At 66.7% G+C, this 190,000-nt stretch carries 166 protein-coding genes (1 of these 166 cut by a window edge); 88 read left to right on the forward strand and 78 right to left on the reverse strand.

Going from position 1 to position 190,000, the window contains the following annotated elements; genetic code table 11:
* The gene (locus EGM87_RS18225; protein WP_025552294.1) at positions 1–1,188 is read left to right on the forward strand and encodes a replication initiator protein A; all 1,188 of its coding nucleotides are present in this window, start codon (positions 1–3) and stop codon (positions 1,186–1,188) included.
* Between the two features lie 798 nt (positions 1,189–1,986).
* Here EGM87_RS18225 and EGM87_RS18230 read toward each other — a convergent pair.
* The 3 genes from EGM87_RS18230 to EGM87_RS18240 all read right to left on the reverse strand — a co-directional run bounded on the left by EGM87_RS18230 (position 1,987) and on the right by EGM87_RS18240 (position 5,980).
* Positions 1,987–2,916 (reverse strand): hypothetical protein, encoded by a 930-nt coding sequence (locus tag EGM87_RS18230; protein WP_044661011.1) that lies wholly within the window; start codon positions 2,914–2,916, stop codon positions 1,987–1,989.
* 1,156 nt (positions 2,917–4,072) lie between these two features.
* Entirely contained in the window at positions 4,073–4,945 is an 873-nt protein-coding gene (locus tag EGM87_RS18235; RefSeq protein ID WP_037483436.1) for a Ros/MucR family transcriptional regulator, read from the reverse strand.
* A 759-nt stretch (positions 4,946–5,704) separates the two neighbouring features.
* A complete protein-coding gene (locus EGM87_RS18240) occupies positions 5,705–5,980 on the reverse strand; it encodes an HU family DNA-binding protein (protein ID WP_007684484.1) in 276 nt (91 codons plus the stop codon).
* A 464-nt stretch (positions 5,981–6,444) separates the two neighbouring features.
* Between EGM87_RS18240 and EGM87_RS18245 the strand changes: the two genes are divergently transcribed.
* The 5 genes from EGM87_RS18245 (at position 6,445) to EGM87_RS18265 (ending at position 13,325) form a co-directional block, all read left to right on the forward strand.
* Positions 6,445–8,124 carry a ShlB/FhaC/HecB family hemolysin secretion/activation protein gene (locus EGM87_RS18245; protein ID WP_229742688.1) on the forward strand — a complete coding sequence of 560 codons (1,680 nt, stop codon included), beginning with the start codon at positions 6,445–6,447 and terminating at the stop codon, positions 8,122–8,124.
* A gap of 47 nt (positions 8,125–8,171) precedes the next feature.
* Positions 8,172–8,732 carry a 2OG-Fe(II) oxygenase gene (locus EGM87_RS18250; protein ID WP_025550470.1) on the forward strand — a complete coding sequence of 187 codons (561 nt, stop codon included), beginning with the start codon at positions 8,172–8,174 and terminating at the stop codon, positions 8,730–8,732.
* Positions 8,733–9,315: 583 nt separating this feature from the next.
* Positions 9,316–10,824: a hypothetical protein gene (locus tag EGM87_RS18255; RefSeq protein ID WP_037483438.1), complete on the forward strand. Its 1,509-nt coding sequence runs from the start codon at positions 9,316–9,318 to the stop codon at positions 10,822–10,824.
* A gap of 190 nt (positions 10,825–11,014) precedes the next feature.
* Positions 11,015–12,232 (forward strand): autotransporter outer membrane beta-barrel domain-containing protein, encoded by a 1,218-nt coding sequence (locus EGM87_RS18260; RefSeq protein ID WP_137708689.1) that lies wholly within the window; start codon positions 11,015–11,017, stop codon positions 12,230–12,232.
* Positions 12,233–12,326: 94 nt separating this feature from the next.
* Entirely contained in the window at positions 12,327–13,325 is a 999-nt protein-coding gene (locus tag EGM87_RS18265; RefSeq protein WP_025550476.1) for a ParB/RepB/Spo0J family partition protein, read from the forward strand.
* Between the two features lie 77 nt (positions 13,326–13,402).
* On the opposite strand, the gene sorB is transcribed toward EGM87_RS18265, so the two are convergent.
* Complete coding sequence (gene sorB, locus EGM87_RS18270; RefSeq protein WP_007684475.1) at positions 13,403–13,717, reverse strand: SorB family sulfite dehydrogenase c-type cytochrome subunit; 315 nt, start codon at positions 13,715–13,717, stop codon at positions 13,403–13,405.
* Positions 13,714–14,934, reverse strand: a complete 1,221-nt coding sequence (gene sorA / locus EGM87_RS18275) for a SorA family sulfite dehydrogenase catalytic subunit (protein ID WP_025550478.1) — start codon at positions 14,932–14,934, stop codon at positions 13,714–13,716. Before sorA ends, sorB begins: the two co-directional genes overlap by 4 nt.
* Before the next feature lie 315 nt (positions 14,935–15,249).
* Between sorA and EGM87_RS18280 the strand changes: the two genes are divergently transcribed.
* Positions 15,250–15,462 (forward strand): hypothetical protein, encoded by a 213-nt coding sequence (locus tag EGM87_RS18280; RefSeq protein ID WP_025550480.1) that lies wholly within the window; start codon positions 15,250–15,252, stop codon positions 15,460–15,462.
* A 141-nt stretch (positions 15,463–15,603) separates the two neighbouring features.
* Here EGM87_RS18280 and EGM87_RS18285 read toward each other — a convergent pair whose 3' ends face one another.
* Positions 15,604–16,671: a cellulase family glycosylhydrolase gene (locus EGM87_RS18285; RefSeq protein WP_025550482.1), complete on the reverse strand. Its 1,068-nt coding sequence runs from the start codon at positions 16,669–16,671 to the stop codon at positions 15,604–15,606.
* Positions 16,672–16,904: 233 nt separating this feature from the next.
* Positions 16,905–19,115, reverse strand: coding sequence for an SDR family oxidoreductase (locus tag EGM87_RS18290; RefSeq protein ID WP_044661008.1), 2,211 nt, complete (start codon positions 19,113–19,115; stop codon positions 16,905–16,907).
* A gap of 292 nt (positions 19,116–19,407) precedes the next feature.
* On the opposite strand from EGM87_RS18290, the gene glf reads away from it, so the two are divergent.
* The gene (glf, locus tag EGM87_RS18295; protein ID WP_137708688.1) at positions 19,408–21,654 is read left to right on the forward strand and encodes a UDP-galactopyranose mutase; all 2,247 of its coding nucleotides are present in this window, start codon (positions 19,408–19,410) and stop codon (positions 21,652–21,654) included.
* Positions 21,655–21,945: 291 nt separating this feature from the next.
* Here glf and EGM87_RS18300 read toward each other — a convergent pair whose 3' ends face one another.
* From EGM87_RS18300 to hutI, 18 genes are all read right to left on the reverse strand, one after another.
* Positions 21,946–22,479 (reverse strand): hemerythrin domain-containing protein, encoded by a 534-nt coding sequence (locus EGM87_RS18300; RefSeq protein WP_025551554.1) that lies wholly within the window; start codon positions 22,477–22,479, stop codon positions 21,946–21,948.
* A 116-nt stretch (positions 22,480–22,595) separates the two neighbouring features.
* Positions 22,596–23,021, reverse strand: a complete 426-nt coding sequence (locus EGM87_RS18305; protein ID WP_025551556.1) for a TadE/TadG family type IV pilus assembly protein — start codon at positions 23,019–23,021, stop codon at positions 22,596–22,598.
* A gap of 5 nt (positions 23,022–23,026) precedes the next feature.
* Positions 23,027–23,209, reverse strand: a complete 183-nt coding sequence (locus tag EGM87_RS18310) for a Flp family type IVb pilin (RefSeq protein ID WP_025551558.1) — start codon at positions 23,207–23,209, stop codon at positions 23,027–23,029.
* A gap of 73 nt (positions 23,210–23,282) precedes the next feature.
* Positions 23,283–25,079: a TadG family pilus assembly protein gene (locus EGM87_RS18315; protein ID WP_025551560.1), complete on the reverse strand. Its 1,797-nt coding sequence runs from the start codon at positions 25,077–25,079 to the stop codon at positions 23,283–23,285.
* Positions 25,076–25,279, reverse strand: coding sequence for a hypothetical protein (locus EGM87_RS18320; protein ID WP_103001658.1), 204 nt, complete (start codon positions 25,277–25,279; stop codon positions 25,076–25,078). Before EGM87_RS18320 ends, EGM87_RS18315 begins: the two co-directional genes overlap by 4 nt.
* Position 25,280: 1 nt before the next feature.
* Positions 25,281–25,883, reverse strand: a complete 603-nt coding sequence (locus tag EGM87_RS18325; RefSeq protein WP_025551562.1) for a tetratricopeptide repeat protein — start codon at positions 25,881–25,883, stop codon at positions 25,281–25,283.
* An 8-nt stretch (positions 25,884–25,891) separates the two neighbouring features.
* The gene (locus EGM87_RS18330; RefSeq protein ID WP_025551563.1) at positions 25,892–26,755 is read right to left on the reverse strand and encodes a type II secretion system F family protein; all 864 of its coding nucleotides are present in this window, start codon (positions 26,753–26,755) and stop codon (positions 25,892–25,894) included.
* The gene (locus EGM87_RS18335; protein WP_137708687.1) at positions 26,755–27,630 is read right to left on the reverse strand and encodes a type II secretion system F family protein; all 876 of its coding nucleotides are present in this window, start codon (positions 27,628–27,630) and stop codon (positions 26,755–26,757) included. The genes EGM87_RS18330 and EGM87_RS18335 overlap by 1 nt, the downstream gene beginning before the upstream one ends.
* Entirely contained in the window at positions 27,624–28,952 is a 1,329-nt protein-coding gene (locus EGM87_RS18340) for a TadA family conjugal transfer-associated ATPase (RefSeq protein ID WP_137708686.1), read from the reverse strand. The genes EGM87_RS18335 and EGM87_RS18340 overlap by 7 nt, the downstream gene beginning before the upstream one ends.
* Positions 28,949–30,100: a CpaE/TadZ family protein gene (locus EGM87_RS18345; protein WP_103001776.1), complete on the reverse strand. Its 1,152-nt coding sequence runs from the start codon at positions 30,098–30,100 to the stop codon at positions 28,949–28,951. Before EGM87_RS18345 ends, EGM87_RS18340 begins: the two co-directional genes overlap by 4 nt.
* A gap of 2 nt (positions 30,101–30,102) precedes the next feature.
* Entirely contained in the window at positions 30,103–31,224 is a 1,122-nt protein-coding gene (locus EGM87_RS18350) for a type II and III secretion system protein family protein (RefSeq protein WP_044662947.1), read from the reverse strand.
* A 218-nt stretch (positions 31,225–31,442) separates the two neighbouring features.
* The gene (gene cpaB / locus EGM87_RS18355) at positions 31,443–32,354 is read right to left on the reverse strand and encodes a Flp pilus assembly protein CpaB (protein WP_137708685.1); all 912 of its coding nucleotides are present in this window, start codon (positions 32,352–32,354) and stop codon (positions 31,443–31,445) included.
* Between the two features lie 312 nt (positions 32,355–32,666).
* A complete protein-coding gene (gene hppD, locus EGM87_RS18360) occupies positions 32,667–33,707 on the reverse strand; it encodes a 4-hydroxyphenylpyruvate dioxygenase (protein WP_061937105.1) in 1,041 nt (346 codons plus the stop codon).
* A 67-nt stretch (positions 33,708–33,774) separates the two neighbouring features.
* The gene (phhA, locus tag EGM87_RS18365) at positions 33,775–34,638 is read right to left on the reverse strand and encodes a phenylalanine 4-monooxygenase (RefSeq protein ID WP_025551576.1); all 864 of its coding nucleotides are present in this window, start codon (positions 34,636–34,638) and stop codon (positions 33,775–33,777) included.
* Positions 34,639–34,745: 107 nt separating this feature from the next.
* The gene (gene hutU / locus EGM87_RS18370) at positions 34,746–36,413 is read right to left on the reverse strand and encodes a urocanate hydratase (protein ID WP_065847677.1); all 1,668 of its coding nucleotides are present in this window, start codon (positions 36,411–36,413) and stop codon (positions 34,746–34,748) included.
* An 87-nt stretch (positions 36,414–36,500) separates the two neighbouring features.
* The gene (gene hutG, locus EGM87_RS18375) at positions 36,501–37,292 is read right to left on the reverse strand and encodes an N-formylglutamate deformylase (RefSeq protein WP_137708684.1); all 792 of its coding nucleotides are present in this window, start codon (positions 37,290–37,292) and stop codon (positions 36,501–36,503) included.
* Entirely contained in the window at positions 37,289–38,809 is a 1,521-nt protein-coding gene (gene hutH, locus EGM87_RS18380; protein WP_065847679.1) for a histidine ammonia-lyase, read from the reverse strand. The genes hutG and hutH overlap by 4 nt, the downstream gene beginning before the upstream one ends.
* Positions 38,806–39,993: an imidazolonepropionase gene (gene hutI / locus EGM87_RS18385; RefSeq protein WP_170825658.1), complete on the reverse strand. Its 1,188-nt coding sequence runs from the start codon at positions 39,991–39,993 to the stop codon at positions 38,806–38,808. Before hutI ends, hutH begins: the two co-directional genes overlap by 4 nt.
* Before the next feature lie 302 nt (positions 39,994–40,295).
* On the opposite strand from hutI, the gene EGM87_RS18390 reads away from it, so the two are divergent.
* Positions 40,296–41,624 (forward strand): formimidoylglutamate deiminase, encoded by a 1,329-nt coding sequence (locus EGM87_RS18390; RefSeq protein ID WP_137708683.1) that lies wholly within the window; start codon positions 40,296–40,298, stop codon positions 41,622–41,624.
* Entirely contained in the window at positions 41,621–42,316 is a 696-nt protein-coding gene (gene hutC, locus EGM87_RS18395) for a histidine utilization transcriptional repressor HutC (RefSeq protein ID WP_025548458.1), read from the forward strand. Before EGM87_RS18390 ends, hutC begins: the two co-directional genes overlap by 4 nt.
* 40 nt (positions 42,317–42,356) lie before the next feature.
* Here hutC and EGM87_RS18400 read toward each other — a convergent pair whose 3' ends face one another.
* From EGM87_RS18400 to EGM87_RS18410, 3 genes are read right to left on the reverse strand one after another with little or no spacing between them, the layout of a single operon-like run.
* On the reverse strand, positions 42,357–43,202 hold the full coding sequence (locus tag EGM87_RS18400; protein WP_103000792.1) for an oxygenase MpaB family protein: 846 nt from the start codon (positions 43,200–43,202) through the stop codon (positions 42,357–42,359).
* Positions 43,203–43,247: 45 nt separating this feature from the next.
* The gene (locus tag EGM87_RS18405) at positions 43,248–46,643 is read right to left on the reverse strand and encodes an acyl-[ACP]--phospholipid O-acyltransferase (protein WP_025548460.1); all 3,396 of its coding nucleotides are present in this window, start codon (positions 46,641–46,643) and stop codon (positions 43,248–43,250) included.
* A 24-nt stretch (positions 46,644–46,667) separates the two neighbouring features.
* The gene (locus EGM87_RS18410; RefSeq protein ID WP_137708682.1) at positions 46,668–49,691 is read right to left on the reverse strand and encodes a DUF2339 domain-containing protein; all 3,024 of its coding nucleotides are present in this window, start codon (positions 49,689–49,691) and stop codon (positions 46,668–46,670) included.
* 109 nt (positions 49,692–49,800) lie between these two features.
* Here EGM87_RS18410 and EGM87_RS18415 point away from each other — a divergent pair, with 109 nt between their 5' ends.
* From EGM87_RS18415 to EGM87_RS18430, 4 genes are read left to right on the forward strand one after another with little or no spacing between them, the layout of a single operon-like run.
* On the forward strand, positions 49,801–50,400 hold the full coding sequence (locus EGM87_RS18415; protein ID WP_025548462.1) for a TetR/AcrR family transcriptional regulator: 600 nt from the start codon (positions 49,801–49,803) through the stop codon (positions 50,398–50,400).
* A 53-nt stretch (positions 50,401–50,453) separates the two neighbouring features.
* Positions 50,454–51,602, forward strand: a complete 1,149-nt coding sequence (locus tag EGM87_RS18420; protein ID WP_025548463.1) for a sterol desaturase family protein — start codon at positions 50,454–50,456, stop codon at positions 51,600–51,602.
* Positions 51,603–51,640: 38 nt separating this feature from the next.
* Positions 51,641–52,273, forward strand: coding sequence for a DUF1326 domain-containing protein (locus EGM87_RS18425; RefSeq protein WP_025548464.1), 633 nt, complete (start codon positions 51,641–51,643; stop codon positions 52,271–52,273).
* Positions 52,274–52,275: 2 nt separating this feature from the next.
* Positions 52,276–53,067 carry a DUF2182 domain-containing protein gene (locus tag EGM87_RS18430; protein ID WP_025548466.1) on the forward strand — a complete coding sequence of 264 codons (792 nt, stop codon included), beginning with the start codon at positions 52,276–52,278 and terminating at the stop codon, positions 53,065–53,067.
* Positions 53,068–53,105: 38 nt separating this feature from the next.
* Here the strand turns inward: EGM87_RS18430 and fixJ are convergent, their stop codons facing one another.
* The 3 genes from fixJ to EGM87_RS18445 all read right to left on the reverse strand — a co-directional run bounded on the left by fixJ (position 53,106) and on the right by EGM87_RS18445 (position 55,778).
* Positions 53,106–53,729 carry a response regulator FixJ gene (gene fixJ, locus EGM87_RS18435; RefSeq protein WP_025548467.1) on the reverse strand — a complete coding sequence of 208 codons (624 nt, stop codon included), beginning with the start codon at positions 53,727–53,729 and terminating at the stop codon, positions 53,106–53,108.
* Between the two features lie 67 nt (positions 53,730–53,796).
* The gene (locus EGM87_RS18440; protein WP_025548469.1) at positions 53,797–54,942 is read right to left on the reverse strand and encodes a sensor histidine kinase; all 1,146 of its coding nucleotides are present in this window, start codon (positions 54,940–54,942) and stop codon (positions 53,797–53,799) included.
* Between the two features lie 20 nt (positions 54,943–54,962).
* On the reverse strand, positions 54,963–55,778 hold the full coding sequence (locus tag EGM87_RS18445) for a universal stress protein (RefSeq protein WP_025548471.1): 816 nt from the start codon (positions 55,776–55,778) through the stop codon (positions 54,963–54,965).
* A 114-nt stretch (positions 55,779–55,892) separates the two neighbouring features.
* Between EGM87_RS18445 and EGM87_RS18450 the strand changes: the two genes are divergently transcribed.
* On the forward strand, positions 55,893–56,255 hold the full coding sequence (locus tag EGM87_RS18450; protein ID WP_025548473.1) for a hypothetical protein: 363 nt from the start codon (positions 55,893–55,895) through the stop codon (positions 56,253–56,255).
* A gap of 361 nt (positions 56,256–56,616) precedes the next feature.
* On the opposite strand, the gene EGM87_RS18455 is transcribed toward EGM87_RS18450, so the two are convergent.
* Positions 56,617–58,587: an elongation factor G gene (locus EGM87_RS18455; protein WP_137708681.1), complete on the reverse strand. Its 1,971-nt coding sequence runs from the start codon at positions 58,585–58,587 to the stop codon at positions 56,617–56,619.
* A gap of 145 nt (positions 58,588–58,732) precedes the next feature.
* Here EGM87_RS18455 and EGM87_RS18460 point away from each other — a divergent pair, with 145 nt between their 5' ends.
* The 3 genes from EGM87_RS18460 (at position 58,733) to EGM87_RS18470 (ending at position 62,464) form a co-directional block, all read left to right on the forward strand.
* Positions 58,733–59,128, forward strand: coding sequence for a hypothetical protein (locus EGM87_RS18460; RefSeq protein ID WP_025548474.1), 396 nt, complete (start codon positions 58,733–58,735; stop codon positions 59,126–59,128).
* 103 nt (positions 59,129–59,231) lie between these two features.
* The gene (locus EGM87_RS18465) at positions 59,232–61,382 is read left to right on the forward strand and encodes a TonB-dependent receptor (protein ID WP_065847631.1); all 2,151 of its coding nucleotides are present in this window, start codon (positions 59,232–59,234) and stop codon (positions 61,380–61,382) included.
* Entirely contained in the window at positions 61,382–62,464 is a 1,083-nt protein-coding gene (locus EGM87_RS18470) for a PepSY-associated TM helix domain-containing protein (RefSeq protein WP_130030086.1), read from the forward strand. The genes EGM87_RS18465 and EGM87_RS18470 overlap by 1 nt, the downstream gene beginning before the upstream one ends.
* On the opposite strand, the gene EGM87_RS18475 is transcribed toward EGM87_RS18470, so the two are convergent.
* Genes EGM87_RS18475 through EGM87_RS18485 form a run of 3 tightly spaced genes read right to left on the reverse strand, consistent with a single transcriptional unit; the run spans position 62,443 to position 65,495 of the window.
* The gene (locus EGM87_RS18475; RefSeq protein WP_025548476.1) at positions 62,443–63,186 is read right to left on the reverse strand and encodes a metallophosphoesterase family protein; all 744 of its coding nucleotides are present in this window, start codon (positions 63,184–63,186) and stop codon (positions 62,443–62,445) included. The genes EGM87_RS18470 and EGM87_RS18475 overlap by 22 nt on opposite strands.
* Positions 63,170–63,943, reverse strand: coding sequence for a nucleotidyltransferase family protein (locus EGM87_RS18480; protein WP_048575216.1), 774 nt, complete (start codon positions 63,941–63,943; stop codon positions 63,170–63,172). The genes EGM87_RS18475 and EGM87_RS18480 overlap by 17 nt, the downstream gene beginning before the upstream one ends.
* 52 nt (positions 63,944–63,995) lie before the next feature.
* Entirely contained in the window at positions 63,996–65,495 is a 1,500-nt protein-coding gene (locus tag EGM87_RS18485) for a CoA-acylating methylmalonate-semialdehyde dehydrogenase (protein ID WP_137708680.1), read from the reverse strand.
* A 100-nt stretch (positions 65,496–65,595) separates the two neighbouring features.
* Between EGM87_RS18485 and EGM87_RS18490 the strand changes: the two genes are divergently transcribed.
* On the forward strand, positions 65,596–66,492 hold the full coding sequence (locus tag EGM87_RS18490) for a LysR family transcriptional regulator (RefSeq protein ID WP_103000780.1): 897 nt from the start codon (positions 65,596–65,598) through the stop codon (positions 66,490–66,492).
* Between the two features lie 48 nt (positions 66,493–66,540).
* Here EGM87_RS18490 and EGM87_RS18495 read toward each other — a convergent pair whose 3' ends face one another.
* Entirely contained in the window at positions 66,541–67,761 is a 1,221-nt protein-coding gene (locus tag EGM87_RS18495; RefSeq protein ID WP_065847448.1) for an NAD(P)/FAD-dependent oxidoreductase, read from the reverse strand.
* Between the two features lie 528 nt (positions 67,762–68,289).
* Between EGM87_RS18495 and EGM87_RS18500 the strand changes: the two genes are divergently transcribed.
* Positions 68,290–69,318, forward strand: a complete 1,029-nt coding sequence (locus EGM87_RS18500; protein WP_137708679.1) for an AraC family transcriptional regulator — start codon at positions 68,290–68,292, stop codon at positions 69,316–69,318.
* 169 nt (positions 69,319–69,487) lie between these two features.
* Here the strand turns inward: EGM87_RS18500 and EGM87_RS18505 are convergent, their stop codons facing one another.
* From EGM87_RS18505 to EGM87_RS18520, 4 genes are read right to left on the reverse strand one after another with little or no spacing between them, the layout of a single operon-like run.
* On the reverse strand, positions 69,488–69,790 hold the full coding sequence (locus EGM87_RS18505) for a non-heme iron oxygenase ferredoxin subunit (RefSeq protein ID WP_065847446.1): 303 nt from the start codon (positions 69,788–69,790) through the stop codon (positions 69,488–69,490).
* On the reverse strand, positions 69,787–70,305 hold the full coding sequence (locus EGM87_RS18510; RefSeq protein ID WP_065847444.1) for a nuclear transport factor 2 family protein: 519 nt from the start codon (positions 70,303–70,305) through the stop codon (positions 69,787–69,789). Before EGM87_RS18510 ends, EGM87_RS18505 begins: the two co-directional genes overlap by 4 nt.
* The gene (locus tag EGM87_RS18515; RefSeq protein ID WP_065847442.1) at positions 70,275–70,643 is read right to left on the reverse strand and encodes a hypothetical protein; all 369 of its coding nucleotides are present in this window, start codon (positions 70,641–70,643) and stop codon (positions 70,275–70,277) included. The genes EGM87_RS18510 and EGM87_RS18515 overlap by 31 nt, the downstream gene beginning before the upstream one ends.
* A 13-nt stretch (positions 70,644–70,656) precedes the next feature.
* Positions 70,657–71,850, reverse strand: a complete 1,194-nt coding sequence (locus EGM87_RS18520; protein WP_137708678.1) for an aromatic ring-hydroxylating oxygenase subunit alpha — start codon at positions 71,848–71,850, stop codon at positions 70,657–70,659.
* Positions 71,851–72,145: 295 nt separating this feature from the next.
* Here EGM87_RS18520 and EGM87_RS18525 point away from each other — a divergent pair, with 295 nt between their 5' ends.
* The 13 genes from EGM87_RS18525 to pcaD all read left to right on the forward strand — a co-directional run bounded on the left by EGM87_RS18525 (position 72,146) and on the right by pcaD (position 84,320).
* Positions 72,146–74,551: a TonB-dependent receptor gene (locus EGM87_RS18525; RefSeq protein ID WP_065847440.1), complete on the forward strand. Its 2,406-nt coding sequence runs from the start codon at positions 72,146–72,148 to the stop codon at positions 74,549–74,551.
* 5 nt (positions 74,552–74,556) lie between these two features.
* Positions 74,557–75,084 (forward strand): nuclear transport factor 2 family protein, encoded by a 528-nt coding sequence (locus EGM87_RS18530; protein ID WP_226870204.1) that lies wholly within the window; start codon positions 74,557–74,559, stop codon positions 75,082–75,084.
* 134 nt (positions 75,085–75,218) lie between these two features.
* Positions 75,219–76,454: an aromatic ring-hydroxylating oxygenase subunit alpha gene (locus EGM87_RS18535; protein WP_099186626.1), complete on the forward strand. Its 1,236-nt coding sequence runs from the start codon at positions 75,219–75,221 to the stop codon at positions 76,452–76,454.
* 10 nt (positions 76,455–76,464) lie between these two features.
* A complete protein-coding gene (locus tag EGM87_RS18540) occupies positions 76,465–76,809 on the forward strand; it encodes a hypothetical protein (RefSeq protein WP_103000778.1) in 345 nt (114 codons plus the stop codon).
* A gap of 49 nt (positions 76,810–76,858) precedes the next feature.
* Positions 76,859–78,166, forward strand: a complete 1,308-nt coding sequence (locus EGM87_RS18545) for an acetamidase/formamidase family protein (RefSeq protein WP_099186628.1) — start codon at positions 76,859–76,861, stop codon at positions 78,164–78,166.
* Between the two features lie 5 nt (positions 78,167–78,171).
* Entirely contained in the window at positions 78,172–78,387 is a 216-nt protein-coding gene (locus EGM87_RS18550; protein WP_025548496.1) for a hypothetical protein, read from the forward strand.
* An 87-nt stretch (positions 78,388–78,474) separates the two neighbouring features.
* Positions 78,475–79,644, forward strand: a complete 1,170-nt coding sequence (locus tag EGM87_RS18555; RefSeq protein WP_253719194.1) for a muconate/chloromuconate family cycloisomerase — start codon at positions 78,475–78,477, stop codon at positions 79,642–79,644.
* A gap of 4 nt (positions 79,645–79,648) precedes the next feature.
* A complete protein-coding gene (gene catC / locus EGM87_RS18560) occupies positions 79,649–79,939 on the forward strand; it encodes a muconolactone Delta-isomerase (protein WP_103000776.1) in 291 nt (96 codons plus the stop codon).
* 25 nt (positions 79,940–79,964) lie between these two features.
* Complete coding sequence (locus EGM87_RS18565) at positions 79,965–80,855, forward strand: dioxygenase family protein (RefSeq protein WP_103000790.1); 891 nt, start codon at positions 79,965–79,967, stop codon at positions 80,853–80,855.
* Positions 80,856–80,870: 15 nt separating this feature from the next.
* Positions 80,871–81,680, forward strand: coding sequence for a CoA transferase subunit A (locus EGM87_RS18570; protein WP_253719195.1), 810 nt, complete (start codon positions 80,871–80,873; stop codon positions 81,678–81,680).
* Positions 81,680–82,336 (forward strand): 3-oxoacid CoA-transferase subunit B, encoded by a 657-nt coding sequence (locus EGM87_RS18575; protein WP_137708676.1) that lies wholly within the window; start codon positions 81,680–81,682, stop codon positions 82,334–82,336. Before EGM87_RS18570 ends, EGM87_RS18575 begins: the two co-directional genes overlap by 1 nt.
* On the forward strand, positions 82,333–83,535 hold the full coding sequence (gene pcaF, locus EGM87_RS18580; protein ID WP_137708675.1) for a 3-oxoadipyl-CoA thiolase: 1,203 nt from the start codon (positions 82,333–82,335) through the stop codon (positions 83,533–83,535). Before EGM87_RS18575 ends, pcaF begins: the two co-directional genes overlap by 4 nt.
* Positions 83,535–84,320 (forward strand): 3-oxoadipate enol-lactonase, encoded by a 786-nt coding sequence (pcaD, locus tag EGM87_RS18585; RefSeq protein WP_171009923.1) that lies wholly within the window; start codon positions 83,535–83,537, stop codon positions 84,318–84,320. Before pcaF ends, pcaD begins: the two co-directional genes overlap by 1 nt.
* A gap of 51 nt (positions 84,321–84,371) precedes the next feature.
* Here the strand turns inward: pcaD and EGM87_RS18590 are convergent, their stop codons facing one another.
* Positions 84,372–84,656: a hypothetical protein gene (locus tag EGM87_RS18590; RefSeq protein WP_137708674.1), complete on the reverse strand. Its 285-nt coding sequence runs from the start codon at positions 84,654–84,656 to the stop codon at positions 84,372–84,374.
* Between the two features lie 225 nt (positions 84,657–84,881).
* On the opposite strand from EGM87_RS18590, the gene EGM87_RS18595 reads away from it, so the two are divergent.
* Positions 84,882–85,514, forward strand: coding sequence for a class I SAM-dependent methyltransferase (locus EGM87_RS18595; protein ID WP_244309861.1), 633 nt, complete (start codon positions 84,882–84,884; stop codon positions 85,512–85,514).
* 76 nt (positions 85,515–85,590) lie between these two features.
* On the opposite strand, the gene EGM87_RS18600 is transcribed toward EGM87_RS18595, so the two are convergent.
* From EGM87_RS18600 to cysD, 3 genes are all read right to left on the reverse strand, one after another.
* Positions 85,591–86,340, reverse strand: a complete 750-nt coding sequence (locus EGM87_RS18600; protein ID WP_099187055.1) for a 3'(2'),5'-bisphosphate nucleotidase CysQ — start codon at positions 86,338–86,340, stop codon at positions 85,591–85,593.
* Positions 86,341–86,342: 2 nt separating this feature from the next.
* Complete coding sequence (cysN, locus tag EGM87_RS18605) at positions 86,343–88,256, reverse strand: sulfate adenylyltransferase subunit CysN (RefSeq protein ID WP_137708673.1); 1,914 nt, start codon at positions 88,254–88,256, stop codon at positions 86,343–86,345.
* Positions 88,257–88,389: 133 nt separating this feature from the next.
* The gene (gene cysD / locus EGM87_RS18610; protein WP_025548510.1) at positions 88,390–89,301 is read right to left on the reverse strand and encodes a sulfate adenylyltransferase subunit CysD; all 912 of its coding nucleotides are present in this window, start codon (positions 89,299–89,301) and stop codon (positions 88,390–88,392) included.
* 84 nt (positions 89,302–89,385) lie between these two features.
* Between cysD and EGM87_RS18615 the strand changes: the two genes are divergently transcribed.
* Positions 89,386–90,474 carry a helix-turn-helix transcriptional regulator gene (locus EGM87_RS18615; RefSeq protein WP_253719196.1) on the forward strand — a complete coding sequence of 363 codons (1,089 nt, stop codon included), beginning with the start codon at positions 89,386–89,388 and terminating at the stop codon, positions 90,472–90,474.
* A gap of 72 nt (positions 90,475–90,546) precedes the next feature.
* Here EGM87_RS18615 and EGM87_RS18620 read toward each other — a convergent pair whose 3' ends face one another.
* From EGM87_RS18620 to EGM87_RS18630, 3 genes are all read right to left on the reverse strand, one after another.
* A complete protein-coding gene (locus EGM87_RS18620) occupies positions 90,547–90,762 on the reverse strand; it encodes a hypothetical protein (protein WP_103000772.1) in 216 nt (71 codons plus the stop codon).
* Positions 90,752–92,059 (reverse strand): oxygen-independent coproporphyrinogen III oxidase, encoded by a 1,308-nt coding sequence (hemN, locus tag EGM87_RS18625; protein WP_137709081.1) that lies wholly within the window; start codon positions 92,057–92,059, stop codon positions 90,752–90,754. Before hemN ends, EGM87_RS18620 begins: the two co-directional genes overlap by 11 nt.
* Before the next feature lie 477 nt (positions 92,060–92,536).
* Positions 92,537–95,263, reverse strand: coding sequence for a TonB-dependent receptor (locus EGM87_RS18630; protein ID WP_044660972.1), 2,727 nt, complete (start codon positions 95,261–95,263; stop codon positions 92,537–92,539).
* 290 nt (positions 95,264–95,553) lie between these two features.
* Here EGM87_RS18630 and EGM87_RS18635 point away from each other — a divergent pair, with 290 nt between their 5' ends.
* From EGM87_RS18635 to EGM87_RS18655, 5 genes are all read left to right on the forward strand, one after another.
* On the forward strand, positions 95,554–97,284 hold the full coding sequence (locus EGM87_RS18635; protein WP_253719197.1) for an IlvD/Edd family dehydratase: 1,731 nt from the start codon (positions 95,554–95,556) through the stop codon (positions 97,282–97,284).
* Complete coding sequence (locus EGM87_RS18640) at positions 97,284–98,135, forward strand: SMP-30/gluconolactonase/LRE family protein (RefSeq protein ID WP_065846592.1); 852 nt, start codon at positions 97,284–97,286, stop codon at positions 98,133–98,135. Before EGM87_RS18635 ends, EGM87_RS18640 begins: the two co-directional genes overlap by 1 nt.
* A 19-nt stretch (positions 98,136–98,154) precedes the next feature.
* Complete coding sequence (locus EGM87_RS18645) at positions 98,155–99,291, forward strand: aldose epimerase family protein (protein WP_065846593.1); 1,137 nt, start codon at positions 98,155–98,157, stop codon at positions 99,289–99,291.
* Positions 99,292–99,354: 63 nt separating this feature from the next.
* The gene (locus EGM87_RS18650; RefSeq protein ID WP_065846637.1) at positions 99,355–100,437 is read left to right on the forward strand and encodes a cellulase family glycosylhydrolase; all 1,083 of its coding nucleotides are present in this window, start codon (positions 99,355–99,357) and stop codon (positions 100,435–100,437) included.
* A 30-nt stretch (positions 100,438–100,467) separates the two neighbouring features.
* The gene (locus EGM87_RS18655) at positions 100,468–101,646 is read left to right on the forward strand and encodes an SGNH/GDSL hydrolase family protein (protein ID WP_065846594.1); all 1,179 of its coding nucleotides are present in this window, start codon (positions 100,468–100,470) and stop codon (positions 101,644–101,646) included.
* Between the two features lie 25 nt (positions 101,647–101,671).
* On the opposite strand, the gene EGM87_RS18660 is transcribed toward EGM87_RS18655, so the two are convergent.
* From EGM87_RS18660 to EGM87_RS18675, 4 genes are read right to left on the reverse strand one after another with little or no spacing between them, the layout of a single operon-like run.
* Positions 101,672–102,709: a glycoside hydrolase family 43 protein gene (locus tag EGM87_RS18660; RefSeq protein ID WP_065846595.1), complete on the reverse strand. Its 1,038-nt coding sequence runs from the start codon at positions 102,707–102,709 to the stop codon at positions 101,672–101,674.
* Positions 102,706–103,341 carry a 2-dehydro-3-deoxy-6-phosphogalactonate aldolase gene (locus tag EGM87_RS18665; RefSeq protein WP_044660966.1) on the reverse strand — a complete coding sequence of 212 codons (636 nt, stop codon included), beginning with the start codon at positions 103,339–103,341 and terminating at the stop codon, positions 102,706–102,708. The genes EGM87_RS18660 and EGM87_RS18665 overlap by 4 nt, the downstream gene beginning before the upstream one ends.
* Entirely contained in the window at positions 103,338–104,210 is an 873-nt protein-coding gene (locus EGM87_RS18670; RefSeq protein WP_229742679.1) for a 2-dehydro-3-deoxygalactonokinase, read from the reverse strand. The genes EGM87_RS18665 and EGM87_RS18670 overlap by 4 nt, the downstream gene beginning before the upstream one ends.
* A complete protein-coding gene (locus tag EGM87_RS18675; RefSeq protein WP_044662939.1) occupies positions 104,207–105,787 on the reverse strand; it encodes a sodium:solute symporter family transporter in 1,581 nt (526 codons plus the stop codon). Before EGM87_RS18675 ends, EGM87_RS18670 begins: the two co-directional genes overlap by 4 nt.
* Before the next feature lie 169 nt (positions 105,788–105,956).
* On the opposite strand from EGM87_RS18675, the gene EGM87_RS18680 reads away from it, so the two are divergent.
* The 15 genes from EGM87_RS18680 (at position 105,957) to putA (ending at position 123,716) form a co-directional block, all read left to right on the forward strand.
* Entirely contained in the window at positions 105,957–107,027 is a 1,071-nt protein-coding gene (locus tag EGM87_RS18680) for a family 43 glycosylhydrolase (protein ID WP_226870332.1), read from the forward strand.
* Between the two features lie 191 nt (positions 107,028–107,218).
* Positions 107,219–107,947, forward strand: a complete 729-nt coding sequence (locus tag EGM87_RS18685) for a FadR/GntR family transcriptional regulator (protein WP_226870331.1) — start codon at positions 107,219–107,221, stop codon at positions 107,945–107,947.
* A gap of 10 nt (positions 107,948–107,957) precedes the next feature.
* Positions 107,958–108,929: a Gfo/Idh/MocA family protein gene (locus EGM87_RS18690; protein WP_137708671.1), complete on the forward strand. Its 972-nt coding sequence runs from the start codon at positions 107,958–107,960 to the stop codon at positions 108,927–108,929.
* A gap of 175 nt (positions 108,930–109,104) precedes the next feature.
* Entirely contained in the window at positions 109,105–109,881 is a 777-nt protein-coding gene (locus EGM87_RS18695; RefSeq protein WP_044660964.1) for an SDR family NAD(P)-dependent oxidoreductase, read from the forward strand.
* Between the two features lie 336 nt (positions 109,882–110,217).
* Positions 110,218–110,880, forward strand: coding sequence for an OmpW/AlkL family protein (locus tag EGM87_RS18700; protein WP_103000786.1), 663 nt, complete (start codon positions 110,218–110,220; stop codon positions 110,878–110,880).
* Positions 110,881–111,127: 247 nt separating this feature from the next.
* Positions 111,128–111,895, forward strand: a complete 768-nt coding sequence (locus tag EGM87_RS18705) for a Crp/Fnr family transcriptional regulator (RefSeq protein WP_137708670.1) — start codon at positions 111,128–111,130, stop codon at positions 111,893–111,895.
* Between the two features lie 282 nt (positions 111,896–112,177).
* Positions 112,178–113,836, forward strand: a complete 1,659-nt coding sequence (gene ccoN / locus EGM87_RS18710) for a cytochrome-c oxidase, cbb3-type subunit I (RefSeq protein ID WP_103001694.1) — start codon at positions 112,178–112,180, stop codon at positions 113,834–113,836.
* A gap of 146 nt (positions 113,837–113,982) precedes the next feature.
* A complete protein-coding gene (gene ccoO / locus EGM87_RS18715; protein WP_061940475.1) occupies positions 113,983–114,729 on the forward strand; it encodes a cytochrome-c oxidase, cbb3-type subunit II in 747 nt (248 codons plus the stop codon).
* Entirely contained in the window at positions 114,726–114,893 is a 168-nt protein-coding gene (locus EGM87_RS18720; protein ID WP_025551933.1) for a cbb3-type cytochrome c oxidase subunit 3, read from the forward strand. Before ccoO ends, EGM87_RS18720 begins: the two co-directional genes overlap by 4 nt.
* Positions 114,886–115,791: a cytochrome-c oxidase, cbb3-type subunit III gene (gene ccoP / locus EGM87_RS18725; protein WP_103001695.1), complete on the forward strand. Its 906-nt coding sequence runs from the start codon at positions 114,886–114,888 to the stop codon at positions 115,789–115,791. Before EGM87_RS18720 ends, ccoP begins: the two co-directional genes overlap by 8 nt.
* A gap of 3 nt (positions 115,792–115,794) precedes the next feature.
* Positions 115,795–117,225: a cytochrome c oxidase accessory protein CcoG gene (gene ccoG / locus EGM87_RS18730; protein ID WP_137708669.1), complete on the forward strand. Its 1,431-nt coding sequence runs from the start codon at positions 115,795–115,797 to the stop codon at positions 117,223–117,225.
* Positions 117,226–117,228: 3 nt separating this feature from the next.
* On the forward strand, positions 117,229–117,705 hold the full coding sequence (locus EGM87_RS18735) for a FixH family protein (RefSeq protein ID WP_103001697.1): 477 nt from the start codon (positions 117,229–117,231) through the stop codon (positions 117,703–117,705).
* A complete protein-coding gene (locus EGM87_RS18740; protein ID WP_137708668.1) occupies positions 117,705–119,837 on the forward strand; it encodes a cation-translocating P-type ATPase in 2,133 nt (710 codons plus the stop codon). The genes EGM87_RS18735 and EGM87_RS18740 overlap by 1 nt, the downstream gene beginning before the upstream one ends.
* Complete coding sequence (gene ccoS, locus EGM87_RS18745; RefSeq protein WP_007688161.1) at positions 119,834–119,974, forward strand: cbb3-type cytochrome oxidase assembly protein CcoS; 141 nt, start codon at positions 119,834–119,836, stop codon at positions 119,972–119,974. The genes EGM87_RS18740 and ccoS overlap by 4 nt, the downstream gene beginning before the upstream one ends.
* A 139-nt stretch (positions 119,975–120,113) precedes the next feature.
* Positions 120,114–123,716, forward strand: coding sequence for a trifunctional transcriptional regulator/proline dehydrogenase/L-glutamate gamma-semialdehyde dehydrogenase (gene putA / locus EGM87_RS18750; protein WP_137709080.1), 3,603 nt, complete (start codon positions 120,114–120,116; stop codon positions 123,714–123,716).
* A gap of 36 nt (positions 123,717–123,752) precedes the next feature.
* On the opposite strand, the gene EGM87_RS18755 is transcribed toward putA, so the two are convergent.
* Positions 123,753–124,454: an arylesterase gene (locus tag EGM87_RS18755; protein WP_048576781.1), complete on the reverse strand. Its 702-nt coding sequence runs from the start codon at positions 124,452–124,454 to the stop codon at positions 123,753–123,755.
* Here EGM87_RS18755 and EGM87_RS18760 point away from each other — a divergent pair.
* The 4 genes from EGM87_RS18760 to EGM87_RS18775 all read left to right on the forward strand — a co-directional run bounded on the left by EGM87_RS18760 (position 124,453) and on the right by EGM87_RS18775 (position 129,500).
* Positions 124,453–125,172, forward strand: a complete 720-nt coding sequence (locus EGM87_RS18760) for an ABC transporter ATP-binding protein (RefSeq protein ID WP_099186658.1) — start codon at positions 124,453–124,455, stop codon at positions 125,170–125,172. The genes EGM87_RS18755 and EGM87_RS18760 overlap by 2 nt on opposite strands.
* Positions 125,169–127,697 carry an ABC transporter permease gene (locus EGM87_RS18765; protein ID WP_137708667.1) on the forward strand — a complete coding sequence of 843 codons (2,529 nt, stop codon included), beginning with the start codon at positions 125,169–125,171 and terminating at the stop codon, positions 127,695–127,697. Before EGM87_RS18760 ends, EGM87_RS18765 begins: the two co-directional genes overlap by 4 nt.
* A gap of 397 nt (positions 127,698–128,094) precedes the next feature.
* Positions 128,095–128,310 carry a 3-keto-5-aminohexanoate cleavage protein gene (locus tag EGM87_RS18770; protein WP_025548736.1) on the forward strand — a complete coding sequence of 72 codons (216 nt, stop codon included), beginning with the start codon at positions 128,095–128,097 and terminating at the stop codon, positions 128,308–128,310.
* A 152-nt stretch (positions 128,311–128,462) separates the two neighbouring features.
* Complete coding sequence (locus EGM87_RS18775; protein ID WP_137708666.1) at positions 128,463–129,500, forward strand: zinc-dependent alcohol dehydrogenase family protein; 1,038 nt, start codon at positions 128,463–128,465, stop codon at positions 129,498–129,500.
* Positions 129,501–129,790: 290 nt separating this feature from the next.
* On the opposite strand, the gene EGM87_RS18780 is transcribed toward EGM87_RS18775, so the two are convergent.
* The 9 genes from EGM87_RS18780 to EGM87_RS18820 form a co-directional block, all read right to left on the reverse strand.
* On the reverse strand, positions 129,791–131,509 hold the full coding sequence (locus tag EGM87_RS18780) for an ATP-binding protein (protein ID WP_044660950.1): 1,719 nt from the start codon (positions 131,507–131,509) through the stop codon (positions 129,791–129,793).
* Entirely contained in the window at positions 131,506–132,087 is a 582-nt protein-coding gene (locus tag EGM87_RS18785) for a TOL_0243 family YfiR-like periplasmic protein (RefSeq protein ID WP_044660949.1), read from the reverse strand. The genes EGM87_RS18780 and EGM87_RS18785 overlap by 4 nt, the downstream gene beginning before the upstream one ends.
* Positions 132,075–133,985, reverse strand: coding sequence for a TOL_0244 family TonB-dependent receptor (locus EGM87_RS18790; RefSeq protein WP_065846323.1), 1,911 nt, complete (start codon positions 133,983–133,985; stop codon positions 132,075–132,077). Before EGM87_RS18790 ends, EGM87_RS18785 begins: the two co-directional genes overlap by 13 nt.
* Before the next feature lie 172 nt (positions 133,986–134,157).
* Positions 134,158–136,170 carry a hybrid sensor histidine kinase/response regulator gene (locus EGM87_RS18795; RefSeq protein ID WP_137708665.1) on the reverse strand — a complete coding sequence of 671 codons (2,013 nt, stop codon included), beginning with the start codon at positions 136,168–136,170 and terminating at the stop codon, positions 134,158–134,160.
* Positions 136,167–137,657 (reverse strand): ATPase domain-containing protein, encoded by a 1,491-nt coding sequence (locus EGM87_RS18800; protein WP_137708664.1) that lies wholly within the window; start codon positions 137,655–137,657, stop codon positions 136,167–136,169. Before EGM87_RS18800 ends, EGM87_RS18795 begins: the two co-directional genes overlap by 4 nt.
* Positions 137,658–137,760: 103 nt before the next feature.
* On the reverse strand, positions 137,761–137,958 hold the full coding sequence (locus EGM87_RS18805) for a hypothetical protein (protein WP_137708663.1): 198 nt from the start codon (positions 137,956–137,958) through the stop codon (positions 137,761–137,763).
* A 56-nt stretch (positions 137,959–138,014) separates the two neighbouring features.
* Positions 138,015–138,725, reverse strand: a complete 711-nt coding sequence (locus EGM87_RS18810; protein ID WP_025548724.1) for a Crp/Fnr family transcriptional regulator — start codon at positions 138,723–138,725, stop codon at positions 138,015–138,017.
* Positions 138,726–138,875: 150 nt separating this feature from the next.
* A complete protein-coding gene (locus EGM87_RS18815) occupies positions 138,876–139,778 on the reverse strand; it encodes an NAD(P)H-hydrate dehydratase (protein WP_137708662.1) in 903 nt (300 codons plus the stop codon).
* Entirely contained in the window at positions 139,775–140,539 is a 765-nt protein-coding gene (locus EGM87_RS18820; RefSeq protein WP_044660945.1) for a histidine phosphatase family protein, read from the reverse strand. Before EGM87_RS18820 ends, EGM87_RS18815 begins: the two co-directional genes overlap by 4 nt.
* A gap of 138 nt (positions 140,540–140,677) precedes the next feature.
* Here EGM87_RS18820 and EGM87_RS18825 point away from each other — a divergent pair, with 138 nt between their 5' ends.
* The gene (locus tag EGM87_RS18825; RefSeq protein WP_025548719.1) at positions 140,678–141,157 is read left to right on the forward strand and encodes a pyridoxamine 5'-phosphate oxidase family protein; all 480 of its coding nucleotides are present in this window, start codon (positions 140,678–140,680) and stop codon (positions 141,155–141,157) included.
* Between the two features lie 128 nt (positions 141,158–141,285).
* Positions 141,286–141,939, forward strand: coding sequence for an HAD-IA family hydrolase (locus EGM87_RS18830; protein WP_244968700.1), 654 nt, complete (start codon positions 141,286–141,288; stop codon positions 141,937–141,939).
* 52 nt (positions 141,940–141,991) lie between these two features.
* Here the strand turns inward: EGM87_RS18830 and EGM87_RS18835 are convergent, their stop codons facing one another.
* The 4 genes from EGM87_RS18835 to EGM87_RS18850 all read right to left on the reverse strand — a co-directional run bounded on the left by EGM87_RS18835 (position 141,992) and on the right by EGM87_RS18850 (position 147,901).
* Positions 141,992–143,533 (reverse strand): carboxylesterase/lipase family protein, encoded by a 1,542-nt coding sequence (locus EGM87_RS18835; protein ID WP_025548715.1) that lies wholly within the window; start codon positions 143,531–143,533, stop codon positions 141,992–141,994.
* Positions 143,534–143,591: 58 nt separating this feature from the next.
* On the reverse strand, positions 143,592–146,498 hold the full coding sequence (locus EGM87_RS18840; protein WP_137708661.1) for a TonB-dependent receptor domain-containing protein: 2,907 nt from the start codon (positions 146,496–146,498) through the stop codon (positions 143,592–143,594).
* A 321-nt stretch (positions 146,499–146,819) separates the two neighbouring features.
* A complete protein-coding gene (locus tag EGM87_RS18845; RefSeq protein ID WP_025548714.1) occupies positions 146,820–147,137 on the reverse strand; it encodes a hypothetical protein in 318 nt (105 codons plus the stop codon).
* 65 nt (positions 147,138–147,202) lie between these two features.
* On the reverse strand, positions 147,203–147,901 hold the full coding sequence (locus tag EGM87_RS18850; protein WP_025548712.1) for a pirin family protein: 699 nt from the start codon (positions 147,899–147,901) through the stop codon (positions 147,203–147,205).
* A gap of 123 nt (positions 147,902–148,024) precedes the next feature.
* Here EGM87_RS18850 and EGM87_RS18855 point away from each other — a divergent pair, with 123 nt between their 5' ends.
* On the forward strand, positions 148,025–148,954 hold the full coding sequence (locus EGM87_RS18855; protein WP_025548711.1) for a LysR family transcriptional regulator: 930 nt from the start codon (positions 148,025–148,027) through the stop codon (positions 148,952–148,954).
* Here the strand turns inward: EGM87_RS18855 and EGM87_RS18860 are convergent, their stop codons facing one another.
* The 5 genes from EGM87_RS18860 to EGM87_RS18880 all read right to left on the reverse strand — a co-directional run bounded on the left by EGM87_RS18860 (position 148,955) and on the right by EGM87_RS18880 (position 153,475).
* Positions 148,955–149,650: a YoaK family protein gene (locus EGM87_RS18860; RefSeq protein ID WP_044660939.1), complete on the reverse strand. Its 696-nt coding sequence runs from the start codon at positions 149,648–149,650 to the stop codon at positions 148,955–148,957. It lies immediately after the preceding gene.
* Between the two features lie 64 nt (positions 149,651–149,714).
* The gene (locus tag EGM87_RS18865) at positions 149,715–151,640 is read right to left on the reverse strand and encodes an amidohydrolase (protein WP_137708660.1); all 1,926 of its coding nucleotides are present in this window, start codon (positions 151,638–151,640) and stop codon (positions 149,715–149,717) included.
* Entirely contained in the window at positions 151,637–151,867 is a 231-nt protein-coding gene (locus tag EGM87_RS18870) for a DUF1427 family protein (RefSeq protein ID WP_025548708.1), read from the reverse strand. Before EGM87_RS18870 ends, EGM87_RS18865 begins: the two co-directional genes overlap by 4 nt.
* Before the next feature lie 20 nt (positions 151,868–151,887).
* The gene (locus tag EGM87_RS18875; RefSeq protein ID WP_137708659.1) at positions 151,888–152,727 is read right to left on the reverse strand and encodes an alpha/beta fold hydrolase; all 840 of its coding nucleotides are present in this window, start codon (positions 152,725–152,727) and stop codon (positions 151,888–151,890) included.
* An 88-nt stretch (positions 152,728–152,815) separates the two neighbouring features.
* The gene (locus tag EGM87_RS18880) at positions 152,816–153,475 is read right to left on the reverse strand and encodes a hydrolase (RefSeq protein ID WP_137708658.1); all 660 of its coding nucleotides are present in this window, start codon (positions 153,473–153,475) and stop codon (positions 152,816–152,818) included.
* 284 nt (positions 153,476–153,759) lie between these two features.
* On the opposite strand from EGM87_RS18880, the gene EGM87_RS18885 reads away from it, so the two are divergent.
* From EGM87_RS18885 to EGM87_RS18920, 8 genes are all read left to right on the forward strand, one after another.
* Positions 153,760–154,485 carry a GntR family transcriptional regulator gene (locus tag EGM87_RS18885; RefSeq protein ID WP_052628168.1) on the forward strand — a complete coding sequence of 242 codons (726 nt, stop codon included), beginning with the start codon at positions 153,760–153,762 and terminating at the stop codon, positions 154,483–154,485.
* Between the two features lie 160 nt (positions 154,486–154,645).
* Positions 154,646–156,016: an amidohydrolase family protein gene (locus tag EGM87_RS18890; protein ID WP_048576761.1), complete on the forward strand. Its 1,371-nt coding sequence runs from the start codon at positions 154,646–154,648 to the stop codon at positions 156,014–156,016.
* Positions 156,013–157,335: an MFS transporter gene (locus tag EGM87_RS18895; protein WP_061939135.1), complete on the forward strand. Its 1,323-nt coding sequence runs from the start codon at positions 156,013–156,015 to the stop codon at positions 157,333–157,335. The genes EGM87_RS18890 and EGM87_RS18895 overlap by 4 nt, the downstream gene beginning before the upstream one ends.
* Before the next feature lie 85 nt (positions 157,336–157,420).
* Positions 157,421–157,819, forward strand: a complete 399-nt coding sequence (locus EGM87_RS18900; protein ID WP_048576760.1) for a c-type cytochrome — start codon at positions 157,421–157,423, stop codon at positions 157,817–157,819.
* A complete protein-coding gene (locus tag EGM87_RS18905) occupies positions 157,816–159,051 on the forward strand; it encodes an iron-containing alcohol dehydrogenase (RefSeq protein ID WP_137708657.1) in 1,236 nt (411 codons plus the stop codon). Before EGM87_RS18900 ends, EGM87_RS18905 begins: the two co-directional genes overlap by 4 nt.
* 20 nt (positions 159,052–159,071) lie before the next feature.
* Positions 159,072–160,556: an NAD-dependent succinate-semialdehyde dehydrogenase gene (locus EGM87_RS18910; protein WP_137708656.1), complete on the forward strand. Its 1,485-nt coding sequence runs from the start codon at positions 159,072–159,074 to the stop codon at positions 160,554–160,556.
* A 53-nt stretch (positions 160,557–160,609) separates the two neighbouring features.
* On the forward strand, positions 160,610–162,679 hold the full coding sequence (locus EGM87_RS18915) for an outer membrane protein assembly factor BamB family protein (protein WP_137708655.1): 2,070 nt from the start codon (positions 160,610–160,612) through the stop codon (positions 162,677–162,679).
* 33 nt (positions 162,680–162,712) lie between these two features.
* Entirely contained in the window at positions 162,713–163,189 is a 477-nt protein-coding gene (locus EGM87_RS18920; RefSeq protein WP_025548698.1) for a c-type cytochrome, read from the forward strand.
* A 33-nt stretch (positions 163,190–163,222) separates the two neighbouring features.
* Here EGM87_RS18920 and EGM87_RS18925 read toward each other — a convergent pair whose 3' ends face one another.
* Both EGM87_RS18925 and EGM87_RS18930 read right to left on the reverse strand, forming a co-directional pair.
* Positions 163,223–164,005 (reverse strand): enoyl-CoA hydratase, encoded by a 783-nt coding sequence (locus EGM87_RS18925; RefSeq protein ID WP_137708654.1) that lies wholly within the window; start codon positions 164,003–164,005, stop codon positions 163,223–163,225.
* Complete coding sequence (locus EGM87_RS18930; protein ID WP_025548695.1) at positions 164,002–165,189, reverse strand: CaiB/BaiF CoA transferase family protein; 1,188 nt, start codon at positions 165,187–165,189, stop codon at positions 164,002–164,004. Before EGM87_RS18930 ends, EGM87_RS18925 begins: the two co-directional genes overlap by 4 nt.
* Before the next feature lie 147 nt (positions 165,190–165,336).
* Here EGM87_RS18930 and EGM87_RS18935 point away from each other — a divergent pair, with 147 nt between their 5' ends.
* A complete protein-coding gene (locus EGM87_RS18935) occupies positions 165,337–167,262 on the forward strand; it encodes a pyrroloquinoline quinone-dependent dehydrogenase (RefSeq protein WP_137708653.1) in 1,926 nt (641 codons plus the stop codon).
* Positions 167,263–167,271: 9 nt separating this feature from the next.
* Positions 167,272–167,601 carry a c-type cytochrome gene (locus tag EGM87_RS18940; protein ID WP_065846312.1) on the forward strand — a complete coding sequence of 110 codons (330 nt, stop codon included), beginning with the start codon at positions 167,272–167,274 and terminating at the stop codon, positions 167,599–167,601.
* 45 nt (positions 167,602–167,646) lie between these two features.
* Here the strand turns inward: EGM87_RS18940 and EGM87_RS18945 are convergent, their stop codons facing one another.
* Together EGM87_RS18945 and EGM87_RS18950 are read right to left on the reverse strand one after the other, a co-directional pair.
* Positions 167,647–168,663 carry an SMP-30/gluconolactonase/LRE family protein gene (locus EGM87_RS18945; RefSeq protein WP_137708652.1) on the reverse strand — a complete coding sequence of 339 codons (1,017 nt, stop codon included), beginning with the start codon at positions 168,661–168,663 and terminating at the stop codon, positions 167,647–167,649.
* A 58-nt stretch (positions 168,664–168,721) separates the two neighbouring features.
* The gene (locus tag EGM87_RS18950; RefSeq protein ID WP_137708651.1) at positions 168,722–169,642 is read right to left on the reverse strand and encodes a cupin domain-containing protein; all 921 of its coding nucleotides are present in this window, start codon (positions 169,640–169,642) and stop codon (positions 168,722–168,724) included.
* Between the two features lie 102 nt (positions 169,643–169,744).
* Between EGM87_RS18950 and EGM87_RS18955 the strand changes: the two genes are divergently transcribed.
* Positions 169,745–171,070, forward strand: a complete 1,326-nt coding sequence (locus EGM87_RS18955; protein WP_253719198.1) for an MFS transporter — start codon at positions 169,745–169,747, stop codon at positions 171,068–171,070.
* Here the strand turns inward: EGM87_RS18955 and EGM87_RS18960 are convergent.
* The gene (locus EGM87_RS18960) at positions 171,048–171,509 is read right to left on the reverse strand and encodes a hypothetical protein (protein ID WP_025548688.1); all 462 of its coding nucleotides are present in this window, start codon (positions 171,507–171,509) and stop codon (positions 171,048–171,050) included. The genes EGM87_RS18955 and EGM87_RS18960 overlap by 23 nt on opposite strands.
* Before the next feature lie 104 nt (positions 171,510–171,613).
* On the opposite strand from EGM87_RS18960, the gene EGM87_RS18965 reads away from it, so the two are divergent.
* Together EGM87_RS18965 and EGM87_RS18970 are read left to right on the forward strand one after the other, a co-directional pair.
* Positions 171,614–172,570 carry a cupin domain-containing protein gene (locus EGM87_RS18965; RefSeq protein WP_099186673.1) on the forward strand — a complete coding sequence of 319 codons (957 nt, stop codon included), beginning with the start codon at positions 171,614–171,616 and terminating at the stop codon, positions 172,568–172,570.
* Positions 172,571–172,683: 113 nt separating this feature from the next.
* On the forward strand, positions 172,684–175,650 hold the full coding sequence (locus EGM87_RS18970; RefSeq protein ID WP_137708649.1) for a TonB-dependent receptor domain-containing protein: 2,967 nt from the start codon (positions 172,684–172,686) through the stop codon (positions 175,648–175,650).
* A gap of 77 nt (positions 175,651–175,727) precedes the next feature.
* Here the strand turns inward: EGM87_RS18970 and EGM87_RS18975 are convergent, their stop codons facing one another.
* Positions 175,728–176,744, reverse strand: coding sequence for a VOC family protein (locus tag EGM87_RS18975; RefSeq protein ID WP_137708648.1), 1,017 nt, complete (start codon positions 176,742–176,744; stop codon positions 175,728–175,730).
* A gap of 76 nt (positions 176,745–176,820) precedes the next feature.
* On the opposite strand from EGM87_RS18975, the gene EGM87_RS18980 reads away from it, so the two are divergent.
* Positions 176,821–177,714, forward strand: coding sequence for a LysR family transcriptional regulator (locus EGM87_RS18980; RefSeq protein ID WP_099186675.1), 894 nt, complete (start codon positions 176,821–176,823; stop codon positions 177,712–177,714).
* 122 nt (positions 177,715–177,836) lie between these two features.
* Here EGM87_RS18980 and EGM87_RS18985 read toward each other — a convergent pair whose 3' ends face one another.
* A complete protein-coding gene (locus EGM87_RS18985) occupies positions 177,837–178,886 on the reverse strand; it encodes an NADP(H)-dependent aldo-keto reductase (protein WP_137708647.1) in 1,050 nt (349 codons plus the stop codon).
* Between the two features lie 343 nt (positions 178,887–179,229).
* Here EGM87_RS18985 and EGM87_RS18990 point away from each other — a divergent pair, with 343 nt between their 5' ends.
* Genes EGM87_RS18990 through mtnA form a run of 5 tightly spaced genes read left to right on the forward strand, consistent with a single transcriptional unit; the run spans position 179,230 to position 183,383 of the window.
* Entirely contained in the window at positions 179,230–179,856 is a 627-nt protein-coding gene (locus tag EGM87_RS18990; protein WP_316252063.1) for a methylthioribulose 1-phosphate dehydratase, read from the forward strand.
* Complete coding sequence (locus EGM87_RS18995; RefSeq protein ID WP_137708645.1) at positions 179,853–180,404, forward strand: 1,2-dihydroxy-3-keto-5-methylthiopentene dioxygenase; 552 nt, start codon at positions 179,853–179,855, stop codon at positions 180,402–180,404. Before EGM87_RS18990 ends, EGM87_RS18995 begins: the two co-directional genes overlap by 4 nt.
* On the forward strand, positions 180,401–181,084 hold the full coding sequence (gene mtnC, locus EGM87_RS19000; protein WP_137708644.1) for an acireductone synthase: 684 nt from the start codon (positions 180,401–180,403) through the stop codon (positions 181,082–181,084). Before EGM87_RS18995 ends, mtnC begins: the two co-directional genes overlap by 4 nt.
* On the forward strand, positions 181,081–182,322 hold the full coding sequence (gene mtnK, locus EGM87_RS19005; RefSeq protein ID WP_137708643.1) for an S-methyl-5-thioribose kinase: 1,242 nt from the start codon (positions 181,081–181,083) through the stop codon (positions 182,320–182,322). The genes mtnC and mtnK overlap by 4 nt, the downstream gene beginning before the upstream one ends.
* Positions 182,319–183,383 carry an S-methyl-5-thioribose-1-phosphate isomerase gene (gene mtnA, locus EGM87_RS19010; protein WP_137708642.1) on the forward strand — a complete coding sequence of 355 codons (1,065 nt, stop codon included), beginning with the start codon at positions 182,319–182,321 and terminating at the stop codon, positions 183,381–183,383. Before mtnK ends, mtnA begins: the two co-directional genes overlap by 4 nt.
* Here mtnA and EGM87_RS19015 read toward each other — a convergent pair.
* Positions 183,370–183,846 (reverse strand): Lrp/AsnC family transcriptional regulator, encoded by a 477-nt coding sequence (locus EGM87_RS19015; protein ID WP_137708641.1) that lies wholly within the window; start codon positions 183,844–183,846, stop codon positions 183,370–183,372. The genes mtnA and EGM87_RS19015 overlap by 14 nt on opposite strands.
* Positions 183,847–183,959: 113 nt before the next feature.
* Here EGM87_RS19015 and EGM87_RS19020 point away from each other — a divergent pair, with 113 nt between their 5' ends.
* The 7 genes from EGM87_RS19020 to EGM87_RS19050 form a co-directional block, all read left to right on the forward strand.
* A complete protein-coding gene (locus EGM87_RS19020; protein WP_137708640.1) occupies positions 183,960–184,850 on the forward strand; it encodes an EamA family transporter in 891 nt (296 codons plus the stop codon).
* Between the two features lie 369 nt (positions 184,851–185,219).
* On the forward strand, positions 185,220–186,203 hold the full coding sequence (locus EGM87_RS19025; RefSeq protein ID WP_137708639.1) for a YihY/virulence factor BrkB family protein: 984 nt from the start codon (positions 185,220–185,222) through the stop codon (positions 186,201–186,203).
* 142 nt (positions 186,204–186,345) lie between these two features.
* The gene (locus EGM87_RS19030) at positions 186,346–186,837 is read left to right on the forward strand and encodes a hypothetical protein (protein ID WP_137708638.1); all 492 of its coding nucleotides are present in this window, start codon (positions 186,346–186,348) and stop codon (positions 186,835–186,837) included.
* The gene (locus EGM87_RS19035; RefSeq protein ID WP_044660880.1) at positions 186,834–187,280 is read left to right on the forward strand and encodes a phage holin family protein; all 447 of its coding nucleotides are present in this window, start codon (positions 186,834–186,836) and stop codon (positions 187,278–187,280) included. The genes EGM87_RS19030 and EGM87_RS19035 overlap by 4 nt, the downstream gene beginning before the upstream one ends.
* On the forward strand, positions 187,277–188,098 hold the full coding sequence (locus EGM87_RS19040; RefSeq protein ID WP_044660879.1) for a DUF3618 domain-containing protein: 822 nt from the start codon (positions 187,277–187,279) through the stop codon (positions 188,096–188,098). Before EGM87_RS19035 ends, EGM87_RS19040 begins: the two co-directional genes overlap by 4 nt.
* 108 nt (positions 188,099–188,206) lie before the next feature.
* Complete coding sequence (locus EGM87_RS19045) at positions 188,207–188,917, forward strand: HAD family hydrolase (RefSeq protein WP_503345429.1); 711 nt, start codon at positions 188,207–188,209, stop codon at positions 188,915–188,917.
* Between the two features lie 125 nt (positions 188,918–189,042).
* On the forward strand, positions 189,043–190,000 hold the 5' end (the start) of the coding sequence (locus EGM87_RS19050; protein ID WP_137708636.1) for a hypothetical protein. 1,442 nt of this gene lie beyond the right edge of the window; the window shows 958 of its 2,400 coding nt (coding positions 1–958); it begins with the start codon at positions 189,043–189,045; its stop codon lies off the right edge, out of view.

The following is a 190,000-nucleotide window of genomic DNA, read 5'->3' on the forward strand; positions in this document are numbered from 1 at the left end:
ATGACCCGCGCTTCCAGGACCGAGATCACCGACCAGTTCGAACTCTTCCTCCCCTATATCGCGGACATGCCCCTGCGCGACCAGCGCGAGATGATGGAGCGCCCCTTCTTCAGCCTCGCCAAGTCCAAGCGGGTCAAGCCGATCGACTACACCTCCCCCGACGGCAAGGCCTGGGTCCATGTCTCGGCCAATCCGGACTATGGCATGGCCACCATCTGGGATGCCGACATACTGATCTACTGCGCCTCCGTCCTGGCCGACATGGCGCGCCGCGGCCTCAACGACATCCCGCGCAAGCTGCACCTCATGCCCTATGACCTGCTGCGCGCCATCCACCGCCCGACGACCGGCCGCGCCTATGAACTGCTCGGCCAGTCGCTCGACCGGCTCGTCTCCACCACGATCAAGACCAACATCCGCGCCGAAAACCGCCGCGAAGCGACCTTCAGCTGGCTCGACGGCTGGACCCAACTGGTCGACGAACGCACCGAACGCTCCCGCGGCATGACCATCGAACTCAGCAACTGGTTCTATGAAGGCGTGCTGATGCAGGGCGGGGTGCTCAGCATCGACCGCGCCTATTTCGACCTGACCGGCGGCCGCGAACGCTGGCTCTACAAGGTCGCGCGCAAACATGCCGGCGGGGCAGGGGAGGGGGGCTTCGCCATCTCCATGCCCACCCTCTTCGAAAAGTCTGGGGCCGAAGGCGCCTATCGCCGCTTCAAATTCGAAATCGCCAAGATCGCCGAACGCGATCCCCTGCCCGGCTATACGGTCGAACTGGAACAGCCCGACGGCAAGCGTGAACCGTCGCTCCGCATGCGCCGCCGCCCCCAGGCCGATCCGCTCCCGGCAACCGTCGCCCGCCGACCGGCGACGGCCTCGCAATCCACCCCTCCCAAGACAACGCCGTCCCCCGCACCAACCGACGCCGACATGCTGGTCGATGCCGGCAGCATGATCCGCCGGACCCTGGCCGGAATGTCCGCCAAGGCCAGCGCCGGGGAGATCACGGACGCGACCATGGCGACCCTGCGCGCCGACTATCCCGGCTGGGACTATCAGACGCTCCATCAGGAGTTTCGCGACTGGCTCGAAGCCGACCCCACCCGCACGCCTGTCAATTATCAGAAGGCGTTCATCGGCTTCGTCCGCCGCTTCCACGAGAAGAACCGCCACCGCCTCTAGAGCATCGTGCGCAAAAGCGGGAACCGGTTTTGCGCTTAAAAGGATACGACAACAAAAGCCTGGAGCGCGCGGCCTGCGTATGATTTAACGCAGCGCGCTCCAGAGCGGGTTTCGCTCCGATTCCATCAGGTCGCCGCTCCACATTCCCCGTCTTCCGCGATTCCCGCCAGATTCGGAACCGGTCGCCTGGAAATCGCTCCAGAGCGCGCTGCATTAACCGGACGCAGGTCGTCACATCCTTTCAAGCAGAAAACCGGCCCTGCGATGCCGAGCCGCATCCCAAAAGGCCAAACCGCTTGACCAAAACCGGCCCAAAACTCGCGCCATATCCCGACCCTGCAATTCAGCCGACGCACCCCATGCCCATGCAACGCCGAAATGCCGGGGAGGGCGTTCCCGAAGTGTCGGGTAGCGCTGATGGGAAAGGACAACCCGTCAAACACCCCGATAGCGGACCTCAATCCGCCCCGGAATTTGAACGTCCTTTCCAACACCCCCCTCCAATATGATTCAATCCCCCACCCACCGACAACAGCAAATCGCATGCTTCGACACTCCGGGAACACCCTTCGCCCCTTTAGGAACGTTTCCCCGACATTTCAGGAACGCCAGCGTCGACACTATAGGAACGGACCAACGATCCTATGGGAACAGCGATCCAACGCCGACTCGTGCTCTTATGGCGATTCGCCTCCCGCATCCCCGCCCAGTAACTCTTTAACTTTCCTAGAAACCTTATAACCTGGGCGAGACATATTTTTGGCAAGAAACTGGATGAGAAGCCTTGGGCAGCGCCGTCTAATGCCGCCCTGTCAGTCTTTCGACCTGCGCTACCAGTTTCGTCGCGCCCTGGTGCGAAACGCCCAGCAGCCGCGCGACCGCCATCTTGCTCAGCCCCGGATAGGCCAGCTCAAGCCGCATCAGCAACGGGGCCTTGCTCCGCCGCGTCACCTCCAGTTCCACCGGCAGCCGAGCCAGCTTCGCCTCCAGCCGATCCAGTTCTATCAACCCCTGCGCCGCCTGGCGCGCGACCATGGCGGCAATCTCTCCCGCCAAAGAAGCGGCATCGTCCGGCAGGAAGCGCGGCAACCCGACAAGGCAGGGCAGGTGACGCAGGCTGAGCCCCGCCGCCACGAAGGCGCCGGGAAGGTGGCAGGCAAGCACCCAGCCCATATCAAACCGTCGCGGATCGATGCGCCATTGCCGCCCGTCGGCCGTCGTCACCAGATGCCCCTCGGTGACGGGCGTATCGAGGCTCCCCCTCGCATCGATCAGCCGCTGCGCGACCGCCGGCAGGGTGCCGGCAGTGTAGGGGGCGTCCAGCAGCATCTGGGCCATGCGCCACGCCGGGCCGAAGCGGACCAGATCCTCGGGCGCCCACAATCCCACCTCCTTGCGGTCGTCAAGCAAGGTGCGGGAGATGTTGAGGGTCGCGCGCGCGACCGGGTCCCGGTCATCGCCTGCCGACAGCGCAAAATGGAAGAGCGCGGCGACGGAAAGCGGATCGTTGAGCCCCTCGCTATGGCGCGGCGGCGGCGTCCGCCCGCAAATCCAGTTCTGAAGCTCCGCAACCGACACCGGCACGCCGGCAAAGCCCGACAGCATGGAGGCGCCCTTCAGCCTTGCCCTGGCCAGCCAGACATCGGTCGCCGGGCTGTTGCAAAGCCGCCCGTCGAGCCGCCCGAGAAGAAGCAGGGCATGATCCGGCGAAGCTGAAAAATCCTGCATTTCCCATGGATAGCGCAAGATGGACTACAACCAAAGAGGCGAGTTGGTTGTATATGCTATGATGGTGGGGAAGGCAGCTGCTCCGTCTGATCGACGGCGAATGGCCACGCTCTTTCTTATGCCATAATGCAGTAACGCCCGCCAGCGTCAATCGAACATCCAAAGTGGGGACCCGAACAAAAGCCCTGAAATAAGACGACGCCCCTCTCGGACACGTCCGTCGGGTAAAGGCGAAAGGGGAGGGCATCCAACCGATCCGCAAAACGGGAACAAAAGAGGAAATAGTGCTATTTTGCCCTGGGAAGCCCGTCAGGCACCGGTGGGCAGTCAAATATAGACAAGCTCATCGACACCGCCCTTTGCCTTTCAGAGAGCTTCCCAGCCTGCCCAAATTTTAGGCACTAGGCCCATCGATCTGTTCTCCCGTCCCACAGGAACAATGCGCCGGCTGCCGTAGCTCCTATCCTGCTGGGGATCGCGAACGTCATAGAGCCGCACGCGATGGATAGGGCGGCATCGATTCACCCCACGATGACCTGCTGCGGAGAAACTCATCATCATATCAAAGGAACAGGAACGGATGCCGCAACACGCCCGGCCTATATTCGATCGCCCCCGACGGGAGCAGGCAAGGGCACCGCCTGATCGACCGGACAACTGAAAGTCCCCGCAGAGGATCATGGGATATATTCATGATCCAGTGCAGCAATCTTCACCGGCGTCCGGCCTTTGACAATCGCAAAACGGAGTCAGGCACGACCAAAGCCCGTCCATGACCATTATAGGGCATCCCAATCGAAGAGCCCGTTATCCCGAGAGGCACGGAGCGATATCATCCAGCGAAGACTTTCACCCATCGGATCATCTTGCATTGCTGGCAAAGCTCGAACATTGCATCGCAAGGCAAGGGCGTCTCAATTGTGGTAATGGAGATGGATAGATCAACAGTTCAAGCCGCTGCCACCATTCTCGCCGCCTCCCGGTAATTGCGATTGCACAGCGCGATTTTCCGATAGCCTTGACCCCGCCGCCATCAATAAAGTCCAGCCCTCATCGGCCGCATCCTTGAAAGGAAAACGCCCCGAACGACATTTGCGTCGTTCGGGGCGTGATCTTGGTCGGCGGTCCGGATCGTCCGAACCGGCCAGACGTACAATCAGGCTTTTTCGGCCACAGGCGCCTTGGCGGACTTGGCTGCCGGCTTTTTCTTGGGAGCGGCCTTGGCGGGCGCCTTGGCAGGCGTTGCCGCCTTGCTTCCCGCCGCTGCCTTTTCCGCAGGCTTGGCAGCAGCCGGAGCGGCAGCGTCCTTCTTCGGCGCGGGCGCCGATGGCGTAGCGATGGAGAGGCGCTTGCGCGATGCGGCGGGCTTGGCAGCCGGAGCCTTGGCGGCGGGCGCCTTGGCAGCAACCGGCTTCGCCTCGGCAGGCTTCGTTGCGGGCGCCTTTGCCTCAGGGGCCTTTGCCGCCGGGGCTTTCGCTTCCGCAGGCTTGGGAGCGGACGTCTTCGCAGGGGCCTTGGCCGCCGCCGGCTTGGCAGGCGCTGCCTTTGCAGGTGCTGCCGTTGCAGGCGCAGCCTTGGGAGCAGCGGCCGCCTTCGGAGCCGCTTCGGCCGGCTTCTTGGCATTCACCGGCTTGCGGCCAAGGCCAAGCTTCGTCGCGACGGCGCGCCGCGCTTCCGAATAGTTGGGCGCGACCAGCGGATAGGACTTCGGCAGGCCATAGCGTTCGCGATAGTCATTGGGCGACAGGCCATGGCTGGCCAGGTGGCGCTTCAGCGTCTTGTACGGCTTGCCGTCGATCATGCTCAGAATATGTTCGGGCGAAGACAGGCTTTTGCGGACCGACACGGCCGGCGTGTAAGTCGGCGCCGCCTCCTCCTGGGGCTTTGCGGCAAGATCATCAGTCAAGGCCAGACGCGTGGTCCGAATGAGGTCGGCAAGACCTTCGCTCGCTACATTATTGTTGGAGACAAAGGCACTCACCAGCTGAACAGTGAGCGTCGTGATGTCAGGCTGGTTGTTTTCAGACATTGGCCCCGCTTCCCATCTTTGAGTAATAGAAGCGGCCTTTTGCGCGGTTTTGCGTTAAATGTAAATCCGAAACGACTTGACAGCCCGTCCGCATGCTGTCGAACAGGAACAAACAAGCTCATTTTGTTTCGAGATGGGACAGCCTGACCGCGCAATTCCGTCCGCCGGGGTGGAACCATCTTCGCCATATCATTCGCCAGTCAACGGCGCGAAGGCAGGGCGCCTTGAACAGCATAGGCAGGGCGCTCATCTATATTCGCCTGCCCAGTACCAGTGTTCGACCGGCGGGCGACAATATTTGTCGACAGCGAAACCTGTTCTGCACAAAAAAAAGGCCGGTCTTTCGACCGGCCTACTGAGTTTAGGAGAGGATGCCTGAAAGGCACCCGCCAAATGGCGCGCCGGACTTCCAATGGCAAATGCGAAGCGCGGCGATGTGATTGCGTTGCGCGCAATTCCCGGCGCCGGCTTCATATCGCACCATGTCGGAATGCCCTGCCACGGACGGCGCATCGTTCAGGGCGAACGCTTCGCGACGAACGTCCATGCCGCGTGCGACGCACCCGGCAAAGATCGCGCATATGTCTGAAAAGGGCAGGGCGGGGGTCCATCCCGCCAGACTGGCGCGCGCCCCGCCGGTACGACAGGGGCGCGCCATTCGATCAAGGAAGGGATGGCGGCCCGTTCGTCCGGGCCGATCCTTCCGATCTTGCATCGATGAAGACTTGGGCGGCCAGGCGCGGCCGCCGAAGATCGTCTTCAGCCGTTCAGCTGGTCCTTCACGGCCTTGGCCGGGGTAAAGGTCAGCTTCTTCGAGGCGGCGATCTGGATCACGGCGCCGGTCGACGGATTGCGGCCTTCGCGAGCGGGCTGGTCCTTGACCTTGAACTTGCCAAATCCGTTCAGCGAAACTTCCTCGCCCTTCGCGGCGGCACCGGCGATGGCGGAGAAGACGCCGTCGACATATTTGCGCGCGTCGGCCTTGGTCAGGCCATGGTCGGCGGCCAGTGCTTCGGCGAGTTCAGTATTGTTCATGATGATCTCCCTTTCGTGGACGGATGGTCTTAACCTGTCTCTTCGCACTCAACTAGCCCCTTTGCGACCGGCGAACAGCGAAAATCGGCAGTAAAATCGCGTTATTGGCGCTTTCGGATGGGAAAATGACCCCGACCGGAGCCTTCGGGCCGCCTTTCCCGCCGGCGGCAACTCCTCCGCCCGGGTTCCGATCCGCCGCACGAGCAGGCATTTCGCCCGTGAAAAGGGCCCTCCGGGCGGCTGTTCCGCCAAAATGGTCGCAATTGTCGCGCGCCCCGCCCGCGCCGTGCCGGGGGTGGACCGCCAAGGGCGGGACTTTGGCCCGGCGCAGCCCTTTTACAAAAGCTTGCGGATAGAACCGATCCGGTCGCGGTTGCAGATGAAGGCCGCGTCATTTTCTCCCATCCTTCCTGCACGGCGGCCCCTTGCGGCCGGAATGGCGTGGGACGATGTGGCGGCAGAGCATGGCGGGGATGGGGTGGTGCAGGCGCGCGGCGCGGGCGGTCGCGGTGGGCCTCGGGCTGATGCTGGCGGTCCCTGCGGCGGCGCAGGACGCAGCGCCCGGCCAGCAAAGCGCCGCCCCGATCATCGACCGCGACCGCACCGACCGGCTCGAACCGCAGATCGCGCCTCCGCCTGTCGCCGCGCCGCGCCCGGCGCCCTCGGTCCAGGTCGCGCCCGCGGCTTCCTCCGCGGCCCAGACGCTGCTGACGCGGCTTATCTATAGCGGAACGACGCTGCCCAAATCCCGGCTCGATGCCGCCACTTCCCCCTTTATCGGTCGGCCGCTGACCGGTGAAACGCTCCAGGCCATCGCTCATGCGATCAGTGCGACCTATGCGAAGAGCGACATCGCCTTCTATTCCGTCTCCATTCCGCCCCAGCTGCCTGGCGGCGGCGTCCTGACCGTCCGTCTGGTCGAGGGGCGGGTCAGGGATTATCGCCTCGCGGGCATGTCGCCCAGCATGCCCGCCGGGCTGATCGCCGCGCATATGCGCCGGCTGATGCGGGACGCGCCGCTGCGCAGGAGCCGTCTGGAACGGACATTGGCGCTGCTGCGCGACATTCCGGGGCAGACGGTCGACGCCCGGCTGCGCCAGTCGGGCGCGCCCGGCGATCTCCTGATCGACCTCATCGTCAAGCGCAAGCAGGTGCAGATCGGCCTCACGATCGACAATAGCGGGGTCAGCAATGTCGTGCAGGGCGTGCAGGCGCAGATGTCGGTCACGGTCAACGGCCTTGCGCGCGAAGGCGACAGCACGCGCATCGCCGGCTACCTGCCCTTCTATCCCGACCGCTATCAATATTATTCGCTCAGCCACAGCACGCCCATCGGCAGCAATGGCCTGACCCTGGCCGCGCAGGCCGCCCATGTCGAAACCCGTTCGCGCGACAGCAGGACGACGGGTGAGGCGACATTGGCCGGCCTGACGCTCAGCTATCCCGTGCTGCGGTCGACAAAGTCCCAACTGTCCGTCACGGCGTCCCTCGACGGCATCGACAGCGACAATTATTTCCTCGACATCCGCTTCGGGGATTACCGGTCGCGGGCGCTGCGCCTGGGGGCCTCCTGGTCCCGCGCCGACGCAAGGAACGGCTATGCGGTTTCCACGGTCGTCAGCCAGGGGATCGACGCGCTGGGCGCCCGGCCCTTCACCGGCTTTTCCGAAACCGGCTTCACCAAGGTCAATGTTCAGGCCATCGCAGTGAAGGGGATCAGCAGCAGGCTCAGCCTCCGGACTTCGGTCAAGGGCCAATATTCGAAAGACGATCTTCCGGTGACGGAGCGCTTTCCGCTGGGCGGCCGGGGCGCGGGCATGGCCTTTCGCACCGGAACGCTGACGGCGGAACAGGCCCTTGCCGGCAGCGCCGAACTCTCTTGGTCGCTGCCCGCCCGGTCGCCTGTGCTGAAGGCCAGCGCGCTGTTCGTCGCGCTTGACGGTGCGCTGGCGCATGGCACGGCGCGGCCCGCCTACCGCCTCGCGGCGCGGGACTACAGCCTTGCATCGGCGGGGGGCGGGCTGCGGCTGGGCCTGGGCGCGAAATGGCGGGTCAGCGCGGAAGTGGCCGTGCCGGTCAAGCGGCCCGACCCGACCCTCAGCCGCAAGGCGCGGTTTTTCTTCGGGGTGGGGCGGGCATTTTGATCCGTCCTTTTGCGAATACGCAAAAACAAGAAAATGGGAAGCAAGACATGAACAATGTGTGGGAGGTATGGCCCTCGGCCCTGACCGGGGCCGAATGCGACGCCATCGTCAAGCGCGCGGCGCTCTATCAGCCGGAAAGCGCGACCGTCGGCTTCGCGCAGGCGGTGCGCAGCGATCATGCATATCGCTCGTCCACCATAAGCTGGCTGGACGTTCATCGCGACAAGGACATTGTCGACCGGCTGATGCAGTTCGTCCATTCTTCCAACCGCACCAATTTCGGGATCGACATCGCCGGCCCCTATGAACTGCAATATACCGAATATCATGGGCGGGCTCAGGGCAAATATGACTGGCATCAGGATGTGTGGCTGGAATCCTCCCGCCCCTTCGACCGCAAGCTGTCGGTGGTGGTGCAACTGTCCGACCCGGATGAGTATGAGGGCGGCGCCTTCGAATTTTTCGGCCTTCAGCAGCCGGGCGTCAATTTCGCGCCACGCGGCAGCATGCTGATCTTCCCCTCCTTCCTCCAGCATCGCGTCCTGCCGGTGACCAGAGGCGTCCGCCGCAGCCTGGTGAGCTGGATCGAAGGGCCCCGGTGGCGCTAGAGCCAATCGACATTCAGCCCTGACGGCCTGCAAATGACGCTTTTCCGTGCTTCCGGTGCTTACCTACCTTGAGTAGGCTGCGCTCCGGGTCACGGAAAACCACCCTTTTACCTTCGGTGGCCTTCGGCTCGGCTCGTCATCATCTGAATGTCGATTGGCTCTAAGCCGCCGCTGACGGTCCGATCCTCCGATCTCTGATCTTCCGGCGATCGAACCACGATCGGCGCGGCCCGCATGGATGCGCGCCGACCGCAGCCGCAACCCATGCCTTCCGTCGCCGCTTCGAAGGAAAATGGACCATATCGGAAGCAATTCCGCGAAGGACGATGTGCTTGCCCTGAACCCGGCTTTGCGGACGAGGGACCTTAAGGATGCCGCCAAAAGCCGCCGGATATGCGGATTCCCTGATCTTTCGACCAGCTTTGCGCAGGCGGCAACAGGCTTTTGCGCGCTGAACCGGGACCAATATCGGCAAAGCCGGCCGTTCTGACCAGACCGGTTTCTTCTTGACGCGGCGATAAGGACTGCCGGGCCTAACTTGCTCCCGTTGCGATCTGCTCGCAGGAAAACAGGGAGTCTTGCAATGCCACGTTATGGATCGGTCCGGTCGGGACGGCACTATCTGCTGTGCGCCACGGCGATACCTCTTCTTTTGCTCAGCGCCTGCGCCGACGGCGTGGGCTTCGACATAGGGGCGGGCGGCGGCCAGTCCCCCTCCGGTCCCAGCGGCCCGACAGGTCCGACAAGTCCCACCGGCCCGACCAACCCGTCCGGTCCCTCGGGTCCATCCGGCCCGTCCGGTCCCTCCGGTCCCAGCGGCCCCACGGGTCCGGGCGGCCCCGCCGGTCCCACCAGCCCAACCGGCCCAGCAGGCCCGACCGGCCCCTCCGGTCCCGTGGGCCCCGGCGGTCCGACCGGCCCAGGCGGCCCCACTGGACCCACTGGCCCGACCGGCCCCGGCGGACCCACCGGTCCCGGCGGCCCGACTGGTCCTGCCGGACCCACCGGACCCACCGGTCCGACCAGCCCCACCAGCGGCGGATCGATCATCGGGGCTTCCATCGGCAATCTGCCGGTGGTCGGGCCCACCGGTCCCGGATCGCTGATCGGCGTCAACGTCCTGCCGGGCGACAGCCAGGCGACCGGCAGCGTGGCCACCGTCGATCTGCTGACAGGCGACGGCACCGTCGCCCAGCTCGCCCTGCCGACCACGCCCCAGAGCGTGCAGCAGGGGCTGGCGCCGGTCGGCACGCTCGCAGGCGGCCTGCTCGGCGCACCGGCGGGGGAAGCGGTGACGCAGCTCACCGACGGTCTCTCCCCCACGGTGGCGGCCGTCACCTCGACGGTCGGCCAGCTCACCACGCCGCTGCTCGATACGGTCAACGGCGCGCTTTCGCCCGTCACCGGTCCGCTGGTGGGCGACAATGGCGTCCTCGCGCCCGTGACGGGGCTGGTCGAAAATGCGGTGGGCGGCCTGACCGGCGCTCTGGGCGGCGTCGGCGGCGATCCTTCCGCCGCACTGGGCGGACCGCTTGTCGGCGCGAATGTCGGCGGCAATGTCCTGACCGGCGCCTCTACGCCCGGCACGCTTGTCGGGGTCAACCTGCTGCCGTCGGACGGCGGCGCGGCTGCCGGACAATTGGCGACGGTCGATGTCCTGACGCAGGGCAATCTGGTCGACATCGCCGTGCCGACGACCGCGGCCGGGGTAGAGGCCGGATTGCAACCGGTCGGCAACCTGGCCGGGGGTCTCCTTGGCCCGCAGGCCGAAGCGACCGTCACTCAGGTCACCAGCGCCGTCGCCCCCGTGGTCGCGGCCGCCACCAGCACGGTCGACAGCGTCGCCGCGCCCCTGCTCGACACCGTCAACAGCCTGGCCCCGGCGCTGCCCGGAGGAGAAAGCGGTTCCCCGCTCGCGCCCGTGACCGGCCTGGCCGGCGGCCTGCTGGGAGCAGGGGAGGGGACCGGCGGCAATGCCCTGGCCCCCGTCACCGGCCTGCTGAACGGCGCGCTGGCCCCGGCGACCGGATCGGGTTCCGCCACGGCGCCCGTGACCGGCCTGCTCGGCGGGCTGCTCGGGGGCGGCAACTGACGCGGCGGCGCGGCCCGCCATGGTCCTCATGCATGGCGGGCCGCACGCCGACGATGCTCTCCCCCATAGCCCCCGGGGGAAGGGCGGGGGCGAGGAGGCAGTGGGCGCACTGCCTCCTCAAACCGATTCCGAACGCAGGCCGGCACGCTTTGCGTTCACGCAAAAATCTTCGCCAAAGGGGAATATCATCTTGCCGAACCGCCTTTTCTTCATCCGCCGCCTGATCGATGGCGCTGCGGCCCTGCTGCTGCTCAATGCCCAGCCCGCCATGGCCGGTCCCTACGCGCCCTATGCCGTAACGCCGGGCGAAACCGCGGTGGGAACGATGCTGGACGCGGCGACGCACGCACCCGGCGGCGACCGCGCGGCCATGCTCGCATCGATCGACGCCCTGCCGACGGCCGCGGCGCGTGCCGATGCGCTGGGCCAGCTCTCGCCGCGCAGCTATTCGCTGCTGCCCCGCCTGTCGATCCGGTCGATGGACGCCGCCGACCGGGAAATCCGCTCCTGGCTGGCCGAACGGCGCAGCATCGCCATCGATGCGCCGGCCGATGTTCCGGCCAGCGGCGACCGCACCATCACCATGATGCTGAGCGGAGGGATAAAGCGGGCGAGCTATAAGGCGCGCGTCGACCGCCCCGAAGCGGAATCCGACAGCCGGTCGCTGCGCTTCGCCGTCGATGTGAAGCCCGTGCCCGGCCTCATCGTCGGCGCGACCCTGGGCATCGACGGCATCGATGCGCGGCTCGACCCGGCGCGGCGCCCCCGCATCAGCCAGTTCAACAGCCAGATCGGTTCCTATGCCAGCTATAGCGACGGCCGCTTCTATGTCGACGCGACGGCGGCCTATACGCTCTCCGAATATAAGCTGCGGCGCCAAATCGGCTGGGCGGGCTTTACCGGGCGGCTGGTGGCGCCCGTGGACGGCGACGGCTGGGCCGCATCGGGCGAGGCGGGCGCGATGCTGCGCGCAGGCCCGGTCCGGATACAGCCCTTCGCCGGCCTGCACCATCGCTATGCCGATGTCAGCGGCTTCGTCGAAAATGGCGGACCCGCCGCGCTGGAGGTCGCCGCCTTCCGCACCAGATCGCTTCGCGGCGCGTTGGGCGCGCGCATCTCCGCCAATGCGACGCAAGGCGGCTGGACCCTTCGCCCCTCGGTCGAGGCGCAATGGCAGCGCGAACTGCGCAGCCGCCCCGACAGCCGAATAGAGGCCCGCTTCGCCACCCGCGACTTGCCCATCTTCACGCTGCGTCCCACCCGGCTGGCGCGTGACGCGGGCCTGGTGAATGCCGGGATCAGCGCGACCTGGAACAACCGCACCACGTTCCGCCTGGGCTATGCGGGCGAGTTCGGTTCCGACCGCCATGTCCACGCGGCGGCGCTGACGGTCGGACGGCGTTTCTAGGCAAAAGGGATTGCTCCGAAACGAACCGGATTCCGCGCCACAATCGTGCATATCCCGCTATTGCGTGGGCCTGCTCACGCAAAGGAAGTGATCCATGGCCCGCTTCATCCGCGACATATTGGCGACCCTTTCCCACGAACCCGCCGGCAGGGGCCCGCCCGATCAGCAGGCGCTCAGCCGCCTCGACCAGCGGCTCGCGCCTTTCGCGGACAAGGGGCCGGGATCGCGCGGCACGATTTCGATCCAGCCGGACGAATGTTCGGTCTGGGACGGCAATCCGCGCGACCAGCCGGGACTGACGGCGGACGGCTGCCGGTCGCTGATCGATTCCATCGCCAGCGAAGGCGGCAACCGCATCCCCGTCCTCGTGCGCCTCAATCCGCCGGGTTCGGACCGGCCCTATCAGCTTCTGGTCGGCAGCCGCCGCCGTTTCGCGGTGGACTGGCTCAACCATAATGGGCGGCCGGAAATGCGGCTGGCGGCCCTGGTCGTCGACCTGTCGGACGAGGAAGCCTTCCGCCTTGCCGACATCGAAAATCGCGAGCGGGCGGACATCAGCGAACTGGACCGGGCGCGCAGCTATCAGCATGCGGTCGAACGCTTCTACGGCGGAGTGCAATCGCGCATGGCCGAAGCGCTCACCCTTTCCAACAGCCAGCTAAGCCGCCTGCTCGCCTTGGCGCAATTGCCGGAGGAGGTGGTGAACGCCTTCGCCACTCCCGATGAATTGCGCGTGCGCTATTCCGAAATCCTGACCCCGCTGCTGCGCCGTCCGGACCAGCGGGCGCGCATGATTGCCGAAGCGCAGTCCATCGGGGAACAGCAACAGGCGCTCGCGCGGGATGGCGGCCGCATGCTTTCCCCCGCGACGGTGCTGGCCCGGCTGCGCGATGCCGCCACGCCGCAGCCTTTGGAGGAAGCGCGCGACATGGCGATCGTCGCGGGCGGCGCGCGCATCGGCCGCCCCCGGCCCGGTCGAAGCGGCGGCCTGACCATCGACCTCAGCATATCGGAGGATGCCGATCTGGACGAACTGCTGGCGCGGCTGCGCGAAACCATCGTCGCGGCCCGCGCCGCGCCCGTCATGCAATAGGATCGCGATCGTTTCCGGAGCCTCAACAGGCGACTTTGCGTATACGCAAAAAGCCCGCGACCATTGATGCCGGCGCTCTATGAAGGCCCGGCGGCCTCCTTCCGGCCGTAAGTGGCGGCCAGATAGGCGGCGATCCGCTCGGCATCGGCAGGCTCGATCGGCGCGCCATAGACCTTGATCATCTTGCCGACGCTATCCTGCCAGAATTGCGCCCCCTTGCCGCGTGGCTGAGTGGTGACATAATCCAGCGAATGGCAGGCGGAACAGGTCGCCGCCGTCAGTTCCGCGCCGTCGCCGGGCGGCAGGACAATGGGTCGTTCGTCGGGCAGGCGATAGCCCGCGGCAGCCGCGCCGCTCGCGGCGAGAAGGGCGATGGGCAGCAGCGCTTTCACAGGGCGACGACCTCCACGGCTTCGACGACATTGCGCATATAGCCGGCGGGCTGCCAGAGCGGATCGAACGGCTGGACCTCTCCCGACCGGCCCGTCGCGCGGACGAGCATGCGATGGCGGCCGGGCGCCAGCCTCTGCGCCGACCGCCATGACCGGAAGCTGTAGCGGCCCAGATCCTCGCCCAGTTCGGCCTGCCGCCAGCTTGCGCCCCCGTCGGCGGAGATGTCGACCCGCGCGATTCCCGATCCGCCGTCGAACGCGATGCCGGACAGCGCCACCGGCTTGCCCGCCGCCACCTGCGCCCCGGACATATGGCTGGTGAGGAAGGACCGGATGTTGAGCCGGCCAATGGGCCGCGTCCTGTCCGGCTTGCCGCCGGGCGCGACGCAGGCGCAATCATTGTCGGGAATGCGATAGGCGGTCTTCATCCAATAGCCGTCATAGGCCGCGTCCACGACGTTGATCTCATGCAGATGCTTGATCCAATAGGTGCCGTAATGGCCCGGCACGACCAGACGCAACGGATAGCCGTTGAGAAAGGGCAGGTCCGCGCCGTTCATCGCCCAGGCCACCATCACCTCGCCATCGCGGGCATGGTCGACGTCCAGCGCCTTGATGAAGTCCGGGATGCCGTTGGCCTGCGGATTGTCGAGCCCGTTGAACGCAACCTGCCGCGCCCCCGCGCGCACCCCCGCGCGGTCCAGCAGCGCGCGAAGCGGAACGCCGCGCCAGCGGGCATTGCCCATCGCGCCATTGCCCAGCTGCCCGCCCCCGACACGCGGTTCGAAAAAGCCGCGCCCATTGCCGGAACATTGGTTGACCGCGACGATCTCCTGCACGGGAAAGTCGCGCTTCAATTCCGCGAGCGAAAGGGACAGCGGCCGCTCGACATGACCGCCCAGCGCCAGCCGGAACCGCCGCGCATCGATGTCGAGCGGCAAATCCGAAAGATGGTAGCGCACGAAGAAGGCATCATTGGGCGTGATCGGCCCGTCGAACAGCGCCAACGGCGTCTCCAGTTGCGGCGGCCGCGCGGTAAGGCCGATGAGCGCCCGCTTCTGCGGATAGCGGACCAAGGGCCGCTCGCCATTGCCGAAGGGCAGGGCGGCGTGGCCGTCACCGGCCCGCGCCCAGCCGGGCACCGGCAACATCGCCCCCGCCATGGCGGCGATAAGGCCGCGCCGATCCACCCCGTTCATGGTCCGTCCGTCCGCCATGGCTGTCCTGCCTGCACCTTCCTGCACTCTGATGATCGGAATGCGGCCGGTGATCCGGTGCGCGGTCTGGCTTTGTTTCTCTCGCCGCCCCGACGCCCCAGGGTCGGGCAACGCCGATCCGCTGTGGGTAGGATGCGGCGGCGGGCCAGTCAATCCGGGAGGTGCGGAGCTGCCTCGGCAGGATGGAAGCACGATCATCATTAGCGAAGCCCCGCCCCGCAAAACCATCTTGAACAGCCTCCGCCCTGTCCCTAATTTGGCGCGTGGCGGTCGCCGCCGGAAGGAAGAGAGGATTGGAAGAAAGGAGGCAAGCCCATGTCCCTCTCCCATTTTCAAGGCCCCTTCGAAGTGGCCCATCATCCCCAGTTGGAACCTGAAGTGAAGCGCGCGATCCTCGCATCCTGGGCTTCGGACGCCAATGCCGTGGAGGGCAATCCCGCCGTCAGGCGCCCGCCGCGGCACGATCGGCCGATCCCCATTGACGAGATTCTGGACGCGCTCCGCAAGGTGGATCGCAACCCCATATAGAGCAGCCAGAATCATCGGCCGCCCCCGGCCTTTGTTCTACCGCGTTTTCCGGGCCAGCAGATGATTCTGCCTGCCCGGAAAACGCTCTCGTCTCTCGATGCCGCCTCTCCCGAGCCGTCGCCCGCAGGAAGAGAGCCTCCTTCAGGCGGTCACTTCGTCCAGCCGGTTGATGAGCCGCAGGAAGGCCACCTCGCTTTCGTCATGCGGCGTGCCGTCCGCATCGAAAATATCGTGGAACCATTTTTCCTTCAGCCCCTCCAGATTGGGGTTTTCCCACTTGTCCCACGGCAGATGGGTCTGCGTCTTCCCCTTCACCAGGCCCCAGCAGAAGGTGCCGACCTGCTCCTCCTTCGCGATCGGCAGGATCGCCTGGAAGGTGCTGCCCGCCGGCCGCGCCATATATTCGGTGCAGAGCAGCGGGCGGCCCATGGTCTTCAGCCATTTGACGCGCTGCGCAAAATCCTCCGCAATGCCGTAATTGTGGAAGGAGATGACGTCGGAATGCGATGTCTGCGCCTGCTGGATCGGACTGAGCAGGTCGGGCGCCGACCAGTCGCCCAGCCAGATGCCGCTGGTCAGCGGCTGCATCGGCTGCATTTCCCGCGCCCAGCCGAACGCCGCGACCAGCAGCGGCACGACCAGGTCTGCCTTCGCCCTGAGCGCCGCGGGATCGCACAGCGCGACCTCCGGCCCATTGTCGGGCTCGTTCCAGATGTCCCAGGCCAGCACGCGCTCATCCTGCCCGAAGCGGCCGACCACGCCCCGCACATAATCCTCCAGCCGCGCATGCTCGGCCGGATTCCGGAGCACGGCGACGCCCGGCGACTGGACCCAGCCGCTGTTGTGAACCCCCTCGCGCGGCGGGGGCTGGGGCCCCAGCGCCGGTTCGGGATGCCAGCAGGAATCGAACAGCACCAGCATGACGCGGATGCCATGCCGATCCGCCACCGTAAGGAAGGCGTCGATGCGGTCCAGAAAGGCCGCCGCGTCGTCCAGCCACAACAGGTCGTGCAGATAGACCCTGACGCTGTTCATCCCCACCGAAGCCGCCAGCTCCAGCTCGCGGTCGATGGTGGCAAGGTCGAAGCTGCCCGCCTGCCACATTTCCAGTTGGTTGATGGCGTTGGAGGGCGTGAAATTGCACCCCACCAGCCACGGTTGCCGTTCGAACCAGCGATGCGCCGCTTCCGGCGTCCAACGATTGCCCATATACCCGCTCAAGACCCGCTTCTACTGTCACCCTGAAGGCGGCCATTAACATCGGTCATCTATAGGACAAGAAGATTAATATGATCTGAGTAAGAGGAAATTTCGATCTTTTCGAAGATTGTCCCAACCCGTCTTCGTTACATGATCGTTATAGTATGGAAACGCGCCCTTTGATTATGAAATCGAAATAATACAGGTCCGAAACGACCAACCGCATGGGACGGGATGCGGTCTCACGCCGCTTCCCGGACCATCTCCCCCGGCAGATGCGCCGCGAAATGATCGATCGCCGTGGCGAGCGAATGCAGCGGCGCCCCTCGACGGCTCGCCAGCGCCGTATTGGCGGGCCGCTCCGCCACCCAGCCGAGCGTCCGGTGGGGAACGCCCCGGATGCGCGAGGGGTCGCCGCCGCAGCGCATCGCGATCCGGCGGGCGAAATCGGCCCAGGACAGCGCCTCGCCATTGGTCAGGTGCCACGGCCCGACCTCGCCGTCGATCAGCAGGTCCAGCGACGTCGCGACCAGATGCGGCACATAGGTGGGCGTCACGATCAGGTCCTCCGCCGCCAATATGGTCTCCCCCCGGCTCAGCGCCCGCACCACGGCGACCGCGAAATTATGATCGTCATGGGGCGAGAAGAAGGCGGCGGTGCGGATGATCAGGTGGCGATTGGGCACCCCAAGCGCGGCGATCCCTTCCTCCATCTCCGCCTTGCTGAGGCCATAGCAATTGCGCGGTGCGGCCGCGTCATCCTCCACATAGGGCGCGCCCTTCTCCCCATCGAAGACGAGATCGCTGGAGAAGGAAAGCGACGCGATGCCGCGATCCCCGCATGCCTTCGCCAGCGCCACGGCCCCCCGCGCATTGGCGGTCAGGCAGGCGTCGCGTGCCGTTTCGGCCTCGTCCACCCGGACCCAGCCGGCGGCGTTGACGACGCCCCAGGGCGCGATGCGGTCGAGCGCGGCGGCGATCGTCCCCGGCGCCGACAGGTCCAGTTCCCCCCGCGACGTGAGGACGAAGGGAATGTTCCGCAACGCGCAGGCGCGCGCCATCGCCCGCCCCAGCGTCCCCGTCGCGCCGCATATCAGCAGCGGCCGTGCCGGAGAGAGACGGGCCGGAGAGGGATGCAAACGCCCGGCCAGATGCGCCTTCATCGATGCGGGGCGCGCCACGCCGGGATGGGCGATCCGCACGGGGCGCTGCCACCAGCCGGCGCCCTCCGCCAGCATCGGGCGCTCGCCCCCGCGCGCCAGCGCCCGCGCCAGAGGCAGCAGCGCCGTGGCGCGCGGCGTTCCGCTGCTGACGTCCCACAGCCCCGGCTCATAATGACCCGGCTGCGTCAGCAGGCTGTTCCACCCCGAACTGCCCAGCAGCGACCAGAGGGTGACCGCCTCGACCTTTATCCCCTCGGCGCACAATCGGCCGGCGACGTCCCAGGCCTGCGCGATCCAGCGCAACTGCTCCTCCCGCGTGCAGCCATTATGGACCTCGGTGACGGCCAGCGGCCGCCCATAGCGCGCCCATGCCTCGCGCAGCGCACCCTCCAGCCCCTGGGGCGGCGGCTCCAGCACGCGGATGGCTTCCACATCGGCATAAAGCTGCGTGTCGCTGCCGCCATGGCTATGCCCGGGATAGCGGTGAAGCCGATGGTCGAGGAAGCGGTCGCTCGTCAGATAATGGTTGATGCCGATGACGTCGGGCGGACAGGGATCGTCGGCAATGGCGCGCAGCCGGTCCGCGAAGCCGAAGCCCGAAAGGCGCTCCCACAGCGGATGCTCGCGCGTCATCATGCCGCAGAGCAGGTCCCAGCTCGCCCAGCGGCGCAGATTGTCGAACCCCGCCTGTTCCCGAAGGGAGGCGGTGGCATAGGTGCGGCCCAGATCGTCGGTCTGGATCAGCCGCGCGCCGGGACTGACGCGGCGGATGGCCCGCATCGACAGGCGAATGGCGTCGGTCTGGTTCAACAGCGCCAGCCAGAAGGATGGTTCGGACCGGTGATGCGGATACCAATGGCCGTACAGGGCGGAAAAGCGGGCGGTGGTCAGCGGCTCGTTGACCGGCGTCCAGTCGGCGATCCACGGATAGCGCTCCGCCGCCGCCCCGGCATGACGCGCCAGCCCGGCGGCGAACCCCTCGTCCAGCAGGCCGGTATGGGCCGGGCCGCTGCCATGATGGACCAGCCCGGCGATGACGCGGATGTCAAGGTCGCGCAGCCGCTTCAACCGTTCGTCGGTCCATTGCCAGTCGCGCTCGTCCGGATCGCGCGGGCTGACCCTCTCCCACAGGACGGGATAGCGGATCGCCCGGATGCCCAGCGTCGCCAGCCGGTCCAGGTCGTCCGCCCGATCCTGATGCCCTGTCGCGCGGATCTGGTCGCGGTAACTGTCGTGGACGCGGTTCACGGTGCATTCCAGACCACCCCATAGCTGCGGCTGCATGGTCATTCCGGTCTCCGTTGCAATGATGGGCGCGATTATTTGGCTCGTTGAACTTCGATCAAGTGAAAGCAGGATAATTGCGACATGCCAGCAACCTGGATCAGTGGAGAAGAAGGAACGGATCGTTCTCCGCCGCGGTTTGACCAATGTTCATCCCGCAGAAAGGTTGCATATAATGGTCCAGCCCCAGTCTTCCCCTTGGCATGAATCTGGATCAATTCCGTCGAACGGCACGCATACCATCCTCTGCTTCAGTCATTTGCGGTGGAAATTCGTCTTTCAACGTCCCCAGCACCTGATGAGTCGCTTCGCCGCCCAGTCCCGCGTCCTCTTCTGGGAAGAACCCTGCCTTGTCGAAAAGCTGGCGGAGCCCGACCTGCATATCGACGTCTGCGCCGCCAGCGGCGTCACCGTCATCACGCCGCAACTGCCCGCCGACGGCGCGCGCGAACAGGATGGGGAGAATTTGAAGGGCCTGCTCGACCTGTTCCTGGCGGGCGAATCCGGCCCGTTAGTCCGCTGGTACTACACCCCCATGATGCTGCCCTTTTCGGAGCATGTCATGGCCGACTGCATCGTCTACGACTGCATGGACGAGCTGGCCAATTTCAGGGGCGCGCCGCCCGAACTGCTGCCGCTGGAACAGCGCCTGCTCTCCCAGGCCGACCTGGTGTTCACCGGCGGCTACAGCCTCTATGAAGCGAAGAAGGACAGGCACGGCCATGTCTATCCCTTTCCCTCCAGCGTCGACGCGGCGCATTTCGCCCAGGCCCGCTCCGCCCGAACGCAACCTGCGCAGGACGCCCGCCCGCGCCTCGGCTTCTACGGCGTCGTCGATGAAAGGATGGATGTCGAACTGCTGGCGGCGCTGGCCGATGCGCGCCCCGGCTGGGATCTGGAAATTGTCGGCCCGGTCGTGAAGATCGGCGAGGCGGACCTGCCGCGACGGCCCAATCTCCATTTCCTGGGCGGCCGCTCCTATGACGATCTGCCCGGCTGCGTCGCGGGCTGGGACGTGGCCCTGATGCCCTTCGCCATCAACGACGCGACCCGCTTCATCAGCCCGACCAAGACGCCCGAATATCTGGCGGCGGGAAAGCCGGTCGTGTCGACGCCGATCGCCGACGTCATCCGCCATTACGGTGGGATCGGCGCGGTGCGCATCGCGGAGCGCGGCGAAGCCTTCATCCGCGCCTGCGACGCGGCGCTGGCCCTGTCCCGCTCGGGCGGCGACTGGCTGGCGGAGGCGGACAAGGTGCTGGCCGGCATGTCCTGGGACAAGAGTTTCCAGCAGATGAGCCGCCTCATCAGGGAAGCGATCTCGCGCGGCGCCCATGCCCATCCCATTGTGTCGCCCACCAGCTGGAAGGACGGCCCGCCGCGGCGTTATGACGTGATGGTCGTCGGCGCGGGCTTCGCGGGCGCCGTCATGGCCGAACGGCTGGCCGCGGACGGCGGCAGGAAGGTGCTGCTGGTCGACCGCCGGCCGCATGTCGGCGGCAATGCCTATGACGAGCTGGACGATGCCGGGGTCCTCATCCACCGCTACGGGCCGCACATCTTCCACACCAATTCGCAGGAGATATTCGACTATCTCTCCCGCTTCACCCAATGGCGGCCCTATGAACATCGCGTGCTGGCGGCGGTGGACGACCTGCTGGTGCCGATGCCGATCAACCGGACCACGCTCAACATGCTCTACGGCCTGGACCTGGGGACGGAGGAGGAGGCCGCCGCCTTCCTCGCCGCGCAGGCGGAGCCGGTGTCGGTCGTCCGCACGTCGGAGGATGTGGTGATCTCCGCCGTGGGCCGGGAACTCTACCAGAAGTTCTTCCAGGGCTATACGCGCAAGCAATGGGGTCTCGACCCGTCGGAACTGGACAAGGCGGTGACTTCGCGCGTGCCGACGCGCACCAATAAGGACGATCGCTACTTCACCGACAGGTTCCAGGCGATGCCGCTCGAAGGCTATACGCGCATGTTCGAACGGATGCTGGACCATCCCAATATCGACATATTGCTGGGCGTCGACTATTGCGAGGCGCGCGACGCCTATCCGCACGATCATCTGGTGTTCACCGGCCCGATCGACGAATATTTCGGCTATCGCCATGGCAAGCTGCCTTACCGCTCGCTCCGGTTCCAGCATGTCAGCCTGGACGTCGACCGGTTCCAGCCGGTGGCGGTGGTGAACTATCCGTCCCCCGACGTGCCGCACACGCGGATCACCGAATATAAGCATCTGACCGGGCAGCAGGTGCCGGGGACCAGCATCACCTATGAATTCCCCGCTGCGGACGGCGACCCCTATTACCCCATCCCCCGGCCGGAAAACCAGCAGCTCTTCAAACGCTATGAAGCGCTGGCGATGGTGCAGACCGACGTCACCTTCGTCGGGCGGCTCGCCACCTACCGCTATTACAACATGGACCAGGTGGTGGGACAGGCGCTGGCGACCTACCGCCGGATGACCAGGGCCCCCGCCATCCGCACCGTGCCCGCCCACCTCGCCGCCGCCGCGCAGCCCCGCCCTTCGGCGGGCTGACCCGCCACAGGCTGGACAGGACCGACCCTGAAGCGGCCGAGCCGATTATATCGGATCGGCCGCTTCAGGTCTTTTTTCTACCGCCCTCTCCAAGTCGGCCGATGATCCTGTCGGCCTGGAAAACGCCCTAGAGCCGATCGACATTCAGATGATGACGAGCCGAGCCGAAGGCCACCGAAGGTAAAATGGCGGTTTTCCGTGACCCGGCGCGCAGCCTACTCAAAGTAGGTGGGCACCGGAAGCACGGAAAAGCGTCATTTGCAGGCCGTCAGGGCTGAATGTCGATTGGCTCTAAAGCCCGCTGTCGTAACGCGCCATCTCCTCCCGATAGCGCGCGGTCATCCGTTCCTGATCCGCCGGGGGAATTTCCTCCTTCAGATGAAGGAAGCGGTCATTTTCCTCCTCATAGACATGATGGGCGACCGCGCCCCTGATATGCTCCAGCTTTTCGCTCCAATCCTCGCTCAGCGGATCGAGCGCTTCCAGCAGCGCAAGCTGGACCTTGGCGGCCTGCTGCTCCTCATAGGCCATCGCCATATGCGTCTTGTGACCGTGGGAAAGCTGCGGGTAGATGACCGCCTCCTCCGCGCTGGAATGGGCGGTCAGAAGCGCGGCGAGCTTCCTCTGGGCGCGCGTCCGGCTGGATGCGTCCATCGCCGCCTCCGCCTCGCTGAAGGCCATTTCGATCTGCTGGTGGTGCTGGAGGATCTGGTCGAGCCAGTCCCCCGCCATGGCCGCCGCCCGCGCCTTCTCCCGCGCGCGGGCGCGGTCCTCTTCCGATTCCGGCGGCGTGACGGCTGCGACGATCCTGTCGATGACGGACATGGGATGCTCCTCTGCTCATGGGCGTGACTCCCATGCAAGCGCCGCACCGCGCCCCCGGTTCCTGGACGGCGGGCCAAAGCGGAAGGCCGCTAACACAGGTTTAAGGGGCGTTCCCTTCAATAGCTCCCGTTGGTGACGACGATGCTGGCGCTCACCGTGGGGGAGGGCATGGGTATGAAGGCCGCATAACGCATCATCGGACTGCCGCTCATGTCATAGCTGACCCGCACCCGGAACGTGCCGGTCGCATCGGGCCCTGCCGTGACGACGGGCCCGCCCCCCGCCGCCAGCAGCGTGCCATAGCCGCCGATCACCGCCTGCGCCCGGCCCTGCGCCAGCGCCGTGCGTTCCGCCGTGGAAAGCCCCGCCACGGCGGCGCGGGCGCCCTCCACCGCGGCATGGCGCACGCCCATCAGCGCGGCGAAGTAGAAGGAATAGAGCACGACCGCAAAGACCAGCATCAGCAGCGCAGGCGCCAGCAGCGCGAATTCCAGCGCCGCCAGCCCCCGCTCGCATGTCCGCAGCCGCCGCGCCGCGCGCATCCCGATCAGCCCGGATTGACGCTGTTGAACATCGTCGTGAAGGCGGCGCCCAGCTGCGTGCGGAAATTGGCGCCGACCGCGACGATGGCGGCGACCACCACCGCGCCCAGCACGGCATATTCCACCGCCGTCAGGCCTTTCTCATCCCGCGCCAGCTTCGCGATCAGCGAACCCAGAAACTTGTTCATGCTTGTCCTCCAATCCCCTCCGCAAAGGACCGGCGGCGCATGGCGAGGGGGAACCGCGCGCCGCCATGAAAACTCACACCAGCACCGGCACCCCGCAGCGCGCGCCCGTCGCCCAGAGCGTCGCATGGCCAAGCTGGACGCCCAGCGCGGCGAGCAGATTGGTGACCAGCGGATCGATGGTGGTGCCGACCAGCCCGGCGACCGGATTGACCACCGCGCTCGACAATTGGGACCGGGCGAGCGCCCGGGTCGCGTCGCAGACGATCGGCAGGCATGATCCCAGCAACGTCACCTGCAACCCGTCCTGTCCGCCAAGGCTGCCCACCAGCGATGTCAGCAGCGGCCCGACCTGCGCCCCGTTGCCGATGCTGGCGGGCGTGCCGGGCGATCCGGGACGGCCTATGCGGCCCTGCCCGCCGGGGCCGAAGACGACGGCGCCGCTCGCGCCCATGACCGGCTGCGCCACCGCGCGGCTGTCCACCGCGACGACGCCCAGCACATTGACGATCTGGACCGGACGCACGTCGGCGGCGGACAGGGGCGGCATCGGCCGCGTCATGGCGCCGGCGGGCAAGGCGCCGATATAGGCGTTGACGAGGCCGCTGCCGGCCTGCACCGTCACCCGCGTGTCGCGCGCCTGTTCCGCCGTGTCGGGGCAATCGATGGCGCTGACCTGCCCCTGCGCCGCCGCAATGTCGATCGTGACCGGCAGGTTGACGACGATCAGCGGAACGCCCAGCAGGCTGACATTCCTGATCCCGACATCCAGTTGCAGCCGCAAGGCGGACGTGGAAACGCCGGTCTCCCCCGCCGGACCGAAGGAGAAGCGGGGCCGGTCCATCGGCCCGGTCGCCATCGCCGCCAGCAGGACGCTGCTGCCCGGCGCCACGGTGCCGACCGCGTCCGACAGGTCCACCGCGCCATTGCCCGCCTGCACCGCGTAGGAAAAGAGCTGATAGGCATTGATCCCGGCGCGCAGGGCCGGTTTCTCGTCCGCCCCGCCGACCGGCATGTTCTTCCACACGCCCAGGCCGAACAGGCCGTTGAGCGGCACGGCATATCCATTGCCGACCTGCCCGGCCAGCAGGTTCAGGGTCGCGGCGGTCGCGCTGTTGTCGGCCGCGCTGGCGGCGGCGGCGAGCAGGTCGCGAAGCGCCACCGTGCGCGCGGTGAGCGCGCCATAGCTGCCGCTCTCCCCGACCCGCTGCGCCAGCGCGTCGAAGAACAGGCCGGCATCGACATGGCTCGCCATCAACGCCTCGACATCGGCGGTGGAGAGGCGCAGCTTGATCCCCAGCAGCGCGCTCAGCAGGTCGTTGACGCTGTTCACCAGCGCATTGGTGACGGTCAGCACGCCGGAACTGATGCCGATCCCCGCCTCGTCGATACGCGCCGCCGTGGCGCTGGCCGACAGGTCGGGCAGGGGGTTGGCCGGACCCAGCACGCGCATCAGGAACTGGCGCGCCGGCTTCCCGGTGCGGATGCGCACGGCGTTGACCCGCCCATTGCCGGGACAAAGCGCCATGCTCGCGTCGAAGCGCTGCGCCGCGCCCAGCCCCGCATCGGCGCAATAGCGGCCCAGTTCGACCGATCGGAGAATGGCCGGATCATATCCGTTGCGGCTCAGGCTATCGCGCGCCCGCGCCGCCGCCTGCGCCGGATTCTGCGCGGCGGCCAGCGCAGCCGCATCGGTCGCCGCCCGCAGATTGCGCAGGCTCACATAATAAAGCCCCCCATCCAGCGCGAACCCCGCCGCCCCGATCAACACCGCCCCCAATGCCGCGATCAGCGGCGCGACGGCGGCGGATCGGTCGCCAGCCAGCCGCCGAAGCCATGCCCGACGAAACGCGATGCACAGCGCCCGGATCATCGCGCCCCGTCCACCGCCCGCTCGACCCGCCGGCCGATGGACTCCAGATAGCGCTGCCGAATGACCGCAGCCTCCTCCGCCGAAAGCCCCGCATCCTCGCGCACCGGGGCCTTCAGCTGCGCCTCCACCACCCGCCGCGCTTCGCCCGCCGGCGCCGGCGCCGGCGCGGGCGCAGCCGCCATCAGCAACAGCACCACCATCTCATCCTCCCTTGCCGATCCGCGCCGCTTCCGCCGCCAGTTTCTGCCGCAGCGCCCCGTCTCCCGCCCGGCGCAACCCGGCCTCCGCCTCGTCGCGCCGCCCGCCGATGATCAGCGCCAGCAGCAGGTTGTTGCGCACCACCGCCAGTTGCGGCCCCAGATCGCTCGCCCCGCGCAACGCCTCTATCGCCGCGCCGACCCGCCCGGCCCGCAACAGCGCATAGCCAAGCGCATTGCGCGGCAGCGGATCGGCCGGACTCGCCCGGCTCGCCCGCTCGTACCAGGCCGCCGCCTCGTCCCACCGCCCCCGCGCCGCCAGCAGATGCCCGCGCACCGCGCTGACCCCACCGCCCGCCGTCTCCGGCGGCAGGACCACCACTTCCGCCGCGTCGATCTGCCCGAGGTCGATCAGGCTGTTGACCCGCAGCAGCCGCGCCTCGGCATCGCCCGGATAGCGCCGCTCGAAATCGTCCAGATAGGCCAGCGCCGCCCGTGGCCGCCCGTCGGCCCGCGCCTGGTGGATGAGTTGCAGATACAGCCCTCGCGTGTCGGGCGCTTCCTCCGCTTCCCCCGGCGCGGCCGCCATCAGCATCGCCGCCAGCATCAACCGCCTCATTGCGACACCCCCCGCAAAGTATCGAAGATCGCCACCACTGGCGGCCCGCCCAGCACCACGAACAGGGCGGGCATGAAGAACAGGATCATCAGCACCACCATGCGCACGGTGATGCCGCCCATCGCCTCCCGCGCGCTGGCGACGCGGCGCTGGGTGAACTCCCGCACGAATTCGCGCAGGGCGGGGGCCAGCTCGACCCCCTGGAACAGCGCCTGGCGGAACAGCGCCGCCAGTTCCTTCGCCCCGTTCACCGCCACCCGCGCCGCCCAGCGGTCCAGCGCCTGCTCATAGCGCATGCCCCGGTCGAGATCGGCGACCAGCATCGCGATCAGCCGCGCATGGTGCGGCACCGCAATGGCCTCGTCCCGCGCAATGGCGCGGAAGCACTGGTCCAGCGAGATGCCGCTTTCCAGCATCATCAGCATCAGGTCCAGCAGGAAGGGAAATTCCGCCATGATCGCCCGCGCCCGCCGCGCCGCGAGCAGATGGATCGCCTGCTTCGCCCCGACATAGGTCAGGCCGGCGGCGATGACGATCAGCAGGGGCCGGGCAAGGAATCCGCCCCAGCCGATCCGCGAAACCAGCATCGCCGCCAGCCCCGCGCCGACCGTCGCCGCCATCCGCGCCCAGACGAACCGGTCCGCCGCCCGCGCATCCTGGAACCCCGCCAGCATCAGCCTGTCGGCAATCTCCGACCGGTCCCGCCCCCTGGCGGCGAAGGCCACGGGCAGGCGGAAGCCCGGCCGGTCGCCCGCCATGCCCAGCCGCGCCTCCAGCCGCCGGTCGGCCAGCAGCATCCGCACGCCCATCGCGGCGCAGGCGACGCCCAGCGCCGCGCAAAGGAGGAACAGCGCCCCCATCAGAAGGCCAGCCTCATCACCCGCCGCATCACCAGCATGCCCATGCCCTGCAAGACCAGCGCGATCGCCGCCAGCCGATGCCCGCGCGGATCGCGCAGGAAGAAACCGATATAATCGGGGTTCATCGCCACCAGCGGCATGACGATCAGCACCCGGCCGCTGATCTTCGCTTCGGAAATGGCGGCCTTCAGCTCGCGCTTGATGCGGATGCGCTCGCGCAGGATGTTGGCCAGGTTCAGCAGCACCGCCGAAATCGACCCGCCATAGCGCATGTTCGTGCGGATCGCGGCGGCCAGCATCGATATTTCAGGAACGCGCAGCCGCTCCGCCAGCACCTGCATCGCATCGGCCACCGGCGCGCCCAGCTCCAGCCGCCTTGCGACCGGCGCGATATAGCTCCGCACCACGGCGGGCGCGTCGGCCAGCGCCCGGTCCAGCGCCTGCGCCAGCGAATTGCCGACCGCCTGCATCTGCCGCACCGCGTCGATATAATGGGGCAATGCCTCGATCAGCGCCTCCACGCGCCGCTGCGCCCGCCGCCGCACCCAGCCGACCAGCGCCATCGGCACGCCCGCCACCACCGCCAGCGCCGCCACCGGCCCCGCCGCCAGCAGGGCGAACAGCGCGATCAGCAGCAGCCCGCCGCCGACCATACCCAGCGCCCGCGCCGTCACGTCGATCTGCGCCTGCGCCAGCAGCGGCGCCATCCGGTCCGGCGCCGCCAGCACCGCCGGGCGCGGCATCGCCGCCGTCGGGGCCAGTCCCAGCCGCCGGTCGATCGCCGCCCGCTGCCGCGCCTGCCGCGCCAGCAATGGCCAGCCGATCCCCATCAGGATCAGCAGCGACAATATCAGAAAGGCCGCCCCGCTCAGCACGGCCGCCCGCCCCGATAATCCCTCAGCCGCCCCGCGAAAAACGGCCGCAACGACAAAGTGCGAAATTCCCCCGTCCCCGACAGCGCGGGCTGCTCCTGAAAGGCGAACAGTTCATTGAGCGAATAGGCGTCCCCCTCCAGCCCGGTGACTTCGCTCACCGACATCACCCGCCGGCTGCCGTTGGACAGCCGCTGCAACTGCACCACCACATGCACGCTGTTGGCGATGAAGCGCCGGATCGCCCGCACATCGCTCTGCACCCCGGCAAAGCCCAGCAGCATCTCCAGCCGCGCAAAGGCGTCCCTCGGACTATTGCCGTGCAGCGTCGCCATCGACCCGTCATGCCCGGTCGACATGGCCTGCAACATCTCCACGGCCTCGACGCCGCGCACCTCGCCCAGGATGATCCGGTCCGGCCGCATCCGCAGCGCATTGCGCACCAGTTCGCGGCTGCTCACCTCGCGGCTGCCGTCGACCGTCGGCGGCCGCGTCTCCAGCCGCACCACATGGCTCTGCCGCAACTGCAGTTCGGCGGCGTCCTCGATGGTGATCAGCCGCTCCCGGTCGCCGATGAAGGTCGACAGCATGTTGAGCAAAGTCGTCTTGCCCGCCCCCGTCCCGCCGCAGATCAATATGTTCAGCCGCGACCGCACCGCCGCGCTCAGATAAGCCGCCATGTCCGCGCTCATCATCTGCGCCGAAACGCAGTCCTCGATGGTCATGCTCTGCAACCGGAACTTGCGGATAGAGAGCGTCGGCCCATCCAGAGCCACCGGCGGAATGACGATATTCACCCGCGACCCGTCCGCCAGCCGCGCATCGACATAGGGACTGGCCTCATCCACCCGCCGCCCGATCGGCCCGACGATCCGCTGGATGATGTTCATGAGGTGCGCGTCGTCGCGAAACCGCGTCTCGACCTTCTCCAGCAACCCGCCCCGCTCGGCATAGATATGCCCCGGCCCGTTGACGATGATGTCGTCCACCCCTGGATCGCGCAGCAGCGGCGCCAGCGGGCCCATGCCCGCCACCTCATCCTCGACATCCTCGATCAGCAGCAGCCGCTCCGCGCTGTTCAGCGCCATCTGCCCACGGCGGCTGCGGCTGGCGACGACCTGCTCTATCTCCTCGCGCAGCGCCCTCGGCCCCAGCGTCTCCGCCGTATCGCCCCGCGCCTCCAGCTGCTCGATCAACTGGGCGCAGGTCTGCGCCTTGGCGATCTGATAGATGTCGCTCATCCGCTGCGCCGCCGGCTGCGCGACAGGCGCCATCCGCACCTCCCGCGCCGGAATGAAGCCCTCTTCGCCGGTCAGCAGGCTCATGACGCACGCTGGACGACGCGCAGCATCGCCCCCCGCAACCGGTCGATCCCGCCGGGCTTCGGCGCGACCCCGCAAACCCGCCGGATCGCCGCCATATAGGCCCCGCCATCCGCCTCCATCGCCATCGGCCGCCCGGCGTTCAGCGCATTGCGCATCCGCGCCCGGTCGATGGGCAGCGCCAGCGCCGCGCCGACCCCCAGCGCATCCGCCATCCGCCGCCCATCCAGCAGCACGCCGGGCAGATGGTCCCACACCAGCAGCCGCATCGCCTCTATCCGCTCGCGCTCCGTCCCGATCCTGTCCAGCAGGCGGCGGCACGCCTCGATCTCGCAAATGGTCTGGCCGCAGAGCAGTTCGACCCGATCCGCCTCCGCCACCACCTCGCGCAGCAGCCCGCCATGGCGCAGGCTCCCCGCATTCAACACCACATGCCCGCAACAGCCCAGCAGCCGCCGGATCAGCGCCGCCAGGTCGCCCGGGCCCAGTCCTGCCGGTTCGGCGCCGGTCCCGCCGTCGAAGGTCAGCAGCATCAACCCGCTCGGCCCATGCCGCGCCACCGTGCTGGCCAGCAGGCTGGCGTCCAGCCGGTCCATGTCGCTGATCGCGGACGCCAGCCCATAATCGACGCCCAGGTCCAGATAGGTCGCCGCCGCGCTCGTCGGCAGGGTGCAGTCGATCAGCAGCGTCGATCCCCGCGCCGCCGTGGCGACGGCCATGTCCGTCGCCACCATCGCGCAGGCGTCGCGATCCGCTCCCAGCAGCAGCGTCAGCCGTCCCCGGCTGCCCCGGTCCGCCGCCGCCTCGTTCAACAGCCGCGCCAATATGGGGGCGATCTCCCCGCGCTCCCCGTCGCGCGGAACGACGTCGTGCACGCCGGCGCGAATGGCGCGCAGCAGCGGCCCCGCCTCCATCTCATCCGTCGCCAGCAGCACGGGCCGCCCGCCCGCGCCCGCCACCACGGCGCCGATCGCGACCGACAGGGCGCGCTCGGGCGGAATGGCGGCGCGGTCGATGACGATCAGCGCCGGCCCGTCCAGCGCCTCGCTCTCGACCGATTGCGCCAGCTCGACCGTGGCGCGGCCGCCCGCCGCTTCCTCGATGCGCTGCGCCAGCATCCGGTCGACCGACAGCAGAAGGATCTTCGCCATGCTCACCGCCGCACCACGCCGAAGGGCGCGCTGGACTGGTCCAGCCCGTCCGTGCCCAAAATCATGTCGCCTATCCCCGGATCGATGCCCGCCGTCGCCGCGCCGGGCAGGGGCGGCACCTCCTCCGGCTTCACCGGCCCCACCAGCCGGGGCGTGGCGACGATGATCAGCTCCTGCTTCTCCTTCTGGTTCTGCTGCCGCTTGAAGAAGGCGCCCAGCACCGGAATATCGCCCAGAAGGGGCGTCTTCTCCTTCGTCACCGTCTGGCTGGAATAGCTGAGGCCTGCGATGACGAAGCTCTGCCCGCTGCCCAGTTCGACCGTCGTCTCCGCCGACCGCCGCCGCAGCCCCGGCACGACATAGCCCTGCAACTGCACGCCATTATTATAATCGAGTTCGCTGACCTCCGGCGCGATCTTCAGCACGATATGCTCCTTCGACAACACGAAGGGCGTCACCGACAACCGCACCCCGAATTCCTTATACTGGATGGACAGCGTATTGCCGGACCCCGAAACCTGCGGCACCGGCACCGGAAACTCGCCCCCGGCCAGGAAACTCGCCTGCTCGCCGGACCGCACCAGCAGGGTCGGCTGCGCCAGCAGCTGCGACAGGCCGTTGGAGGACAGCGCGCTCAACACCGCCCCGATCCCCCGATTGGGGGCGGAGAGGAACAGGTTGAACGCATTCTGGATCGGCGCGCTCGCCTCCAGCGACAGCCCATCGGGATTGAAGGATGCGCTCCCCAGACTGCTGGGCGAAACGATCGCCCCCTGAATATCGCCGGAAAGCCTGGAGAAATTGAACCCCAGCGCCTTCAGCGTCGTGGCGGACACGGCGGCGAACTGCACATCCACCGCCACCACCTGCTCGCCCGCCCGGACCACCGGCGCGCTCGCCGCCGCATCGGCCCCCACGCGCACCGGCTCTCGCGCGATCAACCCGCCATCGCCGCCATAGACGCTGACGGTCGCCTCTCCCTCGCCGATCGCCGTCAGCCGCAGCGACCGGGCCGAAGGCGCGGCGACGGCCAGCACCCCCTCCCGATCCACCTCGACCCGCCCGATGGCGCGGGGGTAGGACAGGACATGCTGCTCCTTCACCCGCAACGCCGTCTGCGCCATCGCCCCCAAGGGCAAGGCCAGCGCGATCAACCCGGCGACCGGCCATAGAGCAGCGCGCCGCCCATAAACACCGTCATCCCAGCGTAAGCTGGGATCTCGTGAGGCCAGACCGCGCCCTATCGCCGGAGATCCCGGCTTCCGCCGGGATGACTGAAAACAAGACCAATCCGCGTCCCTGAACCGGATCGAAAGGCTCAACCCAAAATGCCCGGAATTCCTCAACGCCCGCCACTCCCCGAATAGATGGTCTCGCGCCGGTCGCCCACGACCAGTTCGATGGCATGCGCCGCCGGGCGGACCACGGCACGCGGCGCAGGCACCGCCACCACCCTAGGCGCGACCGGCGCGACCCCCGGCTCCAACCCGGCCGAAGCCGCGACGGCCACCGCCACCTGCGCGCTATCCGCCGGATTGCGCAGCGACAGCGTCAGCGCGCCCGTGCTTTTCGCCAGCGACAGCGTCGACACCTGCTCCGGCGTCAAGGCCAGCGTCACCGTCCGCGCAGGCGGGGGAGGGGCGGCCAGCGCCCCCTCCACGCCGTCATTGGCTCCGGACGCCTGCTGCGTCCCCACCACCACTTCACCGACGGCCAGAACCTGCACCATCTGCAACAGCGTCTGCGCCCGGCTGCGTCCGGCTCCCCGCGCCCCGCTGATGGCGTCCGCCCCCGGATAGACGACCTGCACATCCACCCGGTCGCCCGGCCGGACCAGCCCGGCCACGGCGATCTCCGCCGTCGTGTCGATGCTGATGGCGCGCATCCCCATGGGCACGCGAATGGCGAGCTTGCTCTCCATCCCCACCGCGTCGCGGGCGATGAGCGCCCCGGCCGGAATCTCCCGCGTGGCGACCTTCCCCACCACTTCGGCGGATGTCGCGGCATAGGGAAAGCGCGCCGGATCGCCCGCCGCATTGCGGATCATGGCGGCGCTGATCGTCTCCCCGGTCCTGATCGCCCGCGCCGCCTGCACCAGCAGGGCGACCGGCGCAGCCACCCTTGCCGGCGGGCCCCGGCCCTCAACCGTCGCGGCGGAAGCCTTCCGCAATTCCCTGACGCCCAGCAGCAGAAAAGCCGAAGCGGCGGTCAGCCCGATGGCGATCGTCAGCCTGGCCCTCAAACCCAAACGCATCGCTTTCCCCCATGCGCATATTGCGTGAACGCAAAATGCTTCGACCGAGGGAATTCATAGGCTTTGGGCGATTGTCAGGGCATGAAAGAAGCAACCGGAATGGTGCAAAGTCATGGAGTGCGGACAGGGCGCGAAAAGCACGCTTTGCATATGGTGCCGCCGGGATTTTGCGTCCGCCTGCTACGCAAAAGCAGCCGCGATTGATCCGAACCGGTTCCGATTGCCCCACAATCCCCCGTGCTACTGCCCTGGCTTACGCCCCCCTTCGGGCCGCAGGAGCACACAGCAAATCAAACCGGGGAGTTCGCCCCCTCAGGCATCCACCGAAATCACCCCGCGCCGTATCTGATCCAGCTCGATGCTCTCGAACAGGGCCTGGAAATTCCCGTTCCCGAAACCCTCATTCCCCTTGCGCTGGATGATTTCGAAGAAGATCGGCCCAAACATATTCTCGGTGAAGATCTGCAGCAAAATCCCCTCGCCATTCTCCACCGACCCGTCGATCAATATCCGGTTCCGGCGCAGCCTCTCCAAATCTTCCCCATGCCCCGGCACCCGCTTGTCGACCAGCTCATAATAAGTCTCGATCGTATCCTGCAACCTGACGCCCCGCGCCCGCAACTTCTCCACCGTGTCGTAGATATTGTCGGTGGTCAGCGCCAGATGCTGAATCCCCTCGCCATGATATTGGCGGATGAACTCCTCGATCTGGCTCTTGTCGTCCTGACTTTCATTGAGCGGGATGCGAATGGCCTTGTCCGGCGCGATCATCGCCTGACTGAACAGCCCGGTCGCCTGCCCCTTGATGTCGAAATATTTCTGCTCCTCGAACCCGAACAGCGTGCGGTAGAACTGGCTCCACACCCGCATCTGCCCGCGCCGCACATTATGCGTCAAATGGTCGAGCAGATCGAGACCGACATTGTTCGCCGCCTCGGCCTCCCGCCACCCGGCAAACTCCGCCCAGCCCGCATACGGGTCTTCCCCATCCCTGATGAAATAGAGATAGGAGCCGCCAATCCCCTGGATCACGGTGTCGTCCTCATCGGTCGGCTTCGCGCCATGCTCCAGCGCCCATCGCATCGCCGCCTCCGGATCGGCCACGCGAAAGGCCATGGCGCTCGCGGACGGCCCATGCTCGCCCCGGAAAGCCGCCACCCGCCCGGCATCGTCGCGGTTCAGCATCAGGTTGATGCGCCCCTGTCTGTAGCGGGTGATGTTCTTGGTCGGATGCCGATGGCTCGCGACGAAGCCCAGTTGTTCGAACTGCCGCCCCATGGCTTCGGGATCGGGCGAGGTGAATTCCACGAATTCGAAGCCGTTCAGGCCCAGCGGATTGATGATGTCGGCCATGAAGGCAATCCTCTCGATTATGGAAAAGGCGCGATGCCCGCAGCGAAAACAGGACCGGTCTCCGGCGTCAGCATGCCATCTTCGCCCGCGCATGGTCCTGCGTGCCGCGATGATAGACCCGGTCCTCCGCCAGCACCGCATCGGGCGCCAGATCGCTCGCCCCTTCCAGCGCGCGATAAATCGGCCCGAAGTCCACGTCCGAAGTCCTGCGCAAAAGATCCTCGAAACTGTCGATGACGAAATAGCTCTGCTGATAGTCGTCGATCCGGTATTCGGTCCGCATCAACCGCTCCAGATCGAATCCGATCCGGTTGGGCGAAGCATCGTCCAGCGCGAACACCGACTCGCCAAAGGATGAAACGATCCCCGCGCCATAAAGCCGCAGGTCGTCGCCCCGCCGCATCAGCCCGAACTCCACCGTGTACCAGTAAAGCCGCGCCAGATGATCGATCGCCCCCATATGGTCGGCCCGCAACCCGCCTTCGCCATAGGCCTGCATGTAATCGGCAAAGGCCGGATGGGTCAGCAAGGGCACATGGCCGAACACGTCATGAAAAATGTCCGGCTCCTGCAGATAGTCGATCTGCTCCGGCTTGCGGATGAACCGCCCCGCCACGAAGCGCCGATTGGCGAGATGCTCGAAGAACACCCGATCCGGCACCAGCCCCGGCACCGCCACCACCTGCCAGCCGGTCCGCTTCATCAACCGCTCGGACAATTCGGCAAAGTCGGGAATCCCCGGCTTCGTCATCCGCAAAATATCCAGCCCATCCAGAAATTCCGGCACCACCCGCCCGGGCAGCATCGCCGCCTGCCGTTCGAACAGCCGGTCCCACATCGCATGCTCGTCGGGCGTATAGGCCGCCCAGTCCTGCGGAACCGTCCAGTCCGCAGCCGCGCCTTCGGGAAGTGTCAGTTCCGCATGTGCCATAGGAAAGCCTTATCGCACGCCAGACGGGAAAAGGGGTTTCAATTCCGCGCCCATTCCCCGTTTTCCTGAAACAGGATCATCACATCACCCAAAAATCTGAAACAGTGTCATCCCAATATTCCCGGCAGGTCCAACCCCTTCTCCCGCGCGCAAGTCCGGGCAATCTCATAGCCCGCATCCGCATGCCGCATCACGCCGGTCGCCGGATCGTTCCACAACACCCGTTCCAATCGCCTGGCCGCCGCCTCGGTTCCATCCGCAACGACCACCATGCCCGCATGCTGCGAATAGCCCATGCCGACCCCGCCGCCATGATGCAGCGAAACCCATGTCGCCCCCGAAGCCACATTCAACATCGCATTCAACAAAGGCCAGTCGCTCACCGCATCCGACCCGTCCATCATCGCCTCCGTCTCCCGATTGGGCGAGGCGACCGACCCCGAATCCAGATGATCCCGCCCAATCACCACCGGCGCCTTCAATTTTCCCTTCGCCACCATCTCGTTAAAGGCCAACCCCAACCGATGCCGGTCCCCCAGTCCCACCCAGCAAATCCGCGCCGGCAGTCCCTGAAAGCGAATCCGCTCCCGCGCCATGTCCAGCCACCGATGCAGATGCGCGTCATCGGGCAGCAACTCCTTCACCCTGGCGTCGGTCCGGACAATATCCTCCGGATCGCCCGACAGCGCGGCCCAGCGAAACGGCCCAACTCCCCGGCAGAACAGGGGCCGGATATAGGCCGGCACGAACCCCGGAAAATCGAAGGCGTTTTCGACCCCCTCATCCTTCGCCATCTGCCGGATATTATTGCCATAATCGGTCGTCGGCACCCCCGCCGCCTGAAAGTCGAGCATCGCCCGCACATGCACCGCCATGCTCGCCTTCGCCGCCCTAGCCACCGCCTCAGGCTCCCGCTCCCGCCGCTCGATCCACTCCGCCACGGTCCACCCGATGGGCAGATAGCCGTTCACCGGATCATGCGCGCTGGTCTGGTCGGTCAGCAGATCGGGCCGCACCCCCCGCCGGAACAGTTCCGGCAAGACCTCCGCCGCATTGCCCAGCAACCCCACCGAAACCGGCTTCTTCTCCCGGCAACTCTCCCCGATGATCGCCAAGGCCTCGTCAATCGAGGAAGCCGCCACATCCAGATATCCCGTCCGCAACCGCATCTCGATCCGGCTCGGCTGACACTCCACCGCGAGGCAGGAAGCCCCCGCCATCACCGCCGCCAGAGGCTGCGCGCCCCCCATTCCACCCAGCCCGGCGGTCAGCAGCCACTTGCCCGAAAGATCGCCCTGATAATGCTGCCGCCCCATCTCGACGAAAGTCTCATAGGTGCCCTGCACGATCCCCTGCGTGCCGATATAGATCCACGACCCCGCCGTCATCTGCCCGTACATGGCGAGGCCACGCCTATCGAGTTCGTTGAAATGCGCCCAATTCGCCCAATGCGGCACCAGATTGGAATTGGCGATCAGCACCCGCGGCGCATCCGCATGCGTCCGGAACACCCCCACCGGCTTCCCCGACTGCACCAGCAGCGTCTGGTCCTCCTCCAGCCGCGTCAGCGTCTCGACGATCCGGTCATAACTCTCCCAATCCCGCGCGGGCCGCCCGATCCCGCCATAGACGACCAACTCCTCCGGCCGCTCCGCCACATCGGGATGCAGATTGTTCATCAGCATCCGCAAAGGCGCCTCGGTCAACCAACTCTTCGCCCGCAGAACGGTGCCAATATCCGCCCGAACAACACGCCCATTATCGATCCGAGTCATCGAACATCCTTCCATATTCCCTCTCCCACCGGGAGAGGGAGGGAGCCGCGCAAAGCGCGGCGGAAGGGTGAGGGTGAGACGTCACCTTCACCCACCCCCTTCCGCAAACCGCAAACATCCCCCCAAAACCTCCCGAAGCACCGCGATCGTCCCCGCCGCCCGCCCGGCATCGAAAACCGGCGGCCACCCCGCGCCTTCATCCAGATAGCCCCGCATCGCCAATTCCATCTGGATCGCATGAATGCCCCGCTCCGGCGCCCCATAATGCCGCGTCGTCCACCCCCCCTTGAAGCGCCCGTCCACCACATGGCTGCTCCCCACGCAAACAGCCCGCACCGCCTCGGCCAGTTCCGCCGAACAACTCACCCCATCGAAAGTCCCGATATTGAACAGCGGCAACTCCCCCTCGAACAGCCGGGGCACATGGCTGCGGATCGAATGCGCGTCATAGACCACCACCCGCCCATGCCGCGCCCGCAGCCGATCGATCTCCCCCGCCAGCGCCGCATGATAGGGATCGAACCACCGTTCCCGCCGCCGCGCGATCTCCGCCTCGTCCGGCTCATCCCCCGGATAAAGCGGCTCCCCATCGAAAGTCGTCGTCGGACATAATTCCGTCGTCGCCATCCCCGGATAAAGCGAAGCCCCCGAAGGATCGCGATTCACATCGATCACGCTGCGCGACACCCCGGTCCGCACCACGGTCGCGCCCAAATCCCCGGCAAAGCCGTAAAGCCGGTCCACCCACCAGTCCGCATCCCGCCGCGCCACTTCCGACGAACGAAACGCGCCCTCCACATCGACCAGATCGGTCCCCGCATGCGGCAGGGCCACCACCAGCGGAGCCTCGCCCCGCTCGACCGTCAGCCAGTCCGTCACAGCACGCCCGGCAGGTCCAGCCCCGCCGCCTCCACGACCGCCCCGCCGCGCACGAGAAGATTGGCGACCTCCATATCGGCATGGAAATGCCGGTCCTCCTCCAGATGCGGCACTTGCCCGCGCAGCCTCGCCCGCACCCGCTCCAGCGCCTGCGAAGACCGCAAGGGCGCATGAAAATCGCACCCCTGCGCCCCCGCCAGAAGCTCGATCCCGATCACGGCTTCCGCATTCGCCACCATCTCCGCCAGCCGCCGCGCCCCATGCGCCGCCATCGACACATGATCCTCCTGATTGGCCGAAGTCGGAATGCTGTCCACGCTCGCCGGAAAGGCCCGCTGCTTGTTTTCGGACACCAGGGCCGCCGCCGTCACCTGTGGAATCATGAAGCCCGAATTCAACCCCGGCCGGGGCGTCAAAAAGGCGGGCAGTCCCGACAGGGCCGGGTCGACCAGCATCGCGATCCGCCGCTCGGCGATCGATCCGATCTCGCAGACCGCCATGGCGATCATGTCCGCCGCGAAAGCCACCGGCTCCGCATGGAAATTCCCGCCCGAAAGCGCCTCGTCCGTCTCGGCGAAGATCAGGGGATTGTCCGAAACCCCATTGGCCTCCGTCTCCAGCATCGCTCCGGCCGACCGCATCACGTCCAGCGCCGCGCCCATCACCTGCGGCTGGCAGCGCAGGCAGTATGGGTCCTGCACGCGGGGATCATGGTCCCGATGCGAAGCGCGAATGGCCGACCCCGCCATCAGCGCCGCCAGAGCCTCGCCGACAGCCATCTGCCCCGCATGCCGCCGCAGCCGGTGAATGCGCGGATCGAACGGCGCATCGGTCCCCTTGGCCGCCTCGGTCGAGAGCGCCCCCGTCACCAAAGCCGTCCGGAACAGGCGATCCGCCCCGAACAGTCCGGCAAGGGCGTTCGCGGTCGAAAACTGCGTCCCGTTGAGCAGCGCCAGCCCTTCTTTCGGCCCCAGTTCCACCGGCCCCAACCCGGCCCGCGCCAATGCTTCAAGGGCAGGCACCCGCTCGCCCGAAACCCAGATCTCCCCGACCCCGATCATCGCGGCGGTCATATGCGCCAGGGGAGCCAGATCCCCGCTGGCCCCCACCGACCCCTGCGCAGGCACCACAGGAATCAGGCCTCGCGCCACCATCGCCTCCAGCAAAGCCACCGTCCCCGGCCGAACGCCCGAAGCGCCCTGCGCCAGACTCGCCAGCTTCAACGCCATCATCAACCGCACCACCGGCACGGGGGAGGGCGCACCGGTCCCCGCCGCATGGCTCAGCACGATATTGCGCTGAAGCACCGCCAGATCATCGTCGCCAATCCTGACGCTCGCCAGCTTCCCGAAGCCGGTATTGATCCCGTAGACCGGCTCATGCCGCGCCAATATCCGCTCGACCGCCGCCGCCCCGGCCGCGATGCGGGGCGCGCAGGCCGGGTCCAGCGCCACCGCCGCGCCCTCGTAAATCGCCTGCCATTGCCCCAGCGAAACCGCGCCCGGAACCAGCTTCATATTCCTCTCCACACACGCGCATGGAGCGGGTTATACCCCATGCGATACACCAGTTCCGCCGGCCGCTCGATGTCCCAGACGGCAAGGTCGCACCGCTTGCCGACCTCCAATGTCCCGACCCGCTCCAGCATCCCCAGCGCGCGCGCCGCCTCCCGCGTCACCCCGGCCAGACATTCCTCGACCGTCAGCCGGAACAGGGTCGCCCCCATGTTCATCGCCAGCAGCAGCGACGTCAGCGGCGCGGTCCCCGGATTGCAGTCGGTCGCGACCGCCATGGGCACGCCCGCCCGCCGCAAGGCCTCGACCGGCGGCGCCTGCGTGTCGCGCATGAAGTAAAAGGCCCCCGGCAACAGCACCGCGACGGTCCCCGCCCGCGCCATGGCCGCCACCCCCGCCGCATCCAGATGCTCCAGATGATCGGCGGAAAGCGCCCCATGCCGCGCCGCCAGTTCCGCCCCCCGGCTGTTCGACAATTGCTCCGCATGCAATTTCACCGGCAGCCCCAGCCGCCCGGCCGCCTCGAACAGCCTTCCGATCTGCGCCGGGGAAAAGCCGATCCCCTCGCAAAACCCATCCACCGCGTCGGCCAGCGGCGCAATCTCCGGCAACATGCCGCAGACCAGATCGATATAGCCGTCCGCGTCGCCTGAAAATTCCGGCGGCAGGGCATGCGCGCCCAGAAAACTGGTCCTGATGGAAACGGCCCGCTCGCTCCCCAACCGCCGCGCCGCCCGCAGCATCTTGACCTCATTGTCGAGGTCCAGACCATAGCCCGACTTCACCTCGACGGTCGTGACGCCCTCGGCGATCAACGCATCCAACCGGGGCAGGGCGCTTTCGACCAGCGCCTCCTCGCTCGCCTCCCGCGTGGCCCGCATGGTGGAGATGATCCCACCCCCAGCCCGCGCTATGTCCTCATAGCGGGCCCCGGCCAGCCGCATCTCGAACTCCGCCGCCCGGTTGCCGCCATGCACCAGATGCGTATGGCAATCGATCAGCCCCGGCGTGATCCACCGCCCTTGGCAATCGATCGTCTCGACCGCATCCGGCGCGCCGTCCGCACTGCCGACATAGCTGATCAAGCCATCCCGCACCCCCACCGCGCCGTCTTCGACGACACCCACCCCATCCCGCAAAGTCGCAAGACGCGCATGGGTCCAGATTCTGTCGCAGGCAGGCCGCATCGTCATTTCCACTGGCGCCGACTCAATAATGTATATACATAAATGGAGCAGATCACCATTGTCCAGAGCGCGCAAGGATTCAGGTTGGAAACGGAAACAGGGTGGAAGGCGGACATTCCCCCTCCCGCAGGCGGGAGGGGGTTAGGGGGTGGGCTGGCGCGGCATCTGCGCTGTTTTGCAACGGCTAAGTCAGAAGCTCGCTACGCTCGCGCCCACCCCTAACCCCTCCCGTTTACGGGAGGGGAATGTCTTGGATTAGCCATCTCCGGCCAATCCCATGTCTTTGGAGAGGGGAAATCGAAATGGCGCTCTGGTTCGAACAGGCTCTCCTCCCCGAAGGCTGGCGTCCTTCCGTCCGCATGATTCTGAAAGGCCGGTTCATTGACCGGATCGTTCATGGAATTCCCCCCGAACCCGGCGACGAACGCCACGGCCCCGCCTTCGCCGGCCTGCCCAATGTCCACAGCCACGCCTTCCAGCGCGCCATGGCCGGCCTCACCGAAAGAGCAGGGGAGGGTGGCGACAGCTTCTGGACCTGGCGCGAGGCGATGTACCGCTTCCTCGACCGCCTGAACCCCGAAGGCCTCCGCGCCATCGCCGCCCTGGCCTATGCCGAAATGCTCGAAAGCGGCTTCACCAGCGTCGGGGAATTCCACTATCTCCACCACGACCCCAGCGGCGCGCCCTACGCCAACCCCGCCGCCATGGCCGAAGCCATCGCTGAGGCAGCCGACGACACCGGCATCGCCCTCACCCTGCTCCCGGTCTTCTACGCCCACTCGAATTTCGGCGGCGTCCCCCCAACCGAAGGCCAACGCCGCTTCCTCCACACCCCCGACAGCTACGCCCGCCTGCTGGAAGCCCTGAAACCCCTGAACGCGACCCTGGGCGTCGCTCCTCACAGCCTGCGCGCCGTCACCCCGCAGGAACTCGCCGCCATCACTGCCCTGACACCGGACGGCCCCATCCACATCCACATCGCGGAACAGCGTGCGGAGGTCGAAGCCTGCCTCGCCTGGAGCAACCAGCGCCCGGTCGAATGGCTCATGAACCATGCGGAGGTCGATCAACGCTGGTGCCTGATCCACGCCACCCACATCGCCGACAGCGAACGGAACGCCATCGCGAAAAGCGCCGCCGGCGTCGGCCTCTGCCCCATCACCGAAGCCAATCTGGGCGACGGCCTCTTCCCCGCCCGCGCTTTCCTTGCCCAGGGCGGCCGCATCGGCATAGGCTCAGACTCAAATATCCGGATCGATGCCGCCGCCGAACTCTGCCTGCTCGAATATGGCCAGCGCCTGACCCACCAGGCCCGCAACCTTCTCACCGCCCCAGGCCAGTCAACCGGCGCCAGCCTCTACCATCATGCCCGGAAAGGCGCCCAGGCGCTCGGCCATCCCCCCGCCACCCTCACGCCGGGCGCCCGCGCCGACATCGTCACCCTCCGCCCCGGCCAGCCCACCACCGCCGCCCGCTCCGGCGACCGCCTGCTCGACAGCTGGATCTTCGCCCGCGCCCAGATCGATAGCGTCTGGTGCGCCGGCGTCAGGCGCGTTACCGCAGGCCTCCACCACGCCCGCCCCGCCATAGAGGCGCGCTACACCCAACTCCTCAAGGCCCTGCTCGATTGACCCCGCTCCACCGCCGCATCCGCCGCGACATCGAAAGCCGCATCATGTCGGGCGAATGGCGCCCCGGCCACCGCATCCCGACCGAAGCGGAATGGATGGACGCCTATGGCTGCTCCCGCATGACGGTGAACAAGGCGCTGCGCGCGCTCGTGCAGTCGGGCCTGCTCGAAAGCCGAAAGCGCGCGGGCACCTTCGTCGCCGCGCCCCGCTTCCACCGTGCCGCGCTGGAAATCCCGGACATCCGCGCCGAAGTGGAAGGGCAGGGCCTCAGCTACCGCCTCGACCTCATCCGTCGCGAGCGCCGCCGGGCAAGCGCGGAAGACAAGGCGCTGCTGCGCGTGCCAGACGGCGATCTGCTCGCTCTGGAATGCCGCCACTTCGTCCAGGATTTGCCCTATGCGACGGAAACCCGCCTCATCAACCTGCGCGCCGTTCCCGAAGCGGCCGAGGTGGATTTCAGCGCCGAACCTCCCGGCTCCTGGCTGCTCGCCCATGTTCCCTGGACGGAGGCGGAACATCGCATCACCGCCCTCAACGCCGGTCCGGAGACGGCGGACGCCCTCGACGTCCCGCAAAACGCCGCCTGCCTGGCGCTGGAACGCTGGACCTGGCGCGGCGGGGAACGCATCACCTACGCCCGCCTGCTCTACCCCGGCGAACGCTACGCCCTCGTTGCCCATTTCAACGCCTGAACCCCGCTTCCGTCATTCCAGCCCCCACGGGGGGCTGCGATCAATCTTCGCCGCGAAACGCCCAGCGCATCGTTCCCGCCAGCGCAAAGGCCCCCGCCCGGACCAGCGGCCGCGCCACGACCGGCATCGAAAAGCCATGCATCCGCCGCGCCCAACCCGGCAGCAGCGCCACCGCGGCCTGCATCATCATCGCCTGCGCCGGCATCAGCCCCAGCGAGGGCGCTGGCTGCCGCAGCACGATCCGCGCCACCTCCCGCGTCCGTTCCGTCGCTGCCAGCTCGCCGCGAAAACGCGCCATCAGCGCCACCGCCTCGGCCCGGCAGTCCGGCACCGGATCGGCCCCCAGGGCCCGCGCCACCAGCGCCGCCTCGGCAAAATAGCGGTCCTGCTCCGCCAGCGGCATGAACGGTTCGCCATAGGCCATCCACGCGTCGAGAAAGCTCGTCGCCTCGCAGACATACACCCAGGCCAGCAGCCGGGGATCGCCCGCCGCATAGGCCGTCCCGTCCGCCAGCGTCCCACGCACATGCTCATGCACCTGTCGCACCCGCGCGATCGCTTCCTCCGCCTCGGCCCGTTCGGCATAGGTGGTGACGGCAATGAACCGCGCCGTCCGCCGCAACCGCCCCAGCATGTCGTCACGGAACCGGCTGTGGTCCCAAATCCCGGCAAGGGCGGCCGGATGCAGCATCTGGAGCAGCAATGCGCCGACCCCGCCGATCATCATGCCGGTGACGTCGCCATGCACCCGCCGGATCACCGACCCCGGCGGATAAAGCGCCCGGTCCGAAGCGACGACCGGCGCCTCTCCCCGGGCGCTGTCATGGAACACGCCCCGCACCTGGCGCACCAGCAACCGCCGCACCAGATGAGAAGGCCGTTCCACCAACACCCAATCCTTCCCATGCCTTCGGCGCAGGAAGGATCTGTCCTACCCGGCCGCCATCTGGGTCATGGACGCATAGTCGGTCTTCCCGGTTCCCAGCAGCGGCAGCGCATCCAGCACGCGGATGTCCCGGGGCAGGGCCAGCTCCGCCACCCCATGCGCTTTCCCCCAGGCCTGCAACGCGGCCGCCTTCGCATCCCGCGCGGTCGTGAACAGCACCAGTTGCTCCCCCTTGCGCGCATCGGGCCGCGTCACCACCGCATGGTCCGCATCCGGCCACACGGCAGAGGCATAGCCCTCCACGGCGGGCAGCGAGACCATCTCGCCGCCGATCTTCGCAAAGCGCTTCGCACGCCCCCGGATCGTCACGAAGCCCTGATCGTCGATGGTCACGATGTCGCCGGTATCGTGCCAGCCCCCTTCCGGCGGTTGCAGCACGCCCGGCGCATCGGCCTTCATATAGCCCGCCATGATGTTCGGCCCCCGGATCGAAAGCCGCCCGCCTTCCTCGATCCCCGGCACATCGTCCAGCCGCGCCTCTATCCCCGGCAACAGCCGCCCGACCGACCCGGCGCGGAAGTGCATCGGCGTGTTGACCGCGATCACCGGCCCCGCCTCGGTCGCGCCATAGCCCTCCAGGATGCGCAGCCCGAACTTCTCGGCATAGATTTTCCGCGTCTCGTCCCGTACCCGCTCCGCGCCCGCGAAGATGTAGCGCAGCGAGTAGAAGTCATAGCCATGCGCCATCCGCGCATAGCCCGAAAGGAAGGTGTCGGTCCCGAACAGGATGGTCGCATTGGCGTCATAGGCGAGCGCCGGCACGATCCGGTAATGCAGCGGGCTGGGATAGAGCAGCGTCTTCACCCCATGGAAGATCGGCAGCAACGTCCCGCCGGTCAGGCCGAAACTATGGAATACCGGCAGGGCGTTCAGCACCACGTCGGCCGAATTGAAGTCGATCCTCGCCGCCAATTGCCGGCAGTTGGACAGAAGGTTGCGATGCGTCAGAACCACGCCCTTGGGCAGCCCCTCCGACCCGCTGGTGAACAGGATCACCGCCGCATCGTCCGGCGAAACCTTGAGCCGCCCATGCGCGCGCGCGGCAAAGCGGCTGGCGATCAACCCGCGCAGCTTCGCCCCGGTTCCAATGCCTGCCGCCACATCCTCCAGCCAGAGGAAGGCGATCCCCTCCGCCTCCAGCCCCGCGACCACATCGCCGAGCTTGCCCTGCTCGACAAAGGCCCGCGCCGTCACCACCGTCCGAATGCCGGCCGCCGTGCACGCCGCCTTCAGGTTAGCCAGCCCGGCGGTGAAGTTCAGCATCGCTGGCACCCGCCCACCCGCCTGCAAGGCAAAGAAGGCCACCGCCACCCCGGCGACATTGGGCAGCAGCACGCCGACCGCCTCGCCCTGCCGCGTCGAACGCGCCATGACCCGCCCCAGCACCAGCGACCCCGTCACCAGCCGCCCATAGCTCAGCGGTTCGCGCTTCACATCCTCGACGATGGCCGACCCGCGCCCATGCACATGGCACGCCTCCAGCAGCGCCTCGAACAATGTCCTGTCCGTGTCGGATGTCGCGAACATCATCTGGCTCATCTCGTCATAGAGCCGCCGCCCCGCGATCGCGCGCCGTGCCCGCGCCGTCATCTCGCCCTCGATGGCGAAGCGGCGTGGCGGCAGGACGGTGAGCGTGATCCTGGGAAAGCGCCGCAGCCGGACCTTGCCCCTGAGCCGCGAGAAGGGCGTGAACTGCGCGCCGTCGATCCGGACCGGAATGATCGGCGCGTCGGCCTTGTCCGCGACCATGCCGGGGCCGTCGAACACCTTCATCAAAGCGCCGGTGACGGTGATCCGCCCCTCCGGAAAGATCACCAGCGTCCGCCCCTCGCGCACCGCCTTCACCATCGCCTTGGCCGACAGCGGATTGGTGGGATCGACCGGAAAGGCGTCGAACAGCGACAGGAACGGTTTTACCCACCACGCCCTGGCAATCCGCGTATGCACCGCGAAGGTGGGCTTCCCCGGCAGGAAGGCCGCCAGCAGCAGGCCGTCCAGGAAGGACACATGGTTGACCACGACGACCGCCGGTTCGCCCACGCCGGGCATATTCCCGGCGCCCAGCACCTCCACCCGATAGCAGAGCCGCAACATCCCGCGCACGATCGCCTTGATCACCGTCTCCGGCAGCAGCCAGCAACTGATCAGCGCCACCGCCAGCGTGGCGAAGCCCATCACCCCGATCACGCCGGGCACGCTCTCGCCCCGCGCCAGCATCGCCGTCACCGCCGTGACGACCGCCACCGTGACCGCCGCGTTGACGATGTTGTTGGCCGCAATGGTGCGCGACCGTTCCTCGCGCGGGCTGTGCGTCTGGAGGATCGCGTAGAGCGGCACGATGAACATGCCGCCTGAAAAGGCGATGCCGAACAGATCGACCATGATCCGCCAGCTTCCCGGCGACCCGACGAATTCGGCTATGCCAGCGCCCGAATGCATCGGCGCATAGGAACCGGTCGACAGCCACAGGTCGATCATGAACCCGGCCAGCGCCAGCGCGGATACCGGCACGAAGCGCGCTGAAACCTGCCCGCCCAGCAGCCGGTTGACCAGCATCGACCCCAGCGCCACGCTGACCGAGAAGATCAGCAGGAAGAAGGTCGCGACCTCCTGCTTCGCCTTCAGCACCCCGCTCACCAGCGGCGCGAACTCCGCCAGCAATACCGCGCCCACGGCGAAGAACCAGCTTATCCCCAGGATCGACAGCCACACGCCGCGCCCATGCCGCGCCGCCTTCAATATATGCCAGGTGCTCCTGAAGATGTTCCGCTCGATCCGAAGGCCCGGCACCACGGTCGGCGCGGCCGGCACCGCCAGGCTGGCCAGGAAGCCAAGCGTCGCCAGCCCCACCGCCACCAGTCCCGCTTCCCAGGGCGGGATCACCCCGGCCAGCAACTGCCCGCTCAATATCGCAAGGAAGGTGCCCGCCTCGATCAGGCCGGTGCCGCCCATGATCTCGTCGGCACGCAGATGCTGCGGCAGGATGGAAAATTTGACCGGCCCGAAGATGGTCGAATGCAGCCCCATCAGGAACAGGCAGGACAGCAGAACCGGCACCGATTCCAGCCAGAATCCGGTGACGGCGAGGGCCATGATGACGATCTCCGCCGCCTTCACCGCCCGCACCAGTTTCGCCTTGTCCCAGGCGTCGGCCAATTGCCCGGCCAGCGCGGAAAAGAGGAAATAGGGCAGGATGAACAGGCCCGTGGCGATGGTCGCCAGCATCTCCGCCTTGTCGGGCTCGGCCCGATAGAGGCTGAAATTGGCGAGGAACAGCAGCGCGAACTTCAACAGATTGTCGTTGAACGCGCCCAGGAACTGCACCACGAACAAGGGCGCAAAACGGCGTTTACCCAGCAAAGACAGATCAGGTGCGGACATTTTCTTACCCCCGTCCTTCACGCATTATGCAGCAATAGTCGCGGAGTTGTTAACCGGCTCCCGCAACAGGCGATTATAGAGCCATCCGATGCCGATGAGGCTGAAGCCCAGGGCAAGGAAGGATGCGATCCGCAGCAGCCCGGTCAGCCCGGACGCATCGAACAGGAACACCTTGGCCACGGCGAACAGCATCAGCAGCAGCGAAGCGATGCGCCAGTCCCTGGCGTTTGCGGCCTGCGCCTGCCCGCGGATGCCCCAGAGCAGGAAGCCGATGGCGAGCGCCAATGCGAGCACCGAACGGAGAATATCCTCCACCTGGCCTACTCCGCGCACGGTCAGCAGCGATCCGACGAAAAGCTGCCGCAGCAGCGCCACGCCGAACAGCGCGATCAAGGCCATCCGCACGCCATCCGCCATCCGCCGTGACCAGCCATCCGCCACCTTCAGCGCCACGAAGGCAAGGGCCAGCACCACCGGCAGCAGATTGAGGAGGGGCCAACGCCCCACCGCCTGCGGAAACCAGAGCGGATTATGCAGCACCACCGAATAAACCAGCAAATGCCCCAATCCCGCCGCGATGAGGCATGTCCCGACCGCGCGCTCCACATTCTCCCCGGCTTTCCGCAACGGATGGAATCGGGCCAGCGCGATCCGGCCCCGCAACGCAACGAAACCCAGGCCCATCAGCACAGCCTCCCAAAGCGTGCGCTCCGCCAGGGCGAGGCGCGTCACCTCCGCCAGGCTCCCCAAAGCGAAAAGCTGCTTGAATGCGACATGCGCCGCCACTCCGCCAAGCACCGCCGCGACACAGCAGCCGATCCGCCGCCCGACCGCATCCACGGCGGAACCGCCCCGCCACAGGGCAAGGCCCAGCGCCATCGCCGGCAAGGCGATCCGCCGCGCCACCTCGCCTATTCCGGGCAAGTCCCGCACCAGCACGGGTTCACCCACCAGCGACAGCAAAACCCGGCCCAGCCAGATTCCCAGGGGCCAGGCCGCCCATAGCGCCACCAGCGCCAAGGCCACCCCCAGGGCGGGCGCCATTCGCCCGACGGCCAGCCGCCGCGCTCCTTCCGCCAGCATGGCCAGCCCCAGCGCGAGTCCCACCGGCACCCAGAGCGCCGGCACCGTCTGCGCCACGGCCCCATAGGCGAGCAGCACCGCCACGCCCTGCGCGACCATCCGCCCCTCGGCAAAGCGCGCCCGCCAGGCGAACAGCGCCGCCATTGCCGCTCCCGCAGCCCAACGCATCACGCCCTGCCAGCCCGGCTCATCCGCCGCCTCTCCCCACAGCCGGACGACATCGTCCGATCCGGCCAGAACCACCAGCGCGCCGAAGGCGAAGCCCCAGCCGCTCCATTCGACCCGCCGGTCCTCCGCCAGCGCCGCCAACCTCAGCAGCGCGGCTGCAACCGCAGCGATCACCATGGCCAGACTCCACTCCGGCAGCCCCAGCCCGCCGGCCACCACCAGCAGCAGCGCCGCGGCGCTCGCCAGCGTCACGAAGCGCGCATCCTCCCGCCGCGTCCCGCATCGCCAGCCCATCGCCATGGCCGCGCCCGGCAATCCGGCGGCGGCCAGCGCCAGCAGGGCGAATTCCCCGTCCAGCCCGACCCGCCAGCATTGCCCCAACGCGACGGCAAATCCACCCAGCGCCAGTCCTGCGATCTGTCCCGCCTCGACCAAAGCGCCGCGCCAGACCCGCAGCAGGGCCGCGCCGCCATAAATCGCCACCATGCCCAGCATCACCAGGGCGAAGCGACCCATTTCCGGCTGCGGCCACACCGCCGCGAGCAGCAGCGCGACACCGGCGCCGATCGCCGCCAGCGGCCGCAAGGCCGCGTCCCGCCCCAGCCACACCAGCATGAGCGACAGCAGCCCGAACAATCCCCATTGCAGCAGGCCGAAGCCGCCCGTCGCCACCAGCGCCGCCATCTGGCCCGCCGCCACCACGGCCGCGCCCATGCGCAGCAGCGCGGCCCGCGTTCCGGAAAAGGCCAGGACCGGCAATGCCATCCCCAGCATCAGCACCAGCAACCCCACCGACAGCGACGATGCCCAATCCAGCGCGCCCATCGCCAGCATGACGACGCCCCAGCCGGCCCCGCCGACCAGCGCGCTCACCCCCAGCCACATCCAGCGCTGGGTGCGCGACAGCACGCATAGCCCACCGACCGCCAGCGCGAGATAACAGCTTAGTAGGGGCACATTGGGCTGCCCCGCCTCGACCAGGGCGGGCGCCGCCAGACCGCCGACCAGCCCCAGCAGCGCACTCGGCGCGCCAAAGCGCAGCGACAGCGCCATGGCCAGCCCCGTCACGCCCGCAAGCCCCGCAAAGGCAGTGCCCGGCCCGACCAGCCCATACAGCATGTGCGCCGCCAGGATCGCGGCATAGAGCGTCGCCAACCCCGCACCCGCCAGCGCCTGCCGCACCCGCGCGTCACGGACCCGATCCTCCAGCCGCAACGCCGCCTCGGCCCCGCCGATCAGCGCTCCGCCGAACAGCAGTCCCAGAACCACTCGCACCAGCGGCGCGAGCAGCCCTGCATCGATCGAATATTTGACCAGCAGCACGCCAGCCACGGCGAGCGTCACCCCGCCCGCCCAGATCGGAAGGCGGCGGCCGAACAGGTCCTCGAAGCTGAAGGAGGGGCGGGCCGGGCGCTCGGCTGCCATATCGATGCCTTCCCCCTTTTCCCCGTCATCCGGGGAAAAGGGGGCATCGATCTCCCGAACCTCATCCGAAGCGGACCGCGCAGGAGAGTGAGTCCCGCCTTCGCTGGATCGACGGTCGATCACGACTGCAGGTATGGGGTATGGCGGAGCGGTGTCTATGGCAACCCGCCGCTCCACGACGCTTGCGGGCGCCGCCGTCTTCACCCCGGCATCGTCATCTCCATCCCCGTCGGCGCGCCGGTAGCGAGCGGGGAAGGGCGCGTCTCCAATCCCCCCTTCCAGCAGCGCCAACCTATGCTCGGCCGCCTTCAACCGCCCGCGCATGTCGAACAGCATCACTCCGAAAACCAGCAGAACCAGCGTCACAAGCATGAGTCGAACCCCTGCAAACCCAGCCAATGGAGTCTCAGCTACCCAAAAATTACACACTGTTCAATAAAATAATTCGACAGCGTTCAATTGATCTTCTATCCGCTTGTCCATGGGCAGACGATCCGACCATAGCCGCGAACAACTGGAGGCGCTCATCCTGGAGGAAGGCCATCGCCACATGGCCGAGTCCGGTTTCGCCAAATTCTCCTCGCGGGAGGTGGCGAAGCGCATCGGCTATTCGGTGGGCACGCTCTACAATGTCTTCGGCAGCTATGACCGGCTGATCGTCGCCATCAACACACGTACCTTCGACCTCTGGGCCGCCTTTCTGGAACAGCGCCTCGCCAGCCGGCCGCAGGACAGGATCGCCGCGCTGGTGGAGGGCTATTTCCGCTTCGCATCGGAAAACACGAACATCTGGATGGCGATCTACGACCATCGCCTGCCGCCTGGCGTGCCCATGCCGGATGATTATGCCCGGCAGCGCGCCGGCCTTACGGAGGTCGTCGTGCGCGAAGTCGCGGCTGTCCTGCCGCCGGATGCGAAGGACGTGGCACCGCGCCTTGCCCGCTCGCTGGTGGCGACGGTGCATGGCCATTGCACCTTCGCGCTCAACGGCAGCTTCGCCCTTTTGGGCGAGACGGCCCCTCTCGAAATGGCCACCGCGCGGGTCAAGGAAAGCTTGAGGGCGGCAGGGGCGAAGCTTTAACATAGGCAGCAGGCACGGCAGGCGGGGCAAGCCGGAGGTAAAGGGGACATATCATGGCAAACTGGTTCGACAGTCTGGAACGCGACCTGCAATCGCCCCTTGCCGTGCGGCGCCTCGGCAGCGGTTGGTTCTCCGGCTTCTTCGCGCTGTTGCTCAGCATCACCGGGCTCTGTCTGGTCATGGCGCTACGCTGGCCCGACTGGTTTTCGACGCCCGAACTGGCGGCGCTGCATGCATGGGGCGGGCTGCGTCCCATGGTCCATGCGCTGCTGATCGGCGGCTATGCCCTGGCATTGCTCAGCCTGCTTTTGCGTACACGCAAAGCGATCGGCGTCACCGCGCTCATCGTCGCGCTGCTCGCCACCCTGCTGGGCGGAGCGGAAGTCCAGCCGCGTGAGACCCATGATTGGGGCGTGTTCTTCGGCGTCGATTTCTTCGCCGTCAACATGGTCGCCACCGGCCTGATGTTCGCCCCCATCGAGCGCCTCTTCCCACATAGGGCGCAGCAGCGCCTGTTCCGACAGGAATGGCGGGAGGACCTGTTCTATTATCTGATCAGCTCGATGATGGTGCAGCTCATCACTTTCCTCGCGCTGGCGCCGTCCAGCTTCATCAACGCCAACACCGCCGGCCTCGCAGGCATCCGCGCCATGATCGCTGGCCAGCCCTGGCCGCTCCAGTTCCTGGAAGTGGTGCTGCTGACCGATTTCGTCCAATATTGGTTCCATCGCGCCTTCCACCGCATCCCCTTCCTTTGGGGTTTCCATGCCGTGCACCATTCGGCCAGGTCCATGGATTGGCTCGCCGGCGCGCGCATGCATTTCTTCGAGATCATCGCCCTGCGCGGCGTGACATCACTGCCGCTGCTCACCTTCGGCTTTTCGCCATCGGTGATGCAGGCCTATATCGGCTTCGTCTACATCTACTCCTCGCTGCTCCACGCCAATCTGCGCGGCGACTTCAACCGCCTCGGCCGCATCGTCGCGACGCCGCGCTTCCACCACTGGCATCATGCGATAGAGGAGGTCGCGGTCGACAAGAATTTCGCGATCCACTTCCCTTTGCTGGACCGCCTGTTCGGCACCCACCATCTGCCCGACAGCGCATGGCCGACCGGCTATGGCGTGCCCGAACAGGTGCCCCAGGGCTATCGCGCGCAATTCCTCTATCCCTTCCGCCGAAAGCGCGACGCGGCCGCCTGAATCTGCTATGGTCTTCCGGCTGTCAGGGGAGTCGGACCATGGTCTACTGGATGCTCAAGGGCCGCGAATTCGCCAACTGCAACTGTGAATATGGCTGCAACTGCCAGTTCGGCGGCCTGCCCGACAAGGGGCATTGCCAGGCCGCCTTCGGCTTCGCCATCGATGAGGGGCGCCACGGCAGTACCGACCTGTCGGGCCTCAATATCGCCGCGGTCTTCCGCTGGCCCGGCCCGATCCATGAAGGGCAGGGGGAATGTGCCGCCTTCGTCGACGAACGGGCGACGGAAGCGCAGCGCAATGCCCTGCTGACGATCATGACCGGCGGCGACACCGCTCCGATGGCGACGGTCTTCGCCGTCTTCGCTTCCACCATCGCCACCATGCATGAACCCAGCTTCGTTCCTGTCGATTTTGAGGTCGACGTGGAAGGACGCAAGGGCCGCCTGCGCATCCCGGGCCATCTGGAAATGGACGGCGAACCGATCCGCAGCCCGGTGGACGGATCGGAAATCCGCGCCCAGATCCACTTGCCCGACGGCTTCGAATATGAAGTGGCGGAGGTCGGCTCCGGCGCCAGCCGCTCGATTGCGCCGATGCGGCTCGACCATGCGGCGAGCTACGGCCAGTTCGCCTATCTCCACCTCGACAGCCACGGCGTCGTCAGGGGCTGACGGTGCCGGCATTTAGCGCGGTGCTCGCCCGGCACCGCTTGATTTCGCTTGTCGCGCTTGCGGTGCTGATCCTTGTGGCCTGGGGCTGGCTGCTTTCGGGCGCGGGCATGGGCATGGCGCCGACCGCCTCCCTGCTTCCGGCCGGCTTGGCGGAAGACCCGATGCTGGCGATGATGATGCCCGGCGACATGCCATGGACCGCCGCGCAGTTCGTCGTGACGTTCGCCATGTGGTGGGTGATGATGATCGCGATGATGCTCCCCTCCGCCGCGCCGATGGTCCTCCTCTACGCTCGCGCCGCACCCGCCTCCACGCGCCCCGCGACGGAGAGCTTCACCCTGGGCTATCTGCTGGTCTGGGGCTTTTTCTCCCTGACAGCCACGCTGGCGCAGTGGCGCTTGGCCACAATGGCGATGCTGTCCCCCATGGCGATGGCGACATCCAGCCGCCCGTTGGCGGCCGCGCTCCTGATCGGGGCGGGGGCCTATCAGATCAGCCCATGGAAGGACGCCTGCCTGCGCCAGTGCCGCAATCCCGCGCAATTCCTCAGCCGCCACTATCGGCCGGGATGGACCGGCGCTTTCCGCATGGGGATGATCCACGGCGCCTGGTGCGTCGGCTGCTGCTGGATGCTGATGACGCTGTTGTTCGTGGGCGGGACCATGAACCTGGCCTGGATCGCTTTGCTGACGCTGCTGGTGGCGTTGGAGAAGCTGCTGCCTTGGGGCCGCATGGTCTCCGTGGCGGCGGGCATGGGCTGTATCCTGCTGGCATGGGCGATATTGACGGGCTGACGGTTTTCGGCCGGGGCCATGCCGGGCGCCAGCCCGATCTACGCCTCGTCCTTCTCCGCTCCCGCATGGAAGGCGATCCTCAGCGCTTCGGCCAGGCTTTTCACCTCCAGCTTCTGCATCAGGTTGGCGCGGTGGATTTCCACCGTGCGCGGGCTGATCCCCAGGTCATAGGCGATGGTCTTGTTGGGCAGCCCTTCCACCAGCCCGTCCAGCACCTCGCGCTCCCGCTCCGTCAGGATGTTGAGCCGCGCCCGCGCATCGTCCGCCCGCGCGCTCGCGCCACGGTCGGCCACGGCCACCCGCCGCGCGGCATCGACGCAGCCCAGCAACGCTGCCTTCTCGAACGGTTTTTCGATGAAGTCGCTCGCGCCCGCCTTCATCGCCGTCACCGCCATGTCGATGTCGCCATGGCCCGTCATGATCACCACGGGCAGCATGATGCCCCGCGCCCGCAGCTCGCGCTGCACCGCCAGCCCGTCCATGTCGGGCATCCGCACGTCCAGCAGCACGCAGCCCGGCTCCAGGTCGGCAGCCTCCTTCAGAAAGGGCAGGCCGCCGTCGAACAGCTTCACCGCGAAACCGCTCGTCTTCAGCATGAAGGACAATGACCGCCGGATCGCCTCGTCATCGTCCACGACATAGATGGGGAATGGCTCGCTCATGCTATGGTCCTTCTTGTTGGCCGCATTTTGCAAGCCCGTCAGCCGTGCCGGCCGACTTCAAAATGCTCTAGTCCGCTGCGTCCAGGGTGAAGTGGAAGGCCGTGCCGCCCCATTGCGACGGTCCGGCCCAGATGCGCCCGCCATGACCCTCGACGATGGTCTGGCTGATCGACAGGCCGACGCCCATGCCGGATGGCTTGGTGGTGGTGAACGGGGTGAAGAGGGTGCGTGACATCTCCGGCGCGAGCCCCGGCCCGCTGTCCGCAACGATCACCTCGACCCTGCCGTTTTCGCCGGGGATGGCGGACAGGCGCAGGATGCGCGCCGGGCTGCCGGCCATCGCCTCCACGGCGTTCTTGGTGAGGTTGATGATGACCTGCTGCAACTGCACCCGGTTGACCAGCACCTTGTCGACGCGCGGATCGACGCTGATGTCCATATCGAGGCCCCGGCTGTCGACGCCGATGAAGGCCAGCGCCGCCCCCTCCGCCAGCAACAGGCGCAGGGGTTCGGGTTGCCGCATCGTCTCGCCGCGCTTGATGAACTCGCGCAGGGACCGGATGATCTCCCCCGCGCGCAGCGCCTGGGCCGCGCTTTCCGCCATCGCCTCGCGCAGCAGATCGCGGTCCACCGGACCCTCGGCGTCGAGCATGTCGCGCCCCGCCTCCAGATAATTGGCGATGGCGGTCAACGGCTGGTTGAGTTCATGCGCAAGGGCCGACGCCAGCGTGCCCATCGCCGTCACGCGGCCCGCATGGGCCAGTTCCGCCTGCAGGTCCGCCACGCGCCGCTCGGCCTGCTGGCTCTCGGTCAGGTCGCGGATGAAGCCGGTGAACAGCCGCCGCCCCTCGTCCTGCACCTCGCCCACAGACAGTTCGATGGGAAAGGTCGACCCGTCCCGCCGCCGCGCGCTGGTCAGGCGGCCGATGCCGATGATCCGCTTTTCGCCCGTGGACAGATAATGGCCGATATAGCCGTCATGCCTCTCCCGGTCGGGGGAGGGCATCAGCATCGAGATATTCTCGCCCAGCACATCGCTTTCGGCATATTGGAACATGCGCTGGGCCGCCGCGCTGAAGGACACGATCTGCCCGTGCATGTCGATGACGATCAGCGCGTCCGGCACGGTCGCCAGGATCGAGCCGAGCAGCGCCTGTTCCAGGCTGTGCTCGCGCTGCGTCAAGCCTTCCGTCTCATCGTCCGCTACCGCCATGCTCCCACCATGCCGTGGCTTCAGTGCGCCAGCAAGAGCGGAACATGTATCTCGCGCAACATGGCGCGGGTGACGCCGCCGAACACCATTTCCCTGAGCCGGCTATGGCCGAAGGCGCCCATCACCACCCAGTCCGGCTTCAGCGTGCCGACCGCAGCCTTCAGTGCCGCTTCGACGGTCCGGCCATCCTGCGGCCAGCTATGGAACTGGCATTTGATGCCATGGCGGGCCAGATATTCGGGCGCGTCGGTCGCGGGGAAGGGATATTTGCCCGCTTCCTCGACCGTCACGACATGCACCTCCTCCGCCAGCTTCAGCAGCGGCACGGACAGGCGCAGCGCGGCGGAGGCTTCCTGCGAGCCCTCCCACGCCACGACGGCGCGGCCCGTCACCGGAAAGGACTTCGCCTCCTGCGGCACGGCGATCACGGGAACCCGCCCGGCCAGCGCCAGATCGGCGGCCAGATGCAGCGGGTCGGCGAATTCCCGGCGCGGCCCGGACGGCAGCGTGACGATCATGCCGTCGGTCAGCGTCGCGGCGGACAGCAGGCCATGGACGACATCGCCCTCCACATGGCGCCAGTCCCAGCTCACGTCCTCGCGGCGCAGCCGATCCTCGGTGCGCATTCGCGCCTTTTCATCGATGTCGTAAAGCTCCGCCATCATCGCGGGGGCCATGGACGCGCCGCCATACATGTCGGCCGCCACGAAATCCGGCATGGCGGTCACCTGCACGCAATGGATATGCGCGCCCGATGCGCGGGCGAGATCGCAGGCCGCCTGCAAGCGGCTTTCCGCGCCATGATCTTCATGAATGTGCAGCAGGACCGATTTCATCGTCTGTCTCCCGGCAAGCGTCTCTTCACCCTCTGGCTAGGACTGCCCCGGCGCGGTCGCCATCAGGAATAATCCTTATATCTCTTTCCGCCGCGGAATCCGATTGCAATGGTCATGAGTTGGACGACCATACGCCTTGAACTTGCCCGGACGCCGGCCTTTCCCAACGGATCGGCAGCGCGAAGCTATGTCCTGCGCCTGCCGCTCGGCAGCGGCGGCGTGATCGACGAAAGGGAATATCGCATCCATCCCGAACTGGCGACGGCGCGGCGGTTCTGGCCCAATGAGCCGGACCGGCACGGTACGCTGCTGCACACCCGGCATGGCTGGGCGCTGTCCTATGAGCCGGGGGAGGCGGATGACGAGAAAATCTATCGGCTGGACGCGCATGCCATCCATCCGGGCGCCTATCTGACCCTGACCGACCCGGACGGGGAATGCCTGCCCTTCGTGGTGAAGGGGCTCAGCCCGGCCTGATCGCAGGCGCGCCGGACCGCCGCTTTGGGTCCTGAGCCTAGGCCCGTTCCCATTGCGTCTGCGCGCGGCCATCCTCAAATGCGCACCCAACCGCAACAGCTTCCTCCAAAAACATCCTATTTCTCCAACAGGGCCCATTCGGCCTGTCCTATTCCGTCCCTGCCGCGCTATCTCGCGTCCCTCTTTGAAACGTCCGATCAAAATCCCGCCTTCGCATACGCGCGCGCTGGCACGCGTGCGCGTACACTGTGAACTTCGACGTAAAACCGCCATTTTCGGCTCGTCATCATCTGAATGTCGATTGGCTCTAAGCCGGCTCCTTCGCCCGCTGCACGATGCTGTCGGCCAGCTTCGCATTGACCTACGCCAGATGATCGAAATGCGCCTCATAATGCGCCATGCCCTGGCTCATCGAGCGGATCTCGGCTTCCAGCCCCTGCAACCCAGCCTCAGGGAGGAGGACCTCCAGCACGTCCCAATGGTGCCAGCCGTCCCGCGTCGTCATCCGCAACATCTGGCCCCGGCGGCTCGCAATGGCGGATGTGATGCGGGACGTGGCGGCGCCCGGACTCATGATCGTCACATGGGCGACCGGTTCCAGCAGATAGGGTGACGCCGCCGCCAGGGCGTCGGCCATGGCGATGCGCCCGGCGGTGCGGAAGGCGAGTTCGGAACTGTCGACGCTGTGGAACGATCCATCCACCAGCACCGCGCAGACATCCACGACGGGAAAGCCGAGCGGCCCCCTTGCGACGGCGTCGATCACGCCCTTCTCGACCGCCGGAATATATTGCCGGGGCACCGCGCCGCCAGTGATCCGTTCCTCGAAACGCACGCCTTCGCCCCGTTCGAGAGGACGGACTTCCAGCACGACGTCCCCGAACTGGCCATGGCCGCCGGATTGCTTCTTGTGGCGGCCACGCTGGGTCACGGCCTTGCGGATCGATTCGCGATAGGCAATCGTCGGCGCCTGAACGGACACGGCGACGCCGTAACGCCGCTTCAGCCGGTCGATTGCGACGGCGAGATGGTCCTCGCTCATGCCGTGCAGCAGGGTCTCCCGCGAACCTTCATCCTGGTCCCAGTGCAGCCCGGCATCCTCTTCGGCCAGCCGGTTGAGGGCGGTGGAAAGCCGCACCTCGTCCTTATGGTCCTTCGCCGCGATCGCCAGCGCGCAGTTCGCCGCCCTCTTCTCCACCGGCAGGCCGGGCTGCGGGGCCGTGCCGGCCATGCCGATCAGCTCGCCTGCCTGAACGGCCTCGACCTTGGCGATGCCGACGATGGAGCCGGCTTCGGCCGCCGGGATCTTCGCCGTCGCCATGCCCTGGATCGCGAACAATCCGCCGGGCCTTAATGGCCGCCCCTTGCCGTCGGCCATCTCCGCCCCGTCGGCAAGTGCGCCGCCGAAGATGCGGGCCAGCGCCAGCCGGCCGACCGTCGCCGCGTGGGAGATTTTGAAGATCTGCGCCGCTTCGCCCCTGATCGCCAGTCGCTCCGCCGTCCGGGCGGGCGCGGGCGTGTCATGGCGCAGCATCTTCAACAGCCGTCGGATGCCGAAACCGTTGGAGGCGGAACCGAACAGCACCGGGACGATCAGGCCGCTGGCGGTCTCCCGCGCCAGATCGGCAAAGACGGTTTCCAGGCTGGGCTGTTCGTCGGACAGCAATTGTTCGAGCAACAGGTCGTCATGGTCGGCCAATTGTTCCAGCATGTGGAAACGCGCCGCGCTTTCATCGTCCTTCACATGCGGGGCGAGCGCGACCTGCTGCGATTTCCTGCCCGTCTCATAATGATAGGCGCGCTCCAGCGCGAGGTCGACGAAGCCCGCGACTCGTTCCCCGGCGCGGATCGGGATCTGGCGCGCCACCAGGGCGGCGGCGCTCATCGGCGCGAGCGCCGTCAACAGGTCCTCTATGCTGCCCCGCGCCTGATCGATCTTGTTGACGAACAAGGCGTGCGGGATGCCCGCGCCCTCCAGCCTGCGCAGCACCGGCTGGGCCAGCGCGGCGCGCTCGGGATCGGGATCGATCACCACGACGGCAAGGTCGGCCATGTCGAGCGCAGATGCCCCATCCGCGGCGAAGCCCGGCGCGCCGGGCACGTCGATCAGCGCGAACCGGTCGCCCATCCATTCGAAATGCATCAGGTTGAGTTCGGTGGAACTGCCCCGTTCGCGCGCCTCCGGGCTGGCGTCGCCCGTGCTGTTTCCCGCCTGAACCGATCCCTGGCGCGGGATCGCGCCGGTTATGAACAGCATCGCTTCGGCAAGGCTGGTCTTGCCCGCCCCGGCGGGTCCGACGAGCGCGATGGCCCGGGTGTAACAGCCGCTCATCCTGGCTCTCCTCCAATCCATCCGTCTCTCTTGATGAAGCCGGTCGCTTGGAAGCAGGGATGTTCGTCCCATATCGGCCGGAACGCAAGGGCGAGATCGTCCATCCCATGCTATGGCCCCGCGCAACGATTCATTGGAGAGCGACATGCTGCCCGCCCGGACCTTCAGCATCACCATCGCCCGCGATTGGCGCGCACTTTACGAAATCATCTGGCGGCCGGAATATTTCCCGCGCTGGGCGTCGGGCCTTGCCGAATCCGGCTTGCGGCAGGAAGGCGCGCACTGGCTGGCCGATGGCCCCGAAGGTCCGATCCGCATCCGCTTCACGCCGCATAATGTCTATGGCGTGATGGATCATCATGTCGACCTGGGCAACGGCGAGGAGGTGTTTGTCCCGCTGCGCGTCGTGCAGAATGGCGAAGGGGCGGAAGTCATGCTCACGCTGTTCCGCCAACCCGACATGGACGATGACCGATTCGCCGCCGACATCCGCTGGATCAACCGCGACCTGAAGGCCTTGAAAGCGTTGATCGAAAGCTAGGGTGCACGCAGGCCCGACCCGCAAAACACCCTTCTTATACTGCTAATGACTTGCAACATCCTGCTCATTTGGCTAGCGGACGAGCAGCCTTATGGGGGAAAGAATGCATATCCGCTCGTCTGTCCTGTTCGCCACCAGCGCGCTCGCGCTGTTGAGCCAGCCTGCGCTGGCCCAGTCCGAACCTGCAGCCGAGGATGCCGGCCCGATCATCGTGACTGCGGCGCGCACGATCCTGCCCGCCAACGCCCTGCCGCTGACCATCGACGTCATCGATCAGGAAACGCTCAACCAGCAGGTCGCAATCGGCGGGTCCATCGTCGATGCGGTGTCCGCGCTGACCCCCTCCTTCTCGCCGACGCGGCAGAAGCTGTCCGGCGCGGGGGAGACGCTGCGCGGCCGCTCGCCGCTTTATGCGATCAACGGCATTCCGCAGACCGCTCCGCTGCGCGACGGAGCGAGGGATGGCTTCACCATCGATCCTTTCTTCATCGACCGGGTGGAGCTGATCTACGGCTCCAATGCGCTGCAGGGGATCGGCGGCACGGGCGGCATCGTCAACCAGGTGACCGTTGCGCCTCCCCAGGCGGATGGACTGACCGGCCGGATGTTGGTGCAGGGCAATGCCGACACCGGCTTTCGCAGCGACGGCATCGGGGGCAAGGTGGCGGGGCTGATCGGCTGGCGTTCCGGGCGGTGGGATGCGACGGTGGGCGCAGCCTATGAGAAGCGCGGCGCCTTTTACGACGGCCATGGCAATCGCGTCGGCACCGACCTGACCCAGGGCGAGACGCAGGATAGCCGGAGTTGGTCGTTGTTCGGCCGCTTCGGCTATGCGCTCAGCGACAGCGCCCGGCTGGACCTGACCATGAGCCGCTTCCAGTTGAAGGGAGAGGGCGATTATGTCGCAGCGGACGGTGACTATCGCGTCGACCGGCCGACCACCTCTGTGCGCGGCACGCCGCCGGGCGTTCCCGCCACCAACCGTACCGAAAGCGCGGCGGTGACACTGACCGACAGCGATTTGTGGGGCGGCAATTTCATCGCCCAGCTCTTCTTCAACCGCTCGCGCGACACCTATGGCGGGGAGGTGGCGCCGATCGCCAGCTTCCAGGACCCGCGCATCGCGCCCAGGGATACGCTGTTCGACCAGTCGCAGAACCGCAGCCGCAAATATGGCGGCAAGATCAGCTATGAACGCGCGATGCCGGGGTTCGAGGCGCTGACCGCCACCATCGGCTTCGACGCGCTCTATGACCTGACCGAACAGCGGCTGATCGCGACCGGTCGGACCTGGGTGCCGCCGACCGACTATCGCAGCCTCGCGCCCTTCGCCCAGTTCAATCTGGCGCTGTTCGACAAGAAGCTGCGCGTGGCGGGCGGATTGCGTCATGAGGATGTGCGCATCAGCATCGACGACTATCATACCCTCTGGACCTATGGCGGGGGCGTCGACGTCGCGGGCGGCAGGCCGACTTTCAGCGATACGCTGCTCAATGGTGGCGTGATCCTGGAACCCTGGGCCGGCATCCGCGCCTATGCCAGCTATGCCGAGGGCTATACCGTGCCCGATGTCGGCCGGATCGCCCGGGCAGTCGCCACGCCCGGCGTCGACATCGACGATTATGTGAATATCAGCCCGATCGTCTCCAACAACCGGGAGATCGGATTCGAAGTGAAGCGAGGCCCGATCGACGCCAGCGCGGCCTATTTCTGGTCGACCAGCAAGAACGGATCGCTGCTGGTGCAGAGCGGCGGAGTGTTTGAGGTCCAGCGTCAGCGGGTGGAAATACAGGGGCTGGAACTGAACCTGTCGGCCAGGACGCCTTTGCCGGGGCTGACCCTCTCGACCGGCTATGCCCATCTGATCGGTCGCACCGACGGATCGGACAATGGCATCGACAAGGTGGATCGCGATCTGGACGGCGCCAATATCTCGCCTGACCGTCTGAACCTGGCCGCCAGCTATGTGCACGGTCCGGTTTCAGCGCGCATCCAGACGCAATTCTTCCTGTCCCGGCAGTTCGAACGGACGCCGGGCGCCTATCCGCCGCTCTACCGGTTCGACGGCTATGACGTGACCGATCTGTCGCTGCGTTACCAGACCCGGTTCGGGGCATTGACGCTCGCGGCGCAGAATATCTTCGACACATTCTACATCGATTATTACAGCCAGACCGTCCGGCCCAATGACAACGCCCATTATTTCGCGGGACGCGGCCGCAATTTCACCCTCTCATGGGACTATAGGTTCTAGTGAAGCTGATCGACACCCTCCATCGCTGGACCGGCGGGCTGATCGGGCTGCTGCTCGCCCTTCTGGGCCTTAGCGGCGCGTTGCTGGTGCATAAAAATGCCTGGACCCTGGCGCCCCATGCCGGCGACCCGCGCGTGGAGGATGTCCGCCAACTGGCCGAGACGACGCAGCGCATCATGGCCGATCCGGCGGGACGGCCCCAGTCGATCAGCTATGCGTCCGATGATTTCGGGTTGCTGAAGCTGCTGTTCGACAATGGCGGCGGCGCCTATGCAGACCAGCGGGGTGCCATGGTGACGCGGTGGAGCAGCCAGTGGGAGCGGCCCGAACTCTGGCTGTTCGACTTCCACCATCATCTCTTTTCCGGCGAGACGGGCGATTGGGTGATCGGCATCGCCGCGCTTTGCGGCCTGTTCTTCGTGTTCACCGGCCTCATCCTCTGGTGGCGCACGCGGCGGACTTTCGAATGGCGCCTATGGCCGGCGCGGATGAGCCGCCCTGCGATCGTGCGGCATCACCGCGATCTGGGCGTCGTCGTCGCGCCGCTGCTGCTGCTGTCGCTGGTCACAGGGGCCGTGCTGGTGTTCCGGCCGATGGCGGCGCTGCTGTTCGGGCCGGGGGCGCCAGCGCAGATCGACAAGGCGCTCGCTCCACCGCCGCCGCGCGACGCCAAACTCGGCGAAGGGCTTGACTGGGCGGCCATGGTCATGACGGCCAAGGCGCGCTTTCCCGATGCGGAGTTGCGCAGCCTCAGCCTGCCGCGCAAGGATAATGGGTTGATCGCAATCCGCATGCGGCGGCCGCAGGAATGGCTGCCCAATGGCCGCACCACCCTCTGGTTCGCGGCGGACAGCGGCGCGCTGGTTGCGGCGCGCGATGCCGCGACGCTGCCGATGGCGGTGAAGGGCTATAATCTGCTCTACCCGCTCCACGCGGCGAAGGTCGGCGGTCTGGCGTTCAGGCTGGTCATGACCCTGTCGGGCCTGGCGATGACGCTGCTCGGCACGCTGACAGTCTGGACCTTCTGGTTCAGGCGTCCCGTAAAACCGGCGCGTGCTCGTCAAATGGCGATCAGCGCGTAGGGACGGTCGAACCGCTCCGACAGGACGAACTGCGCGCAATTATAGACCGGAACGCCGCCGGGCGTTTTCCCCTCAAAGGCGCCGCGATGAGCGTGGCCGTGGACGGCGAAGCGGACATTGTCGAACCTGTCGATCGCCTCGGCCAGCCGTGAGGAACCGAGAAAGGGGAAAATCTCCTGCGGCTCCCCCTGCACCGTGTCCACCACCGGCGCATAGTGCAGCACGGCCACGGTCCGTTCCGTCCGCAGGGATCGCAGCGCATTTTCCAGTTTGCGCGCCTCGTTGATCGATTCCTCGACGAAGCCCTTGATCGCGCTTTCCCCGAAAGCGCCAAGCTCCCCCCGGCCGAAACCGCCGACAAAGCCCTTTACCCCGGCAAAGCCGATGCCCTTTATCTCGACCGCCTGATCGTCCAGCACGGTCACGCCCGCGCCGCGCAATATCTGCGCCACGACCTCAGGCTGGCCGCATTCATGGTCGTGATTGCCCAGTACCGCGACCGTCGGAATGGTGCAGCTTCGCAGGTCTTCGGCCAGTATCTCGGCCTCCCGCGTCTTGCCGAAATTGGTGAGGTCGCCGCATAGCGCCAATATGTCCGCCTGAGCCGAAATCTCCTCGAACATGGCGCGGTAGCGATGTTCGGACGCATCGGTGACATGCAGGTCCCCGACGGCGGCGAGGACAAGGCTGTCCTTGGGCCGCGGCTCACTGGTTGCGATCATGGCTCTCCTCCAGCCCCTTGCCGACCACGTCGGCAAAGCCCCATTCGGTGATGTCGACCAGATAGTCGCGCGGTGAAAGCAGCCGTCCCCGGCACACCCGCAGATTGGGGACAGGCAGTTCGGCGCGGGTCTGCAAGCGCCCCAGCAATTCCTCGAACAGCCAGAGCGGAATGCAATGGCGTTCCGTCGGATAGATGAAGCGGAAATTCAGCAGGTGGATGAGCAGCACTTCCCAGTGCAGTTCCATCGCGTCCAGCAGGCGTTGCCAGTCGATATGTTCATGCTGCCGCAGGATGATGTGCGCGACGTCCGCGCCGTCATAGCGGTAGCGGTCCTGGATGAAGACCTTCGAGAGGATGAATTCGGTCGGCGGCGTGATCCGCACCGTCGTGCCATAGACCTCCGCATGGGAGACATCGCGGAACCATTCCTCCGTCACGGGCAGGCTGGCGGAGGAGATGTTGTAGATGACGTCGAAGAAATTGCCGTCGCGCCAGACCTTGCCGATCCAGCGTTCATCCTCGAATTCGACGCGATGTCCCAGCGCCTTGAAATAGGCGAGGATGCGGGGCGCGTCGCCGGGCTTGCAGAAGACGTCCAGATCCTTGGTCGGCCGCATGATGCCGGTATGGCATCCCAGCGCATAGGTGCCCGACAGCATGAAGGGGATGCCGGATTCCACCAGATGCGCAAGGCTTTCGGCGTAGAATTCGGCAGCCTCCGGCGGGGGATCGAAGGTGACGGGGTACTGGCTCATCACCTTGGGGAACGGACAAGCGGGCGCTTCCGTTCCCCTGCCGGGCAGAAGCCTATCGCATCGTCGGGATGACGAAGCTCTGGTCGATCACCGCGCCGCCGTCGGGCCAGCGCTGTGTGATCTTCTTGGTGCGGGTGTAGAAGCGCACGCCGTCCATGCCGTACTGGTCGAGATCGCCGAAGCCCGAACGCTTCCAGCCGCCGAAGCTGTGATAGGCGACCGGCACCGGGATCGGCACGTTGATGCCGACCATGCCGACTTCGACATCGGCGGTGAATTTGCGCGCATAGTCGCCGTTGCGGGTGAAGATGGCGACGCCATTGCCATATTGATGCTTCGACGGATAGCTGAGCGCCTCCTCGAAGGTCTGGGCGCGCAGGATCTGGAGCACCGGGCCGAAAATCTCGTCCTGATAGCTCTTCATCTGCGGCGTCACCCGGTCGATCAGCGTCGGGGCGAGATAGAAGCCCTCCTCATAGCCCTGAAGCGAGAAGCCGCGTCCGTCGACCACGATTTCCGCGCCTTCGTCGGCCGCCATCTGGATATAGTTTTCGACCCGCGCCTTGTGCACGCCGGTGACGAGCGGGCCATATTGCGCGTCGGGATCGGTCGGGATGCCGGGACGGAGCGTTTCGATGGCGTCCAGCAGCTTGGCGCGGAAGGCGTCGGCCGTGGCTTCGCCCACCGGCACCACCACCGGCAGCGCCATGCAGCGCTCGCCCGCCGAGCCATAGGCCGCGCCAACGATGTCGGCCACCGCCTGATCCATGTCGGCGTCGGGCAGGATGATGCCATGATTCTTGGCGCCGCCCATCGCCTGCACGCGCTTGCCGTTCTGCGCGCCGCGGGCATAGACGTAATTGGCGATGTCGGACGATCCGACGAAGCTGACCGCCTTGATGGCGGGATGGTCGAGAATGGCGTCGACCATCTCCTTGTCGCCATGGACGACGTTCAGGATGCCGGCGGGCATGCCTGCCTCCATGGCGAGTTCAGCGAGGCGCACCGGGACGGAGGGGTCGCGTTCCGAGGGCTTGAGGATGAAGGCGTTGCCGCAGGCGATGGCCATGGCGCTCATCCAGAGGGGGATCATCGCGGGGAAGTTGAAGGGGGTGATGCCAGCGGCGATGCCCAGCGGCTGGCGCATGGAATAGACGTCGATGCCCGGACCCGCGCCCTGGGTGTATTCGCCCTTCAGCAGATGGGGGATGCCGCAGGCGAATTCGACGACTTCCAGGCCGCGCTGGATGTCGCCCTTCGCATCAGCGACGACCTTGCCATGTTCGGAGGAGAGCAGGACGGCCAGTTCGTCCATATTCTGTTCGATCAGTTCCTTGAAGCGGAACATGACGCGGGCGCGGCGCTGGGGGTTGGTGGCGGCCCATTCGGGCTGGGCGGCGAGGGCGGAATCCACCGCCTTCTGGAGATGGGCGGCGGTGGCGAGTTCGACCTGCGCCTGGACAGCGCCGGTGGCGGGGTTCAGCACGTCGGACAGGCGGGCGCCGGCGAGCGGGGCGGATTGTCCATGAATGAAATGAGTAATTGAACGCATTTTTCCGGTTTCCTCTCCTGCCGGTGGATGGCTTTGGTATAGACGGGTCAGCTTTGCAGATATACGGGTATGTGGACACATTGGTTGTGCGGATTTGCCCATGCTGAATTCCGACGAACTGCGCCTGTTCCTGGCCGTGATGCGGGAGGGCAACATGCTGGCCGCCGCGCGCCGGGTCGGGGTGGATCATAGCACGGTCGCCCGCCGCCTGACCAATATGGAGGCGACGCTGGGCGCGCGGCTGTTCGACCGCAGCCCGCGCGGGGTGACGCCGACGCCCGCCGCCTTCGCGCTGGTTTCCCATGCCGAGCGGATCGAGAGCGAGCTGCTCGCCGCGATGAGCAGCGTCGCGGGGCGCGACCGGGAGGTGGAGGGGACGGTGCGGCTCGCCACGCCGGAGGCCTTTGCCAGCCATCTGATCGCGCCGCGCGTGGCCGAGTTGCGCGAGCGCCATCCGCGCCTGACGTTGGAGCTTGCGTCCGAAAGCAAGGCGGCCAGCCTGTCGCGGCGGGAGGCGGAGATCGCCGTGATGCTGAAGCCGCCGCCCAAGGGACGGTTCGTGACCCGCAAGCTGGCCGATTACCGCCTGGGCCTCTATGCGTCGAAAGCCTATCTGGCGCGGGAGGGGGTGCCGACGGGGCGGGGCGACCTGAGCCGTCATGTCTTCGTTTCCTATATCGAGGAACTGGCCGGGTTCGCGGAGATGATCGCGCTGGACCAGCTGTTGCCCGGCGCGGCCATCGTCTTCCGCGCCAGTTCCAGCGCCGCGCAGCATGCGGCGGTGGCGGCGGGGATGGGGCTGGGCGTGCTGCATGTCTTCGCGGCGGCGGAGGACGAGCGGCTGGTGCAGTTGTTTCCGGAGTCGATGCCGGAGTCGATGGAGGTGTGGCGCAGCTATTGGCTGGTGATGCATGCCGATCTGCAGAGGCTGCCCAGGGTGCGGGCGGCGGCGGATTTTCTGGAGGAGGTGACGCGGGAGATGCGGGAGCGCTTATAGGGGCGCGGGCCGATCCCCGACCGCCGCCTTCGGCGGGAGATCGGGCGTTCAGGCCGCCATCTTCACGGGGATGGCGGGATCGGCCAGCTTTGTCCGGTCGACCGCGACGCCCTTCAGGATCAGGGTGCGGGCGCCCATGAAATCCCTGGGGCTGTTGATGGCGTCGACCGCGATCACCCGGCCCCCGCGCAGATAGAGGGCGGTGAACGGACCGTTTTCCGGATCGCCGCGCACGACCATGTCGTCGGCATCCCGGTTGAGGCCGGCGGATTGCAGCCTGATGTCATACTGGTCGGACCAGAAGGTCGGCAGCGCGCGATATTCGGCCGGCGCCCCCAATATGGTGTCGGCGGCGGTGGCGGCGGAATCCATCGCATGCTGCACGGATTCGAGCCGCCAGAGCCCGCCCGCATGGGGATTGGGGTGCCGCGCGCAGTCGCCTATCGCCAATATGCCTTCCGCCGAGGTCCGGCAATATCCGTCCACCAGCACGCCGCCGTCGCAGGCGATGTCCGCCTGTTCCGCGAGCGCCGTTTCCGCATCGATGCCGATGCCGACGATGGCGATGTCGACGGGGATTTCCCCGCCCGAGGCCAGGCGGATGGCAGAGACGCGATCCGCGCCGGAAAAGTCCGCAATCCGCTCGCCCAGGCGCAGGTCGACGCCCCGGCGGCGATGCTGCCGTTCGAAGAAATCGGAGAGCAGGGGGGAGGTGACGCGCTGGAGGACGCGGGGCTGCGCCTCGATGACGACGACTTCATGCCCCATTTCGCGCGCCGCCGCCGCGACCTCCAGCCCGACATAGCCCGCGCCGACGAGGCCGACGCGGCCGCCGCCGCGAAGCCCCGCCCGAATGGCGTCCACATCCGCGACGGTGCGCAGATGATGGATGCCCGGCAGGCCGGAACCGGGGCAGCGCAGGGTGCGCGCCCTGCCGCCGGTCGCCAGCACGCACCATCCGAAGCGGATCGTCCGGCCATCGTCCAGTTCGGCGCGCCGCCCGGCGGGATCGAGCGAACGGACCCTGCATCCCAGTTCGAACCGGACCCGCTGTTCGTCCCAATAGCCGCTGTCCCGCAGCAGCAGCCGGTCGATCTGCACGGCGCCGACCAGATAGGCCTTGGAGAGGGGAGGGCGGTCATAGGGCAGGCAGTCCTCTTCGCCCGCCACGGCGATGCTGCCGGCAAAGCCCTTCTGCCGCAGCGCAATGGCCAGATGCGCGCCCGCATGGCCGCCGCCGACGATGAGGACGTCCGTTTGCTCGTTCAATGCGATTCTCCTCCCCTGTGCGCGGTCGCCGGGCGACGATCCGGCGCGTTTCCGGGCCGTCGCGGGCGCGCCGCCGCCGCGCCGCGCGAACGGATTGCCGGGCGGCGAGGGGCAACGGCCTGTTTCTCATCGACATTGCGGATCGTTCGGGCCGGCGACAGCCCATGCCGATGCTTCGAAGCTGGGCCAAAATCGCCGCGGCAACTATCCCCTGAGCGCAGGCCTTGCCCTGATCGCGCGGTCTTTTCGGGCGGCAGGCTTGACCCGGCCCTGTAATAAGAGTGTCATCGCGAAAGGGACGAGGCTGTAACGACATCCAGCCATGACGGCCTGCAAATGGCGGTCGTCCGCGCTTCCGGCACGCTGCGTTCCGGATCGCGGGACCGCCATGTCCGGCGCGTCATTTTCCGGATGTCGATGCAGCCGAGGGAGGGCCGTGTCGATGATCCGTCGCCGGGGTGGGCAGCGTCCACCGGAGCGAGGCAGGCGTTTCAAGCCGGGTCGGGGACCGGGCCAGGGAGGACGAGCATGTTGACGCAAATGGCTGCGCCGAGCCGCTTCTGGAATGGCGAGGCGCTTCCGCTGGTTCAGTGGAACAGGTTCAGCAGCACCGACGCGGGCGATGTCGAGGCGCATATGAGCCGGATGTTCTGCCCCCACAGGCTGGACGTGCAGGGCGGGCGGCCGCCGATCGATTTCCGCCACAATCAGGCGCAGCTCAAGGCGCTGACCTTCAACGCGCAGGATTATGGCAATCCCTTCGGGCGGATTTCCATCGACGTGCCGCAGATGGGGCAGATCTATCTGGTGCAATTCTCGCTGACGGGCACGTCCTTCATCACCCATGACAGGGACAGTTTCAGCCTGGCGCCCGGCGAGATGTGCGTGCTGGCCCCGGCTTCGCATTTCCGCCAGACGTTCGAGGCGGGCTACAAGCATTTCACCATCAAGATACCCAAGGCCGATCTGGAGCAGGTGCTGGCGAGCGAACTGGGGTTCCGGCCGGACGATCTGGTCTTTTCGACCCGGCCGGTGCCGCTGGTGGGGGCGGCGCAGGCCTTTGCCCATCTGGTCCGTACTATCTGCGACGACATCGATTACGGGCTGACGGGCTATACCCATCCCCGCGCGAGCGGCGCGGTGGAGGATACGCTGAAGCGCCTGCTGCTGGCGGCGGTGCCGCACAATCATTCCGAACTGTTCGACAGCGCGCCATCCGGGCCCGCGCCCTATTATGTGCGGCGCGTCGAGGATTTCGTGCGGGGCCATGCGTGCGAGGCGATCTCCCTGATCGACATGATCGAGATTTCCGGGGTCAGCGCGCGGTCGCTGCATGCGGGGTTCCGGCGGTTTCGCGGGGTGACGCCGATGGTTTACCTCAAAAATGTGCGGCTGGACCTGGCGCGCAAGATGCTGCTGGGCGGCGTGGAGGAGGGGCATAGCGTGACCGATGTCGCGCTGGCCTGCGGGTTCAGCCATTTGAGCAAATTCGCGCGTGACTATGCGGAGCGGTTCGGGGAGCGGCCCTCGGCTACGTTGCGGCAGTTGAAGGGGTGAGGGGCGGGCGCGTGTCAGTTCTGTTCCGGTGGGATTGAGGCGCAGCGTACTCCTGCGAAGGCACTCGAACGAGACGAGTGGCTCGTGAGAGTCCAGTTCCAGCGGCGGGACTGGGTTCCTGCCTTCGCAGGAACAGGGTGGAGGTTTGACTTAAGCGCTGCACCGACCATCAGGGCGCGATATGCACCGCGCCGTCGATGATCTCTACCGCATAGGTTTTGAGCGCGATGGAGCAGGGGGCCGCGCAGGCCGCGCCGGTCTTGATGTCGAAGCTGCCGAGGTGGAAGGGGCAGACGATCTTGCCATCCTCTATCTCGCCTTCCGCCAGCGAGGCTTCGCCATGGGTGCAGAGGTCGTCGGTGGCGAACACCTCCCCGTCCAGCAGATAGACGGCGATGCCGTGGCCGCCGTCCAGTTCGACGCGGTGCACTTCGTCTTCGCTGAGATCGTCGATTGCGCAGAGGCGGATCATGGGGCGAACGCTTTCTTGATCGCCCAGGGGGGCGTCGCCACGCCCTGCACGCGCAGGTCCAGCTTCACGGACGTGAATTTCCATTCTTCTTCCTCATATATTGTCAGGCTGTCGTACCAGCCGCCCAGCCAGCGATCTTCCGGGCCGGAGTCCCCGGCCATGGTGGACAGTTCCCAAAGATACCAGCGGCAGCGCGCCGAGCGGGCGTCTTCCATAAATTCGACATGGGGGGCGACCATATAGTGGATCGACCACAGCACCTGTTCGGCGGCGATGCGGGCGAGGCCCTGGGCAATGGCGGCGGCGCCGTGGAAGGTGGCGAAGCCCTCCGCCGACCAGGTGGCGTCCGCGTGGAACAGCGGTCGCATGATCGCCGGATCGTTCCTTCGGTCCGCGCCGTGGGCGTAGCGCGCCACGAGACCTTCCATCTCCTGGCGCGCTTCGATGCGGAACAGCCGTTCCTCCATGGGCAGGGGGGCCATATTCAGGCGGCCATCGGGCGCAGCCCGCGCCATGTCTCCTGCCCGCCATGGACGGCGACGAAGCGCGCCTCCTCGAACGCATAGGGGACGCCGGGGGAGCCGGAATACAGTTCGATATGCGGGGCGACCTCGGCCAGCGAGAGGGCGAGATTGTAGAGGGGGTGGTGGCTTTCCGGCAGCGCGCCCAGCGGGAAGCGGTCGACCTCCGCCAGCGCGTCCGGCAGGCGGGGCAGCATGCGGTCGTAGAAGGCGCGCAGTTCCGCCGCGTTCGACGCCTGCCGCTTGCGCTGGCGCTGGTCGGCCGTCGGCAGGTTCCAGTCGAGGCAAAGGGAGAGGTCTTCGAAGCCGGTGGGCAAAGTGGGTTGCGTCATGGTCTTTTCCCCCTCACGCATTGACATATCGGTCGACCACGGCGGCGCTGTGGCGGATGAGGATTTCGTCGTCCTGGAGATTCTGGACGAGCTTGGCGCGGGACTGCATCGCCCTTTGCGTGTCCTCCATGGTGGCGGTGTCCTCCAGCCAGGCGTTGCGCTGGAGCGTCATCGCATGTTCGATGGCCCAGCGTTCGGCGTTGGTCTTTGGCGGGCGGACATAATAGCGGCCCTCCCAGAGCGTGCGGTTATGGGCGATGGGCCAGAATTGGTGGGTGAACCAGATGCCTTCCGACACGTGGATCAGCGTGTTGGGGAAGAGGACGCTGAGTTCGAAGGCGAAATCGTCGCGCTTGTCCGGGTTGATCGCGGGGGGCAGCATGGATTCGGCGCGCTGGGTGACGAGCGAGGCGCCGGCGATGCTATTGGCGATGCCCGCGACCGGGGTGGGTTTCGCGCCCAGCGTCAGGCAGACGGCGCAGCTGCGGTGCGGGCCCATCAGCTTCACATTTTGCAGCCCGGTGGAGAAGGTGTTGGGGAAGGAGCCGGCATGGATGGTGTCGACATGATAGGCCTCCGCAAAGGCGTCGTGCGCGACCTTCCAATTGCATTCCAGTTCGGTGTGGTAGGTGAACTGGTAGCTGAGTTCGGCAAAGGGGAAGCCCGCGAAATGCGCGGCATAGTCGCCCAGAAAATCGGTCAGGCTGTTGTCCGGATTTTCGGCCAGGTTGACGAAGATGAAGCCTTCCCAGACATCGGTATGGATCGGGGTGAGGCCGTTCCGCTGCCTGTCGAAACATGGGTAGAAGCGTTCCTCGCTCGGCACATGTTTCAGCGCGCCGTCCGCGCCATAGACCCAGCCGTGGAAACGGCAGGTGACGATGGCCGCCTTGCTGCGGCCGAAGGTTTCCGGGCCGGTTTCGGTGACGACGGTGTTGCCGCGATGGGCGCAGACATTGTGATGGGCGCGCACGACATCGTCCTTGCCGCGCATCAGGATGACCGACGTGTCGGCGGCGGCGAGGCGCTTGACCTTGTAATCGCCCCTGTCGGGGATTTCGTCGACGCGGCCGACGCAGAGCCAGACCTTCCTGAATATCTTCTCCCGTTCCCGTTCATACCAGTCCGGGTCGATATAGGGTTCGATGGAGATGGGGCCCGATCCCAGTTCGGGATGTTCGTGTAACCAGCGATGCGCGTCGTTCATCATCCTGTCCTTGCCGTTGCATCGGTTGTCGTTGCGGCTTCCGAATGCGTGAAATCGGCATGGATGATGTCGGCGCGCGCCATGCCCCGCTAGCCCGATCCGGTGCGCCTTAGCCTGGGGGCGCATCAAAGGCGCGGGGGGACGGAAGCGGTGCGGAAGGGCTTTTTCGCGGTTCCTCACTCCGTCGCGCTCAGATGATGAACTTCGCGGGATCAGGCTAGCGCGGCTGGCCGATCTGGGTTCGATTATGGCGGTACCAGAAAAACAAAATGCCAATCGAGACGGGGAGTCAAATATGGAAGATGAAAGCTGCAAACCCATATCGTCCGGCCGCGCGGCCCGGCGTCTGCAATCGGGTTCGGTGCGCGCGCTGGTCGCCGGGCTGGCGCTGGCGTCCGGAGCGCCCGTTCTGGCGCAGCAGGCGCCGGAAGACCCGGCTGCGAGCCAGAATAGCGGTATCGCGGAAATCACCGTCACCGCCCGTCGCCGCGCGGAGTCGCTTCAGGATACGCCGATCTCCATCTCGGCGGTGACTTCGGAAGGTCTGGCGCAGCGGGGGATCGATAATGTCACGCAGATCGGAGACTTCACGCCGAATGTGAAGTTCAACAGTTCGGTGCCGGTATCGGCCAGCAACGCCACGGCGGCGATCTTCATTCGCGGCATCGGGCAGAATGACTATCAGCTTTCCGCCGATCCGGGCGTGGGACTGTATCTGGATGGCGTCTATATTTCGCGGGGGGTCGGCAATGTGCTCGACGTCCTCAATGTCGAGCGGATCGAGGTGCTGCGCGGGCCGCAGGGGACTTTGTTCGGCCGCAACACCATCGGGGGCGCGGTGAGCGTGGTCACGAAGAAGCCCGCCGACGATCCGGGGGCCAGCCTGGAGCTGACGACCGGCAGCTACGACCGGGTGCAGATCAAGGGCTCGATCGACGTGCCGCTGGCCGAGGGGGTCTATACCAGCCTTTCGGGCTTTTATCATATGCGCGACGGCTATGTGAAAGGCACGGTGCCGCTGGCGCCGGACCTGGGCGACACCAATACGATGGCGGGGCGTTTCGCGCTGCGGCTGGAGCCGACGAGCAAGCTTTCCATCAACATCGCCGTCGACGGCACGCGGTCGCGGGAGGAAACCGCGCCCAACGTCATGCTCGCGGTCGATGAGAACGCGCCGGCGGCGCAGGTGTGGAACGGCCTTTATTCGGGCGCGGCGGGCATCTGCACCGACCTGTCCAACCCGGCCCGGCTGTCCGACACGCGCTGTTACAACAGCCAGTGGGCGCAGGCGCCCTATCGCCATGGCGGCACGTTCCGGGCGGTGTCGAGCGTCTTCGACAATTTCGGGAAGCGCCGTTACCAGTCGGCGTCGGACCTCAATATCTGGGGCGTTTCCGGCACGGTGGAATGGCGGCTGGGCGAGAATGTGTCGGCCAAGTCCATCACCGCCTACCGCAAGGTGACGGGTTTCTGGACCCGCGATTCCGATCATAGCCCGGCCAGCATCGTCCAGACCAAGAGCGACTGGAAGCAGGATCAGTTTTCGGAAGAATTGCAACTGATCGGCGATGCGCTCGACAGTCGTTTGAACTGGGTCGTCGGCGGCTATTATTCGAAGGAAAGCGGCAATCACCAGGATCTGGTCAACATTGTCGACGCCGTCTTCATGAGCGGTGCGATCCTCGATGGACGGAGCCTTGCCGCCTTCGGTCAGGCGACGTTCGAGATCGTCCATAATCTCAGCCTGACCGGCGGCATACGCTGGACCGAGGACAAGAAGACATTCGACAATGGCAATCAATATGTCGTGGCGGCGGGCTTCCTGACGGGGCAGCCCTTCAATCCCGACGGGTCGGGGTTGCAGGACGGCGATCCGCTGATGGGCCCGCCCGGACGGACGACGATCAAGGACCGCGCCTGGACGCCGATGGCCAGCCTTTCCTATCGCTGGTCGCCCGAATTCCTGACCTACGCATCCTATTCGCAGGGATTCAAGGGCGGCGGCTTCACCCAGCGCGTCTTCCCGCCCTTCGCCAATATTCCGTCCTTCCGGCCGGAGACCAGCACCACCTACGAAGTCGGCTTCAAGTCCGACCTGTTCGACCGGCGGCTGCGGGTGAATGGCGCGGCCTTCGTCAACGATTATGACGATCTGCAGATCACCGTGAACGATCCGCGTCTGGGTTTCGCGCCGATCATCCAGAATGCGGCGAAGGCGCGCATCAAGGGGCTGGAGCTGGAAGTGCAGGCCCGGCCGACCGAGGCGCTGAAGCTGGAGGCGGGGCTCGGCTATCTGGACGCGAAATATCGGCAGGTGGACATTCGGGCGCTCAACAGCGGCGTGACCAGGGATTCCCATTTGCAGAATGCGCCCAAATGGACGCTGAGCGCGGGGGCTTCCTACGACATCCGGGTCGACGGGGTGGGCCGGTTCACGCCGCGGGTCGACTGGTCCTACCGGTCGAAGGTCTATAATGACGCGGTGAACAGCCCGCTGCTGATCCAGAAGGGCTATCATCTGGTGAACGCCTCCATCGGCTATAGCGACGAGCCGGAAAGCTGGCTGATCACGCTGGGCGTCAAGAACCTGACCAAGCAAGTCTATCTGGGATCGGGCTTCGTGGATTCCTTCGGCGGGATCACGGAGGGGGCGTTCGGGCGGCCCCGCGAATGGTTCCTGAGCGCGCGGCGGACCTTCTGACAATCATGCGGGCGCCGGTCTTCCCGGCGTCCGCCCTGGCGGGCGAGGACGGCATGGCGGAAATATGGGAACGCAGGGTCGAGCGGCTGGAGGCGTTGCGCGACATCGATGCGCTGATCGTCGACCTTTCGCGGGCCTTCGATGCGGGGCCTTCGGCGGAGATGCTGCGGCCGCTTTTCACCGAGGATGCGGTCTTCCGGGTCGACCGATACGGGCTATTGTCGGGCGGGGACGCCATCGCTGAGGGTGTGGCGGGCAATGCGGAGCAGGGGTTCAGATGGACCCTGCATTATCTGGTTTCGCCCAAGGTGACGCTCGATCCCGCTTATGAGCGGGCGGACGTGGAATTCATGTTGTGGGAGGTTGCGACCTCAGCCAGCGGGCGGGCCTATTGGATCGGCGGGCGCTATGTCGCGGACGTGCGGAAGATGGCGGGCGGCTGGCGGTTCGGTGCGCTGGAACTGCGGGCCGATCTGATCTCCCACTATCCCGATGGGTGGCGGGACAAGCCAGAGGCTTTGGGAGATGCGTGATGTTGGAGCATGTCCTGCCAGGAAAGAGGAGGGCTTCGACAGGCTCAGCCCGAACGGGGGCGGGTCGGCACGCTGTTGCCCTGGGTCCTGTGGCGAAGAAGCGATAGAGTTTACGGGAAATATCGGAGAGTAGGATGACCACGACATGCACGGCGGAAGACTTGCGCCATATCAACCGCAGCGTCGATGATATTCGCGAAGAACTGGGCGTCGATCCGGTCTCGGTGCGGGCGATCAGCGATCCGGCCATTTACGAACTGGAGCGCGAGAAAATCTTCCGCAAGACCTGGCTGAAGGTCGCGACAAGTTGGGAACTGCCCCATGCCGGCGACTATAAGGTCAAGGAACTGCCGGTGGCGGACGCATCCGTGCTGATCGTGCGGGGCAAGGACGGGCGGATCAGGGCCTTCCACAATGTCTGCACCCATCGCGGGAACAAGGTCGTTCCGAGCAGCGGTTTCGAGACTTTCGGGCGGTCGCGCGCCAATGTCGTCACCTGCCGCTTCCATGGCTGGGTGTTTTCGACCGACGGGCCGCTGCGTTCCGTGCCGATGAAGGAGAAGTTCGGCAAGCTGGATACCGCCTGTCTTGGCCTGCGCGAAATCCATTGCGATAGCTGGGAAGGTTTCGTCTTCATCCATTTCGATGCGGAACCGGCGCAGACGTTGACCGAATATCTGGGTGACTTCGGCCGGTTGTTCGGCGGCTATCCCTATGCGGAATCGACCACCGCCTTCCGCTATTCGACGGTGCTGAACTGCAACTGGAAGGTCGCCCATTACGCCTTCAGCGAAGGCTATCATGTGCCGACCATCCATGCCGGGTCGCTGCCGGGCTTCAAGGGGGTGGAGCATGGCGATTTCAAGCTGATGGGGCCGCATGCCTCCTCCACCATCTATGGGGCGGGGATGGACACGGCGCCCTCGACGCTGGCCTTCGCGTCGATGCTGAGCACGACCGAGCGCCATCGCCCGCGGCCCGACCAGTTGCCGCTCGCGATCAACCCGGAGCGGCGGGCGGATTTCCAGTTCGAGCTGCCCAATCTCTTCCCCAATTTCATCATCCATCTGGCGTCGGGCTGCGGCTATCCGGGCATGTCCTTCTTCACGCATCAATTCTGGCCGCTCGACCATGGGCGGACGCTGTGGGAGGGGATCAACTATTTCCGGCCCGCCCAGAATGCGGCGGAACAGGTGGCGCAGCAGCATGTGAACGCGCTGCATCGGAATGCCTGGCTGGAGGATACCGCCACCATGGAGGACACTTTCGCCGGCATCATGTCCGGATCGATCGACGCGATGCAGTTGATGGATCAGGAATTCCTGATCCGCCACGCGGCGCGCACGCTCGACACCTATCTCGCGGCTTGAGGATTTTAGCATGACCGACCTGATACTCCCCGCGCCCTTTGCCGATCTGGCGCCGCTGGCCGCCCATTGGGCGCGGCCCAGCGAGAATGAGCGCAGCGAGATACGCTGGAGCGCCAGCGCCGCCGATTTCAGGGCGCTGTATGAGGCGATGATGCCGCGTCTGGACGCAATATTGCGGCTGTTGTCGGAGCATCCGGCCAGCGGCATGCCGGAGGATGTCCATAATCTCTTCCTACTGGCCTGCGCCTTTGCCGAGGCGTCGCCGCATCATGAGCTTTACGGGGGCAGCAGCGCCGTTCCCTTCAGCTTCGATGCGCGGCGCTTCGTGCGCATGGATGGCGATGCCGCGCTCTGAACGTTCCCACGGAAACTGAGCGGTCCCATAGCAACAAAGGGTAGTTCCAATGTCTGACGCGCGTTCGCATATCGAGGTTCATGACTATAGCGGCGGGATCGTCGGGCCGGGCATCGCGCCGGCCGGGACGGTTCGCGACGGCGGCACCATCCGCACCGGCACGCCGCCGGGCTGCTGGGGGCCGATGATCACGCCGAAATTCCAGGGCGGGCATGAAGTCACCCGTCCCGTGCTGGTTGAAGGGGCGGAGGTCGGGGACGCCATCGCCATCACGCTGAAGACCGTGCGGGTGACGTCGCTCGCCACCTCTTCGGGCGTGATGGAATTTGTCGAGGGGCGCTATGTGGGCGATCCCTTCGTCGCGAAGCTGTGCCCGAGCTGCGGCACGACCGCGCCGTCCAGCCATATCGAAGGCATTGGGGACGAGGCGGTGCGCTGCGACAATTGCGGGGCGGAGGTGAATGCGTTCCGCTTTTCCAACGGCTATGTCATCGTGCTTGACCGGGAAAACAATGTGGCGCTGACCGTGAGCAAGGATGTCGCGGAACGGATCGCCGGGGATGCGCGGAATATTGCGGCCATTCCGGACGGGGCGGGCCAGCATTCGATCCTGGCGCTGGCGCGGGCGGATATTGCGGGCCTGGCGAGCCGCATGCGGCCTTTCCTGGGCAATATCGGCACGGTGCCGTCCCGCGACCTGCCGGATTCGCATAATGCGGGGGATTTCGGGTCGTTCCTGATCGATGCGCCCCATGGCTACAGCTTCACGCAGGAGGAGTTGGACCGGCACAAGACCGATGGGCATATGGACACCAATTCGGTGCGGGAGGGCGCGATCCTCATCTGCCCGGTCAAGGTGCCCGGCGGCGGCGTCTATATGGGCGACATGCATGCGCAGCAGGGCAATGGCGAGATTGCCGGCCATGCCACCGACGTGTCGGGCGTGGTCGAGCTGGAAGTGAAGGTGATCAAGGGGCTGAAGCTGGACGGCCCGATCCTGTTGCAGCATCGCGACGATCTGCCCTTCCTGGCGCAGCCGATGAGCCGGGAGGAGCGCGCAGCGGTCGGGCGGCTGGCCGAGCGCCATGGGCAGAAGGTGATAGAGGACAATGCGCCGATCACCTTCATCGGTTCGGGGCCGACGCTGAACGACGCGACCAGGAACGGGCTGACCCGCGCCGCCGAAGTGACGGGATTGCCCTATGACGAGATCCTCAATCGCGCGACCATCGCCGGGTCGATCGAGATCAGCCGGTTGCCCGGCGTGGTGCGCGTCACCTTCCTCTGTCCGACGCCGATCCTAGAGCGCATGGGCGTGGCGGAGCTGGTCCGCCAGCAATATGGCGCGCAGGCGTGATCGCCATGAGCGGGGCGAAAATGCCGGGATCGGTCGTCATCGGCCGGGATGTGGTGGACCGCATGCTGCATCTGGAGACCGGCCGGACCGACGAGGCGCTGAACGCGCGGTTCGGCATCAGCTATAATAGCTGGCGCAAGATCATCGCGGGGCGGCCGGTCCGGTCGTCCATGGCCGCCCGGCTGGTGCGGCGCGTCGAGAGCATCGAGCCGGGTGTCTGATACCTTGCCGGTATGAAATCGAACCGAAACGGCATTTTCCCTTGCCGATCGGCCTTTCTATCTGTTCCGGACTGCAACGGAGAATTCATGGCGTCCTCCATCACCATCGATAGCGTCGAGGCCTTCATACTCGACGTGCCGACCATCCGGCCGCATGTGCTGTCGGTCGCGACGATGCGGTCGCAGGCGATGGTCATCGTCCGGCTGGTCTGTTCCGACGGGGTGGAGGGGATAGGCGAGGGAACGACCATCGGCGGCCTCAGCTACGGCGCGGAAAGTCCGGAGGGCATCAAGCTGGCCGTCGACACCTATTTCGCGCCGGTCCTGACCGGGGCGGACGCCACGCGCCCGGCCGCGATCATGGCCCGGCTGCGCAGGGAGATCGCCGCCAATCATTTCGCCAGGAACGCGGTGGAGACGGCGCTGCTCGATGCGCAGGGCAAGCGGCTGGGCGTGCCGGTCAGCGAATTGCTGGGCGGGCGGGTGCGCGACCGGTTGCCGGTGCTCTGGACGCTGGCCAGCGGCAATACGGCGCGCGACATAGAGGAGGCGGAGGCGATGCTGGCGTCGCGCCGCCACGACGCCTTCAAGCTCAAGATCGGGAAGCGCCCGCTGGAGGCCGATGTCGCGCATGTGGCGGCGATCAAGAAGGCGCTGGGCGACCGGGCCAGCGTGCGGGTCGACGTGAACCAGGCGTGGAGCGAGGTGACGGCCAAGCGCGGGTTGGCGATGCTGGCCGATGCGGGCGTCGACCTGGTGGAGCAGCCGATCAGGGCGAGCAGCCTTTCGGGCATGGCGCGGCTGACCGCGATGGGCCGCCTGGCAGTGATGGCGGACGAGGCGCTGTACGGGCCGGAGACGGGCTTTGCCTATGCCGCCGCCGGGGCCGCCGACGTGTTCGCGATCAAGATCGCCCAGGCCGGGGGGCTGACGGCCGCCAGGGGGCTGGCGGCCATTGCCGAAGCGGCGGGCGTGGCGCTCTATGGCGGCACCATGCTGGAGGGGGGCGTGGGGACGGTCGCATCGGCGCAGTTGTTCGCGACCTTCGCCGATCTCGCCTTCGGGACGGAGCTGTTCGGGCCGCTGCTGCTGACCGAGGAGGTGCTGGCGCAGCCGCTGGACTATTCCGACTACAGCCTTGCCGTGCCGGACGGGCCGGGCCTTGGCATCGCGCTGAACCCCGACGCGGTCGCCGCCTTCCGCCGAGACGCGCCCGCGCGCACCACCGTCCTTCTTTCCGGACAGGCGAAGGGATAGGCCGATGCTGTTTCACGTCACCATGGATGTCCATGTTCCGCACGGTTACGACCCGGTGCGCTTCGAGCAGTTGAAGGCCGCGGAAAAGGCGCGTTTCCAGCAGTTGCAGCGGGACGGGACATGGCGGCACATCTGGCGGGTGGTGGGCCGGTACAGCAATGTCAGCATCTTCGATGTGGAGGACAATGCGCAGCTCCACGACCTGCTGACCAGCCTGCCGCTCTATCCCTTCATGGAGGTGAAGGTGACGGCGCTGTGCCGCCATCCTTCGTCGCTCCATGACGACGATCGCTGATATTCAAACTTCCGGAGAGGTGAACATGACCGAAGATTTCGTGAACGGCGCAGCGGTCCAGGCCCTGCTCGACCGGGCCAGCGGCCTCGATGCCGAAGGCGGCGACAGGCGGCTGAAGGCCATCGTCCGCGAGCTGGCCGAAGCGGTGATGAGGACCATCGTCCGCCATGATGTGAGCGAAAGCGAATTCTGGGCCGCGATCCAGTATTTCCAGGAAGGCGCCGCCGAATTCGGCCTGATCGTGCCGGGCGTGGGGCTGGAGCATTTCATGGACCTGCTGATGGACGCCCGAGATGCCGAGACGGGCAGGACCGGGGGGACGCCGCGCACCATCGAAGGGCCGCTCTATGTCGCGGGCGCGCCGCTGGTGGAGGGGGACGTCAACCTGAGCGACGATCCCGACGATACCGGCACGCTGTACATGAGCGGCGTGATCAGGGGGCCCGGGGGGGAGCCTGTCGAGGGTGCGATCCTGCACGTCTGGCACGCCAATTCGCAGGGCTGGTATTCGCATTTCGACCCGACCGGCGAGCAGACGCCCTTCAACAACCGCCGCCGCATCCGGATCGGCAGCGACGGGCGCTACAGCTTCCATTCGAAGATGCCCAACGGCTATAGCGTGCCGCCCGGCGGGGCGACCGACCGGCTGATGCGAGCGCTGGGCCGCCATGGCAACCGCCCGGCCCATGTGCATTTCTTCGTCGAGGCGCCCGGCTATCGCACGCTGACGACGCAGATCAACTTCGGGGACGATCCGTTCGCGGCGGACGATTTCGCCTTCGCCACGCGGGAAGGCCTGCTGCCCGTGCCGAACCGGCAGGGCGATGCCGCCACCATCGTCTTCGATTTCGAGCTGCAGAAGGCCGGCGCTTCCACCGAGGAGGGTTTTTCGTTACGGGCCCGCGCAGCGGTTTGAGCAAGAGGCTTTTCCATGCAGAAGATTGTCGATAGTCCGAGGCGCGCGCTGGAAGGCCTGTTGTTCGACGGCATGACGATCATGTCGGGCGGATTCGGGCTTTCGGGCAATCCCGAAAGCCTGATCCCCGAGATCCGGGCATCGGGCGTGAAGGACCTCACCATCATCTCCAACAATGCGGGGGCCGACGGGTTCGGGCTGTGGATGCTGCTGGAGAGCCGCCAGGTGCGCAAGATGATCTCCTCCTATGTGGGGGAGAACAAGCTGTTCGAGAGCCAGTATCTTTCGGGAGAACTGGAGCTGGAGCTGAACCCCCAGGGCACGCTGGCCGAGCGCATCCGGGCGGGCGGCGCAGGCATCCCGGCCTTCTACACCAAGACGGGCGTGGGCACGATGGTGGCGGAGGGCAAGCCGGTCGAGACCTTCGAGGGGGAGGAATATGTGCGGGAGACCTGGCTGCGCGCCGACCTTTCCATCATCAAGGCGTGGCGCGCGGACCCCGCGGGCAACCTGATGTTCCGCAAGACGGCGCGCAACTTCAACCCGAACATGGCGACGGCTGGCAGGGTCACGGTGGCGGAGGTGGAGGAGATCGTGCCCGAGGGCGGTTTCGACCCCGACTGCATCCATACGCCCGGCATCTATGTCGACCGCATCGTGCTGAGCACCATCAACGAGAAGCGGATCGAGAAGCTGACGACGCGTCCGCGTGAGACCGGGGGGGCGCGTGAGACCGGGGGGGCGCGTGAGACCGGCGGGGCGCGTGAGACCGGCGGGGCGCGTGAAACCGGGGGCGCGCGCGAGACCGTGGGAGGGGCGGCCTGATGCCCTGGACCCGCGACGAGATGGCGGCCCGCGCCGCGAAGGAACTGCGCGACGGTTATTATGTGAACCTGGGCATCGGCATTCCGACGCTGGTGGCGAACCATGTGCCCCGGGGGGTGAACGTCACGCTGCAGAGCGAGAACGGCATGCTGGGCATCGGCCCCTTTCCCCATGAGGGGGAGGCGGACCCGGACCTGATCAACGCCGGCAAGCAGACGATCACCGCGCTGCCGACCAGCAGCTTCTTCTCCTCCGCGGACAGTTTCGCGATGATCCGGGGCGGGCATATCGACATGGCCGTGCTGGGCGCGATGGAGGTGGCGGCGAACGGCGACCTCGCCAACTGGGCCATCCCCGGCAAGATGGTGAAGGGCATGGGCGGCGCGATGGACCTGATCGCGGGCGTCAAGCGCGTGGTCGTGGTGATGGACCACAGATCGAAGGACGGCAGCCCGAAGATATTGGAGTGCTGCACCCTGCCGCTGACCGGCAGGGGCGTGGTCGACCTGATCGTCACCGATCTGGGCGTGATCGCGGTGGACCGCAGGGCAGGCGGGCTGAGGCTGGTCGAAACGGCGCCGGGCGTCACCGTGCAGGAGATCGCGGCGGGCACCGGCGCGCCGATCGACGTCGCCGGCGTGGCCGTCGCCGCATGAGCGAGGCCTTCCTCTGCGATGCGGTGCGCACCCCCATCGGCCGCTATGGCGGAAGCCTGGCGGGCGTCCGCGCCGACGATCTCGCCGCCATCCCGTTGCGCGCGCTGATCGGGCGGAGCGGCGTCGATCCCGCCGCCGTCGACGACGTGATCCTGGGCTGCGCCAACCAGGCGGGGGAGGACAACCGCAATGTCGCGCGCATGGCCGCGCTGCTCGCGGGGTTGCCCGACAGCGTCGGCGGATCGACGGTCAACCGGCTCTGCGCGTCCGGACTGGACGCCGTGGGCTCCGCCGCGCGGGCCATCCGCGCGGGCGACGCCGAACTGATGATCGCGGGCGGGGTGGAGAGCATGAGCCGCGCCCCCTTCGTCATGCCCAAGCCGGAGAGCGCCTATTCGCGCAGCAATGCGATCCATGACACCACCATCGGCTGGCGCTTCGTCAATCCCCGGATGAAGGCGCTCTACGGCGTCGATTCCATGCCTGAGACGGGCGAGAATGTGGCGGCCGATTTCGGCATATCGCGCGCCGATCAGGACGCCTTCGCCCTGCGCAGCCAGCAGGCGGCCGCCGCTGCGCAGGCATCGGGCTATTTCGCCGAGGAGATCGTGCCGGTCGTCGTCGCGGACCGCAAGGGTCGCGAAACCATGGTCGACGCGGACGAACATCCCCGCCCGGACACGACGATGGGGATGCTGGCGGCGCTGAAGCCGGTGGTGCGGCCGGACGGCACGGTGACGGCGGGCAATGCATCGGGAGTCAATGACGGCGCGGCGGCGATGATCGTCGCCAGCGAGGCGGCGGCGAAGACCCATGGACTGACGCCCCGCGCCCGCATCCTGGGCATGGCGAGCGCCGGCGTGCCGCCGCGCGTCATGGGCATCGGGCCGGTGCCGGCCACGCGGAAGCTGATCGCGCGGCTGGGCCTGTCCATCGACCGGTTCGACGCCGTCGAACTGAACGAGGCATTCGCCAGCCAGAGCCTGGCGGTGTTGCGCGGACTGGGCTTTGCCGACGACGACCCGCGCGTCAACGCCCATGGCGGGGCGATCGCCCTGGGCCATCCGCTGGGCATGTCGGGCGCGCGCATCGCGATGACGCTGGTGCATCGTCTGGAGCGGACGGGCGGCAGGCTGGGCCTAGCGACGCTGTGCATCGGCGTCGGCCAGGGGCTGGCGCTGGCGGTGGAGCGGGTCTGATGGAGAAGCGGTTCGTCACGACCGGCGACGGATGCCGCATCGCATGGCGGATGGACGGACCGGAGGATGCGCCCGTCCTGTTGCTGTCCAATTCGCTGGGCACCGGGCTGGAGATGTGGACGCCGCAGATGGCGGCATGGACGCGGGCCTTCCGCGTGCTGCGCTACGACCAGCGCGGCCATGGCGCGTCGGATGCGCCGGCGGGCGGCTATTCCATCGACCGGCTGGGGCGGGACGCGATCGAGCTGCTCGATGCGTTGCGGATCGACGCGGTGGATTTTTGCGGCCTGTCGCTGGGCGGGATGGTCGGGCAATGGCTGGGCATAAGGGAGCCGCGCAGGCTGCGGCGGCTGGTGCTGGCCAACACGTCGAGCTTCATGGGGCCGCCCGCCGCCTGGGACGCGCGGATCGCGCTGGTGCGCGAGCGGGGCATGGCGCCGTTGGCGGAGGCTTCGGTCGAGCGCTGGTTCACCGCGGCCTTCGCCGCGCGCGGCGGGGACGCCATCGCGCCTGTCGCCGCGATGCTGCAGGCGACCGATCCGCAGGGCTATGCCGGCTGCTGCGCGGCGATCCGCGACATGGACATGCGGCGGACGGTGACGCTGATCGAGGCGCCGACGCTCGTGATCGGGGGCACGAAGGACCCGGCCACCCCGCCGCCGCACAGCGAGGCGCTGGGCCGGTCGATAGCGGGGGCGCGGCTGACGATGCTGGAGGCGGCGCATCTCGCCAATGTCGAGCAGCCCCAGGCCTTTGCAGAGGCGGTGACGGCGTTTCTTGGCTGAGCCGAAGTCCGTCCTGCCTGGACGGCGTCCTGCTTCACCGAGGGGTCGGTCCTAACGACCGGTCAGGCGGCGGCGGTTCTTGCCCACGGCCTTGCGATAATGGGCGGTGGAAGCGTGCATGACGGAAAGCGGCGTCGCGCCGAGCGCGCCGGTCATCGCCTTCCACTGCAGCAGGGCGGCGGCTTCGATCTTCTCCGCCACCATCTTCTGCGCCTCCAGCGCCGCTGCCGGATTGCCGGCCAACAGCCGGGGCAGGCGAAGGCCGATCACCATCGCCGCCTCCAGGCCGAGGCTCCAATAGCCCAGCGCCACGCTCATCGGGTCCACCTGCTGCATGTCGATTGTCTCCATTGCCTTCCGGCGATGACGCCCGAGTCCTTAAAGTCGATCCCTGCGATAGCGCAATGGTGCGCGCTGTCACCCTTCTTCCGCCGGGCGGCGGCCGGTTCCTGATCCATGTAAGGCGGTTTTCGAGGAACCCGCCTCCGATCCCATGGGTTTTCCGGGCAAGCTTCGATGCGCGGGCATTGCGGCATCACAGGACGGGAGAGTGAAGCAATCGTGGCGACATCGTTCGAAGACAGGGTGGCGCGGGGCGCATGGGGCGCCGCCGAGGGCCGCGGTCCGGAATATCTGGCTCTCGCCTTTCGGGAGTTCTTCAGGAATCCGATGGCGGTCGGCTCCGCCTTTCCCGCTTCGCGCTATCTGGTCGAGCGCATGCTGTCCCCCATCGACTGGGGCCGGATGGATTGCGTGGTCGAATATGGGCCGGGCACGGGCATTTTCACCCGCGCCCTGCTGGACCGGCTGCCGGGCCATGCGCGGTTGCTGGCCATCGACACCAGCGCGGGCTTCATCGATCATCTGCGCGAGGCGACGCCCGACAGGCGGCTGATCGCCGTTACCGGTTCCGCCGATGCCGTGCGCGCCATCATGGCCGATCATGGGCTGGACGAGGCGGATTGCATCCTGTCGGGCCTGCCCTTTTCCACTCTGGCGCCGGACCGGGCGGAGCGGCTGATGGAGGCGAGCGCGCGGGCGCTGGCGCCGGATGGACGGTTCCTCGCCTATCAGATGCGGAAGGCCGTGCAGCCCCTGCTGGAGCGGCGGTTCGAGACGGTCCAGACGGGTTTCGAATGGCGCAATGTGCCGCCATGCCATCTTTACTGGGCGGCGCGTCCGTTCAGGGGATAATGGGCGGGACACCCGCCTGCGGGAGAGGGGGAATTCCGGCCCCCTCCCGCCATTTCGTCCTTTTGCGGCGGGGACTTCAGTTGCCGGTGGGGGCCAGGTCGGCGATCAGGTCCAGCACCTGGCGCGCATGGTCCTTCCGGCAGATGAGCAGGTCCGGTAGATAGACGTCCTCCCGGTTGTAGACGAGCGGCGATCCGTCGAGGCGGCTGCAATGGAGGCCATGGGCGAGGGCGACGGCGACCGGGGCGCAGCTGTCCCATTCATATTGGCCGCCCGAATGGAGATAGATGTCGGCCTGTCCCAGGATCACCGCCATCGCCTTTGCGCCCGCGCTGCCCATGGGGACGAGTTCGGCGTCCAGCCTTTCCGCGACGGCGACCGCTTCGGCGGCGGGGCGGGTGCGGCTGATCACCATGCGCAGCTTTTCCGGTGCGGGCGGAATGGGGCGGGGCTGGTCGGTGCGCAGCACGATGCCGCCGTCGAGGCCGGGCAGCGCCACCGCGCCCACCGTCGCCGCGCCGTCCACCGACAGGCCGACATGCACCGCCCAGTCGGCGCGTTCCTCCCCATATTCGCGCGTGCCGTCGACCGGATCGACGATCCAGACGCGCGACTTGCCGAGGCGGGAGCCGTCGCACTTCATCTCCTCCGACAGCAGGCCATCCTCCGGGCGCTGTTCGCGCAGGGCATGGACCAGGAACTGGTTGGCGGTCTGGTCGCCCGCCTTGCCCAGCGCCCCGGCGCTGAACAGGCCGCTGTCGCGCACCGTGAGCAGCAGGCGCCCCGCAATGTCGGCCAGATGGGCGGCGAGATCGGCGTCGGTCATGCTCATGGGATCAGCCTCGCGATGATGGCTTCGGCCGCTTCTTCGGCGGTCATGGCGGTGGTGTCGATCCGGATTTCCGGATCTTCGGGCGCTTCATAGGGGCTGTCGATGCCAGTGAAATTCTTGAGCTCGCCGGACCGCGCCTTGCGGTAGAGGCCCTTGACGTCGCGCGCCTCCGCATCGGCGAGGGGGGTGTCGATATGCACTTCGATGAACTCGCCCGGCTTCATCATCTGGCGCACCATCTCGCGTTCAGCGCGGAAGGGCGAGATGAAGGCGGTGATGACGATCAGGCCGGCGTCGGTCATGAGCTTCGCCACCTCGCCCACGCGGCGGATATTCTCCACCCGGTCGGCGTCGGTGAAGCCCAGATCCTTGTTCAGCCCATGGCGGACATTGTCGCCGTCGAGCAGGAAGGTGTGGCGGTTCATCCGCGCCAGCTTCTTTTCGACAAGGTTGGCGATGGTCGACTTGCCCGCCCCCGAAAGCCCGGTGAACCACAGCACGGCGGGCTTCTGGTTTTTGAGGCCCGCGTGGAATTCGCGGGTGACGTCGGTCGCCTGCCAATGGACGTTCTGCGCGCGGCGAAGCGAGAAGTGCAGCATGCCTGCCGCCACGGTGGCGTTGGTGATCTTGTCGATCAGGATGAAGCCGCCCAAGGTCCGGTTCGTCTCATAGGGTTCGAACACGATCTGGCGGTCGGTGGACAGGTTGGCGACGCCGATGGCGTTCAGCTCCAGCGTCTTGGCCGCCAGATGCTCCATCGTGTTGACGTTGACCTGATATTTGGGCTGCTGGATCGTGGCGGTGACGGTCTGCGTGCCGATCTTCAGCCAATAGGGGCGGCCGGGCAGCATTTCCTCATCCGCCATCCAGACGATGGTCGCCTCGAACTGGTCGGCGGCCTGGGGCGGGTTGTCGGACGCCGCGATCACGTCGCCGCGCGAGCAGTCGACCTCATCTGTGAAGCAGAGCGTGACGGACTGGCCGGCGACGGCTTCGTCAAGGTCGCTATCCAGCGTCACGATGCGGCTGACGGTGCTGGTCTTGCCCGACGGCAGGACGCGGATGGCGTCGCCCTTGCGTATCGTGCCGGTGGCGATCTGGCCGGAAAAGCCGCGGAAGTCGAGATTGGGGCGGTTGACCCACTGCACCGCCATGCGGAACGGCTTGAGCTGGTCGGAGACCTGATCGACCTCGACCGTTTCCAGATGCTCGATCAGCGCGGGCCCCTTGTACCAGGGGGTGTTTGCCGACGGGCCGGTGATATTGTCGCCCTTGAAGCCGGAAATGGGCATGGCCGTGAAGGCCTTGATGCCGATGCTATGGGCGAAATCGGTATAATCCTTGACGATGCCGTCATAGACCGCCTGGTCATAGTCGACCAGGTCCATCTTGTTGATGGCGAGGACGATGTTCCTGATGCCAATGAGGTGCGCCAGATAGCTGTGGCGGCGGGTCTGCGTCAGCACGCCCTTGCGCGCGTCGATCAGGATGACGGCAAGGTCGGCGGTGGACGCGCCCGTCACCATGTTGCGGGTGTACTGCTCATGGCCGGGCGTGTCGGCGACGATGAACTTGCGCTTTTCGGTGGCGAAGAAGCGATAGGCGACGTCGATGGTGATGCCCTGTTCCCGCTCTGCGGCGAGGCCGTCGACGAGGAGAGCGAAGTCGATCTCCTGCCCCTGGGTGCCGACGCGCTTGCTGTCCGCTTCGAGGGCGGCGAGCTGATCCTCGAAGATCATCTTGCTGTCGTAGAGCAGGCGGCCGATCAGCGTCGACTTGCCGTCGTCCACCGACCCGCAGGTGATGAAGCGCAGCATCGTCTTGTGCTGGTGCACCTCCAGATACTGGTCGATGTCCTCCGCGATGAGGGCGTCGGTCTTGTAGATGGGGTCGTCGAGCGTGTCGGTCATGTCATCTGTCCCGTCATGCCAGCGGAGGCTGGCATCTGGTTGATCTGGGTCGAAGGGTCGGTCTGCGAGAGGGTCTGCCATGGGGCCTGAGATCCCAGCGTTCGCTGGGATGACGGCTTGGGGTGGCGGCTCGTCAAAAATACCCCTCCTGCTTCTTCTTCTCCATGCCCGCGCCGCCTGCGTCCTTGTCGATGGCGCGGCCCTGCCGTTCCGATGTGGTGGTGAGCAGCGTTTCCTGGATGACCTCCGGCAAGGTCTTCGCCTCGCTCTCGACCGCGCCGGTCAGCGGGTAGCAGCCCAGCGTGCGGAAGCGGATCGAGCGCATCACCGGCTCCTCGCCCGGTTTCAACGGGAAGCGTTCGTCATCGACCATCAGCAGCATGCCGTCGCGCTCCACCGTCGGGCGTTCCTCCGCGAAATAGAGCGGCACGATGGGGACGTCGTTCAGGTGGATATATTGCCAGATGTCCAGCTCGGTCCAGTTGCTGATCGGGAAGACGCGGATGCTCTCGCCCTTGTTCTTGCGGGCGTTGTAGAGGTTCCACAGTTCCGGCCGCTGGTTCTTGGGGTCCCAGCCGTGCGAGGCGGTGCGGAAGGAGAAGATGCGTTCCTTCGCCCGGCTCTTTTCCTCGTCGCGGCGGGCGCCGCCGAAGGCCGCGTCGAAGCCGTAGAGGTTGAGCGCCTGCTTCAGCCCCTCCGTCTTCCACATGTCGGTGTGCAGCGGGCCGTGGTCGAACGGGTTGATGCCGCGTTCCTGCGCTTCGGGATTTTGATAGACGAGCAGTTCCATGCCCGATTCCCGCGCCATGCGGTCGCGCAGCTCGTACATCGCCCTGAATTTCCAGGTGGTGTCGACGTGCAGCAGCGGGAAGGGCGGCGGCGAGGGGTAGAAGGCCTTGCGCGCCAGATGCAGCATCACGGCCGAGTCCTTGCCCACGCTGTACAGCATCACCGGCTTTTCGGCCTCCGCCACCACTTCGCGCAGGATATGGATGCTTTCCGCCTCCAGACGCTCCAGATGCGTCAGCCTTTTCGAATCGATCATGTTCACCGCCTTGTTTCGTGACAGCCTGATGGCAGAAGTGGCGAAGCTCTGGACCTCCCATATGGGAGGATATACATATTAGCCATGCGACTGGACGACGGCGGATTATTGGCGGCTCTCCATGAGGGTATGTTCGAGCAACCCCTTTGGCACGGGTTCCTCGACAGGCTGCGCGCGCGGTCGGGGGCCGCCTATGCCAGCCTGGCCTTCCGCCCGGTGGATGAGGAGCGGATCGTCGAACTCTATGCCGGGCCGCCGACGCCGCTGCATCTCGACCGGCTGTTCAACCAGAAATATGGGCGCGATCCGTTGCCCTATCGGCGGATGCGGGAGGCGCGGGTCTATACGCTGGACGAACTGCTCGACCCCGGCGACAGGGTGCAGCAAGGCTATCGCGCCGAATTTCTGGAGCCGCTGGGCATCACCAACATGCGTTCGGTCCGCGTCACCGAGCCGAGCGGCATGGACGCCTGGCTGAGCTGCGCGGGGGGGCGGGAAGTGGGGTCGGGCGTCGGCGCGCTGCTGACCGCGCTGGTGCCGCATCTGCGCATCGCGCTGCGCAGCTTCGTCGCCTTCGAGCGGGAGAAGTTCCGTTCCTCGGTCAATTCGGAGGCGTTCGGGCGGCTCAATTTCGGCTGGCTGACGCTGGACGCCCAGTGCCGCATCGTCGACATGACGCCGCATCTGGAGCAGCTTTTCCAGCGGTCGCGGCTGTTGCGCCGGGGGCGTTATGACCGGCTGACGCCGGCTTCCCCGGCGGTCGACCGGGAACTGACCGCCTTGGTCAAGAGCTTCGCGGCGGATCGGGACGCGCGGCCGAGGGCGATCAACCTGAGCCGCGATCCGTTGATGGACATGCTGGTGCGGCCGATCCAGGACCGGTCGCTGTCCGCCCAGTCTGCGCCTGTCGCCATCGCCTATATCAGCGGGGACCGCTGGTCGCAGGCGGACCGGTGCGACCAGCTGGTCGACCTGTTCGGCCTGTCGCCCAGCGAGGCGCGGCTGGCCTGGGCCATTGCGCAGGGCATGTCGATCAGCGAGGCGGCCGCCGATCTGGGGCTGACGGTGGAGACGGCGCGGAATTATTCGAAGAAGATCTATGCCAAGACCGGAACGCGGGGGCAGGCGGAACTGGTGCGCTATATTCTGACGAGCGTGCTGGCCCTGGCCTGATGGGGTTTGGCGGTGCGGGCGGTTGCCGTTAAGCGCAAGGTGCTCCTGCCTGCGCAGGAGCACGTGGTCGTGTCACCGGCAGGTTTCGCTGCGGATTTTCTTCCGGTCGCAGGGGATGACATGGCAGGGGGCGTTCTTGTCGTCCGGGGTGGCGGGCTTGCGCTGCCAGGGGGGCGTCCAGCCCGGCGGCGCGGAGCCGCAATACCAGCGGTTCGGCATGGCGGCGGCGGGCGCATGGACTGTCGTCAGCGGGATGACGGCCAGCAGGGCCAGCGCGCTAGACCGCATGGCTGAAGCGCTTTTCCGCCGGTTCCAGCCAGGCGTCGAAGCAGGCGGCGATGCTGCGCGCATAGGGCAGCGCGTCCCGCGTCAGCGCCACCCGGCCTTCGCTGACGCGGACAAGGCCCAGTTCCTCGAAGCGGCTGAAATCGGGCATGGGATGAGCGGTGCCGACATGCGCCTCGCCCTGGCAGAGCAGGGCCTCGATGATGCGGCCGCGGCGGCGGTCCTCCGGCGTGCGCGGCGTGCCGCGGGTGGCGGATAATCGGCCCGCATCGGCCAGTTCGCGCCAGGGACCGGCCTGTTTCTCATTCTGGACGATGAGGTCGGGGAATTGGCTGATCGCGCTGGCGCCCAGACCCAGCAATATCTCCGCCGGGTCGTCGGTGAAGCCCTGGAAATTGCGGCGCAGCGTGCCTAGGCGGGCGGCGCGGGCCATGCCGTCTTCGGGCAGGGCGAAATGGTCGAAGCCGATGGGTACATAGCCCGCGCCGGTCAGCGTCCCATGGCCCTGCGCCGCCATGGCGAAGCGGGCGGCGAGATCGGGCAGGTCGCTGGCGTCGATGCGGCGCTGGCGGGGCAGCAGCCGGGGCATATGGGCATAGCCGAACAGGGCGATGCGGGCGGGCCGCAGGGCGATGGCGGCCTCCAGCGTGGCGGCGAGGTCATCCGGCGTCTGGCCGGGCAGGCCGTACATCAGGTCGAAACCCGTCGCGATGCCGGCGGCGCGAAGCCGGTCGACGGCGCGCTCCACCATGTCGAGCGGCTGGATGCGGCCGATCCGCGCCTGGACATGCGGGGTGAAGGTCTGGACGCCGAGGTTCGCCCGGTCGACGCCCATGGCGGCCATGGTCGCGATCCATGGCCCATCGAGGCGGCGGGGATCGAGTTCGACCGACAGTTCGGCATGATGCGCATCGAAGCAGAGCAGCAGTTGCTGGAGCAGCCGGACGAAATCGACCAGCGGCAGGCTGTTGGGGCTGCCGCCGCCGAAGGCGATGCGCTGCACCCGGCCCTTGCCGTTCAGCCGGGCGGCGACGGTCGCAATCTCCCGCTCCAGCGATTCGACATAGGCGGTGAGGCGCTGGACGCGGTTCGCCGCGCCCGTGTTGCAGCCGCAATACCAGCATATGTCGTGGCAATAGGGGATGTGGACGTAGAGGGAGAGCGGGTCGTTCCTTTCCACCCCGTCCAGCCGGGCGGCAAGCTCCGCCGCGCCGACATCGCCGTTGAACTGCGCGGCGGTGGGATAGCTGGTGTAGCGCGGCACGGGCCGGGCGAGCAGGTCGGGATGGTAGGTCCACATCATTTCCACTCAGGAACGCGCCGAATATCTGCCAAAAGCCACGGATTTCCGCAGCATTCGGCTTGTTGCCGCGCTCTGTTCGCCAGCGCAGGGGATTTCGCGGCACGATGCGCGATGAACATGGCGATAGCTCCGTCGAAGAGATGTCTGACGCTTCAGCTGGTGTCGGTCACAAGCGTTGAAAGCCATGTAGCCGAATGATCGCCAGCGCGTCTTGATGTGCCTCAAAATCAACGGCGATACTCTGGGAAGCCTTCGTTTATGGATGGTGCGCGGCGGTCGGCATCACGCAGGGCAGGGACGTAGGTCCTACCTGACTATCGATCGGCGAATTCCACGGCAAAGGTGGACGGTGAAGTTGCGGCGCATGATCTGGAAAAAAAAGGGCGGAACGGCCATCGCCGTCCCGCCCGATCCGCCGGGGGCATTGGAGGGGTAGGGCGGCGTGCAGTCCGCCCCGCCCCCGGAAGGGTGGCGTCAATATTTCACGCGGACGCTCGCACCGTAGAACTTGTCATCGATGCGGATGTCGTGCGGGAAGGCCGGCGAGTCGAAATAGCTGTAATATTTGCCGCCGTTCACATTCACGCCGTCCACCGTCACGGTGATGTTCGGCGTCACGTCATAGCCGACCGAGAAGTCGAGGCGGCCATTGGATTTGACCTTGTTGAACTGGCTGTCGTAATCCGGGCTGGTAAGGGTGCCGGCGCCGAACAGCGACTCGTTGTAACCCGAGCGCCATGTATAGACGACGCGCGCGGTGATGCCGTACTTCTCGTAGAGCGCACCGGCGGTGTAGCTATATTTGGAGACGCCGAGCAGTTCCTTGCCTTCCAGCGGATCGCCGGGGGTCGTCACCTCGCTGTCAGCGAGGGTGAAGGTGCCCATCACGCCCAGGCCATCGAAACCTTCCGGCAGGAAGTCGAAGAAGGCCTGGCCCGCGACTTCGATGCCCTTGAGCTTGGAGGACCCGAGGTTGCGCGGTTGGGTGATCAGGTAGGTCTGGCCGTTGATGACCTGCACCGAGTTGGAGGGCGCGACGCGATCCTTCAGCTTGCGGTAATAGCCGGCGACCGAGACATAGCTTGACCGGCCGAAATAATATTCGGCGGTGACGTCGAAATTGTCGGACATCTGCGCCTTGAGGTCCGGGTTGCCGCCCGAACCGGCCAGCCTGACGTTCGGGTTGCCACCGGGAGCCGCCAGCGACAGGCCGGGGTTGAGGTCGCCAAAGGTCGGCCGCGCGACGGTCTTGGCGTAGCTCGCGCGGAACTGCAGGTTCGGCGTGGCGCGGAAGCGGATGCTGGCGTTCGGAAGGGCGTAGAAGTCACGGGTGCCCCGGCTGATCGGATTGAACAGGTCGGTATTGTTCGGACCCGCGCCGATCACGCGCGAGGTGCCGTCCAGCGTGCGCTTGGTGTCGACCAGGCGAACGCCGACCAGGCCGTCGATCAACGAGGACCCGCCGAGGTCGATCTGATACTTGCCCTGAATGTAGGCCGCCCAGGTCTTCTCGGCCGCTTCATAGTTGCGCGTGGGGTCCCAGGCGGGATCGCCGGCGGGGGCGCCATAGAGTGCGCGCAGGTCATCCGTGTTGCTGAGCAGATAGTCCGGGTTCGGCGTGTACCAGTGGGCCCCGTTGTTGATGTACGGGATCGAGTCCGGCGAAAGCACCATGAAGTCCGACGGCAGGCCCACCGAGGAGACCAGCGTGGCGCGGTTCGCCCCAGGGAAGTTCGGACCGCCCGCAACCGCGCGGAACGTTCCGGTGCGGTCGGAATAGCGCAGGCCGACCTGGAACTGGCGCAGGAAATTGCTTTCGATGTCGAAGGCCGAGTCGAGCTTGAACGCATATTGGCGGCTGTTCGACTTGCTCAGATCCTGGAACAGCGAGTTCGCGAAGACGAAGCCGTCGGGATTGCCGAGCGGATCGCCCTGCATGACGGTGGTGCCGTGGCCGCCGTCATTGACGATGATGTCCACCGACGCGCCATGCTTGGCGGTGTCGACGATGATCGTGCGGTTCGCGTTCTTCGACTGGATGTAGCTGCCGTCGAAGACCAGATGCACCGTGTCGCTGTCCCATTTGAGACCGCCGCCGAACACATATTGGTCGGTGCGCTGCTTCTTCGCCTGGGTGCTGGTGAGCACGTCCACGCCGTTGAACGTGGCCGACTTGCCAATGCAAAGATTTTCGATCCGGTTATTGGGATTGTCTGCATCGGTCGTCGGAAAGCCTCCGGCATCGACCAGCCCGGAAAAGCAATCATTGCCTGCGACCGCATTGGTGATCGAACTGCCCGCAAACAGGTCCGAGAAGATGAAGTTCGTCGCGAAGGTCGAGCGATAGCCGGTGTAGAGGCCATCGAGATAGAATTGCAGTTCCGGCGTGATCTGCCACTGGAAGGCGGCGTTGACCTGCGGGCGGGTGTTGTGGCCGGTATCGGTCAGGCCGCCGACGCAGGTGGGCAGGACGATGTTCGCGGCGCCCGCCGGGCCATGGTTGCTCGACCGCGGATCGCAGTTGAAGGAGATCGGGCGGCTGAAATTGTTGCGCCCATAGGAAACGTCGACCAGCAGGCCCATTTCGCCGTCGCCCGCATCCCAGCGGTTCGAGACGAGAAGACCGCCGGTATAGCTGGTCTCGCCGGAAATGTCGCCGCGATAGACGCGGCCGTTGGCGGCGACCGTGAAGCCCTTGCTGAAATTGAAGGGCTTCTGCAGCTTCATGTCGATGACGCCCGCGACGCCGCCTTCGATCAGATTGGCGGAGTTCGACTTGTAGACGTCGATGCCGCCGATCGCTTCGGCGGGCAGGTCCTGGAACGAGAAGCCACGGCCGACGCCGGTGAAGATCTCCCGCCCGTCCAGCGTGGTCAATATGTCCCCGATGCCGCGAATGATCGGATTCTGGATTTCGTTGTTGAAGCCGTTCTGCACCTGCACGCCCGCGATGCGCTGAAGCGCGGAGGCGACCGAGGTGTCGGGCAGCTTGCCGATGTCCTCCGCCACGATCGAGTCGACGACGAGGTCGGAATTCCTCTTCACATTGCGCGCGGCTTCAAGGCTGGCGCGTTGGCCGGTGACGATGATGTCGGCGCTATCGTCGGCCGGCGCGGCCGCGTCCTGCGCATGGGCCGGTATGCCGGCGAAGATCGCCAGTGCGGAAGACGTCCAGATAAGTGAGCGGGCGATACGGTTCATGGTCCTCCCCTTCGAACAGCAGCTCGGCCCTGTGTTGGGCCTTGGTGGGGCTCATAACCCTCGCGGTCTGATCGGACAAGACATATTTGTAGGATAAATAGGTTGCCTGTATGAAAAGCCGATGGTAGCGGCATCCTTAACATTCCCGAGAGATGCTGCTTTGCGTGGCGAGCGGCCGAATCGGGTAAAATGGATGGGAGGCGAACATTTCTTCTGCTGATGAGGGCAAGATCGAACCGGCCCTGAAGCTGCGCTCCCGCGCATGGTTCGATGATCCCAGCCATCCTGACATGACGGCGCTCTATCTGGAGCGCTATCTGAACTACGGCCTCTCGATCGAGGAGATGCAGTCGGGCCGACCGATCATCGGCATCGCCCAGTCGGGCAGCGATCTGGTGCCGTGCAACCGCCATCATCTGGTCCTTGCGGAACGGATCAAGGCGGGCATCCGGGACGCGGGCGGCATTCCCATCGAATTTCCCAGCCATCCGCTGCAGGAAACCGGCAAGCGGCCGACGGCGGGCCTTGACCGCAACCTGGCCTATATCAGCCTGGTCGAGCTGCTCTACGGCTATCCGCTGGACGGCGTGGTGCTGACCATCGGCTGCGACAAGACCACGCCCTCCGCGCTGATGGCGGCGGCGACGGTGAACATTCCCGCGATCGCGCTGTCGGTCGGTCCGATGCTCAACGGCTGGCATGAGGGGAAGCGCACCGGCGCAGGCACCATCATCTGGAAAGCGCGCGAGATGCTGGCGAAGGGGGAGCTGGACTATCAGGGCTTCCTGAAGCTGGTCGCTTCGGGTTCGCCATCGACCGGCTATTGCAACACCATGGGCACGGCGACGACGATGAACTCGCTGGCCGAAGCGCTGGGCATGTCGCTGCCCGGATCGGCGGCGATCCCCGCGCCCTATCGCGACCGGCAGGAATGCGCCTGGGAGACTGGGCGCGCCATTGTCGAGATGGTGAAGGCCGACCGCAAGCCCTCCGACATCCTCACCCGCCCGGCTTTCCTCAATGCGATCCGGGTGAATTCGGCCATTGGCGGGTCGACCAACGCGCCGATCCACCTCAACGCCATCGCCCGCCATGTCGGCGTCGAACTGACGCTGGAGGATTGGGAGGAGCAGGGGGCGGACGTGCCGCTGCTGGTCAATCTCCAGCCTGCCGGCGAATATCTGGGCGAGGATTATTACCGGGCGGGCGGCGTGCCCGCCGTGATGGGCGAATTGTTCAAGGCGGGCCTGATCGACGGCGAGGCGCTCACCGCCAATGGCCGCACCGTCGCGGAGAATCTGGCGGGCACGAAAATCCATGACGAGGATGTGATCCGGCCGTTCGGGCGCCCGCTGAAGCAGGCGGCAGGGCTCACCGTGCTCAGCGGCAATCTGTTCGAGGGCGCCGTGATGAAGCTGTCGGTGATCTCCGAGGAGTTCCGCAGCCGCTATCTCTCCGATCCCGAGCATCCCGACAGGTTCGAAGGCCGCGTCGTCGTGTTCGACGGGCCGGAGGATTATCACCGGCGCATCGACGACCCGGACCTTGGCATCGACGAAAATTGCATCCTCGTCATTCGCGGCGCAGGGCCGGTCGGCTATCCGGGCGGCGCCGAAGTGGTGAACATGCGCCCGCCCACAGCGCTGATCCGCGCCGGAATCCACGCCTTGCCCTGCATCGGCGACGGGCGGCAGTCCGGCACGTCGGGCAGCCCCTCCATCCTCAACGCCTCGCCGGAGGCGGCGGTGGGCGGGGGCCTCGCGCTGCTGCGCACGGGGGATCGGGTGCGCATCGACCTCAAGAACCGCAGCGCGGACATGCTGGTCGATGATGCGGAGATCGCCCGCCGGCGGGAGGAACTTGCGGAGATCGAACGCGCCGTCACGCCCGAATCGCAGACGCCCTGGCAGGAAATCCAGCGCAGCCTGGTGGGCCAGTTCGCGACCGGCGCGATCCTGGAAGGTTCCGAAAAATATCAGCGCATCGCCCAGACGCGCGGATTGCCGAGGGACAGCCACTGATGGACCCCGTGCGCGTCATCGCCCGCGACCGCGTGGATATTCTGGGCGAGGGGCTGTTCTGGTCGGTCCGCGATGGCGCGCTGCTGTGGACGGATATATTGGGCAAGCGGATCAACCGCCTGACGCCGGCCACGGGGCAGGTCGAGAGCTGGGAAGCGCCGGACGTCGTCGGCTGGATCATCGGGCGGGCCAGCGGCGGCTTCGTGGCCGGGATCGGCCGTTCGGTCGCCAGCGTGTCGCTCGATCCCTTTTCCTGCGAGACGCTGGCGACGATCCCCGGCGAGCCGGAGGCCAATCGCGTCAACGACGCCGCCGCCGATGCGCAGGGCCGCCTTTGGCTGGGCACCATGCCCTTCGCCTGCGATGGGCCGACAGGGGCTTTCCACCGCTTCGCGAAGGGTTCGTTCACTCGCGCCGACGCCGCGCCCTATACGATTCCCAACGGTCCCGCGATCGATCCCGAAGGGCGCTTCCTGCTGCATACGGACAGCGCGATGGGCGTGATCTTCCGCTATCCGCTGGAGGATGGCCTGCTTGGCAAGCGCGAACCGTTCATCAGCTTCGAGGCGGGCTGGGGCGCGCCGGACGGGATGACCTTCGATGCCGAAGGGTATCTCTGGGTCGCGTGCTGGGGCGCCTCCTGCGTCACCCGCTTCGCGCCGGACGGCACGCCGGTCCGTCGCATCGCGCTGCCCGCGAGCCAGATCAGCAATTGCGTGTTCGGCGGCCCGGACCTCGACCGGATCTATGTCACGAGCGCCGCCGATGGCGTCGAGGAAGCGCAGGGCGGCGCGCTGTTCGAGATCGATCCGGGTTGCCGCGGGCTGGCCCCGTTCCTGTATCAAGACTGAAGTTTCGAGAGGAGAGACGATGCTGAGGACCATGACCGCCGTCGCCCTGCTGGGCGCGGTGTCGACTTCCGCTTTGGCGGCCGAGGCCCGGCGCGAGACCTTCGGCCGGATGCCGGACGGCACGGCGGTGGAGGCGGTGACGCTCACCAACGCCAAGGGCATGTCGGTGCGCGTGATGACGCTGGGCGCGTCGATCCAGTCGGTGATGATGCCGGGCCGCGACGGCAAGGCCGTGGACATCGCGGTCGGCTATGACAGCCTGGAAGGCTATGCGAAGGACGGCCAGTTCTTCGGCGCGACGGTGGGCCGGGTCGCCAACCGCATCGCCAAGGGCCGATTCAGCCTCGACGGCAAGGCCTATGCAGTGCCCGTCAACAACGGTCCCAATTCGTTGCATGGCGGGACGAAGGGCTTCGACAAGGTCGTCTGGACCATCCGCGAGGTGAAGCAGGGCCGGAAATCCGGCGGATCGGCCAGCGTCACCATGCGTTATGTCAGCCCCGACGGCGATCAGGGCTATCCCGGCACGCTGACCACCGACGCGACCTATGCGCTGGATGAGCAGGGCAATCTGACGATCAGCTATACCGCGACCACGGACAAGCCGACCGTGGTGAATATCTCCAATCATGCCTATTGGAACCTCGCAGGGCCGGGCCGCACGGCGATGGACCATGTGCTGACCATTCCGGCGGATCGCTTCACGCCCACCGACGCGACCTCCATTCCGCTTGGCCAGCACCGCAGCGTCGCGGGCACCGTGTTCGATTTCCGCCAGCCCACCCCGGTCGGCGCGCGCGTGCGCGAAGGCGGCGACGAGCAGATCCGCTACGGGCGCGGTTATGACCATAATTGGGTGGTCGGAAACGCCGTCACCAAAGACCAGCATCTGATGGCCCGCGTCACCGAACCGGCGTCCGGCCGCGGCTTCGAACTCTGGTCGAACCAGCCGGGCCTGCAATTTTATTCGGGCAATTTCATGGACGGCACGATCGTCGGCAAGGGCGGGCAGATCTACCGCGAGGGCGACTCGCTGGTGTTCGAGCCGCAGCTTTTCCCGGATAGCCCGAACCAGCCGCAATTCCCGTCGGTCCGCCTCGATCCGGGCAAGACCTACCGGAATGTCATGACCTACAAATTCTTCGTCGCACAATAGAGGGGACTGTTCGTGAAAGCTCTCACCACCTGCCTGCTGGCCTCCGTCGCCGCGCTGACCGCCATGCCCGCCGATGCGCGCCCGCAATGGACGCCTGTGGAAGCCAAGGCGTGGTATGCCAAGCAGCCCTGGCTGGTCGGTTCCAACTATGCGCCCGCCAACGCCATCAACCAGCTTGAGATGTGGCAGGCGGAGACATGGGACCCGGCGCGCATCGATCACGAACTGGGCCTTGCGGAGGGCATCGGCATGAACACGATGCGCGTGTTCCTGCACGATCAGCTCTGGCAGCAGGATGCCGAGGGTTTCAGGAAGCGCATCGACCAGTTTCTGACGATCGCGGCGAAGCACAGGATCAAGCCGCTGTTCGTGCTGTTCGACAGTTGCTGGGACCCCAATCCGGTGCTGGGGCCGCAGCGCCCGCCCATCCCCGGCGTCCATAATTCCGGCTGGGTCCAGAGCCCGGGCCTGCCCGCGCTGCGCGACCCCGCGCAGGAACCGCGCCTGAAGGCCTATGTGCAGGGCGTCGTCGGCGCCTTCGCCAAGGACGACCGCGTGCTTGGCTGGGATCTGTGGAACGAGCCCGACAATGGCGCCGACCAGTATAAGGGACAGGAAGGCAAGCAGCCCCTGGTCCTGGCCCTGCTCACCAAAGTCTATGGCTGGGCGCGCGACGTGGACCCGACGCAGCCGCTCACCTCGGGCGTGTGGCAGCATGACGACTGGAAGACCGAAAGCGCGCTGACGCCGATGGAGAAGCTGCAACTCAGCCAGTCGGACGTGATCTCCTTCCACGACTATAACTGGCCGGAGAAATTCCAGGACCGCGTGAACCAGCTCAAGGTCTATGGCCGCCCGATCCTGTGCACCGAATATATGGCGCGGGGCAATGGCTCGACCTTCGACGGATCGCTGCCGATCGGCAAGCGCGAGAATGTGGCGATGATGAACTGGGGCTTCGTCGACGGCAGGACGCAGACCCGCCTGCCCTGGGATAGCTGGAAAAAACCCTATACGCAGGATGAGCCGACCATCTGGTTCCATGAGGTCTTCCGCAACGACGGCACGCCCTATCGCCAGGCCGAAACCGACCTGATACGTTCGCTGGCCAAGGCGCCCAAGGGCGTGGTGCCCGCGAAGAAATAAGCCGGTCAGCCGGTTCGAGGAGAGAGCTGCATGCGCACCGTCCCGCTATTGACCGCTCTCTGCGGTCTTGCGCTGTCCGTTCCCGCCCATGCCGCGTCGGTGTGGGCAGGGGCATGGGGCTATGCTCCGGCCGACAGCGATGCCCGCGAGCCCGAACAGCCGCCCGGCACCTATCGGTACCGGGTAAGGCTGACGCAGGCCGGCGACGCCTTGCAGCTCAGTTTCAGCAATGCGGAAGGGGACAGGCCGCTGGCGATCGCGACGGTCGGCATTGCCGATCCTTCGGCCGCCACCGGCACGGAGATCGGCGCCAATCCGCTCCGTCCGCTCACTTTCTCAGGCCAGTCGGGGATCGCGCTGCCCGAAGGACATACGGTCGTCAGCGATCCGCTGGCCGCGCCGTTCCGTGTCGGGCAGGACGTGATCGTCAGCGTCACCTTCACGACGCCGACGCGGCCGGCGCGCACCAATCTGGGGCTGGAGATGGCGTTCGCGCCCGCCGGGGCCGAGCCGCTATTCACGCCGATCAAGGTGCGATCCTATCTCTCGCTCGCGTCGGTGCGGGCAAAGCGGGCGCCCTGCACCGTGGTCGCCTTCGGGGATTCGATCACCGACGGCTTCCTTGGCCTTTCGCCGCAGACCCGCGGCTGGCCGGGCCGTCTGGCCGAGCGTCTGGCGGCGCTGCCCTCTGCCCGGCGCTGCGGCGTCGTCAACATGGGCATCAGCGGCAACCGCGTGCTGCGCCGGGGCCGGGCGACGTCCGCGCTCGACCGCTTCTGGCGCGACGTGGCGAGCGTGCCCAACGTTACCCATGTGATCTTCCTGGAGGGCATAAACGACATCGGCGCGGGCAAGGACAGCGGTCCGGAGGCGACGGCGCCCGACCAGCTCGTCCAGGGCTATCGCCAGTTCGTGGCGCGGGCCCATGCGCTGGGGATCAGGGTGATCGGCGGGACCATGACGCCCGCGCTCCATGCGGGCTATATGTCGCCCGCCAAGGAGCGGACGCGGCAGGCGGTGAACGCCGCGATCCGGACCGGGGCGATTTTCGACGATGTCGTCGATTTCGACGCAGCGGTGCGCGATCCGGCCTCGCCCGCCGACCTGCGGCCCGACTATGATCCGGGCGACCACCTCCACCCCAATGACGCGGGTCTGCGCGCCATGGGGGATGCGGTGGATCTTTCGGCGCTCCGCCCGGCAAACTGATCCGGGCGGAGAATCCGCAGCTTCTTCACGGCTTTGGGGCTGCCACAGCCTCGCCCGCGCGCGAGGGCACAGGGAAGATCGGCATCCCGTCCCTGCTCCATTCCATGCGCTGCACGCGGGGGGAGCGGGCGGCGGTGCATTTCCGGTCCGCCCCGTCATTGGCGTGATAGACGATCCATGTCTGCCTGCCGCCATCGGTCGTGAAGAAGCCGTTATGGCCGGTCGCATAGACATTGTTCTGCGGCGCCTTGGCCAGCACCGGGCGCGGCGCCTTGGTCCAGCTTGCCGGGTTCATGGGATCGCTGCCGGGCCGGGCGTGAAGCAGGCCGAGCGCATAATCGTCCGACCAGCAGGCGCTGGCCGAATAGGTGAGGAACAGGTCGCCCTTGGGGCCGGGCAGAAATTCCGGGCCCTCCAATATCTGCCGCCCGCCCTGACGCTCGAACGGCTGGTCGGGGCGCGCGATCACCGTTTCGCCGGGGCCGAGCGTCCATGCATTGGTCATCGGCGCGATGGCGAGCACGCTGTCCGGCCCGTCATAGGCCGAATAGACGAAATAGCGCTTGCCGCCATGCTCGAACACCGTGCCGTCCAGCCCGGTCATGCGCGTGTTGACGCGCCCGCGATCGATCCATTCGCCTTTCAGCGGATCGGCGTTGGCATTTTCCAGCACGAAGACGCCGCGATGGGCGTCGTCATCATGCCCGGCCTCCGCGGCGGTGTAATAGACATACCATTTGCCGTCGAGCCGGTGCAGTTCCGGCGCCCAGATCGAGATCGCATTGGGGCCGCTGGCGGGCGGGGTCCAGATCACATGCTCGGGCGCGTCGGCCAGTTTCGCGAGATCGTCGGTCTGGCGGATGGCGATGCGGTCGCCCTTGGTCCCGAGGAAATAGAAGGTCGCGCCATGATGGACGATCCACGGGTCAGGCCCGCTCGATAGCAGCGGATTGGCGAGCGTCGGGGCGGCCTGCTGCGTGCTGGCGGTGGCGCAGCCGCCAAGCGCCAGCAGGGCGGCCAGAGTCAGGGGAGCCAGAGTCAGGGGAGCGAAGGCGCGGATCATGAGCGGCCCTCCAGTCCGGCCCAGCCTTGCGCGAAGGCGCGGGCGCTGGCGGCGATCTCTTCCGTGGTGGCGCCTATGCGGTACAGCGCCGATCCCAGCCCGAAACCGTCCGCGCCTGCCTGACGCCAGGGTTCCATATTGGTGGGGGTGATGCCGCCGACCACCAGCAGCGGCACCTCTTTGGGCAGCACCGCCCGCTGCGCCTTGACCACGGCGGGGGTCGCCGCCTCCGCCGGGAACAGCTTGAGCCCGCTCGCGCCCGCCGCCAGCGCGGCAAAGGCTTCGCTGGGCGTGAAATAGCCGGGCAGCGAGACCATGCCGCGCTTGGCGGTTTCGGCAATGACGGCGATGTCGGTGTTGGGCGAAACCACCATCGCGCCGCCCGCATCCTGCACCTGCGCCACCTGATCGACGGTCAGCACCGTGCCCGCGCCGACGATGGCGGCATCCCCGACGCGGCGCGCCAGCCTTTCGATGCTGAGCAGCGGATCGGGCGAATTGAGCGGAACCTCTATCAGGCGGAAGCCCGCCTCGACCAGCGCGTCGGCGGCGGCCTCCACCTCATCGGGGCGGATGCCGCGCAGGATGGCGACCAGTGGGAGTTGCGAGAAGGCGTCGGAAAAATCGATCATGCTTTGATGTCCCAGATGCGGGTGATGCCGGCGACGAAGGAAGCGTGGCTGTCGACGACGACAGCCTGTCCTCCGGCGATGGCGATGGCGGCGGAATAAAGTCGCGCAAGCAGGCCGTCAGCCAGCAGATGGACCTGCTGCCCCGGCAGCGTGATCCGTGCCCGGCAGTCGCTGCCGATCAGCAGGCCGCTGACATAGGCGGCCGCCGCGCCGGGCGCGCGTCTGCCCAGCACCGCCGCGGCGCGCACGCCGAAAAGGGCGGAAAGCAGGTCCCGGTCGGCGCTGGCTTCGACGCCCTTGCGGAAATCCGCATCCGCCTCGACCTCGCCGGTCATTTCGCTGCCGATCAGCGCATGACCCTTGAGCAGCGCGAACATCTCGCCGGTCATGGCGGTGATGAAGTCGGCAAGCGCGCCGTCCTTCATGAGCGCCCATTTGGCATGGGTGCCCGGCTGGCACAGCAGCGCGTCGCCGGGGGCCAGCCCCGCCGCAACCGCGCCCAGAAGCTGCACTTCCTCGCCGCGCATGACGTCCTGCCGCTCGTCGCCGTCGCGGCAGACGCCCGGCACGATCGCGACGCCCTCTTCGGGCGAGACAAGGCGCGCCGCAAGGTCCGCGAGCGAGGCAGGAGCCAGCACATAGCCTGCATCATGCCATCCCCGGTTGGAGCCGACCATGCCCGCGAGTAGCATCGGCAGCCCGCCATGGCGCTCGCGCAGCCCCGCCACGGCGGCGGGAAAGCCGCCCGGCGGAACCGAGAGGATGCCCATATCGTCGCGCTCGGTGGCGACGACCTCGCCGCCCTCGATCAGATAGGCGCGGCGGTTGGTCGTGCCCCAATCGACCGCGATGAACGCCGCGCCGCTCACCAGAACACCGCGTAAAGGACGCAGAGCACCAGAATCACCGCGATCGCTCCTGCATTGAACCCGGTCGAGGTGGCGTAGCGCACGTCGCCGGTCGCTATGCTGTCCTTGTCGCGCCGCGCCGGGGTGACGAGGGAGACGGCGACCGCCAGCGCCAGCGCCGCGAGGAAGACCAGGCCCATGCGGTCGAGGAAGGGGACGCCCGGCGCCCAGAGCTTGAAGCCCCAGGACAGCGCCACCGATGCCACCGCCGCCGTGATCGCGCCCGGCTCGTTGGCGCGCCGCCAGAACAGGCCGAGCAGGAAGATCACGGTGATGCCCGGCGTGAAGAAGCCGGTGAATTCCTGGATGAACTGGAACGCCTGTTCGCTGGAGCCCACCAGTGGCCGGGCGGTGAGGATGGCGATGAGGATCGCGATCGCGGCGGCGACGCGGCCCACCAGCACCAGATGGCGTTCCCGCCTTTCGCCGGGTTCCTCCATCCTGCGGAACTTTGCCCAGACGTCGAGGGTGAAGATGGTGGCGATCGAATTGATCTTCGACGCGGTGGACGCGATGATCGCCGCCACCAGCGCCGCGAAGACGAGGCCGAGCAGGCCCGGCGGCAGCAGCCGCATCATCGTCGGATAGGCTTCGTCCGGCTTGGCGAGGTCGGGCGCCAGGACGACGGCGGCGATGCCCGGCAGCACGATGATGATCGGCATGATGAGCTTCAGGAAGGCCGCGAACAGCATGCCGCGCTGCGCCTCGTCCACCGATTTCGCCGCCAGGGCGCGCTGGATGATATATTGGTTGAAGCCCCAATAGCTGAGGTTCGCGATCCACATGCCGCCGACCAGCACCGAAAGGCCGGGCAGGTCCATATAATGCGGGTCGCCTTTCTGGAGGATCATGTGGAAATGGTCGGGCGCGCGTTCGACCAGGCGCGAGAAACCGGCGATGACGCCTGCGCCCCCGCCGATCTCCCCCAGTGTCAGCACGGCGATGACGAGGCCGCCCAGAACCAGCAGCGTCACCTGCACGATGTCGGTCAGCGCCACCGCCTTCAGCCCGCCGCGAAGCTGGTAGAGCAAGGCGAAGACGCCGAGCGCGACCAGCGCCACGTCCTGGTTGACGCCCGCCACCTTCATCACCGCGACCGATCCGAGCCAGATGATGCTGGTCAGGTTCACGAAGACGTAGAGGACCAGCCAGAATATCGCCATCAGCGTCCGGATGCCGTTGCCGTAGCGCCGTTCCAGGAATTGCGGCATGGTGTAGATCTCGTTGCGCAGGAAGATCGGCAGGAAGAATTTGCCGACGATCAGCAGCGTCGCCGCCGCCATCCATTCATAGGAAGCGATGGCGAGGCCGATGGCATAGCCCGAACCGGACATGCCGACGATCTGCTCCGCCGAGATGTTCGCCGCGATCAGCGAGGCGCCGATGGCCCACCAGGGCAGGTTCTTCGACGCCAGGAAATAGTCGGTCGAATTTTTCGGCCCGGCCCCCGCCTTGTCGCGGCTGACCCATTGCGCGAGGCCGAATATGCCGATTGCGTAGATCACGACCACGCTGATGTCGATCGTCGCCAGTCCCATCTCGTCTCCCCAATCTTCCAGCAACGGACGTGCCGGTCGCATGGCCGCGAATCGCGTGATCCGGGCCTGCCGATCTGCTTCTTCATAAAACACATATTTATAATATCAATCTTGACAATATTTCGATGGAGAGGTCTATCTTCCGCCGAACAATCAAGGGAGACGGAAATTGGCTCGGGGCAAATCGCTTTTCGCGCTTGCTGCGGCATCGGCCGCCATCACGCTTTCATTCATGCAAATTCCCGCCGCAGCCCAGTCGAAACCGGTGCGCGCCGAGGTCGTGCCCGGCGCGCCTGAGACGCCCTATGTCGATCCGGACAAGGCCTATCTCTTCGCCCACATGACCAAGGAGCGCTATGGCGTGCTCTATTATTCGGTCAGCCGGGACGGGCTGCACTGGGAGCAGATCAACGGCGGCAGGCCGGTGTCGGAGGATTATCACGGCCACGCCTCGATCGCGCGCGGGGGCGACGGGCGCTATTATCTGGTCGGCAACAAGAGCGACGAAGACCCCTATATCCGCTTCTGGGTCTCCGACGATCTGGTCGGTTGGAAACCCTATGGCACCTATCGTCCCGACCTGTCGAACATCCCCGGCCTGCCGCACGCCATGCAGCGGATCGGCGCGCCCAAGCTGTTCTTCGACAAGCCGTCGGGACAGTTCCTGCTGACGTGGCACACCGCCACCGTCCCCGGCGTTCCCGAAGACCCGGAGCGTTATTGGGCGAGCCAGCGCACGCTCTACGTCCTCTCGCCCGATCTCAAGCGCTTCGCGAAGCCGCCGCGCCGCCTGTTCGACTGGGACATGGCGACGATCGACACCTTCATCCGGCCGGAGGCCGATGGCAGCGCCTATTGCGCTATCGTGAAGGATGAGCGCTATCCCAGCTACAACTGGACCACCGGCAAGACGGTGCGCATCTCCTGCGCCAAGGACCTGCTTGGTCCCTATCCGCCGCCGGGACCGCCGGTCAGCCCCAATTTCCGCGAAGCGCCGACCGTCATCCGCGCGCCGAACGGCGAGGATTGGCTGATGTACTATGAGCAATATGCGGGAACGAGCTATGGCCTGTCCAAGGCGCCGCGCCTGACGGGCCCCTGGTTCCAGGTCTCGGGCAATTCGGGCGTGCCGGAATGGAACCGCTTCGAGATGCCCGCCGGACTGCGCCACGGCTCCATGGTCGAGATCAGCAAGGAGCAATATGATAGGCTGGTGAAGGCGTTTCCGAACCGCAGGTGAGAGGCGGCCGTGCTCGTGCCGCGCTCACCTGCGGCACGATCCGGCCCATAGAGGTGCGCAAAGGGGCGTCCAATGCCTGTCGGAATTATCATATGAATTGACTTATCATATGAAAGGACCTTGCCTGGGCTGGAGCGGGCATTAACATGGATTGCCATGGCATCGGAGCGGGTAAGGACAAGGACAGCGTCTTGGCAGAGGCATCTCATCTCATCGTGGACGAACCGGCAGCGCAGCTTGGCCGCAATCTGACCTATGGCCTGCTGGACAGCATCGGCCGCGCCATCGTTACCGGCCGGTTCGACGATGTCGTCTTCCCCACCGAGGGGGAACTTGCCAAGCAGCATGGCGTCAGCCGCTCCGTCACGCGGGAAGCGGTCAAGATGCTCACCGCCAAGGGCCTGCTGAGCGCCCGCCCGCGTCAGGGCACGACCGTGCAGCCGACCTCCTCATGGAATCTGTTCGATACCGACGTGCTGCGCTGGATGCTGGAACGCCAGCTTTCGGTGAACCTGCTGCGCCAGTTCAACGAGCTGCGCGTGGCGGTGGAGCCGGAGGCGGCCGCCCTGGCCGCGCGAGTCGCGGGGGAGGACGATGTCAAGCGCATCGACGATGGACTGCAGCGTATGCAGGCGGCGGAAAACGGGCTGGATGACCCGCTGGAAGCGGATATCGCTTTTCATGTCGCCGTGCTCCGCGCGTCGAAAAACCCCTTCTACATCCAGTTGCGGGATGTGGTGAGTACCGCGTTGCGCACCTCGATCCGCTTCACCAATCGTATCAAGGGCCGCACCGCCGACGTCGTCGAGCATGCCAAGGTGCGCGATGCCATCGTCCTGCACGATCCCGACGGGGCGCGGATCGCCATGCGGCGGATCATTGGCGATGTGCTCCTCCTCATCGAGGATCGGTTGCCCTAGACCAGCGCCAATGGCCGGCCAGGCGTTCAGCCTGCATCCTGTCCAGACAAGAGGATTTACCGTGGAGCCTGTCCGATTGGGTCTCGTGGGCATCGGCAAGATCGCCAGGGACCAGCATCTGCCCGCCATCGCCGCCGACCGCCGCTTCCGCCTTGCCGCCACTGCCAGTCGTCAGGGCCGCGTGGAGGGGATCGACGGCTATCATGACATTGAGGATATGATCGGAGCCTGCCGACTGGACGCGGTTTCACTCTGCACGCCGCCGGATGGGCGCTACGCACAGGCGCTGACCGCCATGGAAGCCGGGCTGCATGTCATGCTGGAAAAGCCGCCGACAGTGACGCTTTCGCATATCGCGGCACTGACGCAGGCCGCGCACGGCGCAGGCGTGACGCTCTTTGCAACCTGGCACTCGCGCGAGGCGGCGGGTGTGGCTCCAGCGCGCGCGTGGCTTGCCGATAAACGCATTCTCGCCGTCCGGATCGACTGGCGCGAAGACATCCGCCGCTGGCATCCGGATCAGGAATGGATCCTCGGTTCGGGGGGCTTTGGCGTATTCGACCCCGGCATCAACGCCCTGTCGATTGCGACCGAGATCCTGCCGCACGAACTGCTGCTTGAGCAGGCCAGCTTGGATGTGCCGGCAGGACGCATGTCTCCCATCGCCGCCGAGCTCAGGATGCGCTGCGGCGATGCCGCAGTGCACGCAATATTCGACTTTCTCGAAACCGGCCCGCAGATTTGGTCCATAGAAGTCGATACCGACGCCGGCACCCTGCGCCTCGCCATGGGCGGCAGCATATTGCAACTTCCCGGCGAACCGGAGAGCATTGCGGCGGACCGGGAATATGCACGCCTCTACGCCCGGTTCGCGGAGTTGATCGCAGCGGGGCAAAGCGATGTGGATATAAGGCCGCTACGGCTTGTCTCCGACGCCTTCCTGATTGCGGAGCGGCGGATCACCGAAGCCTTCGCATTCTAATGGCTGCCTATCTATCGGGATTATCGTAAAGAGGTCTCTCGCATTTGGGGGGTGTGGTCTGGATAGCTGCCCCTGCGGACCTGAAGATCAAAAACGGTTCCTTGTATGGCGGAGATGGGTCGATTTAGGTCGCGTCAACCATCGGCTGTGGGACGATGCAGCGCAGGTCGCCGGCATGCCGGCGGGGGCCGGGGCTCGGGCGGGAGACCGGATCGCGCTCATGCTGCCGAGCGGACTCGACTTCATGCGCGCCTGGGCGGGTATAGGCCGGCTGGGGAATGCGGGCGGGACAGCGACCGCCTGCGTTGGCGATGTCACGGCCGATGACTTCGGCGAGCGCTTCGTCCGCACGGCTCTCGAGACGTTCGGTGGGCTCGACATCATCGTCAGCAATGCCGGCTACACGCGCGACGGCGTCATCCAGAAGCAGACGGACGAGCAGTTCCAGGCAATGCTCGACGTGCACGTTTCGGCCCCGTTTCGCATCCTGCGCGCAGCTGCCGAGCCTCTGCGAACGATGGCCCGAAAAGAAGCCGCCGAAGGCCGCGAGGTTATCCGCAAGGTCGTCAACATATCGTCCATGGCCGGCACCCACGGCAATGCCGGACAGATCAACTACTCCGCGGCCAAATCCACCCTGCTGGGCATGACCAAGACTCTGTCCAAGGAATGGGGGCGCCTGAAAGTCTGCGTGAATTGCGTGGCCTTCGGCATCATCGACACGCGGTTGACGCAGCCCATTTCGGGGTCGGAGGCATCCATCCCGATCGGGGGGCAGCCCCTGCACACCGGTATTCCTTCCGCAGTACGGGACGCCCTGCTGGACAGCGTGCCGTTGGGACGGGCGGGGACGGCGCGGGAGGCCGCGGACAGCATCTACCTGCTGTGCGTTCCCGAGAGCGATTACATCAGCGGGCAGGTCCTGGTCGTCTCAGGTGGTCTCAGCTTGTAGAAATGCCTCGCATTTGCCTGATCCGGAGACCGGAATCTGTTCGGTGACGGGAGGCATGGCTGCTGTCGGCCCACTGCGAATGCGTTGTCACCGGATGCATGTCTGGCGTTCGACGCCATGCCTGAAACCTTGGCCGAACTGGCGGGCCGAGAGAGATCGGCCGACATGATCGACAGCACCGTCGTCCGGGCCATCACTGCGCCGTCGGCATAAGAAGGGACGCGAGCGACCGAGGCATTGAGGCAGGTCAAATTGCCGGTTGCGCAGGATCAATGCCGGGTCCGTTCGGGCGCGGCAGAAGGGCGGCACCGACAAACAGGGATGGAGATCAAGGACATGACCATCAAGACGATCCTGCTGGGGGCGGCTGCCGGCTGCGCCGTTCTGGCCGCGCCGGCGCAGGCGGCGCAGGGCGATGTGCTGGTGCGGCTGCGCGGCATCATGGTCGCGCCCAACGAGAAGAGCGGGAGCGTGCTGCCCGCCTTTCCGAGCGAGAAGGTGAAGGTCGACAACAGCGTGATGCCGGAAGTGGACGTCACCTATATGGCGACCGACCATATCGGTTTCGAGCTGATCGCCGCGACCACCAAGCATAGCGCGAGCGGGCGGACCGGCACGACCGGGGGCATCGGCAGGCTTGCGTCGACCTGGGTGCTGCCGCCGACGCTGACGGCGCAATATCATTTCCTGCCCGAAGGGAAGATCCGGCCCTATGTCGGGGCGGGGGTGAATTATACGCTATTCTATAATGAGAAGGCGTCGAACGCGCTGGAGGGCGCTGTGGGCGCGACCAAGGTGCATATGTCCGACAGCTTCGGCTGGGCGGGGCAGGTCGGCGTCGACATCGACCTTAACGAGCGGGTGTTCCTGAATCTGGACCTCAAATATATCGACATCGATACGACGGCGCGGCTGTCGACTGCTGCTGCCGGGGTGCAGAAGGTGAAGCTGGAGCTTGATCCCTTTGTCTTCGGCGTGGGTGTGGGGATGAAGTTCTGATGGGAAGGGGTGGCGGCTTTTGGCCAATTCAGGACATTCCCCTCCCGTAAACGGGAGGGGTTAGGGGTGGGCGCGAGCGCAGCGAGCTTCCAGCTTAGCCGTTGAAAATTCACGCTGATGTCGCGCCAGCCCACCCCCTAGCCCCCTCCCGCCTGCGGGAGGGGGAATGTCCGCAATCCACCCACTTTCGCCTCTTAGGGACAATTACGGATAGGTTGCGGCGCGCGGTGGCGGCATGGATCGGCGCATGGATATGCGATTTGATCTGGCGCAAAAGGCGCAGGACGATGGGGCCTTCGTCATGGCGGCGACGCCGCCGGCCAAGGGCTGCGGTGGGCAATATTGCGAACGGTGCGAGGTGCGCGATCAGGCGATCTGCGCCGATCTCGACGAAAAGCAGCGCGTGGCGCTGAACCGGATCGGGCGGCGGGTGTCGTTGCAGGCCGGGCAGACCGTGATGTGGGAAGGCGACAGTTCGACGCTGGTCGCCAATGTGATCGAGGGGACGCTGAAGCTGTCCACCTCCACCGGCGACGGGCGCGAGCAGATCGTCGGCGTCGTCTATGCATCGGATTTCATCGGCCGCCCCTTCGGCGCGCGCACGCCGCACAGCGTCACCGCGCTGACCGATGCGCGGCTGTGCCTTTATCCGCGGGGGGCGTTCGACGGCTTTGCGCGGGAGCATCCGGCGCTGGAGCACCGGCTGTTGCAGCGGACGCTGGACGATCTGGACCGGACGCGGGCGTGGATGCTGCTGTTGGGGCGGAAGAATGCGCGGGAGAAGGTCGCGACCCTGCTGCTCGACATGCACCGGCGGTTGCGGGCGGACGGGGCCGGGGTGATCGAACTGCCCTTGTCGCGGCAGCAGATCGCGGATGTGCTGGGGCTGACCATCGAGACGGTGTCGCGCCAGATCGGCGATCTGAAGCGGATGGGCGTGATCGCGCTCGCCGGGCGGCGCGGGGTGCGGATCGTGGATGCCGGGCGGCTGGAGGGGATGGCCGAGGGGGAGTGAGGGGTGGTTGGCCCCTTGCAGACGTTTTCTCCCCTCCCGTAAACGGGAGGGGCCGGGGGCGGGCCGCCGCGTTAGCGGCGTCTTCCCTCACCGATAGCGCAGAGGCTCGCTTCGCTCGCGCCCACCCCCTAGCCCCCTCCCGCCTGCGGGAGGGGGAATGTCCGCTTCCCACCCGATACGGACATTCCCCTACATACCTGCGGCGCGGGCTTTGACAGAGGTCAATGCATAAGGGCGGCTCCCGGACGAAGGACGCCGCAAAGCCTTTGACGGGGAAATCCTATGGAGCAACTGGTTTGGAAGACGGGCGGCTGGTTCGCGCTCGCGACGCTGGCCTTTCTGGCGGCGCTGGCGGCGGCGGACTTCGGCTTTGCCGTGCATATGGGGATCGTCTGCGCGGCCGCGCTGGCCGTCGCCGTGCTGACGATGCGGCACGCCGATTATGAGGCGATCACCCGCGGGCTGCTGAAGATGCCCGCATCCCAGGGGAAATATGACGACGACCCGATCCGCTGGGGCGTGATCGCGACCGTCTTCTGGGGGCTGGCGGGCTTTCTGGCGGGGTTGTACATCGCGCTTCAACTGGCCTTTCCGGCGCTCAACCTGGGGATTGAATATACCAGTTTCGGGCGGCTGCGGCCGCTGCATACCTCCGCCGTGATCTTCGCCTTCGGGGGCAATGCGCTGATCGCAACCAGCTTCTACGTGGTGCAGCGGACGTGCCGGGCGCGGCTGGCCTTTCCGGCGCTCGCCCGGTTCGTCTTCTGGGGCTATCAGCTTTTCATCGTGCTGGCGGCGACCGGCTATCTGCTGGGCATCACCGAGGGCAAGGAATATGCGGAGCCGGAATGGTATGTCGACCTGTGGCTGACCATCGTCTGGGTCGCCTATCTGGTTGTGTTCGGCGGCACCATCCTGCGCCGCAGCGAGCCGCATATCTATGTGGCGAACTGGTTTTACCTGAGCTTCATCCTGACGATCGCGATGCTGCACATCGTCAACAATCTTTCCATGCCGGTGAGCTGGCTCGGGTCCAAGAGCTACAGCGCTTTCGCGGGCGTGCAGGATGCGCTGACCCAATGGTGGTACGGGCATAATGCGGTCGGTTTCTTCCTGACCGCCGGTTTCCTGGCCATGATGTATTATTTCGTGCCCAAGCAGGCGGAACGGCCGGTCTATAGTTATAGGCTTTCCATCATCCATTTCTGGTCGCTGATCTTCCTCTATATCTGGGCGGGTCCGCACCATCTTCATTATACCGCGTTGCCCGACTGGGCGCAGACTTTGGGCATGGTCTTTTCGGTCATGCTGTGGATGCCGAGCTGGGGCGGGATGATCAATGGCCTCATGACGCTGAACGGCGCATGGGACCGCATTCGCACCGATCCGATCATCCGCATGATGGTGATGGCGCTGGCCTTCTACGGCATGTCTACCTTCGAAGGTCCGATGATGTCGGTGAAGGCGGTCAACAGTCTCTCCCACTATACCGACTGGACCATCGGCCATGTGCATAGTGGTGCGCTGGGCTGGAATGGCCTCATCACTTTCGCCTGCCTCTATTATCTGACGCCAAGACTGTGGAAGCGGGAGCGGCTGTACAGTCTTCGGTTGGTGAACTGGCACTTCTGGCTGGCGACGGTGGGCATCGTCCTCTACGCGGCGTCGATGTGGGTCGCTGGCATCATGCAGGGGTTGATGTGGCGCGAATATGGCAGCGACGGTTATCTGGTCTACGCCTTCTCCGAAGTGGTGAGCGCCATGTTCCCCATGTACCTGATCCGGGCGGCGGGAGGTCTTCTGTACCTGAGCGGCGCGATCGTCATGGCCTGGAACATCGGCAAGACCATCGCGGGCAGTCCGTTGCGTGTGGAGAAGCCGATGAACGATGCGGCTTATGATGCTGCGGCGGACAGACCATTGGTGCCCGCGGCGACCTGAAACCCCTCTCCGTTCGGGCTGGGCCTGCTCTTCAATAAGAAGAAAAGCCCCCTTCGACTGCCTGCAAGGCAGGCGCTCAGGACAGGCTTCGACAGGCTCAGGGCGAACGGGGGTTGGAAGTTTCCCTCGATTTGAGGACTTTGAGAATGGCAACCAAGACCAAGGGTAAATTCTTCGATCATGGCAGGCTGGAGCGGAATGTTTCGCTGCTGGGCATCGCCGCCCTGATTACAGTCGCCATCGGCGGCATTGTGGAGATCGCGCCGCTTTTCTGGATCGACAATACGATCGAGAAAGTGGAGGGCGTGCGTCCCTATACGCCGCTGGAGCTGGCGGGGCGGAACATCTACATACGCGAAGGCTGCTATAATTGTCATAGCCAGATGATCCGGCCCTTCCGGGACGAGACGGAACGCTATGGCCATTACAGCCTTGCCGCCGAGAGCATGTACGATCACCCCTTCCAGTGGGGGTCGAAGCGGACCGGGCCGGATCTGGCGCGGGTGGGCGGCCGCTATTCGGACGAATGGCATGTCCAGCATCTGAAGGACCCACGCGCCGTGGTGCCGGAATCGATCATGCCCGGCTATGCCTTCCTGGCGGAGCGGGAATTGAAGCTGCCCGACATGCGCAAGGACCTGACGGCGCTCAATGATGTCGGCGTTCCCTATACGAAGGACGACATCGCCAGGGCGAATGACGACCTGAAGGCGCAGGCCGATCCGGATGCGGACAGCAGCGACCTGCTGAAACGCTATCCCAAGGCGCAGGCGCGCGATTTCGACGGCGATCCGGGCAAGCTGACCGAGATGGACGCGCTGGTCGCCTATCTCCAGATGCTGGGCACGCTGGTCGATGTGGACAGCGCGAAACCGCAGGAGGTCGACAGATGAGCTACGACGCCTTGCGGCATTTTGCCGATAGCTGGGGGCTGGTCTTCATGGGGGTGCTCTATGTGGCCCTCATCGGCTGGCACTTCCTGCCCCATGGGCGGCAACGCAGCGCGGAGGCCGCGCTCGCCATTTTCGACGATCAGACGGAGGCCGGGCATGGCTGACGACAAGCGCATCGATCCCGCCACCGGGACGGAGATCAAGCATCATGAATGGGACGGCATCCAGGAACTGGACACGCCTTTGCCGCGCTGGTGGCTGTGGACCTTCTACGCGACGATCCTGTTCGCTATCGGTTATATGATCGCCTATCCGGCTATCCCAATGATCGACCGGGCGACCGGAGGCATGCTGGGCTGGTCGAGCCGGGGGGCGCTGGACAGGGAATTGGCGGCGCGGGAAAGGCAGATTGCGCCGATCCGCCGGGCGATTGCGGAGACGCCGATTACGGCGCTGCCGGGGCGGCCGGAAATGATGCAGCAGGCGGTCGAGGGCGGGCGCGCGGCGTTCCGGGTGCATTGCGTCCAATGCCATGGGTCGGGGGCGGCGGGGTCCAGGGGTTATCCCAACCTCAATGACGACGACTGGCTGTGGGGCGGCGATCTGGCGACGATCGAGAAGACGATCACCGATGGCGTCCGCAATCCCGATCATGATGCGACCCGCCAGTCGCTGATGCCGGCCTTCGGCAAGGACCAGTTGCTGACGGCGGCGCAGGTGGACGATGTGGTGGCGCATGTCCGGGCGATCAGCGGGCAGGACCGTCCGAGCGCGGCTTCGCGGCGCGGGGACAAGGTCTTTGCCGATAATTGCGCGGTCTGCCATGGCCCGGCGGGCAAGGGCAACCGGGAGCTGGGCGCGCCCAATCTGACCGATGCGATCTGGCTTTACGGGGGCGATGCGGGGACCATCCGCGAGACCGTCTGGAACAGCCGCCATGGCGTGATGCCGCGCTGGGACGACAAGCTGGACAAGGCGACCATCCGGATGCTGGCGGCCTATGTGCACAGCCTGGGCGGGGGTGAGGCGGCCCCTCCCGCTGGTGCGGGGGCAGGTCGATAAGCCATGTTCATGTCCGGCTCCGCCTCGCTCTATGAGAAGCGCAAGGGCGTCTATCCCAAGGCGGTGGACGGCTTCTACCGCCGCCTGAAATGGGCGATCATGGCGGTGACGCTGACCATCTACTGGGGCACGCCCTGGCTGCGCTGGGACCGCGGGCCTTATGCGCCGGATCAGGCGGTGCTGGTCGATCTGGCCCATCGGCGCTTCTACATGTTCTCCATCGAGATATGGCCGCAGGAATTTTATTATGTCGCGGGCCTGCTGATCATGGCGGGGATCGGGCTGTTCCTCGTCACGTCGGCGGTGGGTCGGGCCTGGTGCGGCTATGCCTGTCCGCAGACGGTCTGGACCGACCTCTACCAGCATGTCGAGCGTTTCGTGGACGGCGACCGCAATGCGCAGTTGCGGCTCGCCAAGGCGCCATGGGGGGCGGTGAAGATCGCCCGGCGGCTTTTCAAATGGTCGGTCTGGCTGGGGATCGCTTTCGTCACCGGGGGCGCGTGGATATTCTATTTCGCGGACGCCCCGACGCTGCAACGGGAGTTCTGGAGCGGGACCGCCGCGTGGCAAGCCTATGCGACGACTTTCGTGCTGACCGCGACGACCTTCGTGCTGGGCGGGTTCATGCGGGAGCAGGTGTGCATCTATATGTGCCCCTGGCCGCGCATCCAGACCGCGATGCTGGACGAGAAGTCACTGATCGTCACCTACAAGCATTGGCGCGGGGAGAAGCGCGGGAGCCTGAAGAAGGCCCAGGCGCATCCGGGCGCGTTTGGCGACTGCGTGGATTGCAACCAGTGCGTCGCGGTCTGCCCGACCGGCATCGACATTCGCGAAGGGCCGCAGATCGGCTGCATCACCTGCGCGCTCTGCATCGACGCCTGCGACAAGGTGATGGCGCAGGTCGGGCGGCCACGCGGTCTGATCGATTATTGCACGCAGGACGATGCGGAGGCGGAGCAGAAGGGCGCGGCGCCGCGACCGGTGCTGAAGACTCTGCTGCGGCCGCGCACCATCGCCTATTTCGCGGTCTGGGCGGGGATCGGCGCGGCCATGCTGTTCGCGCTGGGCGCGCGCGAGCGGCTGGAGATCAGCGCGCAGCAGGACCGCAATCCGATCTTCGTGCGCCTGTCCGATGGCGCGATCCGCAACGCCTATACGGTCAAGCTGCGCAATATGCAGGCGCGGCCCCGACCGATGGAGGTGGGCCTCACTGGCCTGCCCGGCGGCCGGATGTGGACCGATGCGGGGTCGCGGGAGAATGCCGCCGCGACGGTGCGGACGACCGTGCCCGCCGACAGCGTGGCGAAGCTGCGCATCTTCCTGACGCTGCCGTCCGGCGGCCCGGCGCGGCAGGATTTCCGCTTCACCGTGCGCGCCATCGATCGCGAAGGCGGCAGCGCCAGCGAACCCGCCCGATTTGAAAGGCCCTGAAGCATGACCCCTGCTCCATCCCCCATGCGCCGCTTCACCGGCTGGCACATGACGGCGATATTGGCGGCGTTCTTCGCCGTGGTGATCGCGGTCAACATGCTGATGGCGACCGTTGCGGTGCGGTCCTTCGGCGGCACGGTGGTCGAGAACAGCTATGTCGCCAGCCAGAAATTCAATGGCTGGCTGGCGGAGGCGCGGGCGCAGAAGCGGCTGGGATGGCGGGACAGGGTGACGCTGGATACTGCGCGGCATGTCGGCTTGGCCCTTACCGACGCCAGGGGCGCGCCAGTGGCGGGCGGCCAGGTGACGGCGGTGGCGCAGCATCCGCTGGGGCGGACGCCGGACCTGTCGCTGGTCTTTCGCGAGACCGCGCCGGGCGTCTATGCCAGCGACCGGGCCTTGCCGAAGGGGCGCTGGCAGGTCCGCTTCGACCTTCGTCTTGCCGGGCGCGAGGAGCATCTGTTGAGGGAGGTCGACTGATGGCCACGAAGGCGCTGATCCCCGATCCGGTGGCGGAAGAGACGGTCGAAAGCCTGTTCGCCGTCCCCGGCATCCATTGCGTCGGCTGCATCGCCAGGATCGAGGAGGGGCTTCCCCGCCAGCCCGGCATAGTGTCGGCGCGGGTCAATATGGGCGCGAAGCGGGTCGCCATCCGGCACGATCCGGCGCTGACCCCGCCCGACCTGCGCGCCGCCATCGCCGCTTTGGGATTCGAGGCGGAGCCGCTGGCCGATGCGGGGCTGGATGTCGCGGCGGCCGAAAGCCGGCGGCTGACGCGGGCGCTGGTGGTGGCGGGCTTCGCGGCGATGAACATCATGCTGCTGTCGGTGTCTGTCTGGTCCGGGGCGGCGGGGGCTACGCGGGAGATGTTCCACTGGCTCTCCGCGTTGATCGCCCTGCCGACGGTGGCCTATGCGGGCCAGCCCTTCTTCCGTTCGGCCTGGGCGGCGTTGCGGCAGGGGCGGACCAATATGGACGTGCCGATCAGCATCGGCGTGCTGCTGACGACCGGAATGAGTCTTTACGAGACGGTGACTGGCGGGGCGCATGCCTGGTTCGACGGGGCGGTGATGCTGCTGTTCTTCCTGCTGGCGGGGCGTTCGCTCGACAGCATGATGCGTGGGCGGGCGCGGGCGGGGGTGGCGGCGCTGCTGAAGCAGACCGCGCCGGGGGCGCTGGTGCTGGAGGCGAACGGGAGCAGCCGTTGGACGCGGGCCGACGCTCTGCGCCCCGGCATGACGATATTGGTGGCGGCAGGCGAAAGGCTGGCCGCCGACGGGCGTGTCGTGGAGGGCGAAAGCGGGCTCGACATCGCCTTTCTGACCGGGGAAAGCGCGCCGGTGCGGGTGCATCCCGGCGACGATGTGCAGGCGGGCTCGCTCAACATCGACGGGCCGATCCGGGTGGAGGTGACGGCGGCGGGGGCCGACACCGTCATTGCCGACATCGCCCGGCTGATGGAGGAGGCGGGGCAGGGCAAGTCGCGCTATGTGCGGCTGGCCGACCGGGCGGCGCGGCTCTATGCGCCCTGCGTCCATCTGCTGGCGGCGCTGTCCTTCGCGGGGTGGATGATCGCCGGGGCGGGGGTGCATCAGGCGTTGCTGATCGCGGTGGCGGTGTTGCTGATCACCTGTCCTTGCGCCTTGGGGCTGGCGGTGCCCGCGGCGCAGATCGTCGCCTGCGGCGCGTTGATGCGGCGGGGCGTGCTGGTCAAGGACGGGTCGGCGCTGGAACGGCTGGCGGAGGTCAGCGAAGCGGTGTTCGACAAGACCGGCACGCTGACGCTGGGCCGTCCGGTGCCGCAGGGCTTGCGCCGTCTGTGGCGCGACGACCGGTCGATCCTGCTGTCCCTGTCGCGGGCGTCTCGCCATCCGCTGAGCGTCGCCTTGCGGCAGGCGCTGGAGGCGCGGGGGGCGACGCCCGCCGCGCTCGACAATGTACGCGAAGTGGCGGGGGAGGGCGTGTTCGCGGACTATGAAGGCGTGGCCGTGTCGCTGGCGCGTCCGCGCAGCCTGATCAACCTGTTCGGGCTGGCGGCGGAATATCGGCGCGGGGATCAGGCCTTGCTGCTGGGCTTCACCGACGCGTTGCGGCCCGATGCGGCGGAAACGCTGGACGTGCTGCGCGGCATGGGGATGAAGATATTGATCGCCAGCGGCGACCGGCCCGAAGCGCTGGAGGAGATTGCCCGCGAAACCCGCACTACCGCCATCGGCCATCTGCGCCCCGCCGACAAGCTGGCGCTGATCGACCGGCTGAAGGCCAGGGGCGAGAAGGTGCTGATGATCGGGGACGGGCTGAACGACGGCCCGGCGCTGGCGGCGGGTCATGCCAGCATGGCGCCCGCCTCCGCCAGCGATGCGAGCCAGCTTACCGCCGACGCCGTATTCCTGGGCGACAGGCTGGCGCCAGTGGCGCTGACCGTGCATGCGGCGCGGCGGACGGTCGCGGTGGTGAAGCAGAATTTCGCGCTGGCGATCGGCTATAATGTGCTGGCGGTGCCGCTGGCCATAGCGGGGAGGGTGACGCCGCTGGTCGCGGCTGTGGCGATGTCGACATCCTCGCTGATCGTGATCGCCAATGCCTTGCGCCTGAAAGGAGCCGTGAAATGACCGGTCTCAGCCTGTTGATTCCGATTGCGCTTGGGCTGGGGCTATTGGGCTTGGCGGCCTTTTTCTGGGCGCTGGGCAATGGCCAGTTCGAGGATACGGATGGGGCGGCGGTGCGCATCCTGATCGACGAGGATTGATTGCCGGCGGATTTTTGCCCTTTTTGGGTGGATAAGGTGGACGATTTGACGGGATAATCGCGATTAATAAGGCAGATTGCCTTAACATGGGCCGTTTATAAGTCGGATTGCATGCCATGATTTCCCTATCATGGTGCACATGACAAACCCGCTCCCCTTCACCGATTTCGCCCCCGCCATCCGGCCGCAGTCGCCGCTCCGCCAGGCCATCACCGCCGCCTATCGCCGCGATGAAGCCGCGTGCTTGGCGCCCTTGCTGGAAGCCGCCGCGCTGCCCGACGCCATGCGGCGGGGGGTTCGTGACATGGCGCGCAGGCTGGTGACGGTGCTGCGCGCCAACGGCAAGGGCGGCGGGGTCGAGGCGCTGGTGCAGGAATATTCGCTCTCCAGCCAGGAGGGCGTGGCGCTGATGTGCCTGGCCGAAGCGCTGCTGCGCATTCCCGACGATGCGACCCGCGACGCGCTGATCCGCGACAAGATCGCTGACGGCGACTGGGGCGGGCATCTGGGTGGTGGCAAGTCGCTGTTCGTCAATGCGGCGACGTGGGGACTGGTGGTCACGGGCAAGCTGGTCGGCAGCGTGGACGACCGGGGCCTCGGCGCGGCGCTGACCCGGCTGGTGGCGCGGCTGGGCGAGCCGGTGATCCGGCGCGGCGTCGACCTCGCCATGCGGATGATGGGCGAGCAGTTCGTGACCGGCGAGACCATCGGGGAAGCGCTGAAGCGGGCGCGGACGGAAGAGGCCAAGGGTTTCCAGTACAGCTATGACATGCTGGGGGAGGCGGCGGCGACGGCGGCGGACGCGGCCCGCTATCTGGAGGATTACCGGCAGGCCATCCACGCCATCGGCCGGGCGTCGGACGGGCGCGGCGTCTATGCCGGGCCGGGCATCTCGATCAAGCTGTCGGCGCTGCATCCGCGCTATTCCCGCGCCCAGGCGGAGCGGGTCATGGGGGAATTGCTGCTCCGGGTGAAGGAGCTGGCGCTGCTCGCCAAAAGCTATGACATCGGCCTCAACATCGATGCGGAGGAGGCGGATCGGCTGGAATTGTCGCTCGATCTGCTGGAGAGTCTGGCGCTGGACCCGGAGCTTGCGGGATGGAACGGGCTGGGCTTCGTGGTGCAGGCCTATGGCAAGCGCTGTCCCTTCGTGATTGATTGGATCGTCGATCTGGCCCAGCGCGCCGGGCGGCGGATCATGGTGCGGCTGGTCAAGGGCGCCTATTGGGACGCGGAGATCAAGCGGGCGCAGGTCGATGGGATGGCGGACTTCCCGGTCTATACGCGGAAGGTGCATACGGACGTCGCCTATATCGCCTGCGCGAAGAAGCTGCTGGCGGCGCGTGACCGGGTGTTCCCGCAATTCGCGACGCATAATGCGCAGACGCTGGCGACGGTCCATCATCTGGCGGGGCCGGGTTTCACGCTGGGCGACTATGAGTTTCAGTGCCTGCACGGCATGGGTGAGCCGCTCTATGAGCAGGTGGTGGGGAAGGGGAATCTGGACCGTCCCTGCCGCATCTATGCGCCGGTCGGCACGCATGAGACGCTGCTGGCCTATCTGGTGCGGCGGCTGCTGGAAAATGGCGCGAACAGCTCCTTCGTGCACCGTATTGCAGATCCGGCGGTGCCGGTGGAGGAGATGATCGCGGACCCGGTCGAGCAGGTGCTGGCGATGCCGCATCCGGGCGCGCGGCATGCGGAGATCGCGCTGCCGTCCGGACTGTATCCGGATCGGCGCAATTCGGACGGGATCGACCTGAGCGACGAGAATGCGCTGGCGATGCTGGCGCAGGCGTTGGCCGAAAGCGCGCAAATCAATTGGACGGCGGCGCCGGAAGGCGAGGAAGGCACGGCGCGGCTGGTGCTGAACCCCGCCAATCGGCGCGATGTCGTGGGGACGGTGTTCGAGGCGTCGGCGGACCATGCGCGGGCGGCGGTCCTGCGCGCGGAGGGAAGCGGCTGGGCGCAGGTGCCGGTCGCCGAGCGCGCCGCGATGCTGAAGCTGGCCGCCGACGCGATGCAGGCGCGCATGCCGATTCTGCTGGGTCTGATCGTGCGGGAGGCGGGCAAGTCGCTGCCCAACGCCATAGCCGAAGTGCGGGAGGCGATCGATTTCCTGCGCTATTATGCGGCGCAGGCGCGGGCGGCTTTCGGCCCGGCACAGGTGGCCTTGGGGCCGGTCGTGTGCATTTCGCCCTGGAATTTCCCGCTGGCGATCTTCACCGGGCAGGTCGCGGCGGCGCTGGTCGCGGGCAATGCAGTGCTGGCCAAGCCTGCCGAGGAAACCCCGCTGATCGCGGCGGAGGCGGTGCGGCTGCTGCATGAGGCTGGGGTGCCGGGCGATGCGTTGCAGCTTGTGCCCGGCGCTGGGGAGATCGGCGCGGCGCTGGTGGCGGCGCCGCAGACCGCCGGCGTGCTGTTCACCGGATCGACCGAGGTGGCGCGGCTGATCCAGCGGCAATTGGCCGCCCGCCTCTCCGCTTCGGGCAGGCCCATTCCGCTGATCGCGGAGACGGGCGGGCAGAATGCGATGATCGTCGACAGCTCCGCGTTGGCGGAGCAGGTGGTGGCGGATGTCATCGCCTCCGCCTTCGACAGCGCGGGGCAGCGCTGTTCGGCGCTGCGCATCCTCTGCCTGCAGGAGGATGTGGCGGACCGGACGCTGGCGATGCTGAAGGGCGCGCTCCGGGAATTGCGGATCGGGCGGACCGACCGGCTGGCGGTCGACATCGGGCCGGTCATCACGGACGAAGCGAAGGAAGGGATAGAGCGGCATATAGAGGCGATGCGGGCGCTGGGCTGCGCGGTGGAGCAGCAGCCGCTGCCGCAGGAAACCGGGCATGGCAGCTTCGTGCCGCCGACGATCATCGAGATCGACGACATCGCGCAATTGCGGCGCGAGGTGTTCGGGCCGGTGCTGCATGTCATCCGCTTTGCCCGCGCCGGGTTGAACGCGCTGGTCGATGCGATCAACGCGACCGGCTATGGCCTGACCTTCGGCCTGCATACGCGGCTGGACGATACCGTCGCTCAGGTGACGGGGCGGGTGAAGGCGGGCAATCTCTATGTGAACCGCAATGTGATCGGCGCCATCGTGGGCGTACAGCCCTTTGGCGGGCGGGGCCTGTCGGGCACCGGGCCGAAGGCGGGCGGGCCGCTTTATCTGGGGCGGCTGGTGGCGGTGCCGCCGGTCTTTGCCGAGCGGGCCGGTTCGCTCCGGTCGCCGCTCAGCGATTTTGCCGACTGGCTGGCGGCGAAGGGCGAGGCGGAGGCTTCGGCCATGGCGCGGCGCTGTGGCGATGCCTCGGCGCTGGGCGTCGAGATGACCCTGCCGGGGCCGGTGGGGGAGCGCAACCTCTATGCGCTGCATCCGCGAGGACTGATCGGGATGCGGCCCGCGACGCGGCAGGGGTTGTTGCAGCAGATGGCGGCGGTACTGGCGACGGGCAATCGCGGGGTGCTGTGGGACATGGAACTGCCGCTGGGGTTGCCCGCGCATATTGCGGCGCATTTCACGTCGCAGGCGGATGGGCCGCTTGGGGCGGTGCTGGTGGAGGGCGATGCCGCGCGGATCGGTGCGGTGGTTCGGGACGTGGCCGGCTTGCCGGGGCCGGTCGTCAGCGTCCATGCGGCGGGGGCGGATGGGGGATATCCGCTGGACTGGCTGCTGGAGGAGGTGTCGACCTCCATCAACACGACCGCTGCGGGGGGTAATGCCAGCCTGATGATGATCGGGTAAGAGGCTCAAGCGCGCCTTCGCAGGAGCAGGTCACGCTCAGCTTTTCTTCAGCAAGCCCGCGACAACCGGCGCGATCTTGCCGACGATGATGTTCACCCCGGCCGGATTGGGATGGATGGAATCGGCCTGCATCAGCCTGGGATTCCCGATCACGCCGTCGAGGAAGAAGGGGTAGAGCGGCAGGCCGTAATCCTTCGCCAGCCGGGGATAGATGGCGTCGAACTTCGCGCCATAATCCTTGCCCATATTGGGCGCGGCCATCATGCCGGTGAGCAGCACGGGGATCTGCCGCTGCCTGAGCTGGTCCAATATGGCGCGCAGATTCTTCTCGCTGTCCTCCGGCGGCAGGCCGCGCAGCATGTCGTTGCCGCCCAAGTCGAGCAGCAGCAGGTCGGGCTTGCGCGGCAGGCCGTCGAGCGTGAAGGCGAGGCGCTGAATGCCGCCCAGAGAGGTTTCGCCCGAAACCCCGGCATTGCGGACCTGAACCGCCAGCCCCTTTGCCTTCAGCGCCTGTTCGAGGCGGAAGGGGAAGCTTTCATTCTGGGCCACGCCATAGCCGGCATAGAGGCTGTCCCCGAAGGCGAGGACCAGCTTGCCGTCGGCCATCGGGGCAGCGGCGTTCCGGACCTCGGCCGTCGGCGCGGCGCTATTGTCGGCGGCGGGTTCGCCCGAACAGGCGGTGAGCAATTGCACAATCGCCATGGCGCCCACATATATCGACCATCTTCCCGCCTTCATGGGGTTCCTTTCGCTGATGCACGGCTCGTCCTCCCTTGCCCATATTGCGATTGAAGCGCGCAATGTCACCCTTTCGCTTGGCACGCGCGAGGCGCCGACGCTGATTTTGAAGGGCGTCGACCTTTCCATTCCCAGGGGCGAGAGCCTGGCGATCCTCGGGCCGTCGGGATCGGGCAAGTCGTCATTGATGGCGATATTGTCGGGGCTGGAGCGCGCCAGCGGCGGCGAAGTGCGGGTTGCCGGGATCGATTATGGGCCGCTGGACGAGGATGCGCTGGCGCGGGCGAGGCGCGGGCGCGTGGGCATTGTGTTGCAGAGCTTCCACCTGCTGCCCACCATGACGGCGGTGGAGAATGTCGCCGTGCCGCTGGAACTGGCGGGCTTCGGGGATGCCTTCGCGCGCGCGGCGGGCGAGCTGGAGGCGGTGGGACTTGGGCACCGGCTGCACCATTATCCGGCCCAGCTTTCGGGCGGCGAGCAGCAGCGCGTGGCCATCGCCCGCGCCGTCGCGCCGGGGCCGGACATCATCTTCGCGGACGAGCCGACGGGCAATCTGGACGGCGCGACCAGCGGGGCGATCGTCGAACTGCTGTTCGCCCGGCGGGAAGCGAATGGCGCGACATTGGTGATCATCACCCATGATCCCGGACTGGCGGAGCGGTGCGACCGCGTCGTGGAGATGCGCGATGGGCTGATTGTCGCGGACCGGAGGCTGTGACGGGGTCTGAAACTGCGCTGGGCTGGCGCGGCTGCTGGCGGATCGCCCAACGCGACCTGCATCGCGGTTTCCGGGGCTTGCGGCTGCTGTTCATCTGCCTGTTCCTGGGCGTGGCGACGCTGGCGACCATCGGCGGGCTGACCGCCGCGATCACCGGCGAGATTGCGAGCAAGGGGCAGGTGTTGCTGGGCGGCGACGTCGAGGTGGCGATGTCCCAGCGCGAGGCCAGCGCGGCGGAGAAGGCGGCCTTCCGGCGCGAGGGCGTGCTGAGCGAGACGATCAGGCTGCGGGCCATGGCGCAGCGGGTGGGGGAGGGCACCGGACCCTCCGCCGTGCTGACCGAACTCAAGGGCGTGGACGGGGCCTACCCGCTTTATGGCGCGCTGGTGCTGAAAGGCGGGCGGGCCGGGCCGATGCGCACCGACGAGCTGGTCATCGGACAGGCGCTGGCGGACCGGCTGGACGTGAAGCCGGGCGATGGCCTGCGCTATGGCGCGGCGACCTTCCGCATCCGCGACATCATTGCGGAGGAGCCGGACCGGGTGGGGGAGGGCTTCACCCTGGGGCCGGTCGCGCTCACCTCCATGGAGGGTATCAGGCGCAGCGGCCTGATCCAGCCGGGCAGCCTTTATGAGAGCAAATATCGCATCCGCCTGGGCGCGGGCAGGGATGCCGGGGCGGCGGGGGACCGGCTGAAGCGCGCCTTCCCCTCTGCCGGTTTCGAAATCAAGGACCGCGACGGCGCGGCGCCGGGGACCAGCCGTTTCCTGGAGCGGATGGGGCAATTCCTGTCGCTGATCGGCCTCGCGGCGCTCGCCATAGCGGGGATCGGGGTCAGCAACGGGGTAGCCTCCTATCTGGCGATCAAGCGCAACGGCATTGCGACGCTGAAGATATTGGGCGCTTCCTCCGCCGACATCGCCCGCATCTATCTGATGCAGATCGGCGCGGTGGCCGTGCTGGCCATCGGCTGCGGGCTGGCGGCGGGGGTCGTGCTGCCGCTGGGTCTGGTGACGGCGATGCGGGACATATTGCCGGTGCAGCCCGGTTTCGCCATCGCGCCCTGGCCGCTCGTCACCAGCGCGCTTTACGGACTGCTGATCGCCTTCATCTTCACCGTGCCGCCACTGGCGCGGGCACGGACCCTGCCCGCCGCTGCCCTGTTCCGCGAAACGGTGGACCGGCGGCGCGGGGTCGATCGGCTGAGCATGATCGCGGTGGGCGCGGCGGGGGCGGCCGCCGTGGCGCTGGCGCTGGGCACGGCGCGGGAGCCCTGGTTCGCGGCGGCGATGCTGGGCGCGGTCGCGGCCATGCTGGCGCTGCTGACCGGCATCGGCCTATTGGTCCGGCGCGTCGCCCGTCGACTGCCCGCGCCGCGTCGTCCGCTTGCCCGGCTGGCGGTCGCCAATCTCCATCGGCCCGGCGCGCAGACGTCGGCGCTGGTGGTGGCGCTGGGGCTGGGCCTGACGCTGTTCGTGACGCTGGCGGCGATCCAATCGAGCCTCAGCGCCGAAATCCGCAACACCGTGCCCCGCACCGCGCCGGACCAGTTCGTGCTGGACATCCCCATCGCCGCCAGGGACAGGTTCCTTGCGCTGGTCGGCAGGGAGGCGCCGGGGGCCAAGGTCAATATGGTGCCGACCCTGCGCGGGACGATCGTCGCCTATGGCGGGCAGCGGGTGGCGGACCTCAAGGAACTGCCCGAGGGCGCCTGGTTCCTGCGCGGTGAGCGGGGCGTCACCTATAGCGAGGCGCTGCCCGAGGGGTCGGAACTGGTCGAGGGGCAATGGTGGCCCCGCGACTATGCCGGGCCGCCGCTCGTCTCGCTCGACCGCGAGGCGGCGGAGGTGATGGGCGTCGGCATCGGCGACATGCTCACCGTGTCCGTGCTGGGGCGCGAGATCGAGGCGCGCATCGCCTCCCTGCGGCAGGTCAATTGGGAGACGATGGGTTTCAACTACATCATGGTCTTCTCCCCCAACACGCTGCGCAGCGCGCCGCACAGCCTGTCGGCGACGATCACGATGAAGGGCGCGTCGGAAGGGGCGATGACACGCGCGCTGCTGGCGGCCTTCCCCTCCGTCTCGATCATCGCCGTGGGCGAGGTGGTGGCGCAGGTCACGGTGCTGCTGGGGCAGATGTCCACGGCCATCGTGCTGGCGGGATCGGTCGCGATCCTGGCGGGGATCGCGGTGCTGATCGGGGCGATTGCGGCGTCGCGCCAGGCGCGGGCCTATGACAGTGTGATCCTGAAGACGCTGGGCGCGACCCGCTGGCAGATATTGGGCGCGCAGGGCATTGAATATGCGCTGCTGGCCGGTGTGCTGGCGCTGGTGGCGCTTGGCCTTGGCCTTGGCGCGGGCTGGTTCGTGATCGTGCGGATATTCGATTTCCACTGGGCGCCGGACTGGCTGCTCGTACTCTCGACCCTGGGCGCGGGGGCGGTGCTTACACTGGGGATCGGGCTGTTGGGGTCGATCCCGCTGATGTCGGTGCGGCCGGCCCGCGCCTTGCGGGCGTTGTAGGGAGCGGCCCTGTCGCGCAGGGAAGCGGCCGCTACTGCGCGAACAACCGTTTCGGCAGCACGACATGCACGCCCTTGTTGCGGTCGACGAGCCATCGCCCGCAACGCTGCCTCGCCCAGAAAGTCGATCATGTTGCGAAGCGCCTTGCGCGTGGCGTGGCTGTCCATATTACCACGATGGATGGCGGGCGGCGAGGAATCGAACCTGCCGCGTGCGGTCGGCCGCGCCACGCCCATGCTGCCGAAGAAGGGCGCTAACGGTATTTCGATGCCGAGGTTGAAAAGCCCCACCATCCGGTCGCGGTCCAGCGGCACGATCCGGATTCGGGAACAGGGGAAGTTGTCCGTCAGGAAGCGCCCGCTATAGCGGAAGATGTGATGGCGAGCGGGCGGCTCAATTGCCGTTCGTCACCATGGGGGCGCTGAACGGCGCCAATGTCCGGGTGGGGCTGGAGGATTCGCTGTTCGCAGGGAAGGGGAAATTGGCGACATCCAATGCGGAGCAGGTCGCGCTGATCCGGTCCATCCTCGAACTTCTGTCGCTGGAGGTCGCGACGGCGGAGGAGACCCGCGCCATCCTTGACCTCAAGGGCGCCGACAATGTCGCCTTCTAGGCACGGGCCGGCGGGCAAGAGGATGAGGCAAGGACCGCTTGCGCGTTCAGGCAGGCGCCGTCCGGGAATCTACGGATAGGAATGAAGGGCCGGTGAGAGGAACTTCCGGGGGATCGCCACTGAGGCGAACCATCTGGAAGGGATCGGCCATCGTGAAAGCCTTGATCTATGGAGGACCGGGCGAGAAGAGCCTGGGCGAAAGGGCCAAGCCGCAGATCGCGGAGGGCGGCGACGCGATCGTCCGCGTGACGCACACCACCATCTGCGGCACCGATCTTCATATCCTGAAGGGCGATGTGCCGGGTTGCGCGCCCGGCCGCATATTGGGGCATGAAGGCGTCGGGGTGATCGATTCCGTCGGGCCTGCCGTCACCAACTTCACGCCCGGCGACCATGTCCTCATTTCCTGCATCACTGCCTGCGGACGGTGCGACTATTGCCGGCGCGGCATCTATTCCCATTGCAGGACCGGCGGCTGGCTGCTGGGCAACGAGATCGACGGGACGCAGGCGGAATATGTCCGCATACCCCATGCCGACACCAGCCTCTATCCCATTCCGGCGGGGATGGACGAGGAAGCGCTGGTGATGCTGAGCGACATCCTGCCGACCGGCTTCGAATGCGGCGTGCTCAACGGCAAGGTCGCGCCCGGAAGCAGCGTCGCGATCGTGGGCGCGGGGCCGATCGGGCTGGCGGTGCTGCTGACCGCGCAATTCTATACTCCGGCGCAGATCATCATGATCGACATGGACGCCAACCGGCTGGCCGTGGCCCGGCGGTTCGGCGCCACATGCACCATCGACAGCCGGTCCGAAGATCCGGTGGAGATCGTCAGGGGCCTGACGGACGGACAGGGCGTCGACGCAGCCATAGAGGCCGTCGGCGTCCCTGCCACATTCGAGCTTTGCCAGGACCTTGTCGCGCCGGGCGGGGTGATCGCCAATATCGGCGTGCATGGCAGGAAGGCAGACCTGCATCTCGAACGGCTCTGGTCGCATAATATCACGGTGACGACCCGGCTGGTGGACACGGTGACCACGCCGATGCTGCTGAAGACGGTGGCTGCGGAGAAGATCGACGCCGGGCAGCTCGTCACCCACCGCTTTTCGCTGGACGCCATATTGGACGCCTATGACGTTTTCGGGCGGGCGGCGAAGACCCAGGCCTTGAAGGTCCTGATCACGCCCTGAGCCGGTCGAAGGGCGGCAACCGGCTTTCCGCCTGAAGGGATGCGGCGATAAAGATCCGGCGCGCGCGATCTTGCGTCCGGTTCACCGCGGCGCGCTCCAGAATGGCGGCGCGAAGCGGGTTTTCGATGAGGGAGAAACAAGATGTCGATGGTGGATCGGGTCAGGCAATCGCTGGATGTCGTCTTTCTGGCGACGCTGTCGTTCGGACTGGTGATCGCGATTTGCGCGATCATCCTGGCCAAGCTGCCGGGCTGAGGGGGGTGAGGGCGCGGCTTGTGGCGGGACGGCGGTCACGCCTTGCTGTGGTCCAGCGCCGCCATCAGGTGGACCGACAGGTCCTGGATCGTGAACGGCTTGGCCAGCAGCGGCACGCCCTCCTTCGCGGCGGAGGCCGCCGCGGCGCTGTAGCCCGTCATCAGCATCGTGCCCAGATGCGGCCAGTGCTTCCTGATCCGCAGCGCCAGCTCCATGCCGCCGACCTCGCCCGGCATGATCATGTCGGAAAGGATCAGGGAGAAATCGTCCGCTCGCTCCAGCCGGCGCAGCGCCGCGTCGCCATTGTCGACCCGCTCCATCTCATAGCCCAGCGTCGTCAGCATGCCGCCCACCGTGTCGGCCACCGTGTCGTCATCCTCCACCAGCAGGATGCGCTGCCTGCCGGAGGCGCCGACGGGTTCGGCCGGCCTGTCGCTTTCCCGGGGCGCGAGCAGGGATCGCGGCAGCAGCAGGGTGATGGTCGTCCCCCTACCGACGATGCTGTCGACCAGCACCTCCCCGCCCGACGCCCGCGCGAAGCCGTAGACCTGGCTGAGGCCAAGCCCCGTGCCCTGACCCACCGCCTTGGTCGTGTAGAAGGGTTCGAAGATCTTGTTGACCAGTTCCGGCGCGATGCCGGCGCCGCTGTCCGTCACCGCGATCTGCACCCGGTCGGGCAGGTCGCCATGGACCGGGCGGTTCGCGCCTTCGATGACGATGGTGCCGCCCTTCTGCATGGCGTCCCGGGCGTTGAGGGCGATGTTGAGGATCGCCACCTCCAGTTCCGACGCATCCACCTCCACCGGCCAGAGGTCCGCGGGAAGGTGCATGGTCACCCCTATGCTTTCGCCCAGCGATCGTTCGAGCAGCGCATCCATGCCCCTGATCCGCTCCCGCAGGTCGACGACCTCCGGGTTGAGCGGGGTGCGGCGGGAGAAGGCGAGCAGTTGCCGCGTCAGTTTCGCGCCCCGGTCCAGCGCCTGGCGTATCCCGGCGCGCAGCTTCTCCAGCCTGGCCGCGTCCTGGGTGCGTTCCATGAGGTCGAGACCGCCGGAAGCGACCATCAGCAGATTGTTGAAATCATGCGCGACGCCGCCGGTCAACTGGCCCATCGCCTCCATCTTCTGCGACTGGCGCAGCGCCTCTTCGGCCTGCTGGCGGCTGGCGATTTCCGCCTGGAGAGCCTGGTGCGCGCGGCGCAGCGAGGAATAGGAGGCGGCGAGCATCACGATCAGCACCGCCGCCGCGATGACGATGACGGCGATGCCCAGATAGCGGGTCAGGCGGCGCGACAGGCTGTCCATGGTGGATTGGAGATAGACGGAGCCGAGCCGCGTGCCGCCCTGCTTCACCGGGACGGTGACGGCGAGCGCGGCGGGCGGCGCGTCCCGGCTGGCCTCCTCCGCCCGCTTGGGCAGCCGGGCGGGAGGGCGCGCGAAGCCGGCGGCGAAGGCGCCCTTGCCGTCATAGGCGGCGACCGCGACGATCTGGGGATCGGCCTTCAGCGCGTTCAGATATTCCTGGAGCGCGACATCGTCCTCGAACGCCAGCGGGGCGGCGATCCCATTGGCCAGAACCTGCGCCTGGACGGTCGTCTGCCGCAGCTTTTCGACGCGGCCGAGCTGTTCGAGCTGGATGGCGGCGGCCAGCCCCGCGGCCAGCAGCAGGAAGGCGATCAGGACGGCGGAAAGGGGCGTCGCCATCTGTCCGACGACTTTGCCCAGGCTGAGCCGGCTTGGGGTCGCTTGCTTCATTTCCGGTTCACCGCGATGGCAAGGCCCAGCAATTTGGAACTGATCTTGAGGCCGTTGGCCCGGGCCGCGCCGTCATCGATCTGGAACCGCACCCGGCCACTCTGCCGCACGAATTCGATCATCGCGCCGCTGGGCCCCGCGCTCTTGTCCGCGACCGTCAGCACCGGCTGCCCCTCTGTCGTCGCGAAGGGCGCATAGCCGGGATCGGTCGAGTGTCCGGCGAACAGGATGTGGCAGCCGGTCGGGCCCGCTTCGCCGCCAGCACGCCGCACCACCACCGGCCGGCCGACCATCTTCTGGCCTCGCACCACCTCGTTGAGCAGGGTGCCGAACGGGTCCTCTCCGACGACGCAGATGACGAAATTCCTTTCCGTCCCGGAAAATGCCGCCGGGGGCCATTCCACGAAGGGCGCGAACTTGAACAGGAAATTCGCCTGGATCGCGCGTTCCAGCGTCGTCGGCGAATTGGCCGGCACCGGCGCCGGAACGACGATCGCGGCCGCCGCGAGACAGGACAGGGCGGCCCATCGCCGGCGTCGTGCCCGCCTGCCGCGCGGTGAAGGGTTCAGATCGTCCATTTGAGCGCCACGAACACGCTGCGGCGGAGCGGCGTCGCCTGCGAAGCGGGAAGCTCACGGTGGCGGCGGTGCAGCAGGTTGAAGCCCGATACCGACAGTTCGGCGCGCTCATCGAATTGCCAGCCCAGTCTTGCCCCCAGCTCCACATAGCCCGGCACATGGGGGTCGGGCAGGGCGGACACATAGCGCAGGTCGAAATCGACATTGACCTCCGGCCCGATGTCCATGGAAGAGCGCAGCGTCGCGCGGTGTTTGGGATCGTTGCCGACCTGCGACACGCCGAGCAGGGGCACCGAGTCCGGCTTGAAGCGGAACTTCTGGATCAGCAGGCTGTAGCCGGGCTTGAGCCGCCACCAGCTTGCCAGACGGATGTCGGCCCAGGCGTCGAAGCCATAGCTGTCGCCCTTTATCCCATTGCCCCAGCGCAGCGGCAGCAGCCCCTCCGGCGCCGGCTCCACCGTCCGCAGGTCGTCATAGACATTGTAGAAGGCCGAGACCGAAAGCGACGCGCGGGGCGAGAGCATCAGCCGCGTGCCCAGTTCGAAGGCGGTCAGCTTTTCGGAGCGGAAGCTTGGAAGGGCGGTCAGGAAGACGGTGCCTTCGATGGATTCGACCACATCCTCGTCGAAGGGGGTGGGGGAACGCACCGCGCGGGAGACCGCGCCCCAGACCAGGGTTCCGGGGTCGGGCTTCCAGGACAGGCGAACGCTGGGGAGGAAGGTCAGGTCCATGTAGCTGCGCTGCTCCAGCTTGGCCCCGACCGTGCCCGTGATGGACGGCGTCAGGGCGATGCTGTCCTGCGCGAACAGATTGCCGACGAAAAGGTTTCGCCGCTCGGGCACGAAGTCCAGGCCGGGAATGTCGCGGATCACATAGCGGCCGAGGCGCGCCCCGCCGCCCCAGACGATGCTGTGGTTGCGCCCCAGGGTGAAGCTGTGCTGCCCCTCCACATCGAAGGTGTCGAGCGCGAAGCGGCCGCCGTCATCCTCGATCTTGCGGGCGGTGTGGTCGTAATAGGCCTGGAGCTGGAGCGTCGCGCCGGACGCCGCGCCATGGCGCCAGCGGGCAAGCAGGTCGTAGCCGTGCAGGCTCTCGTCGGACGCGGTCCCCCGCGAGCGGGAGCCGTAATAGCCGTCCCCCTGCACCATCAGCGCGTCGGCGGGGGTCGCGTTCCAGTCGAAGCGGAAGCCGCCCTGGGTCCGGCGGTTGCCGTCGTCCGCGTTCGACGCGCTTTCGAAATTCTCATGGCGCTTCACGAACAGGCGATAGCTGGCGTTGCCGCCGGCATGGCCGCCATAGCGCAGCCCCAGATCATAGGTGCTGTTGCCGACCACGCCGGTGCCGTACAGGCCCTGTGTCGCCCCTGCGTCGCGGGTGATGATGTTGATCACGCCATTGACGGCGTTCGATCCCCAGAGCGTGGCGCCGGGGCCGGAGATCACCTCTATGCGGTCGACATCCTCCGGCAATATGTCCTGCATGTCCCAATAGACGCCGGAATAAAGCGGCGAATAGACGCTGCGCCCGTCGATCAGCACGAGCAGCTTGTTGGAGAAATTCTGCGCGGCGTCGTTGCCGCCAAGCCCGCGGGCGGCGACGACCGTATCGTTGGGGCCGCCGCGCATGACCTGCAGATTGGGCGCGAGCCGGAGAATGCCGGGCAGCGTCAGCGTGCCTGAACGGACGATGTCGTCATGGGTGATGACATAGATGGACGCCGGGGAGTCGGCCAGCGAAGCCGCCGACCGGGTGACGGACGTGACGTCCAGCTTCGACAGTGCGGCGATCGGCATGTCGCGCAGTTCTTCGATGCTCTGCGCCTGGGCGGCCGTACCGTATAGGGACAGAAGGCCCACGGCCACTCCGCCGAACGCCGCGCCGCCAAAAGCCCATGCCATTTTTCGTTCATCCCCCTGCGCTGCCCGTTGCGCTTGCCCCCGGCGCGAGGATCGCCCGCGCATCGTGGAGTCGTTACGCAGCCGCGTCGGAAAAGTTCCACGCCAACCTCCGCAATTCCATGCATAATGTGCCTGAAACCCACGGTCGGACGCCGGCAGCCGCACGCCGCCTTCACAGGGCCGCAAGGCTCTTGGCCAGATCGATCTGCTTGAAGGGCTTGGTCAACCGCGGCAGTTCCGCCGAAATTCCGGCATTTTCGGCATAGCCGGAAATCAGCAGCGCCCTGATCTCCGGCTTCAGCACCCTCGCCTGCTCGATCAGGTCGGTGCCGGTCGTGCCGGGCATCAAATGGTCGGTGACCAGCACGTCGATGCCCGGCTCTGCCTTCATGATCGCGAGCGCATGTTCGGCGGAGCTGGCCTCCAGCACGTCATATCCCAGTTCGCGCAGCATGTGCACGGTGCTGGCGCGCACCAGTTCCTCATCATCCACCACCAGCGCCATGCCATGGTCCAGCTTGACCGGGGCGATGTCCGGCCCGGCGGCCTCCTTCCCGGCCTCGATCTCGCTGGTCGGCAGCCAGAGGCTGATCGTCGTGCCATGGCCCACGGCGCTTTCGATGGTGAGGCCGCCGCCCAGCTGCGCGGCCAAGCCATGCACCATCGACAGGCCAAGGCCGGTCCCCTGGCCCACGCCCTTGGTCGTGAAGAAGGGCTCTATCGCCTTTTCGGCGGTCTGCTGGTCCATGCCGATGCCGGTGTCGGCCACCGACAGCCTGACATATCGCCCCTCCCGCAGATGCAGCCGGTTGTCGGCCGCCATGCTGTCGCAGTTCACGCCGATGCGAAGCTGCCCGCCGTCCGGCATCGCGTCGCGCGCATTCACCGCCAGGTTCAGCAACGCCATTTCGATCTGGTTGGCGTCGGCATGGGCGGCGGGCAGGTCGTCCCCCACCGCCAGTTCGACCTGCACGCGCGGGCCCGACGTGCTGACGATCAGGTCGCGCATGTCCCGCACCAATCCCCCAATGTCGATGGCGGTGGGTTGCAGGGGCTGCCGCCGCGCGAAGGCGAGCAGCCTTTGCACCAGCATCTTCGCCCTGTCGGCCGATTGCAGGGCGCCTTCGATCAGTCGCCGCTCCCGATCGGTGCCCAGGCCGCGGCGATGGAGCAGGTCGAGGCTGCCGACGATAGGCGTCAGCAGGTTGTTGAAATCATGGGCGACGCCGCCGGTCAACTGGCCCATGGATTCCAGCTTCTGCGACTGGCGCAGCGCCTCCTGCGCCAGTTCCAGTTCGTGCGAGCGCTGCTGCACGCGCTCCTCCAGCGTTTCGTTGAGCGCGCGCAAGCGCTCCTCGCTCTGGCGAAGCGCCGCCTCCATGCGGCGGCGTTCGGTGATGTCGTTGAACAGCACGGCGACCTGGGGCGCCCTGGGGTCGCCCACGCGAAAGGCGTAGACGTCGTACCAATAGCCGCCCAGCGCCTCGGCCGCGTCCTCGAAGCGGACGGCCTCGCCGGTGCAGGCGACCTGGCCGTAAATGTCGAACCAATGCTGTTCATGCTCCGGCACGAGCGAGCGCATCCGCTTTCCCACCGCGTCGGTGAGCCCGGTATGGCGCGCAAAGGCGGGATTGGTCTCTATGAAGAGATAGTCGACCGGCTTCCCCGCCTCGTCGAAGATCATCTCTATGATGCAGAAGCCCGCCTCGATCGAATCGAACAGGGTGCGATATTTCTCCGCGCCGCGATGCAGTTCCTCCAGCCTCGCGCGGGCGTCATATTGCCGCCGGCGGCCGCGCAGCGCCGAACGGGCAAGGCTGATCAGCGTGGTGGGGTGGAAGGGCCGCTCCAGGAAATTGACGTTGCCCAGCATCTCCAGATAGCGCGACGCGGACGGGTTGCGTTCCAGCCCGCCGCCGCGGCGGGTCAACAGGATGAAGGGAAAGTCCGACCATTCCGGCTGATCCTGCAACCAGCCGACCAGCGGGTGCAGGTCGCGATTGTGCAGCGCCTCCTCCGTCACCAGCGCGAAGCCGGCGCCATGGTCGATGCCGTTCAGCAGGGCGGGAAGATCCCGGCAGATTTGCGACCGCAATCCCGCCTCGGCCAGCATCGATGCCGCGATCTCCGCATCGCGCCCGACGGGAGCGAGGATCAGCGCCCGTTCGGAAAGATGCGGTATCACGCCTTCTCGTCTTCGAGCAGCGCCGGCGCGCTGCCGACGAAATGCGGAACCCCGCGCAGCACGCCCTGGAAGCCCACCAGCGGTTCGCCCAGGCGAATGCCGTAAGATCCGATGCGGAATTCGCGGATCGTGTCCTCATGCGATCCGGTCCGCTTCTTGATGATCGACATGGCGCGGCGCACCCGGCCCAGCGCTTCGAAATAGCGCAGCAGGATGACCGTGTCGGCCAGATAGGTGACATCGACCGGCGTCTTCATGTCGCCCACCAGCCCATGCTGCGCGACCGTCAGGAAGGTGGTGGCCCCCTGCCGGTTCAGATATTGCAGCAGCTCATGCATGTGCAGGACCAGCGCATTTTCTTCCGGCATGGCGGACTGATAGCCGTTCAGGCTGTCGATGACGACGGTCCTCACGCCATGCCGTTCCACGCAGTTGCGCACCCGCTGGGCAAATTCGCCGGGGGACAGTTCGGCCGCGTCCACCTGCTCGACGATCAGGTCGCCGCTCCCGGCCATGGCCTGCATGTCGATGCCAAGGCCCAGGGCGCGGTTGAAGAGCAGGCCCATCTCCTCGTCGAAGACGAACATCGCCGCCTTTTCCCCGCGCCGGATCGCCGCCGTGACGAAGGTGAGGGCGAGCAGGGATTTGCCGGTGCCCGCCGGGCCGAGGACGAGCACGCTGGAGCCCCGCTCGATCCCGCCGCCCAGCAGGGCGTCGAGTTCGCCGGATTCGCTTTTCAGCACGTCGCGAACGAAGCTGGTCTTGTGTTCGGCCGACACCAGCCGGGGAAAGACTCGGACGCCGCCCTTCTCGATGACGAAATCGTGGAAGCCGCCGCGAAAATGCCGGCCGCGATATTTGATGATGCGCATCCGGCGGCGCTCCGGGCCGTAGCCGGGCGACAGTTCCTCCAGCCGGATGACGCCATGGGCGACGCTGTGCACGGTCTTGTCCGCCACCTCCGCCGTCAGGTCGTCCAGCATCAGCACCGTCGCATTCTGTTTCGAGAAGAAGTGCTTGAGCGCCAGTATCTGGCGGCGGTAGCGCAGCGAGCTTTGCGCCAGCAGGCGGATTTCAGACAGGCTGTCCAGCACCACCCGGTCCGGCCGGACCCGCTCGAACGCATCGAAGATGCGGCGGGTGGTCTCGCCCAGTTCCAGGTCGGACGAATAGAGCAGGCTTTGCTGCTGCTGCTCGTCCAGCAGGCTTTCGGGCGGCACCAGTTCGAACAGGTCCACCCCCTCCAGCGTCCAGCCATGCGATGCCGCGCTCTCGCGCATCTCGTCCTCGGTTTCGGACAGGGTGATGTAGAGGCAGCGTTCGCCGCGCCCCGCGCCTTCGATCAGGAACTGCATCGCGACGGTGGTCTTGCCCGTGCCCGGACTGCCTTCCAGCAGGAAGACCCGGCCGCGGGTCAGCCCGCCGGAGAGAATGTCGTCAAGGCCATCCACCCCCGCCAGGGCCTGTTCGGTCGAATAGGTCTCCACGTCATCTCCTTTCAGGGCAGGAGCATCGGCGATTACCATGGGAAGCGGCGGCCCAGAATGCGTCGCAGATTGATTTCGATCAAGTCACGCCATTAGGTGCGCGTCACGCGCCGGACGCGCCGCTCTCCCTGTCGTCGATCTGTTGCCGCGCCTCCGACGCCGCCCTGATGAGTTCGTTCGCCGTTTCTTCCGCGGCATCCGGCGTCATGCTGATGGCGACCCCGTCCGGGCCGTCGAGCATCACCTGTCCTTCCTCTGCATAGGCCTTGCCGGATTCATCGAAAACGCCGTCTCGGGGCATGGACCATCCTCTTCCGTTCATGTGGGAAGGACGCTCCGCAGGCGGATGCGGTTCCCTCAGCCGCCGATGAACAGGTAGGATGGGTCGTAATCGCACAGCCGCCGCAGCGCGGCGAGATCGGAAATGGTGACCCTGCCGCGCTGGACCTGGAGCAGTTCCCGTTCCCGGAGTTCCCGCAACATGCGATTGATGTGCACCGACGTCATGCCGCACGCCTCGCCCAGATCGGCCTGGGTCAGCGGCAGCGCGAACCGGCTGCCGTCGCTCAGCCCCACGGCGCGCAGCTTCGCCTCGATCTCGCAGAAGAAATGCGCGATCCGCGCGACGGCGTCGAGCCGGCCGAGGCGGAATATCCATTCCCGGTGCATGGCGGCGTCCAGCAGCGTGCTGAACCACAGCAGCTTCGTCAGATTGGGCCGCTGGGCCAGCAGGCCGTCCAGCGCCTCATGCGGGACCATGGCGATCTTGGAAGCGCTGAGGGTCGCGACATCATGGTCCAGCCGCCCCAGCGGATAGCCGTGGAGGTCGACGAAATCGCCGGGGACGTGGACGGCGACGAGCTGGCGCAGGCCGTTGCGGTCGTCCATGTAGCGGCAGATGAACCCTTCCATCAGGTAAGTGCTGCATGCGATCGGTTCGCCCGCATGGGCGAGGAGCTGGCGCGCATGGGTCTTGCGGACTTGGCTGACGCTGGCCTCCAGCGCCGCGAGATCCTGATCCGACAATTGCTCGCGGCGACGATTGCGGAGGAAGTCGGCAAAGATCATCGGCGGCATGTCTCCCCAGGGCATGGAGGCCCGGCCAATGGCTTATCAGCAGGGCCTGCCGGCGGCCAGCCTCTTCTCTCCGGCCTTTGGTCCCATGGCCCGGCCGGGATGAGGCGGGACGAGGGCAGCGAAGCGAAGTCCGCTTCCGTCTCACCCATCCTGCGGCGCGGTCATCGTCTCATCCAGCAGGCGGGGGACGATGGCGGCGAGTTCGCGCGCCAGGAAACCGATCCTGCCGATCTCTTCCGACAGGGCCCGTCCCGCCGCGCCGTGCAGCCAGCAGCCCCAGGCGGCGGCGCGGAACGGATCGGCCCCACGCGCCAGCAGGCCGCCGATGATGCCCGCCAGAACATCGCCCGATCCCGCCGTGGCCAGGCCTACGCAGCCCCCGTCGAAGCGGAGCAGCCGGCCGGACGGATCGGCCAATATGCTTTCCTGCCCCTTGAGCAGGATGACCGACCGGAAGCGGCCGGCCATGTCGGCTGCGACGCCTTCGGGATCGGCTGCGACGGCGGCTTCATCCATCCCCGCGAAGATCGCCATCTCCCCGCGATGGGGCGTCATGATCACGCGGCCCTCATGGCTGGCGATGACGGCGGCCAGGTCGCGGGCGGAGGTCAGCGCCGCCGCATCCAGCACGACGCCAAGGCCCTGACGCGGGGACGCGAGCAGGCGCGCCACCAGCGTGTCGGTGCGGTCGCTGACGCTCATCCCCGGTCCCAGGACCATGGCGTCGCATCGTCCGACATGCGCCTCCAGCATGGCCACGGCCTGGGCGGCGATCTCGCCATTGCGGTCGGACGGCAGCGCCAGCATCGACGCCTCGGGCACCAGCACGCCCAGCGCGGTCGCGACCGACTGGACCGTCGCCAGCTGCACCTTGCCGGCCCCCGCCCTGAGCGCCGCCTCGCCCGTCAGGCGCAGGGCGCCGGGGACGAATTCGGCGCCGCCGATCACAACCACGCGGCCGCGCTCATTCTTGTCCGATGCGTTCGCGAGCCCCGGCAGCGGATGGTCGCGCAGCCAGCGGCGATCAATCCGTGGCGGGCTCATCCGCGCGCTCCCGCAATGGCGTCGGGCGCCTTGGTGACGGGCGTGCGGTCCTCCTCCATCGGCGCGGTGACATTGTAGCGCTGAAGGACCAGCCGGCCGTCGCGGCCCGCATCCGCCTCCAGCCGATAATCGGTCACGGCGCAGTTCGCGACGTCACCCTTCGCGTCGATGGCGAGAATCTCGGTTTCCGTGAGGCTCTCCAATATATAGCGCATGCACAGCACCACGACCTGATGGCTGAAGATCATCACCCGCCGCCCGGCATAGTGGAGCGAGATGGTGTCCATCACCGACCGCAGGCGAAGGATGACGTCGCACCAGCTCTCTCCGCCGGGCGGGCGATGATAGAATTTTCCCAGCAGGCGGCGGAATTCGGCCTGGTCGGGGAAGATGTTGCGGATGCCGCCGGTGGTGAGGCCGTCCAATATGCCGAACTCCTTTTCGCGAAGCCGCTCGTCGAAGCAGATCGGCTCCTCCCCCGCCGCGCCGCCATGGTCGCGGAAGAGCCGGGCGGTCTGGCAGGCGCGCAAATAGGGAGAGGACAGCAGCACATCCGGACGGCAATCTTCTGGCTGCCGCGCGAACCAGCGGCCGAGCGAAGCGGCCTGTTCCCGCCCCAGATCGCTCAGCGGCACGTCGGCATCGCGGATGGACAGGGCGATGCGGTCGGCCGCCGCTTCATGGGCGGCGTCCCGCGCGACATTGCCAGCGCTCTGGCCATGGCGCGCGATGATCAATTGGGCGGGCCAGCGGATCGTCATCTGACTTCTTCTCCTTCCCTTCTTCCCTGCATCGGGGGGACAACGCCCGGGCGGCGGATCGGCTTCATCCCGCCGCGCGGGCGGACCCTTCGCGCCCGCCATTCGTATAGTCCGTTCCAAAATCGGGAGATGATGATCATGAGCGATGCGCATAAGCTGAAGGAACATCTGTGGGATCGCATGTCGGACAGCCCCTTCATGATGCTGGGCCTGACCGGCAGCGGGCAGCATAGCGAGCCGCTGACCGTCCAGTTGGACAAGGACCAGGTGGATACGCTGTGGTTCTTCGTGGGCAAGGACAACCGTCTGGCCGGCGGCGGCGCGGCGATGGGCCAGTTCGTTTCCAAGGGGCACGATTTCTTCGCCTGTTTCGCCGGTCGCGCGCGCATCGACAATGATCCGGCGATGATCGACAAGCTGTGGTCGACGACGGTCGAAGCCTGGTTCCCGGGCGGCAGGTCGGACCCCAATCTGGCCCTGCTGCGCTTCGACATCGACGAGGCGGAATTGTGGGAGGCGGACGTGTCGCTGACCGGAAAGCTCAAGATGCTGTTCGGCGGCAGGATACGTCCGAGCGAGGAGGGCAGCCACGCCAGGGTCGAGACGACGGCGAAGTGACCTGGCGATCCGGCGGCGAGCCGCCGGATCGAAACGGGCGTGCGTTTCGCGGCGGTCCTGTGTAGGAGGCGGTCGGGGGGCGGATGCCGGTCCGCCCGCATGGTCTTTTCGCAAGGATGGCGGTGCCGATGGAACACAGGTCCGTGGATGCGGTGCTGCTCGACATGGACGGCACGATCCTGAACTCCATCAAGGTGGCGGAACGGGTCTGGGGCGAATGGGCGCTGCGCCATGGACTGGATGTCGAGGCTTTCCTGCCGACCGTCCATGGCGTGCAGTCGGTGGAGACGATCGGGCGGCTGGGCCTGCCCGGCGTCGATCCGGTGGCGGAGGCGGCGCTCGTCACCCAGGCGGAGATCGATACGGTCGACGGGATCGAGGCGATCGAGGGCGCGGCGGCGTTTCTCGCGGCGCTGGCCGATTGCCGCTGGGCCGTCGTCACCTCAGCCCCGCGGCAGCTTGCGCTGCGCCGCATCCAGGCCGCTGGGCTGCCCGTTCCGCCGCTGCTGATCGCGGCGGAGGATGTGGAACGCGGCAAGCCCGCCCCGGACTGCTTCCATCTGGCGGCCAAACGTCTGGGAACGACGGCGGACCGCTGTCTGGTGATCGAGGATTCGGTGGCGGGGATCATGGCGGCGGAGCGTGCGGGCGCAAGCATCCTGGTCGTCACCGCGACCCATCACCGGCCGATGGAGACCCCGCATCCCGCCATTGTCGACTATCGCGGCCTTGGCGCGGTTCCTGCCACCGGCGGGTCCGTCCGCATCGGACCCATCGGCTGAGGCCAGGAGGACGCTGCGTCAGATCGGACGACGCGCCATCGTCTTCCTTCGCTCAGGGCAGGGTCTGGCCGGTGCGGTCGGCCCAGAGTCGCCACCAATAGGCGATCTGCCCCGCCCGGAAATTAGGGGCGACGGCGGTCCTGCGGTCGATCAGCAGCGGGCCGCGATGAGGGCCTTCATATTCCGTCCAGCGCGGCAGAGCCCTGTTGCCCGACCCAAGGCCGTTGGGGTCGCCGTCCTTGATGAAATTCGCCCAATAATCCTGCATCATCGCGGCCAGACGCGCATTTTCGGCGCCCTGCGACGCCTTGGCCGCGCCCAGCGTATAGCCGAAATCGGCGCAATGCGGCGCGCCCGCCGCCTTGCCGCGCTCGGCGGGGGGGACATAGGCGAAATGATAGGACCAGCTTGGCTGCCAGCGCGCCGCGAGAGCCGCCGTCGCGGTCGCCGCCGCGGTGAAGATGAAGTCGGTCTGCACCTGCCGCAGCAGTTCCGCCGGGGGCAGCCTGCCCTGCGGATCATAGACCTTCCGCACCGCCGCCATGTCGATGCCGAAGCGGTCCTTCAGCACCCTTTCGTCAAAGCCCATCAGGCCGAAGATGCTCGCTTCATTGCTGGTGGAGCCGGCGATATAGGGGACGCGGGCGATATGCCCCCTGGCGAAGGCGATGGCGGTTTCCTCCGGGATCATCTCGCCGTCGACCACCGCGCCGAAATTGGGGGGGCCGGGATCGGCCGCCATGACCGCCGCCGGATCGAGCCTGCGCAGGGCGGCGATGGCCTCCTTGCCCTCGCCGGTGACGCCCGCGCGCCCGGCGAAGGCGACCCCCTCCCGCTCCGCCTGCGCCTGCGGACGGGTCGCATTGTTGATGCCGCCGCCGCTATGCGCGCTGGCGCGGGCGAACAGGCCGCGCGATCGGGGCGAGGCGACCAGCGCGTTGATGCTGGAGCCGCCCGCCGAGCAGCCCATGATCGTGACCTTGTCCGGATCGCCGCCGAAGCGCGCGATATTGTCGCGCACCCAGTTCAGACCGGCGACCTGGTCCATCAGCCAGTAATTGCCGGTCGGCGCCCCCGGCTGCTCCGCGCGCAGGCCGGGGTGCGAGAAGAAGCCGAGCCGCCCCAGCCGATAGTTGAGCGACACCACCAATATGCCGCGCCTGTTATAGACCCGGGCGGCATCGTCGAACAGTTCCGCGCCCGAACCCACGAAGAAGGCGCCGCCATGGATCAGCACCAGGACCGGCATCCTGCCCTCGAACGAGGGGGTGGCGACATTGATCGACAGGCAGTCCTCGCTTTGCGGAGCGCCGCGTTCATGGGGGGTCTCGGGCTGCGGGCAGATCGGGCCGAAGCGGGAGGCGTCGCGAGGGGTGGTCCAGGGGGCGGCCGGGCGCGGCGGCGTCCAGCGATGGTCGCCGCCGGTCGTCCGGGCGAAGGGGATGCCCTTGAAGACGCCGCCTTCGCCCTGCGCCACGCCGCGCACGGGTCCGGATGCGGTCGCCACCACCGGACCTGCCGGAGCCGCCGCGACCAGGCTGCCGCCGACCAGCGAAAGGCAGGCGGCGCCCGCCAGAAATGCTGCTGCCTTCACCCCATCTCTCCCCAGGAAGGGCAGGCGGCGTCCCTTCGGTGCGCCGCCTGCCCCGTGATCAGAATTTGAACCGGACGCCGGCGGTGAACGCCCGTCCCACCGTATCATAGGTGGAGATGATCGTCGGCAGGTTCACACCCGGAATATCGGCGGCCACCAGCGGCGGATCGCGGTCGAACAGATTGTTGATCGTGATGAACGGCTCCAGGCTGCCGCCCCAGCCCTCGATCTTCTGGCTGATGGTGAGGTCGGTGTACCAGACCGAAGGCGCCTTCGCCCCGGAATAATTGTTGTTCGGTTCGCGCGATCCGACCTTCACCGGACCGGTATATTGTTCGGAGACGAAGATGGTGAGCCCGCCGTCGCTGACATAGTTGAGGTTCAGCGTGCCGCGCCATTTCGGCCGGGCGATGGGACCATTGTTGATGCCGTAGCCCGCGGAGTCATAGGCGGGGACCGCCGCGCTCTGCTGCGTCACATATTTGTCGAGCCAGCTGACATAGGCGCGGGCGCTGAAATTGCCGTTGCCAAGGCGCGTCGCATAGCTGGCGTCGATGTCGATGCCCGCCGTTTCCAGCCTGGCGATATTGGCGGCCGCGATGCGGACCAGGCTGGGGAAGGCGGTCGGGCTTGGCCGGGTGATCAGCGCGCATTCGGGCGCAGAGGCATTGGCGACGCAGTTCTGCACGATCCGCGTGGTGTCGAGCGTGCCGATGGCGCCGTCGATCTTCAGGTTGAAATAGTCTGCCGACAGGCTGAAGCCGGGCAGGAAGCGCGGCGTCAGCACGAAACCGAAGGTCCTGGTCTTCGCCTTTTCCGGATCGAGCAGGCGGTTGCCGCCCGACACGGTGGAGACGTTGCCGCTCTGGCCCGACACCGGATCGGTCAGCAGCCCGATGCCGCTCTGGTCGCCCGCGAACAGGTCGAACAAGGTGGGCGCACGGATGTCGCGGGAGATGGTGCCGCGCAGCAATATGTCCTGTACCGGCTTCCAGGTGAGGCCGACCTTCCACGTTTCGACCTGGCCCGACGTGCTGTAGTCGGTGATGCGGCCCGCGCCGTTCAGTTCCAGCGAGTTGAGGAAGGGCATGTCCTTGACGATCGGCAGGTTGATTTCACCGAAGGCTTCCTTGACCGTCACGCTGCCCTGCGCCTGGCCCACATTGGTCAGCCAGTAGAAGAGGGAGGTCGAGGACACGCCGCGCAGGCCGGCGAAATATTCGCTGCGTTCAGCGGCGGTGTCGAGCCGCGAGGGGTCGCTGTTGCTGGTGAGGTCCAGCGACTGCTTGCGCCATTCGCCGCCGACCACGATGTCCACCGGACCGCCCGGCAGTTCGAAGGGCGAACCCTGGAACTGCAGCGCGGCGGCGTCATGCTTGATCCGCGCGTCATAGGACATGGTGCCGGTCGCATAATCATAGCCCGGCTGGTTGGTATAGGCGTCGCCGGTCAGGAAGATGTTGAGCGGCTGGCATCCGGCGAAGCGCGCCCGGATGACGGGATCGGCGCTCAGCGTCGGGCGGCAGACGATATTGCCGTTGGTGTCGCGCACGGCGTCCAGCGCGGCATAGGCCTTCTGATAGTCGTAGAGGCCATGCTGGTCGACGCTGTGCCTGGAACTGCCATGGGTATAGTTGACCGACCATTTCCAGCCGTCGCCCAGATTGCCTTCGAGGCCCGCCGTCGCCATCCAGAAATCGGTGCGTTCCTGGGTGAAGGGCTTTTTCGCGCTGTCGCCCGAATATTTGCCGATGTTGAACTGCTGGCCGGGGGTCAGCGCCGCCTCGATCCGGGCGGGGATGAAGGGGTTGCCCTGGAAGACGGGGGCGTTCTGCGTGCCGACCCAGGCATTGGACTGGCTGATATAGCTGAGTTCGCTGCGGGTGAAATTGCCCTGCACGAAGAAATTGATGTCGTCCGTCACATCGTAGCTGAACCGGCCGAAGGTCTGATAGGTGCGCAGCGGCGCGACCGCATGGACGTCCGACGGGATGACGAAGCCGTCGCCGCCGATGTTGAACGCCGCCGTTCCGGTCGGCGTGCCGTTGTCGAAGGGCCGGATCGTGCCGTCGCCGTTGATCTGGTAATTGGCGAAGGGGCCGTCCAGTATCTTGCCGTTGTCGCTGGCGAAGATCAGGTGGATATTGTCCTGAAGGATGCGTGGATTGGCGTTGGAACCCGGCGTCGCGCTGCTGCCGGGCACGCTGCCGACATAGACATAGTTGGAATTGCCGCCCTTGCGGTCGGATCGCAGCATGCCGTCATTATTATAATATTCGCCCGACAGCAGCAGGTGGCCGCGCCCGCCGAACAGGTCCATGCCGCCGGCCAGGCTGATGCGCTGATTGCCATTGTCCCCGCGCTGCGACACGCCGGCCTGGACGCTGCCGGTGAGGCCGGTGAACTTGCGGTTGAGGACGAAGTTGACGACGCCCGCCACGGCGTCCGACCCATAAGCGGCCGATGCGCCCGCCGTCACGATGTCGACGCGCTGGAGCAGGGCGTTGGGGATGACATTGGTGTCGACCGTGCCCTGATAGGTGGTGGGCGGCACGCGCATGCCGTCGAACAGGATCAGCGTGCGGTTGCCGCCGACGCCGCGCAGGTTGAGGACATTGCCATGGCTGGCGCTGTTGGCGAAGTTGTGGGAACTGCGCGAGGGGCTGGAACTGTTCTGGAACTGCGGCAGCTTGTTGAGCGCATCGGGCACGTTGGTGGGCGTCGCCTTGACCAGATCCTCCGTCGTGGCGACCGTCACGGGGGTGGGCGCGGTATAGCCGTCGCGCACGATGCGGGATCCGGTGACGATGATGTCGCTGGTGCCGGCGTCCGTGCCGGCGTCGGCCGGGTCTTCCGACCGGAGCTGGGCGCCGTCGACCTGGGGAGCGGTCTGCGCCATGGCCGGAGCGACAAGTGCCAGCAAGCTCACACTGACGCATGTGGCGGACGCAACGGACAGCTTCATCCCAAGTCTCCTCTCGCTGGAAGGGTTTGTTATTCAAATATATACTGTGATGCATAATTCGCTAGAAGCATAAAAAGTGCATGTCAATGCATTTTTCGCAAGCGGTCGCGCCGGGTGTCCGCCGCCATGCGGGCGGCGTCGTCGCGGCGTGACAGGGCAGGGCGTTTCGCCGGTGCATCGCAGGATCGGCCTGAAGGGCAGCCGCAACGGCTTCGTCGCGGCCACCCCTTTCATCTGGAGGCCGCGTTGTGTCTCTATCGCTCGGACGCGCTTTTCATCGCCGGTTCGACCGCGCTCCCGCTGTGGGCCGTCGCGACGAAATCAGGCGCCCAGGAGCGCCAGCGCATCGATCTGCCGCCGGGAAAAGCCTCTTTCGTAAAGGGCGGGCATGTGCCGTTCGGCAATCTGCCGCGTGCGGCCGGTCTCGCACAGGAAATCGCGCAGGGGCAGAAGATCGGCGGGCGGCGTGCGGGCGGCCCGGGGCGCGCCGATGATCGCGTTCAGCGCATGGGAAAGGCGCGCGCGCAGCGGTCCGGCGGGCGCCGGATCGCCGCAGCCGCAATCGGCCACCGCGATCAGGGCAGCCTTCACATCGCGCCATTCGGCGGGGCTGAGCTCGGGCGGGGCGATATTCAGCATGGTCGTCCTCCTCTTGCGCAGGGTGAAGGGACACGGCCTTTGGGCCGCGTCCGCTCCTGCTTTCGTTATGCCGCGTCCACCAGGACGATCTCGCTGTCCTCGATCGCGGTGACGCGGATCACGTCCATGTCGCTGATCGCCGCGCCGTCGCGGGCGTTGACGCGCACGTCGTCGATCCGGATCGCGCCGGTCGCCGGCACCAGATAGGCCTTGCGGTCGCGGCCGATCGGATATTCCGCGCTCTCCCCGGCCTTCAGCGTCGCCGCCACCACCCGCGCATCGGTGCGGATCGGCAGGGCGTCATTGTCATTGTCGTAGCCGGAGGCAAGGGTGACGAACTGACCGGCGCGGTCGCCCTTGGGGAAGGGCCGGGCGCCCCAGCTTGGCGCTTCGCCGTCGCGGGTGGGCAGAATCCAGATCTGGAAGATCCGGGTCGTCACATCCTCCAGATTATATTCCGAATGGCGGATGCCGGTGCCCGCGCTCATCACCTGGACGTCGCCGGCCTCTGTCCGGCCCTTGTTGCCCAGGCTGTCCTGATGCGTGATCGCGCCTTCGCGGACATAGGTGATGATTTCCATGTCGCGGTGCGGGTGCGGCGGAAAGCCCGTCTGGGGCGCGATGGTGTCGTCGTTCCAGACGCGCAGATTGCCCCAGTGCATGCGGGCGGGATCGTGATAGCCGGCGAAGGAAAAATGATGCTTGGCATCGAGCCAGCCGTGATTGGCGCCGCCGAGGCTGTCGAAGGGACGCAGTTCGATCATGTCTTGTCTCCTCATCGGGCGGGGGCCGGAAATGGCCTTGCCCTGTTGAACATCTCTTTACAGGCGTGCGGCTTTCCCGTTCAGTGGGATAAATTGCATCGAACCGTTCGAGGAAATGGAACAGTGAACAATCCGGGCATGCCGACCTTCGACCAGCTGCGCATCTTCCTGACGATCGTGGACAGCGGCAGTTTCGCGGCGGCGGGGCGCAGGCTGAACCGCGCCGTGTCCGTCATCAGCTATGGCATCGCCAATCTGGAGGCGCAGCTTGGCCTGACGCTGTTCGACCGGGAGGGGACGCGCAAACCGCAACTCACCGTCGCCGGCCGCGCCCTGCTGGCGGAGGCGCGCAGCATCGCCGACGGCGTCGACGGCCTGCGCGCGAAGGTGAAGGGGCTGCTCGACGGGCTGGAGGCGGAGGTCGACCTGGCGGTCGACGTGATGCTGCCGTCGGAGCGCCTGGGCCGCGTGCTGCGCGCCTTCGCCCGCGAATTCCCGACGGTCCAGCTTCGCCTGCATGCCGAGGCGCTGGGCGCGATCACCGCCATGGTGCTGGACCGCGCGGCGGTGGTCGGCATATCCGGGCCGTTGTCCGCAGGGGTCGAGGGGATCGAGAGCCGGACGGCGGGAGCAGTGGCGATGGTGCCGGTCGCCGCGCCCGATCATCCGCTGGGACGGATGGAGGCCATCGCGCCGGGCGCCGGACGCGACCATATACAGCTGGTGCTGACGGACCGTTCGCGATTTACGGAGGGGCGGGATTATTCGGTGCGCAGCCCCAAGACCTGGCGCCTTGCCGACCTCAGCGCCAAGCATGCGCTGCTGCGGGAAGGCATCGGATGGGGCAATATGCCGCTGCCGATGATCGAGCCGGATCTGGTCGCGGGGACGTTGGTGCGGCTCGCCATGCCCGACCATGACGGGGGCATGTACCGTTTCTCCGCCATCTGGCGGCGCGACACGCCGCCGGGGCCGGCAGCCTCCTGGCTGCTCGATCAGTTCGTGGCGCTGGGCGCGCTGGACCGGGATGTGGAGGGCATGGGCGACATCTGATCAGGCGGGCGCCTTGGCGTCCGGGTGCAGCGCGCAGGCGGCGGTGCCGAAGAGGACCAGCGCGCCCGAGAGGATCAGCGGCGCGACGAGACCGGCGCGATTGACCAGCAAGGCCCCGATGGCCGCGCCCAGCAGGATGGCGGCGACGCCGCCGATGCGGCGGCCGCGATTGGGGCTGCTGCCGCCCGCCAGCGCCGAATCCGCCGCCAGCCCGGTGAGCGTGAGGGTGAGAACCGTGGTGGTGAGGTCCGGCACCTTGAGCTGGCGGACGGTCGCGTTGCGGAAGCCCATGGCAAGGCCGGTCAGCGCGATGATCGCATAGAGCGCGCTGCCGGGCGACTGGCTGGCGATGTCGAAGCCGGTGGCGACGCCCGCCGCGATCCAGAGCAGCACAGCCTCTACCAGTGCGGCCACCATCAGCCAGCGGCGCAGCGGCAGCCCGACATGATGCCTGCCCACGCGCCCCGCCACCAGCGCCCCGATCAGGAAGGCGGCGATGGCGGCCAGATAGGAGAGCGCGTGGAACCCCGGCGTACCCACGGCGGCGAAGCCCAGGAAGACGATATTGCCGGTCATATTGGCGGTGAACACCTTGCCCAGGCCCAGCACGCTGATCGCGTCGACCAGGCCTGTGGTGACGGAGAGCAGGAGGAGCAGCCAGGGCAGCGGCGCGGCGGGGCCGTTGGGAGCGGTCATGATGTCCTCGAATCGCTTGGCTGTTAAAGGGGGCTGGGCGCGTTTATCCGGTCGGCAGGCGAAATCACACTGCCCAGCAGCCGCAGCCGAGCGCGCCCCAGAAGCTCTGGACATCGGCGGCGGGAACCGATGCGCCCAGCGCCGCTGCATGGTCATGACCGTGGACGGCGCAGGCGGAATGGCAACCGCAGGCCGACGCCATCTTCCTGGCCGTCGCATCCTTCCGGTAATGGCCGCCGAAGGTCGCGACCGGCGACCAGTCGGGCATCGCTTTGGGCGCGGCCGGGGCAAGCGGGCCATAATCGCCCTCGCCATAGACGATCCTGCCGCCCAGCACGGTCAGCACCGACCGCAGATGGGCGATCTCATCCTCCGGCACGGTGAAATAATCGTCGGACAGCAGCGCCAGGTCGGCCAGTTGCCCGGCCTTGATCTGCCCCTTCTTGCCGACTTCATTGGAAAACCATGTGTTCTTCTCCGTCCACAGCCGTAACGCCGTCTCGCGGTCCAGCCGGTTGCGCACCGGATAAAGCGCCAGCCCGCCGACCGTCTTCGACGTCACCAGCCAGGACAGCGACACCCAGGGATTGTAGCTGGCGACGCGGGTCGCGTCGGTGCCCGCGCCGACCGGCAGGCCCGCCGCCATCATGCGCTTGATCGGCGGCGTGGCCTCTGCGGCTTTCGCGCCGTAGCGGTCCACGAAATATTCGCCCTGGAACGCCATGCGGTGCTGCACGGCGATGCCGCCGCCCAGCGCCGCGATCCGGTCTATATTGCGGTCGCTGATCGTTTCGGCATGGTCGAAGAACCAGTTGAGGCCCTGCAGCGGAATATCCCTGTTCACCTTCTCGAACACGTCGAGCGCGCGGCCGATGGTCTGGTCGTAGGTGGCGTGCAGGCGCCAGGGCCAGCGGCGTTCGGCCAGCAGGCGGATGACAGGTTCCAGATCGCCTTCCATTTCCGGCGGCATGTCCGGGCGGGCGACGCGGAAATCCTCGAAATCCGCGGCCGAATAGACCAGCATCTCGCCCGCGCCGTTGTGGCGGTAGCTGTCGTCGCCGTCGCCGGGCCTGATCTTCGTCGACCAGTTGGCGAAGTCCCTGAGCTCCTCCTTCGGTTTCTGGGTGAAGAGATTATAGGCGATGCGCAGGGTGAGATCGCCGTCCCTGTGCAGCTTCTCGACGATCTCATAATCGTCGGGATAGTTTTGCGAGCCGCCGCCTGCGTCTATCACGCTGGTGACGCCCAGCGAATTCAGTTCCCGCATGAAATGCCGGGTCGAATTGAGCTGATATTCGGGCGGCAGCTTCGGGCCCTTCGCCAGCGTCGCGTAGAGGATGGTCGCATTGGGCTGCGCCAGCAAAAGGCCGGTCGGATTGCCCTGCGCGTCGCGGACGATCTCGCCGCCGGGCGGGTTGGGCGTATCCTTCGCATAGCCCACCGCCCGCAGCGCCGCCGCGTTCAGCAACGCGCGGTCATAGAGATGGAGGATGAAGACCGGCGTGTCGGGCGCCGCGGCGTTGATCTCTTCAAGGGTCGGCAGGCGCTTTTCCGCGAACTGATGCTCGGTGAAGCCGCCGACGACGCGCACCCATTGCGGCGGCGGCGTGATTTCCGCCTGGCGCTTCAGCATCGCCATGGCGTCGGCCAATGTCGGAACGCCTTCCCAGCGCAATTCCATATTATAGTTGAGGCCGCCCCGGATGACATGGATGTGGCTGTCGATCAGGCCGGGGATGAGGCGGCGGCCCCCGGCGTCGATGACCTGCGCATCGGGGGAGGCGGCGGCGCGGACTTCGTCTTCGCCGCCGACGGACAGGAATGTGCCGTCGCGGATCGCCACGGCCTGCGCGACCGGATTTTCCCGGTCCAGCGTCGTGACCCTGGCATTGATGATGATGACGTCCCTGGCGGTCATGGCGAAGCTTTCCGTGGCGGTGAACAGGGTGGTGGCGCCGGCGCCGGCAAGCGCCCGGCGGCGGGTGATCACTGCTCCTGCTCCGGCTTTGGCGGCAGGGCGGCGGCGCTTTGTTGCGCGGGGGTGAAAGGCTTGCCGCGCAACAGGCTGCCGGCGACCGGCACGACCCGTTCGCCGGCGAGGATGCCTGCCAGCCCGACCAGCGCGATGACCGGCGGGGCTGGGGAACGGACCCCGAGCAGGCTGTAGACGATGCCGACCAGCAGCCCGGCGCCCAGCGAGAATATATAGGCTTTCATGGGTCCGTTCCTTCGCTGCGTCAGGCCTTGATGAACGCCAGAATGTCGGCGTTGAGGACATCGGCGTTCACCGTCAGCATGCCGTGCGAATAGCCCTCATAGATTTTCAGCGTGGCGTTGGGCAGGATTTCGGCCTGGAGCAGGCCTGCATTCCTGTAGGGCACGACCTGATCGTCGTCGCCGTGCAGGACGAGCGTGGGGACGGTGATCGCCTTCAGATCGTCGGTCTGGTCGGTTTCGGAAAAGGCCTTGATCCCTTCATAATGGGCGAGCGCGCTGCCCATCATCCCCTGCCGCCACCAATTGTCGACGACGGCGGGCTTCACCTCCGCCCCTTCGCGGTTGAAGCCGTAGAAGGGGCCGGCCGCAACCTCATGGAAGAATTGCGCGCGGTTGGCGGCAAGGCCCGCGCGCAGCCCGTCGAACACATCGATCGGCAGGCCGCCGGGACAGCGGTCCGTCTTCACCATGATCGGCGGCACGGCGCTGACCAGCACCGCCCTGGCGACGCGCCCTTCGGGTAGGCCGTGACGGGCGACATAGGCGGCCACTTCGCCGCCGCCGGTCGAATGGCCGATGTGGATGGCGTCGCGCAGATCGAGATGCCGGGCCACGGCGGCCGCGTCGGCGGCATAATGGGCCATGTCATGGCCGGAATCGACCTGTTGCGAGCGGCCATGGCCACGCCGGTCATGCGCGATGACGCGATAGCCCTGGGCAAGGAAGAACAGCATCTGCGTGTCCCAGTCGTCGGCGGAAAGCGGCCAGCCATGATGGAACATGATCGGCTGGGCGTCCTTGCTGCCCCAATCCTTGTAGAAGATGTCGACGCCGTCCGGGGTGGTGACGAAATTGCTCATCGGGAAATCCTTTCATCGCTCTGGCTTGGGGGGTGCGGGAGAAGGGGCAGCCGGGCCAAAAGGGCGGCCCGGCTGTGGGGAGGGGGGATCAGTGGCCGCCTTCGGAGGCGCCGAACATGGTGCTGGCATAAGTGATGCCCAGTCCATAGGCGCCGCCCCATTGGCGGGCGATGCCGGTGGTAAGCGCATAGGTTTCGGCGCGCGCCCAGTCGCGTTGCAGTTCGAGCAGATATTGCAGCGCCGTGATCGGGCGCGCGCCCGCCTGGATCAAGCGTTCCACGGCGCGGTCATGGGCTTCCTCGGAAATGTCGCCGCTGGCGTCGGTGATGACATAGACCTCGAAACCCTGTTCGAGCGCGGAGAGCACCGGGCCGACGATGCAGACGCTGGTCCACAGTCCGGCGATGACCAGGCGGTCCTTGCCGATGCGGTTCACCTCCTCGATCACGGCGGCGTCTTCCCAACTGTTCATGCTGGTGCGGTCGATCATCGGCTGGTCGCCAAAGGCGTCGGCGATCTCGCTGAACATCGGGCCGGAAAAGCTCTTCTCCGCAACGGTGGTGAGGATGGTGGGGACGTGGAATCCGGCCGCGGCATTGGAGACCAGGGCGGCATTGTTGCGCAATATTTCGGGCGCGATCGACTTGGTGGCGAAGGCCATCTGCGACTGGAAGTCGATCAGGATCAGGGCGTGGTCGTCGGGCGACAGCAGCGCATCGGCGGGGGTGGGAATGGCGGTGATCGACATGGCGGGTCTCCTTCCTTGAAAGTGCAGGGGCCCGTCGTTCGGGCTGATGTCGGTCTACTTTCCCTCGCTTCTGCGAAACAGGCGTATAAATTCTACCTATTCGTTCCAAATTCTGGAAAAGCCGAAGCGGTCGGCTGGCCTAATGGAGCATAATCGATATTGCACCTTCATTGTAGCAGGACGGTTACGGATCGTCGCGCCAGCCCTGTCTCCTGCAAGATCGCCATCGCCATTGCGACGAAAATATCCTATATGTTCCGCATCTGACCTTATAAGCGGCCTCCATGTCCGACCTTCACAACATGTCACAGCCCGCGGGCGCCCTTGGTTCCCCGGCACGCGCCGCCTCCGGACCGACGCTGGTGGAGCGTGCCTATGAGCATCTTCTCTCCATGCTGATGACGGTGAAGATCGCGCCGGGGGAACGCATTCCCATCGATACCGTCGCGCGCCAGCTCGGCATCTCGCAGACGCCGATTCGCGAGGCGCTGAGCCAGCTGGAGGCGGAGAAGCTGGTCTACAAGACCACCAATGTCGGCTACCGCGCCAGCCCGCAGATGACGCCGGAGGAGGTGCACGACCTTTATACGCTGCGCCTGCTGATCGAACCCTATGCCGCCGCCCGGGCAGCCGAGCAGATCGACGATGAGACGCTTTCCGTCCTGCAGTCGATCCAGGCCGACATGGACGCCGTGGTCGAGCGCGACGAGCAGGCCTATGCCCGTTTCGCGGAGGCGGATGCGCAGCTCCACCGGCTGATCGCGAAGGGCAGCGGGAACCGCCTGATCGAGGAGACGATCGAGCGGCTGCACGCCCATCTCCAGATCTTCCGATCGCTCTACCAGAACAGCGCCCAGCCCAATGCGCCCGAAGTGGCGGCGCGGGAGCATCAGGCGATCATCGCCGCCTTGCTGGCGCATGATCCCGTCGCGGCCGAGCAGTCGGTGCGCGACCATCTCACCTGTTCGCAACAGCGGATGGACCGGGCGAACGGCACGTCTCGACGCTGATCGCGCAACCCCCGGATGGGGGGAGGCATCACGTGTCGGCCGAACGTTCAACGACGTGGGAAAGCCCCTTGACGGGCCCGCGGCAACCACCTACCACGGGCGCACAGGATCATATAGGATATGAAATAGATCCTGGAGAGGATGGGTAATGCGGTCAGCCATGAAAGCCGGTTTTTCACTTGTCAGCCTGACGGTCGCGATGCTTGCCGGACTTCCGGCGGCGGCGCTGGCCGAAACCAGGGTGCTGCGCGACTTCACGCTGATCGACGGCACCGGCAAGGCGCCGGCGGCGAACCAGGCGCTGGTCATGACGGATGGGCGGATCGACTGGGTCGGGCCGTCCGCGAAGCTGAAGGCGCCGGCCGGGGCGAAGGTCGAAAGGCTGAAGGGCAAATATCTGATGCCCGGCCTGATCGACAGCCATGTCCATCTGGGGCTGGTCGACGGCATCACCCAGAACCTGCAATATCAGACGGCTGAGAATATCGAGAAGCAGCTTCGCATCTACGCCGCCTATGGCGTCACCACCGTCCAGACGCTGGGGACGGAGAAGGACCTGATCTTCCCGATCCAGCAGAGGCGCAAGGGGCCCACGGCGATGTCGCGGGTCTATACCGTCGGGCAGGGCGTGGTCTTCAAGGGCAGCTATGGCGGCGTCCCCGGCCTCGACCAGTCGGTCGCCACGCCGGAAGAGGCGCGGGCGATGGTGGACAAGGAGGCGTCCAAGGGCGCAGACCTCATCAAGCTGTGGGTCGACGACGAATTCGGCATGCTGGAGGAACGCATGCCGCCCCGGATCAGCAGCGCCGTGATCGACCAGGCGCACAAGGACGGGAAGAAGACCGTCGCCCACATCTTCTATTATTCCAACGCCGCCGAACTGACGCGGGAAGGGGTGGACGCCTTCGCCCATTCCGTGCGCGACCGCGCCGTGGACGACGCGCTGCTCGGCCAGATGAAGGCGAAGGGCGTGTGGCAGATGGCGGCGACGCTGAGCCGGGAGGCGTCCTTCACCTACAGGACGCTGCCCTTCCTGGACGATCCCTTCTTCGCGCGGGGGGTGACGCCCGCCGTGCTGAAGGAACTGGCCAGTCCGGAGCGGGCGGCGAAGCTGGGCGCGGCGCCCAATTTCCCCAAATATGCGCCGACGCTGCAATATGCGATGGACAATTTCGCGCGGGAGGCGAAGGCGGGCATCCGCTACGGCATGGGCACGGACAGCGGCCCGACGGCGCGCTTCCCCGGCTATTTCGCGCATTGGGAACTGGAACTGATGGTGAAGGCCGGGGTGACGCCGATGCAGGCGATCACGGCCGCGACCAGCGCCAATGCGGAGTTCATGGGCGCCAGGGACATCGGCACCGTCGCGCCGGGCAAATGGGCCGACCTGCTGGTGCTGGACCGCGATCCCACGGCGGACATCCGCAACACCCGCGCCATCGACGCCGTCTATATCGCCGGCAACAAGGTGCCGACCATCTGGCAGACCTGCACCGGCCGCGCGGCCGATGCCTGCGGGCCCCGCCCGTGACCGGCGAGGCAAGCGTCGCAGAACCGCGCGACGCGGCCGCCGGAGCCGGGGCGGCGCGCCCGACGCGGGCGCGCCATGTCGTGCTCTGGCTGACGGTGCTCGCCTATCTCATCACCTATATGGATCGCGTCGTGATCGCCACGGCGGCCCCGGTGATCGAGAAGGAATATGGCTTCTCGCCGGTGACGATGGGCTGGATCTTCGCGTCCTTCTCCATCGCCTATGCGCTGTTCCAGATTCCGGGGGGCTGGCTGGGCGACCGGTTCGGGCCGCGCCGGGCGCTGACCGGCGTGGTGCTCTGGTGGTCGACCTTCACCGCCGCGACGGCGCTGACCTGGTCGGCGGGGTCGATGATGGTGTGCCGCTTCCTCTTCGGCATGGGGGAGGCGGGGGCCTTTCCCATCGCCACCCGGTCGCTCTCGCGCTGGATGCTGCCGTCGGAACGGGGCTGGGCGCAGGGCCTCACCCATGCGGGGGCGCGGCTGGGCGGGGCGGTGACGCCGGTGTTCGTCGCGCTGCTCATCGTCCAGTTCGGCTGGCGCATGCCCTTCATGGCCTTCGCGCTGGTCGGCATCGGCTGGGCGGCCCTGTGGTTCTTCTACTATCGCGACACGCCGCGCGAGCATCCTTCGGTCAACAGCGCCGAACTGGCGATGATCGAGGGCGCGCTGGGCGCGGGCCGGGCGCGGGTGAGCGTGCCATGGCGGCACCTGCTGGCCAATTCGCAGCTCTGGGTGCTGTCGGCCATGTATTTCTGCTACGCCTATTGCATCAACATCTTCCTGACCTGGTTCCCCAAATATCTGCACGATGCGCGCGGGTTCGACATCGCCATGATGGGCCTGTTCGCCAGCCTGCCGCTGATGGCGGGCGTGGTGGGCGACCTGATGGGCGGATGGGCGTCCGACCTGTTGGTGAAGCGCGGCGCGGGGTTGAAGATGGCGCGCCGCTCGGTCGCGGTGGTCGGCTTCCTGACGGCCGCAGCGATGATCCCGCTGGCGGCCGCCATGGACGGGCATGTGGCGAGCATCCTCTGCTTCTGCATCGCGCTGTTCGGGCTGGAGTTGACGGTCGGCGTATCCTGGGCGGTGACGCTCGACATTGGCGGCGAATATGCGGGCTCGGTATCGGCGGTCATGAACACGCTCGGCAACAGCGGCGCGGCGGTCGCGGCGGCGGTCACCGGCTATATCGTCAGCATGAGCGGCTGGTTCGCCGCCTTCGCGGTCCTCTCCGTCCTCTGCCTGATCGCGGCGGCGCTGTTCCTGCGCATCGACGCCTCGCGCAAGCTGCGTGACGGGCAGGGGGCCCAGGCGTGATGCCATCGCCGGAAATCATCCGCAGCGCCCCGGCGCTTCGGTTCGGACATCGCGCGCATGGCGCGCACGACAGGAGGTTGTTTAGGTGAAGACTTGGATATTCGCTGTGGGCATCGGCGCGGTCATCGCCGGCACGGCGGTCGCCGCCCCCGCGCCGAAGGGAAATGCCGCGCATGGGCAGCAGCTTTTCGCGCGCTGCGCCGCGTGTCACAAGGTCGGGCCGAACCCGGCGCGCTCCATGGGGCCTTCGCTGAACGGCGTCGTCGGCCGCGTGGCGGGCAGTCAAGGCGGCTATGGCTATTCGCCCGCGATGAAGGCGTCGGGCATCAGATGGGACGAGGCCAGCATCGACAAGCTGCTGCAAGGTCCGTCGAAGCTGGTTCCGGGCACCAAGATGATCTTCCCCGGCATGGCCGCCGCGCAGGATCGCGCCGACATCATCGCCTATCTGAAACAATATGGCGCGGATGGTGGCAAGAAGTGAGCGACGTCCCTCCCGCCTTCGGCGCGCTCCGCCTGCCCCGCTCCGTCCTGTTCGGACGCGGGCAGCGCCACGCGCTCGGCTCCGCCGCCGGCAAGCTGGGCAAGCGCGCCCTGCTCTGCACCGACGAACGGCAGGCCGCCCAGCCTGAATTCCACGCCATGGTCACGGACCTCCAGGCCCATGGGCTGGAGGTCCGGGTCTTCGACCGGACGATCCCCGACCTGCCGATCGGATCGATCAACGCCTGTGTCGAGGAGATGCGCGGCTCCGCCCCCGATCTGGTGGTCGGCATTGGCGGCGGCAGTTCGATGGACATGGCCAAGGTCGTCGCCGTGCTGCTGACCCATGGCGGCGACATCCGGTCCTATTATGGCGAATTCGCCGTGCCCGGCCCGGTCATGCCGCTGATCGCCATGCCGACGACGGCGGGCACCGGATCGGAAGTGACGCCGGTCGCGGTGGTGTCCGACGACGAGCGCGGGGTGAAGGTCGGCATCGCCAGCCCGCATCTGATCCCGCTGGTGGCGATCTGCGATCCGGAACTGACCGCCACCTGCCCGCCCGCCCTGACCGCCTGTTCCGGCGCCGATGCGCTGACCCATGCGGTGGAGGCCTATACGACGCTGGCGCGCCCCGCCGACCCGATGCTGACGCAGGATCATGTGTTCGTGGGCAAGAACCTGCTGTCGGATCATTTCGCGCGGCTGGCGGTCGACAACATCTTCCGCTTCCTGGAGCGGGCCTATCGCGACGGCAGCGACATGGAAGCGCGCGAAGGGCTGATGCTGGCGGCGCTGGCGGCGGGCTGCGCCTTCGGTACGGCGGGTACGGCGGCGGCGCATGCGCTGCAATATCCGGTCGGCAACCTGACGCACACCGCGCATGGCGACGGGGTGGCGACGCTGCTGCCCTATGTCATGCAGTTCAACCGGCCCTTCTGCGCCCCCGCCTTCGCCGAACTGGCGCGGACGGTGGGGCTGTCCGATGCGGCGGAAGGGGACATGTCGCAGGCGTTCATCGATGCGGTCGCGGACCTGCTTGGCCGCGTCAACATTCCACCCTCGCTCGCGGCGCTGGGGCTGAAGGCCGACCAGCAGGACTTCGTGGCGGAAAACGCCCTGAACGCCGCCCGGCTGGTCAAGAACAATCCCCGTCCCCTCGATCTCCCGGCTATGCAGAGCATCACCCGCGCCGCCTTTTCCGGCGAGCGGGCGGCGCTCAAGTCCGCCTGACTTCTCGAACAAGGTTTCCCATGACGACGCAAAGCTATAGCTGCACGACGACCGACGGCCATGCCGGTCCCTTCGCCATCCCGACCGACTTGCTGATCGGGGAGGCATGGGTGCCCGCCGCCAGCGGCAAGCGCATCGACATCCTCAATCCCGCGACGGAGGCGGTGTTGACCTCCGTCGCGGACGCAAGCCCGGCCGAGGGCATCGCCGCTGTCGACGCCGCCGCAGCAGCAGCGGCGGACTGGGCCGCGACCCCGCCGCGCAAGCGCGCCGACATATTGCTCGCCTGCTTCCATGCGATGATGGCGGAGCAGGAATGGCTGGCGCAGCTCATATCGCTGGAAAATGGCAAGGCGCTGCCCGACGCGCGGGGGGAGGTGGCCTATGCCGCCGAATTCTTCCGCTGGTATGCGGAGGAAGCGGTGCGCATCAACGGGGAGCTGGCCGTCTCGCCCTCCGGCGCGAACCGCATTATGGTGCAATATCAGCCCATCGGCATCGCCCTGCTGATCACGCCCTGGAACTTCCCGGCGGCGATGGCGACGCGCAAGATCGCCCCGGCGCTGGCGGCGGGATGCACCTGCATCCTGAAACCGGCCGAGGAAACGCCGCTGACGGCGCTCGCCGTGGCGGAGATCATGCGCCGGGCGGGCGTGCCCGCGGGCGTGGTCAATGTCGTCAACAGCAGCGATCCGGGCCCGCTGTGCAGCGGCATCCTGCACGACCCGCGCGTGCGCAAGCTGTCCTTCACCGGATCGACCGAGGTCGGCCGCATCCTGCTGCGCCAGGCGGCGGACCAGGTCATCAGCTCCTCCATGGAACTGGGCGGCAACGCGCCCTTCCTGGTGCTGGACGATGCCGACATCGAAGAGGCGATCGAGGGTGCGATGGTCGCCAAGATGCGCAATGCGGGGGAAGCGTGCACGGCGGCCAACCGCTTCTATGTCCAGCGCGGCATCCATGACGCCTTCGTCGCGAAGCTGGCAGAGCGCATGGGCGCGATGAAGATGGGCCCCGGCCTGGAGAGCGCGACCCAGTGCGGCGCGATGATCAACCGGCAGGCGATCGACAAGATCGAGCATCTGGTGGCGGATGCCGTGGCGCGCGGCGCGGAGGTCAGGCTGGGCGGCAGGACGCCGGAGGGCGCGGGCTTCTTCTACCCGCCCTCGGTGATCGCGAACGTCCAGCCGGGGTCGGAGATATTGACGACGGAAGTGTTCGGCCCGGTCGCGGCGGTGATCCCGTTCGACGATCCGGCGGAGGCGGTGGCGCTGGCCAATGCGACCGAATATGGCCTTGCCGCCTATGTCTATACCGCCGACCTCAAGCGGGGGCTGCAACTGGCCGAGCGGATCGAGGCCGGCATGGTGGCGGTCAATCGCGGCCTGGTGTCGGACGCCGCGGCGCCCTTCGGCGGCGTCAAGCAGAGCGGCCTCGGGCGAGAGGGCGGACATCACGGCCTGCTCGAATATTGCGAGGCGAAATATATCGCGGTGAGCTGGTAAGCCGCAGCCGGTCGACGGCACGGAAAAGAGAGAGGGAAGGGGCCGAAAGCGCGATGTTCAAGATGACCCGACGCAGGCTGTTGGGCGGGACGGTCGCCGTCGCCGCAAGCATCGGCACGGCCCCGATGCGGCGCGCCATGGCGCAGGATCTGCCCGGCGGGCCGGACACCGAATGGCGCCATTATGCCGCCGACCAGGCCAATACGCGCTATTCGCCGCTCGACCAGATCAACGCCGATAATTTCAGCGATCTTCAGGTGGCCTGGAGCTTCAAGACGGACATATTGGGGGCGCGCAAGGAATATCAGTTCGAACCGACGCCGCTGCTGGTCAAGGGGCGGCTGTTCCTGACCGCCGGGTCGCGCCGCGACTGCGTCTGCATCGACGCGGCGACGGGCGAACTGCTCTGGATGTTCCGCAAGGACGAGGGGCAGCGCGCGCTCAATTCCCCGCGCCAGCTTTCGGGCCATGGTTGCTCCTATTGGACCGACGGCAAGCAGGAGCGCATCCTGTTCGTAACCATCGGCTATCAGCTCGTCTCGCTGGATGCGGCGACCGGCATCCCCGATCCGGCCTTTGGCGTGAACGGCGTGGTCGACCTCAAGAAGGATTTCGATCAGGAGATCGATCCGGAAACCGCCGATGTCGGGCTGCACGCGACGCCGCTCGTCGCCCGCGACACGGTGGTGGTGGGCGCGGCGCATACGGCGGGCGACGTGCCGGCGGTGCGCAAGAATGTGAAGGGCTATGTGCGCGGCTTCGACGTGCGCACCGGCAAGCGCAAGTGGATATTCCACACCATCCCGAAAAAGGGCGAATATGGCTATGACAGCTGGCTGAACGGCGACGCCGACGAAGCCGGCAATGGCGGCGTCTGGGCGGAAATGTCCGCCGACGAGGAACTGGGGCTGGTCTATGTGCCGGTGGAGCTGCCCACCGGCGACGAGATGGGCATGTTCCGGCGCGGCAACGCCCTGTTCGGGGAGTCGCTGGTCGCGCTGGACCTGGAGACGGGCGTGCGGCGCTGGCATTATCAGCTCGTCCATCACGGCCTGTGGGACCGGGACATCCCCTGCGCGCCGATCCTGTGCGACATTCCGGTGAACGGCAGGACGGTGAAGGCGCTGGCGCAGCCGACCAAGCAGTGCTTCCTCTATGTGCTGGACCGCACCAACGGCCAGCCGATCTGGCCCATTTTCGAGCGGCCGGTGGAGGCGGGCGACGTGCCGGGCGAATGGTATGCCAAGACCCAGCCATTCCCGACCAAGCCCCCCGCCTATGACGTGCAGGGCGTCGGCATCGACGACCTCATCGACTTCACGCCGGAACTGCGCGCGCAGGCGGTGGAACTGGTGAAGCAGTACAAGATCGGGCCGCTCTACACGCCGCCCGTGGTCAGCAAGCCCGGCCGCTGGGGCACCATATCCGCGCCCGGCATCCAGGGCGGGACCAACTGGCCGGGCGGCTGCTACGATCCGGAAAGCCATACCGTCTTCGTCTATTCGAAGACCCAGCCCTCCGTGATCGGCATCATCCCGAACGAAGACCCCAGCGTCTCCGAATTTCCGCATGTGCACGGCATTGCCGGGTCCGAAGTGCGACCGCAGGTGGCGATGGGCGCGGCGGCGCCGACGCCCTTCATGCGGCCCCCGGCGGCGAAGCCCGGTTCGGGGCCGCCGCCCGGTTTCCTGACTGTGCAGGGCCTGCCGCTGCTCAAGCCCCCCTATGGCCGCATCACCGCCATCGACCTGGGCAAGGGCGACCTCAAATGGCAGGTCGCCCATGGCGAGACGCCGGACAATGTCCGCAACCACCCGGCGCTCAAGGGCCTGAAGATTCCCCGCACCGGCCGGGCAGGCAATCTGGGGCCTCTGTGCACCAAGAGCCTGGTGATCTGCGGCGAGGCGGGCTTCTACACCAATGAATATGGCATCAGGGGCGCGATGCTGCGCGCCTATGACAAGGCCACGGGCGAGGAGAAGGGCGCGGTCTACATGCCCGCGCCGCAGAGCGGATCGCCCATGACCTATATGCTGAACAACCGCCAATATATCGTCGTCGCCATTGGCGGCGGCAATTACAGCGCCGAACTGGTGGCGTTCCGACTTCCAGGAATGGCTTGATGGCAGGAGTGGCTTAATGGCGGGAGTGGCTCGATGGGCAAGGTGACGCGGGGATATTGGCTGGCGGGCGCGCTGCTGCTTGCGGGCGGCGCGGTCGTGACGCGCGCGCAGGCGCCCGAGCGCCATGTCTGGACCGGGGTCTATACGAAGGATCAGGCCGAGCGCGGCAAGGCCGCCTATGCGGAGAATTGCGCGGCCTGCCATGGCGAAACGCTCGCCGGGATCGATGTCGCGCCCGCTCTGGTCGGGCCGACCTTCCTCAACAACTGGAACAACACGTCCGCCGGCGATCTGTTCGCGCGCATCCAGACGACCATGCCGCTCAACGCGCCGGGCAGCCTGGGCGGGCGGAAGGTCGCGGACATCGAAGCCTATATGTTCGAAGCCAACGGCTTTCCCGCCGGCGACCTGGCGCTGCCGCCCAATGCGGCGCTGATGCCCAATGTCAGGATCGTGGCGCAAAGGCCCGAACCGGCCAAGCCCGCGCCGGAATGCAAATGCGGTAAATGAGGGCGGGGCGGCGTCCCGCCGCCCGCTTCCCCATCAGGCGCCGGTCCAGTCCGGCACTTTCTTCGTGCGCGCCAGGAAATCGGACACGCCCTGCCGGAAATCGGCGCTGCCATAGACTTCCGCAATCAGATCCTCGACATCGGGCAAAGCTCCGAAGGCCATGCGCCGGATCGTCTCCTTCGTCGCGCGGGTGGTGAGCGGCGCATTTTCGGCGGCCCGCCGCGCCAGCGCGTCGGCCTCCGCATCCAGCGTCTCCCGCTCCACGATCCGCAGCAGGAAACCGCTGGCGAGCAGCTCCTCCGCCGTCAGCATCTCGCCCAGCAGCACCATGCGCTTCGCCCGTTGCACGCCGACCGCCGCGCCGATCCGAGCGATGCTGGCGGCGGAGAGGCAGTTGCCTATGGTGCGGCCAATGGGAGAGCCGAAGCGCGCATCGCGGGTCGCGATCCGGAAATCGCAGGCGGAGGAGATGTTGATGCCGCCGCCCACGGCCCAACCCTCCACGACCGCGATGGTGGTGCAGGGGATGGCGTCGACCGCGCCCATGCATTCGTCGATGTCGCGCTCATAATCGACGCCCTGCCGGCCGGTCGTATAATCCGCGAATTTGGAAATGTCGGTGCCGGATATGAACGCCTTCCCCCCGACGCCGCGGAACACCGCGACGCGGATGGAGGGGTCGGCCGCTATGTCCCGCGCCGCGTCGCGCAGGTCGTGCCACATCGCGCCGGTCAGCGCATTATGGGCGGCGGGATTGTCGAAGCGGATATGGGCCTGATTGCCCCGCTTCTCGTAAATGAGGCGCGCCTCGCTCATTTCGCGGCTTCCCGCTGCGGGGCGAGCAGGCCCTTTTCCACCAGTTCCTGCCGGATCAGGTCGCTATGTTCGTTGAGCAGCGGCGGGGGCAGGCGGACCTCCTGCGGCGTGCCCCGCATCTTCACCGGGAAGCCCAGCGCCTTGAATTCGCCCTCCACCGGATGGGGCACCTGCATCACCATCTCCCGCGCGACGGCCTGTTCGCTGGTCACCGCCTCGCCATAATCGAGGATCGGCGCGGCGGGAACGCCCGCCGCCAGCAGGGCGTCGATCCATTCCTGCCGCGTGCGGGTGAGGAAGGTGGGCGCAAGATCATCGATCAGCGCGAGCCGGTTGACGACGCGGGCGGCGTTGCTGGAATAGCGCGGATCGTCCTGAAGCTCCGGACGCCCGAGGACGTCGAGGAAGGTCAGCCACAGTCCCTGATTGGCCGCGCCGATGACGAACCAGCCGTCCGACGCCTGCATCGCCTGATAGGGGGCGGACATGCGGTTCGCCGAACCGATGGGCGTGGGCGACTTGCCCGTGCCCCAAAGCTCCGTCGTCTCCCAGATCGAAAGGCCCAGCGCCGCTTCCAGCAGGGAGGCGTCGATATATTGGCCCTGCCCACTCTTTTCCCGGCCGATAATGGCGGAGAGGATGGCATAGGCCGAGAAAAGACCGGCGCCCAGATCGGCCACGGCGATGCTGTTCTTCGCCGGTTCCATGCCGGGAAAGCCGTTGGAGCTCAAAATCCCCGACATGGCCTGCGCGATCAGGTCGAAGCCGGGGCGCTGCGCCCATGGGCCGGTCTGGCCGAAGCCGGAAATGCTGGCGTAGACGAGGCGCGGATTGATCTTCGCCAGCGTGTCATAGTCGATGCCCAGCCGCGCCGCGACGCCGGGCCGGGCATTTTCCACCAGCACGTCGGCGCTCTTCACCAGCGCATAGAGCACTTCGCGATCGGCATCGTCCTTCAGGTTGAGGGCGATGCTGCGCTTGTTGCGGTTGAGCGCGAGGAAACCGGGGCTGTCTTCCCCCTTCAGGCGGAAGCCCATCGAATGCCGGGTCGAATCGCCCGTGACCGGCGGTTCGATCTTGATGACGTCGGCGCCCATGTCGCCCAGCAGCATGCAGCAGAACGGGCCTGCCATGACCTGCGAAATGTCGAGTACCCTGATGCCCGCCAATGGCAGCGTCGCCATATTCCTTCTCCCTTATGCGCCATATGGGGGCGCCGATTTTCGGTCACAGATCATATTGTATATGATTTGACCCTCTGCTAGCATTCCCCTGACAAAAGAACAACCGGGCTTGTCGACCAAAGGTCAAACCCCGCCTTCAGGAGAGGCATGTCGTTGAAAATCACATCTTCGTTCCGCCGGTCCATCGCGCTGGCTTCCCTGATTTCCGTTGCCGCCGGCGCTTTGCACGGCGCAGCCACGGCGGCGCCATCCGCCGATGCCGACTGGGCCGCCTATGGCCGCGATCCCGGCGGCGCGCGCCATTCGCCCCTCAGGCAGATCACGACCGCCAATGTGGGCACGCTGCGGCAGGCCTGGGTATATCATATGCGCCCGCCCGGCGTGACCGCCGATGTGGGACCAATGCCAGACGGCATGCGCGCCAAGTTCGCCACTGGATTCTCAGCGTCGGAGGCGACGCCGCTGGTGGTCGACGGCGTCATGTATCTCGCCACGCCCTATAATCGCGTGGTCGCGCTGGACGCCGCCACGGGGAAGGAACGCTGGGCCTATACGCTCGCGAACAAGGACCAGCCCTCGACTCGCGGCGTCGCCTATTGGCCCGGAGCCAGGGGGAAGGGCGCGCGCATCTTCTTCGGCACCCGGTCCGGCAAGCTGATCGCGCTCGATGCCGCGACCGGCCAGCCTGCCGCCGCTTTCGGGGAAGCCGGGATCGTCAACATGAAGACGCCCGAGGTGATGAACGGCCTGCGCGCCGCGCCGCTGGGCATGAGCAGCCCGCCCGCCATCTACAAGGACCTGGTCATCACTGGATCGCGGGTGCAGGAGATGCCGGTCAAGGGCGCGGCGGGTGATGTGCGCGCCTGGGACGCGCGCACGGGCAAGCTGGTCTGGACCTTCCACACCATCCCGCAGGCGGGGGAGAAGGGCGCGGACAGTTGGGAGGGAGACAGCGCGAAGGCGCGATCGGGCACCAATGTCTGGACCTTCGTGCAGGTCGATGAAAAGCGCGGCATCGCCTATCTGCCGGTCGGCGCGCCGACCTTCGACCGCTGGGGCGCTGACCGAAAGGGCGCCAATCTCTATTCCAACTCGGTGGTCGCGGTGGACGCGGCGACCGGCAAATATCTCTGGCATTTCCAGACCGTGCATCACGACATCTGGGACCTTGACCTGCCGACGCTGACGCTGGTCGACATCAGGCGCGGCGGGCGGGTCACGCCCGCGCTGGTGGCGATGAACAAGACGGCGATCATGTTCATCCTGGACCGCGTGACCGGCAAGCCGCTGTTCGACGTGCGCGAAGTGCCGGTGCCGACGGAGACCGACGTGCCGGGCGAGCAGCCCTGGCCGACCCAGCCCATGCCGGTCGCGCCGCCGCCGCTCACCCGCCTGTCCTATAATGCCGAGGACATATTGGATGTCACGCCGGAGCTGAAGGCCCGGTGCGAGGCGCTGGTCAAGAAGCTGAACATCACCCCCAGCAAGCCGTTCCAGCCGCTGCGCGCCGACAGCGCGATCAATTTCTTTCCCGGCAGCCTGGGAGGCGTGGACTGGGGCGGGGGCGCGTTCGACCCCGATCTGGGCCTCTACGTCATCAACCTCAACGAACTCGCCAGCCCCCAGCAGTTGGAGCCGCAGCCCGACGGAAGCTGGGGCATGAAGGGCGGCTACGCCTATTTCGCGGACATGGAAACCGGCTTCCCCTGTCACAAGCCGCCATGGGGCGAACTGGTGGCCGTAGATGTCGCCAAGGGCACGGTGGCGTGGCGCCGGCCCTTGGGCGACACCGGCCATCCCGCGCTCAAGGATGCGGGGATCACCAGCGCGGGCGGGCCGTTCACGACATCGGGCGGGCTGACCTTCATCGGCGCGACCAAGGACCAGCGCTTCCGCGCGTTCGAAACGAAGACGGGCAAGCTGCTCTGGACGGCGGAACTGCACGGTTCCAGCTACGGAACGCCGATGACCTATGCCGTGGGGAAACGGCAGATGGTCGCCGTCGTGGCGACAGGGGGCTTCGCCTTTTCACCGGCCACCAGCGACGAGGTGGTGGCCTATGCGCTTCCTTGAGGACATGACATGCGTAAAGTCGGACTGATGATCATGGCCCTGACCCTGCCCCTGATCGGGGCGGGGGCATTGGCCCAGCAGGCGCCTGCGACCGTAGCCGTGGCGCCGCCGCCGCCCGGCCCTGGCCTGGACCTGATCAACGAACGCTGCGGTTTCTGCCACACGACCGGGCAGGTTTTCCAGAAGCGGCGGAGCGAGGCGGAATGGGCGGCGACCGTGCAGGGCATGGCCGATCGCGGGGCCGAGGTCTCGCCGGAGGAGGTCAAGACGATCACGGCCTATCTGGCGAAAAATTATGCCCCCGCGCCCGGTGCCGGGCCGGGCGCGGGCGGCCGTTAAACGCGGTTCGGCCCAAGCGGGCGGCGCGTCGCCGCCCGCTGCCCTTCATTGACCCCCGGCGTAGAGCGGCAGCATCCCCTTCACCTTGCTGCGCAGGCGATAGATGCTGGTGCTGCCGGTGATATAGACCGTGTGCCCATCCTCCGCGAAGGCCAGATTGGCCGCGGTTTCCGGCAGCCTGATCTGCCCCAGCACCTTGCCCTGCGGCGTGACGATGCGGATGCCGCCCGGGCCCGTCATCCAGATATTGCCGGCCGTGTCGACCTTCAGCCCGTCCGGACCGCCGCGACCGCCGGGGAAGCGGATCAGCTCGCGCGGCGCGGACAGGCTGCCGTCCGGGCGCACATCATAGGCGCGGATATACATTTCGGGGCCGTAATTGCCGACATAGAGGGTCTTGAAATCGGGGGAGAAACCGATGCCGTTGGGCAGCGTCATGTCGGTGATGACCGGCGTCAGCCTGCCGTCGGCATAGCGGAACACGGCGTTGAAGGGCAGTTCCTTGGCCGGGTCCTTGTCCATGCCGTTGAACAGGCCGAAGGGCGGATCGGTGAACCAGAGCGCGCCGTTCTTGTCGTAGACGAGATCGTTGGGGCTGTTCAGCCGCTTGCCCTGATATTCCGACAGGAAGGGTTGCAGGCTGCCGTCCTTGCCGACCCTGACGATGCGGCGAGCGCCCATCTGCGTCATCAGCACCGTGCCGTCGGGGGCGGGGGCCATACCGTTGGAGCCGATGCTGGCGCCCGCCGGGGGATTGGGCAGGCCGCCTGAATTGGCCACCAGTTCCTCCACCTTTCCATCCGGGCTGACGGCCCGCATCCTGTCCCCGGTGACGTCGGAGAACCAGAGCCGGCCCTCATGCCATAGCGGCCCCTCCGTAAAGCCGAAGCCGGTCGCCACCCGCTCGATCGGCGTGCCCGGCGCTATGATCGCGTCGAGCGCCGGGTCCAGCCGCTCGAAGGATGGCGCGGCAGCCGGTGCGGCGGGTTCCTGCGCCAGCAATGGCGCGGTCAGGGGGCAGAGCGCAGCGGCAAGCAGGGCGGCGCGAAGGCGGGATGACATGGCTTTGGTTCCTTCTTGGATGATCGAAAAGGAGGGACGCGAGAGGATCGGCGCGATGTTACCGCCGCGGTTGCATGCGCGCTTCGGCTTCGGCGCGGTAGCGGGCCTTCGCCGCCAGATCGCGCGCCACGCCGATCACCATCAGTTCGAGCGGCTGCGCCCCCGTCTGGCGGATCGCCCGCGCCTCGCCAAGGTCGACGGGCACGGCGTCGCCCGCGCTGAGCGGCGCGGTTTCCCCGTCCAGCGTCACTTCGCCCGTGCCGGAGATCACATAATAGACCTCGCTCATATCCGCCTGCACCCGGCGGCCGAGCGCCGCATTTGCGGGCAGCAGGACATGATCGACATAGGACCAGGGCGTCGAAAAGACCGCCGGTCCCAGCGCGCGGCGAAAGAGGACGCCGCCGGTCGCATCGGGCAGGGCGGCCGCCGCCGGCTTCAGGAGGGCGCGGTCCAGCCGCATGCTGATGAACTGCGGCACGGGATCGAGCGTCGCATCGGTGCGCGGGTCGCCCAGATCGAAATTGTCATAGCTCTTGGTCATGCCGACATTGATGTTCAGCCATTGCAGCGGCCTGTCGGTCGGATTGTAGATGCCATGGGCATGCCCCTTGCGGTCGGGCACGCCGGCAGGCCCGGCCAGGCGCGAGGTGCGGCCGTCGATGGTGAACTCCGCCTCGCCGTCGAGGATGATGAACATCTCCTCGCAATCATTGTGGAAATGCTGGCCGATGCCGCTTTTGGGCGCGATCGTCCCGCGATGGACGAAGATGAGGTTGGTGCTGAGCGCATTGGCGCCGAGCAGCGGCCCGAACTTCATCGATCCCGCACCGCCATGGACGCCGTTCGCAACCCGCATTTTGTCCGGATCGCTGTGGCCGATACGTTGCGCCAGCGGCGGCGCGGCCTGCGCCATGGCCGTTCCGCCAAAGGCCATCAGCGCTGCGACCAGCGCCATGCGCGGCGTGCCCATGCCCATCTTCCCCTCTCCAATGCTTGCTCTTGCCTGCTTATGCCGACATACATCATCTTATCACGAATCATATAGTATATTGTTTGGCGCAGAAGCCAAGCGGGAGGGATGGTTATGAATGGAGCCGCGCGGTCCAGGGTCAGGCTGGGCCTGATCTTCCTGTTGTTCATCATCAGCGCGATCGCTTTTCTCGACCGCACCAACATCTCCGTCGCCGGGGTGGAGATGCGGAAGGAATATGCCATCGACCAGGTGCAGCTGGGCTGGGTCTTCAGCGCCTTCCTGATCGGCTATGCGCTGTTCCAGGTGCCGGCGGGCTGGCTCGCCGCGCGCTACGGTCCCCGCATCGTGCTGACCGGCGCGCTGCTCTGGTGGGGCGTGTTCACCGCGGCGACGGCGCTCATCCATCCGGAGGGCAGCGCCGCGCTGCTGCTGCTGGCGCTGACCCGCTTCGCGCTCGGCATCGGCGAGTCGGTCGTCTATCCGTGCGGCAACCAGTTCCTGTCGCGCTGGATACCGGCGCAGGAGCGCGGCAAGGCGAACGGGTGGATCTTCGCGGGGGTGGGCGCCGGGTCCGGCATCACGCCGCCGCTGATCACCGCGATCATCCTGTGGGGCGGCTGGCGCGCATCCTTCTATGCCTGCGCGGCAATGGGCCTTGCCGCCGCCGCGGTCTGGTTCTGGCTCGCGCGGGACCGGCCGCAGGAGCACCCGTCGGTGAACGCGGCCGAACTCGCGCATATCGAGGCGGGCCTGCCCCCGGCCAAAACGGCGTCGGCCGGACCCATTCCCTGGAGCGCCATATTTTCCAGCCGCAATGTCTGGGGCCTGTTCGTCAGCTATTTCGCCTTCGGCTATGTGATCTGGATCTTCTTCAGCTGGTTCTTCATCTATCTTGCCGAAGCGCGGCATCTGGATGTCAAATCCAGCGCTGTCTTCTCCATGCTGCCCTTCCTGTGCATGACCTTCGGCTGCCTGCTGGGCGGGGTCATCAACGACCGGGTGTCGGCGCGCTACGGCCTTTATTGGGGACGCTCCGGGCTGGGCGTGCTCTCCTTCGTGCTGACCGGCCTGTTCCTCGCCAGCGGATCGATGGTGGACAATGCGCCGCTCGCGGTGCTGATCCTGGCCGGGGGGGCAGGGGCGATCTACCTCTCGCAAAGCTCCTTCTGGTCGGTGACGGCGGACATAGCGGGCCCGCATAGCGGCGTCGTGTCCGGCTTCATGAACATGGGGTGCCAGATCGGCGGGGCGCTGACCTCCACCCTGACGCCGATGATCGCCGCGCAATTCGGCTGGACCGCCGCCTTCATCGCGGGGGCCGCCGTGGTGCTGGCGGGCGTGCTCGCCTGGGTGATCGTGGACCCGAACCGGCTGCTGGAGCAGCCGGTCGGGGAAGGCGCCCGGACGCCTATTGGCGGCGCGACAGCCTGACGGTGAAGGGCTTGCGCCCTTCCATGTCGAAGAAGGTGGTGCCGAACGGCGTGCGGCGGACATGGATCACCGCCCCGACGGGCGGCGGCGGCGCGACGGTCGTCGTGTCGTAGGCGGTGCCGTCCTCCAGCTCCAGCCGGTGATAGCCGTGCCGCAGCGGGATCGCAGCCTTCAAGCGGCTGTCGAAATCCGTGCGGCTCTTGAGGGCGTCGCGACGGTCCTGATAGCTGTTGATCGCAGCCGCCGATGCCGCAGCGGGGGGCGCGGGAACGGGAATCGGGCGGCTGTCCTGCGCGGCCCGGCCAGACCGGCGATCGTAGCAGGCCAGGCGTTCCGACGGGTCGTCCAGACGCGCGCAGCCATCTTCCTGCGCCAGCGCGACACATTGCGGAAACAACGCAATCCCGCCGATCACGGCCAGTTTCCAGATGTGTTTCACGCCCTTCTCCTCTTTTCATGTCATAATTTGTTTGACTAATGCTCTAACATCATATCCTATATGATCAAATGCAAGACGCAAAAGTCTGCTCAAGGGGAGGATTGATGGCAATCATAAAGGCCGCATTCTATCTGTGTTCGCCCGCCTTGCTCATCCTGGGGGCGTCGGCCCAGACATCTGCGCCGGCACCGTCTGCGCCGCCCGCCCGCCCGCCCATGGAAAATGCCTGGTCGCCCAAGCGGACGCCGCCGCGCGCCTATGACGCGCCCAATCGTCCCTGGTGGAAGCTCGCCGACATCCTTGCCGCGCACAAGGGCCAGAAAAGCTGGACGCACGCCATCGTCCGCAACCGCGATCTGGAGGCGGACTGGCACCAGATGGCGGCCGGGCAGCGCACCGAACCGCTGATGTATGCCGACAATGCGACCGCCCTCATCGTCTGGGGCGGGCAGCTCCGGGTGAGCATCAAGGGGCAGGAACCCTTCGTCGCGGTCAAGGGCGGAGAGGTCAATATTCCCTTCCGCCTGCCTTTCACCCTGGAAAGCGTGGGCGACGAGCCGGCGCTGTGGCTGGAGGTGCACGGCGCGGGCGACGTGCCGCTCTATCCCGCCGCGACCAGGCCGGACAAGCCCAGGGACGTGCCGGGCTTCACCTATGTGAAGGCCGCGTTGATGGGCGGCGACGGGCATTATGGCGCCGCCGACCGGCCTTATCTCGATTATTACAAGGATGTGGTGACCGGCGGGCAAAGAGCCGGCGCATTCATCGCCGGCGATCATCTGTTCGTGAACAATATTCGCGGAAAGGGCATCAAGACTCCGCCGGCCAGCGATCTTGGCCATTTCCACTTCGGCTATGATGAATTCTGGTTCATCATGGAAGGCAATGTCGATTACCAGATCGAAGGCGTGCCGTTCTTCACCGCGTCGCCCGGCGACGTCGTGACCGCCGCCCAGGGCCGGTGGCATCGCGCCAGCTTCGGCGGGCAGCCGGGGCAGATGGCCACGCGCGTCGCGATCAACCCTTATCCCCGCGGCTTGCACAGCTTCCAGCCGCACTGAACCGCGCCCCTCGGGGCCATCGCCAATACCCCGGAATCCGGAGACTTTCAGCCTCCGGACAGCCATAAACTCACATAAAAATCCTATAGTATATGATAATGAGGGAGAGAGCCATGTTGGGAGAATATCTGCCTGCACGATTGAACAGTTCGCTGATCGCGATCGCGGCGGCGATGGTGGCCGGCCAGCCCGTGCTGGCCCAAGACAATGCGACGATCGCGCCGCCGCCCCAGAACAGCCAGTCGGTAACGGACAGCGACATCGTCGTCACCGGTTCCGCCATTCGGGGCGTGGCGCCCGTCGGGTCCAACCTGATTTCGGTGGGCCAGGATACGATCGAGAAGACCGCGCCCGTCAACGTGTCGCAACTCGTCAACACCGTGCCGTCCATTTCCACGGCCGGTTCGGTCGCGCAGGGCGAGAATGCCTATTCCTATTATTCGCCGCAGATCCACAGCCTTGCGGGATCGTCGTCCAACACCACTCTGGTGATCCTGGACGGCCTGCGCCTGCCCGGCGGCGGCACGCAGTTCGCCCAGACCGACCCCAACATCATCCCGGTCAGCGCGATCCAGCGGGTCGAGGTGCTGGCCGACGGCGCATCGTCCGTTTACGGGTCGGACGCGGTCGCGGGCGTGGTCAACTTCATCACCCGGCGGACCTTCGACGGGTTCGAGGCGAATGCGCAGGCGGGCTTTGCCGACAGCTATCACAATACCAACTTCAACTTCATCTGGGGCAAGAAGTGGGACACGGGCGGCGTCTATGTCGCGGGCTCCTATTCCGACCAGTCGGAACTGAAGAACAGGGACCGCCGCTTTTCCAGCCTGGGCGATTATCGTCCGGTCGGCGGCACCAACACCAACAGCTATCAGTGCAGCCCCGCGACGATCATCGCGCCGGGGGTCAGCGGCGTCTTCCTTTCGCCCGGCGCGACGACGACAGTTCCCAATATTCAGGCGAACGCGCCCTGCAACAATTCGGTCTACGCCAATCTTCTGCCTTCGCAGTTCCGCGCGAATGCGATGATCAAGGTCACGAACGATTTTTCGGACAAGTTCACCGTCACCGCGATGATGAACTATAACCGCCAGGAAACGCATAATGCGTCCGGACCCGGCGGCCTGACCAACGCCACCGTATTCGGTCCCGGATCGGGCCGGGGCGGCCAGATCAACCCCTTCTACCAGGCGCCCGCGGGCGCGCCCGGCGCCACGCAGCAGACGGTCACATGGCTCGCCCTGCTGCCCGACGCGGATTATGGCGAACAGGAATCGCAGTCGGATTCGATCTATTCGACCGCCGTCGCGGAATATCATGTCAATGACGACTGGACGCTGACCTTCAGCGACGCCTTCGGCTGGAACCGCTCGGCGCTCAACACCGTCAACGGCTTCTGTTCCGCCTGCGCCCTGCTGGCGCTGAACGGCACCGCGCAGTTGAGCGGCAGCACCACGGCGACCGACATTCCGGGCCAGAACGTCATCGCGCTCAACCTGCCGCTGACGGCGGCGAACGCGCTGGACGTCTGGCGGCCCTTCGACGGCACCAACCGGACTTCCGAAGCGGTCATCCGCTCGCTCTATCGCAACAATAGCGAGAATACGAACTACAACACGTTCAACCAGATGAAGCTGGACCTGAACGGATCGCTGTTCAGTCTTCCCGCGGGCAAGCTCAAGATCGCGGTCGGCGGCGAATATCTCTGGTATGAACAGACGCAGAAGATCACTGGCTCCAACAATACCGGCCCGACCACGACCGGTTCGAACTTCCGCGTCTATAACTACAAGCGCGACGTGAAGTCGCTTTACGCCGAACTCTATATTCCGGTCGTTTCACCGGATATGGGCATTCCGCTGGTGCACAGTTTCGACCTCAGCATCTCCGGCCGCTACGACAGCTATAGCGACGTGGGATCGACCACCAATCCGAAGTTCGCCGCGAACTGGGAGCCGGTGGAGGGCGTCAAGCTGCGCGGCAACTATTCCCGCGCCTTCGTGGCGCCGCCGACAGCAGTGATCGGCGATCCGACGCAGGGCTATCTCTACGCATCCGGCAGCGTCGGCGTGAACGGCACGCAGATCGCCGTGCCCATCGCCAACTATCCCGATGTGGCGAACATCCCCGGCGTGCAGTGCAATGCGACCACCTGCACCATCGGCACGCCGGCGATCCAGGGCATGCGGCGCCAGCTGGGCGGCGGCTTTTCCAACATGACCCCGCAAAAGGGCCGCAGCTGGTCGGCGGGCATCGACCTGGCGCCGCGCTTCCTGCCCGGCTTCACCGCCGCCTTCACCTATTTCCACAACAAGTTCATCGGCGGCGTCTCCTCCCCCAGCCCCAGCGCCATCGTGAACTCGGCGGGGCTGCGCAACCTGCTGACCATCTGTCCGCAGACCTGTTCGCAGGCGCAGATCGACGAGTTCGCCAATATCGCCAATGGCGCGACGGTGTCGGGCGCGATCCCGCCGCAGGTCTATTTCCTGATCGACCAGAGCAGCCGCAATGCGCTCAACCTGACGGTGGAGGGGATCGACGGGCAGTTCAACTATCGCACGGAGATCGGTGAACTGGGCAGCTTCGTGATCGGCACGGGCTTCACCTACTTCACGAAGTTCCGGCAGAATTTCGGCGGCGGTACGGACTTCAGCATCCTCAACACTTCCGGTTACAACACCACCTTCCCGTCGGTGCGGTTCAAGAACCGCGCACAACTGGGCTGGGCCAAGGATGGATTGTCCGCCGATCTGTTCTGGAACCATACGGGTTCCTACCGCAACTGGATCAGCACGACGGTGGAACCGATCATCGTCAATTCGATCGGCAACCCGATCGGCGGCGGCGACAAGGTCAAGGCCAACGACACGTTCGACCTGCACCTGCAATATGAATTCCAGGGTGAAAGCTTCGCCCGGGGATGGCAGATCTATGTCGACGCCCAGAACATCTTCGACAAGAACCCGCCCTTCTACAACGGCAACACCAACGGCATATTGGGCGGCGCATGGGGCTATAACGGCTTCGTGTCAAACCCGATCGGGCGCATGGTTTCGGTGGGCCTGCGCATCCGCATGTAATCCCTTCGCCGGGTCGCATGGAGAGGGCTCCGGAGCATGCATGCTCCGGAGCCCTTTTCACATCGGAGGATGGCGGTTCAGGAAAAGGGCGTGGCGAATTCCAGGCGGATGCCCCCCGGAATGAAGACCAGGAAGTGCCGGGTGGCCGATCCGGCGCGGATCGGGCCGGGCGGGGCGTCGACCACCACCTCCGGATGGGCGCGCACCTTCTCCCACGCGGTGTCCAGCGCTGCATCGTCAGCCACCGCGAGCGAGAGATGGTGCAGCCCGATATTGGCCCGCCGGTCGAAGGCCCGGGCGCTCAGCGGATCGGCGGCGCGCCAGAGGGTGAGGAGGATCGCGCCGTCCGACAGGAAGATGGAGGGATAATCGGGAACGCCGCCCACCTCGTCGAAGCCGAGCACGCCGCAGAAGAAGGCCCGCGCCTGGTCGAGATCGGGCACCGTCAGCCCGACATGATGGACGCCGCGCGTGAGTTTGTCTTTCATGATTTCTATCCTTCCAGTTCGGCAATGCGTGCGCGAAGCCGGTCGAGCTCGTCCACCAGGGGGGGCGGTGAGGCGCTCGATCTCCTTCTGCGTGAAGCGCGGGGTGATATGTTGCGGACAGTTCCAGTCGAAGCCCACGACATCGATCAGGAAGGCGCGCTCAGGTTCGGCGCCATAGCCGGGCGTCATCAGCGCCGCGATGGTCGCCGGATCGTCGCTGCCATGGGCATGGCCGATCAGCTTCAGGCGGCGGCGGTTGGGATAGTCCATCAGGAACAGGGACACCCGGTCGTCGGCGGCGAGGTTCGAGGCCGAGAGATATTGGCGGTTGCCCCGATAATCGGCAAAGCCGATCCGGTTGTCCCCGATCCGCCGCAGGAAGCCGGCCGGGCCGCCGCGATGCTGGACGTAAGGCCAGCCATCCTCGCTGACGCTGGCCATGTAGAAGCTGTCGCGGGCGGCGATGAAATCCGCCTCCCGGTCGGTGAGCATGTCGGCCGCGCCCGCATTCGCCTCCATGCGCGCATAGGAAGCGCGCGAACCGGCGGCTTCCTGCATGGCGCGTGCGCCGTTGCCGAACATGGTGTGGAGATAGACCTGTGCCATGCCGGACAAGCTAAGCCATTGCGCGCTGCATGATAATGGCCGATGATTGGCTTTCACTGTTTCAGTTTGGGGAATAATGGATCGCTTCGATGCCCTGTCCGCTTTCGTCGCGGTGGCCGACCAGCGCGGCTTCGCCGCCGCAGCGCGCAAGCTGGGCATGTCCCCGCCCGCCGTCACCCGCGCCGTCGCCGCGCTGGAGCGGCATCTGGGCGTGACGCTGTTCCACCGCTCCACCCGCGCGGTGTCGCTGACGGACGAAGGTGCGGCCTTTCTGGACCGGGCGCGGCGGATCATGTCCGAGCTGCGGGAGGCCGAGCAGATCGTCATGGGCGGCCGGTCGGCGCCGCGCGGCCAGCTTTACGTGACCGCTCCGGTGATGTTCGGGCGACTGCATGTGCTGCCTGCCATAGGCGCGCTGCTGGCGGCTCATGACGGGCTGAGCGCGCGCATGATGCTGATCGACCGCAATGTCCGCATCGTCGAGGAAGGGATCGACGTGGCCGTGCGGATCGGGCCGCTGGCCGACAGCGCGCTGCGGGTGATGAGCATCGGCTCGGTGCGGCAGACCATCGTGGCCAGCCCCGCCTATCTGGCTGCGCATGGCGTTCCGGCGACGCCGGCCGATCTGGCCGGCCATCGCTGCATCGTCGGCAGCGGCATCAGGATCGGCGCCGCCTGGCGTTTCGGCGGGAAGGCGGAAAGCACGGTCGAGGTCGCTCCCCGCCTGACCGTCAATACGATCGACGGCACGATCGCGGCGGCCGAGGCTGGGGTGGGAGTGGCCAATGTCCTGAGCTACCAGGCTGCGGAGGCGGTCGCGGCCGGGCGGCTCGTCCGGCTGCTGGAGGACCACGCGCCGCCGCCCGTGCCGGTCAGCCTGCTCTACGACGCCGGGCGCGCGGCAATGCCCGCTGTGCGGCTGTTCCTGGAGGCGATGCGCGAGCGGGCGCGGCAGGGGTCGTGGGATTGATGGCGGGAAACGCCTGGCCGGAATCGCTCCTGCCGCGCCCGGCTTGGGGTATTTTGCATCGATACGGTGATCGCGCGCGCCGCCGGCACGCATTCTAAAAGGATCGCCGCCGATCCCCGCGATCAGGGGCAGGGATCGGGCAGTTCGCGATGGATCGCTTCGATGGCGGCCAGCGCATCTGCATCCAGGCGGACGTCGACGCTGGCGAGATCCATCTTGAGCTGCTCCAGCGATGTCGCGCCGATGATCATCGACGTGACGAAGGGCCGGCTGTTGACGAAGGCCAGCGCCAGTTGCGCCGGGGGCAGGCCATGGGCCTGCGCGACGGCGACATAGCGCGCGCTGGCGGTCGGCTGTCCGGGCAGGTCGTACCGCACGAACTGGCGGCTCACGTCCCTGCGCGAACCCGCGGGAATGCGGCCGCCCAGATATTTTCCCGTCAGATTGCCGCCGGCCAGAGGGGAATAGGCGAGCAGCGACACCTGTTCGCGCAGCGCATATTCCGACAACCCATGTTCGAAGGTGCGGTTGAGCAGATTATAGGCATTCTGGATCGAGGCGACGCGCGGCCATTCCTTCTCACGCGACAGGCGCAGATATTCGGACACGCCCCAGGGGGTTTCGTTGGAGACGCCGAAATGGCGGATCTTTCCTGCCCGCACCAGGTCGGCCAGCGCGCCCAGCGTTTCCTCTATGGGCACGGTGTCGGGCGTATCGTCCAGTCGCGTGAGGCCGCGAGCGCCGAAGGACGGCACCGGCCTGTCGGGCCAGTGCACCTGGTAAAGATCGATATAGTCGGTGCGCAGCCGGCGCAGGCTGTCCTCCACCGCCTGTTCGACATTGCGCCGGTCGAGCCGGTTGTTGCCGCCGCGAAATTCCCGCACGGCGTCGCGGGTGGGACCGGCGATCTTGGTGGCGACTATGACGTCGTCCCGCCGCTTCCGGCCCGCGATCCAGTTGCCGATATAGGTTTCGGTCAGGAACTGCGTCTCGCGGGATACGGGCGTCACCGGATAGGCCTCCGCCGTGTCGATGAAGTTGACGCCGTGGCCCACCGCGTGGTCGAGCTGCTCATGCGCCTCCGCCTCGCTGTTCTGCGAGCCCCATGTCATGGTGCCGAGGCAGATCAGGCTGACTTCGATCCCGGTGCGTCCCAATGTGCGATATTCCATTCCGTATCCCTATATGAAGCTGGCCTCCGCCCATTCTCCTTAGACGCTGGAGGCGGCAGGACACTCAAGATAATTTCATAAAGCGTTGAGCAAGCCTGTTTTCACGGTCGCCGGAGCCCGGCGGAACGGGAGAATGGCCGCGCGGCCGCCGATCGTTTCGTGCTGCGTGCGCTCCGGGCCGCGAAAGGACCGATTGCGGCCCTCCGTTCCGCCCGCTAAGGTCGCCATGGTTCTTTGTCATTGAAGGATCATCGAACGCCCTTGTCCAGCCGGGACGTCCGACAGGGATGACCGGCGCCGCGCCGAACCGCGCTTTTCTCCAGAGCTGGATATGCCCGCCACCGTGTCTGATTTACCTGATCCAGCGGATGCGCTTGCCAAGGCCGGGCGCCGCCTGGATGCCCGCGGCCTGGCGCCAGCGACCGCCGGCAATTATTCCGCCCGGCTGGCCGACGGGACGATCCTCATCACTCGGTCGGGCGCGCATAAGGGGCGCCTCGATGCCGCGCAGTTCATGCGCGTGGCGGCGGACGGCACGGCCATCGACGCGGGTCGATCCTCTGCCGAGACGTTGCTGCACTGCCTGATATATGCGCTCGATCCCGCCGCCGGGGCGGTGCTCCACACCCACTCCGTCGCCGGCACGGTCCTCAGCCGCGCGCTGGCCGGCCGGGACGGGATCTCGCTGGCCGGATATGAGCTGCTCAAGATTTTTCCGGGCGTCGCTACCCATGAGGCGAGCGTCACCCTGCCACTGGTCGACAACAGCCAGGACATGCCCGCGCTCGCCGCTCTGCTGCGGCCGATATTGCTGGCGCAGGAGCGGCTGGTGCCGGCTTTCTACATTCGCGGCCACGGGCTTTACGCCTGGGGGCCGACGCTGGACGCGGCCGAGGCGATGGTGGAGGGGTGCGAATTCCTGCTGGCCTGCGCCTGGGAAGAAATGAAGCTGAGGGGAGGGGGCCGATGACCAGTCTGATCCAATATGACGACAGCCCGCCGCATGGAGCGCGGGGCCGGTTGGACGATCACGCCGCGATCGCCGCCATTCTGGAGCCGACGGGCGTGCGGCTTGAGCGGTGGGAGGCGGGCGCGACGCTCTCGCCCGACGCGGCGGAGGCCGAGATCATGGCCGCCTATGCGGAGGACATAGAGCGGCTGAAGGCGCGGGGCGGCTACCGGTCCTGCGACATCGTCAAGATGACCCCGGACCATCCCGACCGCGAAGCCATGCGTGCCAAATTCCTGGCGGAACATGTGCATGACGATGATGAAGTCCGCTTCTTCGTCGAAGGAGCGGGCCTGTTCTACATTCGCTTCGGCGGCACGGTCCATGCGCTGGAATGCACGGCGGGGGACCTGATCGTCCTGCCCGCAGGGACGCCGCACTGGTTCGACACCGGGGAGCGGCCGCGTTTCACGGCCATCCGCCTGTTCACGACGCCGGAAGGCTGGGTCGCGCGGTTCACGGGCGATGAGATCGCCCGCGCCGTCCCCCTCTATCAGGGGGCGGCATGAGGCCAGGCGCAATCGTCACCGACATAGAGGGCACCACGTCCAGCATCGCCTTCGTCCATGACGTGCTTTTCCCCTATTCCCGTGCGCGGCTTGAGCGCTTCCTCACCGATCGTCCGGACGCGGCGGCGGCGATATTCGATGCCGTGCGCGCGGAAGCGGGCACGGACCTGGACCGGCAGGCCTGCATCGCCCTTCTGCGCCAATGGCATGATGCGGACCGCAAGATCGGGCCGCTCAAGCAATTGCAGGGCATGATCTGGGCGGACGGCTATGCGCAGGGGCATTTCACCGGCCATGTCTATCCCGACGCGGCCGAAGGGCTGCGCCGCTGGCATGACGCGGGCATTGCCCTGCATGTCTATTCGTCGGGGTCCGTGGCGGCGCAGAAGCTGCTCTTCGGGCATAGCGACCATGGCGACCTGACGCCGCTGTTCGCGGGCTATTTCGATACGGCGGTCGGCGGCAAGCGGGAAGCGCGCTCCTATCGCGCCATTGCCGATGCGCTGGACCGCCCGCCCGCCGAGATATTGTTCCTCTCCGACACGCCGGAGGAACTGGCGGCGGCGACGGAGGCGGGCCTTGCCGTGACCCTGCTGGCGCGCGACGGGGCATCGGCCGACAGCCGCTTTCCCATAGCCGACAGCTTCGACGCCATCGGATGGCAGGAGGATCGCCGATGAGCTACACCGCCCTGGACGAACGCAGCGTCGGCCCCTTTCTGGCCGATATAGCCCCCATTGCCGAGCGTCTGGGCGGCAGGCCAGGCGATTGGACGGTGGCGGAGGTCGGGGACGGCAATCTCAATCTCGTCTTCCTGGTGACCGGGCCGTCGGGGGGCGTCGCCGCCAAGCAGGCGCTGCCCTATGTGCGCATGGTGGGCGAAAGCTGGCCGCTGCCGCTGTCGCGCGCCTATTATGAGCGTCTCGCCCTGGCCGATCAGGCCGCCCATGCGCCTGCGCGCGTCCCCGCGCTGCTGCATCATGACGATGCCATGGCGCTCACGGTGATGGCGTTGCTCAAACCCCACCTCACCTTGCGCGGCGCGCTTGTCGAAGGGGAACGCTACCCGCTGCTTGCCAGCCATCTGGCCGAATTCCTGGCCGATACGCTGTTCTTCACCTCCGACCTCGCCGTGCCGGTGGTGGACAAGAAGGCGCGCATCGCCGCCTATCTGGGCAATACGGCCATGTGCCGGATAACAGAGGACCTGATCTTCGACGAACCCTATTTCGACGCGCCCATGAACCGTCATACCCGGGGGCTGGAGGACATCGTCGCCGCCTTCCGGACGGACGTGCCCCTCCGCCTTGCCGCGCAGCGGATGAAGGCGCGCTTCCTCGCCGCGCCGGAGGCGTTGCTGCATGGCGATCTCCACACCGGATCGGTGATGGTGACGGCGGACGATACGCAGGTGATCGATCCCGAATTCGCCTTTTACGGGCCGATCGGCTTCGATGTCGGCATGGTGCTCGCCAATCTCTGGATGGCCTATCTCGCCCAGCCCGGCCAACGTCCGGCGGAGCGGCCCGACCCCTGGCTGCTGGACCAGTCCGAAACATTGTGGAAGGGCTTTGCAAGGCGCTTCACCGGGCATGGGAACGCCCTCGATCCCCAGGCGGAACACGGCGCGCTGCATGCGCTTGCCAAGGGCGATGCCGATCTGCGCGCGGCGGCGATGGAGGATGTGCTCGCCGGCATCTGGACCGACGCGCTGGGCTTTGCCGGTTGCGAGATGATCCGGCGGATCCTCGGCCTTGCCCATGTCGCTGATTTCGAAAGCATCGCGGATGAAGCCCTGCGCGCCGATTGCGAGCGCCGGGCGCTCCAGATCGCGCGCAGGCTGCTGGTCGATCGCGCCGCCTTTCCCGGCATCGCCGCCGTGTTGCATGCAATCCGGCTGGACAGGGCGCCCGCATGAGGCTGGAGGGCAGGGCCACGCGCTCCATATGGCTGGAGCCGGATGGATGGAGCGTCGGCATCTTCGACCAGCGGCGCCTGCCCTGGGCGTTGGAGCGGCTGGTCCTGAAAACGCCCGGACAGGCGTTCGACGCCATAGCCGACATGGCCACGCGGGGCGCGCCGCTGATCGGCGCCGTCGCCGCCTATGGGCTGGCGCTGGCCTTGCGCGAAGACCCGAGCACCGCGTCGCTGGAGCGCAGCTTCGCCCATCTCGCCTCGGCGCGCCCGACGGCGGTCAACCTGCGCTGGGCGCTGGAGAGGGTGCGGGCCGCCGTCGCGGAACGCCCGGCCGACGAACGGACGGCGCTGGCCTATGCACAGGCCGCCCGCCTCTGCGACGAGGATGTCGCGGCGAACCGGGCGATAGGCGAAGCCGGCCTGCCCCTCATCCGGGAAATCGCCGCGCGCAAGGGCGGGGAACCGGTCAATATCCTCACCCATTGCAATGCCGGCTGGCTGGCAACGGTGGACTGGGGCACGGCGACCGCGCCCATCTATCTCGCGCATGACGAGGGCCTGCCCGTCCATGTCTGGGTGGATGAGACGCGACCCCGGAACCAGGGCGCGCTGACCGCTTTCGAACTGGCGGGCCACGGCGTCCCGCACAGCGTCGTGGTCGACAATGCCGGCGGCTTGCTGATGCAGCAGGGCAGGGTGGACATGGTCATCGTCGGCACCGACCGGGTGACCGCCAATGGCGATGTCTGCAACAAGATCGGCACCTATTTGAAGGCGCTGGCGGCGCAGGCGCATGGCATAGCCTTCCACGTCGCGCTTCCCTCCAGCAGTTTCGACCCCGCGACGCCGGACGGGGCGGCCGTGCCGATCGAGCAGCGTGCCTCCGACGAGATACGCTTCATCCCCGGCCCCGATGATCATGGCGCGCAGACCCGCGTCGGCATCACCGCATCGCCCGCCTTCAACCCGGCTTTCGACATCACGCCAGCCGGCCTGGTCACAGGCTATGTCACGGAAAAGGGCTTGATCAGGGACGCGGCGGGCCTTCTCACGCTCCGTTGACCGGTACCGGGCTGAGCGGCTTGACCTCGCGAATGACGACCAGCGTCTTGAACGTGCGGATGCGGTCATTGGCGGCGAACAGGCGCTGCGCCAGATCGTCATAGCCCTCCATGTCGCGCGCCACGATGCGCAGCGCGAAGTCATGATCCCCGGTGACGTTCCAGGCCTCCAATATCTCGGGCTCGTTGCGGAATATCTCCATCATCTCGTTCATCGTGTGCGCGCTTTCGCGTTCCAGCGAGACGAGGACGATCATGGAGAGGGGCCAGCCCAGATTCCTCGGCCTGACGATGGCGATCTCGCGCTCGATCACCCCGATCGCGCGCAGGCGCCGAATGCGGCGGTAGCAGGCGGGCGGCGACAGGCCGACGGTTTCGGCGAGGGCGGAGACCGGTCGCTGCGCATCGGCCTGCAACAGTTCGACCAGTTTCCGGTCGAAGGAATCGAGGAGATCGTTTTTCATCGCCCTCAAAGGATAGGCGATAAATTTTATCGGAAAAGCGACAAAATCGAACGCACTTATCGCATGCGTTGCGCTAGCTATGCCGCGTCCGTCCATCCATATTCGAGTGTTGCATGTCCAGCGTTGCCGCGCCCCGCCCCCTTTCCACGCGCGTGGATCCTGTCGCCTTCGGAGCGCTCTCCCTCTCCCTTTTGTCGGTCACTTCCGGCGCGTCGCTGGCCAAGCGGCTGTTCCCGCTCGTCGGGCCGGAGGGGGCGACGACGCTGCGCCTCATCGTCGGCGCCGTGATCCTGTCGCTGGTGTTCCGGCCATGGCGGCTGGACTGGCGGGCGGGCTGGCGGCCGTTGCTGGCCTATGGCGTGGTGCTGGGCGTCATGAACCTCTCCTTCTACAATGCGCTGGCCTATATTCCGCTGGGGCTGGCGATTGCGATAGAGTTCACCGGCCCCCTGACGGTCGCGCTGCTTACCTCCCGGCGGAAGCTCGATTTTCTCTGGATCGGCCTGGCTGTGCTGGGCCTGGCCAGCCTGCTGCCGCTCTGGGGCGCGGCGGCCCAGCTCGACTGGCGCGGCATTGCGCTGGCGCTCCTCGCCGGCGCGTGCTGGGCCGGCTATATCCTGATCGGCCGGCATGCAGGCCGCATGCACGGAGCGGCCGCGTCCGCGGGCGGCATGATCGTCGCCACCCTGCTCGTCGCGCCGGTGGGATTGGTCCATGCCGGTGCCGCGCTGCTGACGCCGCAGGCGCTGCTGCTTGGCGTGGCGGTGGGCATCGTCTCCAGCGCCATCCCCTATTCCCTGGAGATGGTCGCCCTGCCCAGATTGCCATCCAACACATTCGGCATCCTGATCAGCGCGGAGCCGGCCGTCGGCGCGGTCATGGCGCTGATCCTGCTGGGCGAGGTGCTGACGCTGTCCCAATGGTTCGCGATCGGCCTCATCATCTGCGCGTCCATCGGCACGGCGGTCACCGCCCGGGCGGGGGAGGCGATGGAGCAGCCCTGATCGCCCGGCGGCGCAACCGGAAGGGCGGCTGACCTATGTGACGCAAAGGCCGGGCGACGATTGCCGTCACCTGCGGCAAGCCGATCCTGCAGCGGCGGCGCACCGCCATCGGGCACAGTGAGCCTCTGCCCGGCCAGACGCATGCGGAGATCGTGGGCAGCGTCGACGATGGCGAAGATTTGCAGGCGATGGCGATCGCAGCGCGCGGATGGAGGCCGCTGCCGCATCCCGTTGCGATCCGCAGCCTGCCGGCCCGGCGCGATGGCGGGCGAACAGGGAACCAATGCCGGGTGCGGTCCATTCCACATCCATGCACATCATCAGCAAAGCCGCCGCCATGCCCGCGACCGGATCGGCAGGAACCGGATCATGAGCAGGGGACGGGACGCGACCTCGCCCTGGCGGATGCCCGCAGGCGCGTGGAAGGACGTGCTCATGCGCACATGGAAGGAAAGCGCGGCGGACAATGTCGGGCTGGTCGCTGCGGGCGTGTCATTCTATGCCTTCCTGGCGTTGCTGCCCCTGCTCGGCGCCATCGTGCTGACCTATGGGCTGGTTGCCGATCCGCAGACGGTGACGCAAAACATGGCGGCGATGACGCGGGTCATGCCCACGGACATCGCCCGCTTCATCGGCGAACAATTGATGTATGTCGTCCAGACCTCCGGCGGGAAGAAGGGGCTGGGCGTGCTGGTAGCGCTGGCGCTGGCGCTGTTCAGCGCGCGCAATGGCGCGGCGGCGATCGTGACGGCGCTCAACATCGCCTATGAAGAGGAGGAGAAGCGAGGCCTGGTAAAGGTGAACCTGCTGGCGCTTCTCATCACCGCCGGGGCCGTCGCGATGGCCGTATTCGCTCTGCTGTCCATGACCGTCCTTGCCTATGTCGAGGCCTGGCTGCCGTCATCGCCGGTCCTTGCCATGCTGTCCAGGCTCATGTCCTACCTCCTCCTCGCGCTGGCGGCGGCGGCAGCGGCGGCGACGCTCTACCGCTTCGGTCCGTCGCGCGACCGCGCTCGCTGGATGTGGCTGACCCCCGGTTCCCTGTTCTTCGCGGCGGCATGGGTGCTGCTGACGCTTGGCTTTGGAATATATGTGGCGAATTTCGGCAATTACGGGGCCACCTATGGATCGCTGGCGACCGTCATCATTCTGCTGACCTGGCTTTATCTGTCCAGCTACATCCTGATCTTCGGCGCGGAACTCAATTCGGAACTGGAGCACCAGACGGCGCGCGACACGACCGAAGGCGACGAACGCCCGCTGGGGCAGAGGAACGCCTGGGCGGCGGATCATGTCGCGCAGGGAACGCGGGCGAGCGAAGATGGACCAACCCAAGTTACCAAATTGGGTTAGTCGAGATCTTCGCTGAAGGATCATAGATATTCATGATCTTTCGAAGGTCCATCCAAATATCGATTCACCGCAAATCAGGGAAAATGCACGGAACCGCGCCGGTTTCATACTGTTCATCCCGTACAGCCCAGGAGATGAACTTATGCAGACGCCATCCGATGATCGGAACGACTTGCGTAGCGAACTGCGCAACGATGCCGAAAACCTGACCAGTGCCGCGACCGACCGCCTCCATGAAGAGGTGGACGCGCGCAAGAGCCCGCTGGTCGATCAGGCCAAATCGGTCTCCGCCGCGCTCGACCGGGCAGCGGGCGAACTGGGCGAAGGCGCGATGCCGTCCTGGATCAGATCGACGCTGGAACAGGGCGCGCAGCAGATGCGGCGCCTTGCCGAAACCATCGAGCAGAAGGACTCCCGGGAACTGGCGGGCAGCATCCGCCACCTGGCCCGCGACAATCCCGTGACCTTCCTGACCGCCTGCGCGGCGGCGGGATTTGCCGCCAGCCGCATCTTCCGGGCGGAGGCGGACGGCAGCGCCGCAGGTGCCGCCATGGCACCGCCGGCGCCCCAGCCGCAGCCCTATACGACCGTCACGACGCCCGTGTCGCCTTCCGGAACGGGAGGGGTGATATGAGCGACCCGCAACCGGACCGCGCCAGCGTCGCCGGAGCCGGTGGCGGCAGGGACGAGGACATAGCCTCGCTCCTCCGCGCGCTCATGGGGCAGGGGACGCATCTGGCCGAACAGCAGATCGCGTTGTTGAAGGCCGAAGTGCGGGAATCCGCCACCAGCGTGAAACTGGCCGTCGGCTCGGTCGCGGTCGCGGCCGTGGTCGGCATCGCCGGGCTTGGCGTATTGCTGATGGGCCTTGCCTATCTGCTGGCCGACGCCATCGACCATCTGGGCCTTGCTACGCTGATCGTCGGCATCGTCGCCCTGATCGTCGCCTTCATCCTCTATCGCGGGGCGCTGGCCAAGGTTCGCGCCGCCGAACTCGCGCCCGAACGCACGCAGCACATGCTGGAACGCACACCCTCCGCCCTGCGCGGCGACCTCAATCCGGAGCACAGACCATGACCGACACGCTTGACCGAGATCCCGACGCCATAGAGCGCGACATCCGCCGCACGCAGGAGGATATGAGCCGCACGATCGACAGGATCGGAGACCGGTTGACGCCGCGCAACCTGTTCAACGCCCTGCTGGACAAGGCGGATGAACATCATGTCGACGCCCGGACGCTGCTGGACGGCGCGCGGCGCAACCCCATCGCGCTTGGGCTGATCGCCGCCGGCACGATCTGGCTGATCAGCGACAAGGACTCCCCATTCCCCAGCTTCGGCTCCGGCACGGGCAACCGCCATGTCGATCCGCACCATCGCGATTATGTGGCCCATATGTCCGGCATCGAGATTCGCGATGGGGAAGATGCGATCGCCTATCAGCGGCGCCGCGACGCAGCACGCGCCAACTATCTGATGCTCGAACGCCGGCACGATGAGGATGAGAGCAGCTTCCGCCAGCGGCTCGACGACCTGACCGACAAATTCCGGGAAAAGCGCCATGCCTGGGCGCAGGGTTCGGGGCAGGCGCGCGACGCCGCCGGACATGCGGCCACGCAGGCCACCGAAAGGGCCCGCAGCCTTTATGACAACAATCCCTTCGTCGGCGGCCTGATCGCCGCTGCGGTGGGCGCGGCGCTGGGATCGGTGCTGCCGCTCAGCCGGACGGAACAGGAAAGGCTGGGTGCGCTGGGCGAGAAGGCGCGCGGCATGGCGGCCGAACAGAAGGACGCTTTGGCCGAAACGCTACGCGAAAAGAAGGACGAGCTTGTCGAGAAAGCGGATTCGACGCTCCAGCAGGGTGGACATTCGGCGCCCCGGCAACCCTCCTGACCGGGACGGGGGTGAGGCCGCGCCGCCACATGCGCATGATCTGCATCTGGCCGCGCGGTTTATGCACTCGCAAAACAGCCGCTTGATCTCCACATTGGCGCGATGAAAGTGTCGACCTTCGCCAGCGCTGAACCCGCCATCCTCAACCGCCGCCTGCCCGATCCGGTGCGGGCGGTGATTTTCGACATGGACGGCACGCTGCTCGATACCGAGGCGGAGCATCGGCGCACCATGGCGGAGGCGGCTGCCGCGCTGGGCTGGCCTTTTTCCGAGGCGTTGCAGCTTGCCATGGTCGGCATTCACCGCGATGCGAACCGGGTGATGCTGGCGGAGCATTTCGGCGCGGACTTTCCGCTGGAGCAGTTCTACGCCGACAGCGACCTGCTGTTCGAGGCGGCGTTGGAGGCCGCCATTCCGAAGCGGCCGGGCGTCGAACCGGCTTTGGCCGGGCTTGCCGCGGCAGGCATTCCCCTGGCCGTCGCGACTTCGACCGAGGCGCCCCATGCCTGCCATCGCCTCGAAAAGGCGGGCTTGCTCGACTATTTCGACGTGGTTGTGACGCGCAACGATGTGGAACGGCCCAAGCCGCATCCCGAACCCTATCTGCTGGCGGCGAAGCGCCTGGGCGTGGCGGTTGCCGATGCGGTGGCGGTGGAGGACAGCTATGCCGGGGTGCGTTCGGCGGCGGCGGCCGGCATCGCGACCGTGATGGTGCCTGACCTGCTCCCGCCCACCGACGCGGAACGGGCATTGGTCGCGGCGGTGCTCCCCAGCCTGCACGACCTTGCCGCCATGATCCTGCTCTCGGCGAAGGGCTGACCCTGCTCGTCCCGCGATCCTGACCCTTCGTCGCAAAGCCGGTTGCGTCGCCCGCGCTCTTGGAATTGGGGAGCCGATGTGGGACAGCGGAATCTGGATCGCTGACAGGAAGATACCGGGACCTTATGCCGCTGCCTAGCCGATGGAAGATTCTGCCCTGGGCTTGCGGTGCCGCCGGCATCGCGCTTTCGGCCGCATCGGTGCGGGCGGCCGATCCCGCACCGTTCGAGCTTGGCGGGCCGGGCCTGCGCATCACGGTCATGCGGGGCAAGGACGTGCTGCCCATTGCGCAGGTGCCCAGCCTGGCCGAAGGCGACAGGCTGTCGATCGGGGCCGACCTGCCGGAGGACCAGGGCGCAAGATTCCTGCTGCTCTCCACCTTCCTGCGGGGCGCCACCAATCCGCCGCCCAAGGATTGGATCAAGTCCGCCGAAACCTGGAAGAAGAAGGCGAAGGACAACAGCCTCAGCCTGACCGTGCCGAAGGGCGCGCGGCAGATGACGCTGTTCCTGGTGCCGGATACGGGCGGCGCGGAAGGCACGATCGAAGATGCGGTGCGCGGCAAGCCGGGGGAGTTCATCCGCGCGACGCAGGAACTCAATCAGGCCTCGCTCGATCGGTCGCGGCTGGATGCCTTCATGGCGGCGATCCGGGCGCAGGAAAACACCCATCCCGAATATCTGCGTTCGGTCGCCCCTGCCTTGGCGCGCAGCCTGTCGATGAAGCTGAATGACGAATGCCTGTCCAAGGTGGTCGAGCTTCAGGCCAATTGCCTGCTGGAAAATCGCGAACAACTGGTGCTGGCTGACGTGCACAGCAGTTCCATTGCAGAGACCCTGACCGGCGCGCCCACCGATCTGGCGCTGCAACTCAGTTCCACGCGGGAGGCGGGCTATGGCTTCTACAGCCCCTATATCGGCGTGGTGCGCGATCTGGCGAAGATTTTCGGCGCGTTCAGCAATCCGGAGTTCGACTATCTGCCGACGCTCAGCGTCCGGCGAGACGATGCCGCCGCGCTGCTGCTCAACAAGGCGCCCTCGTTCCAGAAGCCCAAGTCGGTGCTGGTCGTCGGCATGCCCGCGA

The organism is Sphingobium sp. RSMS (assembly GCF_005406185.4).
Lineage (GTDB): Bacteria > Pseudomonadota > Alphaproteobacteria > Sphingomonadales > Sphingomonadaceae > Sphingobium > Sphingobium fuliginis.

Bases quoted from the DNA above. Each gene is read 5' to 3' on its own strand.
- EGM87_RS18225 (WP_025552294.1), top strand. From the start codon at position 1: ATGACCCGCGCTTCCAGGACCGAGATCACCGACCAGTTCGAACTCTTC.
- EGM87_RS18230 (WP_044661011.1), bottom strand. From the start codon at position 2,916: ATGCAGGATTTTTCAGCTTCGCCGGATCATGCCCTGCTTCTTCTCGGG.
- EGM87_RS18235 (WP_037483436.1), bottom strand. From the start codon at position 4,945: ATGTCTGAAAACAACCAGCCTGACATCACGACGCTCACTGTTCAGCTG.
- EGM87_RS18240 (WP_007684484.1), bottom strand. From the start codon at position 5,980: ATGAACAATACTGAACTCGCCGAAGCACTGGCCGCCGACCATGGCCTG.
- EGM87_RS18245 (WP_229742688.1), top strand. From the start codon at position 6,445: ATGGCGGGGATGGGGTGGTGCAGGCGCGCGGCGCGGGCGGTCGCGGTG.
- EGM87_RS18250 (WP_025550470.1), top strand. From the start codon at position 8,172: ATGAACAATGTGTGGGAGGTATGGCCCTCGGCCCTGACCGGGGCCGAA.
- EGM87_RS18255 (WP_037483438.1), top strand. From the start codon at position 9,316: ATGCCACGTTATGGATCGGTCCGGTCGGGACGGCACTATCTGCTGTGC.
- EGM87_RS18265 (WP_025550476.1), top strand. From the start codon at position 12,327: ATGGCCCGCTTCATCCGCGACATATTGGCGACCCTTTCCCACGAACCC.
- sorA (WP_025550478.1), bottom strand. From the start codon at position 14,934: ATGGCGGACGGACGGACCATGAACGGGGTGGATCGGCGCGGCCTTATC.
- EGM87_RS18280 (WP_025550480.1), top strand. From the start codon at position 15,250: ATGTCCCTCTCCCATTTTCAAGGCCCCTTCGAAGTGGCCCATCATCCC.
- EGM87_RS18285 (WP_025550482.1), bottom strand. From the start codon at position 16,671: ATGGGCAATCGTTGGACGCCGGAAGCGGCGCATCGCTGGTTCGAACGG.
- EGM87_RS18290 (WP_044661008.1), bottom strand. From the start codon at position 19,115: ATGACCATGCAGCCGCAGCTATGGGGTGGTCTGGAATGCACCGTGAAC.
- glf (WP_137708688.1), top strand. From the start codon at position 19,408: ATGAGTCGCTTCGCCGCCCAGTCCCGCGTCCTCTTCTGGGAAGAACCC.
- EGM87_RS18300 (WP_025551554.1), bottom strand. From the start codon at position 22,479: ATGTCCGTCATCGACAGGATCGTCGCAGCCGTCACGCCGCCGGAATCG.
- EGM87_RS18305 (WP_025551556.1), bottom strand. From the start codon at position 23,021: ATGCGCGCGGCGCGGCGGCTGCGGACATGCGAGCGGGGGCTGGCGGCG.
- EGM87_RS18310 (WP_025551558.1), bottom strand. From the start codon at position 23,209: ATGAACAAGTTTCTGGGTTCGCTGATCGCGAAGCTGGCGCGGGATGAG.
- EGM87_RS18315 (WP_025551560.1), bottom strand. From the start codon at position 25,079: ATGATCCGGGCGCTGTGCATCGCGTTTCGTCGGGCATGGCTTCGGCGG.
- EGM87_RS18320 (WP_103001658.1), bottom strand. From the start codon at position 25,279: ATGGTGGTGCTGTTGCTGATGGCGGCTGCGCCCGCGCCGGCGCCGGCG.
- EGM87_RS18325 (WP_025551562.1), bottom strand. From the start codon at position 25,883: ATGCTGGCGGCGATGCTGATGGCGGCCGCGCCGGGGGAAGCGGAGGAA.
- EGM87_RS18330 (WP_025551563.1), bottom strand. From the start codon at position 26,755: ATGGGGGCGCTGTTCCTCCTTTGCGCGGCGCTGGGCGTCGCCTGCGCC.
- EGM87_RS18340 (WP_137708686.1), bottom strand. From the start codon at position 28,952: ATGAGCCTGCTGACCGGCGAAGAGGGCTTCATTCCGGCGCGGGAGGTG.
- EGM87_RS18345 (WP_103001776.1), bottom strand. From the start codon at position 30,100: ATGGCGAAGATCCTTCTGCTGTCGGTCGACCGGATGCTGGCGCAGCGC.
- EGM87_RS18350 (WP_044662947.1), bottom strand. From the start codon at position 31,224: ATGGCGCAGACGGCGTTGCGGGTGAAGGAGCAGCATGTCCTGTCCTAC.
- cpaB (WP_137708685.1), bottom strand. From the start codon at position 32,354: ATGCGTTTGGGTTTGAGGGCCAGGCTGACGATCGCCATCGGGCTGACC.
- hppD (WP_061937105.1), bottom strand. From the start codon at position 33,707: ATGGCCGACATCATCAATCCGCTGGGCCTGAACGGCTTCGAATTCGTG.
- phhA (WP_025551576.1), bottom strand. From the start codon at position 34,638: ATGGCACATGCGGAACTGACACTTCCCGAAGGCGCGGCTGCGGACTGG.
- hutU (WP_065847677.1), bottom strand. From the start codon at position 36,413: ATGACTCGGATCGATAATGGGCGTGTTGTTCGGGCGGATATTGGCACC.
- hutH (WP_065847679.1), bottom strand. From the start codon at position 38,809: ATGAAGCTGGTTCCGGGCGCGGTTTCGCTGGGGCAATGGCAGGCGATT.
- hutI (WP_170825658.1), bottom strand. From the start codon at position 39,993: ATGCGGCCTGCCTGCGACAGAATCTGGACCCATGCGCGTCTTGCGACT.
- EGM87_RS18390 (WP_137708683.1), top strand. From the start codon at position 40,296: ATGGCGCTCTGGTTCGAACAGGCTCTCCTCCCCGAAGGCTGGCGTCCT.
- EGM87_RS18405 (WP_025548460.1), bottom strand. From the start codon at position 46,643: ATGTCCGCACCTGATCTGTCTTTGCTGGGTAAACGCCGTTTTGCGCCC.
- EGM87_RS18410 (WP_137708682.1), bottom strand. From the start codon at position 49,691: ATGCTTGTGACGCTGGTTCTGCTGGTTTTCGGAGTGATGCTGTTCGAC.
- EGM87_RS18415 (WP_025548462.1), top strand. From the start codon at position 49,801: ATGGGCAGACGATCCGACCATAGCCGCGAACAACTGGAGGCGCTCATC.
- EGM87_RS18420 (WP_025548463.1), top strand. From the start codon at position 50,454: ATGGCAAACTGGTTCGACAGTCTGGAACGCGACCTGCAATCGCCCCTT.
- EGM87_RS18425 (WP_025548464.1), top strand. From the start codon at position 51,641: ATGGTCTACTGGATGCTCAAGGGCCGCGAATTCGCCAACTGCAACTGT.
- fixJ (WP_025548467.1), bottom strand. From the start codon at position 53,729: ATGAGCGAGCCATTCCCCATCTATGTCGTGGACGATGACGAGGCGATC.
- EGM87_RS18440 (WP_025548469.1), bottom strand. From the start codon at position 54,942: ATGGCGGTAGCGGACGATGAGACGGAAGGCTTGACGCAGCGCGAGCAC.
- EGM87_RS18445 (WP_025548471.1), bottom strand. From the start codon at position 55,778: ATGAAATCGGTCCTGCTGCACATTCATGAAGATCATGGCGCGGAAAGC.
- EGM87_RS18450 (WP_025548473.1), top strand. From the start codon at position 55,893: ATGAGTTGGACGACCATACGCCTTGAACTTGCCCGGACGCCGGCCTTT.
- EGM87_RS18455 (WP_137708681.1), bottom strand. From the start codon at position 58,587: ATGAGCGGCTGTTACACCCGGGCCATCGCGCTCGTCGGACCCGCCGGG.
- EGM87_RS18460 (WP_025548474.1), top strand. From the start codon at position 58,733: ATGCTGCCCGCCCGGACCTTCAGCATCACCATCGCCCGCGATTGGCGC.
- EGM87_RS18465 (WP_065847631.1), top strand. From the start codon at position 59,232: ATGCATATCCGCTCGTCTGTCCTGTTCGCCACCAGCGCGCTCGCGCTG.
- EGM87_RS18475 (WP_025548476.1), bottom strand. From the start codon at position 63,186: ATGATCGCAACCAGTGAGCCGCGGCCCAAGGACAGCCTTGTCCTCGCC.
- EGM87_RS18480 (WP_048575216.1), bottom strand. From the start codon at position 63,943: ATGAGCCAGTACCCCGTCACCTTCGATCCCCCGCCGGAGGCTGCCGAA.
- EGM87_RS18485 (WP_137708680.1), bottom strand. From the start codon at position 65,495: ATGCGTTCAATTACTCATTTCATTCATGGACAATCCGCCCCGCTCGCC.
- EGM87_RS18490 (WP_103000780.1), top strand. From the start codon at position 65,596: ATGCTGAATTCCGACGAACTGCGCCTGTTCCTGGCCGTGATGCGGGAG.
- EGM87_RS18500 (WP_137708679.1), top strand. From the start codon at position 68,290: ATGTTGACGCAAATGGCTGCGCCGAGCCGCTTCTGGAATGGCGAGGCG.
- EGM87_RS18505 (WP_065847446.1), bottom strand. From the start codon at position 69,790: ATGATCCGCCTCTGCGCAATCGACGATCTCAGCGAAGACGAAGTGCAC.
- EGM87_RS18510 (WP_065847444.1), bottom strand. From the start codon at position 70,305: ATGGCGCGGGCTGCGCCCGATGGCCGCCTGAATATGGCCCCCCTGCCC.
- EGM87_RS18515 (WP_065847442.1), bottom strand. From the start codon at position 70,643: ATGACGCAACCCACTTTGCCCACCGGCTTCGAAGACCTCTCCCTTTGC.
- EGM87_RS18520 (WP_137708678.1), bottom strand. From the start codon at position 71,850: ATGAACGACGCGCATCGCTGGTTACACGAACATCCCGAACTGGGATCG.
- EGM87_RS18525 (WP_065847440.1), top strand. From the start codon at position 72,146: ATGGAAGATGAAAGCTGCAAACCCATATCGTCCGGCCGCGCGGCCCGG.
- EGM87_RS18530 (WP_226870204.1), top strand. From the start codon at position 74,557: ATGCGGGCGCCGGTCTTCCCGGCGTCCGCCCTGGCGGGCGAGGACGGC.
- EGM87_RS18535 (WP_099186626.1), top strand. From the start codon at position 75,219: ATGACCACGACATGCACGGCGGAAGACTTGCGCCATATCAACCGCAGC.
- EGM87_RS18540 (WP_103000778.1), top strand. From the start codon at position 76,465: ATGACCGACCTGATACTCCCCGCGCCCTTTGCCGATCTGGCGCCGCTG.
- EGM87_RS18545 (WP_099186628.1), top strand. From the start codon at position 76,859: ATGTCTGACGCGCGTTCGCATATCGAGGTTCATGACTATAGCGGCGGG.
- EGM87_RS18550 (WP_025548496.1), top strand. From the start codon at position 78,172: ATGAGCGGGGCGAAAATGCCGGGATCGGTCGTCATCGGCCGGGATGTG.
- EGM87_RS18555 (WP_253719194.1), top strand. From the start codon at position 78,475: ATGGCGTCCTCCATCACCATCGATAGCGTCGAGGCCTTCATACTCGAC.
- catC (WP_103000776.1), top strand. From the start codon at position 79,649: ATGCTGTTTCACGTCACCATGGATGTCCATGTTCCGCACGGTTACGAC.
- EGM87_RS18565 (WP_103000790.1), top strand. From the start codon at position 79,965: ATGACCGAAGATTTCGTGAACGGCGCAGCGGTCCAGGCCCTGCTCGAC.
- EGM87_RS18570 (WP_253719195.1), top strand. From the start codon at position 80,871: ATGCAGAAGATTGTCGATAGTCCGAGGCGCGCGCTGGAAGGCCTGTTG.
- EGM87_RS18575 (WP_137708676.1), top strand. From the start codon at position 81,680: ATGCCCTGGACCCGCGACGAGATGGCGGCCCGCGCCGCGAAGGAACTG.
- pcaF (WP_137708675.1), top strand. From the start codon at position 82,333: ATGAGCGAGGCCTTCCTCTGCGATGCGGTGCGCACCCCCATCGGCCGC.
- pcaD (WP_171009923.1), top strand. From the start codon at position 83,535: ATGGAGAAGCGGTTCGTCACGACCGGCGACGGATGCCGCATCGCATGG.
- EGM87_RS18590 (WP_137708674.1), bottom strand. From the start codon at position 84,656: ATGCAGCAGGTGGACCCGATGAGCGTGGCGCTGGGCTATTGGAGCCTC.
- EGM87_RS18600 (WP_099187055.1), bottom strand. From the start codon at position 86,340: ATGACCGACGCCGATCTCGCCGCCCATCTGGCCGACATTGCGGGGCGC.
- cysN (WP_137708673.1), bottom strand. From the start codon at position 88,256: ATGACCGACACGCTCGACGACCCCATCTACAAGACCGACGCCCTCATC.
- cysD (WP_025548510.1), bottom strand. From the start codon at position 89,301: ATGATCGATTCGAAAAGGCTGACGCATCTGGAGCGTCTGGAGGCGGAA.
- EGM87_RS18615 (WP_253719196.1), top strand. From the start codon at position 89,386: ATGCGACTGGACGACGGCGGATTATTGGCGGCTCTCCATGAGGGTATG.
- EGM87_RS18620 (WP_103000772.1), bottom strand. From the start codon at position 90,762: ATGCGGTCTAGCGCGCTGGCCCTGCTGGCCGTCATCCCGCTGACGACA.
- hemN (WP_137709081.1), bottom strand. From the start codon at position 92,059: ATGTGGACCTACCATCCCGACCTGCTCGCCCGGCCCGTGCCGCGCTAC.
- EGM87_RS18630 (WP_044660972.1), bottom strand. From the start codon at position 95,263: ATGAACCGTATCGCCCGCTCACTTATCTGGACGTCTTCCGCACTGGCG.
- EGM87_RS18635 (WP_253719197.1), top strand. From the start codon at position 95,554: ATGACGGCGCTCTATCTGGAGCGCTATCTGAACTACGGCCTCTCGATC.
- EGM87_RS18640 (WP_065846592.1), top strand. From the start codon at position 97,284: ATGGACCCCGTGCGCGTCATCGCCCGCGACCGCGTGGATATTCTGGGC.
- EGM87_RS18645 (WP_065846593.1), top strand. From the start codon at position 98,155: ATGCTGAGGACCATGACCGCCGTCGCCCTGCTGGGCGCGGTGTCGACT.
- EGM87_RS18650 (WP_065846637.1), top strand. From the start codon at position 99,355: ATGCCCGCCGATGCGCGCCCGCAATGGACGCCTGTGGAAGCCAAGGCG.
- EGM87_RS18655 (WP_065846594.1), top strand. From the start codon at position 100,468: ATGCGCACCGTCCCGCTATTGACCGCTCTCTGCGGTCTTGCGCTGTCC.
- EGM87_RS18660 (WP_065846595.1), bottom strand. From the start codon at position 102,709: ATGATCCGCGCCTTCGCTCCCCTGACTCTGGCTCCCCTGACTCTGGCC.
- EGM87_RS18665 (WP_044660966.1), bottom strand. From the start codon at position 103,341: ATGATCGATTTTTCCGACGCCTTCTCGCAACTCCCACTGGTCGCCATC.
- EGM87_RS18675 (WP_044662939.1), bottom strand. From the start codon at position 105,787: ATGGGACTGGCGACGATCGACATCAGCGTGGTCGTGATCTACGCAATC.
- EGM87_RS18690 (WP_137708671.1), top strand. From the start codon at position 107,958: ATGGCCGGCCAGGCGTTCAGCCTGCATCCTGTCCAGACAAGAGGATTT.
- EGM87_RS18695 (WP_044660964.1), top strand. From the start codon at position 109,105: ATGCCGGCGGGGGCCGGGGCTCGGGCGGGAGACCGGATCGCGCTCATG.
- EGM87_RS18700 (WP_103000786.1), top strand. From the start codon at position 110,218: ATGACCATCAAGACGATCCTGCTGGGGGCGGCTGCCGGCTGCGCCGTT.
- EGM87_RS18705 (WP_137708670.1), top strand. From the start codon at position 111,128: ATGGATATGCGATTTGATCTGGCGCAAAAGGCGCAGGACGATGGGGCC.
- ccoN (WP_103001694.1), top strand. From the start codon at position 112,178: ATGGAGCAACTGGTTTGGAAGACGGGCGGCTGGTTCGCGCTCGCGACG.
- ccoO (WP_061940475.1), top strand. From the start codon at position 113,983: ATGGCAACCAAGACCAAGGGTAAATTCTTCGATCATGGCAGGCTGGAG.
- EGM87_RS18720 (WP_025551933.1), top strand. From the start codon at position 114,726: ATGAGCTACGACGCCTTGCGGCATTTTGCCGATAGCTGGGGGCTGGTC.
- ccoP (WP_103001695.1), top strand. From the start codon at position 114,886: ATGGCTGACGACAAGCGCATCGATCCCGCCACCGGGACGGAGATCAAG.
- ccoG (WP_137708669.1), top strand. From the start codon at position 115,795: ATGTTCATGTCCGGCTCCGCCTCGCTCTATGAGAAGCGCAAGGGCGTC.
- EGM87_RS18735 (WP_103001697.1), top strand. From the start codon at position 117,229: ATGACCCCTGCTCCATCCCCCATGCGCCGCTTCACCGGCTGGCACATG.
- EGM87_RS18740 (WP_137708668.1), top strand. From the start codon at position 117,705: ATGGCCACGAAGGCGCTGATCCCCGATCCGGTGGCGGAAGAGACGGTC.
- ccoS (WP_007688161.1), top strand. From the start codon at position 119,834: ATGACCGGTCTCAGCCTGTTGATTCCGATTGCGCTTGGGCTGGGGCTA.
- putA (WP_137709080.1), top strand. From the start codon at position 120,114: ATGACAAACCCGCTCCCCTTCACCGATTTCGCCCCCGCCATCCGGCCG.
- EGM87_RS18760 (WP_099186658.1), top strand. From the start codon at position 124,453: ATGGGGTTCCTTTCGCTGATGCACGGCTCGTCCTCCCTTGCCCATATT.
- EGM87_RS18755 (WP_048576781.1), bottom strand. From the start codon at position 124,454: ATGAAGGCGGGAAGATGGTCGATATATGTGGGCGCCATGGCGATTGTG.
- EGM87_RS18780 (WP_044660950.1), bottom strand. From the start codon at position 131,509: ATGAAGCAAGCGACCCCAAGCCGGCTCAGCCTGGGCAAAGTCGTCGGA.
- EGM87_RS18785 (WP_044660949.1), bottom strand. From the start codon at position 132,087: ATGGACGATCTGAACCCTTCACCGCGCGGCAGGCGGGCACGACGCCGG.
- EGM87_RS18790 (WP_065846323.1), bottom strand. From the start codon at position 133,985: ATGGCATGGGCTTTTGGCGGCGCGGCGTTCGGCGGAGTGGCCGTGGGC.
- EGM87_RS18805 (WP_137708663.1), bottom strand. From the start codon at position 137,958: ATGCCCCGAGACGGCGTTTTCGATGAATCCGGCAAGGCCTATGCAGAG.
- EGM87_RS18810 (WP_025548724.1), bottom strand. From the start codon at position 138,725: ATGATCTTTGCCGACTTCCTCCGCAATCGTCGCCGCGAGCAATTGTCG.
- EGM87_RS18815 (WP_137708662.1), bottom strand. From the start codon at position 139,778: ATGAGCCCGCCACGGATTGATCGCCGCTGGCTGCGCGACCATCCGCTG.
- EGM87_RS18820 (WP_044660945.1), bottom strand. From the start codon at position 140,539: ATGACGATCCGCTGGCCCGCCCAATTGATCATCGCGCGCCATGGCCAG.
- EGM87_RS18825 (WP_025548719.1), top strand. From the start codon at position 140,678: ATGAGCGATGCGCATAAGCTGAAGGAACATCTGTGGGATCGCATGTCG.
- EGM87_RS18830 (WP_244968700.1), top strand. From the start codon at position 141,286: ATGGAACACAGGTCCGTGGATGCGGTGCTGCTCGACATGGACGGCACG.
- EGM87_RS18840 (WP_137708661.1), bottom strand. From the start codon at position 146,498: ATGAAGCTGTCCGTTGCGTCCGCCACATGCGTCAGTGTGAGCTTGCTG.
- EGM87_RS18845 (WP_025548714.1), bottom strand. From the start codon at position 147,137: ATGCTGAATATCGCCCCGCCCGAGCTCAGCCCCGCCGAATGGCGCGAT.
- EGM87_RS18850 (WP_025548712.1), bottom strand. From the start codon at position 147,901: ATGATCGAACTGCGTCCCTTCGACAGCCTCGGCGGCGCCAATCACGGC.
- EGM87_RS18860 (WP_044660939.1), bottom strand. From the start codon at position 149,650: ATGACCGCTCCCAACGGCCCCGCCGCGCCGCTGCCCTGGCTGCTCCTC.
- EGM87_RS18870 (WP_025548708.1), bottom strand. From the start codon at position 151,867: ATGAAAGCCTATATATTCTCGCTGGGCGCCGGGCTGCTGGTCGGCATC.
- EGM87_RS18875 (WP_137708659.1), bottom strand. From the start codon at position 152,727: ATGAGCAATTTCGTCACCACCCCGGACGGCGTCGACATCTTCTACAAG.
- EGM87_RS18880 (WP_137708658.1), bottom strand. From the start codon at position 153,475: ATGTCGATCACCGCCATTCCCACCCCCGCCGATGCGCTGCTGTCGCCC.
- EGM87_RS18885 (WP_052628168.1), top strand. From the start codon at position 153,760: ATGTCCGACCTTCACAACATGTCACAGCCCGCGGGCGCCCTTGGTTCC.
- EGM87_RS18890 (WP_048576761.1), top strand. From the start codon at position 154,646: ATGAAAGCCGGTTTTTCACTTGTCAGCCTGACGGTCGCGATGCTTGCC.
- EGM87_RS18910 (WP_137708656.1), top strand. From the start codon at position 159,072: ATGACGACGCAAAGCTATAGCTGCACGACGACCGACGGCCATGCCGGT.
- EGM87_RS18915 (WP_137708655.1), top strand. From the start codon at position 160,610: ATGTTCAAGATGACCCGACGCAGGCTGTTGGGCGGGACGGTCGCCGTC.
- EGM87_RS18920 (WP_025548698.1), top strand. From the start codon at position 162,713: ATGGGCAAGGTGACGCGGGGATATTGGCTGGCGGGCGCGCTGCTGCTT.
- EGM87_RS18925 (WP_137708654.1), bottom strand. From the start codon at position 164,005: ATGAGCGAGGCGCGCCTCATTTACGAGAAGCGGGGCAATCAGGCCCAT.
- EGM87_RS18930 (WP_025548695.1), bottom strand. From the start codon at position 165,189: ATGGCGACGCTGCCATTGGCGGGCATCAGGGTACTCGACATTTCGCAG.
- EGM87_RS18935 (WP_137708653.1), top strand. From the start codon at position 165,337: ATGTCGTTGAAAATCACATCTTCGTTCCGCCGGTCCATCGCGCTGGCT.
- EGM87_RS18940 (WP_065846312.1), top strand. From the start codon at position 167,272: ATGCGTAAAGTCGGACTGATGATCATGGCCCTGACCCTGCCCCTGATC.
- EGM87_RS18945 (WP_137708652.1), bottom strand. From the start codon at position 168,663: ATGTCATCCCGCCTTCGCGCCGCCCTGCTTGCCGCTGCGCTCTGCCCC.
- EGM87_RS18950 (WP_137708651.1), bottom strand. From the start codon at position 169,642: ATGGGCATGGGCACGCCGCGCATGGCGCTGGTCGCAGCGCTGATGGCC.
- EGM87_RS18955 (WP_253719198.1), top strand. From the start codon at position 169,745: ATGGTTATGAATGGAGCCGCGCGGTCCAGGGTCAGGCTGGGCCTGATC.
- EGM87_RS18965 (WP_099186673.1), top strand. From the start codon at position 171,614: ATGGCAATCATAAAGGCCGCATTCTATCTGTGTTCGCCCGCCTTGCTC.
- EGM87_RS18970 (WP_137708649.1), top strand. From the start codon at position 172,684: ATGTTGGGAGAATATCTGCCTGCACGATTGAACAGTTCGCTGATCGCG.
- EGM87_RS18975 (WP_137708648.1), bottom strand. From the start codon at position 176,744: ATGGCACAGGTCTATCTCCACACCATGTTCGGCAACGGCGCACGCGCC.
- EGM87_RS18980 (WP_099186675.1), top strand. From the start codon at position 176,821: ATGGATCGCTTCGATGCCCTGTCCGCTTTCGTCGCGGTGGCCGACCAG.
- EGM87_RS18985 (WP_137708647.1), bottom strand. From the start codon at position 178,886: ATGGAATATCGCACATTGGGACGCACCGGGATCGAAGTCAGCCTGATC.
- EGM87_RS18995 (WP_137708645.1), top strand. From the start codon at position 179,853: ATGACCAGTCTGATCCAATATGACGACAGCCCGCCGCATGGAGCGCGG.
- mtnC (WP_137708644.1), top strand. From the start codon at position 180,401: ATGAGGCCAGGCGCAATCGTCACCGACATAGAGGGCACCACGTCCAGC.
- mtnK (WP_137708643.1), top strand. From the start codon at position 181,081: ATGAGCTACACCGCCCTGGACGAACGCAGCGTCGGCCCCTTTCTGGCC.
- mtnA (WP_137708642.1), top strand. From the start codon at position 182,319: ATGAGGCTGGAGGGCAGGGCCACGCGCTCCATATGGCTGGAGCCGGAT.
- EGM87_RS19015 (WP_137708641.1), bottom strand. From the start codon at position 183,846: ATGAAAAACGATCTCCTCGATTCCTTCGACCGGAAACTGGTCGAACTG.
- EGM87_RS19020 (WP_137708640.1), top strand. From the start codon at position 183,960: ATGTCCAGCGTTGCCGCGCCCCGCCCCCTTTCCACGCGCGTGGATCCT.
- EGM87_RS19025 (WP_137708639.1), top strand. From the start codon at position 185,220: ATGAGCAGGGGACGGGACGCGACCTCGCCCTGGCGGATGCCCGCAGGC.
- EGM87_RS19030 (WP_137708638.1), top strand. From the start codon at position 186,346: ATGCAGACGCCATCCGATGATCGGAACGACTTGCGTAGCGAACTGCGC.
- EGM87_RS19035 (WP_044660880.1), top strand. From the start codon at position 186,834: ATGAGCGACCCGCAACCGGACCGCGCCAGCGTCGCCGGAGCCGGTGGC.
- EGM87_RS19040 (WP_044660879.1), top strand. From the start codon at position 187,277: ATGACCGACACGCTTGACCGAGATCCCGACGCCATAGAGCGCGACATC.